Annotated in this window: 209 protein-coding genes, 1 tRNA gene, 2 rRNA genes and 6 pseudogenes (1 of these 218 cut by a window edge); 78 read left to right on the top strand and 140 right to left on the bottom strand. The window is 72.3% G+C overall.

Translation table 11 applies throughout. The features are described from left to right. Nucleotides 1-174 precede the first annotated feature (174 nt). Nucleotides 175-1,083 carry a 5'-3' exonuclease gene (locus OIE51_RS24480; RefSeq protein WP_326600783.1) on the top strand — a complete coding sequence of 303 codons (909 nt, stop codon included), beginning with the start codon at nt 175-177 and terminating at the stop codon, nt 1,081-1,083. A gap of 80 nt (nt 1,084-1,163) precedes the next feature. Here the strand turns inward: OIE51_RS24480 and OIE51_RS24475 are convergent, their stop codons facing one another. The 11 genes and pseudogenes from OIE51_RS24475 to OIE51_RS24425 all read right to left on the bottom strand — a co-directional run bounded on the left by OIE51_RS24475 (nt 1,164) and on the right by OIE51_RS24425 (nt 12,782). Beyond that, nucleotides 1,164-3,974, bottom strand: a complete 2,811-nt coding sequence (locus OIE51_RS24475; RefSeq protein ID WP_326599994.1) for a DEAD/DEAH box helicase — start codon at nt 3,972-3,974, stop codon at nt 1,164-1,166. 46 nt (nt 3,975-4,020) lie between these two features. After that, a pseudogene (locus tag OIE51_RS24470) lies at nt 4,021-4,939 on the bottom strand (diacylglycerol kinase family protein). A gap of 16 nt (nt 4,940-4,955) precedes the next feature. Continuing rightward, on the bottom strand, nt 4,956-5,885 hold the full coding sequence (gene tatC, locus OIE51_RS24465) for a twin-arginine translocase subunit TatC (protein ID WP_326599993.1): 930 nt from the start codon (nt 5,883-5,885) through the stop codon (nt 4,956-4,958). Between the two features lie 72 nt (nt 5,886-5,957). Continuing rightward, nucleotides 5,958-6,227, bottom strand: a complete 270-nt coding sequence (gene tatA, locus OIE51_RS24460; protein ID WP_326599991.1) for a Sec-independent protein translocase subunit TatA — start codon at nt 6,225-6,227, stop codon at nt 5,958-5,960. Between the two features lie 129 nt (nt 6,228-6,356). Continuing rightward, entirely contained in the window at nt 6,357-6,584 is a 228-nt protein-coding gene (locus OIE51_RS24455; RefSeq protein ID WP_326599989.1) for a hypothetical protein, read from the bottom strand. Nucleotides 6,585-6,586: 2 nt separating this feature from the next. After that, entirely contained in the window at nt 6,587-7,555 is a 969-nt protein-coding gene (locus OIE51_RS24450) for a helix-turn-helix transcriptional regulator (RefSeq protein WP_326599988.1), read from the bottom strand. 28 nt (nt 7,556-7,583) lie between these two features. Further along, nucleotides 7,584-8,537 (bottom strand): helix-turn-helix transcriptional regulator, encoded by a 954-nt coding sequence (locus OIE51_RS24445; protein WP_326599987.1) that lies wholly within the window; start codon nt 8,535-8,537, stop codon nt 7,584-7,586. 92 nt (nt 8,538-8,629) lie between these two features. Next, entirely contained in the window at nt 8,630-9,004 is a 375-nt protein-coding gene (locus OIE51_RS24440; protein ID WP_326599986.1) for an FKBP-type peptidyl-prolyl cis-trans isomerase, read from the bottom strand. Nucleotides 9,005-9,052: 48 nt separating this feature from the next. After that, nucleotides 9,053-10,042, bottom strand: a complete 990-nt coding sequence (locus tag OIE51_RS24435; RefSeq protein WP_326599985.1) for an FKBP-type peptidyl-prolyl cis-trans isomerase — start codon at nt 10,040-10,042, stop codon at nt 9,053-9,055. A 106-nt stretch (nt 10,043-10,148) separates the two neighbouring features. Then, nucleotides 10,149-11,510, bottom strand: a complete 1,362-nt coding sequence (gene pafA / locus OIE51_RS24430; protein ID WP_326599983.1) for a Pup--protein ligase — start codon at nt 11,508-11,510, stop codon at nt 10,149-10,151. A 9-nt stretch (nt 11,511-11,519) separates the two neighbouring features. Continuing rightward, the gene (locus OIE51_RS24425; RefSeq protein ID WP_326599981.1) at nt 11,520-12,782 is read right to left on the bottom strand and encodes an MFS transporter; all 1,263 of its coding nucleotides are present in this window, start codon (nt 12,780-12,782) and stop codon (nt 11,520-11,522) included. A gap of 89 nt (nt 12,783-12,871) precedes the next feature. On the opposite strand from OIE51_RS24425, the gene OIE51_RS24420 reads away from it, so the two are divergent. Then, a complete protein-coding gene (locus OIE51_RS24420; protein WP_326599979.1) occupies nt 12,872-13,897 on the top strand; it encodes a LacI family DNA-binding transcriptional regulator in 1,026 nt (341 codons plus the stop codon). Nucleotides 13,898-14,086: 189 nt separating this feature from the next. On the opposite strand, the gene prcA is transcribed toward OIE51_RS24420, so the two are convergent. The 5 genes from prcA to arc form a co-directional block, all read right to left on the bottom strand. Then, a complete protein-coding gene (gene prcA, locus OIE51_RS24415) occupies nt 14,087-14,839 on the bottom strand; it encodes a proteasome subunit alpha (protein WP_326599978.1) in 753 nt (250 codons plus the stop codon). A gap of 55 nt (nt 14,840-14,894) precedes the next feature. Beyond that, nucleotides 14,895-15,740 (bottom strand): proteasome subunit beta, encoded by an 846-nt coding sequence (prcB, locus tag OIE51_RS24410; protein ID WP_326599977.1) that lies wholly within the window; start codon nt 15,738-15,740, stop codon nt 14,895-14,897. Nucleotides 15,741-15,877: 137 nt separating this feature from the next. After that, on the bottom strand, nt 15,878-16,096 hold the full coding sequence (locus OIE51_RS24405; protein ID WP_049567989.1) for a ubiquitin-like protein Pup: 219 nt from the start codon (nt 16,094-16,096) through the stop codon (nt 15,878-15,880). Nucleotides 16,097-16,294: 198 nt separating this feature from the next. Next, nucleotides 16,295-17,806, bottom strand: coding sequence for a depupylase/deamidase Dop (dop, locus tag OIE51_RS24400; RefSeq protein ID WP_326599975.1), 1,512 nt, complete (start codon nt 17,804-17,806; stop codon nt 16,295-16,297). A 167-nt stretch (nt 17,807-17,973) separates the two neighbouring features. Further along, nucleotides 17,974-19,758 (bottom strand): proteasome ATPase, encoded by a 1,785-nt coding sequence (gene arc, locus OIE51_RS24395; protein ID WP_442812009.1) that lies wholly within the window; start codon nt 19,756-19,758, stop codon nt 17,974-17,976. A gap of 226 nt (nt 19,759-19,984) precedes the next feature. Between arc and OIE51_RS24390 the strand changes: the two genes are divergently transcribed. Continuing rightward, nucleotides 19,985-20,296 (top strand): ferredoxin, encoded by a 312-nt coding sequence (locus OIE51_RS24390; RefSeq protein WP_326599971.1) that lies wholly within the window; start codon nt 19,985-19,987, stop codon nt 20,294-20,296. A 59-nt stretch (nt 20,297-20,355) separates the two neighbouring features. Here OIE51_RS24390 and OIE51_RS24385 read toward each other — a convergent pair whose 3' ends face one another. The 3 genes from OIE51_RS24385 to OIE51_RS24375 all read right to left on the bottom strand — a co-directional run bounded on the left by OIE51_RS24385 (nt 20,356) and on the right by OIE51_RS24375 (nt 23,152). After that, nucleotides 20,356-20,949 (bottom strand): hypothetical protein, encoded by a 594-nt coding sequence (locus OIE51_RS24385; protein WP_326599969.1) that lies wholly within the window; start codon nt 20,947-20,949, stop codon nt 20,356-20,358. Between the two features lie 120 nt (nt 20,950-21,069). After that, complete coding sequence (locus tag OIE51_RS24380) at nt 21,070-21,972, bottom strand: tRNA (adenine-N1)-methyltransferase (RefSeq protein ID WP_326599967.1); 903 nt, start codon at nt 21,970-21,972, stop codon at nt 21,070-21,072. Between the two features lie 25 nt (nt 21,973-21,997). Continuing rightward, the gene (locus OIE51_RS24375; RefSeq protein ID WP_326600782.1) at nt 21,998-23,152 is read right to left on the bottom strand and encodes a site-2 protease family protein; all 1,155 of its coding nucleotides are present in this window, start codon (nt 23,150-23,152) and stop codon (nt 21,998-22,000) included. A 160-nt stretch (nt 23,153-23,312) separates the two neighbouring features. Between OIE51_RS24375 and OIE51_RS24370 the strand changes: the two genes are divergently transcribed. Together OIE51_RS24370 and OIE51_RS24365 are read left to right on the top strand one after the other, a co-directional pair. Continuing rightward, complete coding sequence (locus OIE51_RS24370) at nt 23,313-24,269, top strand: RecB family exonuclease (protein WP_326599965.1); 957 nt, start codon at nt 23,313-23,315, stop codon at nt 24,267-24,269. A 59-nt stretch (nt 24,270-24,328) separates the two neighbouring features. Further along, on the top strand, nt 24,329-24,997 hold the full coding sequence (locus tag OIE51_RS24365) for a response regulator transcription factor (RefSeq protein WP_326599962.1): 669 nt from the start codon (nt 24,329-24,331) through the stop codon (nt 24,995-24,997). Between the two features lie 23 nt (nt 24,998-25,020). Here OIE51_RS24365 and OIE51_RS24360 read toward each other — a convergent pair whose 3' ends face one another. From OIE51_RS24360 to metH, 3 genes are all read right to left on the bottom strand, one after another. Next, entirely contained in the window at nt 25,021-26,619 is a 1,599-nt protein-coding gene (locus OIE51_RS24360; RefSeq protein ID WP_326599961.1) for an ABC transporter substrate-binding protein, read from the bottom strand. Between the two features lie 46 nt (nt 26,620-26,665). Continuing rightward, nucleotides 26,666-27,409: an HAD family hydrolase gene (locus tag OIE51_RS24355; RefSeq protein ID WP_326599959.1), complete on the bottom strand. Its 744-nt coding sequence runs from the start codon at nt 27,407-27,409 to the stop codon at nt 26,666-26,668. Nucleotides 27,410-27,534: 125 nt separating this feature from the next. After that, a complete protein-coding gene (gene metH, locus OIE51_RS24350) occupies nt 27,535-31,047 on the bottom strand; it encodes a methionine synthase (protein ID WP_326599957.1) in 3,513 nt (1,170 codons plus the stop codon). A gap of 217 nt (nt 31,048-31,264) precedes the next feature. Between metH and OIE51_RS24345 the strand changes: the two genes are divergently transcribed. From OIE51_RS24345 to OIE51_RS24325, 5 genes are all read left to right on the top strand, one after another. Further along, the gene (locus OIE51_RS24345; protein ID WP_326599955.1) at nt 31,265-32,029 is read left to right on the top strand and encodes an IclR family transcriptional regulator; all 765 of its coding nucleotides are present in this window, start codon (nt 31,265-31,267) and stop codon (nt 32,027-32,029) included. A gap of 148 nt (nt 32,030-32,177) precedes the next feature. Next, nucleotides 32,178-32,990: an MIP/aquaporin family protein gene (locus OIE51_RS24340; RefSeq protein ID WP_326599953.1), complete on the top strand. Its 813-nt coding sequence runs from the start codon at nt 32,178-32,180 to the stop codon at nt 32,988-32,990. Nucleotides 32,991-33,029: 39 nt separating this feature from the next. Beyond that, complete coding sequence (gene glpK / locus OIE51_RS24335) at nt 33,030-34,574, top strand: glycerol kinase GlpK (protein ID WP_326599951.1); 1,545 nt, start codon at nt 33,030-33,032, stop codon at nt 34,572-34,574. Nucleotides 34,575-34,618: 44 nt separating this feature from the next. Beyond that, on the top strand, nt 34,619-36,226 hold the full coding sequence (locus OIE51_RS24330; RefSeq protein WP_326599949.1) for a glycerol-3-phosphate dehydrogenase/oxidase: 1,608 nt from the start codon (nt 34,619-34,621) through the stop codon (nt 36,224-36,226). 190 nt (nt 36,227-36,416) lie between these two features. Continuing rightward, on the top strand, nt 36,417-37,409 hold the full coding sequence (locus tag OIE51_RS24325) for a PAC2 family protein (RefSeq protein ID WP_326599947.1): 993 nt from the start codon (nt 36,417-36,419) through the stop codon (nt 37,407-37,409). Between the two features lie 64 nt (nt 37,410-37,473). Here OIE51_RS24325 and mshC read toward each other — a convergent pair whose 3' ends face one another. The 5 genes from mshC to OIE51_RS24300 all read right to left on the bottom strand — a co-directional run bounded on the left by mshC (nt 37,474) and on the right by OIE51_RS24300 (nt 42,025). Beyond that, nucleotides 37,474-38,703 carry a cysteine--1-D-myo-inosityl 2-amino-2-deoxy-alpha-D-glucopyranoside ligase gene (gene mshC, locus OIE51_RS24320; protein ID WP_326599945.1) on the bottom strand — a complete coding sequence of 410 codons (1,230 nt, stop codon included), beginning with the start codon at nt 38,701-38,703 and terminating at the stop codon, nt 37,474-37,476. A gap of 58 nt (nt 38,704-38,761) precedes the next feature. Further along, complete coding sequence (locus tag OIE51_RS24315; protein WP_326599943.1) at nt 38,762-39,619, bottom strand: SCO1664 family protein; 858 nt, start codon at nt 39,617-39,619, stop codon at nt 38,762-38,764. After that, a complete protein-coding gene (locus OIE51_RS24310; RefSeq protein WP_326599942.1) occupies nt 39,580-40,173 on the bottom strand; it encodes a DUF3090 domain-containing protein in 594 nt (197 codons plus the stop codon). The genes OIE51_RS24315 and OIE51_RS24310 overlap by 40 nt, the downstream gene beginning before the upstream one ends. Before the next feature lie 72 nt (nt 40,174-40,245). Beyond that, complete coding sequence (locus OIE51_RS24305; protein WP_326599940.1) at nt 40,246-40,938, bottom strand: MSMEG_4193 family putative phosphomutase; 693 nt, start codon at nt 40,936-40,938, stop codon at nt 40,246-40,248. A gap of 37 nt (nt 40,939-40,975) precedes the next feature. After that, entirely contained in the window at nt 40,976-42,025 is a 1,050-nt protein-coding gene (locus tag OIE51_RS24300; protein WP_326599938.1) for an LLM class F420-dependent oxidoreductase, read from the bottom strand. Nucleotides 42,026-42,110: 85 nt separating this feature from the next. Between OIE51_RS24300 and OIE51_RS24295 the strand changes: the two genes are divergently transcribed. Both OIE51_RS24295 and OIE51_RS24290 read left to right on the top strand, forming a co-directional pair. Beyond that, the gene (locus OIE51_RS24295; RefSeq protein ID WP_326599936.1) at nt 42,111-43,097 is read left to right on the top strand and encodes an aldo/keto reductase; all 987 of its coding nucleotides are present in this window, start codon (nt 42,111-42,113) and stop codon (nt 43,095-43,097) included. Then, nucleotides 43,082-45,103 carry a helix-hairpin-helix domain-containing protein gene (locus tag OIE51_RS24290; RefSeq protein WP_442812077.1) on the top strand — a complete coding sequence of 674 codons (2,022 nt, stop codon included), beginning with the start codon at nt 43,082-43,084 and terminating at the stop codon, nt 45,101-45,103. Before OIE51_RS24295 ends, OIE51_RS24290 begins: the two co-directional genes overlap by 16 nt. Here OIE51_RS24290 and OIE51_RS24285 read toward each other — a convergent pair whose 3' ends face one another. Next, entirely contained in the window at nt 45,104-45,766 is a 663-nt protein-coding gene (locus tag OIE51_RS24285) for a hypothetical protein (RefSeq protein WP_326599932.1), read from the bottom strand. Nucleotides 45,767-45,813: 47 nt separating this feature from the next. Between OIE51_RS24285 and OIE51_RS24280 the strand changes: the two genes are divergently transcribed. Next, the gene (locus OIE51_RS24280; protein ID WP_326599931.1) at nt 45,814-46,002 is read left to right on the top strand and encodes a DUF5703 family protein; all 189 of its coding nucleotides are present in this window, start codon (nt 45,814-45,816) and stop codon (nt 46,000-46,002) included. A gap of 67 nt (nt 46,003-46,069) precedes the next feature. Here OIE51_RS24280 and OIE51_RS24275 read toward each other — a convergent pair whose 3' ends face one another. The 3 genes from OIE51_RS24275 to OIE51_RS24265 all read right to left on the bottom strand — a co-directional run bounded on the left by OIE51_RS24275 (nt 46,070) and on the right by OIE51_RS24265 (nt 48,718). Next, nucleotides 46,070-46,891 (bottom strand): chaplin, encoded by an 822-nt coding sequence (locus OIE51_RS24275; protein WP_326599930.1) that lies wholly within the window; start codon nt 46,889-46,891, stop codon nt 46,070-46,072. Between the two features lie 142 nt (nt 46,892-47,033). After that, nucleotides 47,034-47,273, bottom strand: a complete 240-nt coding sequence (locus OIE51_RS24270; protein WP_326599929.1) for a chaplin — start codon at nt 47,271-47,273, stop codon at nt 47,034-47,036. 146 nt (nt 47,274-47,419) lie between these two features. Further along, on the bottom strand, nt 47,420-48,718 hold the full coding sequence (locus OIE51_RS24265; protein ID WP_326600781.1) for a M20/M25/M40 family metallo-hydrolase: 1,299 nt from the start codon (nt 48,716-48,718) through the stop codon (nt 47,420-47,422). Nucleotides 48,719-48,897: 179 nt separating this feature from the next. Here OIE51_RS24265 and OIE51_RS24260 point away from each other — a divergent pair. After that, a tRNA-Leu gene (locus tag OIE51_RS24260) sits at nt 48,898-48,985 on the top strand. Nucleotides 48,986-49,297: 312 nt separating this feature from the next. On the opposite strand, the gene OIE51_RS24255 is transcribed toward OIE51_RS24260, so the two are convergent. After that, nucleotides 49,298-50,080, bottom strand: a complete 783-nt coding sequence (locus tag OIE51_RS24255; protein WP_326599928.1) for a glycosyltransferase family 2 protein — start codon at nt 50,078-50,080, stop codon at nt 49,298-49,300. 60 nt (nt 50,081-50,140) lie between these two features. Between OIE51_RS24255 and OIE51_RS24250 the strand changes: the two genes are divergently transcribed. From OIE51_RS24250 to metX, 4 genes are all read left to right on the top strand, one after another. Further along, the gene (locus OIE51_RS24250; RefSeq protein ID WP_326599927.1) at nt 50,141-51,379 is read left to right on the top strand and encodes a hypothetical protein; all 1,239 of its coding nucleotides are present in this window, start codon (nt 50,141-50,143) and stop codon (nt 51,377-51,379) included. Between the two features lie 649 nt (nt 51,380-52,028). Continuing rightward, nucleotides 52,029-52,517 carry a beta-class carbonic anhydrase gene (locus tag OIE51_RS24245; protein WP_326599926.1) on the top strand — a complete coding sequence of 163 codons (489 nt, stop codon included), beginning with the start codon at nt 52,029-52,031 and terminating at the stop codon, nt 52,515-52,517. 200 nt (nt 52,518-52,717) lie between these two features. After that, nucleotides 52,718-54,037, top strand: a complete 1,320-nt coding sequence (locus OIE51_RS24240) for a bifunctional o-acetylhomoserine/o-acetylserine sulfhydrylase (RefSeq protein WP_326599925.1) — start codon at nt 52,718-52,720, stop codon at nt 54,035-54,037. Then, nucleotides 54,034-55,170 (top strand): homoserine O-acetyltransferase MetX, encoded by a 1,137-nt coding sequence (gene metX, locus OIE51_RS24235; RefSeq protein WP_326600779.1) that lies wholly within the window; start codon nt 54,034-54,036, stop codon nt 55,168-55,170. The genes OIE51_RS24240 and metX overlap by 4 nt, the downstream gene beginning before the upstream one ends. Before the next feature lie 372 nt (nt 55,171-55,542). Here metX and OIE51_RS24230 read toward each other — a convergent pair whose 3' ends face one another. After that, entirely contained in the window at nt 55,543-56,169 is a 627-nt protein-coding gene (locus OIE51_RS24230) for a DUF6879 family protein (RefSeq protein ID WP_326599924.1), read from the bottom strand. Then, nucleotides 56,162-56,431 (bottom strand): hypothetical protein, encoded by a 270-nt coding sequence (locus OIE51_RS24225; RefSeq protein WP_326600777.1) that lies wholly within the window; start codon nt 56,429-56,431, stop codon nt 56,162-56,164. Before OIE51_RS24225 ends, OIE51_RS24230 begins: the two co-directional genes overlap by 8 nt. A 418-nt stretch (nt 56,432-56,849) precedes the next feature. Here OIE51_RS24225 and OIE51_RS24220 point away from each other — a divergent pair, with 418 nt between their 5' ends. After that, the gene (locus tag OIE51_RS24220; protein ID WP_326599922.1) at nt 56,850-58,985 is read left to right on the top strand and encodes a tetratricopeptide repeat protein; all 2,136 of its coding nucleotides are present in this window, start codon (nt 56,850-56,852) and stop codon (nt 58,983-58,985) included. A gap of 84 nt (nt 58,986-59,069) precedes the next feature. Here the strand turns inward: OIE51_RS24220 and OIE51_RS24215 are convergent, their stop codons facing one another. The 3 genes from OIE51_RS24215 to OIE51_RS24205 all read right to left on the bottom strand — a co-directional run bounded on the left by OIE51_RS24215 (nt 59,070) and on the right by OIE51_RS24205 (nt 62,025). Further along, nucleotides 59,070-60,338, bottom strand: a complete 1,269-nt coding sequence (locus OIE51_RS24215) for an MFS transporter (RefSeq protein WP_326599921.1) — start codon at nt 60,336-60,338, stop codon at nt 59,070-59,072. A 10-nt stretch (nt 60,339-60,348) separates the two neighbouring features. After that, nucleotides 60,349-61,242, bottom strand: a complete 894-nt coding sequence (locus OIE51_RS24210; protein ID WP_326600776.1) for an alpha/beta hydrolase — start codon at nt 61,240-61,242, stop codon at nt 60,349-60,351. Nucleotides 61,243-61,398: 156 nt separating this feature from the next. Continuing rightward, nucleotides 61,399-62,025, bottom strand: coding sequence for a hemerythrin domain-containing protein (locus OIE51_RS24205; RefSeq protein ID WP_326599920.1), 627 nt, complete (start codon nt 62,023-62,025; stop codon nt 61,399-61,401). Between the two features lie 304 nt (nt 62,026-62,329). On the opposite strand from OIE51_RS24205, the gene sigJ (OIE51_RS24200) reads away from it, so the two are divergent. Further along, entirely contained in the window at nt 62,330-63,334 is a 1,005-nt protein-coding gene (gene sigJ, locus OIE51_RS24200) for an RNA polymerase sigma factor SigJ (protein WP_326599919.1), read from the top strand. Nucleotides 63,335-63,449: 115 nt separating this feature from the next. Here sigJ (OIE51_RS24200) and OIE51_RS24195 read toward each other — a convergent pair whose 3' ends face one another. The 11 genes from OIE51_RS24195 to OIE51_RS24145 all read right to left on the bottom strand — a co-directional run bounded on the left by OIE51_RS24195 (nt 63,450) and on the right by OIE51_RS24145 (nt 74,989). Then, nucleotides 63,450-63,743: a hypothetical protein gene (locus OIE51_RS24195; protein WP_326599918.1), complete on the bottom strand. Its 294-nt coding sequence runs from the start codon at nt 63,741-63,743 to the stop codon at nt 63,450-63,452. 21 nt (nt 63,744-63,764) lie between these two features. Beyond that, on the bottom strand, nt 63,765-65,108 hold the full coding sequence (locus OIE51_RS24190) for a cation:proton antiporter (protein WP_326599917.1): 1,344 nt from the start codon (nt 65,106-65,108) through the stop codon (nt 63,765-63,767). A gap of 470 nt (nt 65,109-65,578) precedes the next feature. Next, nucleotides 65,579-65,944, bottom strand: a complete 366-nt coding sequence (locus tag OIE51_RS24185; RefSeq protein WP_326599916.1) for an antibiotic biosynthesis monooxygenase family protein — start codon at nt 65,942-65,944, stop codon at nt 65,579-65,581. Between the two features lie 7 nt (nt 65,945-65,951). Further along, nucleotides 65,952-66,959, bottom strand: coding sequence for an NAD(P)H-binding protein (locus OIE51_RS24180; RefSeq protein WP_326599914.1), 1,008 nt, complete (start codon nt 66,957-66,959; stop codon nt 65,952-65,954). Beyond that, the gene (locus tag OIE51_RS24175; protein ID WP_326599913.1) at nt 66,934-67,482 is read right to left on the bottom strand and encodes a flavin reductase family protein; all 549 of its coding nucleotides are present in this window, start codon (nt 67,480-67,482) and stop codon (nt 66,934-66,936) included. The genes OIE51_RS24180 and OIE51_RS24175 overlap by 26 nt, the downstream gene beginning before the upstream one ends. 45 nt (nt 67,483-67,527) lie before the next feature. Next, nucleotides 67,528-68,076, bottom strand: a complete 549-nt coding sequence (locus OIE51_RS24170) for a flavin reductase family protein (protein WP_326599911.1) — start codon at nt 68,074-68,076, stop codon at nt 67,528-67,530. A 59-nt stretch (nt 68,077-68,135) separates the two neighbouring features. Then, nucleotides 68,136-69,482 carry a cation:proton antiporter domain-containing protein gene (locus tag OIE51_RS24165; protein WP_326599908.1) on the bottom strand — a complete coding sequence of 449 codons (1,347 nt, stop codon included), beginning with the start codon at nt 69,480-69,482 and terminating at the stop codon, nt 68,136-68,138. A gap of 81 nt (nt 69,483-69,563) precedes the next feature. After that, nucleotides 69,564-70,064: a cupin domain-containing protein gene (locus OIE51_RS24160; protein WP_326599906.1), complete on the bottom strand. Its 501-nt coding sequence runs from the start codon at nt 70,062-70,064 to the stop codon at nt 69,564-69,566. A gap of 392 nt (nt 70,065-70,456) precedes the next feature. Further along, nucleotides 70,457-72,100, bottom strand: a complete 1,644-nt coding sequence (locus OIE51_RS24155; protein WP_326599904.1) for a DHA2 family efflux MFS transporter permease subunit — start codon at nt 72,098-72,100, stop codon at nt 70,457-70,459. 218 nt (nt 72,101-72,318) lie between these two features. Then, nucleotides 72,319-73,134, bottom strand: a complete 816-nt coding sequence (locus OIE51_RS24150; RefSeq protein ID WP_326599902.1) for a dienelactone hydrolase family protein — start codon at nt 73,132-73,134, stop codon at nt 72,319-72,321. Nucleotides 73,135-73,363: 229 nt separating this feature from the next. Then, nucleotides 73,364-74,989 (bottom strand): NAD(P)/FAD-dependent oxidoreductase, encoded by a 1,626-nt coding sequence (locus OIE51_RS24145; protein ID WP_326599901.1) that lies wholly within the window; start codon nt 74,987-74,989, stop codon nt 73,364-73,366. Between the two features lie 184 nt (nt 74,990-75,173). Between OIE51_RS24145 and sigJ (OIE51_RS24140) the strand changes: the two genes are divergently transcribed. Next, a complete protein-coding gene (sigJ, locus tag OIE51_RS24140) occupies nt 75,174-76,133 on the top strand; it encodes an RNA polymerase sigma factor SigJ (RefSeq protein ID WP_326599900.1) in 960 nt (319 codons plus the stop codon). A 228-nt stretch (nt 76,134-76,361) separates the two neighbouring features. Here sigJ (OIE51_RS24140) and OIE51_RS24135 read toward each other — a convergent pair whose 3' ends face one another. The 12 genes from OIE51_RS24135 to fabD all read right to left on the bottom strand — a co-directional run bounded on the left by OIE51_RS24135 (nt 76,362) and on the right by fabD (nt 89,348). Further along, nucleotides 76,362-76,763, bottom strand: coding sequence for a nitroreductase family deazaflavin-dependent oxidoreductase (locus OIE51_RS24135; RefSeq protein WP_326599899.1), 402 nt, complete (start codon nt 76,761-76,763; stop codon nt 76,362-76,364). An 82-nt stretch (nt 76,764-76,845) separates the two neighbouring features. Continuing rightward, the gene (locus OIE51_RS24130; RefSeq protein ID WP_326599898.1) at nt 76,846-77,214 is read right to left on the bottom strand and encodes an antibiotic biosynthesis monooxygenase family protein; all 369 of its coding nucleotides are present in this window, start codon (nt 77,212-77,214) and stop codon (nt 76,846-76,848) included. A 2-nt stretch (nt 77,215-77,216) separates the two neighbouring features. Continuing rightward, nucleotides 77,217-77,822 (bottom strand): nitroreductase/quinone reductase family protein, encoded by a 606-nt coding sequence (locus tag OIE51_RS24125; protein WP_326599897.1) that lies wholly within the window; start codon nt 77,820-77,822, stop codon nt 77,217-77,219. 84 nt (nt 77,823-77,906) lie between these two features. Then, nucleotides 77,907-81,113: an FAD-dependent monooxygenase gene (locus OIE51_RS24120; protein ID WP_326599896.1), complete on the bottom strand. Its 3,207-nt coding sequence runs from the start codon at nt 81,111-81,113 to the stop codon at nt 77,907-77,909. A 1-nt stretch (nt 81,114) separates the two neighbouring features. Beyond that, entirely contained in the window at nt 81,115-82,059 is a 945-nt protein-coding gene (locus OIE51_RS24115) for an aromatase/cyclase (RefSeq protein ID WP_326600775.1), read from the bottom strand. A gap of 64 nt (nt 82,060-82,123) precedes the next feature. Further along, nucleotides 82,124-82,909, bottom strand: coding sequence for a 3-oxoacyl-ACP reductase FabG (gene fabG, locus OIE51_RS24110; RefSeq protein WP_326599894.1), 786 nt, complete (start codon nt 82,907-82,909; stop codon nt 82,124-82,126). Nucleotides 82,910-83,033: 124 nt separating this feature from the next. Then, the gene (locus OIE51_RS24105; RefSeq protein WP_326599893.1) at nt 83,034-83,303 is read right to left on the bottom strand and encodes an acyl carrier protein; all 270 of its coding nucleotides are present in this window, start codon (nt 83,301-83,303) and stop codon (nt 83,034-83,036) included. Nucleotides 83,304-83,372: 69 nt separating this feature from the next. Next, complete coding sequence (locus OIE51_RS24100; protein ID WP_326599892.1) at nt 83,373-84,590, bottom strand: ketosynthase chain-length factor; 1,218 nt, start codon at nt 84,588-84,590, stop codon at nt 83,373-83,375. Beyond that, nucleotides 84,587-85,843 (bottom strand): beta-ketoacyl-[acyl-carrier-protein] synthase family protein, encoded by a 1,257-nt coding sequence (locus OIE51_RS24095; protein ID WP_326599891.1) that lies wholly within the window; start codon nt 85,841-85,843, stop codon nt 84,587-84,589. Before OIE51_RS24095 ends, OIE51_RS24100 begins: the two co-directional genes overlap by 4 nt. Before the next feature lie 31 nt (nt 85,844-85,874). Next, on the bottom strand, nt 85,875-86,204 hold the full coding sequence (locus OIE51_RS24090) for a TcmI family type II polyketide cyclase (protein ID WP_326599890.1): 330 nt from the start codon (nt 86,202-86,204) through the stop codon (nt 85,875-85,877). Nucleotides 86,205-86,369: 165 nt separating this feature from the next. Next, a complete protein-coding gene (locus tag OIE51_RS24085) occupies nt 86,370-87,845 on the bottom strand; it encodes an FAD-dependent monooxygenase (RefSeq protein WP_326599889.1) in 1,476 nt (491 codons plus the stop codon). A 552-nt stretch (nt 87,846-88,397) separates the two neighbouring features. Then, nucleotides 88,398-89,348, bottom strand: a complete 951-nt coding sequence (gene fabD, locus OIE51_RS24080) for an ACP S-malonyltransferase (RefSeq protein ID WP_326599888.1) — start codon at nt 89,346-89,348, stop codon at nt 88,398-88,400. 1,063 nt (nt 89,349-90,411) lie between these two features. On the opposite strand from fabD, the gene OIE51_RS24075 reads away from it, so the two are divergent. Then, the gene (locus OIE51_RS24075; protein WP_326599887.1) at nt 90,412-91,098 is read left to right on the top strand and encodes a hypothetical protein; all 687 of its coding nucleotides are present in this window, start codon (nt 90,412-90,414) and stop codon (nt 91,096-91,098) included. A gap of 361 nt (nt 91,099-91,459) precedes the next feature. Here the strand turns inward: OIE51_RS24075 and OIE51_RS24070 are convergent, their stop codons facing one another. The 7 genes from OIE51_RS24070 to OIE51_RS24040 all read right to left on the bottom strand — a co-directional run bounded on the left by OIE51_RS24070 (nt 91,460) and on the right by OIE51_RS24040 (nt 98,171). Further along, complete coding sequence (locus OIE51_RS24070; protein WP_326599885.1) at nt 91,460-91,969, bottom strand: sigma factor; 510 nt, start codon at nt 91,967-91,969, stop codon at nt 91,460-91,462. A 94-nt stretch (nt 91,970-92,063) separates the two neighbouring features. Next, nucleotides 92,064-93,008 (bottom strand): alpha/beta hydrolase family protein, encoded by a 945-nt coding sequence (locus OIE51_RS24065; protein WP_326599884.1) that lies wholly within the window; start codon nt 93,006-93,008, stop codon nt 92,064-92,066. Between the two features lie 178 nt (nt 93,009-93,186). Beyond that, nucleotides 93,187-94,155, bottom strand: a complete 969-nt coding sequence (locus tag OIE51_RS24060; RefSeq protein WP_326599883.1) for an NADPH:quinone oxidoreductase family protein — start codon at nt 94,153-94,155, stop codon at nt 93,187-93,189. Nucleotides 94,156-94,220: 65 nt separating this feature from the next. Continuing rightward, nucleotides 94,221-94,868 carry a histidine phosphatase family protein gene (locus tag OIE51_RS24055; protein WP_326599882.1) on the bottom strand — a complete coding sequence of 216 codons (648 nt, stop codon included), beginning with the start codon at nt 94,866-94,868 and terminating at the stop codon, nt 94,221-94,223. A gap of 20 nt (nt 94,869-94,888) precedes the next feature. Next, a complete protein-coding gene (locus tag OIE51_RS24050) occupies nt 94,889-95,953 on the bottom strand; it encodes a phosphotransferase family protein (RefSeq protein ID WP_326599881.1) in 1,065 nt (354 codons plus the stop codon). Between the two features lie 241 nt (nt 95,954-96,194). Next, nucleotides 96,195-97,409 carry an acyl-CoA dehydrogenase family protein gene (locus OIE51_RS24045; protein WP_326599880.1) on the bottom strand — a complete coding sequence of 405 codons (1,215 nt, stop codon included), beginning with the start codon at nt 97,407-97,409 and terminating at the stop codon, nt 96,195-96,197. 156 nt (nt 97,410-97,565) lie between these two features. Continuing rightward, nucleotides 97,566-98,171, bottom strand: coding sequence for a TetR/AcrR family transcriptional regulator (locus OIE51_RS24040; protein WP_326599879.1), 606 nt, complete (start codon nt 98,169-98,171; stop codon nt 97,566-97,568). 105 nt (nt 98,172-98,276) lie between these two features. On the opposite strand from OIE51_RS24040, the gene OIE51_RS24035 reads away from it, so the two are divergent. Next, nucleotides 98,277-99,326, top strand: coding sequence for a zinc-binding dehydrogenase (locus tag OIE51_RS24035; protein ID WP_326599878.1), 1,050 nt, complete (start codon nt 98,277-98,279; stop codon nt 99,324-99,326). A 127-nt stretch (nt 99,327-99,453) separates the two neighbouring features. Further along, on the top strand, nt 99,454-99,834 hold the full coding sequence (locus OIE51_RS24030) for a DUF2267 domain-containing protein (protein ID WP_326599877.1): 381 nt from the start codon (nt 99,454-99,456) through the stop codon (nt 99,832-99,834). A gap of 34 nt (nt 99,835-99,868) precedes the next feature. Here the strand turns inward: OIE51_RS24030 and OIE51_RS24025 are convergent, their stop codons facing one another. The 4 genes from OIE51_RS24025 to OIE51_RS24010 all read right to left on the bottom strand — a co-directional run bounded on the left by OIE51_RS24025 (nt 99,869) and on the right by OIE51_RS24010 (nt 103,632). Beyond that, nucleotides 99,869-100,216 carry a hypothetical protein gene (locus OIE51_RS24025; RefSeq protein ID WP_326599876.1) on the bottom strand — a complete coding sequence of 116 codons (348 nt, stop codon included), beginning with the start codon at nt 100,214-100,216 and terminating at the stop codon, nt 99,869-99,871. Nucleotides 100,217-100,972: 756 nt separating this feature from the next. Beyond that, a complete protein-coding gene (gene rocD, locus OIE51_RS24020; RefSeq protein ID WP_326599875.1) occupies nt 100,973-102,220 on the bottom strand; it encodes an ornithine--oxo-acid transaminase in 1,248 nt (415 codons plus the stop codon). Next, complete coding sequence (ddaH, locus tag OIE51_RS24015; RefSeq protein ID WP_326599874.1) at nt 102,217-103,044, bottom strand: dimethylargininase; 828 nt, start codon at nt 103,042-103,044, stop codon at nt 102,217-102,219. The genes rocD and ddaH overlap by 4 nt, the downstream gene beginning before the upstream one ends. Before the next feature lie 84 nt (nt 103,045-103,128). After that, complete coding sequence (locus OIE51_RS24010; RefSeq protein ID WP_326599872.1) at nt 103,129-103,632, bottom strand: Lrp/AsnC family transcriptional regulator; 504 nt, start codon at nt 103,630-103,632, stop codon at nt 103,129-103,131. Nucleotides 103,633-104,082: 450 nt separating this feature from the next. On the opposite strand from OIE51_RS24010, the gene OIE51_RS24005 reads away from it, so the two are divergent. Together OIE51_RS24005 and cutA are read left to right on the top strand one after the other, a co-directional pair. After that, a complete protein-coding gene (locus OIE51_RS24005) occupies nt 104,083-105,513 on the top strand; it encodes a dihydrolipoyl dehydrogenase family protein (protein WP_326599871.1) in 1,431 nt (476 codons plus the stop codon). A 244-nt stretch (nt 105,514-105,757) separates the two neighbouring features. Beyond that, on the top strand, nt 105,758-106,078 hold the full coding sequence (cutA, locus tag OIE51_RS24000) for a divalent-cation tolerance protein CutA (protein ID WP_326599870.1): 321 nt from the start codon (nt 105,758-105,760) through the stop codon (nt 106,076-106,078). Nucleotides 106,079-106,295: 217 nt separating this feature from the next. Here cutA and OIE51_RS23995 read toward each other — a convergent pair whose 3' ends face one another. The 3 genes and pseudogenes from OIE51_RS23995 to OIE51_RS23980 form a co-directional block, all read right to left on the bottom strand. Continuing rightward, nucleotides 106,296-106,673 (bottom strand): hypothetical protein, encoded by a 378-nt coding sequence (locus tag OIE51_RS23995; RefSeq protein ID WP_326599869.1) that lies wholly within the window; start codon nt 106,671-106,673, stop codon nt 106,296-106,298. Nucleotides 106,674-107,127: 454 nt separating this feature from the next. Continuing rightward, nucleotides 107,128-107,229 (bottom strand): annotated as a pseudogene (locus OIE51_RS23985) (ATP-binding protein); the annotation flags it as partial. A 282-nt stretch (nt 107,230-107,511) separates the two neighbouring features. Beyond that, a complete protein-coding gene (locus tag OIE51_RS23980) occupies nt 107,512-107,811 on the bottom strand; it encodes a putative quinol monooxygenase (RefSeq protein ID WP_326599867.1) in 300 nt (99 codons plus the stop codon). A 167-nt stretch (nt 107,812-107,978) separates the two neighbouring features. Between OIE51_RS23980 and OIE51_RS23975 the strand changes: the two genes are divergently transcribed. Continuing rightward, the gene (locus tag OIE51_RS23975; RefSeq protein ID WP_326599866.1) at nt 107,979-108,854 is read left to right on the top strand and encodes a helix-turn-helix transcriptional regulator; all 876 of its coding nucleotides are present in this window, start codon (nt 107,979-107,981) and stop codon (nt 108,852-108,854) included. A 436-nt stretch (nt 108,855-109,290) separates the two neighbouring features. On the opposite strand, the gene OIE51_RS23970 is transcribed toward OIE51_RS23975, so the two are convergent. After that, a complete protein-coding gene (locus tag OIE51_RS23970) occupies nt 109,291-109,854 on the bottom strand; it encodes a hypothetical protein (RefSeq protein WP_326599865.1) in 564 nt (187 codons plus the stop codon). 95 nt (nt 109,855-109,949) lie between these two features. Beyond that, nucleotides 109,950-111,176 (bottom strand): helix-turn-helix domain-containing protein, encoded by a 1,227-nt coding sequence (locus OIE51_RS23965; protein WP_326599864.1) that lies wholly within the window; start codon nt 111,174-111,176, stop codon nt 109,950-109,952. A 144-nt stretch (nt 111,177-111,320) separates the two neighbouring features. Here OIE51_RS23965 and OIE51_RS23960 point away from each other — a divergent pair, with 144 nt between their 5' ends. The 10 genes from OIE51_RS23960 (at nt 111,321) to OIE51_RS23915 (ending at nt 124,747) form a co-directional block, all read left to right on the top strand. Further along, the gene (locus OIE51_RS23960; RefSeq protein ID WP_326599863.1) at nt 111,321-111,482 is read left to right on the top strand and encodes a hypothetical protein; all 162 of its coding nucleotides are present in this window, start codon (nt 111,321-111,323) and stop codon (nt 111,480-111,482) included. Nucleotides 111,483-111,591: 109 nt separating this feature from the next. Next, a complete protein-coding gene (locus OIE51_RS23955; RefSeq protein WP_326599862.1) occupies nt 111,592-111,972 on the top strand; it encodes an RNA-binding S4 domain-containing protein in 381 nt (126 codons plus the stop codon). Nucleotides 111,973-112,102: 130 nt separating this feature from the next. Continuing rightward, the gene (locus OIE51_RS23950; protein ID WP_326600773.1) at nt 112,103-113,089 is read left to right on the top strand and encodes a LacI family DNA-binding transcriptional regulator; all 987 of its coding nucleotides are present in this window, start codon (nt 112,103-112,105) and stop codon (nt 113,087-113,089) included. 119 nt (nt 113,090-113,208) lie between these two features. Beyond that, nucleotides 113,209-114,873: an ABC transporter substrate-binding protein gene (locus tag OIE51_RS23945; RefSeq protein ID WP_326599861.1), complete on the top strand. Its 1,665-nt coding sequence runs from the start codon at nt 113,209-113,211 to the stop codon at nt 114,871-114,873. Nucleotides 114,874-114,995: 122 nt separating this feature from the next. Then, the gene (locus tag OIE51_RS23940) at nt 114,996-115,973 is read left to right on the top strand and encodes an ABC transporter permease (protein ID WP_326599860.1); all 978 of its coding nucleotides are present in this window, start codon (nt 114,996-114,998) and stop codon (nt 115,971-115,973) included. A gap of 24 nt (nt 115,974-115,997) precedes the next feature. Further along, nucleotides 115,998-116,990: an ABC transporter permease gene (locus tag OIE51_RS23935; RefSeq protein WP_326599859.1), complete on the top strand. Its 993-nt coding sequence runs from the start codon at nt 115,998-116,000 to the stop codon at nt 116,988-116,990. Nucleotides 116,991-116,993: 3 nt separating this feature from the next. Then, a complete protein-coding gene (locus OIE51_RS23930; protein ID WP_326599858.1) occupies nt 116,994-118,007 on the top strand; it encodes an ABC transporter ATP-binding protein in 1,014 nt (337 codons plus the stop codon). After that, nucleotides 118,004-119,059 carry an ABC transporter ATP-binding protein gene (locus tag OIE51_RS23925; RefSeq protein ID WP_326599857.1) on the top strand — a complete coding sequence of 352 codons (1,056 nt, stop codon included), beginning with the start codon at nt 118,004-118,006 and terminating at the stop codon, nt 119,057-119,059. The genes OIE51_RS23930 and OIE51_RS23925 overlap by 4 nt, the downstream gene beginning before the upstream one ends. Beyond that, nucleotides 119,056-121,047 (top strand): GH32 C-terminal domain-containing protein, encoded by a 1,992-nt coding sequence (locus OIE51_RS23920; protein ID WP_326599856.1) that lies wholly within the window; start codon nt 119,056-119,058, stop codon nt 121,045-121,047. The genes OIE51_RS23925 and OIE51_RS23920 overlap by 4 nt, the downstream gene beginning before the upstream one ends. Nucleotides 121,048-121,126: 79 nt before the next feature. Beyond that, the gene (locus OIE51_RS23915) at nt 121,127-124,747 is read left to right on the top strand and encodes a glycoside hydrolase family 32 protein (RefSeq protein WP_326599855.1); all 3,621 of its coding nucleotides are present in this window, start codon (nt 121,127-121,129) and stop codon (nt 124,745-124,747) included. Nucleotides 124,748-124,763: 16 nt separating this feature from the next. Here OIE51_RS23915 and OIE51_RS23910 read toward each other — a convergent pair whose 3' ends face one another. From OIE51_RS23910 to OIE51_RS23890, 5 genes are all read right to left on the bottom strand, one after another. After that, entirely contained in the window at nt 124,764-125,051 is a 288-nt protein-coding gene (locus OIE51_RS23910) for a GNAT family N-acetyltransferase (RefSeq protein ID WP_326599854.1), read from the bottom strand. A 100-nt stretch (nt 125,052-125,151) separates the two neighbouring features. Further along, entirely contained in the window at nt 125,152-125,790 is a 639-nt protein-coding gene (locus OIE51_RS23905; protein ID WP_326599853.1) for a DUF305 domain-containing protein, read from the bottom strand. After that, nucleotides 125,787-126,461 (bottom strand): DUF3105 domain-containing protein, encoded by a 675-nt coding sequence (locus tag OIE51_RS23900; RefSeq protein ID WP_326599852.1) that lies wholly within the window; start codon nt 126,459-126,461, stop codon nt 125,787-125,789. Before OIE51_RS23900 ends, OIE51_RS23905 begins: the two co-directional genes overlap by 4 nt. A gap of 57 nt (nt 126,462-126,518) precedes the next feature. Next, entirely contained in the window at nt 126,519-126,926 is a 408-nt protein-coding gene (locus tag OIE51_RS23895; protein WP_326599851.1) for a hypothetical protein, read from the bottom strand. Next, entirely contained in the window at nt 126,923-127,444 is a 522-nt protein-coding gene (locus OIE51_RS23890; RefSeq protein WP_326599850.1) for a MarR family winged helix-turn-helix transcriptional regulator, read from the bottom strand. The genes OIE51_RS23895 and OIE51_RS23890 overlap by 4 nt, the downstream gene beginning before the upstream one ends. A gap of 76 nt (nt 127,445-127,520) precedes the next feature. On the opposite strand from OIE51_RS23890, the gene pip reads away from it, so the two are divergent. The 5 genes and pseudogenes from pip to OIE51_RS23865 all read left to right on the top strand — a co-directional run bounded on the left by pip (nt 127,521) and on the right by OIE51_RS23865 (nt 132,434). Further along, entirely contained in the window at nt 127,521-128,489 is a 969-nt protein-coding gene (gene pip, locus OIE51_RS23885) for a prolyl aminopeptidase (protein ID WP_326599849.1), read from the top strand. 71 nt (nt 128,490-128,560) lie between these two features. Further along, nucleotides 128,561-129,331, top strand: a pseudogene (locus OIE51_RS23880) (sporulation protein); the annotation flags it as partial. A 538-nt stretch (nt 129,332-129,869) separates the two neighbouring features. Continuing rightward, a complete protein-coding gene (locus OIE51_RS23875) occupies nt 129,870-130,781 on the top strand; it encodes a sulfotransferase family protein (RefSeq protein WP_326599848.1) in 912 nt (303 codons plus the stop codon). Next, nucleotides 130,748-131,209 carry a hypothetical protein gene (locus OIE51_RS23870; RefSeq protein WP_326599847.1) on the top strand — a complete coding sequence of 154 codons (462 nt, stop codon included), beginning with the start codon at nt 130,748-130,750 and terminating at the stop codon, nt 131,207-131,209. Before OIE51_RS23875 ends, OIE51_RS23870 begins: the two co-directional genes overlap by 34 nt. A 10-nt stretch (nt 131,210-131,219) precedes the next feature. Then, nucleotides 131,220-132,434 carry a glycosyltransferase family 4 protein gene (locus OIE51_RS23865; RefSeq protein WP_326599846.1) on the top strand — a complete coding sequence of 405 codons (1,215 nt, stop codon included), beginning with the start codon at nt 131,220-131,222 and terminating at the stop codon, nt 132,432-132,434. A gap of 70 nt (nt 132,435-132,504) precedes the next feature. Here the strand turns inward: OIE51_RS23865 and OIE51_RS23860 are convergent, their stop codons facing one another. Next, nucleotides 132,505-132,744 (bottom strand): DUF397 domain-containing protein, encoded by a 240-nt coding sequence (locus tag OIE51_RS23860; protein ID WP_326599845.1) that lies wholly within the window; start codon nt 132,742-132,744, stop codon nt 132,505-132,507. Continuing rightward, nucleotides 132,737-133,606, bottom strand: coding sequence for a helix-turn-helix domain-containing protein (locus tag OIE51_RS23855; RefSeq protein WP_326599843.1), 870 nt, complete (start codon nt 133,604-133,606; stop codon nt 132,737-132,739). Before OIE51_RS23855 ends, OIE51_RS23860 begins: the two co-directional genes overlap by 8 nt. Nucleotides 133,607-133,797: 191 nt before the next feature. Between OIE51_RS23855 and OIE51_RS23850 the strand changes: the two genes are divergently transcribed. Further along, entirely contained in the window at nt 133,798-134,268 is a 471-nt protein-coding gene (locus tag OIE51_RS23850) for an ATP-binding protein (protein ID WP_326599842.1), read from the top strand. Here the strand turns inward: OIE51_RS23850 and OIE51_RS23845 are convergent. Then, nucleotides 134,226-135,950, bottom strand: a complete 1,725-nt coding sequence (locus OIE51_RS23845; protein WP_326599841.1) for a SpoIIE family protein phosphatase — start codon at nt 135,948-135,950, stop codon at nt 134,226-134,228. The two genes, OIE51_RS23850 and OIE51_RS23845, sit on opposite strands and share 43 nt — an antisense overlap. 149 nt (nt 135,951-136,099) lie before the next feature. Between OIE51_RS23845 and OIE51_RS23840 the strand changes: the two genes are divergently transcribed. Beyond that, entirely contained in the window at nt 136,100-137,842 is a 1,743-nt protein-coding gene (locus OIE51_RS23840; protein ID WP_326599840.1) for a VanW family protein, read from the top strand. A gap of 229 nt (nt 137,843-138,071) precedes the next feature. Here OIE51_RS23840 and urtE read toward each other — a convergent pair whose 3' ends face one another. The 6 genes from urtE to OIE51_RS23810 form a co-directional block, all read right to left on the bottom strand. After that, the gene (urtE, locus tag OIE51_RS23835; RefSeq protein ID WP_326599839.1) at nt 138,072-138,764 is read right to left on the bottom strand and encodes an urea ABC transporter ATP-binding subunit UrtE; all 693 of its coding nucleotides are present in this window, start codon (nt 138,762-138,764) and stop codon (nt 138,072-138,074) included. Then, on the bottom strand, nt 138,764-139,564 hold the full coding sequence (urtD, locus tag OIE51_RS23830) for an urea ABC transporter ATP-binding protein UrtD (RefSeq protein ID WP_326599838.1): 801 nt from the start codon (nt 139,562-139,564) through the stop codon (nt 138,764-138,766). Before urtD ends, urtE begins: the two co-directional genes overlap by 1 nt. Then, nucleotides 139,561-140,661 carry an urea ABC transporter permease subunit UrtC gene (gene urtC / locus OIE51_RS23825; protein ID WP_326599837.1) on the bottom strand — a complete coding sequence of 367 codons (1,101 nt, stop codon included), beginning with the start codon at nt 140,659-140,661 and terminating at the stop codon, nt 139,561-139,563. Before urtC ends, urtD begins: the two co-directional genes overlap by 4 nt. Then, on the bottom strand, nt 140,658-141,554 hold the full coding sequence (gene urtB, locus OIE51_RS23820) for an urea ABC transporter permease subunit UrtB (RefSeq protein ID WP_326599836.1): 897 nt from the start codon (nt 141,552-141,554) through the stop codon (nt 140,658-140,660). The genes urtC and urtB overlap by 4 nt, the downstream gene beginning before the upstream one ends. After that, the gene (urtA, locus tag OIE51_RS23815) at nt 141,551-142,822 is read right to left on the bottom strand and encodes an urea ABC transporter substrate-binding protein (RefSeq protein WP_326599835.1); all 1,272 of its coding nucleotides are present in this window, start codon (nt 142,820-142,822) and stop codon (nt 141,551-141,553) included. The genes urtB and urtA overlap by 4 nt, the downstream gene beginning before the upstream one ends. A gap of 157 nt (nt 142,823-142,979) precedes the next feature. After that, on the bottom strand, nt 142,980-144,098 hold the full coding sequence (locus OIE51_RS23810; protein WP_326600772.1) for a substrate-binding domain-containing protein: 1,119 nt from the start codon (nt 144,096-144,098) through the stop codon (nt 142,980-142,982). 134 nt (nt 144,099-144,232) lie between these two features. On the opposite strand from OIE51_RS23810, the gene OIE51_RS23805 reads away from it, so the two are divergent. From OIE51_RS23805 to OIE51_RS23745, 13 genes and pseudogenes are all read left to right on the top strand, one after another. Next, the gene (locus OIE51_RS23805) at nt 144,233-144,712 is read left to right on the top strand and encodes a MarR family winged helix-turn-helix transcriptional regulator (protein WP_326599834.1); all 480 of its coding nucleotides are present in this window, start codon (nt 144,233-144,235) and stop codon (nt 144,710-144,712) included. Between the two features lie 352 nt (nt 144,713-145,064). Further along, the gene (locus OIE51_RS23800; RefSeq protein WP_326599832.1) at nt 145,065-145,325 is read left to right on the top strand and encodes a hypothetical protein; all 261 of its coding nucleotides are present in this window, start codon (nt 145,065-145,067) and stop codon (nt 145,323-145,325) included. Nucleotides 145,326-145,353: 28 nt separating this feature from the next. Further along, a complete protein-coding gene (locus OIE51_RS23795) occupies nt 145,354-146,625 on the top strand; it encodes a hypothetical protein (RefSeq protein ID WP_326599831.1) in 1,272 nt (423 codons plus the stop codon). Between the two features lie 133 nt (nt 146,626-146,758). Beyond that, the gene (locus OIE51_RS23790; RefSeq protein WP_326599830.1) at nt 146,759-147,082 is read left to right on the top strand and encodes a gas vesicle protein GvpO; all 324 of its coding nucleotides are present in this window, start codon (nt 146,759-146,761) and stop codon (nt 147,080-147,082) included. A 39-nt stretch (nt 147,083-147,121) separates the two neighbouring features. Next, nucleotides 147,122-147,583: a gas vesicle structural protein GvpA gene (locus tag OIE51_RS23785; protein WP_326599829.1), complete on the top strand. Its 462-nt coding sequence runs from the start codon at nt 147,122-147,124 to the stop codon at nt 147,581-147,583. Beyond that, complete coding sequence (locus OIE51_RS23780) at nt 147,580-148,317, top strand: GvpL/GvpF family gas vesicle protein (protein WP_326599828.1); 738 nt, start codon at nt 147,580-147,582, stop codon at nt 148,315-148,317. Before OIE51_RS23785 ends, OIE51_RS23780 begins: the two co-directional genes overlap by 4 nt. Nucleotides 148,318-148,342: 25 nt before the next feature. Then, nucleotides 148,343-148,585 (top strand): gas vesicle protein GvpG, encoded by a 243-nt coding sequence (locus tag OIE51_RS23775; RefSeq protein WP_326599827.1) that lies wholly within the window; start codon nt 148,343-148,345, stop codon nt 148,583-148,585. Next, nucleotides 148,582-149,058: a hypothetical protein gene (locus OIE51_RS23770; RefSeq protein ID WP_326599826.1), complete on the top strand. Its 477-nt coding sequence runs from the start codon at nt 148,582-148,584 to the stop codon at nt 149,056-149,058. The genes OIE51_RS23775 and OIE51_RS23770 overlap by 4 nt, the downstream gene beginning before the upstream one ends. A gap of 120 nt (nt 149,059-149,178) precedes the next feature. Continuing rightward, on the top strand, nt 149,179-149,835 hold the full coding sequence (locus tag OIE51_RS23765; RefSeq protein ID WP_326599825.1) for an SRPBCC family protein: 657 nt from the start codon (nt 149,179-149,181) through the stop codon (nt 149,833-149,835). Further along, a pseudogene (locus OIE51_RS23760) lies at nt 149,832-150,173 on the top strand (gas vesicle protein); the annotation flags it as partial. The gene OIE51_RS23765 and the pseudogene OIE51_RS23760, both read left to right, overlap by 4 nt. Next, nucleotides 150,173-150,955 (top strand): GvpL/GvpF family gas vesicle protein, encoded by a 783-nt coding sequence (locus tag OIE51_RS23755; RefSeq protein ID WP_326599822.1) that lies wholly within the window; start codon nt 150,173-150,175, stop codon nt 150,953-150,955. The pseudogene OIE51_RS23760 and the gene OIE51_RS23755, both read left to right, overlap by 1 nt. Before the next feature lie 8 nt (nt 150,956-150,963). Continuing rightward, complete coding sequence (locus tag OIE51_RS23750; RefSeq protein ID WP_326600771.1) at nt 150,964-151,143, top strand: gas vesicle protein; 180 nt, start codon at nt 150,964-150,966, stop codon at nt 151,141-151,143. After that, nucleotides 151,140-151,454, top strand: a complete 315-nt coding sequence (locus tag OIE51_RS23745; protein ID WP_326599821.1) for a gas vesicle protein K — start codon at nt 151,140-151,142, stop codon at nt 151,452-151,454. The genes OIE51_RS23750 and OIE51_RS23745 overlap by 4 nt, the downstream gene beginning before the upstream one ends. Before the next feature lie 37 nt (nt 151,455-151,491). Here OIE51_RS23745 and OIE51_RS23740 read toward each other — a convergent pair whose 3' ends face one another. The 3 genes from OIE51_RS23740 to OIE51_RS23730 are packed head-to-tail and all read right to left on the bottom strand — an operon-like array spanning nt 151,492 to nt 153,799. After that, the gene (locus OIE51_RS23740; RefSeq protein WP_326599820.1) at nt 151,492-152,385 is read right to left on the bottom strand and encodes a biotin-dependent carboxyltransferase family protein; all 894 of its coding nucleotides are present in this window, start codon (nt 152,383-152,385) and stop codon (nt 151,492-151,494) included. Continuing rightward, nucleotides 152,382-153,035 (bottom strand): 5-oxoprolinase subunit B family protein, encoded by a 654-nt coding sequence (locus OIE51_RS23735; RefSeq protein WP_326599819.1) that lies wholly within the window; start codon nt 153,033-153,035, stop codon nt 152,382-152,384. The genes OIE51_RS23740 and OIE51_RS23735 overlap by 4 nt, the downstream gene beginning before the upstream one ends. After that, nucleotides 153,032-153,799 (bottom strand): LamB/YcsF family protein, encoded by a 768-nt coding sequence (locus OIE51_RS23730; protein WP_326599818.1) that lies wholly within the window; start codon nt 153,797-153,799, stop codon nt 153,032-153,034. The genes OIE51_RS23735 and OIE51_RS23730 overlap by 4 nt, the downstream gene beginning before the upstream one ends. A 152-nt stretch (nt 153,800-153,951) precedes the next feature. Here OIE51_RS23730 and OIE51_RS23725 point away from each other — a divergent pair, with 152 nt between their 5' ends. The 6 genes from OIE51_RS23725 to OIE51_RS23700 all read left to right on the top strand — a co-directional run bounded on the left by OIE51_RS23725 (nt 153,952) and on the right by OIE51_RS23700 (nt 159,033). Further along, on the top strand, nt 153,952-154,350 hold the full coding sequence (locus OIE51_RS23725) for a YidH family protein (RefSeq protein WP_326599817.1): 399 nt from the start codon (nt 153,952-153,954) through the stop codon (nt 154,348-154,350). A 193-nt stretch (nt 154,351-154,543) separates the two neighbouring features. Continuing rightward, complete coding sequence (locus OIE51_RS23720; RefSeq protein ID WP_326599816.1) at nt 154,544-154,867, top strand: DUF202 domain-containing protein; 324 nt, start codon at nt 154,544-154,546, stop codon at nt 154,865-154,867. 33 nt (nt 154,868-154,900) lie between these two features. After that, nucleotides 154,901-155,362 carry a MaoC family dehydratase gene (locus OIE51_RS23715; RefSeq protein ID WP_326599815.1) on the top strand — a complete coding sequence of 154 codons (462 nt, stop codon included), beginning with the start codon at nt 154,901-154,903 and terminating at the stop codon, nt 155,360-155,362. Nucleotides 155,363-155,571: 209 nt separating this feature from the next. After that, entirely contained in the window at nt 155,572-156,888 is a 1,317-nt protein-coding gene (locus tag OIE51_RS23710) for a hypothetical protein (protein WP_326599814.1), read from the top strand. Between the two features lie 60 nt (nt 156,889-156,948). Further along, nucleotides 156,949-158,247, top strand: a complete 1,299-nt coding sequence (hmgA, locus tag OIE51_RS23705; RefSeq protein WP_326599813.1) for a homogentisate 1,2-dioxygenase — start codon at nt 156,949-156,951, stop codon at nt 158,245-158,247. A gap of 24 nt (nt 158,248-158,271) precedes the next feature. Continuing rightward, nucleotides 158,272-159,033 (top strand): GntR family transcriptional regulator, encoded by a 762-nt coding sequence (locus OIE51_RS23700; RefSeq protein WP_326599812.1) that lies wholly within the window; start codon nt 158,272-158,274, stop codon nt 159,031-159,033. A gap of 49 nt (nt 159,034-159,082) precedes the next feature. Here the strand turns inward: OIE51_RS23700 and OIE51_RS23695 are convergent, their stop codons facing one another. Further along, nucleotides 159,083-159,349 (bottom strand): hypothetical protein, encoded by a 267-nt coding sequence (locus OIE51_RS23695; RefSeq protein WP_326599811.1) that lies wholly within the window; start codon nt 159,347-159,349, stop codon nt 159,083-159,085. Between the two features lie 182 nt (nt 159,350-159,531). On the opposite strand from OIE51_RS23695, the gene OIE51_RS23690 reads away from it, so the two are divergent. Next, on the top strand, nt 159,532-160,632 hold the full coding sequence (locus tag OIE51_RS23690) for a DUF5925 domain-containing protein (protein ID WP_326599810.1): 1,101 nt from the start codon (nt 159,532-159,534) through the stop codon (nt 160,630-160,632). Nucleotides 160,633-160,640: 8 nt separating this feature from the next. Here the strand turns inward: OIE51_RS23690 and OIE51_RS23685 are convergent, their stop codons facing one another. Both OIE51_RS23685 and OIE51_RS23680 read right to left on the bottom strand, forming a co-directional pair. Continuing rightward, complete coding sequence (locus tag OIE51_RS23685; protein WP_326599809.1) at nt 160,641-161,609, bottom strand: pirin family protein; 969 nt, start codon at nt 161,607-161,609, stop codon at nt 160,641-160,643. 15 nt (nt 161,610-161,624) lie between these two features. Beyond that, nucleotides 161,625-163,028: a transcriptional regulator gene (locus tag OIE51_RS23680; RefSeq protein ID WP_326599808.1), complete on the bottom strand. Its 1,404-nt coding sequence runs from the start codon at nt 163,026-163,028 to the stop codon at nt 161,625-161,627. A gap of 200 nt (nt 163,029-163,228) precedes the next feature. Between OIE51_RS23680 and OIE51_RS23675 the strand changes: the two genes are divergently transcribed. The 3 genes from OIE51_RS23675 (at nt 163,229) to OIE51_RS23665 (ending at nt 166,917) form a co-directional block, all read left to right on the top strand. Continuing rightward, entirely contained in the window at nt 163,229-163,867 is a 639-nt protein-coding gene (locus OIE51_RS23675; protein ID WP_326599807.1) for a hypothetical protein, read from the top strand. Between the two features lie 233 nt (nt 163,868-164,100). Continuing rightward, the gene (locus OIE51_RS23670; protein WP_326599806.1) at nt 164,101-165,183 is read left to right on the top strand and encodes a LacI family DNA-binding transcriptional regulator; all 1,083 of its coding nucleotides are present in this window, start codon (nt 164,101-164,103) and stop codon (nt 165,181-165,183) included. A 54-nt stretch (nt 165,184-165,237) separates the two neighbouring features. Continuing rightward, nucleotides 165,238-166,917: a glycoside hydrolase family 13 protein gene (locus OIE51_RS23665; RefSeq protein ID WP_326599805.1), complete on the top strand. Its 1,680-nt coding sequence runs from the start codon at nt 165,238-165,240 to the stop codon at nt 166,915-166,917. Here OIE51_RS23665 and OIE51_RS23660 read toward each other — a convergent pair. Continuing rightward, nucleotides 166,914-167,327 (bottom strand): GntR family transcriptional regulator, encoded by a 414-nt coding sequence (locus OIE51_RS23660; RefSeq protein ID WP_326599804.1) that lies wholly within the window; start codon nt 167,325-167,327, stop codon nt 166,914-166,916. The genes OIE51_RS23665 and OIE51_RS23660 overlap by 4 nt on opposite strands. Nucleotides 167,328-167,416: 89 nt before the next feature. Between OIE51_RS23660 and OIE51_RS23655 the strand changes: the two genes are divergently transcribed. Continuing rightward, entirely contained in the window at nt 167,417-168,337 is a 921-nt protein-coding gene (locus OIE51_RS23655; protein ID WP_326599803.1) for a GNAT family N-acetyltransferase, read from the top strand. A gap of 187 nt (nt 168,338-168,524) precedes the next feature. On the opposite strand, the gene OIE51_RS23650 is transcribed toward OIE51_RS23655, so the two are convergent. The 5 genes from OIE51_RS23650 to OIE51_RS23630 all read right to left on the bottom strand — a co-directional run bounded on the left by OIE51_RS23650 (nt 168,525) and on the right by OIE51_RS23630 (nt 174,448). Then, nucleotides 168,525-168,656, bottom strand: coding sequence for a hypothetical protein (locus tag OIE51_RS23650; RefSeq protein WP_326599802.1), 132 nt, complete (start codon nt 168,654-168,656; stop codon nt 168,525-168,527). After that, complete coding sequence (locus tag OIE51_RS23645) at nt 168,653-168,862, bottom strand: hypothetical protein (protein ID WP_326599801.1); 210 nt, start codon at nt 168,860-168,862, stop codon at nt 168,653-168,655. Before OIE51_RS23645 ends, OIE51_RS23650 begins: the two co-directional genes overlap by 4 nt. Nucleotides 168,863-168,909: 47 nt before the next feature. Further along, nucleotides 168,910-169,833 carry a DNA polymerase Y family protein gene (locus tag OIE51_RS23640; RefSeq protein ID WP_326600770.1) on the bottom strand — a complete coding sequence of 308 codons (924 nt, stop codon included), beginning with the start codon at nt 169,831-169,833 and terminating at the stop codon, nt 168,910-168,912. Between the two features lie 392 nt (nt 169,834-170,225). Continuing rightward, the gene (locus OIE51_RS23635) at nt 170,226-173,702 is read right to left on the bottom strand and encodes a DNA polymerase III subunit alpha (protein ID WP_326600768.1); all 3,477 of its coding nucleotides are present in this window, start codon (nt 173,700-173,702) and stop codon (nt 170,226-170,228) included. 194 nt (nt 173,703-173,896) lie between these two features. Then, nucleotides 173,897-174,448, bottom strand: a complete 552-nt coding sequence (locus OIE51_RS23630; RefSeq protein ID WP_326599800.1) for an AAA family ATPase — start codon at nt 174,446-174,448, stop codon at nt 173,897-173,899. 22 nt (nt 174,449-174,470) lie between these two features. Here OIE51_RS23630 and OIE51_RS23625 point away from each other — a divergent pair, with 22 nt between their 5' ends. Next, nucleotides 174,471-175,124: an HAD family hydrolase gene (locus tag OIE51_RS23625; RefSeq protein ID WP_326599799.1), complete on the top strand. Its 654-nt coding sequence runs from the start codon at nt 174,471-174,473 to the stop codon at nt 175,122-175,124. On the opposite strand, the gene OIE51_RS23620 is transcribed toward OIE51_RS23625, so the two are convergent. Together OIE51_RS23620 and OIE51_RS23615 are read right to left on the bottom strand one after the other, a co-directional pair. Then, the gene (locus OIE51_RS23620) at nt 175,125-175,427 is read right to left on the bottom strand and encodes an HD domain-containing protein (RefSeq protein ID WP_326599798.1); all 303 of its coding nucleotides are present in this window, start codon (nt 175,425-175,427) and stop codon (nt 175,125-175,127) included. 89 nt (nt 175,428-175,516) lie between these two features. Next, on the bottom strand, nt 175,517-176,890 hold the full coding sequence (locus OIE51_RS23615) for a helix-turn-helix domain-containing protein (RefSeq protein WP_326599797.1): 1,374 nt from the start codon (nt 176,888-176,890) through the stop codon (nt 175,517-175,519). Between the two features lie 211 nt (nt 176,891-177,101). Between OIE51_RS23615 and OIE51_RS23610 the strand changes: the two genes are divergently transcribed. Both OIE51_RS23610 and OIE51_RS23605 read left to right on the top strand, forming a co-directional pair. Next, entirely contained in the window at nt 177,102-177,527 is a 426-nt protein-coding gene (locus tag OIE51_RS23610; RefSeq protein ID WP_326599796.1) for an ATP-binding protein, read from the top strand. Between the two features lie 118 nt (nt 177,528-177,645). Continuing rightward, nucleotides 177,646-177,882, top strand: a complete 237-nt coding sequence (locus OIE51_RS23605; RefSeq protein WP_326599795.1) for a hypothetical protein — start codon at nt 177,646-177,648, stop codon at nt 177,880-177,882. Here OIE51_RS23605 and OIE51_RS23600 read toward each other — a convergent pair. The 7 genes from OIE51_RS23600 to OIE51_RS23570 form a co-directional block, all read right to left on the bottom strand. After that, complete coding sequence (locus OIE51_RS23600) at nt 177,869-178,924, bottom strand: M12 family metallopeptidase (protein WP_326599794.1); 1,056 nt, start codon at nt 178,922-178,924, stop codon at nt 177,869-177,871. The two genes, OIE51_RS23605 and OIE51_RS23600, sit on opposite strands and share 14 nt — an antisense overlap. Nucleotides 178,925-179,086: 162 nt before the next feature. Further along, a complete protein-coding gene (locus OIE51_RS23595) occupies nt 179,087-179,839 on the bottom strand; it encodes an urease accessory protein UreD (RefSeq protein ID WP_326599793.1) in 753 nt (250 codons plus the stop codon). Next, a complete protein-coding gene (gene ureG, locus OIE51_RS23590; RefSeq protein ID WP_326599791.1) occupies nt 179,836-180,525 on the bottom strand; it encodes an urease accessory protein UreG in 690 nt (229 codons plus the stop codon). Before ureG ends, OIE51_RS23595 begins: the two co-directional genes overlap by 4 nt. A gap of 56 nt (nt 180,526-180,581) precedes the next feature. Beyond that, entirely contained in the window at nt 180,582-181,256 is a 675-nt protein-coding gene (locus OIE51_RS23585) for an urease accessory protein UreF (RefSeq protein WP_326599790.1), read from the bottom strand. 10 nt (nt 181,257-181,266) lie between these two features. After that, nucleotides 181,267-182,988 (bottom strand): urease subunit alpha, encoded by a 1,722-nt coding sequence (locus tag OIE51_RS23580; protein ID WP_326599789.1) that lies wholly within the window; start codon nt 182,986-182,988, stop codon nt 181,267-181,269. Beyond that, nucleotides 182,981-183,292: an urease subunit beta gene (locus OIE51_RS23575; RefSeq protein WP_326599788.1), complete on the bottom strand. Its 312-nt coding sequence runs from the start codon at nt 183,290-183,292 to the stop codon at nt 182,981-182,983. The genes OIE51_RS23580 and OIE51_RS23575 overlap by 8 nt, the downstream gene beginning before the upstream one ends. Nucleotides 183,293-183,315: 23 nt before the next feature. Continuing rightward, the gene (locus tag OIE51_RS23570) at nt 183,316-183,618 is read right to left on the bottom strand and encodes an urease subunit gamma (protein ID WP_326599787.1); all 303 of its coding nucleotides are present in this window, start codon (nt 183,616-183,618) and stop codon (nt 183,316-183,318) included. Between the two features lie 203 nt (nt 183,619-183,821). Between OIE51_RS23570 and OIE51_RS23565 the strand changes: the two genes are divergently transcribed. Next, entirely contained in the window at nt 183,822-184,844 is a 1,023-nt protein-coding gene (locus tag OIE51_RS23565) for an aspartate-semialdehyde dehydrogenase (RefSeq protein ID WP_326599786.1), read from the top strand. Between the two features lie 548 nt (nt 184,845-185,392). Here OIE51_RS23565 and OIE51_RS23560 read toward each other — a convergent pair. Both OIE51_RS23560 and OIE51_RS23555 read right to left on the bottom strand, forming a co-directional pair. Next, entirely contained in the window at nt 185,393-186,484 is a 1,092-nt protein-coding gene (locus OIE51_RS23560) for a S1 family peptidase (protein ID WP_442812007.1), read from the bottom strand. Nucleotides 186,485-186,985: 501 nt separating this feature from the next. Further along, nucleotides 186,986-187,906: a S1 family peptidase gene (locus OIE51_RS23555; RefSeq protein ID WP_326599785.1), complete on the bottom strand. Its 921-nt coding sequence runs from the start codon at nt 187,904-187,906 to the stop codon at nt 186,986-186,988. Between the two features lie 372 nt (nt 187,907-188,278). Here OIE51_RS23555 and OIE51_RS23550 point away from each other — a divergent pair, with 372 nt between their 5' ends. Next, a complete protein-coding gene (locus OIE51_RS23550) occupies nt 188,279-188,722 on the top strand; it encodes a cell division protein SepF (protein WP_326599784.1) in 444 nt (147 codons plus the stop codon). Nucleotides 188,723-188,758: 36 nt separating this feature from the next. Here OIE51_RS23550 and OIE51_RS23545 read toward each other — a convergent pair whose 3' ends face one another. The 3 genes from OIE51_RS23545 to OIE51_RS23535 form a co-directional block, all read right to left on the bottom strand. After that, complete coding sequence (locus OIE51_RS23545; protein WP_442812006.1) at nt 188,759-189,961, bottom strand: mannosyltransferase family protein; 1,203 nt, start codon at nt 189,959-189,961, stop codon at nt 188,759-188,761. 66 nt (nt 189,962-190,027) lie between these two features. Beyond that, nucleotides 190,028-191,218 (bottom strand): acyl-CoA dehydrogenase family protein, encoded by a 1,191-nt coding sequence (locus OIE51_RS23540; protein WP_326599783.1) that lies wholly within the window; start codon nt 191,216-191,218, stop codon nt 190,028-190,030. A 9-nt stretch (nt 191,219-191,227) separates the two neighbouring features. Next, a complete protein-coding gene (locus OIE51_RS23535) occupies nt 191,228-192,823 on the bottom strand; it encodes an MFS transporter (protein ID WP_326599782.1) in 1,596 nt (531 codons plus the stop codon). Between the two features lie 436 nt (nt 192,824-193,259). On the opposite strand from OIE51_RS23535, the gene OIE51_RS23530 reads away from it, so the two are divergent. Continuing rightward, a complete protein-coding gene (locus OIE51_RS23530; protein ID WP_442812005.1) occupies nt 193,260-194,156 on the top strand; it encodes a phosphatase PAP2 family protein in 897 nt (298 codons plus the stop codon). 21 nt (nt 194,157-194,177) lie between these two features. Here OIE51_RS23530 and OIE51_RS23525 read toward each other — a convergent pair whose 3' ends face one another. Further along, nucleotides 194,178-194,393 (bottom strand): hypothetical protein, encoded by a 216-nt coding sequence (locus OIE51_RS23525; RefSeq protein ID WP_326599780.1) that lies wholly within the window; start codon nt 194,391-194,393, stop codon nt 194,178-194,180. A 376-nt stretch (nt 194,394-194,769) separates the two neighbouring features. Between OIE51_RS23525 and OIE51_RS23520 the strand changes: the two genes are divergently transcribed. Together OIE51_RS23520 and OIE51_RS23515 are read left to right on the top strand one after the other, a co-directional pair. After that, the gene (locus OIE51_RS23520; RefSeq protein ID WP_326599779.1) at nt 194,770-195,594 is read left to right on the top strand and encodes a hypothetical protein; all 825 of its coding nucleotides are present in this window, start codon (nt 194,770-194,772) and stop codon (nt 195,592-195,594) included. A 173-nt stretch (nt 195,595-195,767) separates the two neighbouring features. Beyond that, nucleotides 195,768-196,055 carry a hypothetical protein gene (locus tag OIE51_RS23515; protein ID WP_326600762.1) on the top strand — a complete coding sequence of 96 codons (288 nt, stop codon included), beginning with the start codon at nt 195,768-195,770 and terminating at the stop codon, nt 196,053-196,055. A 45-nt stretch (nt 196,056-196,100) separates the two neighbouring features. Here the strand turns inward: OIE51_RS23515 and der are convergent, their stop codons facing one another. The 13 genes and pseudogenes from der to OIE51_RS23450 form a co-directional block, all read right to left on the bottom strand. Then, nucleotides 196,101-197,549 carry a ribosome biogenesis GTPase Der gene (gene der, locus OIE51_RS23510; RefSeq protein ID WP_326599778.1) on the bottom strand — a complete coding sequence of 483 codons (1,449 nt, stop codon included), beginning with the start codon at nt 197,547-197,549 and terminating at the stop codon, nt 196,101-196,103. A gap of 66 nt (nt 197,550-197,615) precedes the next feature. Beyond that, a pseudogene (locus OIE51_RS23505) lies at nt 197,616-198,345 on the bottom strand (lysophospholipid acyltransferase family protein). Continuing rightward, nucleotides 198,300-199,019 carry a (d)CMP kinase gene (gene cmk / locus OIE51_RS23500; RefSeq protein ID WP_442812004.1) on the bottom strand — a complete coding sequence of 240 codons (720 nt, stop codon included), beginning with the start codon at nt 199,017-199,019 and terminating at the stop codon, nt 198,300-198,302. Before cmk ends, OIE51_RS23505 begins: the two are co-directional and overlap by 46 nt. Nucleotides 199,020-199,107: 88 nt before the next feature. After that, entirely contained in the window at nt 199,108-200,193 is a 1,086-nt protein-coding gene (locus tag OIE51_RS23495) for a prephenate dehydrogenase (protein ID WP_326599776.1), read from the bottom strand. Nucleotides 200,194-200,248: 55 nt separating this feature from the next. Continuing rightward, the gene (locus OIE51_RS23490) at nt 200,249-201,217 is read right to left on the bottom strand and encodes a pseudouridine synthase (RefSeq protein ID WP_326599775.1); all 969 of its coding nucleotides are present in this window, start codon (nt 201,215-201,217) and stop codon (nt 200,249-200,251) included. Beyond that, nucleotides 201,217-201,843 (bottom strand): SMC-Scp complex subunit ScpB, encoded by a 627-nt coding sequence (scpB, locus tag OIE51_RS23485; protein ID WP_326599774.1) that lies wholly within the window; start codon nt 201,841-201,843, stop codon nt 201,217-201,219. The genes OIE51_RS23490 and scpB overlap by 1 nt, the downstream gene beginning before the upstream one ends. A 7-nt stretch (nt 201,844-201,850) precedes the next feature. Then, nucleotides 201,851-203,257 (bottom strand): segregation/condensation protein A, encoded by a 1,407-nt coding sequence (locus tag OIE51_RS23480; protein ID WP_326599773.1) that lies wholly within the window; start codon nt 203,255-203,257, stop codon nt 201,851-201,853. A gap of 7 nt (nt 203,258-203,264) precedes the next feature. Then, nucleotides 203,265-203,822: a hypothetical protein gene (locus OIE51_RS23475; RefSeq protein ID WP_326600761.1), complete on the bottom strand. Its 558-nt coding sequence runs from the start codon at nt 203,820-203,822 to the stop codon at nt 203,265-203,267. Further along, nucleotides 203,819-204,904, bottom strand: coding sequence for a ParA family protein (locus tag OIE51_RS23470; protein WP_326599772.1), 1,086 nt, complete (start codon nt 204,902-204,904; stop codon nt 203,819-203,821). The genes OIE51_RS23475 and OIE51_RS23470 overlap by 4 nt, the downstream gene beginning before the upstream one ends. Nucleotides 204,905-205,350: 446 nt before the next feature. Then, the gene (gene ald / locus OIE51_RS23465; RefSeq protein WP_326599771.1) at nt 205,351-206,475 is read right to left on the bottom strand and encodes an alanine dehydrogenase; all 1,125 of its coding nucleotides are present in this window, start codon (nt 206,473-206,475) and stop codon (nt 205,351-205,353) included. Nucleotides 206,476-206,547: 72 nt separating this feature from the next. Next, the gene (locus tag OIE51_RS23460; RefSeq protein ID WP_326600760.1) at nt 206,548-208,647 is read right to left on the bottom strand and encodes a tetratricopeptide repeat protein; all 2,100 of its coding nucleotides are present in this window, start codon (nt 208,645-208,647) and stop codon (nt 206,548-206,550) included. Nucleotides 208,648-208,701: 54 nt separating this feature from the next. Further along, on the bottom strand, nt 208,702-209,346 hold the full coding sequence (locus tag OIE51_RS23455; protein ID WP_326599770.1) for an NUDIX hydrolase: 645 nt from the start codon (nt 209,344-209,346) through the stop codon (nt 208,702-208,704). Nucleotides 209,347-209,351: 5 nt separating this feature from the next. Then, complete coding sequence (locus OIE51_RS23450; RefSeq protein WP_326599769.1) at nt 209,352-211,031, bottom strand: CTP synthase; 1,680 nt, start codon at nt 211,029-211,031, stop codon at nt 209,352-209,354. A 344-nt stretch (nt 211,032-211,375) separates the two neighbouring features. On the opposite strand from OIE51_RS23450, the gene OIE51_RS23445 reads away from it, so the two are divergent. After that, nucleotides 211,376-213,187 (top strand): glycoside hydrolase family 15 protein, encoded by a 1,812-nt coding sequence (locus tag OIE51_RS23445; RefSeq protein WP_326599767.1) that lies wholly within the window; start codon nt 211,376-211,378, stop codon nt 213,185-213,187. 414 nt (nt 213,188-213,601) lie between these two features. Here OIE51_RS23445 and OIE51_RS23440 read toward each other — a convergent pair whose 3' ends face one another. From OIE51_RS23440 to OIE51_RS23410, 7 genes and pseudogenes are all read right to left on the bottom strand, one after another. Continuing rightward, on the bottom strand, nt 213,602-214,723 hold the full coding sequence (locus OIE51_RS23440) for a glycosyltransferase family 4 protein (protein WP_326599765.1): 1,122 nt from the start codon (nt 214,721-214,723) through the stop codon (nt 213,602-213,604). Nucleotides 214,724-214,863: 140 nt separating this feature from the next. Next, entirely contained in the window at nt 214,864-216,681 is a 1,818-nt protein-coding gene (gene recN, locus OIE51_RS23435; RefSeq protein WP_326599763.1) for a DNA repair protein RecN, read from the bottom strand. Between the two features lie 96 nt (nt 216,682-216,777). Then, nucleotides 216,778-217,713 (bottom strand): NAD kinase, encoded by a 936-nt coding sequence (locus OIE51_RS23430; RefSeq protein WP_326599762.1) that lies wholly within the window; start codon nt 217,711-217,713, stop codon nt 216,778-216,780. Further along, nucleotides 217,710-218,534 (bottom strand): TlyA family RNA methyltransferase, encoded by an 825-nt coding sequence (locus OIE51_RS23425; protein WP_326599761.1) that lies wholly within the window; start codon nt 218,532-218,534, stop codon nt 217,710-217,712. The genes OIE51_RS23430 and OIE51_RS23425 overlap by 4 nt, the downstream gene beginning before the upstream one ends. Before the next feature lie 7 nt (nt 218,535-218,541). Then, complete coding sequence (locus tag OIE51_RS23420) at nt 218,542-218,793, bottom strand: hypothetical protein (RefSeq protein ID WP_326600826.1); 252 nt, start codon at nt 218,791-218,793, stop codon at nt 218,542-218,544. Between the two features lie 10 nt (nt 218,794-218,803). Further along, nucleotides 218,804-218,968 (bottom strand): annotated as a pseudogene (gene fecE, locus OIE51_RS23415) (Fe(3+) dicitrate ABC transporter ATP-binding protein FecE); the annotation flags it as partial. Between the two features lie 323 nt (nt 218,969-219,291). After that, nucleotides 219,292-220,359 (bottom strand): HAD hydrolase-like protein, encoded by a 1,068-nt coding sequence (locus OIE51_RS23410; protein WP_326599760.1) that lies wholly within the window; start codon nt 220,357-220,359, stop codon nt 219,292-219,294. Nucleotides 220,360-220,418: 59 nt separating this feature from the next. On the opposite strand from OIE51_RS23410, the gene OIE51_RS23405 reads away from it, so the two are divergent. Beyond that, nucleotides 220,419-221,681, top strand: coding sequence for a DUF1015 domain-containing protein (locus OIE51_RS23405; RefSeq protein ID WP_326599759.1), 1,263 nt, complete (start codon nt 220,419-220,421; stop codon nt 221,679-221,681). 9 nt (nt 221,682-221,690) lie between these two features. On the opposite strand, the gene OIE51_RS23400 is transcribed toward OIE51_RS23405, so the two are convergent. The 3 genes from OIE51_RS23400 to OIE51_RS23390 all read right to left on the bottom strand — a co-directional run. Further along, a complete protein-coding gene (locus OIE51_RS23400) occupies nt 221,691-222,503 on the bottom strand; it encodes a tetratricopeptide repeat protein (RefSeq protein WP_326599758.1) in 813 nt (270 codons plus the stop codon). Between the two features lie 1,413 nt (nt 222,504-223,916). Then, nucleotides 223,917-224,033 (bottom strand): 5S ribosomal RNA (rrf, locus tag OIE51_RS23395). Between the two features lie 94 nt (nt 224,034-224,127). Further along, nucleotides 224,128-225,917: ribosomal RNA gene (locus OIE51_RS23390) — 23S ribosomal RNA — on the bottom strand; it runs 1,315 nt beyond the window's last position.

Genomic DNA, 225,917 nt, shown 5'->3' with positions numbered 1-225,917 from the left:
GATGGTTCCTCCTGGCGTGCGGCTGTCGGTCCGGGACCAAAAGAGTCAAGCCCAGGTCAAGAAAAGGTCAAAACTTAGCTTACCAAAGGACTTTTCCGGCCCGTTTCCCCTACCGGGGGCTCGCCGTGCCCGGCACCCGTCTTACGGCATGATCCCTGTGTGACCAGACGACTGATGCTGCTCGACACCGCCTCGCTCTACTTCCGGGCCTACTTCGGCGTCCCGGAGTCGGTGCGCGCCCCCGACGGCACGCCCGTCAACGCCGTGCGCGGCCTGCTGGACTTCGTCGCCCGCCTCGTTCTCGACCACCGGCCCGACGATCTCGTCGCCTGCTTCGACGACGACTGGCGCCCGGCCTGGCGGGTGGAGCTGATCCCCTCCTACAAGGCGCACCGCGTCGCCGAGGAGGCCCCGGACGGGCCGGACACCGAGGTCGTGCCCGACACCCTCTCGCCCCAGGTCCCGGTGATCGAGGAGGTCTTCGACGCCATCGGCATCACCCGGCTCGGCGCCCCCGGCTACGAGGCCGACGACGTCATCGGCACCCTCACCGGCCGGGCCACCGGGCCGGTGGACATCGTGACCGGCGACCGGGACCTGTTCCAGCTCATCGACGACGCGCGCGGCGTGCGCGTGCTCTACCCGGTGAAGGGCATGGCCAACCTGGCCGCGTTCGACGAGGCGGCGCTGCGCGAGAAGTACGGGGTCGACGGCCCCGGCTACGCCGATCTGGCGCTGCTGCGCGGCGATCCGAGCGACGGACTGCCGGGCGTTCCCGGTATCGGTGAGAAGACGGCCGCCAGGCTGCTGGAGCGCCACGGCGACCTGGCCGGCATCCTGGCCGCGCTGGACGAGCCGGGCGGCACCGCGTTCACCCCGGCGCAGCGCAAGCGCCTGACGGAGGCCAGGCCCTATCTGGCCGTCGCCCCCCGCGTGGTGCGGGTCGCGCGGGACGTGCCGCTGCCGGAGCGCGACGCGGCGCTGCCCACCGAGCCGCGCGCCCCCGAGGCCCTGGACGCGCTCAACGCGCGCTGGGGCCTCGGCGGCTCGCTCACCCGCCTGCTGACCTCCCTGCGGCCCTGAGCACCCGGGGACGGGCACGGGAAACCGCGCATCGGCCAACCGAGCACGGGCACAGCGCCGGGGGGACGGACAGCGCCCGCCTACCCGACGGAGCTGTACGCCACCACCCCGCGCAGCATCTTGTCGACGGCCTTGCGGGCGTTGGCCGCCACGGTCCCGCCCTCGGGCGCCGCCGCCGCGACCTGGCCGAGGACGTCGATGACCTGCTTGCACCAGCGCACGAAGTCGCCCGCGGGCATGTCCGCGTCGCGCAGCACCGCGTCCAGAGCATGACCCTGGGCCCAGCGGTAGGCGGGCCAGGCGAAGCCGAGGTCTGGCTCCCGCTGGCCGACGCCCGTGGCCTGGTTGATGTGGTGCCGCTCCTCCAGCGCGTCCAGTCGGCCCCAGATCCTGACCATCTCCCCCAGCGCGTGCCGGGCCCGCCCGCCGGGCACCTCGGGCGCCGGGGCGTCGTCGGCGTTGCGGGTCTCGTAGACCAGGGCGGAGACGCAGGAGGCCAGCTCAGCCGGGTCCAGCCCCTCCCACACGCCCTCCCGCAGGCACTCGCTGGCCAGCAGGTCCAGTTCCCCGTAGAGCCGGGCCAGCCTGCGGCCCTCGGGCGTCACGTCGTCGCCGCGCAGGTACTCCAGCTCGGTCAGGAGCGCGGCGACCTGGTCGAAGGTGCGGGCGATGGTGTTGGTCCGGCCCTCGATGCGCCGTTCGAGCTGCCGCGTGTCCCGCCTCAGCCGGTGGTACCGCTCGGCCCACCGGGCGTGGTCCTCCCGCTCGTCGCAGCCGTGACACGGATGGGCGCGGATCGCCTGCCGCAGCCGCGCGATCTCGGCGTCGTCGGCCGCAGCGGCCCGCCCCTTGCGGTGCCGGCGCGGCACCACGTGCCCGGCCTTGGCGCGCAGCGCCGACGCCAGGTCGCGCCGCGACTGGGGACTGCGCGGGTTGAACGACTTCGGGATACGCATCCGCTCCAGCGCCTCCACCGGCGCCGGGAAGTCCATCGAGGCCAGCCGCTTGACCTGCCGCTGCTCGGTCAGCACCAGCGGACGCGGCCCGTCCTGGTGGTCGAAGCCCCGGTGCCCCGCGCTGCGCCCGCTGGGCATGCCGGGGTCGAGGACCAGGGCCAGCCCGGCGTACTTGCCGGTGGGCACGTGAATGATGTCGCCCGGCCGGAGCTGCTCCAGCGAGGTGTGCGCCGCGGCCCGGCGCTGCACCATGCCCTCCCGGGCCAGCTCGGTCTCGCGGTCCTTCAGGTCGCGGCGCAGCCGGGAGTACTCCTCGAAGTCCCCGAGGTGGCAGGTCATCGCCTCCCGGTACCCGGACAGCCCGGTCTCGTTGCGCTGCACCTGGCGGGAGATGCCCACCACCGAGCGGTCCGCCTGGAACTGGGCGAACGACGTCTCCAGCAGCTCACGCGAGCGGTGCCGCCCGAACTGCGCCACCAGGTTGACCGCCATGTTGTAGGACGGCTTGAACGACGACCGCAGCGGATAGGTGCGCGCCCCGGCCAGCCCGGCCAGCGCCGCCGGGTCCATGCCGCGCTGCCACAGCACGACCGCGTGGCCCTCGATGTCGATGCCGCGCCGCCCGGCGCGCCCGGTGAGCTGCGTGTACTCGCCTGGCGTGATGTCGGCGTGCTGCTCCCCGTTCCACTTGACGAGCTTCTCCAGGACGACGGAACGGGCCGGCATGTTGATGCCCAGGGCCAGCGTCTCGGTGGCGAACACCGCCTTGACCAGCCCCCGGACAAACAGCTCCTCGACGATCTCCTTGAACGTCGGCAGCATGCCGGCGTGGTGCGCGGCGATGCCCCGCTCCAGGCCCTCCAGCCATTCGAAGTACCCCAGCACGTGCAGGTCCTCGTCGGGGATGGCGGCCGTCCGCCGCTCCACGATCTCCCGCACCTGGGCGCGGGCCGGCGCGTCGTTCAGCCGTAGCCCGGCGTGCAGGCACTGCTGGACGGCCGCCTCGCAGCCCGCCCGGCTGAAGATGAAGGTGATGGCGGGCAGCAGGCCCTCCGCGTCCAGCCGGTCGATGACCTCGACGCGGCTGGGCGTGTAGACGCGGGCGCGCTGCCGCCGCTCGCGCTCCCGGTCCGCGGCGCGCTTGCGGTCCCGGCCGTCACGGAACCGGTCGCGGGCGGTCCACGGGCGGGTGTTCTCCATCCGGGCCATGCGCAGCAGGTCGGGGTTGACCTCGCGCTTGTCGCCGGACTCCTCGAACAGGTCGTACAGCCGCCGCCCGGCCAGCACGTGCTGCCACAGGGGCACCGGGCGGTGCTCGGAGACGATGACCTGGGTGTCGCCGCGGACGGTGTCCAGCCAGTCGCCGAACTCCTCGGCGTTGGAGACGGTGGCCGAGAGCGAGACCAGGGTGACGGACTCGGGGAGGTGGATGATGACCTCCTCCCACACGGCGCCGCGGAAGCGGTCGGAGAGGTAGTGCACCTCGTCCATCACCACATAGCCGAGGCCGGTCAGCGCCTGGGAACCCGCGTAGAGCATGTTCCGCAGCACCTCGGTGGTCATCACGATCACGGGCGCGTCGCCGTTGACACTGTTGTCGCCGGTGAGCAGGCCGACCCGGTCGGCACCGTACCGCTTGACCAGGTCGGTGAACTTCTGGTTCGACAGCGCCTTGATCGGGGTGGTGTAGAAACACTTCCGGCCCTGCGCGAGGGCCAGGTGGACGGCGAACTCCCCGACGATCGTCTTGCCCGAGCCGGTGGGCGCCGCGACCAGGACGCCCTTCCCGGCCTCAAGGGCCTGGCACGCCTCGATCTGGAACGGGTCCAGCCCGAAGTCGTACAGCTCGCGGAACGGGGCGAGCGCGGTGGCCTGCTCGGCGGCACGCCGCTGGGCGGCGGTGTAGCGCTCCGCAGGGGACATGTGGTCGGTCATTGTGCTTACGAGCCTACCGGCCCCGCCCAGGACGGCGGCGTGAACTTTACGCGTCGACGGGTGCCAGCGGCCGGACGGCGCCGGCCACGCACGCGGCGGTCAGCGGCAGCGGGCCCAGGGGTTCGCCGTCCGTATCCGGTGACGCGGGAGCGTCGATCTCCAGCCGGGCCGCCTCCCGCACCGACACCGCCGGGTGGGCCAGGTGGGTGCCCCGGTGGACCCGGGGGAAGACACGCGGCAGCGTGGTCCGGCTGACGTCGCCCACCACGGTGACGGTGGACAGCCCGTCGTCCACCCGGGCACCGGCGCGGATCCGCATGCCGCCGCCGTAGCAGCTGGCGCCGTTGCCCACCGCGATCAGGGTGGCCTCGATCTCCCGCCACGGGCCGCCGTCGAGCCGGAGCCGGAAGGGCATCGGCCGCAACGCGGCCAGCACGGCGAGCACGGCGAGGTCGTAGCGCCGCGGGCCGCGCGGCCACCGCGTCCGGTTGCCCCGGTCGTTCACCCGCGAGTCGAACCCGGCCGCCAGCACGCTGCCGAACCAGGCGTCGCCGACCCGCCCGGCGTCACGCGCCGGATCTGCCCCGCCTCCAGGGCGGCGGCGATCAGCGCCGCGGCGACGCGCGGGTCGCGGGTGGGCGGCCCACAGCCGCGGGCCGTGTCGTTGAGCCGCGGGCCGTGTCGTTCCCGGTGCCGGCGGCGACGATGGCCAGCGGGGTGCCGGTGCCCGCGACCGCTCCCAGGGCGAGGGAGCCGAGACCGTCGCCGCCCACCGCCACCACGGCCCCGGTGCCCCGGTCGACGGCCGACCGGACCCGGCGCGGCGCGTCGGCCGCGTCCTCGCCGACGACCGCGCGCACCAGGAACCCGGCGTCGCGCGGCACCCGGGCCGCGGACAGCGCCGCGCGGGCACCCTTGCCCCGGCCCGCTCCGGGATTGATCAGCCCGGTGACCTCAGCGCTCACGCGCGCCCCGGCCGGGTCACGTCGCGTCGTCGAAGCCGTTGACCCGCGCGGGGCCGTCGTCCGGTCCGGCCGCGCCGACCCGCTCCACGGGCTCGACCGGCTCGACGGGGACCGGGGTCAGGTCCAGGGCGGACGCCTCGTCATCGCCCAGCTCCGCGTCGGGGTCCGCCCGCTCCCGGCGCCGGTCGTTCAGGATGGAGATACCGCAGGCCAGGAAGTACAGCCCGGTGACCGGCACCTGGAGCGCGACCATCGACAGCAGGTCGGTCGGGGTGATGGCGGCGGCGAAGACGGCGATGCCGACCACCATCCAGCGCCACCAGCTCAGCATGCGCTTGCCGGAGAGGATGCCGCCGAAGTTCAGCATCACGAGCAGCAGCGGGAGCTCGAAGGAGAGGCCGAAGGCGAGGGCCATCCGGACGGTGAGGTCCAGCAGCTCCTCGACGGTGACGAGATTCTCCGCGTCCTCGGCGCTGAAGCTCAGCAGCACGGGAATGGCCCGCGGCAGCAGCCAGTACGCGAAGTAGACACCGGTCAGGAACAGCGGCACGCCGAAGCCGACGACGGCGCTGGTGTACTTCTTCTCGTGCCTGTGCAGCCCGGGCGCGATGAACGCCCAGAACTGGTAGAGCCAGATCGGGGAGGCCGCGATCAGACCGACCAGCAGGGAGACCCGGAAGTAAGTGGCGAACGGCGCGGTCAGGCCGTTCTGCGTGAGCCGGGCGCAGCGCTCGACGGCGCCCCGGGTGTCGTTGACCTCATCGCACTCCGGCAGCGGCGCGGTGAGGACGTCCATGATGTCCTGGGCGAAGAACAGCGCGACGATCGTGACGGCGAGGATCGCCGCCATCGACACCCCGAGCCGGTTGCGCAGCTCACGCAGATGCTCGGTGAGGGGCATCCGCCCCTCGGGGTCCTTCTCCTTCTTGCGCGCGGCCTTGGGCACCCCTCGTCCTCATCTCGTAGGGGGGCCGGAACGACGCCGACCACCCGGTCTCACTGCTGGCACGACAGTACGTCAGCCCTGCGTCGTGCCCTTGGGCTCGTCCACCGGACGCGCGGCGGTCGTGTCGCCCACGGCGGGCTCGATGGTCCGGGGCGCGGTGCCCGGCGCGGAGCCGTCCGCGTCTGCGGGGGTCTTGTCGGTCTTCAGCGCGGAAGCCTCGCTCTTGATGATGCGCATCGACTTGCCGAGCGAGCGGGCGGTGTCCGGCAGGCGCTTGGAGCCGAAGACGACCACGACGACAAGGGCGACGAGGAGGATGTGCCATGCGGAAAGCGAGCCCATATCGTCCGTCCAGTCTCTGATCGGGAGTGATCTGTCCACCGCGCGGACCCCCGGATGTTCCCCGGCCGGCCGCACGAGCTGCAATTTTAACGCGCGACGATGAACATGGGGCAATGGCCGAGCGTCCGCCTATTCTCCCTCGCTCTGCCCGCCGTACGAACGGCGCACGGCGCCCCCCCGGGTGGCCAGCGGCGCGGCGGACCGTTCGAGCTCGTCCACGGCCCGGCTGATCCGCTCGGAGCTGTCGCCGACCGCCCGCGTGAACCGGCGGACCTCGACGCCGACGAGCACCGCGAGGACCGCGAGGACCGCGACCCCGCAGAAGGCGAGGGCGAGCTGGAACATGGGCCAGAACATCGCTAGACGATCTCCTCGTACAGATCCAGGGCGGCGCGGGCCGCCGCCCGGGCGCTGTCGGCCAGCTCCGGCGGGGAGACGATCCGGCCGTCCCCGCCGAGCCGCAGCGCCAGGCGGCGCAGCGTGGCCGGGTCCGGGGTGCGCAGCGTCACCCGCAGCCCGCCGTCGGGCAGCTCCTCGGCCGTGTCGTGCGGATAGTACTCCGCGACCCACCGGCCGCCGGGACCCACCTCGATCACGACCTCCGGGTCCGTGGGGGCCGGCTGCACCAGCCCCTCGCTCAGGTCGCGCGGCTCGACGGGCGGCGGGTCGGCCGGGGTCTCCAGTAGCTCGATGCGGGCCACGCGGTCCAGCCGGAACGTGCGCCGAGCCTCCGTCCGGCGGCACCACGCCTCGACGTAGGTGTGGCCCAGGACGAAGAGCCGGATCGGGTCGATCTCCCGATCGGTCAGCTCGTCGCGGCCCGGCGAGTAGTAGCGGATGAGCAGCCGGCGGCGCTCGGTGATGGCACGGTCGACGACGGCGAAGACCCCACCCTCGGCCTCGAAGGTGACCGACAGGCGGGAGCTGGCCCCCGCGCTCTCCCCGGCCGCCGCCTCCAGCTTGGCCGTGGCCCGCAGCAGCGCTTCCTTGTCGCCGTCCCGCAGTCCGGGCAGGGTCGCCACCGCGCGGGCGGCGACCAGCAGGGCGGTCGCCTCGTCGGCGGCGAGCCGCAGCGGCTGGCCGGTGCCGGAGCCGACGGCGTCCGCGTTGTGCCACCAGATGTGCTCGCCGTCGGTGTCGATGTCGAGCAGATCGCCGCCGCGGAAGCTGGTGCCGCACATGGGCAGCACGTTGAGGTCGGAGATCAGCTCGTCCTCGGAGATCCCGAAGGCCCGCGCCACCTCGTCGACCCGGGCGCCGGGGCGCTCACGCAGATACGTCACGAGCGACAGCATGCGCCGCGTCCTGTCGATGGCCGTGGTCGCCATGTCCGCTCCTCTCCCCTTCCCGGCCCGCTCAGCCCTTGGCGACCGCGCGCAGCCGGTCCACCACGTCCGCCCGCAGCTCGGCGGGGTCCAGCACGAGCACGTCCGGGCCGAACTCCGCGAGCCAGGCGTCGAGTCCGTGCCCGTAGGGGATCTCCAGCTCGTCCCAGTCGGCGTCCACACCGGTGATCCGGGTCGCGCGGGCGCGCAGCGGGTATCCCGAGCCGGCGCGCAGCCTGATCCGCGCCTGGCCCGTGGCGTGTTCCCCGGCCCACCGGGCGACACTCTCCCGGAGGGCGACCTGGTCGGGGACCCGGGCACTGAAGGCGCCGGAGCGCGACCGGACGCGGCCGGCGATCCGGGAGAGCCGGAAGACGCGCGCGGCGCCGCGGTCGCGGTCGTATCCGGCCAGGTACCAGTGGCCGCGCCAGCACTCCAGGGCCCAGGGCTCGACCTGCCGGGTGTCGGCGCGGACGGCGTTGGACTTGCGGTAGGCGAAGGTGACGGGCCGCCGGTCGCGGCAGGCGATCATCAGGGGCTCGAACGCCGCCTCGCCGGCCGGCACCCGGGGCTCCAGGGCGCTGTAGCTCTCCTGCTCCTCCTCGGCCAGCGGCATGCCCGCGGCCCGCAGCTTCTGGAGGGCGCCGCTGGCGGCGCCGGCGAGCCTGGCCTGCTGCCAGACCCGGGCTGCCAGGCCGAGCGCGGCGGCCTCCTCGGCGTCGAGGGTGACGGGCGGAAGCTGGTTGCGGTCGCGGCGGGCGACATAGCCGACATCGCCGTCGACGCTCTCGACGGTCTCGATCACCATGCCGAGCTCGCGCAGATCGTCCTTGTCGCGCTCGAACATCCGGTTGAAGGCGTCCTCGGAGGCGACCTCGATGTACGCCTCGATAGAGGTCCGCAGCTCCCGCTTGCTCAGCGGGCGGCCGGTGCCCAGCAGGCACAGGGCGAGATTCATCAGCCGCTCCGCCTTGGCGATCGCCATCGGCGCGTCACCTCCCTCCACAACTCCCCGACCACGTGAGCGCGGTGGGCCCATCCCACAGGGGGATGGGCCCACCGTACCGCCTGTTCGGATCAGGCCGAGACCAGATCGCAGACGAAGATAAGGGTCTCGCCCGGCTTGATCAGACCGCCGCCGGCTCCGGCGTCACCGTAGGCCAGGTGCGGCGGGATGGTCAGCTGTCGCCGACCGCCGACCCGCATCCCCTGCACGCCCTGGTCCCAACCGGGGATGACCTGACCGGCGCCGAGCTGGAAGCGGAGCGGGGTGCCGCGGTTCCAGCTGGCGTCGAACTCCTCGCCGCTGCTGAAGGAGACGCCCACGTAGTGCACGGAGACCTGCGCCCCGGCCTGGGCGACCGGGCCCTCGCCCTCCCAGATGTCCTTGATCTCGAGGTCGGCCGGCGGCTCGCCACCGGGGAAGTCGATCTCGGGCTTGTCGATGCTCACTTGAAAACTCTCCTGTGACGATCGCTGTGAACGGGCCGCCGCGCGGCCTCAGACGGTGCCGACGATGTCGACGACGAAGACCAGGGTGGAGTCCCCCGGGATGGCGCCGCCGGCCTGCTCCTCCGGGCCGTAGCCCAGGTCGGGCGGGATGACCAGCAGCACCCGGTCGCCCACGTGCTTGCCGACCAGGCCCTGGTCCCAGCCCTGGACGACCGAACCGGTGCCGATCTGGAAGCCGGAGGCCATCCCCCGGTCCCAGGAGGAGTCGAACTTCTCGCCACCGTCCCACAGAACGCCGGTGTACTGGGCGACCAGGCCCTGACCGGCTTCGACCTCGGCGCCGTCGCCCTCGATCAGCACCTGCTCCTGGAGCTCCGCCGGCGGGTCCTCGCCCTCCGGGATGGTGATCGTGGCCGGCTCCCCGCTGGGCGCCTCCACCTCGGGCAGGCCCTCCTCGGTGGCGGCCTGCTCGCCCTGGGCCTCGCCCTGCGGGTCGACGGCGGCGGTGGCGGCGATGTCGAAGACCCAGACCACGCCGTCGTCCGCCGGGATCCCGGCCTGCTCGGCGCCCGCGCCGAGCATCTCGCTGACCCGTCCCTCGACGAGGACGCGGCTGCCCACCTTCTTGCCGACCAGCGACTCGGTCGCGGTCTGCGGCAGGGTCGACTCCACACCCGGCTGGACGACGTACTGCTGGCGGGGGGTGTCGCCCTCGGCGCCCTCGTCGGGCCAGGTGTTGACCAGCTCCAGATCGGCGTTGGCGACGCGCCCGACGACGTCGAGGCGGACGAAGTCCCCCTCGGCCACCTTGGCGCCGTCTCCCTCGGTGAGGACGTCGGTCACGGTCTCCTCACCGAATGCGGCGTCGCCCTCGACCGAGATCTCCGGCGGCCGGCCGGGCTCGCCCGACACGGCGGCCACCGGCTCGTCGGCGGACGGGGAGTCGGAATCATCGGAACCGCAGGCGGCGGCGCCCACCAGGAAGGCGGGAACGGTCAGCACCGCGACGATGCGGCGCGCTCGTTTGGTGAGGATCATCAGTCCAACTTGGCGGTAGGCACGGCCGGGGCGGGACCCCGCTGGTCCCGCCCCACCCTACGGCCTCCCCCGCACCACCTGACGGGCGGCGTCGCCCCACCACCCGTCACATGCCGGCGATCAGCTTCTCCACCCGCTCGTCCACCGACCGGAAGGGGTCCTTGCAGAGCACGGTGCGCTGCGCCTGGTCGTTCAGCTTGAGATGCACCCAGTCGACCGTGAAGTCCCGCCGCTGCTCCTGCGCCCGGCGGATGAAGTCGCCCCGGAGCCTGGCCCGGGTGGTCTGCGGGGGCACCGACTTGCCCTGGAAGATCTTCAGGTCGTTGCACACGCGCTGGGCCTGCCCCTTGCGCTCCAGCAGGTAGTACAGCCCGCGGCGACGGTGGATGTCGTGGTAGGCGAGGTCTATCTGCGCGATCCTCGGGTGCGACATCGTCAGGTTGTGCTTCGCCCGGTACCGCTCGATGAGCTGGTACTTCATGACCCAGTCGATCTCGGTGTTGATCTTGTCCAGCTCCTGGGCCCGGATGGACTCCAGGGTCCGGCCCCACAGCTCGAGGACCTGCTCGGTGACCCCGGTGCGCATGCCCCGGCGCTCGCAGAAGTCGAGCGCCTTCTCGTAGTACTCCTGCTGGATCTCCAGCGCCGACGCCTCCCGCCCGGTGGCGAGCCGCACCTTGCGCTGGCCGGTGATGTCGTGGCTGACCTCGCGGATGGCCCGGATCGGGTTCTCCAGCGTGAGGTCGCGCATGACCGTGCCGGCCTCGATCATGCGCAGCACCAGGTCGGTGGCCCCGACCTTGAGCAGCATGGTCGTCTCCGACATGTTCGAGTCGCCGACGATGACGTGCAGCCGGCGGTACCGCTCGGCGTCGGCGTGCGGCTCGTCGCGGGTGTTGATGATGGGGCGCGAGCGGGTGGTCGCGGAGCTCACGCCCTCCCAGATGTGCTCGGCGCGCTGGCTGACGCAGAAGACCGCGCCGCGCGGGGTCTGGAGGACCTTGCCCGCGCCGCAGATCATCTGTCGGGTGACGAGGAACGGGATGAGCACGTCCGCGAGCCGGGAGAATTCGCCGTGCCGGGCCACCAGATAGTTCTCGTGGCAGCCGTACGAGTTGCCCGCGGAGTCGGTGTTGTTCTTGAACAGGTAGACGTCGCCGGCGATCCCCTCTTCGTGGAGCCTGCGCTCGGCGTCGACGAGCAGGCCCTCCAGAATGCGCTCACCGGCCTTGTCGTGGGTGATGAGCTCGGTGACGTTGTCACACTCGGGCGTCGCGTATTCGGGGTGCGAGCCGACGTCCAGATACAGCCGGGCGCCGTTGCGCAGAAACACGTTGCTGCTGCGACCCCATGACACGACACGGCGGAAGAGATACCGCGCCACTTCGTCCGGGGACAGCCGTCGCTGTCCGCGGAACGTGCAGGTGACGCCGTACTCGTTCTCAAGCCCGAAGATTCGGCGATCCATGAGTGAACATTACGCCTGATGCCCGGTTCTGAAACCGGGTTCGAGTGCGGCGTTTCGATCATTTCGCGATTCCGGCCCCTCGCCGGGCACATGCCCGGGAGCAGCGAGAACACGGCGCGTGGCGATCAGCACCAGCAGGGCGAGCCCGCCGGCGACCCCGGCCACGGCGAAGCCCGCCGGGTCGCGCCCCCATTCGACAGCCGGTCCGACCGCGGCCGTGCCGGCCGCGGCCCCGACGCCGAACGTGGTCACCAGCCAGGAGAACGCCTCGGTGACGGTGCCGACCGGGGCGTGCCGGTCGATGACCACGAAGGCGCAGGCCAGCGCGGGCGCGAGGAACAGGCCGGAGACTCCGGCGAGCAGGGTCATCACGGGCACCGAGCCGGGCGTGGACAGCAGCGGCAGATAGCCGGCGGCGAGGGCGGCCACCAGGAACACCAGCCGCCGCTCCGGCTCCCCGCCCCAGTGCCGCGCGCCGTACCAGAGCCCACCGGTCAGGGCGCCGACGCCGAGCGCGGAGAGCAGGTAGCCGGCCACCGCCTCGTCGCCGTGCGTGTCCGCGTAGGCCACGGCGGCGACGGAGATGGCGCCGAGGGCCGCGCCGACGAAGAAGAAGCAGCCGAGCAGCGCGAGCAGTCCCGGGGAGCGCAGCGCGCCCAGCCAGTGGGCCGCGCGCGGGGCACCGCGCCAGCGCCGGGAGGGGCGGGAGACGACGACGGAGAGCGCGCCGAGGACGCCGAGCGCGTTGATCACCAGCAGGGCCGCCGCCTCCGAGCGGACGGCGACGAGAAGCATCACGGCCAGCGGTCCGGCCGCGAACATGACCTCCTGCGCCACCGCGTCCAGCGCGTAGGCCCGGTGCACCCGGTCGCCGCGGTCCAGGACGCTGGGCCACAGGGCCCGCAGACCGCCCTCCAGCGGCGGTGTGGCGACGCCCGCGACCAGGATGGCGGTGACGGCCACCGGGAGCGGTCCGGTGCCCACGAGGGCGAACAGGGCCATCGCGAGCGCGGAGACGACGGCGGCGGGCAGGATCACCCGGAGCTGCCCGCGGGTGTCCACGAGGCGGCCCAGGAGCGGCTGGCCGACGGCGGTGGCCAGCCCGTAGACGGCGGCGAGCGCGCCGGCCAGCGAGTAGCCGCCGTCCTCCGCCCGGGTGAACAGGACGATGGCCAGCGGCGCGGTCGCGTTGGGCAGACGGCCGACCAGCGTGCCGGTCAGCAGCCGCGCCACATGGCGTGCCCGCAGCAGCTCCAGATAGCCCCCGGCCATGGCCTCACCCCCGCTAGTGTTACGTATAACGTCGCCAGTGTACGTACGATAGCCGGGTTCCGGCGGATCCAGGCAACAGGTAGGCGAAAGTGAGCAACGCGATCCCGCCGAGACCCACCAGCCGGGATGTCGCCCAGCACGCCGGGGTGTCCCAGGCGACGGTCTCGCTGGTGCTCGGCGACCGCTGGCGGGGCCGCGTCTCACCGGCCCGTGCCGAGGCGGTGCGCGCCGCCGCGCGGGAGCTGGGCTACCGGCCGAACCTGGCCGCCCGCACCCTGCGGCTCGGCCGCAGCCGCACGGCCCTGGTGGTGGTGCCCGCGCTGACCAACGAGTTCTTCGCGCGGGTGCACGCCGGCGCCGCGCGGGTGGCCGCCGAGGACGACGTCGGGGTGGTGCTCTACCCCTCGCCCCAGGGCGTCGGCCCGGCCCGCGATCCGTTCGCCTCCGCGAGCGCCACCCTCGACGGCGTGCTCGCCTCCTCGATGGCCGCCGAGGCGCTGGCGGCGCTCAGCGGGGGCGGGCTGCCGCTGGTCATGCTGGACAGCGAGCCGCACGGGGGCGCCGCCGCCACCGTCAACCCGGACATCGCCGCGGGCATGCGGCTCGTCACCGCCCACCTGCTCGGCCTCGGTCACCGCCGCTTCGCGCACCTCGCGGCGGACGTGGACTCCTGGACGTTCCGGGTACGGGCCCGGGTCCTCGCCGAGGAGCTGGCCACGGTGCCCGGCGCGGAGATCGTGCGGACGGAACGGGCGCCGATCAGCGTGGCGGGCGGCCTGGGCGCGGCCGGGCGGCTCCTGGCGGACGCCGGTCCGCACCGGCCGACGGCGCTGGTGTGCGACGACGACATGCTGGCGGTGGGGGCCTGCAAGGCGGCGCGGCGGCGCGGGCTGCGGGTGCCGGAGGACCTCTCCGTGACGGGCTTCGACGACCTGACCGTGGCGACGGCGGTGGAGCCGGAGCTGACCACGGTCTCCCTTCCCGGGGAGGAGCTGGGCGCCGCGGGCATGCGCGCCCTGCTGGCCGTCCTGGCCGGCCACGCGCGGGGCACGACGGTGCTCCCGGTGGCCCTCTCCCGCCGCGGCTCGAGCGCACCCCCACCGGCCGCCCCCTGACCCCGGCTCGCCCCGGGGCGAGCCTCCCGGCCGGCCGGATTCCCCGGCTCGCCGGATCACGGTGCCGCCCGGACTCCCGGCACCGACAACCGCGTGCGGGCCGAGGCTCCGGGAAGAGCCGCGCTCAACGGACGGCGGGGCGCCCGGCTCGTCGCCGGGCGCCCCGCCGTCAGGCGTCGTGACGCCGTCTCACTCCTCCTCGGAGCCGCTCTCCTCCGGCTCGGCGGCGGCAGCGGAGCCGCCGTCACCCTCCAGCAGGCGCGCGAGCTGACGGCCCGGCACACGCTTGAACTTCCGCTTCTGCGGCCGGGTCCGGTCCAGGACCGCGACTTCGAGCTGATCCGCGGTCAGCTCCCGCTCGCCGCCGTTGCTGTCCCGGGTCAGGGACTCGACGGCCAGCCGCAGGGCCTCGCCGAGGTCCATGTCGTCGCGGTGCCGCTGACCCAGATAGCTGCCGATCTGGTCGGAGTTCCCGCCGACGGCCACCGAGCCGTGCTCGTCGATGATCGAGCCGTCGTGCGGCAGCCGGTAGATCTCGTCGTCGGCCGGCGATTCGCCGACCTCGGCGACCAGCAGCTCCACCTCGTAGGGCTTCTCGGCGGCGCTGGAGAAGATGTTGCCCAGCGTCTGGGCGTAGAGGTTGGCCAGCCCGCGGGCCGTCACGTCCTCGCGGTCGTAGGTGTATCCCCGCAGGTCGGCATAGCGGGTGCCGCCGATGCGCAGGCTCTCGTACTCGTTGTACTTGCCCGTCGCCGCGAAGGCGATCCGGTCGTAGATCTCGCTCACCTTGTGCAACGCGCGCGAGGGGTTCTCGGCGACGAACACGATGCCGTCGGCGTACTGCAGCACGACCAGGCTCCGGCCGCGCGCGATGCCCTTGCGGGCGTACTCGGCGCGGTCGGCCATGGCCTGCTGGGGTGAGACATAGAACGGCGTCGACACCGGCTACTCGTCCCTTCCTGTCCGTCAGAAGTCTTCAGCTCTACCGCACCGGAATCTACAGAACCGGGGCCTGCGGCCCGTTGGGCAGCTGGAGACGCCCCTCGTGCACGGTCCTGGCGATCTCGGAGACCTCCGCTTCGGTGAGCCTGCGGAACCCATCCTCGGTGATCACCGTGACGATAGGGAAGATCCGCCGGGCAAGATCGGGTCCGCCCGTGGCTGAGTCGTCGTCGGCCGCGTCGTACAGCGCCTGGACGACGGCCGTGGCCGTCTGCTGCTCGGTCAGGTCGGGGCGGTGCAGCTTCTTCAGCGCGCCGCGGGCGAAGATCGATCCGGAGCCGACGGCGGCGAAGCCCAGCTCCTCGGAACGGCCGCCGGTCACATCGTAGGAGAAGATCCGGCCCTTCTCCCGCTCCAGGTCGTATCCGGCGAACATCGGGACCACGGCCAGGCCCTGCATGGCCATGCCCAGGTTCCCCCGGATCATGGTGGAGAGCCGGTTGGCCTTGCCCTCCAGGGACAGCACGTGGCCCTCGACCTTCTCGAAGTGCTCCAGCTCCAGCTGGAACAGCTTGACCAGCTCGACGGCGAGGCCCGCGGTGCCCGCGATGCCGACCGCCGAGAACTCGTCCGCCGGGAAGACCTTCTCCACATCGCGCTGGGCGATCATGTTCCCCATCGTGGCCCGGCGGTCACCGGCCAGCACCACGCCGCCGGCGAAGGTGGCCGCCACGATCGTGGTGCCGTGCACGGTCTCGATCGCGCCCTCGATCGGCGGCAGCGCGCGGCCACCGGGAAGCCGCTCGGGCGCGTAGTCGGAGAGGAAGTCGAAGAATGACGAGGACCCCGGCCTCAGGAAGGCTGCGGGGAGGCGCCCCTGGTCGTGCGAGTTGGCTGCCACAGGATTCCTTCCAGGTAGGAAACGGTCCGCTGCCCCGGTCCGGTGATGCGGCCGGGGCAGCGGCGGCGTATGCGATGGACCCTACCCGTCACATGGCGATGATCCACACGGGTCGCGGAGCGTCCCCGCGGCCCTGGCTACTGGCCGCCCTTCTGGACGAAGCTGCGGACGAAGTCCTCCGCGTTCGACTCAAGAACCTCGTCGATCTCGTCCAGGACGGAGTCCACATCGTCCGTCAGCGCTTCCTGGCGCTCCTTGAGGTCCTCCGAGACCTCGGCGTCCTGGGTCTGCTCCTCGGTCTCTTCACTCGTGCGCGACGCCCTCTGCTGGCCGCCGCCGGTGTCCTTGGTCGCCATCTCCCTCACCCCATGCTCAGTTCGACGTGACAAGATCAGACCCTACTAGCCGGGGCTGACATCGGCCTTTCGTTGCTCCGGAGCGGCTGCGTTGCTCCCGAGCGGCTGCGTTGCCCCGGAGCGGCTTGCGTTGCTCCAAGGTGCTCCCTCGCTACAACGTCCGGGGACTACCTCCATGATTCCCGGATCGACGGAAAATCAGCCGCCGGACAGCGCCCGGACGAGATCCTCGGCCGTCGCGCAGCGGTCCAGCAGGCTCTCGACGTGCTCCCGCGTACCGCGCAGCGGGTCCATCGTGGGCACCCGCTGCAGGGAGTCCCGGCCCGGCAGGTCGAAGATCACCGAGTCCCAGGACGCGGCGGCCACGTCGTCCGCGTACTTGTCCAGGCAGCGGCCCCGGAAGTACGCCCTGGTGTCGTCCGGCGGGTCGCCCTGGGCGCGCAGGACGTCCTCCTCCGACAGCAGCCGGGTCATCCGGCCCCGGGCCGCCAGCCGGTTGTACAGGCCCTTGTCGGGGCGGACGTCGGCGTACTGGAGGTCCACGAGGTGGAGGCGCGCCGCGTCCCATCCGAGGCCGTCGCGACGGCGGTAGCCCTCCATCAGCTCGCGCTTGGCGACCCAGTCCAGCTCCCGGGAGAGGCTCATCGGGTCCCGCTCCAGGCGGGTGAGCACGTCCTCCCAGCGGCCGAGGACGTCCGCGGTCTGCGGATCGGCGTCCGCGCCCCAGCGCTCCTCGACATACTTGCGGGCCAGTTCGTAGTACTCCATCTGGAGCTGGACGGCGGTCAGCGTCCGGCCGCTGCGCAGTGTCACGAGCTCCTTGAGAGACGGGTCGTGGCTGACCCGGTGCAGGGTGCGCACCGGCTGGTCGACGGCGAGGTCGACGGCGATGAAGCCGTCCTCGATCATCGCCAGGACCAGCGCGGTGGTGCCGAGCTTGAGGTAGGTGGAGATCTCGGCGAGGTTGGCGTCGCCGATGATCACATGCAGCCTGCGATAGCGCTCGGCGTCGGCGTGCGGCTCGTCGCGGGTGTTGATGATGGGCCGCTTGAGCGTCGTCTCCAGGCCGACCTCGACCTCGAAGTAGTCCGCGCGCTGGCTCAGCTGGAAGCCGTCCTCGCTGCCGTCCTGGCCGATACCGACGCGGCCGGCGCCGCAGACGACCTGACGGGAGACGAAGAACGGTGTCAGGTGGCGCACGATCTCCGAGAAGGGGGTCTCCCGCTTCATCAGGTAGTTCTCGTGCGTGCCGTAGGAGGCGCCCTTGTTGTCGGTGTTGTTCTTGTAGAGATGGATCGGCTGGGTGCCGGGGACCTCGGCGGCGCGCCGGGCCGCCTCGGCCATGATGCGCTCGCCCGCCTTGTCCCACAGCAGGGCGTCCATCGGGTTGGTCGTCTCGGGAGCGCTGTACTCGGGGTGCGCGTGGTCGACGTAGAGCCGGGCGCCGTTGGTCAGGATGACGTTCGCCAGGCCGATGTCCTCGTCCGTGAGCTGGCTGGCGTCGGCGTTGTCCCGGGCCAGGTCGAAGCCCCGGGCGTCGCGGAGCGGGTTCTCCTCCTCGAAGTCCCAGCGGGCGCGCCTGGCGCGATGCATGGCCGCCGCGTACGCGTTCACGACCTGGGAGGAGGTGAGCATGGCGTTGGCGTTCGGGTGACCTGGAACGGAAACGCCGTACTCGGTTTCGATGCCCATCACTCGCCGTACAGTCATGAAGCCCTCCTTGGCCAGCGGCGACCTTCCACCGTGCCACCGCCGGACACGAGCCTAGGGGACACGGGCTGCGCTGCGGAGATCACTGCGGGTTTCCTCGGGACTGTCAGGGAAAACGTCCGGCTGCGGGGCCGCCTCGCGGGCCCCGCAGCCGGACGCTGTGTGCGCTACAGGTACTGACCGGTGTTCGCCACCGTGTCGATGGAGCGGCCGGTGTCACCGCCCTGCTTGCCGGTGACGAGCGTGCGGATGAAGACGATCCGCTCGCCCTTCTTGCCGGAGATGCGGGCCCAGTCGTCCGGGTTGGTCGTGTTGGGCAGGTCCTCGTTCTCCTTGAACTCGTCCACGCAGGCGGCGAGCAGGTGGGAGACGCGCAGGCCCTTCTGATTGTGGTCCAGGAAATCCTTGATGGCCATCTTCTTCGCCCGGTCCACGATGTTCTGGATCATGGCGCCGGAGTTGAAGTCCTTGAAGTAAAGGATCTCCTTGTCACCGTTGGCGTAGGTGACCTCCAGGAAGCGGTTCTCCTCGGTCTCGGCGTACATCTGCTCCACGACGGTCTGGATCATGCCGCCGACCGTCGCGCCCCGGCTGCCGTTGTGCTCCGAGAGGTCCTCCGCGTGGAGGGGGAGCGTCGGCGTCAGGTACTTGGAGAAGATGTCACGCGCGGCCTCCGCGTCCGGGCGCTCGATCTTGATCTTCACGTCGAGGCGTCCCGGGCGCAGGATCGCCGGGTCGATCATGTCCTCGCGGTTGGAGGCACCGATGACGATGACGTTCTCCAAGCCCTCCACGCCGTCGATCTCGGAGAGGAGCTGGGGAACGATGGTGTTCTCCACGTCCGAGCTGACGCCCGAGCCGCGGGTGCGGAAGAGGGAGTCCATCTCGTCGAAGAAGACGATGACCGGGGTACCCTCGCTCGCCTTCTCCCGGGCCCGCTGGAAGACCAGCCGGATGTGCCGCTCGGTCTCGCCGACGTACTTGTTGAGCAGCTCGGGGCCCTTGATGTTGAGGAAGAAACTCTTCCCCGCGGGCTTGCCGGTGACCTCCGCGACCTTCTTCGCCAGCGAGTTGGCGACGGCCTTGGCGATCAGGGTCTTGCCGCAGCCGGGCGGGCCGTAGAGCAGGACGCCCTTGGGCGGGCGCAGCTCGTGCTCGCGGAACAGGTCCGGGTGCAGATACGGGAGCTCGACGGCGTCCCGGATCATCTCGATCTGGCCGCCGAGGCCGCCGATCTGGGTGTAGTCGATGTCGGGGACCTCTTCGAGGACGAGCTCCTCGACCTCGCTCTTGGGGACGACCTCGTAGACATAACCGGATCGGGGCTCCAGCAGGAGCGCGTCACCGGCCCGGAGGGTGACGTCCATGAGCGGGTCGGCGAGCTTGACCACCCGCTCCTCGTCGGTGTGGCCGATCACCAGGGCGCGCTCGCCGTCCTCAAGGACCTCCTTGAGGGTGACGATGTCCCCGGCGCTCTCGAACTCCATCGCGGCGACCACGTTGAGCGCCTCGTTGAGCATGACCTCCTGGCCGCGCCTGAGGTCGCCGGCCTCGATGCCGGGGCTGACGTTCACCCGGAGCTTGCGGCCACCGGTGAAGATGTCGGCCGTGCCGTCCTCGTTGGCGCACAGGAAGACGCCGAAGCCGGAAGGCGGCTGGGCGAGCCGGTCGACTTCCTCCTTCAGGGCGACGATCTGATCACGCGCCTCGCGCAGCGTGCCGGCCAGTCGCTCGTTCTGCGCCGACACGCCTGCCAGATTGGTCTGCAGCTCGACGATCCGCTCCTCGAGAATCCGAGTGTGCCGCGGAGAGTCGGCCAGCTTTCGGCGCAGGACGGTGATCTCCTGCTCAAGGTCGGCAATCTGCCGGGCCGGGTCGTCGGAACCCCGACCGGGCCGGATGCCGCGGTTGCTGTCGTCATTCTGGGATACCACGGTCCTCACCTCCTCCAAGGGGAGCTGGACGCTTCCAGACCCTACCTGGACCGGTGCAGTTCGAAACCCCTAGATCACAAAGACGGTCGGGGGTGTGTCCGATCTTCACCCTTGCGCACTCCCTCACGCCAGGGGAATACCCACGCTTCTCCATCGGAAAGCTGACCGCTGTATGGTCGTAACCGGTCAACACCCGTCAGGGATGGCTCCCTTTGATTCACACCTACGAGGAACGGTAGGCCATATGACCGCGCAGAACGAAGCCGCCGAAGAGCTGGAGGTCTGGATCGACCAGGACCTCTGCACGGGGGACGGTATCTGTGCTCAGTATGCCCCGGAGGTGTTCGAGCTGGACATCGACGGGCTTGCCTACGTGAAGCCGCCGGCCCCGCCCGGCACCGAGGCCGACCTCCTGACGGCGCCGGGCGCGACCGTCCCGGTCCCCCTGCCGCTGCTGCGCGACGTGACCGCCTCGGTCAAGGAGTGCCCGGGCCAGTGCATCCACGTCCGGCGTGTCACCGACGGCGTCGAGGTCTACGGGCCGGACGCCGGCTAGTCCGCCCGGCCCGTTCCCCCATTGAGGTGTGCCCCCGTTGAGATGCCCCCGGCGGGGGCTCAGACGCTGTTGGCGGCCCGGGCCGGGTTCAGCTCCAGGCGGCCGTCGTGCCAGACCCAGCTCACGTCGCGCCGCAGATCCGGGCAGCAGCGCGGGACGTCGAACGACGAGTAGCCGAGGAGCCGCGCCCCGATGGCGCCCTCGTCCGTGACCGTGAGCTCGTCCACGGTCATCCCTTCGGCCGGGTCCACCAGGGTCTCCGCGACCCGGGGGTCGCCGTCCCCGTCCCGGGTGAGCAGGTACATGCCGTTCGGCGGAGTGCCGGAGCCGGCGTCGCAGCGGACCACCGCGATGGTCTCGGCCCGACCGTCCGCGCCCAGATCGACGGTGGCCCGCTCGGTGACCACCACGCCCGGCGCACCGCAGTCCAGCGGGAAGTCGACGGCCTCGGGATCGGGCGCGGGCAACGGCTCGGGCGCGGCCCGCGGCCCACCCCGGGGATCGGCGGCCACCGCGCCGGGCTCGGCGGTCGCGTCGGGCGGCTGGAGCAGGGCCGCCGCGCCGGTCACGGCGGCCAGGAACGCGGCGGTGATGAGCCAGTGGACGGTGCGAGTGCGGGTGTGCGGAAGGTCGTGACCTGCCGGGAGCTGCACGCGAGGGACTCCTGGGAAGGGTGGGGTGTGAGAAATGACACGGTGCGGGAACCTGCACGTCGGCAGGTGTCGGCATCGTGCCATATCTCACACGGCCGCGGAACGGCGGGGTGCGCGGCCTCAGTCCACGGGGCCGGAGCCCGAGCCGGGCCCGGTGTAGTCCGCGCCGTAGGCGCCGGGCGCCGGGCGCCGGCGGCGCAGCGGCGGCGTCACCCCGTCGGCGAGCCTGCGGGCGGTGAGGAGGAAGCCGGTGTGCCCGATCATGCGGTGGTCGGGGCGGACGGCGAGGCCCTCCACGTGCCAGGTGCGAACCATGGTCTCCCAGGCGCGCGGCTCGTTGAACGTGCCGTGCTCGCGGATGGACTCGACCGTCCGGGCGAGCTGCGTGGTGGTGGCGACGTACGCGCAGACGATCCCGCCGGGCACGAGGGCCTTGGAGACGGCGTCCAGGCACTCCCAGGGGGCGAGCATGTCCAGGATCACGCGGTCGACGTCGGGGTCCGAGAGCTGGTCCTGGAGGTCCCCGACAGTCAGCGACCAGGCCGGGTGCGGACCGCCGAAGTACCGGCTGACGTTCTCCCGCGCGATCTCCGCGAAGTCGGCCCGCCGTTCGTAGGAGTGGAGCATGCCCTGGTCGCCGATGGCGCGCAGCAGGAACGTGCTGAGCGAGCCGGAGCCGACACCGGCCTCCACGACGCGGGCGCCGGGGAAGATGTCGGCCATGGCCAGGATCTGCCCCGCGTCCTTGGGGTAGACCACGGCGGCACCGCGTGGCATGGACAGGACGTAGTCGGGGAGCAGGGGGCGCAGCGCGAGGTAGGCGACGTTTCCGGTGGTGCGGACGACGGTCCCCTCGGGGGCACCGATCAGCTCGTCGTGCGGGAAGGCTCCCTTGTGGGTGTGGAAGCTCTTCCCCGCTTCGAGCGTGAACGTGTAGTGGCGACCCTTGGGATCGGTGAGCTGGACCTGGTCCCCAACCTGGAAGGGCCCGCGACGGCGGGCTGCACCGGTCGGTTCGGACATGGACGACAGCCTAGTCCAGCCGGGGTCACCCGGTTGACCGCCCTCCCGCCGAGGGGCTGTGCCGGGCCATCGCTTCGATGAAGGCGCGCTCCACGTCGCCGGTGGACAGCACGCCGTAGATCTCGCCGGTCTCCTCGACCACCAGATACTCACTGGCCGGGGTGGCCCGCAGGTGCTCCAGGAGCCCTTCGCCGCCCAGATCGGCCGGGACCCGCATGCCGTCCGTCAGGTCCTGGGCCAGGGTGCTCACGGCGACCCAGGGGCGGCGGTGCTGCGGGATGCCCGCGATGCCGGACTCGCGGACCACGGAGACGGGGCTGCCCTCGGTGTCGACCACGACCAGGGCGCGGGCGCCGGCGTCGTTGGCGCGGCGCAGCGCCTCGGAGAGCGGGGTCTCGCCGGTGACGGGGACGGCCCGGCGGGTCAGGGATCTGGCGTTGAGCCTCGGCAGGCGCTCCCGCAGGCGGGCCATGCGCAGGCTGTTGCCCGCGCCGGTCCAGATGATGGCGGCCAGGATCGCGGCCAGCAGGGCGTCCGTGAGGGATTCCAGGCCGGCGAACGACTGGCGCTCACCGACCGAGCCCAGGTGGGTGGCGAGCGGGAAGCCGATGAGGACGACGATGGCCAGCACCCGGCCGGTCCAGGCGGCGGCGACCGTGCCGGTCATGGCGCTGCCGGACAGCCGCCACACCACGGCGCGCAGCATCCGGCCGCCGTCCAGGGGCAGGCCGGGGAGGAGGTTGAAGACGGCGACGATGAGGTTGGAGACCATCAGGCCGGCCAGCAGCACGCCGGGCACGGTGTCGGACTCGACGGCCAGCACGCCGATGTAGAAGACACCGGACAGGACGAGCGAGAGCAGCGGGCCCGCGCCGGCGAGGACGAACTCGCGGCCCGGGGTCTGGGACTCCTTCTCGATCTCCGAGACCCCGCCGAAGAACTGGAGTTGGATCCGCCGCACCGGCAGGTCGAAGCGGATCGCGGCGACGGTGTGGGCGAGCTCGTGGACGAGCACGGAGGCGTAGAAGGCGACGGCGAAGAAGAGGGAGACGAGGTAACGGCCGCCGCCGAGGCCGGGCAGCACGCGATCGAGCTGGTTGCCGAAGAACCAGGTGATGAGGGCCGCGACCAGGAACCAGCTGGGCGCGACGTAGACCGGGACGCCGAGGACGCGGCCCATCAGGATCCCGCCGCCCGTCCCCGCGGGGCGCTGTGGCCTGTCGCTTTCGGAGTCTCCCACCGGTTCCCCTCGTCGCGTCGCGCCCGCGCGTGCCGTGCGCGCGGGCTCAGTGTCGATGGTATGCGGCCGGCTGTCAGTGACGCGCCGTAGGGTTCGCTGCATGACCGGTTCCCCCGCCACGCCGCCCAACTCCCTTTCCCCGTCCCGGGCCGCCGATTTCATGCAGTGCCCCCTGCTGTACCGCTTCCGGGTGATCGACAAATTGCCCGAGGAGCCGAGCGCGGCGGCGACCAGGGGGACGGTCGTCCACGCCGTCCTTGAGCGGGTGTTCGACGCGCCGGCGGGCGAGCGCGACGCGCGGCGGGCCCGTTCGCTGGTGGGCAGGGAGTGGGAGCGGCTGCTGACGAAGCGTCCCGAGCTGGCGCGGCTGTTCGCCGAGGAGGGCGGCGGGGACGGTGCCGACGATGACGGCGCCGACGCCGGCGGGCAGCGGGGCGCGGTCGCGGTCGACCCGGCGCGGCTGGCCAAGTGGCTGACCGAGGCGGAGGAGTTGGTCGAGCGGTGGTTCTCGCTGGAGGACCCGACGCGGCTGGAGCCGGCCGAGCGCGAGCTGTTCGTGGAGACGCGACTCGATTCGGGCCTGCGGCTGCGCGGGGTGATCGACCGGGTGGACATCGCCCCGACCGGGGAGATCCGCATCGTCGACTACAAGACGGGCAAGGCCCCCCGCGCGGAGTACGCGGCGGACGCGCTGTTCCAGATGAAGTTCTACGCGCTGGTGCTGTGGCGGCTGCGGGGCGAGATCCCGCGCCGGCTCCAGCTCGTCTATCTGGGCAGCGGCGACGTGCTGACGTACGACCCGGCCGAGGCGGATCTGCGGAGCGTGGAGCGGAAGCTGCTGGCGCTGTGGGACGCGATCCGGCGGGCGACGGAGACCGGTGACTGGCGGCCGAAGCCGGGCCGGCTGTGCGACTGGTGCGATCACCGGTCCCGCTGCCCGGAGTTCGGCGGCACTCCCCCGCCCTATCCACTGCTGGTCCAGCCCCGGCTGCCGCTGGAGGAGGGGGCCGGCGGGGACGCCGGCGCCGCGCGCGGCGCCGCGAGGTCCCTTCCGTGAGCCAGAATGGGCACCGGCCGACGGGGACTTCGCCGTCCCACCGATCGAAGGGTGCCTCCATGCCCATCCGCGTTCTGCTCGTCGACGACCAGCCGCTGCTGCGCACCGGGTTCCGGATGATCCTGGAGGCCGAGCAGGACCTCGCCGTCGTCGGGGAGGCCGGGGACGGCCTGCAGGCCCTGGAGCAGGTGCGGGCCCTCCAGCCGGACGTGGTCCTGATGGACATCCGGATGCCGAGGATGGACGGGGTGGAGGCGACGCGACAGATCACCGGCCCGGAGAAGGACGGGCCGGCCAAGGTGCTCGTGCTCACCACCTTCGACCTCGACGAGTATGTGGTGGAGGCGCTGCGGGCGGGGGCCAGCGGGTTCCTGCTGAAGGACGCCCCGGCGGTGGAGCTGGTGCAGGCGATCCGGGTGGTCGCGGCGGGCGAGGCGATGCTGGCGCCGAGCGTCACGCGGCGGCTGCTGGACATGTACGCGGAGAAGCTGCCCTCGGGCGAGGATTCGGTCCCGGACGCGCTGGGCACGCTGACGGACCGCGAGGTCGAGGTGCTGAAGCTGGTGGCGCGGGGGTTGTCCAACGCGGAGATCGCGGCGGACCTGTTCGTCAGCGAGACGACCGTCAAGACCCATGTGGGTCACGTGCTGACCAAGCTGGAGCTGCGCGACCGGGTGCAGGCGGCCGTGTTCGCGTACGAGAGCGGCCTGGTGCGGCCCGGCAGCTGAGCCCGGCGGCCGGCCCGGCGGCCTCAGTCCCCGGTCGGCTTGCCGATCTCCCAGAAGCGGAAGACGGTCGAGGCGTCCAGGGTCCGCTGGAGCCCGTCGACGTTCTCCGCCGCGACGGCGTACTGCCTGCCCTGCCAGATCGGGATGACCGGCAGCTCCTCGGCGACGATGTCCTGGAGGTCGGCGAAGTCGGTGACGGTCCGGCTGCGGTCGCTCTCGTCGGCGGTGTCGGGGATCAGCTCCTCGGTGATCCGCGCGGACTCGTAGTTGTTCGCCAGCACGTTGCCCTCGCCGAAGAAGGGCGCCGTGAAGTTGTCCGGGTCGGGGTAGTCGGGCACCCAGCCGCGCACGTAGACCCCGAAGTCGCCGTTCTCGACACCCTCTTCGAACTCGTCGGCCCCGACGCTGCGGACCGTCGCGTCGAACAGGCCGCCCGTGTTGAGCTGGTCGGCGATCTGCTCGAAGGCGGCGACGGTGTCCGGGCCGAAGCGCGTCGGGGTGACCCACAGCGTCACCTCGACCGGCTCGGTGATGCCCTCGGCGCGCAGCGCCTCCTCGGCCCGGCCGGGGTCGGGCCGGTCGCCGTAGCGGTCGAAGAAGGACGTGGTGTGCCCGGTGATCCCGGCCGGGACGATCGAGTACAGCGGCTCGGCGGTCCGCCGGTACACGTCGCGCACGAGCGCGGTCCGGTCGATCAGGTGGGCGATGGCCCGGCGCACCCCGATGTCGCCCACCACCGGGTCGTCCATGTTGAACACCATGTGCTGCACCTCGGCGCCGGTGCCGTCCACCACCTTCAGGCCGCTGTCACCGGTGACCGCCGTGGTCTCCAGCTCGGCGAGGTCCGCCGCGGCGAGCCCCCGGTAGGCGACATCCACCGCGCCGCCCTCCACCGCCTCCCGCAGCGCCTCCTGGTCGCCGTGGAAGAGCCGCAGGGTGACCCCGGAGTTCTTCGTCTCGGCCGGGCCCCGGTAGTCGCCGTTGACGGCGAAGACCGCCTCGTCCCCGGCGAAGCTCTCCAGCGTGTAGGGGCCCGATCCGACCACCTCGCCGTCGGTGCGCAGCGCGTCGGCCGGGTAGACGCGATGGTCGACGATCGATCCGGCGCCGGAGGCGATCTTCTGCGGGAAGGTGGCGTCCGGCTGGGTGAGGTGGAAGGTGACGGTGTGGTCGTCCGGGGTCTCTATCCGGTCGATGGTGGACAGCAGCACCGCGGGCCCCTCGGGGTCGTTGATGCGCAGCGTCCGCTCGAAGGAGAACTTCACGTCCTGGGCGGTGAGTGCGTCGCCGTTGCTGAACGTCAGGTCGTCGCGGAGGGTGCAGGTGAAGCGGCGGCTGACCCGGTCGGTGAAGCCGCACTCCTCGGCCGCCTCCGGCCGTGGCTCGGCGCCGCCGGGCGGGAAGCTCAGCAGCGACTGGAAGACGTTGGTGAAGACCAGCCAGGAGCCGGGGTCGTAGCCCGCGGCCGGGTCCGTGGCCGGCACGTCGTCGGTCGTCCCCACGACGATCGGCGCGCCCTCGCCGGGGTCGTCACCGATCAGACCGCATCCGCCCAGCAGCAGCGCGGCGGCGACGAGCCCCGCGACGGCCGGGAGCGACGTCCCCAGGGCGCGTTTCCTCACGTGTCTTCTTCCTCGCGTTCCGCTCCGGATGGGCCGGAACGAAACCCTAGACCGGCCGTGCCGTCGTTCCCCGGTGAGATAGGTCACGGACGGCGGGGGCGGTGACCACGGAGCGCAGGAACGCCAGGTCGACCCCCTCCAGCGAGCCCACGACCACCCGGCCGGCGGCGGCCGGGATGGGGGCCACCGAGGGCACCGCGATCACCCGGCAGCCCGCCGCCTCGGCCGAGGCGACACCGGTCGCGGTGTCCTCCACGGCCACGCAGCGCTCCGGGTCGGCGCCCAGCCGGGCGGCGGCGACGAGATAGGGGTCGGGGTGCGGCTTGGTGCGGGTGAGCTCGTCGCCGGCCACGGTGAGCGTGAAGTGCTCCGGGCCGAGTGAGAGCAGCATGCGGTCGATGACGGTCCGGTGCGAGGCGGAGACGAGGGCGGTGGGCAGCCCGTGGGCGGCCAGCTCGGTCAGCAGCCGTCGCGCGCCCGGCATCAGCGGCACGCCCCCGTCGAGACGGCGCAGGAACGCGGCGTTCAGCAGGTCGCGCATCTGGTCCAGGCCGATGTCGACGCCGGTCACCTCGATCAGGTAGCCGGCGCTGCGGGTCATGGGCCCGCCGACCACGATCTCGCGGTGCTCGTCCGCCAGCTCGTGCCCGAGCGCGCGGAACACCTCGACCTCGGCGTCCCACCAGAAACCCTCGGTGTCGACCAGCGTGCCGTCCATGTCGAGCAGCACGGCCTGCGGGTCGGGGCCAAGCGGCATCGTGGTGTCGATAGCGGGCAGGGAACTCGTCATCCGCGCGCACCTCCGTAAGGAGCGAGCAGGCCGGCCGCCCCCGTGCGGGGGCGGCCGGCCTGTACCGGACCGATCAGTCTACGTCGGCTGGGGAGAAGTCGCCTCCGCCATGTCACCCGGTCGAGCTAGCGCGCGTTGAAATAGCTGGCTTCGGGATGGTGAAGAATGATCGCGTCCGTGGACTGCTCCGGGTGGAGCTGGAACTCCTCGGAGAGCGTCACGCCGATCCGCTCCGGCTCCAGGAGTGCGGCGATCTTGGCCCGGTCCTCCAGGTCGGGGCAGGCCGGGTAGCCCAGCGAGTACCGGCAGCCCTGGTACTCGGTGCGGAACATCCCGGTCAGCTCGGCCGGGTCCTGGGCGGCGATGCCCAGCTCGCTCCTGACCCGGGCGTGCCAGTACTCGGCCAGCGCCTCGGCGAGCTGGACGGACAGGCCGTGCAGCTCCAGGTAGTCGCGGTAGGCGTCGGCCTCGAACAGCTCCGCCGTCGCCTCGCTGACCCGGGGTCCGACGGTGACGGTCTGGAGGGCGACCACGTCCGTCTCGCCGCTCTCCGCCGGGCGGAAGAAGTCGGCCAGGCACAGGCGCCGGCCGCGCCGCTGACGGGGGAAGGTGAAGCGGGTGCGCTCCTTGCCCTCGTCGTCCAGGATCACCAGGTCGTCGCCCTCGGCACGGCACGGGAAGTACCCGTAGACGACGGCGGCCTGGAGCAGGTTGTCGGTGTGCAGGCGGTCCAGCCAGCCGCGCAGCCGGGGCCGGCCCTCGGTCTCGACCAGCTCGGCGTAGTCGGGGCCGTCGCCGGTCCTGGCGGCCTTCAGGCCCCACTGCCCCTTGAACAGGGCGTCCTCGTCCAGCCAGTCCGCGTAGTCCTTGAGCGGGATGCCCTTGATCACCCGTGTCCCGGTGAAGGGCATGGCCGGCACCGGCACATCGGTGGCCGTGGCGGAACGGACCGGGCCGTCGGTCTCCTCCGGCTCGGGGAGCGCGGCGGTGCGGGAGGTGACGCGGCGCTGCTTCAGCTCGGGGAGCGTCGCACCGGGGACGCCACGCTTGACGGCGATCAGGGCGTCCATCAGCCGCAGGCCCTCGAAGGCGTCGCGGGCATAGCGGACCTCGCCCCGGTAGACCTCGTACAGGTCCTGCTCGACGTAGGCGCGGGTGAGGGCGGCGCCGCCGAGGATGACGGGGAAGTCGGCCGCCATGCCGCGCCGGTTGAGCTCCTCCAGGTTCTCCTTCATGATCACCGTGGACTTCACCAGCAGTCCCGACATGCCGATCACGTCGGCGCGGTGCTCGGACGCGGCGTCGAGGATGGCGGAGACCGGCTGCTTGATGCCGAGGTTGACCACGTTGTAGCCGTTGTTGGTCAGGATGATGTCGACCAGGTTCTTGCCGATGTCGTGGACGTCGCCGCGCACGGTGGCCAGGACGATGGTGCCCTTGCCCTCGTCGTCGGTCTTCTCCATGTGGGGTTCGAGGTAGGCCACGGCGGTCTTCATGACCTCGGCGGACTGGAGCACGAACGGGAGCTGCATCTGTCCCGAGCCGAAGAGCTCGCCGACGACCTTCATGCCGGCCAGCAGGGTGTCGTTGACGATCTCCAGGGCGGGCCGCTGGGCCAGGGCCTCGTCGAGGTCGGCCTCCAGGCCGTTGCGCTCGCCGTCGATGATGCGCCGCTGGAGACGCTCGTCCAGGGGCAGCGCCAGCAGCTCCTCGGTCTTGCCGGCCTTCATGGACTTCGCGTCGACGCCCTCGAACAGCTCCAGGAACCGCTGCAGCGGGTCGTAGCCCTCGCGGCGCCGGTCGTAGACGAGGTCGCGGGCGACCTCGACCTGCTCGGGGTCGATCCGGGCGATCGGCAGGATCTTCGCGGCGTGCACGATCGCGGAGTCCAGGCCGGCCCGGACGCACTCGTCGAGGAAGACGGAGTTCAGGACCAGGCGGGCGGCGGGGTTGAGCCCGAAGGAGATGTTGGACAGGCCGAGCGTGGTCTGCACGTCGGGGTGGCGGCGCTTGAGCTCGCGGATCGCCTCGATGGTGTGGAGACCGTCCTGGCGGGACTCCTCCTGCCCCGTACAGATGGTGAAGGTCAGGCAGTCGATGATGATGTCGGAGATGTGCACGCCCCAGTTGCCGGTGAGGTCGGCGATCAGCCGCTCGGCGATGGCGACCTTGTGCTCGGGGGTGCGGGCCTGGCCCTGCTCGTCGATCGTCAGGGCCATCAGCGCGGCGCCGTGCTCGACGGCGAGCCGGGTGACCCGGGCGAAGCGGGAGTCGGGGCCGTCGCCGTCCTCGTAGTTCACCGAGTTGATGACGGCCCGGCCGCCGAGCTTCTCCAGGCCGGCCTCCAGCACGGCGGGCTCGGTGGAGTCCAGCACGATGGGCAGCGTGGAGGCGGTGGCGAACCGGCCGGCCAGCTCGGTCATGTCCGCGACGCCGTCCCGGCCGACATAGTCGACACACAGGTCGAGCATGTGGGCGCCCTCGCGGATCTGCTCACGGACCAGCTCCACGCAGTCGTCCCAGCGGCCCTGGAGCATCGCCTCGCGGAACTTCTTGGAGCCGTTGGCGTTGGTGCGCTCGCCGATGGCCAGGTAGGAGGTGTCCTGGCGGAAGGGCACGGTCTGGTAGAGCGAGGAGGCGCCGGGCTCGGGCCGTGGGTCGCGTCCGGCGGGGCGCAGGTCCCGCACCCGCTCGACGACCTGCCGCAGGTGCTCGGGAGTGGTGCCGCAGCAGCCGCCGATCAGGGACAGCCCGAACTCGCCGATGAACATCTCGTGGGCGTCGGCCAGCTCACCGGCCGACAGCGGGTAGTGGGCACCGTCCTTGCCGAGCACCGGCAGCCCCGCGTTGGGCATGCAGGACAGCGGCACCCGCGCGTGCCTCGCCAGATACCGCAGGTGTTCGCTCATCTCGGCGGGGCCGGTGGCGCAGTTCAGACCGATCATGTCGATGCCGAGGGGCTCCAGCGCGGTGAGGGCCGCGCCGATCTCGGAGCCGAGCAGCATGGTCCCGGTGGTCTCCACGGTGACCTGGACGACCAGCGGCAGGTCGGCGCCGGCCGCGGTCAGGGCCCGCCGGGCGCCGAGCACGGCGGCCTTGGTCTGGAGCAGGTCCTGGCTGGTCTCCACCAGGAGCGCGTCGGCGCCGCCGGCGATCAGGCCCTCGGCGTTCCGCTGGTAGGCGTCGCGCAGGGGCGCGTAGGAGGCGTGGCCGAGGGTGGGCAGCTTGGTGCCGGGTCCCATCGAGCCGAGGACCCAGCGCTGGCGGCCGTCGGCGGCGGTGAAGCCATCGGCGGTCTCGCGGGCGATCACGGCGCCGGCGTGGGAGAGCTCGAAGACGCGGTGGGCGATGTCGTACTCGCCCAGCGCGGCGAGGTTGGCGCCGAAGGTGTTGGTCTCCACGCAGTCGACGCCGACATCGAAGTAGGCGCGGTGGACGGTGGCGACGATGTCCGGGCGGGTGACGTTGAGCACCTCGTTGCAGCCTTCGAGCTGCTCGAAGTCCTCCAGCGTCGGGTCCTGCGCCTGGAGCATGGTGCCCATCCCGCCGTCGGCGACCACGACGCGCGAGGCGAGGGCGTCACGGAGAGCGGCGGCTCGTTGGGACTGGGGGGCGGACGGGGGGCTGGCAGAGACCATGGAGTGCTCCCGGGAGTGCGACGGCTGTCGGCTATGCGCGTTCCGCGCGAAGCGCACCAGGTCAGACTAACGGCCGGGGGCGGGCGCCGAGGAGACCGTCCGGAACGTAGACACCCGTAGACTCGTTCCCCGCCCCGTGGGGTATCGACATAACCCGCTTGCGTTCGACAATGTCGAACATGGGAAAAGCTGAGACCGGAGACCAGGAGGCTGCCACATGGCTCGGACGATCCAGTCACTCGAGCGCGCCGCGGCGCTGCTGCGGCTGCTGGCCGGTGGCGAGCGGCGGCTGGGCCTGTCCGACATCGCCTCGGCCATCGGGCTGGCCAAGGCCACCACTCACGGCCTGCTGCGCACGCTCCAGCAGGAGGGCTTCGTCGAGCAGGACGCGGCCTCGGGCAAGTACCAGCTGGGGGCGGAGCTGCTGCGGCTGGGCAACAGCTATCTCGACGTGCACGAGCTGCGCGCCCGCGCGCTGGTGTGGGCCGACGATCTGGCCAGGTCGAGCGGGGAGAGCGCCTATCTCGGGGTGCTCCACCAGCAGGGGGTGCTCATCGTGCACCACGTCTTCCGGCCGGACGACAGCCGGCAGGTGCTGGAGGTGGGCGCCATGCAGCCGCTGCACAGCACCGCGCTGGGCAAGGTGCTCGCCGCCTACGACCCGGTGGCGCACAACGAGGTCATGGACGGCGGGTTCCCCGCGATCACCGGGCTGACGGTGACCGACCCGGCCGAGTTCGAGAAGGGGCTCGAAGAGGTCAGAGCCCGGGGCTGGGCGAGCGATCTCGGCGAGACCTGGGACGGGGTCGCCTCCATCGCCGCGCCGATCCTGGACCGCCGCAGGATGCCGGTCGGCGCCGTGGGGATCACCGGCGCGGTGGAGCGCCTGCAGGCGGACGGGACATTCCACCCGCGCCTGGTGGCGGCGGTGCGCGACTGCGCGCGCTCCGTGTCGCGCGATCTGGGCGCCGGGCGCTTCTAGGGCAATCCGGGCATTATAGGCTACCTGTCGCCCACCTCTTGACGGGGGCTGCCCCGAGGAGAAAACTGCCGCTCGACGGTCGGCATTACCGAACAACGGACGAACGCTGGCCGAGCGTAGCCCCTGGACAAGGACAAAGGAGTCACCGGTGTCCAGCTCCGACATCTTCTTCGGTGAGATCCTCGGCACCACCGTGCTGATCCTCCTCGGCGGCGGCGTGGTTGCCGGCGTGGTACTCAAGAGATCCAAGGCGTTCGGCGCCGGCTGGGTGGCGATCACCTTCGGGTGGGGCCTGGCCGTGCTCTCCGGCACATACGTCTCCGTACAACTCTCGGGCGCCCATCTCAACCCCGCCGTCACCCTCGGCATCGCGATCGACTCCGGCGAATGGGGCGACGTTCCCACCTATGTCGCCGGCCAGATGCTCGGCGCCATGCTCGGCGCCATGCTCGTCTGGCTCGCCTACTACGGCCACTTCCAGGCCCATCTCACGGGCCGCGAGATCGTCGGCGGCTCCGAGACCCCCGGCCCCGCCGCGGTCGAGGAGCCCGCACTCCCCGAGGAGCGTCCGGTGGCGAGACCCGGCGAGCCCGGTCCGGTGCTCGGCATCTTCTCGACGGCCCCCGAGATCCGCAACGTCGCGCAGAACCTGACGACGGAGATCATCGGCACGGCCGTGCTGGTGCTGCTGATCCTGGGCATCGGCCTCAACGAGGGGCTGGCGCTGTCCGGCACCGGCGCGCTGATGGTCGCCCTGGTCGTCGTCGGCATCGGGCTGTCCCTCGGCGGTCCGACCGGATACGCCATCAACCCGGCCCGCGACCTCGGGCCGCGCATCGTGCACGCGCTCCTGCCGCTGCCGAACAAGGGCGGCTCCGACTGGGGCTACGCCTGGATCCCGGTCGTCGGACCACTCACCGGCGGCGCCCTCGCGGCCGGCATCCACACCTTGCTGTTCTGACTCCTCAGCCGCCCGCACCCCGATCAGGAGCCGCACCCCATGACCGACGGACACGACGCCGACCTCCGCGCCACCCCGCGCGAGTACGTCGCCGCGATCGACCAGGGCACCACCTCCAGCCGCTGCATCGTCTTCGACCGCGACGGGCGCGTCGTCTCCGTCGACCAGAAGGAGCACGAGCAGATCTTCCCCAAGCCGGGCTGGGTCGAACACAACGCCGCCGAGATCTGGACGAACGTCCAGGAAGTCGTCGCCGGCGCCCTGGAGAAGGCGGGGATCACCAAGGAGCAGGTCAAGGCGATCGGCATCACCAACCAGCGGGAGACCACCCTGCTGTGGGACCGGACGACCGGCGAGCCGGTGCACAACGCCATCGTCTGGCAGGACACCCGCACCGACGCCCTCTGCCGGGAGCTGGGCCGCAACGTCGGCCAGGACCGCTTCCGCCGCGAGACCGGCCTGCCGCTCTCCTCGTACTTCGCCGGCCCGAAGATCCGCTGGCTCCTCGACAACGTCGAGGGCCTGCGTGAGCGCGCCGAGCGCGGCGACATCCTCTTCGGCACGATGGACTCCTGGGTCATCTGGAACCTCACCGGCGGGGCCGACGGCGGCGTCCACGTCACCGACGTCACCAACGCCTCCCGGACCCTGCTGATGAGCCTGCGCGGCATGACGTGGGACGAGCGCATCTGTGCCTCGATCGGCGTCCCGCCCCAGGTGCTGCCGGAGATCCGCTCCTCCGCCGAGGTCTACGGCAAGGCCAAGGGCGGCGCGCTGGACGGCGTCCCGGTCGCCTCCGCCCTCGGCGACCAGCAGGCCGCGCTTTTCGGCCAGACCTGCTTCGACGTCGGCGAGGCCAAGTCGACCTACGGCACCGGCACCTTCCTGCTGATGAACACCGGCACCGAGGCCATCAACTCCTACGCCGGCCTGATCACCACCGTCGGCTACCGGATCGGCGACCAGGAGCCGGTCTACGCGCTGGAGGGCTCCATCGCCGTCACCGGCGCCCTGGTGCAGTGGATGCGCGATCAGATGGGCCTGATCAACAGCGCGGCCGAGATCGAGACGCTGGCGTCCTCCGTCGAGGACAACGGCGGCGCGTACGTCGTCCCCGCCTTCTCCGGGCTGTTCGCGCCCTACTGGCGCGCCGACGCCCGCGGCGTCATCGCCGGTCTCACGCGGTACGTCACCAAGGCGCACATCGCCCGCGCCGTGCTGGAGGCCACCGCCTGGCAGACCCGCGAGATCGTCGACGCCATGAAGAAGGACTCCGGCGTCGAGCTCACCGCGCTGAAGGTCGACGGCGGCATGACCTCCAACAACCTGCTGATGCAGAACATCGCGGACTTCCTCGACGCCCCGGTGGTCCGCCCGATGGTCTCCGAGACCACCTGTCTGGGCGCCGCCTACGCCGCCGGCCTGGCGGTGGGTTTCTGGTCGAGCACCGACGAACTGCGCGCCAACTGGCGCCGGGCCGCGGAGTGGACCCCGCGGATGGACCCGACCGAGCGTGACCGCGAGTACCAGTTCTGGCTCAAGGCCGTTCAGCGGACCATGGGCTGGCTCGCCGAGTCCGACTGACAGGACACAACGACAGAACTGACCGACACGGAAAGCTGACCGACATGAACACGCTGCACCCGACCGCCGCCCCCGGCGCCCCCGGCGCCCCCGGCCAGGCAGACCGGCGGGCCGAAACCAGAGGGCGGCTCGCCGCCGCCACCTACGATCTGCTGGTCATCGGCGGCGGCATCCTGGGCACCTCGGTCGCCTGGCACGCCGCCCAGTCGGGGCTGCGGGTGGCGATGGTGGACGCGGGCGACTTCGCCGGCGCCACCTCGTCCGCCTCCTCCAAGCTCGTCCACGGCGGACTGCGGTACCTCCAGACCGGCGCGGTCAGGCTGGTCGCCGAGAACCACCACGAGCGTCGCGTGCTGGCCCGGGACGTGGCCCCGCACCTCGTCAACCCGCTCACCTTCTACCTGCCCGTCTACAAGGGCGGCCCGCACGGCGCCGTGAAGCTCGGCGCCGGCGTCTTCGCCTACTCCGCGCTGTCCGCCTTCGGCGACGGCGTCGGCCGCCTCATCTCCCCGGCCAAGGCCGCCGCCGCCAACCCGGCGCTGCGCACCGACAACCTCAAGGCCGTCGCCGTCTACGGCGACCACCAGATGAACGACGCCCGGGTCGCCGTGATGACCGTCCGGGCCGCCGCCCAGTCCGGAGCCGTCGTCCTCAACCACGCCGAGGTGACCGGCCTGCGCTTCACCGGCGGGCGCGTGACCGGCGCGGACCTCAAGGACCGGATCGACGGCACCGAGTTCGGCGTGGACGCCCGCCTCGTCCTCAACGCCACCGGCCCGTGGGTCGACCACCTGCGCCGCATGGAGAACCCGGACGCCATGCCCAGCGTCCGGCTCTCCAAGGGCGCCCACCTGGTGCTGCGCCGCAGCCAGCCGTGGGGCGCCGCGATGGCCACGCCGGTCGACAAGTACCGCATCACCTTCGCCCTCCCCTGGGAGGACATGCTGCTGCTCGGCACCACCGACGAGCGCTACGAGGGCGACCCGGCCGACGTGCGCGCCACCGAGGCCGACATCGACCAGATCCTGGCGGAGGCCGCGTTCTCCGTCCGCGACGAGGCGCTGGACCGCTCCCTGATGACGTACGCCTTCGCCGGTCTGCGCGTACTGCCCGGCGGACCGGGCGGCGTCGAGTCCGCCAAGCGCGAAACGGTCGTCACCGAGGGCCGCGGCGGCATGCTGTCGGTGGCCGGCGGCAAGTGGACCACCTACCGGCACATCGGCCGCACGGTGCTGGCCGCGCTGGCCAAGCTGCCGGGCGTGTCGCTGGGCCGGGACATGGAGCCGGTCTCCGACCTGGTCCGCCACGCGCCGCTGCCCGGCGTCGCCAACCCCAACGCGGTCGCGCACCGCCTGCTCATCGACCGCGAGCCGGGCGTCGCCATCGACCCGGCGACGGCCCGTCACCTGGCCACCCACTACGGCTCGCTGGCCTTCGACATCGCCGACCTCGTCCACCAGGACCCGTCCCTCGGCGAGCGCGTCCACCCCGACGGCCCCGAGATCTGGGCGCAGGTCGTCTACGCGCGCGATCACGAGTGGGCGGAGACCGCCGACGACGTGCTGCGCCGCCGCACGACGCTGACGATCCGCGGTCTGGACGGCGAGGGCGTCCGCGCCCGCGTCGACGAGGTGCTCGGCCGGAAATCCTGACCGTCGCCCCCGTCCGCGGGGTGATCCGGGTGGACCGGCCGTGAGCGGCCGGTCACCCCTGATCACCCTGCGCATGCGTACGAGGGCTGCGGGGTGGGCACGGTGACGCCGTAGGCTGGGGGCCGCACGGAACACTTACGGCAGCCGGGCCGGGAGCACCCGCTCCGACCCGGCCGGGAGGAGGCGCTGGGTGATCGAGCTCGATGGAGTTCCCGAGCTGGTCGACCCGGTCATGGTGGCCGCGTTCGAGGGCTGGAACGATGCTGGTGACGCCGCCTCCACCGCGGTCGCTCATCTGGAGCGGGAGTGGAAGGGCGAGGTGTTCGCGGCCCTGGACGCCGAGGACTACTACGACTTCCAGGTCAACCGGCCGCACATCTGGCTGGACGGCGGCGTGCGCCGCATCACCTGGCCGACGACCCGGCTGTCGGTGGTGCGGATCGGCTCCGAGAACGGTCCCGTCAAGCGGCGCGACCTCGTGCTGGTGCGCGGCATCGAGCCGAGCATGCGCTGGCGCTCGTTCTGCAACGAGATCCTTGGCTTCGCCCACGAGTTGGGCGTGGAGATGGTGGTGGTGCTCGGCGCGCTGCTGGGCGACACCCCGCACACCCGGCCGGTGCCCGTCACCAGCGTGACGTCCGACGAGGATCTGGCGCGCACGCTGGATCTGGAGGAGTCGCGGTACGAGGGCCCCACCGGCATCGTCGGCATCCTCCAGGAGGCGTGCACGCACGCCGGAGTGCCGGCCGTCACGCTGTGGGCGGCCGTTCCGCACTACGTGGCCCAGCCTCCCAACCCCAAGGCGTCGCTGGCGCTGCTGCACTCCCTGGAGGACCTGCTCGACGTCAACATCCCGCTGGGCGACCTCCCCGAGGACGCCCGCGCCTGGCAGATCGGCGTCGACCAACTGGCCGCCGAGGACAGCGAGGTGGCGGAGTATGTGAAGTCGCTTGAGGAGGCCAGGGACACGGCCGACCTGCCGGAGGCGTCCGGCGAGGCCATCGCCAAGGAGTTCGAGCGCTATCTGCGCCGCCGCGACGGCCAGCCCCCGGCCGGCGATCCGGGGTCGTATCTGCGCGACCCGGGCAGCGGCCGGACCCGCCCCCGGCGCCGGCCGCCCGAGGGCGGCGAGGGCCAGGGACCGCCGGAGCCGGGGCCGCCGTCCGCCGAGTCCGACGACTGACCGCTCCCGGCCCGCCGCGCCCGCCCGGCTCTCCCGCGGCCCCCGCGGTCCGCGCGGTCCGCGCCTAGAGCGCGACGCCCAGCAGGGCGTCCACCGCCCGGGAGACCACCCCGGTGGCACCCGTGTCCTCGCCCCCCGCGCCGTGCTGGACGTCCGCCCAGCGGTCCACGGCGGCCAGCGCGGCCGGGGCGTCGAGATCGTCCGCCAGCGCCGCGCGGATCTCCTCGATCACCGTCTCGGCCGGCGGCCCGTCGGGCCGGGAGACCGCGGCCCGCCAGTGCGCCAGCCGCCGGACGGCGGCGTCCAGATCCGTATCCGTCCACTCCCAGTCCGAGCGGTAGTGGTGGGCCAGCAGCGCCAGCCGGATGGCGGCCGGGTCGACGCCGTCCCGGCGCAGCCGGGAGACGAACACCAGGTTCCCCTTGGACTTGGACATCTTCTCGCCCTCGTAGGCCACCATCCCGGCGTGCACGTAGGTGGCGGCGTAGGGGTGGTCGCCGGTGAGGACCTGGGCGTGCGAGGCGCCCATCTCGTGGTGCGGGAAGACGAGATCGGAGCCGCCGCCCTGCATGTCGAAGCCCATGCCGAGCCGGTCGAGGGCGATCGCGACGCACTCGATGTGCCAGCCGGGGCGCCCCGGGCCGAGCGAGGCGCCCTCCCACGAGGGCTCGCCGGGGCGGGCCGCCCGCCACAGCAGCGGGTCCACGGGGTTCTTCTTGCCGGGCCGCTCCGGGTCGCCGCCGCGCTCGGCCGACAGCGCCCGCATCGCGGCGGCGTCCAGCCGGGAGACCTCGCCGAAGTGCCGGTCGGAGTCGACCGAGAAGTAGACGTCGCCGTCGACGTCGTAGGCGGCGCCCATGGTCCGCAGCCGCTCGATGAGGGGGACGATGTCCGGTATCGCCTCCACGGCCCCGATGTAGTCGCGCGGCGGCAGGATGCGCAGGGCCGTCATGTCCTCGCGGAACAGGGCCGTCTCGCGCTCGGCCAGCGCCGTCCACTCCACGCCGGTGGCGGCGGCGCGCTCCAGCAGCGGGTCGTCCACATCGGTGACGTTCTGGACATAGTGCACCTGCCGCCCCGCGTCGAGCCAGACCCGCTGGACGAGGTCGAACGCGATGTAGGTCGCCGCGTGCCCCAGATGGGTCGCGTCGTAGGGGGTGATCCCGCAGACGTAGAGCCGGGCGACGGAACCGGGGCTGAGGGTCACCCGACCGTCCGTGGAGGTGTCGTGAACCGCGAGGTCACGGCCCTGACCGGGCAGGGCGGGGACCTTGGGTGCTGGCCAGGCATACATGCCCCGAGCCTATCCGCCCCTCCCGCGCCTGGACGACCGCACCCCGGCGCGGCCCGTCCTAGACCAGGGGCCAGGGGATGGCGGGCCACTCGCCGGTGGGCCGCGGATAGTGGCCGTCGCTCAGCAGATCCGCCGTCCGGTCACGCAGCGCCTCGCACTCGGCCGCGGTGATGAGCTCGCGCAGCCGGGCCATCAGCGGCCCGGCGTCGGCGAGTTGGTCCTGAAGCAGGCTCAGGGCCGCGCGTACGGCGGTCGGCAGCGGCTCGCCGGCCCACCCCCACAGCAGCGTCCGGAGCTTGTTCTCGATGTGGAACGTGACACCGTGGTCGATGCCGAACAGCCGGCCGTCCGCGAGCGGCAGCAGATGGCCGCCCTTGCGGTCGCCGTTGTTGATGACCGCGTCCAGGGCGGCGATCCGGCGCAGCCGTTCGTCGTCGGCGTGCACCAGCAGCGCGGTCCGGCCGCCGCCGACGTCCGCGAACCCGACGGCCTTCCAGCCGGGCTCCGGCGCGTCCGCGTCGACCAGCGCGAGGAGCCCGTCCGGGCCCCGCTCGGGGGCGTCCGGGTCACCTGGATCGTCCGGCGTCGGGCCCACCCAGAGCTGGCACATGCCCTCGCCGTGCGGCCCGTCGCGCAGCACCGTGGGCGGCACGAGGTCCCAGCCCAGCGCGCGGGACACCTCGTAGGCGGCGACCTCCCGCTGGGCGAGGGTCCCCTCGGGGAAGTCCCACAGCGGGCGCTCCCCCGCGATCGGCTTGTAGACGCACGGCAGGTGGTGCCCGTCGAGGCCGGCGGTGGCGTAGAGAACGGCGTTGGAGGCTTCCGCGATGCGCCCGTGCACGGTCAACTCGCCACGGGCCAGCACCGCCTCCGCCGTCACACCCGGCTTCTGCGGTATCCGTTCTGGCGCGGACATACGTGTCCTTCCGGGTCGAGCGGCAGGCTGCACAACGGGCAGGGCGGCCGTCCCGCGTTGACGACTTCGAGGGCGCGCTGGGCGAAGGCGCGGGCCATGGTCCCGGTGAGCCGGACGCGCAGCATGGGCGGGCCGTTCTCGTCGTCCCGCAGCAGCCGCTCCTCCGCCTCGGCGAACGCCTCCTCGGACTCGGCCTCCAGCTCGACCAGCGCCTGGGCCTCCACGATCATGCGCTCGTTCTCGCTGTCCCAGGCCAGGGCCATGGTGCCGACGCGGAACTCCTCCTCGACCGGCGTCTGGAGCGGGCCGGTGTCGGACAGCTCGGAGGAGGCGACGGCCGGGACCGTCGTATTGCCGCCGGAGCGCCGCACCACCTCATCCAGAAGCTCGTCGATGCGCTCGGCGAGCGCCTCCACCTGGGCCTTCTCCAGGGCCACGCTGGTGGTTCGGCCCGCCGCCGTTGCCTGGAGGAAGAAGGTACGGCGGCCAGGCAATCCGACGGTCCCGGCGACAAAGCGTTCGGGAGGGTCGTAGAGGAACACCTGACGGGACACGCACTGCTCCGTGGGGTCGACTTCTTGCTGCTTAAGACACTGGCACCCTACTGCGCTTCGCGATCAACGTGCCTAGGCACCGCCGCCCACCGGCGCCTCGGTGGCCTCGGCGGCGTCCCGGGCCGCCTCGTCGGTGTGCGGGACGAACTCGGCGAGGTCGCCGGTGTCACCGAAGCGCAGCAGCAGCGGCGGCTCCCCGTAGCGGATGGCCGTCACGGAGGCCGGGTGCGGCACGATGCGCTGGAACATGTCGAGGTGGAGCCCGAGGGCGTCGGCCACCACGGCCTTGATGTTGTCACCGTGCGTGCACATCAGCCAGATCGCGTCCGCGCCGTGCTCCGCCTCGATCCTGGCGTCCCAGTCGCGGGCCGCGGCCACCACGCGGGCGTGCATGGAGCGCAGCGACTCGCCGCCGGGGAAGACGACGGCGGACGGCTGGCGCCGGACGGTCGTCATCAGGGGATCCCCGGCGAGGTCCTTGAGCTTGCGGTTGGTCCACTCCCCGTAGTCGCACTCGACGATCCGCTCCTCGGCGCGCACCGGCAGCTCCGGGCGGGCCTCGCGCAGCGGCGCCAGGGTCTCGGCGCACCGCTGGAGCGGGCTGTGCACGGCGGCGGCCAGCGGGATGCCGGCCAGCCGGGCCGGAAGCGCGGCGGCCTGCGCGGCACCGTGCTCGTCGAGGCCGATGCCGGGGGTGCGACCGGCCAGCACCCCCGAGGAGTTGGCGGTGGTGCGGCCGTGACGGAGAAGCAGCAGGGTGGGCATGACGCCAGCCTAGGGGAGGCGCGGACGGACCGGCCGGTCAGGCCAGACCGGCGCGTTCCAGGGCCTCGACACCGGCCCGCAGCGAGGCGACCCGCTCCTCCAGGGTGAAACCGGCGGGGGCGAGGGAGAGAGTGGTGACGCCGGCCTCGGCGTAGACCCGCATCCGGTCCGCGAGGCGCTCCACGGGCCCGATGAGGGTGGTGGAGTCGATCAGCCGGTGCGGAACGGCCGCGGCGGCGCCCTGCTTGTCGCCGGACAGGTACCGCTCCTGGATCTCGGCGGCCTCCTTTTCGTACCCCATGCGCCGGGCGAGCCGGTTGTAGAAGTTCTGCTCACGGCTGCCCATGCCGCCGACGTAGAGCGCGGTGTACGGGCGGAAGTGGTCGGCGAGCGCCTCCACGTCGTCGCCGAGGGCCATCGGCACGGTCGGCACGACGTCGAAGCCGTCCAGCGTCTTCCCCGCCGTGGCCCGGCCGGCGCGGAGCGCGCCCAGCGTGGTCTCCTCGGCGTGCTCGGGGGCGAAGAAGATCAGCAGGGCGCCGTCCGCGATCTCGCCGGTCAGAGCCAGGTTCTTCGGGCCGATGGCGGCGATGTAGAGCGGGACGCGCTCGCGGACCGGGTGCACCGTGAGCTTGATGGGCTTGCCGGGACCGCCGGGCAGCGGCAGCGTCCAGTGCTCGCCCTCGTGGGTGAGGCGTTCGCGGGCCATCGCCTTGCGGACGATCTCGACGTACTCGCGGGTGCGGGCCAGCGGCCGGTCGAACCTGACGCCGTACCAGCCCTCGGAGACCTGCGGCCCGGAGACCCCGAGGCCGAGGCGGAAGCGCCCGCCGGAGAGGGAGTCGAGGGTGGCGGCCGTCATCGCGGTCATGGCCGGGGTGCGGGCCGGGATCTGGAAAATGCCGGAGCCGATGTCGATGCGCTCGGTCTGGGCGGCGACCCAGGCCAGGACGCTCGCGCCGTCCGAGCCGTACGCCTCGGCCGCCCAGCAGACGGCGTAGCCGAGCCGGTCGGCCTCCTGGGCGACCGCGAGATTGTCCGCGTCCATCCCGGCACCCCAGTAGCCGAGATTGATTCCAAGGCGCATCGTCGCTCCTTCAGCCCGCTTTACCGACCAGTAACCCACCGGTCCCGAGGACTGTAACCCGTCGCCGCAAGTACGCTCAACGGCCATGGATCTCAGGCACCTGGGCCGCACCGGCCTGCGCGTCTCCCGGCTCGGTCTCGGCACCCTCACCTGGACCCGCGACACCGGCGAGAACGACGCCTCGGAACTGCTGAAGACGTTCTGGGAAGCGGGCGGCACCCTGGTGGACACGGCCGACGTCTACGCGGACGGCGGTGCCGAATACCTGCTGGGCCGGCTGATCGGCGGCCTGGTGCCACGCGCGGACCTCGTCATCGCCACCAAGGCGGGCAGCGTGCCGGATCCGGACCGTCGTTTCGACTCCTCGCGCGGGCACCTGCTCGCCGCGCTCGACGCCTCCCTCGAACGGCTCGGCGTCGACCACGTGGACGTGTGGCAGGTGCACGCCTTCGACACGGCGACCCCGCTGGAGGAGACGCTCCGGGCCCTGGACATCGCGGTGAGCAGCGGCCGGGCCCGGTACGCCGGGGTGTCCAACTTCTGCGGCTGGCAGCTCGCCAAGGCCGCCACCTGGCAACTGGCCGCGCCGGACACCCGGTTCCCGCTCGCCAGCACCCAGATGGAGTACTCGCTGCTCCAGCGCGGGGTGGAGCGGGAAGTGCTGCCCGCCGCGCGGGACCTGGGCGTCGGACTGCTGCCGTCCTCACCGCTCGGGCGCGGGGTGCTCACCGGCAAGTACCGGCGGGGAGCCCGGCCGGCGGGCTCGCGCGGGGCGTCCGACCAGCTCGCGGCGTTCGTCGCGCCGTACCTGGACGAGGCGGCGGGCCGGATCGTGGACGCGGTGACGATAGCGGCGGACGGGCTCGCGGTGACCCCGCTCCAGGTGGCGCTCGCGTGGGTGCGCGACCGGCCGGGGGTGACGGCGCCGATCGTGGGCGCGCGGACGGCGCGGCAGCTCGCCGAGGCGTTGTCAGTGGAGGCCCTTAACCTTCCGGAGGAGATCCGCCGAGCGCTGGACGACGTCTCGGCGCCGCTGCACCGTTACCCCGACCAGGACTGGAGCTCCCTGTGACCGCCGAGAACGACGTGCCGCCGCAGGACGCCGCGGCCCAGCTCCGCGCCGCCGTGCGGGCCGTGGAGAGCGGCGAACGGCCCGCCGCCTCGTTCTTCACTCGGCCCGCTCCCCCACCGCCACGCCCGGCCCCGGCCCCGGCGCGGGCCGGAGGGGGTGCGGCACAGCGGACCGCCCGTGCGGTGTCCGTGCCGGACGAGGTGCCCGAGCTGCTGGCCAGGGGCGGGGCACCGGAGGCGCTCGCGCCCCGGGTGGTGGCGGCGCTCGGCGAGGGCGCGGCCGGCGAGCTGGCCGCCGATCCGTGGCGGCTGCTCGCGGTCGACGGGGTGCGTCCCGAGCAGGCGGACGGCTTCGCGCGGGCGCTGCTCGGACCGGAGTGCACCCCGGGCGACGCGCGCAGGACGCGCGCGCTGACCGGGTGGCTGCTGGAGCGCGCGGCCCTGGCCGGGCACACGGCCCTGGAGTCGGCTGCCGTGGCCAAGGGCCTGTCCCAGCACGGCGTTCCGGACCCGGACGAGGCGGTGCGGGACGCGATCGAGGCGGGCGCGGTGCTGGTCTTCCAGGACCGGGACCCGGACGCGGCTCCCGGCCTGGATCTCGACCCCGCTGCCGATCCGGATGCCGATCCGGATGCCGATCCGGAGATGGCCGGGGAGGCGGGGGGCGCGGTCCATGTGCTGCTCGGCCTGGAGCGGTTCGCGCTGGCCGAGGAGAGCCTGGCGGACGGGCTGTCCCGGCTGCGCGGCACGTTCGAGGCGCGGGAGGCCGACGACGCGGACTGGGCGGCGGTCGGCGCCGCCGCGCCGTCCCCGTCCGCCGCCGAGCTCATCCGGGCGGCGGCGGGCGGCCCGCTGGTGACGCACGCCGGCGGCGAGGCCGCGCGGGCCGAGCCGGCCGCGCTGGTCGCGGCGGCGCGGTCGCTCGGCCTGCGGGCGTTCGCCGCCACGCACGGACCGGACGGACGGCGGCGGCTGGCCGCGTTGCTGCCGGACGGTGACGCCGACGCCGCCGTCACGGTGGACGGGCTGCTCACCGGCCGGGAGGGTCCGGGCCGGGACGGCGAAGGGCTGCTCGCGCTCGACGTGCTCGCCGTCCTGGACGCCGCCCAGCTCGACACCGAGGCCGCCGCGGCGCTGGTCGAGTCGCTGCCGGACGGCGCGCGGCTGGTGCTCAGCGGCGATCCGATGCTGCTCGGCCCGGCCGGCGCGGGCCAGGCGTTCACGGACGTCCTGGCCGCCGGGGTCTGCCCGCACATCGTGTCGCGGACGCCGGACCCCGGCCCGGTCGGCGAGTTGGTCTCCGGCGTCGGCGCCGGGGAGTTGCAGCATGTGGCGGCGCCGGACAAGGAGGTGGTGATCGTGCCGGTGCGGGACGCGGGCGAGGCCGTGCACCGGGCGGTCCAGCTCGTCGCGGACTCGATTCCGCGCGCCTTCGGCCGCGCCGCGCACGAGGTACAGGTGATCACCCCGGGGCACGGCGGCGCGGCCGGCACCCGCGCGCTGAACGCGGCGCTGAAGGCGCGGCTCAATCCGGGGCCGGGCCGGTTCGGCGGGTTCGACCCGGGCGACCGGGTCGCGCACTCCCCCGCGCCGGGGCGGACCCGGCTGGCGACCGTGGCCGACGCCGACGCGGAGGGCCTGTGGCTGGAGGATCTCCAGGGCGGCGACGGCCGGTTCGCCGTGGCCAGGGAGCTGGTGGCGGACACCGTGCGGCACGGCTGGGCGGTCACCGCCCACCAGGCGGCCGGGAGCCGCTGGCCGGCGGCCGTGGTGGTGCTGCCGGGCGACGCGGTGCGGGACATCGACCGGGCCTGGCTCTACACGGCGTTCAGCCGGGGCGAGGCGCATCTGTCGGTGGTCCAGGGCGCCGGACCGGCGCTGGCCCGCGCGGTCGCCGCCCCGCCCGTGGACGCGCGCGGCACCCGCCTGCGCACGCTGCTGCGCGAGCAGGCGACGATCGCCGCGGCCGGGGCGCCGGTCGGTCGGTCGACCACCGGCGTCCGTTGATCAGTCGACGGTGTCCAGGTCGTCCTCTTCCTCGAACGCCTCGCTGACGTCGAAGCGGCAGACGACCCGCTCCAGGTCGACGGAGTCGAAGGGGGCGGCCAGCCACTCCCCCGGCTCGGCCGGCTCGTCGGCGGCCAGCACCCAGAGCGTGGAGTCGCCCTCCTCCAAGCCGAACTCCTTGTACCGAGAGGCGATTTCGTCGGGGTCGAACTCGCCGAACAGCACCCCGAGGGCGGCGTGCGTGCTGCGGGCGGCCGACTCCGGCGCGTCCGGTTCGTCCTCGTCCGTCGCCTCCGGGTCGAGCTCCGCGACCCGCTGCGCCTGCGCCAACAGCCGCCTCGGCTCGACCACCGTGTAGTCCCGGCGGATGAAGACGCTCAGCGCGTCGGGCTCCGCCGGTCCCGTATAGGGCGAACTGCCCTCCGTGTCCGGCACTTCGAAGGGCGTGACCTCGTCGTAGACGTCGTACAGCAGCTCGTCGTAAGCCTCGCCCGCGGCTGCCATCTCGTTGAACGCGGCGAAGACCGAGGCGTCCGCCTCGGGCCCCGCCGCGGGTGACGCCGCACGCCGTTCGATCGCGGCGAGGTGCCGGTCGATCGCCTCTTTCAGCGCGTCGGCGGCTGCGCGAACTTCGGCAGCCTGGGGCTGCACAGCATCAGACATGGTGCAGACGGTATCGGCATCCGGGGCTTGCCCGCACAATGGATTCGATGCCGGAATACGAGTTTCGCGATGTGTACGTGCCGCGGGGGGTCTCTCGCGCGGCAGCCACCCGTCTGCTGACGGAGCACGCCGAGTACGGACACTGGGAGCTGGCCCGGCTCCGCCTGTATCCGGACGGCAGCCGCCAGGTGCGCCTGCGGCGCCGGATCATCCGCCAGCTCCGCCCCACATGGTGACGAGTGGGCCCCGCCCGGAGGCGGGACCCACTCGTCCGGTCAGAACACTGGGCGGGATGCCCGTGTCTCAGCGCCGACGGGCCATTCGGCCGCGTTGGTAGAGCACTACGCCACCGACCAGAAGACCGGCGCCGACAGGCAGCGCGCCGCTCATGGCCAGGTCATCGCCCGTCTCGGCGAGCTGCCCGCCCTGGGGCTGGACCGCCTCGTCCGCCGGCTCGTGCTCCGGCTCCTCCGAGTCGGCCGGGGCCTCGTCGTCCGGAGCGGTCCCCTCGTCCGGCTGGCCGCCGGGACCCGGCTCGGCCGGGACCTCCGGCTCCTCCGGCTCTCCTGGCTCCTCCGGCTCTCCTGGCTCCTCCGGCTCTCCTGGCTGCTCCGGCTCGTGCGGCTGCTGGCCGCCGCCGGTGTTCACGCACTCGTTGCCGAACGCCGGGTTCAGCACGCCGACGACATCGACGGTGTTGCCGCAGGCGTTGACCGGCACGCCGACCGGGACCTCGACGTTGTTGCCCGACGCGACGCCGGGTGAACCGACCGCCGCGCCCTCGGCCTCGGCGCCGCTGGAGCCGGACGCCGCCTCGGAGCCGCCCTCGTCCTCACCCGGAGCCGGGGCCGGGGCCTCGCTGCCGCTCTGACCGCCGCCGTCGACATTCGCACAGCTGTTGCCGAAGGTCGGGTTCAGCGCGCCGACCACGTTGACGGTGTTGCCGCAGGCGTTGACCGGCACGCCGACCGGGATCTGGACGTTGTTGCCCGACGCGACGCCGGGTGAACCGACCGCCGCGCCGTCGGCATCCGCGCCGGCCGCCTGGGGCGAGCCGGTCGCGAAGGCCAGCAAGCCGCCGGCGGCGGCTACGGTGATCAGGCCCTTTTTCGTGACCTGTCGCATGGTTGTTTTCCCTGCCTCGTCATATATGGGACGCGGGGTGGGGGAATGAGGGCACCCGCGCCCGCTGTCGAGCCGAACGGCCCCGGAGTGCGAGCTCGCACCCCGGGACCGCGGTTCAAGCCCTCGTGGAGTGGGGCCAGGATCAGGCGTTGACGCAGGTGCTGCCGAAGGCGGGGTTCAGCAGGGCGACGATGTTGATCGTGTTGTTGCACAGGTCGACCGGGATGCCGATCGGGACCTGAACGTCGTTGCCGGAGATGATGCCGGGGGAACCCACCGCGGCGGCCTTCGCGTCGGCACCGGAGTCCGCCACAGCCAGGCCGGCTCCGGCCATCATCAGGCTGCCGGTAACGGCCGCGGTGGCGACGACCTTCTTGATCATTATTCCTCCTCGTTGACAAATGCGGCCCCAGCCGGGGACTGCACTGGTTGCAACGAGGCGGGCGAAAGCAGGGCACGAACCGTCACGATCTTTCACCCACTCTGAGGAATCTCACACGCTTGTGCGATTATTTGCGCGATGGCGTTCTAGCACTGATCGAGGAAACGATCGAGCACGCGCGCGCCGAACCTCAGCCCGTCCACGGGCACCCGCTCGTCCACCCCGTGGAACATCCCGGCGAAATCCAGCTCCGGTGGCAGCTTCAGCGGCGCGAACCCGAAGCAGCGGATGCCCAGGTCGTCGAACGACTTCGCGTCCGTACCCCCGGACAGCATGTACGGGACGGCGCGCGCGACCGGGTCCTCGGCCACCAGCGCGGACCGCATGGCCTCGACCAGGGACCCGTCGAACGACGTCTCCAGCGCCTTGTCGGAGTGCATATCCACGCGCTTCACCCGCGGGCCGAGGACGCGGTCGAGATCGGCGAGGAACTCGTCCTCGAAGCCGGGCAGGAACCGCCCGTCGACGTGCGCGGTCGCGGTGCCGGGGATGACGTTGACCTTGTACCCGGCGCCGAGCTGGGTGGGGGCGGCGGTGTTCTGCAGCGTCGCGCCGATGATCTTGGCGATGCCGCCGAGCTTGGCCAGCGTCTCTTCCATGTCCTCCGGGTCCAGCTCGGTGCCGAGCGCGTCGGAGAGCTCGTCGAGGAACGCCCGGACCGTCTTGGTCACCCGCACCGGGAACTTGTGCCGGCCGAGGCGGGCGACGGCCTCGCACAGCTCGGTGATGGCGTTGTCCTTGTTCGTCATCGAACCGTGGCCGGCGGTGCCCTCCACGGTCAGGCGCATCCAGTGCATGCCCTTCTGGGCGGTCTCGATCAGGTACAGCCGCAGGTTCTCGTTGACGGTGAACGAGAAGCCGCCGACCTCGCTGATCGCCTCCGTCACGCCCTCGAACAGCTCGGGGTGACGGTCCACCAGATACCGCGCGCCGTAGACACCGCCCGCCTCCTCGTCGGCGAGGAAGGCGACGACGACGTCACGCGGCGGCTTGCGCCCCGAGCGCAGCCGGTCGCGGACGACGGCGAGGGTCATCGCGTCCATGTCCTTCATGTCGACCGCGCCCCGGCCCCAGACGCATCCGTCGGCGATCTCGCCGGAGAACGGGTGGTGGGTCCAGTCGGCGGCGTCGGCGGGCACGACGTCGGTGTGCCCGTGGATGAGCAGCGCGGGCCGCGACGGGTCCTCGCCCTCGATCCGCGCCACGGTGGAGGCCCGGCCCGGGTGCGACTCGAAGATCCGCGGTTCGAGCCCGACTTCGGCGAGCCGCTCGGCGACATACTCGGCGGCGGCGCGCTCGCCGGGCCCGGAGTGATCGCCGTAGTTGCTGGTGTCGATGCGGATGAGGTCCTGGCACAGCCCGACGACCTCGTCCTCGGCGGACATCGCCCTCTGGCTGCCCCCGGCACGCTCCGGGCTCGGGCTCGACTGGCTCACGCTGCACTCCTCCTGCGGTGGGGTCCGCTCCCATCCTCCCCCGTTGGGCGGAGATCGCGTAGGCCGGGAGTTTTGCTATCGTTTCCCGCGTCGCCGCGACATCACACACCGTCCCGGCGTCACACCCCGTCCGGGTGGCGGAATGGCAGACGCGCTAGCTTGAGGTGCTAGTGCCCGTTTAAGGGCGTGGGGGTTCAAGTCCCCCCTCGGACACCACCAGTACGCTGGGCCCGTTCGGCTTCCCGGGTGATCAGGGCCTTGCCGCAGGCGGGCAGGCCGGGGGTCCGGAGCAGAGCGAGCTGGGTGCGGTGGTGGGCCTCGGCGAACGGCGGGAGCGCGGCCGGGACTTCCGGCTCGTACGGACCCGAGGCGGGCCGGTGGGCACGGGCACCGCGCCGGCCGACGGCGACCTGGCCGATAGGAGCCGTGCTTGACGCGGAAGGCGCTCCGGGGGCGACGTCCGGCGCACGGCGGCGACCGTCGACGCGGTCTCTCGCGGGAACAGGGCCTGACGCTCAGTGGGCGGTGTCACCTGCGCCGGGAGGCGATGGTGGTGGCGGGCACCATGCGGGGGCGGTGAGCAGGTGCAGCGCGCGCTGGCGGATGAGGGCGATCTGCGCCCCCCCCCCCAGCGAAATCCGATGTTCGGCCGGAGATCTGCTGGGAGTGCTTGCGGTAGCGGAGGGTCGGGGCTTCCAGCAGTACGCCGACGGCTCGCGCGGACGCGGCCATCAAGGTGCTCGTGTCTTCCATGCCGCGCATCGCGGACCACCCGCCCAGGGACAGCAGGAGGTCACGGCGCCACATCACGCCGGCCGGGTGCAGGGGCAGGCGGTAGCGGCCCGAGGCCGTCGTCCAGTGCTCCAGAAGGATGCCCCGGGGCAACGGGCCACCGCGCAAGGGAAGGGGGCGGTCGTGGAGTTGGCCGCTGGGCATCAGGTCGCGTGCGCGGCCCGCGGCGTAACCGGTCCGCGGATCGTCGCGCAGTGCCCCGGCGAGGAGCGTCAACGCCGAGGGTTCGAGCTCATCATCGGCGTCGAGGTTCTGAATCAGCGGCGCGCTGGAGCGCCCCAGGGCGAGGTTCCTCGCGACAGCCGGGCCTTCCGCGGTGCGGTGCGCGGCGATCTGGACCCGGCTGTCCACCGCCGCGCCGCAGGCGACCAGCGCGGCCCGCAACGCGCCGTCGTGCGGGCCGTCGACCTGTATCAGCCATCGCCAGTCCCGGTGGGTCTGGGCACGCAACGATGCCCACGCGGCGGCCAGGAACCTGGCATACGGCGCGTGGACAGCCGTCACGACATCCACTCGCATGGGCTCAGACTTTAGGCCGAAGATTCCTTGGGCGCACCGATTCGTGGTAAGTACGGGTGCATGGAGGGTAATTCGATAATCGCGCCGCTCAGCCGGGTCGCGACCGCGGACTCCCGCGAGCTGGACCGTGTGTGCGAGGAGGTCGCGGTATCGCTCCGCGCGGCCGGGACGGAGCCGCCGTACCAGCTCACCTCGGCCAACTTCGCCTCCGACCCCTTCTTGATCTGCGCCGACCGCTACTGGCGGTTGCGGTTCCTCGACCGGCCCACCGTGCGCACCGCCGCGGAGTGCGCCCGCTGGCTCCAGGCCCACGGCCCGGGCCGCGAGGACACCATCGGCCAGACCCACTACACCGAGATAGAGGAGAAGTGGGCTCTGGGCTACGCCTTCATCACCCGCGACAGCGAGGAGTCCCCCGCCGAGATCGCCGATGCCTGCGGCGACATCGTCGGCTCGGCGGACACCGCCTACTTCGCCGCCCTCTACCACGCCGGCAAACTGCGGGCGAACTTCCGCTTCGACGAACTGCACGGCTTCCTGGAGTCCTCCCTCCTCGCCCTGGCGGCCGGCCCCCACCGCGACGGCCCGCTGTTCACCGCGCTGCGCGCGTTCGCCGCCTGCGGCAGCCGCAGACTCACGGCCGAACACGCCGCCGACCTGCTCGACCACGCCTGGTTCTCCCCCCAGCGGACCCCGCACACCGTCGACATCTGCCTCAACGCCCTCGCCGCCGCAGCCCCGTTCCCCGCCCAGGGCGAGTTGCTGCGCGACCGGGCCCGCGAGGCGGCGACCCAGTGGCCCGAAAATCACATCTTCGTCTTCCGCCTGGCCACCGGACTCCACATGTGCCAGGAACACGACGCCGCCCTCGAAGCCGTCGACCTCGCCCTGGCACTGCTCCCGGCGATGGGCAGCCGGGGCAGCCACAAACAGCTCCAGGAGCAGTACCTCGCACGCCGCGAACTCATCCTGGAAGGACGACTGCGTGCCGCCGAAACCGCGTCCCACCGCCGTCGTTGGGAGGAGCAGAACGCGACGTACCGCAAGGTCGAGGCCCAGCTCAACGCCGCGACCAGTCACCTGATCACCATGATCACGGTCTTCCTCGCCGCCATCGCCTTCATCCTCAGCACCATCCAGCTCACCTACGGCGGTGATCTCCCTCTCGGCGACCGGATGCGACTCATCCTCGGCGAAGGCGCCGTCATGCTCGGCTTTTCCGGCCTGCTCATCCTCGGCACGCACCTCCTTCTCCGCTACCGCGAACGCCCCGAGCCGCCCAAGAGCGGACCGGACTGACCGTCGAAGCCCGCGGCCCCTTCGCAGACCCGGCTCGCCGACACAACGCCGCCGGTCCGGGCGGGACCGTCGAACGAGTGGTGCGTCCCGATCACCGAGGACGCGCCGGTGACCGGCGAGCACCTGGCCAAGAACGGTCCGGGCGAGGCGGCGGGGCCTCAGCCGGCGGTGGCGGTGGCGCAGCGGCTGCTGGAGTCCGCGCTTGAGGGGTGAGATGACCGACCACCTCGCGGCCGGAATTCCGGAGCACGCCGGGACGGTCGCACCCCGGACTCTTTTCCCTTCTTGGCCGCGCCCGGGAAATTCGGCCCGCCGCTGACGGAGGGCGGCGGGCACGCCGGATCCGCACCTCACCGACGAACGGAGTTCGCGCTCGCCGCGGCCGACCACGTGCTGTCCGGGGTGACGGACTCCGGCCGTCTGCCGCCGGCGGAGCGGGCGGGGAGCGGGCGGGGAGCGGGCGGGGAGCGGGCGGGGAGGTCATGGGCGGCGGTGTTCTGTTGCGGCCGTATTGCCGTGGGATGAGCGCGCCTTGCGGTCTCGTGGCCATCCGCCGACCCGGCTTTCCGGCCCCCCGGACCTGCCCTAACGTGGGTGGTCGGAGCCGACGCCGGGAACTCGCCGGCAAGCCGCGAGGAAGGGGAGCGCCGTGTCCGTCACCGACGAGTATCCGGCGAACAACGAAGCCTACGCGGCCCCCTTCACCGGCCCGCTGCCGCTGCCGCCCTCCCGGCAGGTGGCCGTCGTCGTCCGTACGGACACCCGGCTGAACGTCAACGGCGTCCTCGGCCCGCGGGAGGACGAGGCGCGTGCGATCCGGAACGCCGATGATGTGGTCACCAATGACGCGATCCGGTCACCAGCGATCAGCCAACGACTCCTGGGGGCACGGGAGATCATCCTTGTCCACCACACCGACCGCGGCATGACGACCTTCACGGACGACGTGGTCAAGCGCGGGATCGAGGAGGAGACCGGTCTCCGGCCCGGCTGGGCCGCCGAGTCCTTCCCGGACGCCGAGGAGGACGTGGCGCAGGCGGCGCGGCGCATCGCGGCCGGCCCGTTCGTGCCGCACACCGACTCCCTGCGCGGCTTCGTCCTCGACGTCGCCACCGGCCGTCCGAAGGAGGCCAGGTGAGCGTCAGGACGTTCGCGCGCCGCCCCGGCACGAGCTGTATCCCGGGCGCCGTGGGGCGCTGAACAGCCGCCTCGCGACCCGCCCTTGCCCGTCACCGCGCCGCCCGTGGCGCGTTCCTCACCATGCCTTCAGGCCGTGCCGAGCCGTGCCCTGCCGTATCGAGCTGCGCCGAGCCGTTCCGTTCCAAGGGGAAACCAGTCATGAGTCAGTCCGCCGAATCCGCCACTCCCGCCTGGTCGTTCGAGACCAAGCAGATCCATGCCGGGGCCGTGCCCGATCCGGCCACCGGGGCGCGGGCGGTGCCGATCTACCAGACGACCTCGTTCGTCTTCCGCGACACCGAACACGCCGCGAACCTCTTCTCGCTGGCGGAGCCGGGCAACATCTACACCCGCATCCACAACCCCACGACGGACGTCTTCGAGCAGCGGATCGCCGCGCTGGAGGGCGGCGTGGCCGCCGTGGCCGTCGCCTCGGGGCAGGCCGCCGAGACGCTGGCGATCCTGAACCTGGCGGGCGCCGGGGACCACATCGTCACCAGCACCTCTCTGTACGGCGGGACGTACAACCTCTTCCGGCACACACTCCCCCGGTTCGGCATCGAGGTCTCGTTCGTCGACGACCCGGACGACGTGGACGCCTGGCGGGCCGCGATCCGGCCGGAGACCAAGGCGCTGTTCGGCGAATCGCTGGGCAACCCGCGCGGCAACGTCCTCGACATCCGGGCGATCGCCGACGTCGCCCACCAGGCCGGCGTGCCGCTGATCGTGGACAACACGGTGCCGACTCCGTATCTGCTGCGGCCCCTTGAGCACGGCGCCGACATCGTGGTGCACTCGGCGACGAAGTTCATCGGCGGGCACGGCACGACCATCGGTGGCATCGTGGTCGACGGCGGCACGTTCGACTTCGGCGCGCACGCCGACCGTTTCCCCGGCTTCACCGAGCCCGACCCCAGCTACCACGGGCTGCGTTACTGGGAGGCCCTCGGCCCCGGCGCGTTCGCCATCAAACTGCGGGTGCAGCTGCTGCGGGACATTGGCCCGGCGCTCGCGCCGCACTCCGCCTTCCTGTTGCTCCAGGGCGTCGAGACGCTCAGCCTGCGCATCGAGCGGCACTCGTCCAACGCGCTGGCCCTGGCCGAGTGGTTGGAGCAGCGCGACGAGGTGCGCGCGGTGCACTACCCGGAGCTGCCGTCCAACCGCTGGTACGAGGCGGCCGGGCGCTATCTGCCCAACGGGGCGGGCGCGGTGCTCTCGTTCGAACTGCGGGACGGGGTCGAGGCGGGCAAGCGGTTCGTGGACGCGGTGGAGTTGTTCAGCCACCTGGCCAACATCGGGGATGTGCGCAGCCTGATCATCCACCCGGCGTCCACCACGCACAGCCAGCTCGACCCGGAGCAGCTCGGCGCCACCGGCACCGCCCCCGGCCTGGTCCGGCTGTCGGTCGGCCTGGAGAACGTCACGGATCTGAAGGCGGACCTGGCGGCCGGGTTCCGCGCGGCGAAGGGCGCGTCCTGACCGGGTCCGCGCCGCTCTCCCCCCTCCGGCCGGCGTCCGGCGCCTGGCAGGAGGGGGTCTCGCCGCCCGGCCGCCGCCGGTGGGCAACGCCGGAGAAGCCGCTGCCACTGGAGTCGGGGGGCGAACTGCCGGGCGTGCGGCTGGCCTACGAGACCTGGGGGCGGCCGGCGCCCGACGGGTCCAACGCGGTGCTGGTGCTGCACGCGCTCACCGGGGACAGCCACGCCGCGGGCCCGGCCGGCCCCGGCCACCCCACGCCGGGGTGGTGGGACCGACTGATCGGCCCGGGGCGGGCGCTGGATCCGGACCGCTGGTTCATCGTGGCGCCCAACGTGCTCGGCGGCTGCCAGGGCAGCACCGGCCCCTCGTCGTTCCGCCCGGACGGGCGAGGGCGGTGGGGCGGCGCGTTCCCCCGGCTGACGCAGCGCGATCAGGTGACCGCCGAGGCCGAGTTGGCCGACGCGCTGGGCATCGGCGCCTGGGCGCTGGTGATCGGCGGCTCGATGGGCGGCATGCGCGCTCTGGAGTGGGCGGTGTCGTTCCCCCACCGGACGCGGGCCCTGCTGCTGCTCGCCTGCCCCGCGGCGGCCGGCGCGGAGCAGATCGCGTGGGCGAACGTCCAGGTGGGCGCGATCCGCGCGGACCCGGGCTGGCGCGGCGGCCACTACCACGACGCACCCCCGGGCCACGGCCCGCACACCGGCCTGGGCCTGGCGCGGCGGCTGGCCCAGGTGACGTACCGCACCGAGGCCGAACTCCAGGCGCGCTTCGGCCGTTCGCCGCAGGGGGACGGCCGCTACCAGGTGGAGTCGTATCTCGACCACCACGCCGAGAAGCTGGTGCGCCGCTTCGACGCGGGCAGCTACGTGACCCTGACGGAAGCGATGAACACCCACGACATCGGCCGCGGCCGGGGCGGCACGGCCGCCGCGCTCCGCCGCGTGACGGCCCCCACCCTGGTGGCCGGCATCGACACCGACCGCCTGTACCCCCTGTCCCAGCAGACGGAGTTGGCCACCGGCATCCCCGGCGCCGACCACGTCCGCGTCATCGAATCCCCACACGGCCACGACGGATTCCTGATCGAGACGGACCAGGTGACGCCACTGATACGAGAGCTGACGGGCGACTGATCGCACGGTGCGGACGGGCCCGGAAGATGCTCGTGGGTGAGCGGCCGTTCGCCGTTTCCGGCACCGCGGAGTCCGCGTGAACCGCCTCTTCGACGGCACACCGACCACCGGGCAGGGGCAGCACCCAGCGCCCCGTGCCGGTCAGCGTGCCGTCGGAGGGGCGGGCACGGATCAGGCCGGGCGGGCACTGGGTTCGGCCACGTCGCCCAGAACTGCGGTGCCCGGCTCAGCCTCCGGTTACCAGTCCCGGGACAGGCGGCCCGGGGTCGGGAGCGATGATGGGTGCGACGCGGCAGCGGTCACCGACGGGCGCGCCCATGTGCCGCAATCGGTGGGTTGATTGACGCCTCGCTCGGATCCGCACGACCGGAATCACTCGACGGAGGCCCGGGCCTCGACAGACGGCGGCGGCAGCGGGGCGATCTCCCGGTCGAAGAAGTCGAAGAAGCTCTCGCCACGCTCGTAGAGCGCGCAGAACCCGGTCGAAGTCTCCTCGATCAGCCCCGGATCGGTGTACCGCTTGGCTCCAGCCGCGTTTCCGTCGTCGTCGTAGAGCACCTCGTACATCACCGAGTCTCCGAGGATCACCACCTCGGGAACGGCGGCGCCCTTCTCGATATCCGTGATCGTGCGGGCATCGATCACCCTGATCCGGTCGCCGAGCTCCACTCGGAGGCGCAGGACGAACAACTCCCACTGCACATACGGAGTCACCGGGAACTCGACGACGCGCAGGCGACGTTGCGTGATGCCGCGACGGACAGTGTCCCGGATCTGCTCGGCGTAGGTGTCGCGCCTCTCCTCGGCGAGCGAGAGCGCCTTCTCCCACTCCCCGGCCGCGAACGCTTCCCAGCTCGCGAAGCCCCGTTCCTTGAAGTGCTGGCCACGTTCGAGCTTGTGCAAGTGCCGGATACCGCTCTCGAAGACCCGGTAGAAATCCGCGTGATACGCGGGGCGGTCGAGGCGTTCGGACGCGCCTCGCGAGAATGAATCAAACATTGGGGATATCCGGCTTCGCCGCGATCATCATGTTCCTGGGGATTATCACGAGTCGTTCGTCACTGCCGATCGAGACTCCTGCGGGCAGGTTCTTGCCGAGTGATTCGGTGAGATCCCTGCCGATGATAGCGACATCCCCATTGTCCAGCTCCCAGATGTCGGGGCAGTCGGGAGTATCAGTCGTATGCCCTAATTCCTGGGGCGATTTGCCCCACCTCTTCTTGAATCCCGTTGCCGGGTCGGCTTCCCATGGCCTGGCCACAGTCATCATCCCCTCAGCACGCCTTACGGACCGTCGCAACCGTAGCATGTGACGCCCGGTCAGAGGCCCGAGCGCAGGAGCCTGTCGCAAATTGGCATATGCTGTCGTCAATTATCACCGGCCACCCAAATAGGGGTAACGATTTCCCCCCAACAGCACAAAGCCGCGTCAGCCTTGATCAATAAGGGTTTGTATTCGATCACAGCAACGGTAAGCTACTCGACCCGCCGGTAAACGGGCGAGTGATCGCCGCACTGCACAGCGAGGGAACAGTGAATGGGAGAAGCACCTCAAGCACTGAGGACACTGAGGACACGCCTGCCACTCAGGTGACCGAGGCATCCCCGCTTCGGCGGCGAGGAATCGCCGCGCACCGGTGCGCCTCCACTCGGCAGGCCGGAAAGCGATGAGCGGGGCGATGGACGGGCACGCTGAGGACGATGGCCGCGTCTACCAGGCATCGGGCGACCAGCACATCACCGAGCACCACCACTATGCGGACGGCGCCTTCACCGTGGGCGGCCCCGATTCCGTTCGCCGCCCCACGGTCGGCCGCTCGCCGGTCGTCCTGCGGGACCGAGCCGAGGTGCTGGAGCGCTTGCGGGAAGGCGTCACGTCCGGCCTCGGCGAAGTCTTTGTGCTTCATGGCATGGGGGGTTGCGGCAAGACAACCGTCGCATGCGCCGTCTTCCAGTTCGCCATCGAGGAGGGCGGCCGGATCGGTCTGTGGGTCAATGCCTCGGAGCGCGCGAGCCTGCGGGCCGGCATGCTGGCCGTCGCGGCCGACCGAGGCGCCGGCGACGGAGAACTGCTCGCCGCCCGCAATGGGTTGCGCCCCGCCGCCGATCTCGTGTGGGAGCATCTCGACCGGTCTGCGGAGCCCTGGCTGCTCGTCCTCGACAACGCGGACGATCCCGCGATCCTCCGCGACGGAAGCTGGCTGCGCACCAGTCCGCGTGGCACTGTCGTGGTCACCACCCGCCGGGCAGCGGCTCACTGGTGGCCAGGGGCGGAGTTGGAGCACATCGGCGTGCTGCCGCGCGAGGACGCGGCCCGGGTGCTGTGCGACCTGGCTCCGGGAAGCGGCACGCTGGAACAGGCGGCCGAGATCGCCGACCGGCTCGGACGGCTGCCGCTGGCGCTCACCCTCGCGGGCGGTTTCCTCTCTCACCAGATGATTGATCCTTGGACCATGGACGCCTATGGGCGCCATCTGGACGAAGACGAACGTGTCGAGCTGATCGACCAGGGAGCAGACGCATTGGCAGACGAGGATCCCCGGCACCTGGTGGGCCGCACCTGGCAGTTGACGCTGGACGCCTTCGAAACCCGGGGCTTGCCCGAGGCGGCGGCGCTGCTGCGACTGCTGGCTCGACTGGCGCCAGAACCTCTGCCCCTCTCGGTGCTGAACCGCCGGGAGATCGCGGGCGTGCTGCCGCGCGCCCGCGCCGAGACAGCGTTGAGAGCGCTGCTGGATCATTCGCTGACCGAGTTGGTCGATGCCGGGGTGCGCTGCGCGCAGAGCCACGGTGTCCTGCTGGACAGCGTCGCCGCCGCCACGCCGCCCGAGCAACTCCCCGCTCTCAACGCGACAGCCATCCGGTTGCTCGATGCCGCCGTCCCCGCCCAACCGGACGCGGGCCCCTACGACACCCGGCTCCGGTTGCTCGCGCCGCACCTGCTGGCCCTGTTGCGGCGTCTGACGGACCCGACGGCCATCCCCGGCATGCTGGCGGTCGCCGCGCGCCTGTCCACCGCACTGCACCGCACCGGCGACTATCTGTCCGCCTGGGAGAGCGCCCGAGCCGCGACGGCTCTCGCGGAACGGTCTCTCGGCGCGGATCACCGGCTGGTCCTGGCCACACGTTCGAGGGCCGGTCGTGCACTGTTCAGGCTGGGAAGATACGCAGAGGCCGAAACGCTGCTCCGCCGCGTCCGCACCGCCCAGGAGCGCCTGTTCGGGGCCGACGACCCGGACACTCTCGACAGTTGCCATGGCCTTCAGCTCGTGCTGGGCAATCTCGGCAGGCGCGAGGAAGCCCTTTCACTGGCACGGCGGACCGTGTCGGGCCGACAGACGGCGCTGGGGCGTTCTCACCCGCTGACCCTCCGCTCACGGGCCGGCCTGCTGGTGCTGCTCTCCGCATCCGAGCTTCCCGCCGAGGACGAGGGCGCGCTGCTGTCCTTGCCCGAGGAGTGCGTCCGCCAACTCGGGCCCGACCACACCGTCACGCTGGGGGCCAGACACAACCATGCCTGGGCGCTGTACGTGCTGGGGCGCTTTGACACGGCCGACGCCGAGATCCGGCTGGTCACCAAGGCGTACCAGCGTCGCTTCGGCCCGGACTACCCGATCACGCTCGCGGCACAGCAGTTGCTGGCCCGGACCCAGTCGGCGCTCGGTCACATCGACTCGGGGATCGCGCTGATGGCCGATGTCGTGACCAGACGCGAACGCGCCCTGGGCGCCGACCACCCCTTCACAACCGCGAGCCGGGACCTGTTGACTGAGCTCGGATCGGGACGATGGCGCCCGCCTCAGCCCCCCGGCTGAGGGGGCGAGCGACCGGGAGATGCGTCGACCACCGCCGGGTGCCGTTGGCGCGGCGGTCCGGTCGGGAAATGCGGAAAAGCCCCGCTACCCGGGGGTGCGGGTAGCGGGGCTGCGAGGTTCTTCGGTTGGGGTGGTCGGGGGGCGGGGGCGGGGGCGGGCTTCGATCAGGGTGGCGGCCAGGGCGGCGGTCAGGGAGACCAGGCCGCCGACGTAGAGGCCGGAGCGGGCGCCGAGGAGTTCGGAGAGCCAGCCGACGAAGATCGCGCCGAGGGGGGTGGAGCCCTGGAGGATCAGGGTGTAAAGGGCCAGCACCCGGCCCCGGTACTGGGGGTCGCTGCCGAGCTGGATGCGGTGGTTGGCGGCCTGGGCGAAGTAGATCGAGGTGAAGCCGGTGAGCGCCATCAGCACCACGGCGGCGCCGTAGGTGGGGGCCCAGCCGGTGAGGGTTTCGGTGACGCCGAACGCCAGCGCCGCGCCGATGACCGTGCGGCTGGACGGCCGGCCGCGGCGGCCGGTGGCGGCGAAGGCGGCGATCAGTGATCCGGCGGCCAGCGAGGTGGTGAGCAGGCCGAAGGAGGTGGCGTCGGCGTCGAAGACGGTCTTGGCGATCAGCGGCACGGTCAGCTGGAAGTTGAGGCCGAACAGGCCGATCACGGCGACGAGCGAGATCGGCAGCATCAGGTCGGGCCGGCTGCGCATGTAGCGCAAGCCGTCGAGCACGCCGCCGCGGGCGGACTGACGGGCGTCGCGCAGGAGTTCGGCCGGGCGCATCATCCGCAGGCCGACCACGGTGCCGAGGTAGCTGACGGCGTTGATCAACATCACCGGGCCGGTCCCCCAGGCGGTGATGAGGAGACCGGCGACGGCCGGGCCGACGACACGGGCGACGTTGAAGTAGGCCGCGCTCAGGGCCGAGGCGTTGGGCAGGAGGTCGGCGCCGACCATCTCGCTGACGAACGCCATCCGGGTGGGCACCTCGACGGCGTTGACGGTGCCGAGGGCGAGGGCGAAGAGATAGACGTGCCACAGCTCGACCGCGTCCGTGACCACCAGCAGGCCCAGGGCGAGGGCGAAGACGCCGGAGATCACGTTGGAGACGGTGAGCAGCAGCCGCTTGTCGTACCGGTCCGCGAGCTTCCCGCCGTAGAGCGTCAGCAGGAGCAGCGGGGTGAACTGGAGCGCCGTCACCAGGCCCAGTGCCGTTCCCGAGTCGTCGGTCATGCCGAGCACGAGCCAGTCCTGGGAGACGACCATCATCCAGGTGCCCGCGACGGAGACGACCTGTCCGCCCGCGAAGAGCCGGAAGTTGCGGACGGACAGGGAGCGGAAGGTGGTGGTGAGGATCTTCTTCATGGGCCCTCGGTCACACCCGGGCCGGTGCGGGGGCCGTCGACGCGCGCTGGGCGACGCACTCCTCCAGGAACGCCAGGGCCCGCAGGTGGTAGGCGCGGGCGGACCAGCCGAGGCTGATGTTGTGGCCGGTGTCCGGCTGGCGGTCGACGAGCACGCGGGGGGCGGCGAGCCGGGAGGTGAGGTCGGCGACGGTCTCCTCGTCGTGGTGCCACCACGTCTCGTGCTCGGCGAACGTGAGCCGCACGGGCACGCGGACGCGGGCGGCGACGCCGGGGAAGATCTCGTGCCAACGGGCCACTTCCTGCCGTTCCCTGGGCGGCATGGGCTTCACCATCGAGGTGCTGAAGCGGAAGGTGTTGGGCGGATACAGGCTCAGCTTCCCCCAGTTGAGGGTCCAGTGCCCGTGCCGCCGGTCGTTGGGGAGTTGCTCGGCGGTGGCGGCGTAGCGGTGGCCGCAGCCTGAGATGTCGATGCCCAGCCACCGGTCGTCGGCGTCGTCCGCGGCGGCGGTCAGGGCGAGTTTGCCGCCGTAGGAGTGGGCCAGGACGAACAGCCCGGCGCCGGTGTCGTACCGGGCCATGAAGTCCTCCAGGCCGGCGTGCAGGGCGGCGGATTGCTCGGCGAGGGTGGCGCCCTCGGGGAGCTGGGCGGCCGAGTCGCCGTAGCCGGGGCGGTCGACGGCCAGCACGGTGTAGCCGAGGCTCGCGCCGAGAGCCAGCAGGGAGGTGCTGGGGTGGGCCTGGCCGTCGAAGTAACCGGCGCTCATACCGCCGCCGTGCAGCGCGACGACCGCGGCGCGCGGGGGGCCTTCGGGCTCGATGAGCAGGCCGGAGAGGGTGACACCCGCGGCGTCGAGGGTGATGCGCCGTACTCCGGGCGAGGCGTCGAGGGTGGGCGTGGTCATCTGCACGTCACTGCTCCTTCTCGAAAGATGGTGCGTACGGCCGTCCGGCCCGCGCCGGGCCCCCGGAGGGGACAAGGTCCGGGGACGCGACGGGGACGGTGTGAGGTGAACGCGCCCCGCGGGTTCAGTGAGAGGATCCGGCGGTGCCGGCTCCGGTCAGAACTTCCAGAGCTGCTTCTTGTGGTAGCGGGATTCCCAGAAGAGCTTGTTGAGGGCGCGGGCGGGCGGGGGCATGTTGACCAGGAACTTCTGGCGGTCGGCCGCCGAGATGCTGTCGAGGATCCAGGGAATGTAGACGGCGGCGCCCTTGATCCCCTGGGCCTGGGCCATGCCCTTGGCGAAGTTCGTCCAGTCGGCGTTGGTGCACGTCTCCTGGATGAGCGGCAGCGCGCTCTCTTCCTCGTGCTTCATGTGGAAGCCGAGGACGGCGCCGAGCTCCTTGATCTTCTCGATGAGGTCGGGCGACTTGGCCGCCAGCGCCTCGTCGACCGCGGTGAGGACGGGGTCGAGCTGGCCGTGCTCGGCCTCCATCTCCCGCAGGAGTTCGTTCGGTTCGGGCTTGTCACCCACCTTGCTCTGGACCGTGGGCCACAGCCGCTCGTCCTCGACGGTGTGGTGGATGTGGAGCTGGTGCTTGAAGTTCTCCCAGCCGGCGCGGACTTCAGGCGTGTCGGTCTTGCCGGCGACGGCGGCGGCCTCCAGGCGCTCCAGGTCGCGACGGAAGGCGTCGTGCGTCGCGAACATGACGTCGAAGTTGATCTTGTCCTGCTGCGCGTCAGCCATAATGCGCGCTGTCCCTTCTGTGGACATCGGTTCATCGGTTCTGCGGCGAGAACGTACGGAGGCCGTTCCCGGCGAATTCTGACGACGAATGCGGCGGGCCCGGCCGGAGGAACCGTTCACCAGGCGACTCTCGGCACACTGACGCTCAGCTCCCTGCTGCCAAGAGGGAGCTGACGTCGTGGATGTGACATCAGCGGCCCGAGGTGAGACGCAGGCCACATTTCCCGTCATCCGCCGTCGCGATGTCACACTCGGGCGCCCACCGGCCCTCTCATCTGGGAGCGCATCACACGGGAGGCACACCATGTCCGACACCCCGTCGGGAGACCCGGCAGGCATCGGGACCGGTCCGGAGGACTCGTCCGTCGACGCCGCGACGAGCGTCTTCGTCGGCCACCGTGAACTGCTGTTCTCCATCGTCTACAACATGCTGGGCAGCGTCGCGGACACCGAGGACGTGCTCCAGGAAACCTGGCTGTCCTGGGCCCGCAAGTCCGGTCAGGCCACGGCGCCGGAGATCGACAACCCCCGCGCTTACCTGATCCGCATCGCCGTCAACCACGCGCTCGCGCGCCAGGCGACGATCAGCCGCCGTCGCGAGACCTACGTCGGTCCGTGGCTGCCCGAGCCGCTGGTGACCGACGCCTCGGACGGCGACAACGCCGCCGAGGCGGCCCTGCGCACCGAGTCGGTGTCGATGGCGCTGCTGGTCGTGCTGGAGACGCTGACTCCGCTGGAACGCGCGGTGTTCGTGCTGCACGAGGTCTTCGGTTACGCCCACACGGAGATCGCCGAGATCCTGGGCCGCACGCCGTCGGCCGTGCGCCAGCTCGCGCACCGGGCGCGGGAGCACGTGCAGGCCCGGCGGCCCCGGTACCAGGCCGACCCGGACCTCCAGCGGCGGATCACCGAACGCTTCGTCGAGGCCGCGCTGGGCGGCGACATCGCGTCCCTGATGCAGATGCTGGCGCCCGAGGTCACGTTCTGGACCGACGGCGGCGGCAAGACCCGCTCGGCCGGGCTGCGGCCGGTCAAGGGCCGCGAGAAGGTGGCCCGCCTGATGGCGGGTTACGCCTCCCGACCGCCGAAGAACTTCGACGTGCGCTACATGCACGTCAACGGCGACCAGTCGGCCGTGGTGTTCTCCGGCGACTCGCCCTACGCGGTGGTGGTGATGGATCTGACCCCCGAGGGGGACCAGGTCCGCGAGGTGTACGCCGTCACCAACCCCGACAAGCTGGCCCACGTCCGGCTCGCCGAGGAGCCGGTGACGGACGAGGACGACCGGGACCCGGCCGACGCCCGGTAGACCGGAAGCGATGCCCCGTGGGCCGGGAACGGCGACCGCTCGGGGCGGTGCGCCATGGTGCGGCGTGACCCGGCCCCGAAGGGGGGACTCCCTCGGGGCCGGGCGGTGGCGGCCGTCAGGCGGCGGTGAGCGGAAGCACCCCCGCGCGGCCGTCACGGGCCAGGAAGCGGTTCCGGACGGGTTGGGAGAACCGGTCCCGCACCTGGGTCAGGATCGCCTTGTACTCCGCCTCTTGTTCGGCGGTCCAGGCGATCTGCGGAGGTGGTGTCTTCTCCTGCCGGGGCGTGCCCCCGGCACGCTGGACGGTACCCGGTCCGGTCACGAAGATCGCGACCACCGAGAGTTGCGGCTGGTCGAGGTTGGCAGCCGCCGGCTCCCGGCGGTGAGCGGTGCGCTCGGTCGCGGACATGTGACGTCCTTCCACTGGGTGTTACGTGGTGGTGTCCTTGTCGGCGGGCGCGCCCATGAGGTCCAGCACCCTGCGCTCGCGGAGGTCCTCCTCCGCCGTGTGCTCCACCCGGGACATGGCCAGCCGCAGCAGTGGCGGGGCCATGACGGAGGTGAGCACGGCGACGAGCACGATGATGCTGTACATCTCGACGCTGAGAAGTCCGAGGCGAACGCCGATCATGGCGATGATGACTTCGATCACGCCCCGGGCGTTCATGCCTGCGCCGAGGGCGAGCGATTCCCACTTGGTCATCTTGCTGAACATGCCGCCGACGAAGGCTCCGAGGAACTTCCCGACGACCGCGACGGTGACCACCGCCAGGGCCCACAGGGCGATCTCCGGGTCGCCGAGCGCCGTGAGGTCCATGCGCAGACCGGCGGTGGCGAAGAAGATCGGGGCGAGCACCGTGACCACGGTGGTGTTGAGGGGCTCCAGGGGCCGGACGTCGACGTCCTTGGCGGAGCCGATGAGGATGCCGCACAGGAAGGCGCCGAAGACGGCCTCCAGTTCCAGCGCGTGGGTGCCGGCCGCGGACAGTATGGTCAGCACCACCGCGGTGACGATGGGCAGCCCGCGCACGCCGGAGCGGATCGCGGCCTGCATGACCATGCGGACGACGACCCGGCCGACGGTGACCATCACCAGCAGCACGATCGCGAGGTGACCCAGCGCGGTGGCCACGTCTCCGCCGCTGAGGCCGGAGGCGGTCGCCATGGCGGCCACCAGCGAGACCAGCACCCAGCCCACGGCGTCGTCGATGGTGCCGGCGACGAGGATCATCTGGCCGATGTTGCGGTGGATCAGCTTCAGGTCCATCAGCGTCCTGGCGATGACCGGGATGGCGCTGACGCACATGGCGACGCCGACGAAGCACGCGAACACAGCCTGGTCGGCGCCGTCCTCACGGAGCGAGCCGGGCAGCAGGAAGCCGAGCCAGACCCCGAGGCCCAGCGGCAGGATCAGGCCCGCCGCGCTGACCGTGGCGGCCCGGGAGCCCTGCCTGCGGACGAGTTTGAGGTCCAGGTGCATACCGGTGAAGCCGACGAGCAGGATGACACCGAGCTGCCCGAGAGCGTCGAGCAGGTGCATCTGGGCGGGGTCCTGCGGGAAGAGCCATCCTCCCAGGTCGGGGAAGATGTTGGACATCAGCGAGGGCCCGAGCAGAACGCCGGCGGACAGCTCGCCGACGATGGCGGGCATGCCGAGTCTCTCGGCCACCCGGCCGAGCAACATGGCGAGGAGGAGGAGCACGCCGACCTGGGTGAGCAGAACCAGCAGCTCATGGTGCGCGATCGGGGGGACCGCGGCGGCAGCGAACATCATGGGGATTCCTTTCGCTCATGGGTCATGAGCGTCGTCGCCTCGCTGCCGGACAGGGGCCTCGGCGGTGCCCGGCAGTCAGCCGTGCCCGCGATCGACCGGGGGTATTGCACCGTTGGGACATCCCCGCGTAACGTGTTAAGCGGATGAGTGGATCCCTGAGTGCGGGAAGCCGGAAGTTCGTGGGCCCGACACGGCGTAACGACAGGGTGTGCGTGCGGGGATGGCCGCGCGCACGGCGTCGTTGGGTGCGCGGGCATGGTGCGGTGGTCGTGCTTGCGCTCCAAGAAGCGGCAGGCGCAGTGTAATTGGCCAACTGTCTTCTGAGGCCGACTTTCTGACGAACCATCTGGAAAATTCTCTGGGGATGGTTCCTCGACGGACAGCTTGCCCACTCCCGCGAGCGACCATGCGGCCGGGTTGATCATGCCATCGGGGAAACACGGCTGCGACGTGTCCGGTTCGGCCGGCGTTCAGGCGACGCAGACGCCGGGGACCGCGATCCGCTCGTAGACGTGCGGCAGGACGCGCACGCCCTCGGGGAACCGGTGGGCGCCGCGGTGGAATTCGGGATCGTTGAAGGCACCGGCAAGCGCCTCGGTCGACTCCCAGACCGCCACGTTCAGCAGCAGGTTGCTGCCGGCGGTGCCCCGGTGGAGCTGCGCCGAGAGGAAGCCGGGCCGGGTTCTGAGGAACGCGGCGTCGGCCTGGAAGACGGCGATCATCTCGTCCATCTTTCCCTCGGGCACCACGAAGGTGTTCACCAGGACGATGGGGCCGGTCTTCTCCTGGAGCTGGGCCGGGAGCGGCGTCGACGGGTCCAGGCTTTCAAGCTGCATTCGGGAGCTACCTTCCACTGCGCGCGGCGGGGCGGTCGGAGACGGACAGGGACCCGGACCCGGACCCGGGCGCCGCCACCGGCACGGGCGCGGGCGCGGGAACGCGGGCGAAGTCGGCGACGTGTTCGGCCGCCCACCGGGCGAACGTCAACGCCGGGCGGCCGGTGACGCGTTCCACCTCGGAGGTGACGAACGCGGGTCGGCCGGCGGCCTCTTCCTGGAGGCGCACCACCGACTCCGCGATGCCCTCGGACAGTCCGCGGGTGGCCATCAGGTGCCGGACGGCCCGCTCGCGCGGCAGACGCTCGAACCGGACGGGCCGCCCGATCGCCTGCGCGACGATGCGCGCCATGCGCCTGCGGGTCAGGGACTCGGGGCCGGTCACCGTGAGCGTGGCGCCCGCGTGCCCGCCGGAGAGCAGGACACGGGCGGCCACGTCGGCGACGTCCCGCTCGTGCACGGGCGCCGACGCCGCCATGGCGTGGGCCTCGCGGACCACGCCCGCGGCGCGGATGCCCGGCCCCCAGCCCGTCAGCGTGTTGGCGGCGAACTCGGAGCAGCGCAGCACCGTCCAGTCCAGCCCGGAGGCGGTGACCGTCTCCTCCAGCAGCCGGTGCCAGAACACCAGCGGGTCGGCGTCCTGGGCGGCCTCGTCGCGGACCGCCGCGGAGGACAGCAGCACGGCGCGGCCGACCCCCCGCTCGCGGGCGAGGCCCAGCAGCCTGCCGGTGAGGTCCCCGGCCGCGGCCGGGTTGACGAAGACGGCGCTGACGCCGTCGAGGGCGCCGGCCAGGGTTTCCGGCGCGTTGGGGTCGCCGCCGACGACCTGGGCCCGCCCGGGCAGTCCCGCGGTCAGTGGGTCGCGGGTGACGGCCCGGACCGAGGCGCCGGCGGCCAGCAGGGACGCCACGAGGGCGCGCCCCACCGTGCCGGTCGCCCCGGTGACGAGAACGGTCCGGACGGCCGTCGAAGGGACAGCCGTCGAAGAATCAGCCGTCGAAGATCGGGTGGACACCGCGCGGTTCCTCCTCCAGGGCGCCGAGGAAGCCGCGGAAGAAGATCAGCGGTTCCTGCGACTGTCGGGGTACGCCGAGTTCGAGCACCTCGCCGACGAAGATGGTGTGGTCGCCGCCGTCGAAGGTGTTGACGAGCCGGCAGGACAGGAACGCCAGCGCGTCGCTGAGCACCGGCACCCCCGTCACCGACGAGTGGTGCGCCACGTCCGTGATGGCGGCGGTGTCCTTGCCGGCGAAGGCGCGCGCGACGCGCTCCTGCCGCCCGGCGAGAAAGTTGACCGCGTAGGCGCCGGTGCTCTCGACCACCGGGCGCAGCCGCGAGTCGTTGTGCAGGCAGAACAGCACCAGCGGCGGGTCGAGGGAGACGGAGGTGAACGAGTTGACCGTGGTGCCGGCCGCCTCCTCCCCCATTCCGGCGGTGATGACGGTGACACCGGTGACGAAGAGCCCGCACACATCGCGCAGGGTCCTTCCCTCGACCGGCTTCACCTGGTGCGGCGCCTGAGTGGATGCAGGAGTCACATATACCCCCTGGGTAGTGGTGTTCGGGGCCGGCGGCTGCCGGGTTCAGCCGTCGAAGATCGGGTGGACGCCGCGCGGTTCCTCCTCCAGGGCGCCGAGGAAGCCGCGGAAGAAGATCAGGGGCTCCTGGTTGTCGCGCGGGACGCCGAGTTCGACGACCTCGCCGACGAAGATGGTGTGGTCGCCGCCGTGGAAGGTGTTGACGAGCCGGCAGGACAGGAACGCCAGCGCGTCGCTGAGCACCGGCACTCCCGTCACCGACGAGTGGTGCGCCACGTCCGTGATGGCCGCGGTGGACTTGCCCGCGAAGGCGCGGGCCAGCTTCTCCTGGCGGCCGGAGAGGAAGTTGACGACGTAGGCGCCGCCGTCCTCCACGATCGACCGCAGCCGCGAGTCGTTGTGCAGGCAGAACAGCACCAGCGGCGGGTCGAGGGAGACGGAGGTGAACGAGTTGACCGTGGTGCCGGCCGCCTCCTCCCCCGTTCCGGCGGTGATGACGGTGACGCCGGTGACGAAGTGCCCGCACACGTCGCGCAGGGTTCTTCCCTCGACCGGCTTCGCCCGGTGCAGGGCCTGACTGTCTGGCGTGGTCACACACACCCCTTGGGTCCGTTGCCGTGGGTCGGTGGATCGGGCGGTGCCGCGTGGGTGGTTCACGCGGAGCCTTCGGGCAGGGGCCGCAGGCCGGTGCCGGAGGGGACGGTGTCCAGGTGTGCGTCGGGCGAGTCCCGGGGCACGGCGGCCGGGCCGCCGCCGGCCGCGGGCGCCGACGGTCCCACGCGCAGGACGCGCAGCAGCGGTCCGGCCATGGTGGTGGTCAGCAGGGCCATCACCACCATCATGGTGAACATCTCGGCGTCGATCAGGCCGAGTTCGCGGCCGATGTCGAGGATCACGATCTCCGTCAGGCCGCGGGTGTTCATCAGCGCCCCGAAGGCGCCGGCCTCGCGCCAGCTCATCCCCGACAGCCGGGCCGGGATCGCCGCGCCCGCGAACTTGCCGATCACGGCGGCGGCGATGACCAGTGCCAGCGACAACAGGCCGCCCGCGCCGAGCGCGCCGATGTCGACGGACAGGCCGGTGATGACGAAGAAGACCGGCAGCAGGAGCCCGGCCGCCTTCTCCAGCGGGAAGCCGACGTGCTCGTGCAGCTCGGGCGCCTGGCCGTGCGGCATGATCAGCCCGAACGCGAAGGCGCCGAAGATGGCGTGGATGCCGATCCAGGACGTCGCGTAGGAGGACAGGAACACTCCGGAGACGATCAGGATCAGCAGCGAGGCGGTGTCGCCGCGCCGGGCCACGCGGCGCACGACGCGGTGCAGCAACGGCCGTACGATCACGGCCATTCCGACGCCGTAGGCGACGGTCCAGGCGACGACGGAGAGGAACTGGCCGGCGCCGCTGGCGTCGGCGATGGCGACCACCAGGACCAGCACGCACCAGGCGACCACGTCGCCGATGGCCGCGCAGGCCATCGCCATGGTGCCGACCCGGGTGTGGGACAGACGGCTGTCCCTGATGATGCGGGCCAGCACCGGGAAGGCGGTGATGGAGAACGCCGTCGCCAGGTAGAGCGTGAACGACAGGCCGCTGACGCCGTCGGCGCCGTGGCCGCCGAAGAGCAGGGCGGCGGCGCCCAGGCCGAGGACGAACGGAACGGCCATCGCCAGGCCGGCCATGGTGCCGACCGCTCTCCCCCGGCCCCGCAGCCGGCTGAGGTCGAGCTCCCAGCCGGCGAGGAACATGAAGAGAGCCAGGCCGACCTGGGCGATGGCCGACAGCATCGGCAGGGCGTCGTGCGGGAAGATCCGCGCGGGCAGGTCGCCGGGCAACAGCCCCAGCACGCTGGGGCCGAGCATGATGCCGGTGGCGATCTCGGCGACCACCGGAGGCTGGTGGAGCCGTCTGCTCAGCTTGACCATGACGGCCCCCGCGAGCAGGACGATCGCGATGTCGGCCATGACGATCGCTTCCATGGGCAGGCCGTCGGCCGCTGCCATGTCACCTCCAGGAGGAAGGGGAGGAGCGCGGCCCGCGCGCCGTGGCTTCCGGCTCCCGGCCGCGCTCGACGGTCGCGTGCGCTACCGCGGGTCGCCGGTCGGCGGGCCTCCGTGCGGGCCGCCCTGGGGCGGGTGGGCGATGATGCCGTGCCGCTCGCCGAGGCCGCGCAGCTCCTCCCACGTCGGGCGGGTGTCCGTGGACAGGAGGGCGCTCAGCTCCTCGAAGAACACCTCGATGCCGCCGGGCGTCGTGGTGCAGAGCATCTTGCCGGGCCGCTCGGAGACGCAGTAGAAGGAGTGGAACACGCCGCGCGGGCCGTGCACCAGGGTGCCGGCGGGCGCCTTGTGGATCTCCTGGTCGATCTTGATCTCGAACTCGCCCTCGATGACGTAGAACGCCTCGTCCATGTGGTGGTGGACGTGGTAGAGCGAGCCCTCGCCGGGCGGCATGAACACCTCGTAGAACGAGTACGCGCCGCCGGTGTCCTCGGCGCGCAGCAGGATGCGTGTCTCCTCGCCGCCGCCGTAGTTGATGGGCTTGATGTCATCCAGGTGGATGACCTTTGCTGCCTGCTCCGTCATGGCGCCCTCCTGGTGAGCGAGCTCGTGCACCGGCCGCGGCGATGCGGGAATGTGCCCGGCTGCGCCCGGCGGCGGCGGAAAGAATGCGGCGCCGAATGCGCGCCGGGCGAAAGCGAAGTGGACCGCCGGGAAATTCCTCGGCCGACGGAATCGGGAACGCGATCGGGAAGTGGCGTAAATTCGCGGCTTTTTTCGAGCAATGTGCGCGAACGCAGCCTGCAGACAGGCATACTTCGAGCGCCGGAAAAAGCGTGACACGCGCTCACACCCCGTGTCAACCCTTGGCCATTCCGGAAAGCACTCCAGGCCGTGACCAAGAGGATTGGCCTGTGCGGCGAATCCCCTGATCACGGCCTGGAGTGAGGCCGGTCGTCGGGCCGGTGTCGGGTCGGTCAGCTCGGAACGGCCGCGCTCTCGCCGCTCTCCGGCTCCGGCTGGGCGGCGGGGGGCTTGCCGTGCCCCGCGCCGCTGGGCGTCGCGCCGCCCTTGAGGGCGAACGTGAAGAGGGCGCCGACGAACAGGATGACGGCCGAGACCCCCATCGTCGGCCCGAGGGCGTCCACGTAGCCGTTGCCGAACACCTGGCCGGACAGCTCCTGGATGGTCTGGACGACGTCCGAGGGGAGGCCGTCGGGCAGGCCGCCGGAGCTCTGTTCGGTACCGATGTTCAGCCCCTCGTCACCGGCCTCCTCGAAGCCGCCGACGAAGCCGTCACGGGCCTCCGGGGGCAGCGCCTCGGCGCTCTTCTCGGCCTCGTCGACCAGCGAGGATGCCAGCTGGGCCTGGAGCACGGCGCCGATCACGGCGCCGGCCAGCACGGAACCGACCTGCCGCAGCGCGTTGTTCACGCCGGACGCGGCGCCGGTGAGCTGCGGCGGGACGTTGCGCATGACCTCGGAGGCCATCGGGGCGAAGGTGCAGCCGACGCCGAGGCCGACGACCAGCAGCGGGCCGATGAACGCGGTCCAGCTGCTGTCGGTCTCGGCCGAGGCCACCAGCCAGGTGATGCCGGCGCCGAAGCCGCCGAGACCGACTGTCAGGACGTACTTGCCGCCGAACTTCTCGGACAGCACACCGGCCGGTCCCGCCACCACCATCGTGGCCAGCGCGAGCGGCAGCAGCACGAGGCCGGTCTTCTGGGCGCTGAAGCCGAGCACCGACTGGAAGTAGATGGTGATCGGGAGGAACAGGCCGATGACGCCGAACGAGACGGCGATGCCCATGAAGTTGACGATCGAGAAGTTCCGGTCCTTGAACAGGGAGAACGGGATCAGCGGCTCGTTGTCCTGCTGGGTGCGCTCGTAGGCCAGGAAGACCGCGAACAGGACGGTGGAGGCGCCGATGAGGGCCCAGATACCGCCGTTCCAGTCGTACTTCTCCCCCTCGGTCAGACCGAAGGCCAGGCAGAACAGGGCGGCCGAAGCCAGGGCCACGCCGGGGATGTCGAAACGGTGCTTGACCATGCGGCCGGTCACCGGCATGACCTGCATGCCCATGAAGAGCACGAACAGGCCCAGCGGGATGTTGATGTAGAAGATCCACCGCCAGTCGAGGTGGGTGGTCAGCACACCGCCCAGCGTCGGGCCGACGACGCCCGCGACACCACCGGTCGCGCCCCAGATGCCCAGGGCCGCGCCGCGCTTCTCCGGGGGGAAGACGTCGGCCACGATCGACAGCGTCTGCGGCATCAGCATGGCGGCACCGACACCCTGCACCGCGCGGAACGCGATGAGCTGGGCGGGGTCCTGGGCAAGACCGCAGGCGAGGCTGGCGATGGTGAAGACGGCCACGCCGACGAGGAAGATGTTCCTCTTTCCGCGCAGGTCGCCCAGGCGTCCGGCGGTGATGATCAGCGTTGCCAGGGCGAGAGAGTAGGCGTTGACAACCCACAGGACATTGTCAAGTGAGGCGTCCAGATCATCCGTCAGATCCGGGATCGCGACGTTCACGATCGTCAGGTCCAGCAGCGTCATGAAAAACCCGAGGCAGAGAACCGCCAGAATCGCCCACGGGTTGCCGTGCCATTTCCTCAACACAAATCCTCCTTGCCGTGGGCGGCAATGGCGCTCACGGTCTCGTCGCCACGCGCGTGGGGGTCAGCTTCCGCCGGCGCGGCATTCAGTTCCATGCCCCCAAGAGGGCGATGGCCCCGAAGCGTGTGACATCTCAGCGCCCTCTGAGACGTATGTCACACGATCGGACGACAGAATATAAACGCGATGTGTCGGGAACTCTGCCGGGACATTGCGAGCGGTCAGGCGGCGGCGTCGACGAGCCTTTCGCGCAGGAACGCGACGACGCGCTCGCGGGCGGCGAACGCCGGGTGGCCCGGCTCCTCGCGGACCTCGACGGTCAGGACCTGGTGGGCGCCCTTGGCGAAGCCGGCCGCGTTGCCCTTGCGGGAGTCCAGCTCGATGACCTCGAAGGCGTCGCCGAGGCGCTTGCTCAAAGTGGTGAACCGGTCCCGGGGGCTGATGCCGTCCTCGCTGAACCGCAGGCCCAGCACGCACAGGTTGGCGTCGGTGGTGCGAGCCGCGACGGTGGTCAGCTCCTCCTCCGACAGGCCGGGATCCGCCTTGCGGGCGCCGCCGAACGGGAACGGGACGGTCGGCTGGCTCACGACGGGGGCGAGCACGGCGTCGTCCACCGCGGCGGCCAGGGCGAACCCGCCGGTGAAGCACATGCCGATGACGCCGACGCCGGGGCCCGGCGTACGGGAGTTGAGGTCGCGGGCCAGCTCACGCACGTAATCCGCCACCGGGCGGCGGGCGTTGAGGGCGAAGGCGCGGAACTCCGAGGAGACGCACAGCTTCGCGAACGCGCCCATGAAGGAGAGCGGCGACTCCGGGCGGCCCGGCGTCCCGAACAGGGAGGGCATCGCGACGGTGAACCCCTGCTCCACCAGGTGGTCGGCCAGGCCGAGAACCTGGGGCGTGATGCCGGGGATCTCGGGCATCAGCACCACGCCCGGCCCGGTGCCCTTCTCGTAGACGTCGTGAGTGAGTGAGGCCCCGGTGAAGGGGACGACGCGCCATCCGGTGAGGTCCGAGGCGGGGGCGGAACCGGTCACGGCAGATCTCCAGGTGTCCTTGGGAGTCATCGGGGAGGCGGCTCAACTGTCGCAGCATGCTACGCGGTTGAGATCAACGCCCGGCGGTGGGGCCGGACACCTTCTCCCCGCTCCTGCCGTCCGCCCGCGGGCCGCGCCGACTCCGGACACGCCTGTGGGACCCCGCACCCGGGGGAAGGGGTACGGGGTCCCAGGGCCGCCCGGGCGCGGGCCGGGCGGCGGTCCCGCCTCAGGGGCGGAAGAGCGCGGCGATGTTCTCGGGAGCGTCGGTCCCGGCCCACTGCACGGCCTTCCCGATGAGCTCCTGCGTCGCGTTGAAGCACTTGTTGTCCGGCGCGCCCAGCCGGAACGGCGCCGGGAGGAACGCGGCCTCCTGGAGCCTGGCGAACAGGCGCTCGGACGCCTCGGCCGGGGCCAGCGAGCCGTCCTCGACGGCCAGGCAGGTCTCCCGGGCGAAGGTCAGCAGCCCGTTGATGTCCGCGCCGACCGCGGCCGGCAGGCCGGGCACGTCGCGCTTCTCCAGGTCGCGGAAGATCTGGTCGTCGCGGTTCTGCATGTACCGCCGGTACGCCTGGTCGATGGTGACCGTCGGCAGGATGCTGGTCGACTCCCACACCCGCAGGACCGCGTTCCACAGGTCGTAGTGCTTGAAGCCGACGAAGGAGCAGAAGACCAGGTCGTCGTGGACGTCGAACAGGCCCTGCTGGAGGCGGTCCACGTACGCGAAGCGCTCGGTGGACCAGTCGTCGTCGCGCGACGCCTCGATCAGGCGCCACGCCAGGGCGTTGACGACCTCAAGGGTGTTGGTCAGGCCGCGCGAGTACAGCGCGTCGATGAACCCGGCGGCGTGCGCGGTCAGGACGTACCGGTCGCCGACCGTCTTCGTCGACGAGTACTGGAGGCGGCCGGTGGCCACCCACGGGCGGACCGCCTTCGCCTGGGTGAACTGCTCGGCGATCTCCGGGAAACGCTTCAGGAAGTCCTCGAACTCCTGCTGCGGGCCGACGCCCTCCTGCTTGGGGTACATGCGCGGGTCCAGCGTCAGCCCGACGCTGCACAGCGGGTTGAGCGACCCGTCGTGGTTGTCGAACGGGATGACCCACAGCCAGCCGCCGTCGAAGACGTGGTGCAGCGTTCCGTGGTGCCACGGGCTGGGCTGGTCGTGCGACTTGGCCGCCGGGGCGTCGTCGAAGGGGGTGACGCCGATCATGTGCGTGAAGATCGTGCGGGAGTGGGCCCGCGCGCGGGTCGGGGTCTCGCGCAGGCCGAAGGCGTCGGCCACGGGCGAGCGGAAGCCACTGCCGTCCACCAGGTACTTGGCGTGGAACTCCTCGCCGTTGTCGGCGCGGAGCAGGACGCCGAGGGACGGCTCGATCAGGATGTCCTTGATCCGGGTGTTGGTGCGCGGCTCGGCGCCGTAGCGGACGGCGACGTTGAACAGGTAGCTGTCGATGTCCTGCCGGAAGAGGTGGCTCTCGGTGCGCTGCCACTCCGGGACCACCAGCTGGTTGATCTGCTCCGGGTCCTGCGGCCGGCCCTCCTGGTGGTACACGAAGCCGAAGTTCTGCTTCCGGCCGCTCATCCGGCCGACGGTCTCCTGGATGCCCTTGAAGCTGGCCAGCGGTTCGATCTCGGGCACCTGGTAGCGCTCGGCGATGATCCTGGTCATCGACGAGGTGTAGGGAATCGTCGACTCCCCCACCGCGAAGCGGGGGTGGACGCCCGCGTCGATCAGCAGGACCTTGACCCCGTTACGGGCCAGCGCCGCGCCCAGCATGCCGCCGGCCATGCCCGCGCCGAGAATCGCGACGTCGTACGGCTCGGGCGCCTGCGACTCCGTGGTGGTTGTGTTCATGCTGTCGTGTTCCTCCCAGTACGAGAAAGGTCCGCTGTACGTGATGTGTTGGGGGGATTCCGGGCGTGGGGAAGCGGTCCGCCGAGGTCACACGGGGGCCGCTATGCTCGCCGGAGCGAACGTCACCCTCCGGTCGGCGCCGTCCCTCCCGCGCGGGGAGCGCGCCAGCAGGAAAGGCAGCACGATGTCCGACACTCCGGCAGCAGACTCGACCGACTCGTCGCTGGACGCCGCGACGAGCGTGTTCGTCGGCCACCGGGAGCTGCTGTTCTCGATCGTCTACAACATGCTCGGCAGCGTCGCGGACACCGAGGACGTGCTCCAGGAGACATGGCTGTCGTGGGCCCGCGCGAGCGCGCGGCCGGCGGCGCCGGAGATCGACAATCCGCGGGCCTACCTGGTGCGGATCGCCGTGAACCAGGCGCTGGCCCGGCAGGCGGCCATCAGCCGCCGCCGCGAGGCGTACGTCGGCCCCTGGCTGCCGGAGCCGCTGGTCGCCGACACCTCCGACGCCGGGGACCGCGCGCTGCGCACCGAGTCGGTGTCGATGGCGGTGCTGGTGGTGCTGGAGACCCTGACCCCGCTGGAGCGCGCGGTGTTCGTGCTGCACGAGGTCTTCGGCTACGCCCATGCCGAGATCGCCGGCATCCTGGACCGCAGTCCGTCCGCCGTGCGGCAGCTCGCCCATCGCGCCCGCGAGCACGTCCATGCCCGCAGGCCGCGTTTCCGGGCCGACCCGGCCCTGCAACGGCAGGTCACCGAGCGCTTCGTGGCCGCCGCGCTCGGCGGCGACATCGACTCCCTGCTGCGGCTGCTGGCCCCCGACGTGACCATGTGGACCGACGGTGGCGGCAAGGTGCGGTCGGCGGCGCTGCGTCCGGTCACCGGCCGCGAGAAGGTGGCCCGCCTGATGGCCGGTTACGCCTCCCGGCCGCCCGCGGAGCTCCGGGTCCGCTACGGGCGGGCGGGCGGGGACCAGTCGGCCGTGGTGTTCTCCGGCGACACCCCGTTCGCGGTGGTCGTGATGGACCTGACCCCGGAGGGCGACCAGGTCCGCGAGATCTACGCCGTCACCAACCCCGAGAAGCTGGCCCGTGTCCAGCCCGCCGGGGCCCCGGAGCGGGACCAGGGCCCGTCTTCGTAGAGAAGAGGCCGCCCTGCCCGCGACGCCTGGCAGGCACGCTCGCCGCGTCGCCGGATCACCCACGTACTCCCCCCGACTCTGTCCGGGGGGGACCCCATGCGTACGCGGGCGATCCGGCGCCTTCGGGTCGCACGCGCCGGACGCCGCGGACGGACGCCTCCGGTGAGCACGGACCCTAGAGCCAGGACCAGGAGCGGCCCGCCGCCGGCCGCACGGCTCCCGGTGGCCTCACGGCTTCCGGGCGGCGGCCTCGGCCACGTGCAGCTCGATGAAGTCGTACGCCTTGATCTTCTTCAGCGCCGCGGCCAGCGGACGCGGGATGTCGGCCTGCACGGTGTCCACGTACACCTTGGGGTCGACCACACGCACCCGGCGCCAGCGGGTCAGCAACTCGCACTCGCCGGCGGCCACCACGTTCTTCACCCAGTCGGAGTCCGGGCCGTAGGGCAGCGAGAGGATGAAACGGTCACCGGCGCGGAAGACCTTCACCGGGGTGCGGTACGGGCGCCCCGACTTCCGGCCGCGGTGGTACACGGCGCCGAACCCCGGCATCCGTGAGATGACCTGGCCGATGACGCGGTTGGCGACGACACGGTTGAACCGGGCCAGTCGTCTTTTGACGGACACCATGACTCCCTGTGGTGGATAGCACTGTCGACAACAACAGCGGGGGGCGGTGCCGCTGGGCACCACCCCCCATGTGTCAGGTGTGTTAGGCGACGCAGACGCCCTCGACGGCGATCTTCTCGAAGACGTGCGGGTGGGCGATGACGCCGTCCGGGAGCTTGCTCGACGCCGCCCGGAACTCCGGGCTGGAGTGGGCCTTGGCGAGCGCCTCGGTGGACTCCCACACGGCGATGTTCACCAGGAGCTGGCTGCCGGCCGTCCCCCGGTGCATCTGGGTGGAGATGAAGCCGGGCTGGGACTTCATGACGCGGGCGTCCGCCCCCCACAGTTCGAGGAACTCGTCCATCGCCTCGCGGGGCACGAAGAACGTGTTCACCAGGACGATGGGGCCGGTCTTCTCCTGCAGCTGGGCCGGCATGGGAGTCGACGGGTCGAGGTGTGCGACCTGGGGCATGGTCACAGCTCCTTCGGGTGCAGGTCCTTGGGCGTCATCCGCACGACGGGGATGAGACGGCTGGACCGGGACTGGAAGTACCGCATGAAGGGGAACACCTCGCAGAAGTGCTCCCACATCGCGTCGCGCTCGTCGCCGTGCAGCTCCTCGGCGGTGATCTCGATCTGCTCGGGGCCGATGTCGATGATGGCCTCGGGGTTGGCGCGCAGGTTCACGAACCAGCCGGGGTGCTTGCCCTTGGGGCCGCCGGGCACGTCGAAGTGGCCGGGCGCGGCCATCGAGTAGAAGTGGCCCTTGTCGTAGATGTAACCGACCGGCACGGTCCGCTTGAGGCCGGACTTGCGGCCGACGGTGGTGATCAGCATCCCGTCCAGGTCGCCGAACTTGCCCATGATCTTGCCCTTGGACGCCTTGTAGAGGGCGATGTGCATGCGCAGGCCGAACTTGCTGAACGCGAGCTGTCCCTTACGCGGCGGCTTCGAGTACATGTACACGTTGAACCGGATGAACGCCTTGATGAACGGGTTGGTGTTCAGCTCCAGATCCGAGATGGCCAGCGGGGCGGACGGGGCCGTCTGGTCCGGTGCGGAGGCCATGGTGTCGGCCATAGGGCGATTCCTCTTCTGCTCCAGTGTGCGGAATTCGGGAAGGCAGTGCGGGCCGGCCGTACGGGAACGGCCGTACGGGGCGGGCTAGATCAGCCGCTTGCCCTTCGCGGTGGCGCGCGCGGCGACCTTGACCATCTGCCGGGCCATCTGCCGCATCTCGCCCTCGGGAGCCTTGGTGTTCGCCCACCACATGAACTTGGCGATGTCGGCCGCAGTCGGGTAGATGAACCGGGTGCTCTCCGGATCCTTGAAGCCGAAGACCGGGTTCATCGTGGGGTCCTTGCGCATGAAGTCGAAGATGATGTCGGCGGCGGTGTCGCCGTCGATCTCCCCGACCTCGTACTTCTCGCAAGTCTCGGCGGCCAGGTCGACCAGCTTCTTGAGGTTGTGGCTCTCGGGGAACCACAGCCCCGGGTAGGGCGGATTCTCCAGGTCGCGCAGGAACTTGTCGTCGCCGCTCAGCTCGAACTCGCCGACCGCCCGGACCAGCCGGATGACGCCCGGGGTGAGATACCCGGCCCAGACGCGGAACATCGCGTTCCACAGGCGGAAGTGGGAGAACGAGATGTAGGAGCTGTTCACCAGGTCGTCGTTGAACTGGAGCAGACCCCGCTCCAGTTGCTCGACGTACTCGAACCGCTCCTCCGACCAGTTGTCGTCCTCCAGCGAGTCGAGGATGCGCGTGCACAGCGAGTACACGACCTCGAAGGTGTTGGACAGGCCGCGGGAGAACAGCGGGTCCAGGAAGCCCGCCGCGTGCGACATCAGGCACCAGCGGTTGCCGATCGAACGCTTCGAGGAGTACTGGAGCCGGTCGGTGGAGATCCACTCACGCACCCGCTTGGCGCCCACGAACTGGCGCTTGACCGCCGGGTACATGTCGAGGAATTTGTTGAACTCCTCCTCCGGGGTCATGTCCTTGGGCTTGGGGTAGGTGCGCTCGTCGATCGTGAGACCGACGCTGACCACCGGGTTCGCCGATCCCTTGAGGTTGTTGAACGGGATGATCCAGAACCAGCCGCGGTCGATGAGGTGGTGCAGCGTGCCGTCGTGCCACTTGGCCGGCGGGCGCTGGCTCACCGGGTGGTGCGACACGTCGTCGAACGGCTTCAGGTCGATGAAGTGGGTGAACATCGACCGGGCGTGGTGCTTGAAGCGGGCCGGCTTCTCCCGCAGGTCGAACTTCTCGGCCAGCGGGGAACGGAAACCACTGGCGTCGATCAGGTACTTCGCCCGGAAGACCTCACCGTTCTGGCCGGTGACGGTGACCCCGTCGTCGTCGAAGTCCAGGTCGGCCGCGCGCCAGTTCTGGCGCGTCGTGCAGCCGTACTTGGCGGCGACGTTGAAGAAGAACTGGTCGGTGTCCTGGCGGAACAGGTGGCTGGCGTCGGTCAGCACCTTGGGGATGACGAACATCGTCGCTTCCTCGGGGTCGGGCTCCTGCCCGACCTTGTGCTTGATGAACCCGAAGCTCTGCTTGCGCCCGTGGTGCGGGCCGATGTTCTTGGCGACCGCCTTGGCGTCCAGCAGGTAGCCGATCTCCGGGACCTCGAAGCGCTTCTCGCAGATGCGCAGCCACTCGACGAGCTGCGGTGTCATCGACTCGCCGATGGCGAACCGCGGGTGCTGCCCGGCGTCGACCAGCACCACGTTCGCGCCCTGCCGGGACAGGCACGCCCCGGCCACCGAGCCCGCGAGACCGGAACCGAGGATCAGAACGTCGCACGTCTGGGCCTGCTCGGGCCCCTTGGCCTCACTCGTTGCCTTGATCTTGCTGGGCATCAGCCCGCCTCTCTCTTCGGAATCGCGTTTCCGTGCCTCGTGCGAACTGGACGTGTCAGCCGTGCGGGCAGCTTCGAACCAGCGGTCCAGTACGGCGGCGGGATCGGCCGCCCGGTCGCCGGCCCAGGCGACGTATCCGTCCGGGCGGATAAGCACCGTCTCCTGGCCCTCCAGCGGGGCGTCGGGGGCGGCGAGCGCCGCCACCACGTCCACCCGGCCGGCGGCCAGCGCGGTCAGCACCGCGCGCCGGTCCGGGTCGCCGGACAGGTCCAGCAAGACACCCCGACCGCCGCGCAGCAGCGCGATGGTGCTCGTCACCCCGGATTCCGTCACCAGGTCCAGATGCGGCATACGGGCCCCGACCAGGGGCTCGTCGCCGATGTCGTAGCGGATGTCGAGGCCGCTGATCATCGCGCCCAGGCGGTCGCGGACGGCCGTGTGGCCCATCAGCTCGCCCGTGGTGGCGCGCAGCGCGTCGACCTCGCCGCCACCGAGCAGCAGCAGCGCCTGGGCCTCGATGTTGCCCAGGACCCGTTCGCCGACGCCGTGCCGCTCCTCGTGGTAGGTGTCGAGCAGCCCGGCGGGGGCCCGGCCGGTCACCTCGGCGGCCAGCTTCCAGCCCAGGTTCACCGCGTCCTGGAGGCCCAGGTTCAGCGCCTGTCCGCCGACCGGCATCTGCCGGTGCGCGGCGTCGCCGGCCAGCAGCAGCCGGCCCTGGCGGTAACGGGCCGCCAGGCGGGTGGTGTTGCCGAAGGCGTTGACCCAGATCGGGGTGCCGCCGCTGATGTCCTCGCCGGTCACCCGGGACCACACCTCGGCGACCTCGGCGAACTCGGGCTCTCCGTCGCGCACTCCGGGCGGCCGGCCGAACTCGTGGACCATGACCCGGGTGACGCCGTCCCGGGTGGCCGCGATGGCCAGCCCGTTGGGCGTCCGCTCGAAGCGCCGGTTGCGGATGTCGACGCCGGTGACATCGGTCCGCACCAGCTCGCGGGTGGCGTCGTGGCCGGGGAAGTCGAAGCCGCCCAGGCGGCGTACGGCGCTGTCCTCCCCGTCGCAGCCGACGACCCAGGCGGCGGTCAGCCGGGCCGGGCCGCCGGGTGTGGCGGCCTCGACCTCGACCCCGTCCTCGCCGGCGACGAGGCCGGTGACCCGGTACTCGCGCCGGATGTCGGCGCCGAGTCCGCCGGCCCACTGGGCCAGCAGGGCCTCGACCCGCGCCTGCGGCACCTTCCACTGGCCCCGGTAGCGGGACGGCTGCCCGCCGAGGTCCAGCGGCAGGCCGCCGAAGTGGCTCACCGGGTCGTTGGGCGGTGTGCCCAGCGTGGTCAGCAGGCCCCGCTGGTCCAGGATCTCCATGGTGCGGGCATGGAGAGTCGAGGCGCGGGACTCGGTGGTCGGGGTCGCGAGGCGTTCCAGCACGATCACCTCGGCCCCGCCGAGCCGGAGCTCACCGGCCAGCATCAGGCCGACCGGCCCCGCGCCGACGATGATGACCTGGGTGTCCATATCAGCGCTTGCCCTCCGCGTACGCCTTGGCGTACCCGAGGGTGGCGGTGCTGTTGGTGCTCAGGGCGTTCTTGACGAACGTCTTGGCCTCGGCCAGACCGGCGTCGTCGCCCAGGATCTTCTTGATGTTCTCGGTGTTGATGATCACCGCGTGCTGGGAGGTGGCGGCGACGCCGTCGGCGTTCTCCTCCAGCTTCCAGTAGCCGGTGTGCAGGGTCATCAGCGCCGGCAGCGTGATCTGCTTGTAGACGATCCTGCTGTCCGGGAAGCACACGCGCACCGACTTGGTGGTGTGCGTGGACCCGTCCTTGGTGCGGGTGTCCATCTCCAGGATCTGCAGACCCGGGGTGTCCTCGGTGAGTTCGACGCGGGCGACGTGCGCCAGCCGCTCCTTCCAGAGCGACGCCTCGTTGAGGAAGTCGTACACGTCCTTGGCGGAGCCGTCGATCTGCACCGTGTCCTCGAAGGCCAGGTACAGGTCGTCGGCGCCGGTGGCGAGTTCGACGTTCTTCTTCAGGGCGGCCAGCTCGGACCGGCTGTTGCGGTCCACGGCCTGGTCGATCCAGGCCAGGCTGTCCGGGTCGTCGTCGATGGCCCGGTAGTCGTGCAGCAGCCGCACCCGTGACTGGGTGTCGGAGATCGACTCGATCAGCCAGGTCCCGCCCATGGCCGCGACCGGCGGCGTGGACACTTCCTGGCGGAACTCGATCCGCAGCTTCTCGGGGTCGAGCACCCGGCGCGAGGTCCAGTTCTTGGCCTCGCCGTTGGCGGTGGCCCAGATGCGGATGCGCTCGGTGTTCCCGCTGCGCTCGACGTGGTCGACGAACACGGTCGGCGGGAAGATGCGCGGCCAGTTGACCACTTCGGCGATCAGCCGGTAGACGTCGGCGGCCGGGGCGTCCACCGTGATCTCGTGCTCCACCTCGCGGTGGCCGGACTCCGTCATCATCAAGTCTCCCAATCCCTCGGAAAAACGGTGCGGGTGGCCTCGGGCCCGTGCTGCGGTGGCCTCAGAAGTTGCCGAGACCGCCGCAGACGTTGATGGCCTGGGCGGTGATGGAGGCGGCGGTGTCCGTGGCGAGGTAACCCACCAGGCCGGCCACCTCCTCGGGGGTGGAATAACGGCCGAGCGGGATCTTGGCCGTGAACTTCTGCATGATCTGGTCCTCGGTGGTGTCGAACGCGGCGGCGTAGCCCGCGCGGACCTTCGCGGCCATCGGCGTCTCGACGTAGCCCGGGCAGACCGCGTTGACCGTGATGCCGGTCGGGGCCAGCTCGTTGCCGAGGGCCTTGGTGAAGCCGACGACGCCGTGCTTGGACGCCGAGTAGGGGGCGCCCAGGACGACGCCCTGCTTGCCGGCCGTCGACGCGATGTTGATGATCCGGCCGCGGTCGCGGTGCCGCATGCCGCCGGTGTTGAGCACCTCGCGCGTCATCAGGAAGACGCTGTTGAGGTTGGTGTTGACGACGTCGAACCAGAGGTCGTCCTCGATGTCGGCGGTCACGCCGCCGCCGCTGCGGCCCGCGTTGTTGACCAGGACGTCGACCCGGCCGTACGTGTCGACGGCCGCCTGCACCAGCGCCTTGATGTCGTCCTTGGACGTGACGTCGCACGCGGCGCCGTCCACGTCAAGGCCCTCGTCGCGCAGCTCCTTCACCGTCACCTCGACGGTGTCCGCGCTGCGCGCGCAGATGAACACCGCGTGGCCCTGCGTGGCCAGAGCCCTGGTGACGGCAAGCCCGATTCCGCTGGTGGCCCCCGTGACGAGAGCGACCCGCTGCCCCTCAACGGCCATGCCTTCTCCTTACCTATACGAACTGGTTGGGTGTGTGCCGGGTTGTCGGTGTGCCGGTCCCTTCGCACGGCTCCGCCGCCGGGCGCGTGCGGGGCACGCGGCGGCGGAGCGGTGGCAGGGACGGTCAGGCCGCGTTCTCGGTGGCGAGCTGCTTGTTGACGACCGTCAGCAGCGCGCCGGGCGTCTCGACGTCGGCGACCGAGGTCTCCTCCAGCGCGATGCCGTACTCGCGCTCGATGCGGCTGCCGGTCTCCAGCAGGGCGAGCGAGTCGTAGCCCAGCTCCTCGAAGGTCAGGTCGAGGATGTCGCCGTCGAGGTCGACGCTCTCGACCTCACCGGCGGCCTCCCGCAGGATGCGCCGGAGGTCTTCGATGGTGAGTTCCTGAAAGGCCATCTCAATCCTTCGTTCTCGTAAGCCTCGTAAGCCTCGTAAGCCTCGTGAGCCTGGTGAGCGGGCCGGTGGTCAGCCGGCGACCCGGCGCACGACCATGGCCGAGTTGAAGCCGCCGTCCCCGCGGGCGAGGACGAGCGCCGAGCCGACGTCGGCGATCCTCGGCTCGCCGACGACCAGGTCGAGCTCGTACTCGGGGAGCGGCGAAACGTTGGTGGTGGGCGGGATGAGACCGTCCCGGATGGACAGCAGCGCGGCGGCCAGGTCCAGCGAGGCGGCGCCGGACAGCAGCCGGCCGGTCATCGTCTTGGGCGCGGTGACCGGCACGCCGTGCGGGCCGAACACCGCCCGGATGGCCTCGGCCTCGACGCGGTCCAACTCGGGCACCGCCGCGGCGTCGGCGAACACGACGTCGAGCTCGGCGGGTTCGAGACCGGACTCGTCCAGCGCGATCTCGATCGCCCGCCGCAGACCGGGCTCGCGCCCGCTGCCCGGCCTCGGATCGAACGTCGCGCCGTAGCCGGCGACCTCCCCGTAGACGCGGGCGCCGCGCTCGCGCGCGGAGTCGGCGTCCTCCAGGATGACGAGGGCGCCGCCCTCACCGGGCACGTGCCCCGCGGCCTCCGGGTCGAACGGCAGGTACGCCCGTCCGGGGTCCGCGCTGGTGCTCAGCCGGCCGCCCGCGAGCTGGGCGGCCCAGCCCCAGGGGCAGACCGAGCCATCCACGCCGCCCGTGACGATCAGGCGGCTGCCCTTGCGGATCTGGCGGCGGGCCTGGGCGACGGCGTCCAGGCCGCCCGCCTGATCCGACACGACGACCCCGCTGGGGCCCTTCATGCCAGTGCGGATCGAGATCTGACCGGTGTTCACGGCATAGAACCAGGCGAACGACTGGTACGCGCTGACGTACTGGCCGCCCTTGCTCCACAACGCCTGGAGCTCGTTCTGGCCGAACTCGAAGCCGCCGGAGGAGCTGGCGGTGATGACGCCCATGTCGAACGCCTCCCACTCGGACGGCTGGACACCGGCGTCGGCCAGTGCCCAGTCGGCCGCGACGAGCGCCAGCCGCGTCATGTGGTCGGTCTGCGGCATCAGCCTGCTGGGCAGGTAGTCCTCGGCGACGAAGCCGGGGACCTCACCCGCCAGCACGGACGGGTAGCCCGTCGCGTCGAACCGTTTGACCGGCTCGATGCCGCTTCTGCCGCCTCTGGTCGCCGCCCAGTACTCGTCGGTACCGAGCCCGTTGGGAGCCGTGACACCCAGCCCCGTCACCACTACCGAAGTGCTCACGCCGTCCTCCGCAGGACCATCGCGCTCTGGAAGCCGCCGAAGCCGCTGCCGACTGTCAGCACCGCGTCGGTCTGCCATTCGCGGGCCTTGAGCGGGACATAGTCCAGGTCGCACTCGGGGTCCGCGGTGTGCAGGTTCGCGGTGGGCGGTACGAGGTTGTTCTCGATGGCCAGCGCGGAGGCCGCGATCTCGATGGAGCCGATCGCGCCCAGGGAGTGTCCGACCATCGACTTGATGGAGCTCACCGGGGTCCGGTAGGCGTGGTCGCCCAGGCTCCGCTTCATGGCCGCCGTCTCGTGGCGGTCGTTCTGCTTGGTGCCCGAGCCGTGGGCGTTGATGTAGTCGATCTCGTCCGGGTTCATCCGGGCCTCGTTCATGGCGGTGTTGATGGCCTCGGCCATCTCGCGCCCGTCGGGGCGCAGACCCGTCATGTGGAAGGCGTTGCACCGGCTGGCGAAGCCCGCGATCTCGGCGTAGATGCGCGCGCCGCGCTGCTTGGCGCGCTCGTACTCCTCCAGCACGAAGACCGCCGCGCCCTCGCCGAGGACGAAGCCGTTGCGGGAGTTGTCGAACGGCCGGGAGGCGTGCTCCGGGTCGTCGTTGCGCGAGGTGGTCGCCTTGATGGCGTCGAAGCAGGCCACCGTGATCGGGGAGATCGGGGCATCTGAGGCGCCGGCGATCATCACGTCGACGCTGCCCTCGCGGATCAGCTCCGTGGCGTACCCGACCGAGTCGAGACCGGACGTGCAGCCGGTCGAGACCACGGTGGCCGGGCCCTCGGCCCCCACCGACCACGCCACCTCGCGCGCGAACGAGCTCGGCACGAAGTAGTCGTAGAGGTGCGGGACCGCGTACTCGTGGTCCACGAGGTCGAGCCTGCCGCCGTCGCTGACGACGCGGTACTCCTGGTCGAGCCCCATCGTGGCGCCGACGGCGCTGCCGACGGTCACCCCCGTGCGGTACGGATCGAGGTCGGCCGGTTCGAGGCCGCTGTCGGCCACCGCCTCGGCGGCGGAGACCACGGCGAACTGCGCCGCCCGGTCCATCCGGCGGATCTCCTGCGGGCTGAGCCCGGCGGCCTCGGGGTCGAAGTCGACCTCCGCGGCCACCCGGGAACGGAACGGTGTGGGATCGAAGAACGTGATCCCGCGGGTCGCCGTCCGGCCCTCGCTCAGCAGACTCCAGAAGTTCTTGACGCCGATACCGCCGGGCGCCACGACCCCGATGCCGGTTATCACTACTCGCCGTCGCATGCTGACGTCGCCCCCTTCGGGCTGAAAAGCGTCACGAAGACTTGGTCCAGTGGTAAAAACGCTTGGCCATGGCATCGGCGGGCGAACGCCAGGTCGCCGGGTCATAAGCCTCGATGAACGGCTTGAGGTCGTCGCTGACCTTCACGAACAGCGGGTGGGTCTTCGTCTCCTCGATCACGGCACCGCCGTGATCGTCGTCGAAGTCCTGGAGATGGAAGTACAGGCCCCGGTAGGAGAAGAGCTGGCGGCGCCTGGTGCCCATCAGATCGGGCATCTCCGTGTTGTCGAATTCCCCGAAGATTCGCGCGACATCACCACTGACGTCGGGCGCCATCCGTGCAACGATCAACGTGCTGTGCATCGGGTGTCTCCCTTTCCTGAGGTTGTCTGCTCAGACCGTGCCTTCTCGATCGATCGGCGGGAGATGGGCGGCACCCGGACGGCCGGAATTCCGTCTGGGTCACCGCCCATCCCCCGCACCCCAATCGCTCACAAAAGTCCGTGCCCGAATGGGCGTCGACACGGTCTACCGCGGCTTGCCGAACCAGCGGTTCAGCGCCGACGACAGCGCCTCGCCCTCGGCGTCCGGCTCCACCCAGGCGGCGTAGCCGTCGGGGCGGACCAGCACGGCGGTGACGCCGGCCAGCGGGCTGGCGGGTGACAGCTCGTGCGGCAGGGCGGTGACGATGTCGATCCGGTCCGACCAGGGAGCCGCGACGGCGCGCAGGTCGGGGTGGTCGGTGAAGTCCAGCAGGACGCCGCGGCCGGAGTGCAGCAGCTCGGTCGTCGTGGTCTTGCCGCCGGTGCCGACCAGGTCCTGCTTGGGGACGCGGTTGCCGAGCAGTGGGTGCGTGCCGGAGCCGGCGTCGTAGTGGACCTCGAAGCCGGTGACCATGCCGATGAGGTGGCGGGCCGCCTCGGAGTACTCCAGCAGCTCCTTGAAGACGTTGCGCAGCGGCTCGATCTCGGATCCACCGAGGTAGAGCATGCCCTGCGCGCGGGTCGTCATCAGCAGTCGCTGCCCGACCGGGTGCCGCTCGGCGTGATAGGTGTCCAGCAGTTCGGGCGGGGCCCAACCGCGCACGGTGGCGGCGAGCTTCCAGCCCAGGTTGAAGGAGTCCTGCACGCTGACGCTGAGGCCCTGGCCGCCGGCCGGGAGGTGGGTGTGGGCGGCGTCGCCGACGATCAGCACGTTGCCCTTGCGGTACTCGGTGACCTGGTGCGTCGCGTCGCCGAACGAGCTGACCCAGGACGCCGTGCCGTGGGCTATGGACTGGCCGGACAGGCGCTCCCAGCAGGCCGCGACCTCATCGTAGGTGGGCGGGCCGGTGCGCTCGCGGGGGCCGTTGCCGCGCTCGGCGGCGATGATGCGCTCGACGCCCTCGCCCAGCGGGGCGTTCATGATCATGCCGCCGGGCACCTTCTCGCCGATGTGGCGGGCGGGCAGGTCCAGCCCGGCCACGTCCGCCAGGTACATCTCGATAGTCGAGGGGGTGCCGGGGAAGTCGAAGCCGATCAGCTTGCGGACCGTGCTGCGCCCGCCGTCGCAGGCCACCACGTACCGGCCGCGCAGCGTCTGCCGGCCCTCGGGCGTCTCGGCCTCGACATCGACGCCCGCGCCGTCGTCGGTCACGCCGACGACCTCCCAGCCGCGCCGGATGTCCGCGCCGAGGTCCGTCGCCCAGGCGATCAGGACTTCCTCGGTCTTGGCCTGGGGAATACCGCGTGCGCCGAAGTGGGCGCCTTCGAGCTGGGTGTAGTCCACGAGGATGCCGCCGAAGTGCCCGATGGGGGCCATCTCCAGGTTCTCCCCGAATCCGGGGAGCAGGCCGCGCTGGTCGAACAATTCGACCGCGCGGGCCGTGAAGCCGAGACCGCGGGATTCTCCCGAGGGCTTCTCCAGCTTGTCGAGAACGATGACCTCGACGCCGCCCAGCCGCAATTCGGCAGCCAGCACGAGCCCGGAAGGCCCGGCGCCCACGACGATGACCGGAACGTCCATGCTTCTCTCCTTGACCTGGGTAAACAGTTCGTGAGCGCCCACGGGAAAATGGCATAAAAATAGCTCTGACCGCCGGAAAAGGGCGTGACAGAGCCAGTCAGGAAGGACGTGAAGGGGGGAATCGGAAGCCTCTCGGGAGAGGCGGGCGGTCATCGGCTGGATTTGGGCACAGCTCGACCGCTGGGAAAAGCGTGACACGTCTTCGCGGCTCGTGTCAACAGGCGATCGGGCAACGGAGTCCCCTGTCGGGAAATCCGTGGAAAACCCTGCTGAGATGCCGCGGAACACCATTCCGTGGAACGCGGGAATCCGCTTTGAAACATCCGGACGGCCCCGTGCCGCGTGTTTTTCGACACGGCACCGCCTTCAGCGGGCGCCGCCTTCGGCACGCACAGCCTTCGGCACGGCACGGCACGGCACGGCCGTCGGCGGGGCCCGCCCGCGCTCCGCGCGTAGACGATCGCGTGTGCGGGCCCCCATGGAGCCGCGCGCACCCCGGGAGGGGGCGCGTGACCGCGCCGGGGCCACCCGGCGCGGTTCACCCGGCGCGCGTCACTCGGCGGGAGCCAGCGCGTCGAGGGTCGCGGCGAACTGCCGCGTGTCGTACGTGGTGTGGGTGCCGGCTCCGGGAACGATCCGCCGGCACAGGCCGGCCAGCACCTTGCCCGGTCCGACTTCGATGAACCGTCCGACGCCGTCCGCCGCCATCCGGCTCACCACCCCGGTCCACCGGACGCGGCCGGCGAGTTGACGGGTGAGCACCTCCCGGGCGCCCGCGGCGCTCGTGACGGGCTCGGCGGTCACCGAGGAGATCATCTCGACGACCGGCTCCCGGAACTCCACCTCCGCGAGGGCGGCGGCGAACCGCTCCTCGATCCCGCTCATCAGCGAGCAGTGGAAGGGGGCGCCAACCTCCAGCGGCACCGCGCGGCGGGCGCCGGCGTCCTTGGCGGCCGTCATGACCGACCGGACGGCGTCGACCTGCCCGGAGACGACGGTCTGGCCGGGCTCGTTGTCGTTGGCGATCTCGACCACCTGACCGGTCACGTCGGCGGCCTGGACGCACATCTTCTCGACGTCCTCCAGGGTCAGGCCGACGATGGCGGCCATCGCGCCGGGCACGCGCTCGTTGACCCCGGCCATCAGCTGACCGCGCAGCCGGACCAGGCGGAGCGCGTCCGTCCATGCCAGGACCCCGGCCGCGACCAGCGCGGTGTACTCGCCGAGACTGTGCCCGGCGACGACATCGGGGGCCAGGCCGCGTTCGCGCAGTGAGTCGAGCACGCACAGGCTGGTGAGGAAGACGGCGGGCTGGGTGATCGAGGTGTCCTTCAGGGCCTCCGCCGGGCCCTCCCAGCAGAGCTGGGACATGGGGAGGCCGAGGATCTCCTCGGCCGGGCGGTAGTAGGTTCCGACCAGCTCCGGGCGCTCTTGGGCGAGGTCGTGACCCATGCCCACACGCTGGGACCCCTGGCCGGGGAAGACGAAGCCGATTCTGTCCATGCGCCTTAAGGATCCTTCCGGCCTTCGCGCTGTCAGGTACACCGCCGCGTCGCTGACGTCGGCCGATTCGGTTTCAGAAGTGCCGCCAACGTCGCGCGAGCGGGACAGCACTGGGAATTAATGTGACCTGGAACACATTGACGCTCGTCGCCATGCGCCGGGACCGCGCCGTCTCAGTGGCATCCGGGGCGAAAGCGCTGGACATGCCCGGTATCCGCGCCTGCGCGCCGGACACTTCCGGACATGAAGAAGGGCGGCCACCCGATTCGTAGGTCACATCTTTCGAAACCGAATCGAGGCATAAGTCTGCCGCCCAAAACATCGTGACAGCTTCACGCAGTCTATGTCAACCGCGCTCCTCCTCCACAGCATTTACGCAGTTCATAGCTACATGCCGCTGGGCAGTTAGCTCCCGTACGCATGGGCCTGGGACCCTACGCGGGATCGGAGCACAGGTCAGGGAACAGCGACTTTCGCATGAGCGAAGAACCCAGGAGCAAACACTCTTGCTCTGACCTAATGTCAGAACATGATTACGTGCGCCGCGGCGCGGCGGCCACGCAACCGCGAATGGAATCTGGAATTCCGTTATTCCCCCACGGAAACGGACAAGCAACCCACACGGGATGGAAGGGGCGCGAGCGGACACATGAACACTCTGACACCATCCTTCCCCGATCTCCCCGAGAGGCCGGTCAGGTATGGACGGGCGGCGGGGTTTGTGAGTAGCCTTCCACTTCAAAACCTGGACATCGCCATACAGGGCCAGGCCATGACTCGGGAGCGGGGGTTCCGGATCATTATGACACCGATTTAACGCGGTAGAAACAGAAAGATCATGTTCGCCCAGGCGTTGAGGTTCGGCCGATTCTGCGGTGACCAGTGACGAGAACCGCGAAAAGCAGCCGATAACGGGCATGTAACGGCCAGGTGTCCCGCACAAGAACACATGGCGTCTTTCGGCATGCCCTGACGCAGGCACAAACTTCAGGTCATCACGAGTGACCGTTTATCCCGCGATGCGACAACCACTTTCCGCCATGATTGACCATCAGGTGAGGAAATGAACACTTCGCTGTGTTTGGGAAACAACTGCGGCAGCCGTCCGCAGGTACCATCACCCCATCGGACCGCGGGCTCGGGCCCGCGGCTGTGCGCCACCTGCCGCCACGCCCTGCGAGCCGATCTGCTGGAACTGCCGCAGATCTACGAGGACTGCGAGTCGGCGCTGCTGCCCCGCCGTAATCCCGCACTTCAAAGGGTCAGCGGCAGTCGGCAGTCCACCGGCATCCTGCTCGACGAGGAAGTGATCACCACCCGCTCGGGAATCATCGGATTCCTCGCCTCCTGGTCGGCCCTGGTCGCCGACGAGCGATCGGTCGCCAAGCCGGCCCGAAGACATCCGGCCGAACTCGCGACCTTCCTCGTCCGTCACCTGAGCTGGCTGGTCGACCATCCGGCCGTAGCGGACTTCGTCGAGGAAATCGCGCGCATCACCAGCCACGCCCAGCGTTCCGCGTACACCCAGCCGGGGCTCCGTATCGAGCTCGGTCAATGCATACATCCGGGCTGTACCGCACCGATGGGCCCGACCGCTTCCGGCCGGGAAGGTAAGCGCATACGGGAGGTGCGCTGTACCGCAGGCCACACCTGGGCACCACATCAGTGGCTCCACCTGTCCCGGCAGATTCAGCAGTCGAGACACGGAAGGACCACAAACCGTTCACATCAGGCCGAGGGCGCCGCATGAGCGAGGGACCGAGAAACGGCGCGAGACTCGTTCCGACGGAGCTCGCGGCACTCGCCGCCGGTGTTTCCCAGGCCACCATTCGCAAGTGGGCCAGCCGAGGAAAGATCACACGTTACGGCAGCCCCAACAGAGCCCAATACGACCTCGACGAGCTGATGGAACTCCTCGCCGCCTCGTCCGATCCACGCCCATCCCGAGAATAAACCTCCATTGCACAGTGCAATCGCTCTGACGTAGTGCCCTGCCTGTCATCCACGAACGGGAGGGCGGGGGATTCCCCCTTTCACGCGGATGACAGGCAGGGTGAGCACGACCGCCGCCCGGCGGCTGCCGCCCCGAGCTGACTACGCTGCCCGCGCGGTCACCCGGACGGTCCGGCGGAACGGACCATGACGGCGCGTCGGCGGCGACGAGGGGCGCCGCTGCGTGGCGGGGTCGTGCCGCTTGAGAGCCCCGGTTCGTCCGGGGCGGACGGCCCGGCCGTGACCGCCCGGTAGCGCGGTCTGCGGCCGAGAATGTCGGCGATCTCGGTGTGGCGGATGCCGAACGTCTGGTGCAGGACGACCATGGCGCGCTCCAGCGGGCTGAGGCCCCCGGCGCCGTCTCCCCCGCCGCTCGCGCTCTGCCGGGCCAGCGTCCGGTTGACCGCGATCCGCACCAGGTAGGCCCAGGGATCGTCGATCTCGTCGGTCATCCGGTGGCTGGTCCGCAGCCAGGACGACGAGGTCTCGCGGAGGACGTCCTCCGCGTCGGCGGTGTTCCCCAGCAGCGCGTGGACGATGAAGAACAGCAGGTCCCGGTGGTCGGCGAACACCCGGGTCGCGGCGTCGTCCGGAACACCCGCGAGGCTCTTCGCCGAACCGTCGATCATGGTGGACCTCCTGTATGCGCGTTCCCCCTTTAGAGGGACGGCGCCCCTCGGAGTGTGACATTCAGCCTGGAAAGTGTGGCCCGCGTCTCATTTCTCAGGACCCGGGGCAGGAGCTGCGGTACTCGGAGATGATGCTGCTGGACGCCGGGGGCGGGCAGAGGAACTGCTCGTAGCGGGTGTCGTTGTCGACGTACCGCTTCAGCCAGGACAGGACATACCGGCCGATGGTGGGGTTGGCCGAGTTGGTCACGAAGTGGCTCCCGGACTCCATCTCCAGGTAGGCCCGCTCCGGCGCGTTGCGCAGGCTCTCGTAGAACGGCTCGGAGTGCGAGTTCACCGGCGCCACGAAGTCGTTCTCGCCACCCACGATCAGGGTCGGGACGCGCACCGAGAACCAGTCCTGGCTGGGGTCCCAGGGGGTGAGGGGGATGGCCGCCTGGATCTCGGGGCGCGCGGCGGCGGCCCGCAGCGAGCCGCCGCCGCCCATCGAGTGCCCGGCGACGGCGAGACGGGTCTTGTCGATGCGGTTGACGACCGCGCTGGAGGTGGTCAGGTAGTCCAGCGCGGCGAGGAGCTGCTGGCCGCGGGCGTCGGGGAAGTCCAGGAGGGCGTTGTTGTTGTCGATGGTGAAGACGACGAAGCCGTTGGAGGCGAGCTTCGGTCCGAGCCAGGAGATCGACGACTGGTTCTCCGTCCAGCCCGGCGAGATGGCGATGGCGCCGAACGTGCCCTGGCTGGTGTCGGTCGGGTAGTAAATCGTGCCGCCTCCGAAGCCGTTGCCGGCGGGCACGCTCGTCTGCTGGATGGCGAACGGGCCGGTGGCGGCCTCCACGCTCTGCGCGGTGGGGTTCGGCCCGCGCCGGTACTCCTGCTCGGCCGCGGCCTGGGTGCCGGACCCGGCGGCGGGCGTGGCCGTGGCGGTGACGTCCGCGACGCCGACGGCGCCGAGGGCGAGACCACCGGCGACTACCGAGGTCAGGGCGAGCTTCAGCCGCGTCCTCTGGACGCGGGTCGTGCGGGGTGTGGGGCGGGGTCGCATCAGGACGGCACTCCTTCTGGGCGGGGTTTTCTCACTCGCCGGGTTCGGAGTGTGTCGGGCGGACGGCATGCCCGGGAAGAGGCGCGGGCGTTATTCATGCTGGGGGCATGCGCGGCGCGGGCCGTTCTGTCAGGCATGTGACAATTACCGGTTCCGCGCCGCGCGCCCGCCCGCCCGTTCAGCGCACGCGGATGACGACCTTGCCCAGCGCCCGGCGCTCGTCCAGCTCGGCCAGCGCCTCGGCGGTGTCGGCCAGTTCGTAAGGGGCGCCGAGCAGCGGGTCGAGGTGGCCGGCCTCCAGGTGCGGCAGCAGCTCGGTCCACTGCTCACGCAGGTACTCGGGCCGGGGCAGCCAGAAGCCTCCCCAACCGACGCCCACGACCTCGATGTTGTTCAGCAGCAGCCGGTTGACCTTCACGGTGGGGATCTCGCCGCCGGTGAAGCCGATCACCAACAGGCGGCCCTCGGGCGCGAGGCTGCGCAGCGAGTCGGTGAAGCGGTCGCCGCCGACCGGGTCGACCACCAGGTCGACGCCCCGGCCGCCGGTCAGCTCGGCGACGGACTGCCGGAAGCCGTCGACCGGCACCACGTCGTGTGCCCCGGCCCGGCGGGCGACCTGGCCCTTGGCCTCGCTGGAGACCACCGCGACCACCCGGGCGCCCAGGGCACAGGCGTACTGGATGGCGGCGGTGCCGATGCCGCCGGCCGCCCCGTGCACCAGGACGGTCTCGTCCGCGCGCAGCCGGCCGCGCCGGGAGAGGGCGAAGTGCACGGTCAGGTAGTTCATCGGGAGGGCGGCGCCGGCCTCGAAGGACAGGCGCTCGGGCAGCGGGAAGACCAGCCGGGCGTCCACGGCGACCCGCTCGGCGAAGCCGCCGAACGCGGGGAAGGCCGCGACGCGGTCGCCCGGCGCGAACCCCGAGCCCTCCGGCGCGGAGCGCACCACGCCGGCCACCTCGGAGCCGGGCACGAAGGGCGGCTCCGGCTTGATCTGGTACATGCCCCGGGTCAGCAGCACGTCCGGGAAGGCGACTCCGGCGGCGTGGACGTCGATGAGCACCTGGTCGGCGCCGGGCTCCGGCTCCGCCAGATCCACGATCCGCACGGCCTTGGGCCCGTCGAGCTGGGTCACGTGTACGGCCCGCATGGTGATGTCTCTCTTTCTCGCGGTGTGCGGTCTGCGGTGTGCGCGGTGTGCGCGGTGTCGCGCGGCTAGCGGTAGGTGAGCAGCTCGCGGCCTCGGCCGGCGAAGTGCGCGTGGTCGTTGAAGGCCACCAGGCTGGTGCCGGATCTGCCCACGGCGAGGGTGGTGATCGCCGCGTTGACCGCGACCCGGTGCAGGGCCACGACTCCGGCCGGCGGCAGGCCGAGAAGCCAGCCGCACAGCGCCGCGACCACTCCGGCGGAGGTGATGACGACGGCGTCCCGGCGCCCGGCGGTCAGCGACCCGGCGAGCTCCTCCAGCGCCGCGATCGCGCCGCCGGAGAACGCGGGCCAGCCGTCCCGGTCCGGGTCCTGGATCCAGGCCAGCAGCGCCAGGTCGAGGACGTCCTGGACCCCGGCCGATCCGATGGGCTCCTCCGGCACGGCGTAACGTTCCAGCACGGTCAGGAAGTCGTACTCGTCCCAGCGGGCGTCGATCTGCGGCTCCATCAGGAAGCCGCCGCTGCCCACGACGATCCCGGCCGTGTCGAGCTGCCTGGTGAGCGTGCCGCAGACGATGAGCGGGCGGCGTGGCTCGCGCCGGGCCAGCTCCTGGCCGGCTATCGCCGCCTGACGCCGGCCGAGGTCGGACAGCTCGTCGTAGGCGGGGCCGCCGAAGGACGCCTGGCCGTGGCGGAGGAGGTGGATGACGGGCATGGGGTGTTTTCTTCAGCCTCTCAGCGGCCGGCCCGGCGGATGGTGGCGCGGCAGCGCCCGTGGAGGTGGTGCACGAAGATCCACAGGTTCTTGAAGGCCGGGTTGCGGGTTTGTTTGTGGTGGTAGCGGTAGTAGATCTGCTGGGCGATGGCGGCGAGCCGGAAGAGGCCGAAGACCTCGTAGAACGGCCAGTTGTCGGTGGCCAGCCCCATCCGGTCGCCATACCGGTCGACGATCTCGGCGCGGGTGAGCATTCCGGGGAGGTCGCTGGGCTGGCGGCGGGTGCGGCGGGCGAGCAGCCCGTCGCCGGGCTCCACCCAGTACGCCAGCGCGCCGCCGAGGTCCATCAGCGGGTCGCCGAGGGTGGCCATCTCCCAGTCCAGGACCCCCCGGACGCGCAGGTCGTCCCCGGCCAGCACGATGTTGTCGAGCCGCCAGTCGTTGTGGATGACACGGGTGGCGACGTCGTCCGGCCGGTGCTCGGCGAGCCAGGCGGTCACGCGCGTGAAGCGGGGCACGTTCCGGGTGCGGGCCTGCTCGTAGCGCCGGGTCCAGCCCTCGACCTGGCGGCGCACGTACCCCGCGCCCTTGCCGAGGTCGGCCAGGCCGGCGGCGACCGGGTCGATGCCGTGCAGTTCGGTGAGGGTGTCGACATAGGTCTCCGACAGCGCCCTGGCGCGGGCCGGGCCGAGGGACAGCCCGCGAGGCGGGTCGCGGCGCAGGATGAGGCCGGGGACCCGGTCCATGACGTAGAAGTCGCCGCCGATGACGTCGGGGTCCTGGCACAGGACGCGGACCGTCGGCACATAGCCGAACGCCGGCTTGAGCTGGCGCTGCACCCGGTACTCGCGGGCCATGTCGTGGGCCGAGGACGCCTTCCGGCCGGCCGGCGGGCGGCGCAGGATCAGATCCGTGCCGGGATAGCGGAGCAGATAGGTGAGGTTGGAGGCGCCGCCGGAGAACTGGGTGACCGCGGGGGCACCGGCCAGCCCCGCCAGCCGCTCCTTCAGCCAGGCGTCGAGGCGGGGGACATCGAAGGCGTCCTCGTCGCGGACCTTCCCGGCGGCGGACCCGCCGCCGGTCATCGTCCACTCCCGGCGACCGGGCGCTCGCTGGCCTCAACCATGGCGCGGACCCCTTTCTCGGCGGACACCGACGGTGGTGTCCCGCCGACGCGGCGGCTGTTCATCCCGGAGGCTATGCAACGGGAGTGGCCGGTGGAACCCCGTCCCGGGATTCCGGGCGCCCCGGCGGGGATGTCATGCACCGGCTCGGGGGCACGCCCCGGGGGCGGCGATGCCGGGGGCCGACCGATCGCCGGTCGGCTCACGCGCGGTCCCGGTGGGCCGCGAGCTCGATTCTGGCGACCACGCCGAGGTGCACCTCGTCGGGGCCGTCGGCCAGGCGCAGCGCTCGGGCGTTGGCGAGGGCGGCGGCCAGCGGGAAGTCGTCGGAGAGCCCGGCGCCGCCGTGGAGCTGGATCGCCATGTCGATCACCTCGTAGGCCATGACCGGCACCGCGGCCTTGACCTGGGACAGCTCGCTGATCGCGCCGAGCGGGCCGGAGGTCTCCAGCAGCCAGGCGGTGTGCAGAACCTGGAGCCGGGCCTGGTTGATGGCGATGCGGGCCTTGGCGATGCGCTCACGGTTGCCGCCGAGGTTGGCCAGGGGCTTGCCGAAGGCGGTGCGCTCGGTGGCGCGGCGGCAGGCCAGCTGAAGGGCACGCTCGGCGAGGCCGATCAGGCGCATGCAGTGGTGGATGCGGCCGGGGCCAAGGCGGCCCTGCGCGATCTCGAAGCCGCGGCCGGGGCCGGCGATGATGGCGGCGCGGGGCAGCCGGACGTCGGTGAACGAGACCTCGCCGTGGCCGTAGGGCTCGTCGTAGTGGCCGAACACGGGCAGCATCCGCTCGACCCGCACGCCCGGGGTGTTTTTGGGGACCAGGACCATGGAGTGCCGGTGGTGGCGGTGGGCCTCGGGGTCGGTGAGACCCATGAAGATGACGAACTCGCAGTCGGGGTGCCCGATGCCGGTGGACCACCACTTGCGGCCGTTGAGCACCACGTCGTCGCCGTCCAGAAGGGCGGTGGCCTGCATATTGGTGGCGTCGGAGGAGGCGACGGCGGGCTCGGTCATGCAGAACGCGGAACGGATCTCACCGGCGAGCAGCGGCTCCAGCCACCGCTCGCGCTGCTCGTCGCTGCCGTAGAGGTGGAGCACCTCGGCGTTGCCGGTGTCGGGGGCGTTGCAGTTGAAGATCTCGGGGGCGATGGTCGAGCGGCCCATCAGCTCGGCGAGCGGGGCGTACTCGGTCATGGTGAGGCCGGGGCCGTACCGCTCGTCGGGCAGGAAGAGGTTCCACAGGCCGGCGGCGCGGGCCTTGGCCTTCAGCTCGCCGATCAGCGGGGGGACCGTCCAGCGGTCGGGCTGCCGGAACAGCTCGGTGTAGTACTCACGCTCGCGCGGCAGGATCTCGGTCTCGATGAAGTCGCCGACCGACTCGATGTATTCACGCGCCCGGGCGGAGTGTGCGAAATCCATGACCGAACCCCTCGCTATTGACCATTGCTCGATAGGGAGGCTAGTGCCCTGCTGACCATTGCTCAATAGTGGCTCCGGCCGGAGTCCGGGCACGGATCGGCGCGCGGCGGGGCAGGGCGTCGCAGGTCAGGGCGTCGCAGGTCAGGGCGTCGCGGGTCAGGGCGTCGGGTCAGTGGGGGCGAGGGAGGAGAGAATCCGGCCCAGGCTGCGGACGAGGAGATCGGTGAGCTCCTCGGTGCCCAGGACGTCCACGGGCGTCTCGATGGCCATCTCCTCGACCATGGCCAGCCAGCCCCGGACGGCGAACCGCACGCGCGGCGGCGCGGCCGGCTCCCCCATCGCCGCCAGCACCCGGTCGGTCAGCTCGGCGCGGACGCCGCCGAACGCCTCCAGCACCTGGTCGTCGCCGCCCGCCCCGGCGCGGGCCAGGGCCACGTAGTTGTCATGCCGGCGGCGCACGAAGCTGACGAACCCGTCGACCATGCCGCGCAGCCGCTCGGTCGGGTCGTCGCTCTCGGGAGCGGTCGCGTGCTTGAGCAGCCGCCGCCCCGCCGCCCGCGCCACGGCGACGTAGTAGTCCCGCTTGGTCGGGAAGTAGTGGAAGAGGAGGCCGCGTGAGATGCCCGCCTCAGCGGCCACCTCGTCGATCGACAACTCGTGGATGGGCCGGGTCGCCAGCAGCCGCAGACCGATGCCGATGAGCTGTCGCCGGCGCTCGTCGGCGGTGCGGCGCACACGGGGGCGGGCCGACTCGGTGGTCATACCGTCAACCCTAACTTGTTGAGCATTGCTCGACTGCCGGACCGATGGGGCATACGATGCCGCACCGGGTACACCGACGTATCGGGACTCAGGAGGGACCCGCTCGTGGACACCATGCTCGCCGGCCGCCTGCACCTGATGACCAGGCGATTCGCCGTGGAGGAGGTGCCGGTGCCCGTCCCCGGGCCCGGGGACGTGCTGATCGAGGTCAAGGCCGCGGGGGTATGCCTGTCCGACGTCCACCTCATCGATGGCACACTGCGCCCGATGTTCAACCCGGGTGACGCCGTCACCCTCGGGCACGAGGTCGCGGGCGTCGTCCACACACCGGGCCCCGGGGTCGCCGAGGAATGGAACCCGGGCACGCGGGTGGTCCTCGTCGCGGGGCAGAGCTGCGGCGAGTGCGTCAACTGCCGCCGCCGGCGCGCCCCCTGTCCGCGCACCCTGACCCGGGGCGTGGACTACGACGGCGGCTGGGCCCAATACGCGCTGGCCCGCGAGGACACGCTGCTGCGCATCCCCGACGCCCTGCCGTTCGACCAGGCGGCGATCATCCCCGACGCCGTCTCGACGCCCTACGCCGCCGTGGTGGCGACCGGCGGGGTCCGACCCGCGCAGTCCGTCGGCGTCTGGGGCGCGGGCGGCCTCGGCGCGCACGGGGTGCGCACGGCCCGACTGGCCGGGGCCGCGCCCGTGATCGCCGTCGACCCGCTGCCCGGCGCCCGCGAACGCGCCCTCGCGTTCGGCGCCGACCTGGCCCTCGACCCGACGGCGCCGGACTTCGCCGACGAGCTGCGCCGGGCCACCCAAGGCGCGGGCCTGGATGTCGCGTTCGACTTCGCCGGCGTCCCGGCCGTGCGCGAGCAGGCCGCCCGCGCCCTGGCCACCGGGGGTGTGCTGGTCCTGGTGGGGCTCACGCCGCAGGCGCTGTCCATCGCCAACGGCACCCTGTTCAGCTACCGGGGCAACCAGGTGCGCGGCCACTACGGATCGGACCCGCAGCACGTCGAGCAGCTCGTCCGCCTCGCGTCGACCGGGCGGCTCGACCTGGGTCCCTCGGTGAGCGGCCACCTCCCGCTGGCCGACGCGGCCGAGGCGGTGTCCCGCCTGGAGCACAAGACCGGCGACCCGGTCCGCCTGATCCTGGTCCCCTGACCGGCCGGGCCGGGCCAGGCCGAGCCGACCCGGATCGGCCGTGCGGCGGGCGGAATGTGGCGCGGACCGCATTTTCCATAGAACTCCCGAACGGGGGTAGCTGGCCGACATGGGCTGGAATGAACTCGTGAACCAGGTAAGGCAGTACGGGCAGTACGAGTCCGGATCGGAGGCCGAGCGGGTCACCCGCACCGTCCTGTCCGAACTGGGCTGCCATCTGACGGGCGACGAGCGGGCCGATCTGGCCCGCTCGCTGCCCACCGAGGCAGCGGCACGGCTGGTCGGCGGTGCACCGGCCGAACGCCCGCTGACCGCCGCCGCGTTCGTCCGCGACGTGGCCGCGCGGATGGACGGCGCCACCGAGGCCACCGCCCGATGGGACGTCAGCTCGGTGCTGTGCGTGGTCGCGGAGACCGCCGACACCGAGCTGGTGAACCGGGTGATCGGCGCGCTTCCGCCGGGCTACGCCCTGCTGTTCGGCCGGGCGGAGCTGGCGCGCGCCGCCTGACGCTCCGCTCTCCGGCGGGGCGCTTCCCGGGATCTCATCGCGCGGGCTCCTGGGAGGCGCAGGGCGGATAGAACTGCACGCTGCTCACCGGGTCCGTGTCAAACCCCGTGTTCCGCTCGACGCGGCCGATCTCGGTGTCGCAGCGGGTGTCGCCGTACAGCGCGGCGGTGAACACCGTGCCGTTGAAGCCGCTCATCACCGGCTCGTCGGAATCCCCCAACTCATAGCAGCGGTAGGGCTCGACGCCGTCGAGGGCGCCCTCGTTCCCCCCTACCGTGTGGTACGTGAACGTCCCGGTGCCGGCCCGCGCCATGGCGGCCGGCCCGGCGATCGCGATGAGTGAGGCCGCGAGGGCGACCCCCATGACGTGTCGGAATAGCATCCTGCCCCTCCCGGCGAAACCGATGAAACACCCTTCCGCCGCTACTCTACGTGACATTCCACGCGCGCAGCGTCCCCTGAACGAGTGACACTCCCCCGCCTCCGGCGCAGCCTCGCGTGGGTGTGCGAACCACCGGCGGACGCGCTCACCCCGGACGACGCGATCCGGGCGATGCCGCTGCTGATGCCGCGCGTGGCCGCCCGGCTCAAGCGACGCATCGCCATCCCCGAGCCACCGCGTTCCTTCCACCTGGCGCCCCGGCACCTGTCGCTGCTGTCCTCCCTGTCGTTCGACGGTCCGATGCCGGTCGGCGACCTCGCCGCCCGGCGGGAGGTCGCCCCCACCACCGTGAGCCTGATGGTGAGCGACCTCAGCCGGCAGGGCGTGGCCGAACGGCATCCCGATCCCTCGGGCCGCAGGCGCACCCTCGTGTCCATCACGCGGGACCCGCTCACCCGGGCGGCGATCGATACCTGGCTCGCCAACGGGCGCGGACTCCTGGCGCCGCGCCTTCGAGCCGCTCTCCCCCGCCGAATGCGCCATGTCCATGCCGACGATGCGCGCCTACGCGGCCGCAGCGGCCGACGGCGGCGGGGCCGACGGCCGCTGACGCGCCCGCGCGAAGCCGGGACGGAGCGCGGCGGGGCGGGGCGGGGCGAGGCGGGCCAGCCCAAGGCCGGTCCAGGGACCGGTCGCGCCAGACCGGTCAAGGAACCCGTCGCGCCAGACCGGTCAAGGAACCCGTCGCGCCGCCGGTCAGCCGAGGACGCCCGCCAGCGCGGCCAACGCCCACTCCAGCTCTTCGTGGGTGATGGTCAGCGGCGGCGCCAGCCGGATGGTCGAGCCGTGGGTGTCCTTGACCAGCACGCCCTCCCGCATCAGCCGTTCGCTGACCTCGCGTCCCGTACCGAGGGACGGGTCCACGTCGACGCCCGCCCACAGCCCCCGGCAGCGGTAGCCGACGACGCCCTTGCCGACCAGGGCGGCGAGCCCCGCGTCCAGCAGCCGGCCCAGCTCGGCGGCCCGCCGCTGGAACTCGCCGGTGCGCAGCAGATCCACGACGGCCGAGCCGACGGCGGCGGCCAGCGGGTTCCCGCCGAACGTCGAGCCGTGCTCGCCGGGCCGCAGGACACCGAGGACGTCACGGCGCGCGACGACCGCCGACACCGGAACGATGCCGCCACCGAGCGCCTTGCCGAGCAGCAGCACGTCCGGCAGGACCGACTCGTGGTCGACGGCGAGCGTGGTGCCGGTCCGCCCGAGACCGGACTGGATCTCGTCGGCGACGAAGAGCGTGCCGGTGCGCCGGGTCAGCTCCCGCACCCCGGCCAGGTAGCCGTCGTCCGGGATGACGACGCCCGCCTCGCCCTGGATCGGCTCGATGAGCACGGCCGCCGTGGTCGCGTCGACGGCGGCTTCGAGCGCGGCGAGGTCGTTGTAGGGGACGACGCGGAAGCCGGGGGTGAACGGGCCGAAGCCGTCGCGTGCCACCGGGTCGCTGGAGAAGCCGACGATGGTGGTGGTCCGGCCGTGGAAGTTGTCGGCGGCCACCACGATGGTGGCCCGGTCGGGCGCGACGCCCTTGACCTCGTAGGCCCATTTGCGGGCCACCTTGATGCCGCTCTCGACGGCCTCCGCGCCGGTGTTCATCGGCAGCGTCATGTCCAGCCCGGTCAGCTCGGCCAGGCCCTCGGCGAAGCCGGCCAGCCGGTCGTTGTGGAAGGCCCGGGAAGTCAGCGTGAGCTGGTCGAGCTGGCGGTGCGCCGCCGCGACGAGGGCGGGGTGCCGGTGGCCGAAGTTGAGCGCCGAGTAGCCGGCCAGCATGTCGAGGTAGCGGTGTCCCTCGACGTCCTCCAGCCACACCCCCTCGGCGCGCGAGACGACGACGGGCAGCGGGTGGTAGTTGTGCGCGAGCGACGACTCCTCGGCGCGGATCAGCTCCGCCGAGGAACGGTGGGCGGCCGGGGAGGGGGAAGCGGGGGCGGCGGTGGGCACGGTGGTCATGGCCGGATCTCCTGGGTGCAGCACTTGATGCCCCCGCCGGCCTTGCGGAACTCCGAGAGGTCGACGGGAACGGGGACGTAACCACGGTGCGCGAGCCGACCGATCAGGGACCGCGCGCCCGGGTCGATGAAGACGTGGCGGCCGTCGCAGACCGCGTTGAGGCCGAATGCCAGGGCGTCGTCCTCGGTCGCGATCACCGCGTCCGGGAAGAGCCGCTCCAGGACCGCGCGGCTGCCCGGGGAGAACGCCCCGGGGTAGTAGGCGACGTTCCCGCCGCCGCGCTCGCCGTCTTCCAGGGAGAACAGCGCGGTGTCCAGGTGGTAGAAGCGCGGGTCGGTCAGGCGCAGGCCGATCGTCGGCACGCCGAAGAACTCCTGGACCTCCTGGTGCGCGGCGGGCGCGGTGCGGAAGCCGGTGCCGGCCAGGACGTACGGACCGACCGGCACGAGGTCGCCCTCGCCCTCGCACACCGCCTGCGGCTCGTGGACGTCGAAGCCCGCCGCCTTGAACCAGATCTCGTACGCCGCGCTCTCCGGCTGCCGCCGTGGCGCGTGGAACCGCGAGCCGAGGACCCGGCCGCCGAGCACGAGCGCGGCGTTCGCCGCGAAGACCATGTCGGGCAGGCCGGGGGTCGGCTCCACCGTCTCCACCGTGTGCCCGTGGTCGCGGTAGGCGGCGACGAGCGTGCGCCACTGGGTCAGCGCCCGCTCGGTGTCGACGGGGGTGCCCTCGCGCATCCAGGGGTTGATCGCGTACAGCACGTCGAAATGCCGGGGCTCGCAGGTCAGGTAGCGCCGGGGGCGCCGCGCGCGTGAGGGGGCCATGTGATCAACGGTAGGAACGCGCGGGGCGCCCGACAAGAAACCACGATTGCGTATGCGCGCAGCGGTGTTGCGTTGTTGGGCCGGTCAGCGGCTGATCGTTTCGTCCGGATGGGTGGGCGGGCTGGCGCCGGCCTCCGGGCTGCCCGCGATGAGGTGGGAGAGGACGATGAAGCTGATCGTCTTACGGATGAACGGCTCGGCGCGAATGCGTTCGAGCACCTCCTCGAAGTGCTCGATGTCGCTGGCCCGGATGTGGAGCAGGGCGTCGGCGCCGCCGGTCACGGTCATGGCGGCGGTGATCTCCGGATAGTCGCGGACGACCTCGGCCAGCCGCCGGGGCGGGGCGGCGCTGTCGCAGTACACCTCGACGTACGCCTCGGTGCGCCAACCGAGGGCGGTGGGGCTGACCATGGTGGTGAACCCGGTGATCACCCGCGCCTCCCGCATCCGGTCGACGCGCCGCTTGACGGCAGGGGCCGACAGGCCGATCTCGGCGCCGATCTCGGCGAAGCTGCTTCGGGCGTTCGCGATCAGCGCGGCGACGATCTTCCGGTCGAGATCGTCGAGCACCGTGGGATGGCTGGTCATGATCGGCGGCCCCTCGGTTGGTGATTTCTGCGGTGGCGAAGGCGGCGGGTGCCGCTGTCATTGTCGTCAACGACACCGGTACGGGGTGAGAGGCGGGCGCCCGTTCGTGCCGTCCGCCCCCCGGGTCGGGTGGGCGGCTGGAGAAGGCGAACCGGCCCCGCCGGGCGATGATGATGATCGCCTCCCGCGCTCACTCCGCTCCCGACCTCCCGTAGCCGGTCCCGGGGTTGCCCTGTCCTCTCCCCTCGGCCACCACCAATGACTCATCTGACGCGTCCCGCTCGGGTCGGGAGATGTGACCGCCCTCTGGGCTCATGACTGCGGACCGGGCACACGCCGCATACGGTGGGACCGGCCACCCGTCCCGCCACGGACGCACCACCCGTGCTGCCCCGCACCGCACGCACCAGACCACACCGCACCACACCGCACGCACTGAGGAGTTCGCAGATGAGCGACACCTACGACGTCATCGTCATCGGCGCGGGCCCGGTCGGCGAGAACGTCGCCGACCGGACCCGGGCCGCCGGCCTGACCACGGCCATCGTCGAGAGCGAGCTCGTGGGCGGCGAGTGTTCGTACTGGGCCTGCATCCCCAGCAAGGCGCTGCTGCGCCCGCCCGCCGCGCTCGCCGCCGCCCGCGCGGTGGCCGGCTCCCGCGAGGCGGTCGGCGGACGGCTCGACGCGGCGGCCGTGCTGGCCCGGCGCGACAGCTTCACCTCCAACTGGCGGGATGACAGCCAGGTTTCGTGGATCGAGTCGACCGGCGCCGATCTCTTCCGGGGCCACGGCCGCCTGGACGGGCCGCGCACCGTCACCGTCGAGGTCCCGGACGGCGGCGGCACGCGGCACCTCACCGCCCGGCACGCGGTGGCGGTGTGCACGGGCAGCGTCGCCGTCGTGCCCGACCTGCCTGGCGTCGCGCAGGCGCGGCCGTGGACCAGCAGGGAGGCCACGAGCGCCAAGAAGGTGCCGGGCCGGCTGGCCGTGGTGGGCGGCGGCGTGGTCGGCGCGGAGATGGCCGCCGCCTGGAGCGCGCTCGGCTCCGAGGTCACGCTCCTCATCCGGGGGGACCGGCCGTTGCCGAAGATGGAGCCGTTCGCGGGTGAGTTGGTGGCGGAGGGCCTGGCGTCGGCCGGTGTCGACATCCGCACCGGGGTGTCCGTCACCGAGGTGAGCCGGGCCGACTCCTCGGGCCCGGTGACCATTTCGCTCGACAACGGGGACCGGCTCGACGCGGACGAGATCCTGTTCGCCACCGGGCGGGCTCCGCGTACCGGCGATCTGGGCCTGGAGACGGTGGGGTTGGAGCCCGGCTCGTGGCTGGAGGTGGACGACGCGCTGCGGGTGCGGGGCGTCGCGGGCGACTGGCTCTACGCGGTGGGTGACGCCAACCACCGTTCGCTGATGACCCACCAGGGCAAGTACCAGGCGCGCATCGTGGGCGCGGTCATCGCCGCCCGCGCGCAGGGCGCCCCGGTGGACGGGACGCCGTGGGGCCCGCACGCGGCGACGGCCGACATCGCGGCCGTTCCGCAAGTGGTGTTCACCGAGCCGGAGGCCGCCTCGGTCGGCCTGACCGCCGAGGAGGCGGAACGGGCCGGCCGCCGCACGCGCGTGGTGGACTACGAGTTGGGCAACGTGTCCGGCGCCGCGCTGTACGCCGACGACTACAAGGGTCGCGCGCGCGTGATCGTGGACCTGGACCGGAACCACCTCATCGGCGCGACGTTCGTCGGCCCGCACACGGGCGAGCTGCTCCACGCGGCGACCATCGCGGTCACCGGCGAGGTCCCGATCGACCGCCTGTGGCACGCGGTCCCGTCGTTCCCGACGATGAGCGAGATCTGGCTGCGGCTGCTGGAGACCCTCCGGGGCTGAGAGCCGACGCGGGCAGCGGGACCGGACGGGCCGGTCCCGCTGCTCGCTCGGTCCCGTCATGTCCCAAGTCCCCAGGTCCCCAAGCCCCCTCAACCCAGCGGCTCCGCGTTGTGCGCCGCCGCCAACGTGTCGATGCGCGCGGCGAGAGGGAAGCCGGCATCCCGGCGCCGCCAACCGAGCGTGACCAAGCCCCCAACGCGGGTAGCCTCGCAGCGACTTCCGACGGGACAGAAAGGACGGACAGATGGCCGAGCACATCACCGTGCTCACGACGACGGACAGCAGAGAAGGCGCCGAGCAGCTCGCCAAATCCGCGGTGGAGGCCAGACTCGCCGCGTGCGCGCAGATCGAGGGCCCGGTGACCAGCGTCTACTGGTGGGAGGGCTCGGTGCAGACCGACCAGGAGTGGCGGGTCCTCTACAAGACGCCGGCCGCCAAGTACGACGCGCTCGAAGCGCACATCAGGAACGTCCACGCCTACGAGACACCGGAGATCATCGCCACCGCGATCACCGGGGGCAGCGCGGCGTACCTCCAATGGCTGGAACAGGAGACCTCCTCCTGAGACAGCGAGCCAGAACCGGACGGGTGACGGTGCCGCGCTCCGTCACCCCGCGTCGGGCCGACCGACGAGAGAGGCATCGGCCGCGAGCGTGGCCAACTGAGCCCGCCGCGACGGCGATCGATCGGATCCCGCACGGACCCGGTGACCGGGCCAGGCTCACGACAGGACCGCGCACTCGATGGACGGTCGGGAGGGAGCGTTTCCGTGGCCGCCGCCGTCAGTTACCGCCGCCGTTGAAGACGCCCTCGCACACCTCGCTCAGGAAGCCGTCCCAGAACTCGTCGCCCATCTCGCACGTCACCTCAGGGCCCTGGCCCGTGCCGGGCAGGGACCGGCCGGGGGACGTCTGTTCCTCCTCCTCGGCCGGGGCGACCGACTCCGGGTCCGGCGGCGCCTGTTCCGACGCGGCGGGTTCCGTCGGCTCGGGGGCCAGGGCGTCCGTCAGGCTCTCCTCGGGCGAGGGCCCCGTCAGGTCCGAGCTGGGCTCCGGCGCGGTCGGGCCGTCGGTGGACAGCACCGGGCGGGAGTCCACGCCGTCCGGTGGCACGGTGTCGCCGAGGCCGCATCCGGCCGCGGCCAGAAGCGTGAGTGTCACGAGCCCCAACATCCTTGGTGAGGTCTTCACTTAGCCCTCCTCCGGCTCCTCCTGTCGAACACTCTTTCAGACCACCGCACGGCGCGTCTGCCTCGCCCCCGCCCATTGCGCACAGGAACACCAACGAACGACACGGCGTTCACCCTCGCGTTCGCACAACGGGACGACGAGAGGCCGAAACCATGCCGCGGGCTGTGGGGGTCCACGAGTACGGCGATGTCGACGTGCCGCGGGTCGAGGAGGTCGAACGGCCCGTCCCGGGACCGGGGCAGGTCCTGGTGCGGGTGCGGGCGTCGTCCCCGCGCACGCGGGGGTGTTCCCCTCACCCAGGAGGCCCTGGCCTGTCAGTGGCCCTTCAACATCCCCGGTGGCGGCCAGATACGCCTTGTCGCAGCGGCCAGTTGACGGTCACTCGCAGACGGCCGGTTACTTCCCCGCTTGGGAGAGTTCGTGATCACCTCAGTGGCATCACTCCCTTGCCGGTGGTGGCTTCGGCAAGGCGGAACGATTCGCCCTGGGTGACCACGACATGGGCGTGATGGAGGAGCCGGTCGACGGGACGCTCACCCCGCTCACGCAGCTGCACGTAGCGGGCCACCGTCTGGTGGTCGCAGCCAGCCAGCTCGGCTGCCGCCCGATAGCTGCCGGTGAGGTCGTACGCCTCCAGGATGTCCATGATCTCCTTGCCGCTCTTCACTGTGATGCACGGCCTCCGCGGTCCCGTCGCTCGTCCTTGCCCTACTCCTGACCCCGGAGGGTGGGCCGACCCACGAGGCCGTGCTCCCGTGACGTGCGCGAGAGCACGGCCCCGCTGGGCGCGGCCTGCTGGTGCTGGGTCTCAGGCAGGGACGTCGGTCAGGCGGCGCAGGGTGAACGGCTCGGCGAGGACCTCGTCCAGGACCTGGGCGACGTGCTTGAAGTGCGGCAGCGAGAAGTGGTGGTCCAGGGCCGCGCTGCTGACCCACTCCTCGACGATGACCATGCGGTCGGCGCGGTTCGGGTCGGCGAACGGCTGGTAACCGATGCAGCCCTCCTCGGCCAGGGACGGCGCGATCATCGCGTCCAGCGCGTCGCGCAGCCGCTGCTCCTGGCCCGGCTTGGCGGTGAAGCGGGCAATGATCGTGAGGGTGTTCGACATGGGATAACTCCTGGTCCGGTGCGATGAGTGACGTTGTTCGCCGGCGAACGAGGTCCATCCTGCGCACCCAGTCCCAGAGCACCCAGAGCTCCGCGCAACCCAGGGCCGCCCTGCCTGGGTCTGTCAGGACCAGGCAGACCCGTACGGCCATCACCGACACTGGGCGCATGGATCGTGCCCAGCAGCTCAGCGAGTTCCTCAAGACCCGACGCGCCCATCTGCGCCCCGAGGACGTCGGCGTGGGCAACTTCGGCGGCCAGCGGCGCGTGCCCGGCCTGCGCCGCGAGGAACTGGCCCTGCTGGCCGGGGTGAGCGTCGACTACTACACCCGCCTGGAACAGGGCCGGGCCCGCAACGCGTCCCCAGACATCCTGGACGCCGTCGCCGCCGCGCTCCGCCTCGACGGCGACGAGCGTGCCCACCTGCACAACCTCGCCAAACCCGCCAGTACCCGCAGGCGTCCCAGCCGCCCGCAGCAGGTAGGGCCCGAGATGCGCCAGGCCCTGCAGGCCCTCGCCACCATTCCCGCCTACATCATCGGCCGACGTCTGGACATCCTGGCCTGGAACAGCCTGGCCCGGACCCTGATCGCCGACTTCCCCGCGCTGCCCGCAGCCGAGCGGAACATGGCCCGCCTGGTCTTCCTCGACGACGCCTCCAAGGACCTCTACCCCGACTGGGAGAGCAAAGCCCGCGACACGGTCTCCAACCTCCGCCTGGATGCCGGCCGCCACCCCGACGACCCTCGGTTGGCCACCCTGGTCGGTGAACTCTCCCTGGGCAGCGCCGACTTCCGCCGCCTGTGGGCCGACCACAACGTGCGCGGCAAGACCCGCGGCCGCAAGCGGTTCAACCACCCCCAGCTCGGCGAGCTCGCCCTCGACTACGTCGCCATGCGAGCCCCCGACGACCCCGACATGACCATGATGATCTACAGCGCACCACCCGGATCTGAAGCCGCCATCACCCTCCAGCTCCTGGCCAGCCTCACCACACCATCCGTTCCCGGCACCGCTGATCTTCCGGCGGGAAGCACTCTCTGAACGGAGCTGCCCCATCAACGCGCCGCGAAGGCGCGACAGGTACCTCCTGTCGCGCCCTTGGCCTGCGCCCGTCCGGGCCGAGGGCAGGACACCCCAGGGGCTGAAGAGGAGTGCCGCACCGGGCGGGCGCAGGAGATCAGGACCCGGCCAGCGGCCGGGTGCCGAGCGGCTGGACGCGCGGGGGGCCGCCTGCCGGCCCGTGCCGGCCCGGGACACTCCGCGGGGGGATACAGCGCGGGGCACAGGCCGCAAGATCGAAGGCATGTCCGGACAGCTCGTCCTTCACCGCCCCGAGGACGCGAACCTTCGTCCAGTCGGACGCCCAGCTCCGCGTCGCACAGCGCGCACGCGAGCGCGCGGAGCTGGGAATCGTTCAGGTCGGTGAGCTTCGGTATCCAGACCTCGTCAACATCCGGAGCCTGGGCCGTGGTGGCGCTCATCGCGTCGCCCCCCAACGGTGACAGAGGTGGGCGCAGGGCTCCTCCACGACGCCCGTGTCGGGCGGCGTCGCGGCCACCTCACCCTTGGTGCACCGCTCGCACTCACCCGTCAGACACTCCAGCGACGTGAACGTCGACAGGACGCGCGGGTCCGGCTTCACCCCGGCCACGGTGGCGACGGCCCGGTGGAGCTGCCGGGGGCAGGTCCAGTAGTCCTCGGGGTCTGGTTCGATGGCCCACTGGAGAGTCGCGGTGTCCAGCGGCTCGGCCGGCGGCACGTCGATGTGCTCGCCGCGGCCGAGGACGCGGACCCCGGGCAGGTCCCACCCTTCGGCCGATCCGGGCTTCACGAGCCAGGCGACGAGATCCGCCTCCGGGTCCTGCATGCAGGCCCGGGAGGCGAGACCGAGGTGCCCCAGTGCCCGGATACCGTCGATGTAGGTGGTGATGACGGCGTCCCAGGCCAGGCCGCACGGGCGCGGCTGGGCGAGATGGCCGGAGGGAATCCACGCCGGGAACGGCGGGGACACTGCTCGTGCGGTCGACCGTTTCGCGTCCATGCCGTGAAGTTACTTCGGGTGACGGCATGGCTACATCGGCGCAGCGTATCCCTTGCGCTGCTCGTTCCCGAGCGTAGGAATACGGAACGTATCCCTTACGCCACCGAGAAGAACTCAGCCAGCTTTCTCTGTCGCTGTGTCAACCGTCGCCTCTTCCGCAGCACATCGCTGAAGACGTCGGCGGCCATCCGCTGGTGGCTCAGCCAGTCCGGCGACTCCTCGTAGAGCGCCGCCAGAATGCCCTCGGCCTCGTCGTCGTGCCGCAGCAACACATGCGCCCGCGCCACATCCAAGAGATGCCGGTGCTTCGTATTCGACGTGGAGGCCCCGGCCGCCGAGATCCGCTCCGACAACCCAAGTACCCGGTCCGGCCGTTCAGCGACCATATAGTTCTCGACCGCCTGATAAGCAGCAGACAGGTTGTTGAAGCGGCCGGACTTGTACCCCGCACCGCCGGACCCGTTGCCCAGCGCCGCACCAGCCGCGCGCGCCATCTGCACGAAGTCCTTGGCCTCGGACGGCTTGTTGTTCCGGGCCGCCGCCGCGCTTGCCTTCAACAACAGCCGTCCCCACACCCCCAACTCGTCCCGGGACGCACGCGAGAGCCTCGGCTCGATGTCGTCGGCCGTAGCAGCTGCAACCTGCTCGGCCTCGTCCAGGCGCGCCTCGCGGATCAGCGTCCACCCCTCCAGGTACACAGCCGCGCCGCCTCTCAAGGCGTCGCCTGCTGCCGCCGCGTCTCGCATCGACTCTCGGAGAGCCAGATGCGCCAGGTCGTAGGCCCGGAGCTGGGTGAGGTAGCGGCCAGCCATCTGGAGGGCGTCGGCGCGTAGCTTCAGTGCTTCGATGCGCTGGCTACCGCTGTCAAAGTGATCAACGGCGACATGTGTGGACTGGATGAGGGCAGGGAGTAGCTCGGCCACGGTGAGGTAGTCGTCCCGGTGGTACGCCTCGTCCAGCGCGGTCGCGGTGTGCTTCATCTGCTGGAGATCAGGTTCGGGTTCAACCGTGGCAGCAAGACGCAGCCGTCCGGAGGGAGTCACAGGCGGCGCGACGGCCTGCCGGAGGGCCATGAGGTCGAATCGGTCGTCGTCGGCGTGCGTGCGCCGACGGGGACCGCCTGTCTCGAAAAGCGTTGAGGTCGTGACCCGCAGGGCGCGGGCGAGCGCGTGGTAGGTCTCGATCCTTGCCGAGCCGCCACGTTCGAGCTTCTTGACTGTGGGAAGGCTGAGCCCGGCGCGTTCCGCGAGTTGTTCCTGAGTAAGGCCACGGATGAGGCGCATCTCGCGCAAACGATCTCCGGGCACGGTAGAGTCGGGCATGACAAACCCCGTCCTTTGCAGCTTGCTCGTCACTCGCCAGCATAGGACGGGGATTTCTTATGCGCGTCTGACCAACGAGAAAGGGCCCCCGCCCGTCAGCCCAGGTTCTCGTGGTCGTTGCAACACCCCATTTCCAAGGGTGCGATGGACTTCAAGATCCGGGAGAACCGGAGCAAGGCTCAGGGGCGCGAAGTCCTGGTCCGTGAGCGGGAGGAATACTTCCGGCTCATGGATCAGGGCCTGACCAGCCGGGCACCGGGCACCGGGCACCGGGCACCGGGCGGCGGGGCGACTCCGGCGGCCTGACGCACCGATCACCGGACGCGCCGGCGTCCGGGCGCCGACGCGGCCCGTGATCGCGTCGGCGGCCACGGCGCGGGTGGGTGGGTGGGTGGGCACGCTCTAGAGTCGGGGCATGGCTTCTGACGAGGGCAGTGTGCGGGTCGACGCGTGGATCTGGGCCGTGCGGCTGACCAAGACACGTTCGCTCGCCGCCGCCGCCTGTCGTGCTGGGCATGTCCGGGTCAACGCGGAACGGGTGAAGCCCGCGTATCTCGTGCGGCCCGGGGACGAGGTGCGGCTGCGGTACGAGGGGCGGGAGCGGATCGTCGTCGTGAAGCAGCCGCTGCGCAAGCGCGTCGGTGCCGCCGTGGCCGTCGCGGCCTACACCGACAACAGCCCGCCGCCCCCGCCGCGCGAGGTCGCCGCCGCGCTGCCCGTCCGGGACCGTGGCGCCGGGCGGCCCACCAAGCGTGATCGGCGGGAGATCGAGCGCCTGCGCGGGCGCGTCGAGTAGCCGTGTGACATCCCTTGACACCATTCCACTAACGCGCGTAACTTACGCGAAACGCAAGCACTAACGCGCGTTACTAGACCGCGCGGGAGGTAGGTCGAGGGTGAACGCGAGCAGGCCGCGCAGGGTGACGATGAAGGATGTCGCGCTGCACGCCGGTGTCTCGCGGACCGCCGTGTCGTTCGTCCTCAACGACCGGGCGGACGCCAGCATCTCCGCCGAGGTCAGGCGGCGCATCCTCGACGCCGTCGAGGCGCTGGGGTACCGGCCCGACGCCGGGGCGCGGGCGCTCGCCGCCAAGCGCAGCGACTGGTACGGGCTGATCACCGAAATCGTGACCGCGCCGTTCGCCGTCGACGTCATCAAGGGGGCCCAGGACCGGGCCTGGGCCGACCGCAGGTTCCTCCTCATCGCCTCCGCCGAGGACGGCGCCGAGATGGCGCACGGCGCGATCGACAAGCTGCTGGAGCAGCGCGTCGAGGGGCTGCTCTACGCCACCACCTGGCACCGGGCCGTGCGGCTGCCGGCCGCCGCCCGCGAGGTGCCGACCGTGCTGGTGAACTGCTTCGACGCGGACGGCGAGTTGCCGTCCGTCGTGCCGGACGAGGTGACCGGCGGCCATCGCGCCACCGGGCGGCTGGTCCGGGCGGGTCACGAGCGGATCGGGTTCGTGACCCTGGACCCCGCGATCCCGGCCTCGGTGGGTCGGCGCGAGGGGTACGAACGGGCGCTGCGGGAGGCGGGCATCACGCCCGACCCGGATCTCGTGGTGCCCGGCTACGCCACCGCCGACGGCGGCTACGAGGCGGCGGGCGCGCTGCTCGACCTCCCCAACCGCCCCACCGCCCTGTTCTGCGGCAACGACCGCATGGCCATGGGCGCCTATGACGCCATCAAGGAACGTGGCCTGAAGATCCCCGGTGATGTCGCGGTCGTGGGCTTCGACAACCAGGAGCTCATCGCCGCCTATCTGCGGCCCGCGCTGACGACTGTGGCGCTCCCCTTCGAGGTGATGGGGGCCATGGGCGTCGACATGCTCGCCGCTCTCGCAGCGGGACAGCCGCTCGTCACCAGCCAGGTGACGGTCGACTGCCCACTGCTCGAACGCTCGTCGGTCTGACCGCGAATCAGTCCGGCGAGAAAGGCCCGTAGGGGCAACTCCCCGAAGGGCAACGCCCCTCGGGGCTCTCAACCACATCTTCGACTCGACATGTGTGAAGACAGGAGAGTGAGACCAGTATGCCATCGTCCAGACGCGCCCCATGGCGCCGTCGTGCCGCCGCCGCGGTACTGGCAGCGGGTGCGCTGCTGCTGGCCGGATGCTCCGGATCCGCCTCGGGTGGCGCGTCCGGCGATCAGGTCCTGACCATTCCGCGCGAGGACATGGGCACGTTCTCGCGGAACTTCAATCCGTTCTCGCCGAACGTGGCCCCGATGACGCAGCAGGCTGTGTACGAGTCGATGCTCGTCTACAACCCGGCCGACGGCTCGACCACTCCGTGGCTGGCCACCTCCTGGGAGGCGGCCGAGGACGGGCGCAGCGTGACCTACACCCTCCGCGAGGGGGTGAAGTGGTCGGACGGCGAGCCGTTCACCGCCGAGGACGTGACGTACACGTTCGAGCTGCACCAAGAGCTGCTGGGCGGCTACCCGTATGTGGAGTCGGTGACGGCCGAGGGGGCCGGCGCCGTGCGGTTCGAGTTCAACGAGCCGTTCTCGCCCGGCCTTTACGAGCTGGGGCAGCAGATCATCATTCCCCGGCACATCTGGGAGGGGATCGAGGACCCGGCGAACGACACCAACGGCACGCCCGTCGGCACCGGCCCGTACACCGAAGTGGTCGACTTCCAGGCGCAGTCGTTCCAGCTCGGCAAGAACCCGCACTACTGGCAGCCGGACAAGCAGCGGATCGAGGGCATCCGGCTGCTGGCGTTCGCGGGCAACGACGGCGCCAACCTGGCGACGATCAACGGCGAGGTGGACTGGGCGCAGTCGTTCATCCCGGAGATCGAGGACAGCTTCGTCGGCCGCGATCCGGAGCACCGGCACTACTGGTTCCCGTCGACCGGCTCGATGATCAACTGGCAGCTCAACACGGCCAAGGCGCCGTTCGACGACGTCGACGTCCGCCGGGCGCTGAGCATGGCCATCGACCGGGAGACGATCACCGAGGTCGGGATGAACGGCTACACCGACCCGGCCGACTGCACCGGCCTGTCCGGGAATTACGACACCTGGCGGGCCCAGGCCGTGGTGACGGACTGCGACTGGACGCGGCAGGACGTGGACGAGGCCAACCGCATTCTGGACGAGGCCGGTTACGAGCGGGACGGTGACGGTCGGCGGCGGCTGCCGGACGGTTCGCCGTTCGCCTTCGACATCGCGGTGGGCTCGGCGTCCTCCGACTGGCTGTCGGTGGCGGACATCATCTCGCAGGACCTGGAGCGGATCGGGGTCAGCGCGCGGGTGCAGGCCCGCGACTGGGGCCAGGTGACGGCTGACTACGAGGACGGCAGCTTCGACACGGGCATCGTGTGGAGCAACAACGCGCCGACGCCGTACCAGTTCTACCGGGGAACGATGTCCTCCGGCACGGTGAAGCCGGTCGGCGAGCGGACGCTTGACAATTATCACCGCTTCGCGGACGAGGAGGCGGACGCGCTCCTGGACGAGTTCGCGGCGACGTTCGACGAGGAGGAACAGCGGGCGGTGGCCACCGAGTTGCAGGCCCGCTTCGCCGAACTGGCGCCGGTCGTGCCGCTCTTCCCGGGGCCGGAGTGGGGCGAGTACCTCGACAGCCGGTTCACGGGCTGGCCGACCGAGGACGATCCGTACGCCACGCTGTCCAACCGTTCCCCCACCACCGTGCTGGTCCTGACCTCGCTCCGCCCCGTCACGGACTGAGGAACCCGGCACCGAACGCGGCGCACGGCCGCCCCACCACCCGGCGACGCCACCAGAGCCATGCCGCGGGGCGGCCGTGCCCAGCCCGCATCCCTTCTCGCGTACGAACGAAAGAGGGACCAGTGCGTTTCATCCTGCGCAATCTGGGCTTCTATCTGATCGCCTTCTGGGCCTCCATCACGTTGAACTTCATGCTGCCGCGCTTCATGCCGGGCGATCCGGTGTCGCGCATGTTCGCTCAGTCGCAGGACCAGATGCGGCCGGAGCAGGTCGAGGAGCTGCGCCGACTGTTCGGGCTCGACGACCGGCCGCTGTGGCGGCAGTACCTCTCGTACGTCCACGACGTCTGCACCGGGCAGTTGGGCGTGTCGATCTCGCGCTTCCCGACGCCGGTCTCCGAGGTCATCGGCGCGCAGATCGGCTGGACGCTGCTGCTGGGCGGCACCGCGCTGGTCCTGGCGGCGGTGCTGGGCAATCTGCTGGGCATCGTCGCCGCCTGGCGCCGGGGCGGCCTCGTGGACTCGGTGCTGCCGCCGCTGCTGATCTTCGTCGGATCCTTCCCCTACTTCTGGCTGGCGATGGGCGCGTTGTACCTGTTCGGGCTGACGCTGGGCTGGTTCCCGCTGCGGCACGCCTACGACGTGGGGTTCACGCCGGAGTGGTCGTGGGCGTTCGTCTCCAACGCCGGTTCGCACCTGGTGCTGCCCGCGCTGACCATCGTCGTGGTGTCGGTCGGCGGCTGGATGCTCGGCATGCGCAACACCATGATCGCCACGACGGCCGAGGACTACATCACGATGGCCGAGGCCAAGGGGCTGCGGCCGATGCGGATCATGTTCCGCTACGCCGCCCGCAACGCCCTGCTGCCGTCGGTGACGAACCTCGGGATGGCGCTGGGCTTCATCGTCGGCGGCGCGCTGCTGACGGAGGTCGTCTTCGCCTATCCGGGCGTCGGCTATCAGCTCCTGTCCGCCGTGCAGGGCCTGGACTACCCGCTGATGCAAGGGATCTTCCTCACCATCACGGCCTCCGTGCTGTTCGCGAACTTCGTCGTCGATCTCGTCTACGTCCGTCTCGACCCGCGCGTGCGCGTGGGCTGACGCGGAGAGTTGGGAGTGCTCCTGATGTCTGTCACGGATCCCGGCCGCACGGCGGCCGGCGCGACCCCGGCCGGGGTCATCACCGGACCCCCCGGCCGCCCGGTGCCACCTCCGATACCCCGGGCGGCCGGGGCCCGGCCGCCGCGCCGCGGGCTGCTGGCCGGGCTGCGGCGCAGTCGGAAGGCGACGGCCGGCGCGGCGCTGCTGCTGCTCTTCGTCGCGCTGGCGCTGCTGGCGCCGGTGCTGTCGCCCGGCGACCCGTCGCTGATCGGGTCGGGCGGCGCGGCCGAGCCGCCGTCGGCCGGCCACCTGCTGGGCACCACGGCCAAGGGGCAGGACGTGCTGGGGCTGACGCTGTGGGGTGCGCGCAGCTCGCTGTTCGTCGGTTTCACGGTGGGGGCCGCCGCCACGCTGCTGGGGGTGGTGGTCGGCATGTCGGGGGCGTACTTCGGCCGGTTCGTGGACGGCTTCCTGTCGTTGCTCACCAATGTGTTCCTGCTGCTGCCGGGGCTGCCTCTGCTGGTGATCCTGGCCGCGTTCCTGCCGCCGGGGACCGGCACGGTCATCGTGGTGCTGATCATCACGGGCTGGGCCGGCTCGGCGCGGGTGATCCGTTCGCAGGCGCTGTCGATCCGGGGCAAGGACTATGTCGCGGCGGCGGTGGTCACCGGGGAGCGGGCGCCGTGGATCATGTTCCGCGAGATCCTGCCGAACATGGCGTCGGTCGTGATGACGACGTTCCTCGGCTGCGTGATCTTCGGCATCGGCGCCCAGGCCGGACTGGAGTTCCTGGGGCTGGGCGATGTCAGCGTGGTGAGCTGGGGCACGAATCTTTACTGGGCCGGCAACGACGGCGCCCTGATGACGGGTGCCTGGTGGGTGTTCGTGCCGTCCGGCGTCTGCATCGCGCTCGTCGCGTTCGCGCTGGCGATGGTCAACTACGCGATCGACGAGATCACCAACCCCCGCCTGCGGACCACGGGTCGCGGCCTTTCCCGTCGCGGCAAGGAGGGCTGAGCCATGGTCCGTCCGAGTGGCGAGGCCGCCGGGTCCGCCGCGCCTCCGGTGCTGGAGGTGCGCGATCTGCGGGTGACGTATCCGGGGCGCGAGCGGTCCGTCGTCGCCGTCGACCGGGTGTCGTTCTCCATCGGGCCCGGCGAGGTGCTGGGGCTCGCGGGCGAGTCCGGCAGCGGCAAGTCCACCATCGCCAACGCCGTGCTGCGGCTGCTCCGGCCGCCGGCCGAGATGAGCGCCGGGGCGCTGCGCTTCAAGGGGCGTGACGTGCCGGCGATGTCGCCGCGCGAGCTGCGCGCGTTCCGGTGGCGGGAGGTGGCCATGGTGTTCCAGAGCGCCATGAACGCCCTGAACCCGGTGCTGACCGTCGGCGAACAGATCGCCGACGTCTTCACCACCCACGAGGGACTGAAACGACGTCAGGCGTATGAGCGGGCCGGTGAGTTGCTGGAGCTGGTGTCCCTTCCCCGCGCCCGGCTCGCGGCCTATCCGCATCAGCTCTCCGGCGGCATGCGGCAGCGGGTCGTGATCGCGATGGCGGTCGCGCTGCGGCCGTCGCTGCTGATCATGGACGAGCCGACGACCGCGCTGGACGTGGTCGTGCAGCAGGAGATCATGGCGCAGATCGCCGGGCTCCAGCGCGAGTTGGGGTTCTCGGTGCTGTTCATCACCCACGACATGTCGCTCATGGTCGAACTCTCCGACCGCATCGGCGTGATGTACGGCGGGCGGCTGGTGGAGCTGGCGGACGCCGGGGAGTTGTTCGCCCGGCCCCGCCATCCGTACACCGCCTCGCTCATCGACGCCTTCCCGCCGCTGACCGGCCCGCGCCGGGGGCTGAGCGAGCTGAGCGAGGCCGAACGGGTGGTGGACGGCGTCGTGGTCGGCTGCGGATTCCACGCGCGCTGCCCGGCGGACCGCGCCAACTGCTCGTTCGCCATTCCCGATCTCCGCGAGGCGGCCCCGGGCCACTGGGTGGCCGAGGTGCCCGTGGACCAGCAGGAAGGAGCGGCGAGATGACCGGCGAGATCACCAGCGAGCCGATCGTCAGCGTCCGCGCGCTGACCAAGGAGTTCGCGACGGGAACGGCGTTCTCCCGGCGTCGGGTGAGGGCGCTGAACGCGGTCGACCTCGACATCCCGCGCGGCCGGATCGTCGCGCTGGTGGGCGAGTCGGGCAGCGGCAAGAGCACCATCGCCCGCTGCCTGGCCCGGCTCGAACAGCCCACCTCCGGGCAGCTCCTGGTGGACGGCGAGGACGTGCTGCGCACCGAGCGGCGGCGCGCGTCGCGCCGGTACCGGGGCAAGGTGCAGATGGTGTTCCAGGACCCGTTCGGGTCGCTCAACCCGGTGCACCGCGTCGCGCACTTCCTCACCCGGGCCCTTCTCGTGCACCGCCGGGTGGCCCGCGACTCGGACGAGATCCGGGCCGCCCTGGTCGAGTTGATGAGGACGGTGGGCCTGACGCCGGAGCTGCTGGACGCCTATCCGCACGAACTGTCGGGCGGGCAACGGCAGCGCGTCGCCATCGCCCGCGCGCTGGCGGTCCAGCCGGACGTCATCCTGGCGGACGAGCCGACGTCGATGCTCGACGTGTCGGTCCGCGTCGGCGTCCTCAACCTGATGCGCGGGCTGCGCGACCGGCGTGGCATCTCCATGCTCTACATCACGCACGACCTGGCCTCGGCCCGGTATGTCGCGGACGCCACCACCGTGCTGTTCGCGGGCGAGACCGTGGAGGGCGGGGACGCCCTGGCGCTGATGGACCGCCCGGCCCACCCGTACACCCGGCTGCTGCTGTCGGCCGTGCCCGACCCGACGCGCACCGACGGCTTCGCCCCGGCCGAACGCGCCCGGATACGCGCCGCCGTGCTGACCCCGACGGACTGCCCGTACGACGGCGACCCCGACCAGCCGTGCAGCCGCGGGAAGCCCGTGCGGCACGTGGTCGGCATCGACGACGGCACGCCGCACTGGGTGCGCTGCCACCTTTACGCACCCGCCTCGCCCGCCCTGGCCACCGCCCTCAAGGAGGCCACCGCTCTCAAGGAAATCGAGACCCCGCACCGATGACGCACGATGCGACTCTGCCGCCCCCGTTGACCCCGTCGACCGAACCGGACCTGGCCGAACGCGCCGAACGCGACCCGCACCGGCCGCGCTTCCACTTCACCGCGCCCGGCGGCTGGCTCAACGACCCGAACGGGCTCGCCCATTGGGCGGGCACCTACCACCTCTTCTACCAGTACAACCCGCACGCGCCCGTCCACAGCCGCATCCACTGGGGCCACGCCACCAGCCGCGACCTGGTGACCTGGACGGACGAGCCGGTCGCGCTGGTCCCCGGCGACGCCGGTCCGGACGCCGACGGCTGCTGGTCGGGGGTCCTGGTGGACGACGGCGGCGTGCCCACCCTGGTGTACTCGGGCCGCCATGACGAGCGGGAACTGCCGTGCGTGGCGGTCGGCAGCCCGGACCTGCGGACCTGGCGCAAGGACCCGGCCAACCCGGTGATCGCCGCCCCGCCCGCCGGGGACGTCACCGGCTTCCGCGACCACTGCGTGTGGCGCGAGGACAGCGGCCTCTGGCGGCAGTTGATCGGCTCGGGCCTCAAGGGCTCCGGCGGCGCCGCCCTGTTGTACGAGTCGGACGACCTGCGGAGCTGGCGTTACGTCGGCCCGCTGCTCACCGGCTACGCGCGGGCCGGCCGGCCCGGCGACCCGGACTGGGCGGGCACGATGTGGGAGTGCGTGGACCTGTTCCGGCTCGGCGAGAAGCCGGGCGCGGACGTCCCGCCGGGCGCAGACGTACCGGCGGGCGCGGACGTGCGGGCAGGCGCGGACGTACTGCCGGGCGCAGACGTACCGGCGGGCGCGGACGTGCGGGCAGGCGCAGACGTACGGGCAGGCGCAGACGTACCGGCGGGCGCAGACGTACCGGCGGGCGCGGAAGTGCGGGCAGGCGCGGATGGGCCGACTGGCACGGATGGGCCGGCTGGCACGGATGGGCCGGCTGGCACGGATGGGTCGGCGGGCACGGACGTACTGCCGGGCGCAGACGTACCGGCGGGCGCGGAAGTGCGGGCAGGCGCGGACGTACCGCCGGGCGCAGACGTACCGGCGGACACGGACAGACCGACGGGCACGGACATACAGACGGACACGAACATACGGGCAGGCGCGGACGTACCGCCGGACGCGGATGGGCCGGCGGGCACGGATGGGTCGGCGGGCTCGGACGTGTTGGTCTTCTCGGCCTGGCACGAGGGCGTCACCCACCATCCGCTGTACTTCACCGGCCGGTACGCGGGCGACACGTTCACCCCGACCGGTCTGCACCGACTCGACTACGGGCAGCGGCACTTCTACGCCCCGCAGTCCTTCCGCGACGCCGCCGGACGGCGGATCATGATCGGCTGGCTCCAGGAGGGGCGCGCGGAGGGCGAGTCGGTGGCGGCCGGCTGGTCGGGCGCGCTGTCCCTGCCCCGGCTGGTCACCCTCGGCACGGACGGCCTGCTGTTCCAGCGGCCGGTCCCCGAGGTGGACGCGCTGCGCCGGGACCACACCGCCGTCGGCGCGTTCCGGCTCGCCGATGGCGAACACCTCACGTTCGACCGCGTCTGCGGAGACCAGCTCGACCTGGAGCTGACCCTCCGCCTCGGCCCCGGGGCCATCGCGCGGGTGACGGTCCGCGCGACCCCGGACGGCGCGGAGCGTACCGTCATCGAGATCGAGCGCGGCCACGCCCGGGACGGCGGGCGCGGCACGCTCAGGCTCCTGCGCGAGGCCAGCAGCCTCGACCCGACCGTGGACACCCAGGAGCGGCACGGCGACATCCCCCTCGGCCCCGGCGGAACCGTCGAGGTCAGGGTGCTGGTCGACCACTCCGCGCTGGAGGTGTTCGCAGCCGGCCGCGCGCTGACGTCGCGCGTCTACCCGACCCGCCCCGACGCGCTCGGCGTCGGCTTCGGCGCCACGCAGGGGATGGTGGCGGTGGAGCGACTCGACGCCTGGCGCATGGGCGACATCTGGGACGGCGCCGCGCGCCCGCTGTGGCCCTAGGGCCTCCGGGCCCCGCGGCCCCGTACCCGTGCGGCGCGGGGCCTTGACCACCCCCACCAGTCACTGCCAGGAGGCAGTCATGAACAACCGAAGGCCGCCCGCCACCGTTGCGAGAACGGCGCGGGCGCGAGCCGTGGCCCTCCTCCTCTCCCTGTCCCTCTCCCTGCCGCTCACCCTGACCGCCGCTCCCCCGGCCGCCGCCGACCCGGTCAGCCCGCTGGCCGACGCCCCCAGCCCCATCCCCGACCCGGTCGGCCGCACCGGCGCCTGGACCCGCACCGACGACGGCGGGCAGCGGGCCGTCAGCGGCCACGAGGAGAACGCGCTCGCGCTCTCCGAGCAGCGGATCGGCGCCAACGCGGTCTACTCGGCCCCGGTCACGGTCGCCGCCGACAGCCCGTACGCGGTCGGCTCACTGGTGATCCGGGCGACGTCCGACGGCGTCGGCGGCTACGCGGCGGGCATCGACCCGAACCTCGACCGGGTGCGGCTGTTCGACCTCGCGACCGGCCGCGATCTCGCGCCGCCCGCGGCGTTCCCCGCCTCCCCCGGCACCACGTACCAGCTGCGGATCGCCGCCGACGGACCCGCCCTGCGGGTCTGGGTGGACGGCACGCAGATCATCGAGGCGACCGACACCCGGTACCAGGCGGGCGTGGCCGGGCTGCACGCCTACAACGGCACGGTCGTCTTCGGCGCGCCCGGCCTGCGCGCCGTCGACACCAACCTCGACGGCTGGCACACCGAGGGCGCCTGGTCCGCGACCGCGACCGGCTGGCGCGGCCAGGCCCCGGCGGACGGCCATGTCCGGGCGGTGGCGGCGACCCGGGCCCACGACACCGCGCTCCGGGCCGATCTGACCGTGCGTGATCCCTACGCGGTCGCCGCGCTGCTGGTCCGCGCGGGCGCCGACGGGCGGTCCGGGTACGCCGTACAGGCCGATCCGAACCTGGACCGGCTGCGTCTGTACCGGATCGAGGACGACCACACGCTCGGCACGTTCAGCACCCCGATCACGCCCGGCGAGGTCTACCGGCTGCGCGTCGAGGCGGACGGCCCCCGGCTGCGCGTGTACTGGCAGACGGACTTCCTGCGCCCGGACGGCTGGGCGCCGGTGATCTCGGCCGAGGACACCGCGCACACCGCCGGCCACCTCGGCGTGCAGTCCTACAACGGCGGCGCCTCGTTCGACGCGATCACGGCCGACGATCTGGAGACGGACCTCCAGGGCTGGTCGGCGACGGCCGGGAGCTGGGAGCCCGATCTGCTCGGCACGCGCGGCCAGGCCGCCGCGTCCGCCGCCGCGCTGCGTACCGCGCCCCTCGCGGGCGCCGACGCGGTGATCCAGGCCGACGTCATCCCGGCGACCGGCACGGCGGGTGTGGTCTTCCGCGCCGGGGCGGGCGGCTCGGGCGGGTACGAGCTGCGGCTGGACCGCGCCGGGTACCGGGTGCGGCTGCTGGACCGGGCGTCCGGCACCGAGCTGGCGAGCGCCGAGCCGCCGGTCCGCGCGCTGCGCGCGGGCGTGCCGTACCGGGTGGAGCTGCGGCTGACCGGCTCGGCCCTGCGGGCGTTCGTGGACGGCGCCGAGGTGTTCGACCGGTCCGTGGGCGCGGGGGCGGGCACGTCCCTGGGCCTGGCGGTCGGCGCGGGCGGCACGGCGTACTTCGACAACGTGCTGGCCTCGGCGCCCGAGGAGCACTACACCGAGCCCTACCGGCCCTCGTACCACTACTCGCAGCGGACGGGGAACGCGAGCGACCCCAACGGGCTGGTGTACTACGAGGGCGAGTACCACCTGTTCCACCAGGACCTCGGCCGCTGGGCGCACGCGGTGAGCACCGACCTCACGCACTGGCGGTCGCTGCCGATCGCGCTGCCGGAGTCCCCGGCCGGATACGCCTGGTCGGGCTCGGCGGTGGTGGACGCGGCCGACGCCTCGGGGCTGTTCGGCGGCGGCTCCGGCCTGGTGGCGTTCCACACGAGCTACGACCCGGACGCCGCGGGCGGCAACCAGGACGTGCACGTGGCGTTCAGCCGCGACCGGGGCCGCTCCTGGGAGTGGCACGACGGCGGGCCCGTGGTCGAGAACCCCGGTGGCCCGGAGGGGAATTGGGACTTCCGCGATCCGAAGGTGGTGTGGGACGCCGAGCGCGGCCGGTGGGTCATGGTCGTCGCGGGCGGTGACCACGTCAGGTTCTTCACCTCCACCGATCTGCTGGACTGGACGTACGCCAGCTCGTTCGGCTACGGCGCCTACGTCACGGGCGGGACCTGGGAGTGCCCGGACTTCTTCCCGCTGCCGGTGGACGGCGACCCGGCGCGCGTGCGGTGGGCGCTGATGCTGTCCACCGGCCCGGCCCGGCACACGGACGGCTCGGCCGCCGAGTACTTCGTCGGCGCCTGGGACGGGGAGCGGTTCACCAGCGAGACCCCGGCGGGGACGCCGCTGCGTGCCGACTTCGGCCGGGACTTCTACGCGGCGATGTCGTTCTCCGGCCTGCCCGACGAACGCCGGGTGTGGCTGGGCTGGATGAGCAACTGGGATTACGGCTTCAGCGCCCCGACCGAGCCGTGGCACGGCAACCTGAGCGTGCCGCGCGAGCTGTCGCTGACCGAGGTGCCGGGCGTCGGCCCGCGCCTGATCCAGCGGCCGGTGCCCGAGCTGGACTCGCTGCGCGGCTCGGTGACATCCCGGGAGAACGTGACGGTCGGCCCCGGCTCGCCGGATCCGCTGGCCGGGGTGACCGGCTCGGCCGTGGAAATCACCGCCGAGGTGGCGCTGCCCGCCACGGGCGCGGCGAGCGAACTCGCCCTCGCGGTCCGGTCCGGTGACGCGCACCGCACGGTCGTCGGCTACGACGTGGCCGGGGAGCGGATGTTCGTGGACCGGTCGGACTCGGGACGGACGGACTTCACCGAGCACTTCGCGGGCCGCACCTACGCGCCGCTGGCGACGGAGACGGTCGGCGGCGAACGCCGGGTGAAACTACGGGTCTTCGTGGACGCGGGGTCCGTGGAGGCGTTCGGCGGGGACGGCCGGGCGGCGATCTCCAGCCTGGTGTTCCCCGACCCGGGCGACACCGGCATGTCGTTCACCGCGAACGGCGGTTCGGCCCGGATCATCTCTCTGACGGTGCATCAGCTCGACAGTGTCTTCCGCGTCGGGCAGTGGGCCAACGCGCCGCTGTCCGCGGAGCCGGACGGCACGTTCCGCACCGACCTCGGGGAGCTGACGGTCACCCCCAATGGCCGCTGGACACCGGGCGGTTCGGGGCTCGCGGGCGAGTTCGACCGGGACACCACCGCCGTCTCGGCACGGACGCTGAGCGATACGGATCTGCGCGCCTCGGTCCATCTCGACGGCGGCGCGGCCTCGTTGGTCCTGCGGGCCTCGGCGGACGGCTCGGACGGCTACTACGTGAACCTCGACCCGAATCTGCGAGTGGTGCGCCTGATCCGGAAGACGGACGGCACGTTCGACGACTCGGGGGTGCTGGCCGAGGTCCCTGCCCTGGTCCGGCACGACACCACGTACGCGGTGCGGGTGCTGGCCGAGGGCTCGCGCGTCCGGGTGTTCCTCGACGGCGAGCAGGTCATCGACGCGACGGACGGCACGTACCCGGCCGGCCACGTGGGCCTGAACGTCTTCGGCGGCCGGGCGGCCTACCAGGACGCCTACGCGACGGAGCCGTCATGACGTAGCGGCGCGGGGGTCACCGGTCCTGGAGGTCCTGGTACTCGGGGTGGCGCCTCAGCCACCCCGAGATGAACGGGCAGCTCACCCGCACCCGCAGGTCGCGCTCGCGGGCGTCCTCCAGGGCGGTCCTCGCGAGGGCACCGCCGATGCCCTCGCCCTCGTGGTCGGGCCGCACCTCCGTGTGCGAGTACTCCACGACGCTTCCGGTGCGGGCGTAGTCGGCGAAGCCCGTGAGCTCCTCGCCGATCCACGCCTCGAAACGGGCGGCGTCCGTATTGTCCCGGACCGATACCGTTGCGCTCATGATGTCCATCCTGGCCCGTCCCGGGCCGCCCCGCACTCCGACGGGGCGGTCCGGGCGGCCCCGGGCGGCCGGGGACAGCCGGGGACCGGCCCCGGGACGGTCAGGCGCCGCGTTCCGCCAGCATGTCGGCCATGAGCTGGATCTCCGATCCCTGGGCGCGGACCATGCCCGCCGCGAGGTTGGTGATCTCGTCGCCGCCGGCCCGCTCGACCGCCGCCTCGGCCATCTGGACGCCGCCGCGGTGGTGCTCGGTCATCAGCCGGAGATAGAGCACCTCCGCGTCCCGCCCCTCGGCGGCGCGCAGCTCGTCCAGCTCCTCGTCGGTCGCCATGCCGGGCATCGCCGCGGCCCCCGCACCGTGACCGTGCGCGCCGGCCGTGCCCTCGCCGCCGTCCGCGCCGTCCATCCACCTCATCGGCTCGGACGTGCTCTTGGGGACGCCCCAGGTCTCCAGCCAGCCCAGCATCATGCCGCGCTGATTGGCCTGGGTGTTGATGATGTCGTACGCCAGCAGCCGCACCGCCTCGTCGTCGGTGCGGTCGCGGACGAGGAACGACATCTCGACGGCCTGCTGATGGTGGACGGCCATGTCGCGGGCGAACCCGACGTCGGCGGAGCCCTCCCCGGGCGGGTCCACGTCCGCCGAGGACGACGGGGCGAGGACGGTGAGCGCGATCAGGACGGCCGCGACCGCCCCGATCGCGGCGCTGCCCGCCAGGAGCAGGCGCCGCCCGGTCATTCGGCGCGTCCGCCGCCGCAGGCCGCCCCGGGCTCGGGGGTCTGGGCGCCCTGGACGTAGGTCTCGAAGAACGTCGCGACCCGCTCGTCCGAGGCGCTGTCCAGCGCGAGCTGGTGGCCCCAGGCGGTGAGCACGATCGGGGACTCCTGGGCGGGCTTGGGACTCATCAGGGAGTACGAGGTGGCGGAGACCCGCTCGGCGAGGGCCTGGATGTCGGCGTCGGCCGCGGCCTCGTTGTAGGTGACCCACACAGCGCCGTGCTCCAGGGAGTGGACGGCGTTCTCGTCCGGTATCTCGTCCTCGTAGACGTCCGCGTCGCAGTTCATCCAGATCGAGCTGTGGTCGCCGCCGACAGGCGGGTCCATCGGGTAGTCGACGTCGGTCTCGACGTGCTTCTGGGTCAGGCCGGACCAGGTCTGCTCGCCGCGGATGTCGGAGGAGGCGGACGGGTTCGCCTGCGGGCCGTTCTCCTCGTCGTCATCGTCGGCCCCCGCCAGGAGCACGGTCGCGCCCCCGACCAGCGCGGCGACGACGACCGCGCTGGCGATGATGGCGATCAGGCGGTTGCGACGGTCGTGGGCGCGTTCCTTGCGGCGGGCCTCTTCGATCTTGGCCCGGCGGGCGGCGAGGTTCTGCTGCTTGGTCGGCTTGCTGGGCTTGGCGGCGGCCATGGGAGGTCCTTAGCGAATGAAGGGGAAACAGGGATGGCGCGGTGGAGACATTCCTGGCTAGGTTCGCTGGACCCGGAGACGGTGCAGATCGACGGAGTGGGCGCCGTCATTCGCGGCGCCGGTGATGCCCGGGGCGGCCTGCGACCGGGCGGCGGGCGGCGCCGGGTCGGGGGCGGGAACGTGGAGCGCGAGCGGGGGCGGCGGCAGCGGGTCGGCGGGGGTTCCCGGGCCGACGTGGCAGGTGCTGCCGGGCCGCTCGAAGTCGACCGGATCCATGAGGGGATGGACGCGGATCTGCGTCCGGAGCCCGATCTCGGCGCCGGGCTGCCCGGCGCCGTGGTCCACGGCCGCCGCACCGGGCGCCGCGAGGCCCAGGGCGCACAGCAGGGAGACGATGACGAGCGCACAGCCGAAGGCGGCGGCACGTCTCGCGCCGCCGGGTCTATGACCATGTATTCGTATCATCGTCGGCCATCGTACTCATCCAGCCGGGCGCGCAAAGGCCCCGGCAGACGCCGGGCCGATTCGGCGACGCGGTCGCGGAACGGCCGCCGCCGCAGCGCGGCCTCCACGGCCGTGAGCAGCTCGCTCAGCGCGAACGGCAGCTCGGCCTCCAGCTCCTCGCGGGCGCCCTCCACCGCCGCCCACTCCGCCTCCAGCACGGGCACCAGCGCCCGCGCCCGCGGCGTGAGGTGGACGACCCGCTGCCGCGCGTCGGCCCCGACCTCCAGGGTGACCAGACCACGCCGGCTCATCTGGCCGACGGTCTGGCTGGCCGCCGAGTGCGTCACGGAGATCGCGCGGGCCAAGTCCCGGATCGGGCTGGGGCCGAGGGCGACCAGCGCCCGCACCACCGGGGTGAAGCGCGGCCGGTAGTCGTCCAGACCGACCGCCGGATAGAGCGTGGCGACGTCCGCCTCCAGCTCGTCGAGGAGGTGCCGCAGGCGGGTGCCGAGGCCGGAGAGGGCGGGTGAGGCGGTCATTCCCGTAATATCTCACAGCGCTGTTGTATCAGTGCTGTTATTTCTGTATCGCAATGTCCGCGAGAGAGGAAGGCCGATGAGCGCGCTCCATCCGGAAATCGAGCCGTACGACCACGGGATGCTCGACGTGGGCGACGGGAACCACCTCTCCTGGGAGGTCTGCGGCAACCCGGACGGCAAGCCCGCCGTCGTCCTGCACGGCGGCCCCGGCTCCGGCCGCACGCCCGGCGCCCGCCGTTTCTTCGTCCCGGCCGCGTACCGGATCGTCCTGTTCGACCAGCGCAACTGCGGGCGCAGCACCCCGCACGCCGCCGACCCGGCCACCGACCTGAGCGCCAACACCACCGACCACCTCCTCGCCGACATCGAGCTGCTGCGCGAGCACCTCGGCGTGGCCCGGTGGCTGGTCTTCGGCGGCTCCTGGGGCTCGGTGCTCGGGCTGCGCTACGCCGAGCTGCACCCGGAGCGGGTCTCCGAGCTGGTCCTGTCCGGCGTCGCCACCGGACGGCGCGCGGAGAGCGACCTGCTCACCCGGGGCCTGGGCCGGTACTTCCCCCAGGCGTGGGCGCGCTTCCGGGCGGGCGTCCCCGAGGCCGAGCGTGACGGCGACCTGTCGGCCGCCTACGACCGGCTGCTCCGCGACCCGGATCCGGCCGTCCGCGAGCGGGCGGCGCGGGACTGGTGCGACTGGGAGGAGGCCATCGACGTGACGGACGATGGCGCCAACCCGCGGTACGGGTCGGCCCGGTTCCGGATGGCGTTCACGCGCATCGTCGCCCACTACTGGAGCCGGGGGCACTTCCTGGAGGAGGGCGTGGTGCTGCGGGACGCCGGTGCGCTGGCCGGGATTCCGGGCGTGATCGTCCAGGGCGGCCTGGACCCGGGTAACCTGCTCGGCACCGCGTGGCAGCTCACCCGCGCCTGGCCGGACGGCGAGCTGCGGATCGTCGACGAGGCGGGCCACAGCGCCGGCGATCCGGGGATGGCCGAAGCGCTGGTCGCCGCCACCGACCGGTTCGCCGTTACGCGGGCGGTCGGCCGGTAGCGTGGGGAACGGCTTTCGGCCACAGGTGAGTTGAGATCCATCGATATGAAGGACGCTAAGGAGACGCCGGGATGGTATTCAAGAAGTTGCTCGGAGCGCTCGGCGTGGGGGGTCCCTCGGTGGACACGGTCCTCAGCGGCGGCGCCGTGGTGCCCGGATCCGCCCTGACCGGCCAGGTGCTGGTACGCGGAGGGTCGAACGACGCGGAGATCACGCACGTGACGCTCCACTTCGTGGCCCGCGTCGAGGCCGAGGGCGGGGACTACGAGACCCAGGGCGACATCGCCTTCCACGGCCAGACGGTCGGGGGCGGCTTCAAGCTGACGGAGGGCCAGCAGTTCGCCCTGCCGTTCTCGGTGCAGGTGCCGTGGGAGACGCCGATCACCGAGATCTACGGTCAGCCGCTGGGCATCGTGCTGGGGGTCAAGACCGAGCTGGCGGTGGCCGGCGCGATGGACCAGGGCGACCTCGACCCGCTGCTGGTCCGCCCGCTGCCCGCGCAGCAGGCGATCCTGGAGGCGTTCGGACAGCTCGGCTTCGGCTTCAAGTCCGCCGACCTGGAGCTCGGCCGGATAGGCGGTTCGGGCCAGACGCTGCCGTTCTACCAGGAGATCGAGATCACCCCACCGCCGCGCTACGGGCACGTGATCAACGAGATCGAGATCAGCTTCATCGCCTCGCCGTCCGGCGTGGGAGTGGTGCTGGAGGCCGACAAGCGCGGCGGCCTCTTCACCGGCGGCGGCGACGCCCTGAACCGCTACACCGTCAGCCACCAGAGCGTGGCCGGCACCGACTGGAACGCCGAGGTGGACGGCTGGGTCCGCCGCCTCGCCGAACGCCGCCGCTGACCGTCTCCGGCGCGGCAGGCCGCCGCCGTCCGGGGTTCGGACCCGACGGGTCCGGACCCGGGGACGGCGGCCCCCCGCACGCGACGGCCCACCGGCGTGCGGGCCGCCGCGTGCGGGGACAGCCGCCGGGGCATCGGCTTCCCGCGGTCGCGGTCGCCGTGCCGCCGGAGACGGGCCACGCCGCCGTGCTCCACGTGCCCCGCTCACACGCCGCCGTGGCCCGGAGCTGAGCCACTCCCGGCGCGGGGAGCACGTCCCCGCCCCCTCGCGAACAGCCACTCCGCGTGCCTCGGCCCGACCATCGTGCGGTCCCCCGCTCGTCCGGTGACCGCTCCGGGCCGGATCATCATCACTCCGCCGGGTGAAAACCACGTGCGTCGCCGTTTTCCGCCCTCCCCCTTCCGGGTCAGCCCCTCGGGTGCGCGGGCGGCCCCCGGGCCCTCCCGGGGCGCGGGGAAAGCCCCGCGGCGGTATTTCCGCCGTATGAACGGGCGTGAATTCGGCTCCCTTTCGGTGTTTAGCCTCGTACGCCATGACAGTCCTACGGAAGATCAACGCCGCCCTCGGCGCCGCGACCGGATTCCAGGTCCGGCGGGTCCGCGCCAAGACCGCCGCCACCGCCGCTCCGCGCGCCCCCCGGCCCGTCCCCCTCGGCCGCGCACAGCCCGTCGCCATCGTCCGGCCGCCGGGCGATCCCCGGGTCGACCGCCTGCTGCGGCGGCCGGTGTTCATCATCGCGCCGGTCCGTTCCGGCTCGACGCTGCTGCGGATGACGCTCAACGCGCACTCCCGTCTGCACGCCCCGCACGAGCTGCATTTCCGCCGCCTGGAGGTGCATTTCGCCACCGGCCTCGCGGAAAAGTCGCTGGCCGCGCTCGGCCTCGACCGCGGCGACGCCGAACACCTGCTGTGGGACCGGCTGATGCACCGGGAGCTGACGAAGTCGGGGAAGTCGTTCATCGTGGAGAAGACCCCGGGCAACGCCTTCGCGCACAAGCGCCTGGCCGCCTGCTGGCCGGACGCCAGGTTCGTCTTCCTGCTGCGGCATCCGGCCTCCATCGCCCAGTCCTGGCACGAGGCCGACCCGGGCCGGCGCGGCCCGGAGGACGCGGCACTGGACGCGCTGCGGTTCATGAACGCCGTGGAGCGCGCCCGGGGCGGGCTGACCGGGCACACCGTGCGGTACGAGGAGCTGACCGACGACCCGGCGACCGCGCTCAAGGGCATCTGTTCCTTCCTGGAGATCGAGTGGGAGCCCGGGATGCTGGAGTACGGCGAGCAGGACACGGGCGTGGTGGCCAAGGGCCTGGGCGACTGGAAGGAGAAGATTCGCTCCGGCCGCGTCCAGCCCGGGCGCGCGCTGCCCGTGCCCGGCGAGGTGCCGGCCGCGCTGCACGGGATCTGCGCGGCGTGGGGCTATCCGGCCGGGCCGGCGGTGCGGTGATGGCGCACGCCGAGCTGGACCGGGTGTGGCCGCGCGACGGCCGGGTGCGGCTGATCGGCCGCCTGCACGGCCGGGACCCGGCGGCCGGTGAGACATGGGAGCTGCTGCTGGCGCCACGCGACGGCGACGGGCGGCGGCTGCGGTACCCCGCCGCGCTCGACGGCCCGGCGTTCGACGTCTCGTTCCCGGCCGACGACCTGCTTCTCCCGGACATCGCGCTCCCCGCCTACTGGGACGTCCACCTGGCTCCCGGCCCCACCGCCACCGCGCCACGGCTGCGGGTGGCGCGGCTGCTGGACGACATCAGGGGCAAGAAGCACGTCATGGTCTACCCCGGCCAGCGCGTCACGGCGGCCGGACGCACCGCGTGCGTCCGGCCGTACTACACGGTCAAGGACAACCTCTCGGTCGAGGTCACCCCGGAATGAGGGCGGCGCCATGAAGATCCGCTACCTGCTGCTGCACGCCTACGGCATGGGCGGCACGATCCGCACCGTGCTCACGCAGGCCAACACCATGGCCCGGGCCGGGCACGACGTCGAGGTGGTGAGCGTGGTGCGGCGCGCCGACGAGCCGCACTTCACGGTCGATCCGCGGGTGCGGCTGCGCGCCCTCGTGGATCTGCGGGACGGCGCGGCCACCGGGCGGACGCGCCCGCGCGGACCGGCGGGACGGCTCCGCGCGTGGCGTCGGCGGCGGCTGGCCGCCCGCCCGCCCCGGCACATCCCGAAGAGCGAGCCCGGCCACAAGGCCGTCAACCGGGCCGTCGAACGGGTCGTGATCGGCTATCTGCGCGGGCTGCGGGACGGCGTCCTGGTCACCACCCGGCCCGCGCTGAACATCCTGGCCGCCGAGTTCGCCACCGGCGGGGTGCTCCGGGTCGGCCAGGAACACATGAACCTGGGCACGCACCGCCCGGACCTGCGGGCGGCGATCGCCCGCTGGTATCCGCATCTGGAGGCCGTCGCCGTGCTCACCACGCGCGACCGCGACGACTATCTGCGGCTGGCCCCCGGCACCCACGTCGTCCGCATCCCCAACGCCGTGCACTCCCTGGAGCAGAAGCCGTCCACCTGCGTCAACAAGATCGCCATCGCGGCGGGGCGGCTGCGCCCGCAGAAGGGCTTCGACCTGCTGATCCCCGCGTTCGGGCGGGCCGTCGAGGAGTTCCCCGACTGGCAGTTGCGCATCTTCGGGACCGGCGACAAACGACGGCAGTTGCGCCGGATCATCGACGAACACCACCTCTACAACCACGTCTTCCTGATGGGCCGCACCGACGAGCTGGACGAGGAGCTGGCCAAGGCGTCGATGTATGTGCTGAGTTCGCGGTACGAGGGGCTCCCGATGGTGATGATCGAGGCGATGGCGCACGCGCTTCCCGTGGTGGGCTTCGACTGCCCGACCGGACCGGCGGACGTGATCAGGGACGGCAAGGAGGGGCTGCTCGTGCCACCGGGCGACCTGGACGGGCTGGCGGCGGCGATGCGGCGGCTGATGGGGAACGAGACGCTGCGGGCCGAGATGGGCGACGCGGCGCTGGCCACCGTGCAGGCGTACGCGCCCGAGGCCATCGGGGAGCGGTGGACGGCGCTGTTCACCGACCTGGCCCGGGGCGACGGCCACCGGGACACCGCCGGGGGCAGCCGCTAGGACCCTGGGACACGCTGTCCTCGGTCCTCCCCGGATCCGCGCGGATCCGGGGGTCTTCCGCCGGTGTGCGTCAGGCGAGCAGGAAGTCCGCCTCGCCGCGCTTGGCGCCCCGGACGAACGACTCGATCTCGGACTGCGTGTAGATCAGCGCGGGACCGTCGGGATCGGTGGACTGCCGCAGCGCCACCCGGCCGTCGGCCAGCTTCAGCGCCTCCACACAGTTGCCGCCGTTGGTACCGCTCCACGGCTTGAGCCAGCCCTCGCTGCCGAGGTTCCGGGCGGGCATCCCGTTGTATATCTCGTCACTCATCGGTGGACAGCTCCTTGCGAATCGCACCGAGGACCGCCTCGGTGTCGTGAACCGGTGCGGCCTGCGCGCCTATACGGTCCAGCACCTCCAGATAGGCCACGGTGTCGGGCCGCTCGTCGAGGTAGACCGCGCCGGTCAGGCTCTCGGCGTAGATGATGTCGGGCAGCTCCGGGATCTCGAACCGGAAGAGCTGGAACGGCCCGAACATGCCGGGATGCGGACCCGCGCTGAACGGCATGATCTGCAACGTCACGTTGGGCAACGCCGTCGCCTCGATCAGCCGGTCGATCTGCGCCCGCATGACGGCCGGCGAGCCGACCCTCCGGCGCAGCACCTGCTCCTCGATCACGGCCCACAACAGCGGTGCCCGGGGCCGGGAGAGCAGCTCCTGACGCTCCATGCGCAGCGCGACCCGCCGCGCGATCTCGTCCTCCGGCGCGTTGGGGAACCCGGTCCGCAGCAGGGCCCGCGCGTACTTCTCGGTCTGCAACAGGCCGGGCACACAGTGGGGTTCGTACGCCCGGATGAGACTGGCCTCGCCCTCCAGGCTCACGTAGAGGCTGAACCAGTCGGGCAGCACGTCGCGGAAGCGGTGCCACCAGCCGGGCCGATTGGCCTCGTTGACCAGCAGCAGGAACGAGTCGGCCTCGGCGCGCGGCACGCCGTAACACTCCAGCAACGCCTTGACGTAGAGCGGCTTGAGGCCGACCTCCGCCTTCTCCATGCGGCGTACGGTCGTGGTGTTCACGCTCAGCGCCCGCGCCGCGTCGGTGAAGGAACAACCGGCCCGTTCGCGCAAATCGCGCAGGCGCAGCCCGAGGACGATCTGTCCCACGGTCGGCCCCGACCGTGCCTCTGCCACGCCGCCTCCCTCACGACCGAGTTGGTGTCGCCAACTCCTGGCAGCAGTCTGCCACACGGGGTAGCGGCATCGACAAAGGTCATTTGGCTTTATGCAAATTGCAGAACTCCGCTTGCGCAATGCGCACATGCGTGCGCATAGTTGACGGGCGACCCGGTCCACCCACGGTTTCGGCACCCCGGAAGGCGACCATGCCCGTGTTCCCGCTTCACGGCACGACGCCGCTCACCCTCCCCGCTCAGGCTCCGGCCGCTCCGCGCGCGCTCAGACGAGGTGAGCGCTTCGCCCTCCCGGCGCTCGCCGAATCGGTGGGGACCGCGCGCGGCCATGTCGATCAGCGTCTCTGCCACTGGGGACTGCCCGAGGATGTCCGGGACACCGCGCGCCTGGTGATCTCGGAGCTGGTCACGAACGCGATCCTGCACACGGACAGTCACGTGGTCACCTGTCGGCTGGAGGCCAGCCCGCGCCTGGACCGGCTGCGCATCGAGGTGGCCGACGAGGGCCGCGGGCTCGACCGCCGGACGGCGCCGCGCCGGGCGAGCACCGACGCCGAGCACGGCCGCGGCCTGATGCTGCTGAACGCGCTGGCCGCCCGCTGGGGCGTGCTCTGCCCCGATCAGAACGCGGGCTGCACGGTGTGGGCCGAGCTGCGGCCCTGAGCTCCGTCCGCCGGCGGCCCGGTGCCGACCCGGCGGAGCAGGACCAGCGCCATATCGTCCTCGTCCGGCCCGGGCCCCCGCACCTCCGACATGAAGTCCGCCAGGCTCTCCAGATCCTCCGGCCCCCGGCACAGCGTGTCGGCCAGTAGCCGCATGCCCTCGTCGGGATCCCAGCCGGGCCGCTCGATCAGACCGTCGGTGCACATCAGCAGGGTCTCCCCCGGCCCGAGCGTGAGTTCGCGGACGGGATAGCGCTCCAGCCCCACCCCCGCGAGTCCGAGAGGCAGCGTGCCGTCCACGTCCAGCAGACGGCAGGCGCCCAGCGCCCCGCGCACCAGCGGGGGCAGGTGCCCGGCCCGCACCAGCCGCAGCATGCCGGTCGCCGGGTCGTGCTCGGCGTACAGACAGGTGGCGAACCGCTCGGTCTCCAGATCGCCGAGGAACGCCGAGGCCCGCCCCATGACCTCGTCGGCCGGGTGCCCGTCGGCCGCGTAGGCGCGCAGCACGATCCGGAGCTGGCCCATGACCGTGGTGGCGTGCGTGTCGTGGCCCTGGACGTCCCCGATGACCGCCGCCACCCGGCCGCCGGGCAGTGGGATGACGTCGTACCAGTCACCGCCGATGTCCCGGCCCAGCCGCGCCGAGCGATACCGGACGGCGATCGCGGTGCCCGGCACGTCCGGCACCTTGCGCGGGAGCATGGCCTGTTGGAGGTTCTCGGCCAGATCGTGCTCCTGCTCCAGCAGGGTGGCGCGCTGGAGGCTCTGGGAGACGCCGGTGGCGAGCGCGGCCAGCAGCTCCCGCTCGTCCCGGGGGAAGTCGGCCTTGCTCCGGTACAGCAGGCCGAGCCCGCCCAGCGGCGCGCCCTGGGCGACGAGCGGCAGATACGCGGCGGCGGCCACGTTCCGGTGCGCGATATGCCGCCACAGGGCGGGGAAGCGGGCGGCGAACTCCTCCCGCGAGGTGACGAAGCACGGGCGCCCGGTCCGCACCGCCTCGCTCATCGGGTAGGGCTCGTCGATCCGCGTGTACTCCAGCTCGGCGACGCGGTGCTCGTTCGCCGGTCCCGAGACCAGGTGGATCCGTCCGGTCTCGACCAGTCCCACCATCACCTCGATGACGCCGAGCCGGCGCAGTCCGCTCAGCCGGGACAGGGCCTCGGCCACGTCCGGCACGGTCCTGGCCTCGGCCAGGGCGTTCGACGCCGACTCGACCAGCCTCGCCCGGTGGCGGCGCTCCTCGTCCAGCACGTCGCGGTCCACGGCCTCGGCCAGCTCGTCCTCCGCGTCCCTGACGAGGCCCAGGACGCGGCGGGGGCGGCCGTGCTCGTCGCGGTGGATGCGGCACTGGGTGTGGGCCCAGCGGGTCTCACCGTCGCGGCGGCGGACGCGGAAGTAGGTGCCGCAGCGCTCGCTGCCGTCGCCGAACGCCCGGTTCATCACCGCGTCGAGCCGGGCGGCCTCGGCGTCGGGGATGTGGGCCGAGAGGCGTTCGGGCCGGGAGTCGTACTCGTCCGGGGGCAGGCCGAAGATGGCGAGGGCGATGTCGTCCAGGTGCAGCAGGCCGCTGTCGAGGTCCCAGTCGTAGAAGCCCATCCCGTTCTCGGCCAGACAGGTGCCCGCCGGGGCCGGCCAGTCCTCTGGCAGCGGTACGGCGGCCGACGCCCGCTTCCGTTCGCTCATACCGCACCCACAGCCTCTTAGTGAGATATGTCGCTCTTCTTACTGATCGTACGACTATGTCGTTCCCACGTCGCGTTTCCGCGTGGCGCTCGGGGTTGGTTAGTCTTCCAGTCGTTCTCGCGCATCCCGCGCCTTCCCAAGGGAGCCCCGTGGCCGCCTACCCGCCGCCTCCGGCCGAGCCGCCGCACATACCGCCCCACCCCGTCGTCACCCGCCGCCCGGCGGTGATCGCGGGCGGAGTCGCGCTGAGCCTCGGCGGGCTGTATCTGATCGGCTCGCTACTGGTCGGCGGGGAGATAGCCGATGGCACCACCGTCCAGGGCGTGGACATCGGCGGCCTGTCCCCGGACGAGGCGCGCGACAAGCTCACGACGGAGCTCGCCTGGACGAGGACCGAGCCGATCGAGGTGGTGATCGGCGAGGACGGCGAGGACGTCCACGAGCTGGACCCCGTCGAGGCCGGGCTGACCATCGACATCGAGGCCACCGTCGACCGGGCCGAGGAACCGGGCCTCTTCGGCACGCTCTTCGGGATGGGCGGCGGCGAGCTGGAGCCGGTGGTGCGGCAGGACGAGGAGGCCGGCCGCTCGGAGCTGACGGCGCTGGCCGGGGAGTCGGCCACCACGGTCCGCGAGGGCGCGGTGGCGTTCGAGGACGGCGAGGTCACCGTCACCGAGCCGCGCGACGGCGCCGAGCTGAACGTGGACGGCTCCCTGGACCTGCTGCGGGAGGGATTCCTCACCGACGGCGAGCCGCTGACGCTGCCGGTGCGCGCGGCCGAGCCGGTCACCGGGGAGGACGAGATCGAACAGGCCGTGTCGGAGTTCGCCGAGCCCGCCATGTCGGGACCGGTGGTGCTGACGGCGGGCGAGGAGCGGATCACCCTCACGCCCGACGTCGTCGGCGACCACCTGGCCATGACCGCCGACGACGAGGGCCGGCTCCAACCGGAGCTCGACGGCGAGGGGCTGGCCGGGGACGAGCGGCTGGCCGACGCCTTCGAGGCGGCGGGCACCGAGCCCACCGACGCCACGCTGCGTGTGGAGGGCGCCGAGGTGGTCGTCGCCGCCGACGGCGCGCCCGGCATCCGGGTGGTGACCGACGGGCTCGGCGAGACGGTGCTGCCACTGCTGACCGGGCGCGGCGAGGCCGCCCGCACGGCGGCCCTGGAGACCGAGGAGGTCGAGCCGGAGCTGACCGCCGACTCCTACCGGGACCTCGGGATCGTGGAGCAGATGTCCAGCTTCACGGTGAACTTCGACCCCGCCCCCTACCGCACCACCAACATCGGCCGGGCCGCCGAGCTGATCAACGGCTCGGTGGTGCGCCCCGGCGAGGAGTGGAGCTTCAACGAGACGGTCGGGGAGCGCACCGAGGAGAACGGCTTCGTCGAGGGCATCATCATCCTCGACGACCAGTACCAGCAGGCGCAGGGCGGCGGCGTCTCGGCCGTGGCCACCACCATGTTCAACGCGGTGTTCTTCGCGGGGGTCGACCCCGTGGAGTACGGCGCGCACTCGTTCTACATCGAGCGGTACCCGGAGGGCCGGGAGGCCACCGTCGCCTGGGGCAGCCTGGACCTGCGCTGGGTCAACGACTCGGGCAACGCCATCTACATCGCGGCCGACGCCACCGACACCTCCGTCACCATCTCCTTCTTCGGCACCAAGCGGTACGACGAGGTCCGCGCCGATACCGGCCCGCGCGAGAACATCGAGGAGCCGGACCGCCGTGAGGGCGAGGGCGAGGACTGCGTGCCGCAGCCGCCGCTGGAGGGCTTCGATGTGGAGGTCGACCGTGTCCTGATCGACAACGGCACCGAGGCCGGCCGCGAGACGTTCCGCACCCACTACGTCCCGCGCGACGAGGTGGTCTGCACGGACGGCGAGTAGCCACGACGCCGATGCACCGGCACCGGCACCGGTCCCCGGCGACCGGGACACCCCCCGCCCAGCACCCGCCCGAGGGCGCCGGACAGATCAGGGGCGGAACCACCAAGCCCCGCCCCGACGCCCGGACACCCCCACCCGGGGCGAGGCGCCCCCACAGCACCGGGCCGGAGCGCGGCGACTCAGCGCCTCGCCCCGGGCCGAGGCCCGCGCACAGCGCGCAGGCCGGTGCTCAGACGCTCAGTGCCCGGCGGACCGCGCGTTCGGCGTCCTCGTCGCCCGTGCCGGAGGACGTGACCCGGCCGGCCTCCAGCACGTAGTACCGCTCGGCCGCCTTGAGGGCGAAGCCGACGTGCTGTTCCACCAGCAGCACCGACAGGCCACCGCGGGCGCTCAGCTCCAGGATGGTCCGCTGGATCTCCGCGACCACCGACGGCTGGATGCCCTCGGTCGGCTCGTCCAGCAGCAGCAGCCGGGGACGGGTGATCAGCGCGCGGGCGATGGCGAGTTGCTGCCGCTGGCCGCCGGAGAGCAGCCCGGCGCGGCGCCCCGCGATCTCGCGCAGCGCGGGGAAGAGGTCGAGCGCCTCGCCGAGCGCGGCCCTGCCGTCCCCCCGCCCGTCGGCGACGAGCCGCAGGTTCTCCATCGCGGTGAGCTGCGGGAAGCTCTGCTGCCCCTGCGGGACATAGGCCATCCCGCGCCCGACCCGCCGGTGGGCGGGCAGCCGCGTGATGTCCTCGCCGTCGAGAAGGACCCGGCCGGAGCGGGGCTTCAGCAGCCCCACCGCGGTCCGCAGCAGGGTCGACTTGCCCGCGCCGTTGTGGCCGAGCACGGTGGCCACGCCGTCGTCGGGCACGGCCACCGAGACGCCGTGCAGCACGTCGCTGCGGTCGTACCCGGCGACCACGCCGGTGATCTCCAGCATCACGCCTCCCCTTCCGCCGGGCCGGCGACGACCGGCTCGTCCGGTGCGTGGCCCAGGTAGACCTCCTGCACGCGCGGATCCGCCCGCACCTCGGCGACGGTGCCCTCGCTGAGCACCCGGCCGGCGTGCAGCACGGTGACGCTGGTGGCGAAGGCGCGCATGAAGTCCATGTCGTGCTCGATGACGACGACGGTCCGGTCCTCCCCCACCCGGCGCAGCAACTGGCCGGTGGCCTCCCGTTCCTCGTGACTCATGCCGGCCACCGGCTCGTCCAGCAGCATGAGTTGGACGTTCTGCACGAGCAGCATGCCGATCTCCAGCCACTGTTTCTGGCCGTGCGCGAGCGTGCCCGCCGCGCGGTCGCGCTGGGCGGTGAGATGGATGGTCTCCAGGGCGCGTTCGACTTCTTCCGGGACGCCGCGGCGCTGCCGCAGCAGGGTGTGCGGGCGGCGACCGGCGCCCGCGGCGATGTCCAGGTTCTGCAGAACGCTCAGGTTCTCGAAGACGGTGGCCGTCTGGAAGGTGCGGCCGATGCCGAGCCGGGCGATGCGGTGCACCGGCCGGCCCAGCAGTTCGCGTCCGCCGAAGCGGACCGAGCCGGTGGCCGGGGCGAGCCCGGTGACGGCGTCGACCAGGGTGGTCTTGCCGGCGCCGTTGGGTCCGATGAGGAACCGCAGGTCGCCGGGGCCGACCCGGAGGCTGACCCCGTCGACGGCGGTGAAGCCGTCGAACGTCACCCGTACGTCGTTGATCTCCAGGCCCGCCAGGGGCTGTTCGGTCTTGTGGAGGATCGGTGTCATGCCGTGGCCACCGCCACTTCGGCTCCCCCGGTGCCCCGGGCGTCGTCGGCGCGCGGCCGGCGCCGCCGCGTGGCGAGTTGCCACACGGAGGCCAGGCCGCCGGGCAGGAAGGCGACCACCACCACGAACAGGCCGCCCTGGAAGTACGTCCAGCCGGCGGGGTATTCCTCGGACAGTACGGTCTGCGCCCAGGCCACCGCGATCGCGCCGAGGACGGCACCGGCCACGCTGGCCCGGCCGCCGATGGCCGCGCCGATGACGAACTGGATGGACGGCACGATCCCGACCAGCGCCGGCGAGATGATGCCGACGGCCGGCACGAACAGCGCCCCCGCCAGCCCCGCCATCCCGGCCGAGACGGTGTAGGCGCCGAGCTTGACCAGCGCCGGGTCGTAGCCGAGGAAGCGGACCCGCTCCTCGGAGTCCCGGACGGCGACCAGCAGTTCGCCGTAGCGGCTGAGGAAGAGCTGCCGGGTCAGCAGCATCAGGGCCAGCAGGGTGCCGGCGATGATGAAGTAGACCATGCGGCGGTTGATCGGGTCGGAGAGCGAGAAGCCGAAGAATCCCTGGAAGTTGGTCAGGCCGTTGGTGCCGCCGGTGGTGGCCTGCTGGCCGATCAGCAGGATCGCGAAGGCCGCGGCGAGCGCCTGGCTGAGGATCGCGAAGTACGCGCCGCGCACCCGCCGCCGGAACACGAAGTAGCCGATGGCCGCGGCCACCGCCATGGGCAGCAGCACCACGGCGGCCAGCGCGATCACGGGCGAGCGGAACGGCTCCCACCACCACGGGAGTTCGTCCGTCGAGCCGTAGAGCAGCATGAAGTCGGGCAGGTTGCCCGCGCCGGCGTCGGTGAGCTTCATGTGCATGGCCATGGCGTAGCCGCCGAGCCCGAAGAACAGGCCCTGGCCCAGCACCAGCATGCCGCCGCGTCCCCAGGCCAGCGAGATGCCGACGGCGACGATGGCGACGCACAGGTAGCGGGCGAGCTGTTCGAGGCGGAAGTCGCTCAGGGCGGCGGGCGCCACGGCGAACAGCAGCGTCGCGGCCAGCGCGTAACCGGCCGGCGCGGGCCAGCGTTTGAGGAGGAGTGCCGTCATGCCAGGCTCCTGGTGCGCAGGGTGTAGATGCCTTGGGGACGCCACTGGAGGAAGGCGACGATGGCGATGAGCACGGCCACCCGGGCGACGCTCACGGTGGTGGAGTACTCCAGCACCGACTGAAGGACGCCGAGCGCGAAGGCGGCGATGACCGCGCCCCGCAGCTGCCCGATGCCGCCGACGACGACCACGAGGAAGGCGTCGATGATGACGTTGGTGCCCATGGTCGGGCCGATCGGGCCGACCAGGGTGAGCGCGACACCGGCCAGGCCCGCGAGGCCCGAGCCGATGAGGAAGGTGAGGCGGTCCACCCGGGCGGTGGGGATACCGGACGCCTCGGCCAGGTCGCGGTGCTGGACCACGGCCCGGATCCGGCGGCCCAGCGGGGTGAGCCGGAGGGTGAGGGTGAGCGCGACGACGGCGGCGAGGGCCAGGCCGAGGATGAACAGCCTGGCGTGCGCCAGCGTCAGCGGGTCGTCGCCGCCGATCAGGGTGATGCGCCCGGTGAGCCAGTCCGGCGCCTCGGTGTGGACGTTGGGCGCGCCGAACAGGTCGCGCGCGAGCTGCTGGAGCATCAGGGAGACGCCCCAGGTGACCAGGAGGGTGTCCAGAGGCCGGGCGTACAGCCGGCGGATGAGGAGCCATTCGAGCAGCACCCCCATCGCGCCGGCCACCAGGAACGCCATCGGCAGGGCGACGAGCAGGGAGAGACCGGCGGAGTCGATCGGGCCCTGGAGCATGTAGACGGTGTAGGCGCCCGCCATGATGAACTCGCCGTGGGCCATGTTGATCACGCCCATCTGCCCGAAGGTGAGGGACAGGCCCAGGGCGATCAGCAGCAGCACGGCGCCGATGCTGATCCCCGTGAACGTCTGGCTGAGGATGACGGTCATTCGGATTCCGCTGCCGCCGCCTCGGCCAGGCCCTCGGCCCAGTCGTACTCGCGCAGGAACGGGTCCGGCCGGATCGGACCCTCGGAGCTCCACACCTCGGTGATCAGGCCGTCGCCGCCGATACGGCCGATGCGGTTGGTCTTGAAGATGTGCTGGGTCTCACCGTCCACGGTGACCTCGCCCTCGGGGGCGTCGAAGGTGATGCCGTCGGAGGCGGCGCGGACGTCCTCGACCTCGAACGAGCCGGCCTCCTCGACCATCGCGGCCCACAGGTAGACCGACACGTAGGCGGCCTCCATCGGGTCGGAGGTCGGCTTGTCGTCGCCGTAGCGCGCCTGGTACGCCTCGACGAAGCGCTCGTTGGCCTCGCCCTCGGTGGTCTGGTAGTAGTTCCAGGAGGTGAGCTGGCCCTCCAGGGTGTCCGCGCCGATGCTGCGGACCTCTTCCTCGGCGATGGACACGGACAGCACGGGCATCGACTCGGCGGTCAGGCCGGACGCCTCGTACTCGCGGAAGAAGGAGACGTTGCTGTCGCCGTTGAGCGTGTTGAACACCGCGTCGGCGCCGGACGCCTCGACCTTGTTGGCGATGGTGGAGAACTCGGTGGAGCCCAGCGGGGCGTAGTCCTCACCGACGATCTCGATGCCGTACTCGTCGGCGTACGCCTTGATGATGCGGTTGGCGGTGCGCGGGAAGACGTAGTCGCTGCCGACCAGGTAGAGCGATTCGACGTCCTCCTCCTCACGGAGGTAGTCGAGGGCCGGGATGATCTGCTGGTTGGTGGTGGCGCCGGTGTAGAAGATGTTGGGCGACTGCTCCAGGCCCTCGTACTGCACGGGGTAGAACAGCAGCGACCCGTTCTGCTCGAAGACGGGCAGCACGGCCTTGCGGCTGGCGGACGTCCAGCAGCCGAAGACGGCGGCCACCTGGTCCTGCTGGATCAGCTTCTCCGACTTCTCCGCGAAGGTGGGCCAGTCGGAGGCGCCGTCCTCGCTGATCGGCTCGATCTGCTTGCCGAGGACGCCGCCCGCGGCGTTGATCTCGTCGATGGCCAGCAACAGCGAGTCGCGCACGGTGACTTCGCTGATGGCCATGGTGCCGGACAGCGAGTTGAGCAGACCGACCTTGATGGTGTCGCCGGAGGTGTCGATCTCGGCGACGTTGCCCGCCGACTCCTCGTCGGTCTTGGCTCCGCAGGCCGACAGCGCGACAGCGGTGGCGAACGCGAGCGCGATCGCGGTGAAGCGGGATCCCCGGGCTCTGAGCATGACCATCCTCCTGATCCCCGTCTCGGACACGGGGAGATGTGAGGGGGGGTACGCCGGGCCACGCCGCCCGGCGCGGACATGCCACAGCTTCAAAGCGCGCTGTTTCCCTGGCATTTCCCGACCGTTAATAGTTCCGTTCGGAAGTATCACGGGTGCATCACACCCGGCTGCTCCAGGCGTCCAGGTCCGCGGTCACCGCGAAGTCCAGGCCGTCCGCCTCGGCGAGATAGATGCGCTGGCGCACATGACGGCCACTCAACCGCAGCAGTCCGCGCGCCCCTTCGTAGCTGGCCTCCTGGGAGGTGCCCTCGATCGCGGCGACGTCCCAGGAGCCGGCCCGGGTGACCAGCGCGGCGAGCAGCAGCACCCCCTCGTAACACGACTCGCCCAGGGCGCTGGGCGCCGGGGAGCCGAGGCCGAAGCGGGTGGCGTAGCGGCCGTGGAAGTCCAGGGTGTCGGCGGTGGCCAGGGAGCCGAAGAAGCCGGCCGTGGCGCTGAGTCCCCGGGTGGCGTCGGCCCCACTGGCGACCAGCATGTTCTCGTCCATCAGGGTGCTCAGGCGCAGACATCGCTGGTCGAGCCCGGCGGCGGCGAAGGCCCTGTTGAACCGGACCGCGTCGCTGCCGACCAGCAGCATCAGCACGGCATCCACGTCGGCGTGCTCGATGCGGCGCAGCGCGGCGGCGAACTCGTGAGTGCCCAGCGGCAGATAGCCCTCACCGCAGATCCGGCCGCCGGTCTCGCGCGCGTAGGCGTGGGCGGCGCGCGCGGTGCGGCGCGGCCAGATGTAGTCGTTGCCGACGACGTACCAGCGGCGGACGCGCCGTTCCGCGGCCAGCAGCCGCATGGCGGGCCTGAGCTGGCCGTCCGGGGTCTCGCTGGTGAGGTAGACGCCCTCGGAGTTCTCGCCGCCCTCGTACAGTGCCGTATACACATAGGGCACCCGGTGGGCCAGGCGCGGCGCGAGGGCCTGCCGCACCGAGGAGATGTGCCAGCCGGTGACGCCGTGCACGATCCCGGCCGCGACCAGTGCCTCCACCTCGTCCGCCACCTGACGCGGCGGGGCGCCGCCGTCCACCGTGACCAGCCGCAGCTCTCGGCCGAGCACCCCGCCGCCCGCGTTGACCTCGTCGGCGGCGAGCCGCGCGCACAGCTCGCAGGCCGGGCCGAAGATGCCGGCCGGGCCCTGCCGGGGCACCACCAGGGCGACCCCGAGGGTGCCGGGATCGGCGGCCAGCGGCCCGCGCCGGCCCGCGTCGTGGTGGTCCCCGCACATCACCGGCCCATCATGGCGCGTATGTGCGAGCGCCGTACGGAAAAGCCGAGGAAAGAGACAAACGGCTCCGGCCCGCCCCGTGCCACCGCGCGCCCGTACGATGGAGGTGCCGTCGGCCCGAGGAGCGCAGCGACATGTCCGAACCGCCCCCCGACCATCGAGCCCACGATCTGGTGGGGCTGCTGACCCGCGCCGAGCGGCTGTCCACGCGGCGGCTGCGCGCGGTCCTGTCGGAGACCGGGTGCTCGGTCGACGCCTGGCGGGTGATGTCGCTGCTCGCGGACGGCGAGGGGCACGGGATGACGGCGATCGCCGAGTGCGTGCTGCTGCCGCCGCCCACGCTGACCCGGCTGGTGGACCAGCTGGTGGACGACGGCGTCGTGCACCGCCGCGTCGACCCGGTGGACCGCCGCCGGATCCTGGCCTATCTGACGCCGCGCGGCGTGGAGTTCTGGCGGCACCTGGACGAACGGGTGCGCGCGAGTTGGGAGTCGCTGCCGGTCGGTGGCGGGGACGACGAGCTGCTGGGCGCGCTGTTGCGGCGGCTGATCACCGGCCTGGAGGGCGCCCCGGCCGAGCCGGCGCAGTCCCGGGCCGGCTGGGCGGCCGGGTAGGTCGGGCCGAACCCGAGGGAGGACAGCGGCCGTTGGCCGTCCCCCGCGTTGACCGGCTGCTGGCCCGCGTCCGCCGTCCACGTCCGCCGTCCGCCGTCCACGTCTTCCGGGACGTGAACGTGCGGCGTGGGGTGCCCCGAAAGCCCGCACCGCTCCGCGCCTCCCGGGCAGGGCGCGCGGTCGCGTCCCCACCCGGACGGGGCGGCCGACCGGCGGCCGGGCACCGGACCGGCGAGCCCGCGGGCGCCGGATCCGGCGGCTTCGGCCCTACGCCGGGTGGGTGTCGAGCGGCTACGATGAATCACCCGCGGCGACGCGGCGGACACGTTCTGTGTCGGATGGGGCGGGGGTTATGTCGTTCGACGGGGAGTGGACCGAGTCACCGGGCGCCGGTCCGGTCGGGGACAGCGCCGGAGCGCTGCGCGATCAGCTCGACGAGGGCGGACACCTGGCGGAGCACGGGACGCACGCGGCCGGACTCGTGCTGCGCGGGCCCGGTTTCGTCACCGGGCGCGCCCTGATCGAGGTGTCCGAGCGGTGGCGGTCCCAGACGGATCAGCTGCGCGCCGCCTGCCACCACATAGCGCGCCGGCTGCGGGAGTCCGCGCGGTAGCCGTCACGGTGTGTGTGGGGAGCGGGGGATGCTGAGCTTCGAGGACGTGCTGCACGTCTCGCTGGCCGGTCTCGGCAGGGCCGTCGAGGACTGGGCGGCGCAGGTCCGGCGGCTGGAGGAGATGCGCGGAAGGGCCCTGGACATGGCCGGGCAGGCGCGTTCGGTCGCGTGGCCGGGCGGGAGCGCGGCGGTGACCGTGCCCTATGTGGAGGAGCAGTCGGGGCAGTTCGAGGCGGCGCTGGAACAGGCCAGGACGCTGTGCGGGATCTGTCGCGACGGATACACGCGCCTGAAGCGGTGCCAGGACGAGCTGCGGACCGTGGTGGACGTCTCGGCGCCGGCCAGCGGCGTCCGGGTCGGCCGCCGGGGCGAGGTGTCGGCGGACCCCGGCGGGCCCGGCCGGCCGGCCGCGGTGGCGGACATCGCGGCACGGATCGGCGACATCCTGCGGCGGGCGGCGTGGGAGGACCGGACGATCGCCCGCGCGCTGCGCGACGCGATGGGCCCGGACCCGGCCGCGTTCAATCCGGTCCGGTACGACTCGCTCGACGCCGCGCTGCGCGCCTACCGGGACGCCCGCGCCGTCGTCGGCCTGGCGCGGCGCGACGGGCGCCCGCCGGACGAGCGGCTGGCGCGGATGGCCGCGCTGCTGGCTCGGCACGAGGGCGATCCGGTCTTCGCGGAGCGCGTCGCCACCGGCCTGGGGGCGTGGGGCGTCGTGGAGTTCTGGACGGCGGTGGGCCGCGCGCCGGGCGGGCGGGGCCGGCGACGCGGGCGGCCGTGGCGGCTGCGGGCGAGCCTGCAGACCCGGCTCGGGGAGCTGCTCGGCACGGCCACCCGCTGCGGTTCGGCCGCCATGGAGACGTGGGAGCGGGAGATGGTCGGCATGGGCGCCGCCGGCCGGCCGCGCGGCTTCCAGGTGATGAGCGCGCTGATGCGGCCGGGGCGTTACGGCGCGGGCTTCCTGCTGGACTACGGCGACGCGGTGCTCGACCACGAGCAGGGGCGCCCGGGCGACTCGCCGTCGCGTGTGTGGGACGCCGGGCCCGCTCTGGTCTTCGACTTCCTGGCGGACGGCGACCCCGGGCACGACCCGGTGCCCGGCTTCCTGGCGGCGCTCGCCCGCGACCCGGCGGCGGCGGCCGAGTTCTTCGCGCCGCCCGCGCTCAACGACCGCGTGGCGTACCTGATGACGGGACGGGGACGAGCCCGGGACAACTCGACCCGGGCCTGCCTCGACAGCGCGCTGCGGGCGGCGGCCACCGGAGCGCGCCCGCACGGCGACACGTCAGCCGGCTGAGCTCGCGCGCCGCCCGCGCGGGCGTGACCGCCATGCCGGGCGCGGCAGTTGACCGCCGCCGCCGGTGCCCTTACCGAGGCCGCGCGGGGATGCGACGTTTGGCCCCGCTCCCGCAAGGAACCCGGCAGGAGCCATGGCAGAGAACGAAGAGCACGAGAAGCAGCGAAGCGACGACGACAACAGCGGCGCGGCGGGCGGTTCCCGCCCCGCGCTGGACGTGATCCGCACGGCGGGCGCCGAGTTCGCCGAGCTGACCGGCCTGCGCGCCGAGGCGGTGACCCGGTTCGAGCGCGACGCCGACGGCTGGGTGCTGGAGACGGAGGTCACCGAACTCGCCCGTGTCCCCGACACGATGAGCCTGATGGCGACCTACGAGGTCACCACGGACCCCGACGGCGGGATCACCGGCTACCGGCGCGTCCAGCGGTACGAGCGGGGCCGGGCCGACCGGCGCTAGCCGAAACCCGGCCAAGGCCCCAGAAGGAGGCTTCCGAACATGACCACAGCGGTCGCACCCATCCAGCAGACCTCGGGCTCCCGGTCCGGCACCCTCTACGACGTCCTCGAACTCATCCTCGACCGCGGCCTGGTGATCGACGCGTTCGTCCGCGTCTCCCTGGTCGGCATCGAGATCCTCAAGATCGACGTGCGCGTCGTGGTCGCGAGCGTGGACACGTATCTGCGGTTCGCGGAGGCGTGCAACCGGCTGGACCTGGAGGCCGGACCGGCCAAGGACCCGGGCGTGCCCGAACTCGTCGGCGGGCTCACCGAGAACGGCGCGCGCGGCAAGACCAAGGGCGCCCTGTCCGGAGCCGCCGAGACGATCTCCGACGCCTTCAAGAAGGGCAGAGACGGGCTCACCCCGTCCTCCTCGGACGGTGAGGAGGAGGCGAAGGAGGCGGAGCCCAGGAAGACACGCCGCACCACGACGTCGCGGCGGGAGAGGGAATCCGAGTGACCACTTATGTCTACGGCATCGCCGGGGCCGACCTGCCCCGCCTTCCCGAGGGGCTGGTCGGCGTCGGCGATCCGCCGCGCGCGGTCCGTGTCCTGCGGGAGAACGACACGGCGGCCGTCGTCAGCGACTGCCCCGAGGGGCTGCGGCCCAAGCGGCGCGACCTGTTCGCGCATCAGCGGGTGCTGACGGCCGCCGCCGCGGCGGGCGCGGTGCTGCCACTGCGGTTCGGCAGCACGGCGCCCGACGACGACGCCGTCCGGGGCGCGCTGGCGCGGCACGCCGACCTCTACCGGGGCCAGTTGGAGACGGTAGCGGACCGGGTCGAGTACAACATCAAGGCGCTGCACCGGGAGGACGTCCTGCTGCGGGCGATCCTGGCCGAGAACCCGGAGATCAGGAAGCTCAACGAGGCCACCCGGGTCGAGGGCGGCGCGACGTACCAGGACCGGCTCCGGCTCGGGCAACTCGTCGCGGACGCCGTCCGGGACCGCGAGCTTCAGGACGCGCGGACCGTCGAGTACGCCCTCGCCACCTACGCCGAACACCACCGCCGGGGTCCCGACGGCGCGGGCCGGGTGGTGAACCTGTCGTTCCTGGTGGGCCGCGATGAGGCCGTGGGCTTCCTCGCCGCCCTGGAGGAGCTGCGGGCCGGGAGCCCGCACCTCGACATCCGGATCAGCGGGCCGCTGCCGCCGTACAGCTTCGTGCGGACCGACCCGGTGGAGGCCGCGTGAGAGCGGAAGGGCGCGTGAGACGGCCATGGGCCTGCTGAGAGAGATCCTGCTGCTGCCGCTCGCCCCGGCCCGCGGCGCGGGCTGGGTGCTGGAGCAGGTAGTCGCGGAGGCGGAGCGGCAGTACTACGACCCGTCCGTCGTGCAACGCGAACTCGCCGGGCTGGAAGAGGAGTTGATCAGCGGCCTGATCGACGAGGGGGAGTTCGACCGGCGCGAGGACGAACTGCTGGAACGCCTTGACCCGACCCACGATTGGTTGACCCGATGACGAACAACAGCACAACCGCCGTGGCCGTGGCCCTGGCCGCGACCGCCGGATACGCCCTGGGCCGGGTGGGGTTCCCGAGCGTGCCGCTGGCCCGCCTTCCCCTCGGTGCCGTGACGCGGAGCCCGCGGGAGAGCGCCGGCTCGGTGACGGACGGGGTGGGCGAGGCCACGGACCAGGTCACCGGCAAGGCCGCGGAGACCGCCGGGAAGGGCGCGGAGACCGCGAAGAAGACGGCGGCGAAGAAGCCCGCGACACGGAAGACGGCCGCGAAGAAGACGGCGGCGAAGAAGACCACCGCCCGGAAGGCCGCTGCCCGGAAGGCCGCTGCCACGAAGGCCGCCGCCACGAAGCGGAGCACGGCGGGAAAGTCCTCGCGGACGACCGCCGGCCCGGCCGGAAAGGCTGCCACGACGGCCAAACGCGCCCCGACCCGGAAGGTTAAGGCGAACGAGAGCGGTGAGGCGGATGGATGACACCCCGGTCGACGGCGACCCGGTGACCCGTCCCGTCCGGCGGGGGGCCGCCGCGCCGGTCCGGACGGGGCGTCGGCGTGATCCATCACCGACATCGCTGAGGGCAGGAGTACGGACATCATGAAGCTCGCGGAAATCACCGGAAGAAGCCGGGGCAAGGCCGCCGAGGGCACGAGCGCGGTGCGCTCGGCCGTGCGGTCGGGCGCGGCCGGCCTGAAGGAGCGTGTCAGCGCGAACGGCGGCGGTGGGTTCCTCACCTTTGTCGAGGACATCGACATCGGCGTGCCCGTGCGCGAGGCGTACGACCAGTGGACGCAGTTCCAGGAGTTCAGCGCCTTCGCGGGCGGCGTCGAGGACGTCGAGCAGGTGGACGACACGACCACCCACTGGCGGGCCAGGGTCATGGGCGTCACCCGCGCATGGCAGGCCCGGATCACCGAGCAGATCCCCAACGAGCGGATCGCCTGGACGACCGAGGGCGGCGGCACGCTCAAGGGCGTCGTCACGTTCCACCCGCTCACCGACACCCTCACCCGGGTCCTGCTGGTCATCGAGTACCACCCCCAGGGCCTGCTGGAGCGGACGGGCGCGCTGTGGCGCGCGCAGGGCCGCCGGGCCCGGCTGGATCTGAAGAACTTCCGCCGGTTCGTGACGCTGCGCGGCGAGGCCACCGGCGAGTGGCGCGGCGAGATCGAGAACGGGGAGGTCGTCGTCGGCCACGAGGACGCGGTAGCCGACGCGAAGGAGAGCGGGACCGGCGGGGGCTCGCCGTCATGACGACGGCGGCCGTGTCCGGACCGTACGGCCCGCCCGGCCTGGCGGCCGGGGGCGGCGGCAGCGCCAACTTGGCGGACATCCTCGAACGGGTCCTCGACAAGGGCGTGGTCATCGCCGGGGACATCACGATCAACCTGCTCGATATCGAGCTGCTCACCATCAAGCTCCGGCTTCTCGTGGCCTCCGTCGACAAGGCGAAGGAGATGGGCATCGACTGGTGGGAGCACGACCCGTCGCTCTCGTCCCGCGCCCGCTCGGACGGCGGGCGGGAGCTGGCCGAGGAGAACGAACGGCTGCGGGAGCGCGTCGCGGCCCTGGAGAGGCGGGAGGAGATCCCATGAGCGAGGACGGGTGCCTCTGGTACGTCTACGCCGTCACACGCGGCGGCGCCGGGGACGAGCTGCCGGCGGGCTTGCGCGGCGTGGACGACGGGCCGCCGGCGGCGGTGCCGGACGACGGGCTGGCCGCCGTGGTCAGCCGCGTCCCGGCGCGGGACTTCGCCGAGGAGCCGCTGCGGGCCCGGTTGACGGACCTGGCGTGGCTGGAGCGGACGGCGCGCGGCCATCAGCGGGTGGTGGACGGCCTGTTGGCGGGCGGCGGTGTCCTGCCGCTGCGGCTGGCCACCGTCTGCCGGGACGAGGCCGGGATACGGCGGCTGCTGACGGTGAACCACGCGCGGTTCACCGCCGCGCTCGACCGCCTCGACGGCCGCGCCGAGTGGGGCGTCAAGGTGTACGCCGACCCACCCGCGCCCGGCTCCGCGCGGGCCCCGGCGGCCAAACCGGCCTCCGGCCGCGACTACCTTCGGCAGCGCGGCAGGCAGCGGCAGGCCGAGGGCGGCACCCGGCGCGAGGCCGAGGACGCGGTCCGCTCGGTGCACGACGCGCTGGTAAGGGCGGCGGAAGGCGCTCGCCTGCACCCGCCGCAGGATGCCCGCCTCTCGGGCGAGCCGGGGCAGAACCTGCTCAACGGCGCCTACCTGGTCCGCCGCGAGGACGGCCAGGCGTTCTGCGCGCTGGCCGGCGAGCTGGCCGGCCGGCTGACCGGACTCCGGCTGAGCCTGACCGGCCCGTGGGCGCCGTACTCCTTCACGGCGGACGAGGAAGCGGTGTCGCGGTGAACGACCCGATGGCGACGCCCGCTCACGCGCCCGCCGCCCGCCGGATCGCGCTGGTCGACCTGCTGGACCGGCTGCTGGCGGGCGGCGTGGTGCTGGTCGGGAATCTGACGCTGAGCATCGCGGACGTCGATCTGGTCCGCGTGGACCTGCGGGCGCTGATCACCTCCGTGGCCGGGGAGATCGAATGACGGGCGGCACGGGCGGCACGGGCGGCACGGGCGGACGCATCGAGCTGGACCGCGACACGGTCGAACGCGACCTGATGCGGCTGGTCCTGACCGTGATCGAGCTGCTGCGCCAGCTCATGGAACGCCAGGCGCTGCGCCGGGTCGACCATGGCGATCTGACGGAGGACCAGGAGGAGCGGATCGGCCTGACCCTGATGCTGCTGGCGAAGCGCATGGAGGAGCTGTGCGCACGCTACGACCTGACCCCCGAGGACCTGAACCTTGACCTCGGCCCGCTGGGCACCCTGCTGCCGCCTCCCGGCGAGAGGTGAACGACGGCCCGCCCGCCGACCGGCGAACCAGCCGCCGTCAGGCGCCGGCCGCCGCCGTGAGCCGCGCGCCGCGCAGCGGGACGAAACGCAGTGGGGTGCCCGGCACGGCCTGGGCGGCGGCGGCGAGATCGGGCGCCGGCACCACGCCGACGACCGGGTAGCCGCCGGTGGTCGGGTGGTCGGCGAGGAAGACGACCGGGCTGCCGTCCGGCGGCACCTGCACGGCACCGAGCACCATGCCCTCGCTGGGCAGCTCCCCCTCCCGGGCGCGCGCCAGCGGCGGGCCCTCCGTGCGCAGGCCGATCCGGTTGCTCGCGGTCGACACCCGGTACCGGCCGGTGGCCAGGGTGCGCGGGGCGGCCTCGGTGAGCCAGTCGTCGCGCGGTCCGAGCCGCACCCGCAGGACCAGCTCGCGCGGCGGCGCGGGCTGCGGCGCCGCGTCGAGCGGGGGCGGCGGCCCGGTTGGTTCGCCCAGCGGCATCATCACGCCGTCGGCCAGCGGCGGCGGGCCGAGCCCGGAGAGCAGGTCGGTGGCGCGGCTGCCGAGCACCGGCGCGACGGCCACGCCGCCCGCGAGGGCGAGGTAGCCGCGCACTCCCCCGGTGGCCGGCCCGGCCACGAGCACGGCCCCGGCGGGCACCCGCACGGCCGCGCCCCACGGCACGGGCCGCCCGTCGACGGTCACCGCGCACGGTGCGCCGGTCACGGCGGCGGTCACGGCGCGGCACGGCCGCACGGCGCAGCCGGTGAGCGTGGTCTCCAGGGTGGCGGCGTCCGGCGGGTTGCCGACGAGGCGGTTGGCCAGCAGGTGCGCGGGCAGGTCCAGGGCCCCGGAGCGCGGCACCCCGAGGTGGGCGAGACCGGCGCGGCCGAGATCCTGGACGGTGGTCAGGGCGCCCGCCCGGACCACGGCGAACGCGCGGTCGTTCACGACGTCCGCTCCGACGTCCGCTCCGATGGCCGCTCCGGTGCCCGCGCGACGAACCGGACGCGGGTGCCCGGCGTCAGCAGCGCCGCCGGCTCGCGGGCCGGATCCCACAACACCGCGTCCGTGGTGCCGATGAGCTGCCAGCCGCCGGGCGAGGTGCGCGGGTAGACGCCCGTGTACGGGCCGGCCAGGGCGACCGAGCCGGCCGGCACCCGGGTCCTGGGGGTGTCGCGGCGCGGCACGGCGTACCGTTCGTCCAGCCCCGTCAGATACCCGAAGCCGGGGGCGAACCCGCAGAAGGCGACGCGGAACCCGGCCCCGGAGTGCACGCGCGCGACCTCCCTCTCCGGCACGCCCCACAGCGCGGCCACGTCGGCGAGGTCGGGGCCGTCGTAGCGCACCGGGATCTCGACCGTCTCGGTGGCCTGGGCGGCCAGCGGCGGGATCTCCCAGGTCGTCAGGCGCCGGGCCAGGCCGCCGGGGTCGGCCACCCCGTCGAGCAGCACGGTGCGCGCGGCGGGCACGATCTCCCCGACCGGCGGGAGGTCACCGGCCGCCCGGCGCCGCAGCAGCTCGGCGTGGAGGGCCTGGGCTTCCTCGCCGGTCGACAGCTCCACGAGGAGCGCGCGCTCCCCCACGGGCATCAGTCTCACGCGAACCGCTCCAGCCCGATCCCGGCCTTCTCCAGGGCCGCGCGGACCCGCCGGGCGAGGTCCTGGGCCCCGGCGGTGTCCCCATGCAGGCACAGCGAGCGTGCCGCGACGTGGACGCGCGTGCCGTTCTCCGAGGTGACCACGCCGTCCCGGGCGATGCCGACCGAGCGTTCCACCACGGTGTCGGGGTCGGTGACGACCGCGCCGTCCCGGCCGCGCGGCACCAGGGTGCCGGCGTCGGTGTAGGCCCGGTCGGCGAACGCCTCGGCCACCACCGGCAGGCCGGCCCGTGCGGCGGCCTCGTGCAGGCGGGAGCCCGGCAGGCCGAGGACCGGCAGGCGCTGTCCGGCGAGGGCCACGCCCTCGGCCACGGCGGCGGCCTGCGCCTCGTCGCGCACGGTCCGGTTGTAGAGCGCGCCGTGCGGTTTGACGTAGGCCACCCGGGAACCCGCCGCGCGGGCGAAGATCTCCAGGGCGCCGATCTGGTACGCGACCTCGGCGGCCAGCTCGTCGGGCGGGACGTCCATCGAGCGGCGGCCGAACCCGGCGAGGTCGCGGTAGGAGACCTGGGCGCCGATGCTCACGCCCCGCTCGGCCGCCAGCTCGCACACCCGCCGCATGGTGGGCGCGTCACCGGCGTGGTAGCCGCAGGCCACGTTGGCGCTGGTGACGACGGACAGCAGCGCCTCGTCGTCGGTCAGCCGCCAGCGGCCGAAGCCCTCGCCGAGATCGGCGTTGAGGTCGATCGACGCTTCGTGTGTCATCGGCGTCATGCCACCTGGTGTTCCTCGTCCCGTGCGTCGCTGATGAACATATACCCGGCGACGCGGGCGTGCTCGCGAACGGCGGGCGCGGGGGCGTGGAGGGCTCCCACCACCGCCGTCGAACGCGGGACGGCGGCGCCTACGCTCGTAGCATGATCAGACAGGTGCTGGCGACGGTGCGGCTGTGGTTCTCCCCGCGGCGCCTGCGGGCCGAGGGAGCGACGCCGGACTACCGCTTCAGTCTCGCCAACGAACGGACGTTCCTGGCCTGGTTGCGCACCGCGCTGGCGCTGCTGGCGGGCGGGATCGGGGTGGACCAGTTCCTGACGGAGCTGCGCTGGGCGCTGCGCACCACGGTCTCGGTGCTGCTGCTGGCGGGCGGCGCGCTGTGCGCGGTCCGGGCCGTGAACCACTGGGTGCGCTCCGAGCGCGCGATGCGGCGCGGCGAGGACCTGCCGGTGAGCCGCTTCCCGGCGCTGCTGGCGGTGGGCACGGTGATCACCGCCCTGCTGGTGATCGGCGCGGTGCTGCTGGGCTGGGCGGGTTCGTGAGCGACGGCCACCGGGCCACCGGCCCGCAGACGGCACACAACCCCCCACCACCGCCCGATGGCCGGAGAAGCGAACCACACACCACCACGAGCGACGGCCACCGGGCCACCGGCCCGCAGACAGCACACAACCCCCCACCACCGCCCGATGGCCGGAGAAGCGAACCAGACCGCACCACGAGCGGCGCGCGGGCGTGAGCGATCCTCGTGATCCCGGCGTCCAGCCGGAGCGCACGCGGCTCGCGTGGCGGCGTACGACCCTGTCGTTCGCCCTCGTGGTGGTGCTGGCGGCGCGGGGGCTGGTGACCTCGGACGGCGGGCGGGCGGTGGGCAGTGTGGGGGTGGCGCTGGCCGCGCTGCTGTGGGTGAGCTTTCTGGCGCTGGCCCACCGGCGCATCCAGGCGCTCACCACCGGCCGGCCGCCGGGGGCGCCCACGGGCGGCACGGTGCTGGGGGCGGCCGGAGTGGTGGTGGCCGCCGCGCTGGTCGGGATGGTGGTGCTCGCCGTTCCGGACTGACGCCGCGAGGCTACTGACCAGTATGCTGAAGGCATGGCGGAACCGAGGATTTTCACGTCGCCGGAGGAGCTGCGGGCAGCGGTCGGCGAGCGGTTGGGGACCAGCGACTGGCTGGAGATCGATCAGAAGAAGGTCGACCTCTTCGCGGAGGCGACCGGTGATCACCAGTGGATCCACGTCGACCCCGAGCGGGCGGCGGCCGGTCCGTTCGGCACGACCATCGCGCACGGCTATCTGACGCTGGCTCTGCTGCCGGTCTTCGTGCCGCAGGTGGTGCGGGTCGAGGGCGTGCGGATGGCCCTGAACTACGGGGTCAACAAGGTTCGTTTCCCCGCTCCCGTCCCGGTCGGCTCACGGGTGCGGGCGAGCGCCGCGATCGCCGAGGTCACGGACGTGGGCGAGGGGGTGCAGGTCGCGCTGGCGGTGACCGTGGAGCGCGAGGGCGGGTCGAAGCCCGTCTGCGTGGCGGAGAGCGTCACCCGCTACTACTTCTGATCCCGCACGTCGGGGCGGACGCGCGGCGGTGGCGTAGATCCAGGGGTCGTTCATGTGATCACCGTCAATCGGTCATCCTTCGCACGCCACTTGAAGGTGACCGATTGACGGAAAAACAACCCGATAGTGTGATCGCGAGACATGTACGGGGCGCTCCGTGCCTCCATGCGCCCTGTCGCCCCGGCCCGGTGGCGTGAGAACACAGGATCATGACGAACCGGCGCGGCCCGAATTATCAGCTGCGGGCCCTGCTCTCCGAAGCCGGCTGGACCCAGGAGGCCCTGGCCCGGGCGGTCAACGCGCTGGGCACGGAGATCGGCGCCGCCCTGCGGTATGACCGCACCGCTGTCGCGCACTGGCTGGCCGGGACGCAGCCCAGGCACCCCGTGCCGCAGCTCGCCGCCGAGGCGCTGTCCCGGCGGATCGGCAGATCCGTCCCACCCGAGGCGGCCGGATTCCCCTCCTCCGCGCGGGATGCTCCGCCCGTCGACCCCGTCGCGGGTTTCACCGCGCTGTGCCGCGCCGACACGGACACGGCCCGCCGACTGCCCCTGCACCAGCGCCCGTACCGGGTGGCCGACGCCGTGGTGCCGAGCGCGCCGGAGGCGCCCGCGCCCGGCCGGCCGCTGGGTGGGCGCACGGAGAGCACCACGGCCCTGCACGACGCGGTGACGTTCTTCGCGACCTCCATCGACGCGCACGGCGGGCGGCACGCGCGCAGCGCGCTGTCCGCGTACCTGGCCGACGACGTGGCCCCGCTGCTGATCGCCGCCCCGGCGGGGCGGGCGCGCGGCGAGCTGCTGGTCGTGGCGTCGCGGCTGGCGTTCCTGCTGGCCCGGATGTACGAGGACGGGCTGCTGCACGGCGTCGCCCAGCGGTATTACACCTACGCGCACCGGCTGGCCGGGGAGTCGGGCGACCGCACCTCGTGGAGCGTGGTGGTGCGGGCGATGAGCGCGCAGGCCCAGCGCCTGGGCCACCTGCCGTCGGCGCTCCAGCTCGCGGAGGCCGCCCACCGGGCCGCGCGCGGCGCGCCGTCCGCCCACCAGGCGTACGTCCAGGCCCAGCTCGCCGTCGTGCTCGGGATGACCGGCGACCGGCGGGGCGCGCTGGCCGCCACGGCGCGCGCCGAGCGGGCGGTGGAGCGCGCGACGAGCGCGGCGGCGCCGTTCGACAGCTACCCGCCGGCCGCGCTGCACTTCCAGACCTCGGCCGTGCTGGAGGCGCTGGGCGATCTGCCGGGCGCGCTGGCCGCCCTGCGGCGGGCGGCGGGCGAACGGGCTCCCTCGGACGTGCGGGGCCGCGCCCTGACGCAGGCGAGGCTCGGCCAGCTCCTGCTGCGGACCGGGCACCTGGACGAGGCGTGCGCGGCGTGGGAGGCGTTTCTCACGGCGCGGGAGCGGTTGCGTTCGGGCGACGCGGAGCGCGCGCTACGCGACATGCGCCAGGCGCTTCAGCCCTACCGGAACCGCAAGCGGGTGGCGGAGCTGCTGGCGCGGACGGCCCGGACGGCCCACGGTCGTTGACTTCACTCCGGCACATTCCTATGGTCGAACAAATGAATGGTTCGGCGGCGGGAGTGCACGATGGGCGCGGACGAGACGGACGACGCACCGGTTTACGCACCGGTCTACTCACCGGGCTTCGGCAACGAGCACAGCAGCGAGGCCCTGCCCGGGGCGCTCCCCCAGGGGCGGAACTCCCCGCAGCGCGCCCCCCTCGGCCTGTACGCCGAGCAGCTCAGCGGCACCGCGTTCACCGAGCCGCGCGCCCGCAACCGCCGATCCTGGCTGTACCGGATCAGGCCCTCGGCCGTCCACCCGCCCTTCCGCCGCGTCCCCGACGGGGCGGTGCGCTCGGCGCCGTTCACGGAGACCGAGCCCGACCCCAACCGGATGCGCTGGGGCCCGCTGCCCGCGCCCCCGCCCGGCACCGACTTCGTGGCCGGCCTGTGGACCGTGGGCGGCAACGGGGACGCGCGCCGGCGCACCGGCATGGCCATCCACCTCTACCACGCCAACTCCCCCATGACCGATCGGGTGTTCGGTGACTCCGACGGCGAGCTGCTGATCGTCCCCCGGCACGGCGCGCTGCTGCTGCGCACCGAGTTCGGCCCGCTGCGCGCCGCCCCCGGCCACGTCGCGCTGATCCCGCGCGGCGTGCGGTTCCGGGCCGAGCTGCCGGACGGCGAGGCGGCCGGGTATGTCTGCGAGAACTACGGAGCCCCCTTCACGCTGCCCGAGCTGGGCCCCATCGGCGCCAACGGCCTCGCCAACCCACGGGACTTCCTCGCCCCGACCGCCGCCTACGAGGACGCCGACCGCCCGGTCCAGGTCATCAACAAGTTCTGCGGCGGTCTCTGGGCCGCCGACTACGACCACTCCCCGCTGGATGTCGTCGCCTGGCACGGGACCCACGTGCCGTACCTCTACGACCTGCGCCGGTTCAACGTGCTGGGCTCCATCAGCTACGACCACCCGGACCCGTCGGTCTTCACCGTACTGACCGCGCCCGCCGCCGACTTCGTGGTCTTCGCGCCGCGCTGGCTGGTCGGCGAGGACACCTTCCGGCCGCCGTACTTCCACCGCAATGTGATGAGCGAGTACATGGGCCTGATCGAGGGCGCCTACGACGCGAAGGCCGAGGGCTTCGTGCCCGGCGGCGGCTCGCTGCACAACATGATGTCCGCGCACGGGCCCGACCGGGAGACCTTCGAGCGCGCGAGCACCGCCGAGCTGCGTCCCCAACGGGTCGATGACGGGCTGGCGTTCATGTTCGAGACGGGCTGGCCGGTGCTCCTGACCGCACAGGCGTCGGCCGGCGGACACCGGCAGCACGGATACGACAAGGTGTGGGAGGGTCTGATCAGGAACTTCCCTTCATAACATCGTCGACCCGGAGCCACCGCTGTGACCGTCTTCGCCCCCGACTCGCTTGAGCTGAACCGGAAACTGCCGCTGTGGTACCAGGTGTCCCAGTCGCTGCGCGCCTCGATCCTCGGCCGCTCCCCGGAAGCACCGCTGCGGCTGCCCACCGAAGAACGGCTCGCCGAGCACTACGGGGTGAGCGTGCTCACCATGCGACAGGCCCTCAAGGAGCTGGAGTTGGAGGGCCTGATCACCCGCTTCCGCCGCCGGGGCACGTTCATCGAGCCGAAGGCCCGGCCCGGCGCCCCGGTTCGGCTGCTGGGCTCGGTGGACACCATCGTGGCCCAGCAGTCGGGCGAGACGACCACGCTGCTCGACCACGGCCCGGTGGCGGTGCCGCCCGAGCTGGCCGAGCACTTCCCGGGGCTGGGCGAGGTGGTCAGCTTCCGCCGGCTGCGCCATGACCGGGCCTCCGGCGAGCCGGTCAACTGGGCGGAGAACCTGGTCCATCCCGAGATCGCCGACCGCGTCGACCCGGCGGCGCTGGAGCGCTGGCCGATGACGAAGGTGCTGCGCGACATAGCCGGGGTGACGGTGAGCCGGATCGCCAACACCGTGCAGGCGCGGCTGGCCGACCCGCCGACCGCGCAGCTTCTCCGGGTGCCGCTGCTGAGTCCGATCCTGCACATCACCGGCGTCGAGTACGACGAGCGGGGGCGGGCCGTGGACATCGCGCGCATCCACTACCGCGGCGACCGGTTCTCCTTCGCGGTGACGATGGACGCCTCCGCCGAGCCCGAGTGACCCCCACGCGCGGCGAGGCCGCCGGTCCCGTCCGGCGGCCCGCGTCACGTCAGCCGCGCCCGCCGAGCAGCGTCCGCCGCAGCCGCCGAAGGGGCGTGAACAGCCGCACCCGCGCGCCACGGGCCTTACGGGCACCGGTGGTGTCGCGCTTCGTCAGCTCGCGCATCAACAGCGTGGCCTCCTCGGCCTCGCGCTGCGGCACGGCCGGGCCGGAGAGCACGCTCAGGTGACGGTCGAGGCGCGTGCTGCTCGCGCTGCTCCCGCAGTTGATGGCAGGGACCCGTGGCGGCCTGCCCCGCACTGTTATCTGCTCCATGACTCTCCCACCCGTACAACGACACCCGGTCCGGGCAGGGTAACCCTAACTCCCCTCAAGGACGCATGGGTATCCCGGTCCCATGATTCACCTTTCCCCGCAACGAGGTTGACGCACACCACGGCCGCATGCCCATCCGAAACCCTGTGCGCGACGGGCGCGCGTGCCGGATCATTGACCGCATGCGTCCCGAGAACCCTTCCACCCCCAAGGAGGAATCCCCGATCCGGTTCACCGTGACCGAGGCCGATTCCCCGGCCGACGCCATCGACATCCTGCTGCTCACCGACTTCGCCTCGGGAGCACTGCCGTTCGCCCAGGGGCGGCGCCTCCAGCGGGTCAAGAAGCACCACACCCTGCTGCCCGAGGGCGCCGGCATCCGGCGGATGACGACCGACACCGACACCGAGACGGTGCTCGCCGCCGGTGACGGCTGGGCGCTGCGGGCCCGCCGATGGCGCTACGGCGCGCATGTGACGGTGATCGCGGAGAGCGACGCGCTCGCCCAGCAGATCCTGAAGCAGGCCGTCGACGACGCCGAGGAGGAGCCGGAGACCGAGCCGACCAGCGTCACGATGGGCTTCTGGCACTTCTCCCCCGGCGGCCGGGGCCCGGTGCGCACCACGCGCAAGATATCCGCCGACCCCTGGCCGGACGTCCGCGCCGGGTACTCGGCGCCGGTGGCCGGGGCGATGGAACGCCTGCTGGCCCTCACCCCGGAGGACGTCTCCGGCCGCCTGCTCCTCCTGCACGGCCCGCCCGGCACCGGCAAGACGTCCGCGCTGCGCACCCTGGCGCTGGCCTGGCGGGAGTGGTGCCAGGTGGACTGCGTGCTGGACCCGGAACGGCTGTTCAACGATGTCGGCTATCTGATGGACGTCGCCATCGGCAAGGAGGACGAGCAGGAGCAGTGGCGGCTGTTGCTGCTGGAGGACTGCGACGAGCTGATCAGGAGCGGCGCCAAGGACGTGGCGGGACAGGCCCTGTCCCGGCTGCTGAACCTGACGGACGGGCTGCTCGGGCAGGGCCGCCGGGTCCTCGTCGGCATCACCACCAACGAGGACCTGGAGCGGCTGCACCCGGCCGTCGTGCGGCCGGGGCGCTGCCTGGCGCGGATCGAGGTGGGGCCGCTGACCCGCGCCGAGGCCACCGCCTGGCTGGGCACCGAGGAGGGCATCGGCCGCGACGGCGCGACGCTGGCCGAGCTGTACGCGCTGAAGCGCGGCACGGGCCCCACGGGAGCGCCCGCCCCCCGGAACCCGGAGGCCGGGCTCTACCTGTAGGGGCGGCGTTACCGGGCGCGCCCGCGCGGCTTCAGCGGCAGCGCGGGCAGTTCGGGGGCGAGCAGCCGGTCGCCGTCGTAGCCGCGCACCTCGCCGAAGCGGTCCCCGGCGTTCCACGCCGCACGGGCGGCGGTGATCTCGTCCCCGGCGCGGGCCACGAAGTTCCACCACATGATGATCTTCTCGTCGAACGGCACCCCGCCCAGCAGCATGAACGCCGCGTCCGTGTCGGCGCGGACCGGGAGCTCGCGCCGGCCGCCGCCGAGGTAGAGCAGTGAGCCGACGGGAAGCGGAACGCCGTCCACCACGGCCTCGCCGGACATGGCGAGCGCGGCGTACTCGAACCCCTCCTCCACCGGCAGCCGGGCGTCGGTGCCGGCGGCGACGGTCACGTCCGCGCCGACCAGCGGGGTGTACGTGGTGCCGGGCGAGGTGGCGCCGTCGAGGGAGCCGAGGATGACGGTGGCGCGCAGGCCGTTGCCCCCGGCGATCTCGGGGAGCACCGGGTGGTGCTCGAAGGCCGGGGCGGTGTCCCGGTGTTCGCCGGGCAGCGCGACCCAGAGCTGGGTGCCGTGCAGGACGGGCGCGTTGGTGTGCGGACGCGGGGACTCCTCGGAGTGGGCGATGGCCCGGCCCGAGGTCATGAGGCCCAGCTCGCGCGGGCGGACCAGTTGGCGGCTGCCGACGCTGTCCCGGTGCAGCACCTCGCCCGCGTGCAGCCAGCTCACGGTCTGGAGGCCGATGTGCGGGTGGGGCGGGACCTGCATGCCCGGCTCGTCGGCGATGTCGTCGGGGCCGTAGTTGTCGACGAAGCACCAGGCGCCGACCATGCGGCGGCCGAGCGTGGGCAGCAGTCGGCGCACGAGCGTGCTCGCGCCCAGCGTCACGTCACGGCCCTTGATCAGGTCGCGGACGGGCCCGGTGTGGCCGGCGCCGCCACACTCGGTGGCGGCCGGCTTCACGTCAAGGTTGCTCATGTCACCGATCCTGCCTCATTCGCGCCGCCAGCTTTCCGTGTCCATGGCAAAGACGTGCGGAGCGTCGGCGCCGTCACCGCCGCCGCTGGTGCGAAACGGCTCGCCGCCGTCGTCCACGCGCACGGTACCCCGCTCGCCGCCGACGCTCCAGGCCAGCTCGATGTACCAGGCGCAGTCGCAGGTTCCGGCGTCGGCCTCGACGCGCAGGACGAGCGGGTCGTCGGCGGTGACGGCGAACGGGAGGGTGGGCGCAACCAGTTCGGTGGAGGTCACGCCGTCGTACCCCTCCTTGGGGCGGGCGACCGGCCGGTCCGCGTCGAGGTCGACGGTGAAGGCGGCGGGCGTGAGGGCGCCGCCGCAGCCGGGGGACATGTCGAAAACCGGCCAGTCGAGCGGGGCGCGGCGCTCGGTGACGCGGATGTGGACGGCCTCGACCACGACCGGCCCGGCGACGGGACGGGTGGGCCTGACGGTGGTCTCGACGATGGTGGAGCTCTCGTGCACCGCGCCGAGCCGCCGCGCCCAGGGCGCGGCGTCCTGGGCGACGGGCGGCGCCGGAACGTCCCCCGGGTCACCGTCGACCAGGTACCGGTGGCCGCACCCCTCCTCCCACACCTGCGAGTCGGCCGTCCACGTCAACGGCGCCACGTCCTCGTCGACGTCGGGCGGCTGATCGGCGGCCCCGTCGGAGGTCACGGCGTTCACCGCGAGGACCACGAGGACCAACGACGCCGCGACCGCGACCCCGCCCGACCACCACCGTCGCCGCCGCCCTCCCGGCTGCCCCGCCGCCTTCGACGCGGACCGGCGGCCGGAGCCCGCCCCAGGGAACCCGGGCTCGTCGGCCGAGCCGGGTCCCGGCCCGGCGACGCCCGGCGACTGCGCCCCCGGTCCGGTACCGGACCGGCGTCCGGGGCCCGGCTCGGGGCCCGGCTCGGGGCCGGGCGCGGGCTCATGTCCCGAGCCCGGCCCGTCCCACGGCCCGTCCCACGACCCGTCCCACGACCCGTCCCGCGTCTCCGGATCGGTCACCCGAACGCCCGGCTCGGACCGGAACGCCGGCTCGGGCCTCGGCTCCGGCTCCGGCTCCCCCGCCGTTCCAGGACCCCGAAGCCCCCCTCCCGCCCCGGAGGCAGCCGCGGCCGGTCCCCGGCCCGGCCCGGTCGCGGGGCGGGTCGCGTCGGCGCGCAGCCACAGGCGGTGCAGGGCCAGCAGCTCGTCCCGGTCCGCGCCGCACAGCCGGGCGAGGCGTTCCACGGGCGCGTAATCCGCCGGGACCACCGCACCCGAGCAGTACCGGTGCAGCGTCGAGGTGCCCATGTGCAGCCGTCCGGCGAGCACGCCGAAGCTCAGCCCGGAACGCTCCTTCAACTCCCGCAGCCGCTCGGCGAAGTCCTCCGCCGGCGCTTTCCCCGTCATCCGTCCGCCCCGTTCCCCCGGTTTCCCGTCCCTGTCCCCGTCCCTGTCCCGCGTTCCAGGGATACCGCATCGTCCCACGTCAGACTAGCCGTGAGCGTTCCCGCGTCCCGGATCGGCGCGGAACCGTTGCCTCCCCTCCGCCTCCGTCCGCAGGCTCGGCACCAGAACGCATCCGCACCGAGTCCCACTGGGGGATCACCATGAGCTTCTCCGTCTTCGGCCGCCGTTCGGCCGTGGCCGTCGCCATCACCGCCGCCTGCGCGCTGGCCGTCCCGGCCGTGGAGGCCGCGCAAGCGGCCCCGGCGCCGGAGCGGGTCCGTACGGCGGCGTTCCTCAGCCCGGCGCAGATGCCGCCGCACGAGACCGGCTGGGTCGCCGACGCCCCGGCGGCGGGTCTGCCGGAGTGGCCGGTTCCGTGCGTCGCGGAGGAGCTGCCGGCCGAGGGGGCGTGGTACCGGCTGTACCGCACCGAGTACGACACCAACGGCCTCCAGGTCATCGTCGAGACGGGCGACGAGGACGAGGCGGCGGAGCTGACCGCCGCGCTGGGCGAGGCGGCGGCGGACTGCGCGGCGGACTGGCTGCGGGTGAACCCGGGGGCGACCGCGGCGTGGGACGACTACGGCCGGGTGACCGCGCGGGGGACGGACGGCGCCCACCTCTACGGCGTGCACACCGCGCCGCCGGAGTCGGGCAAGGACGTGCGCCTGTTCGGTATCGGCCGGGACGGCACCCGGGTCGTGGTCGTCGAATGGGCGCAGCTGGGCGACCTGACGGACGCTCCGGTGGCCGACTTCCGTACGACGACGCGCGGCGCGCTGGGCAGGCTCGGCCGCTGAGACGGGCCGTCCGATCGTCCGGTTCCCGCCCTTACGGGGGTGAGCGGAAGCCGGGCGATCGTTCCATGTACACGTTTACATCATCCGTTTCAGCCCCACTGACCTGGGAGTTCACTGTCAAGATGGTCAACTGGCGTACCAATTCAGTGAGATCCCAAGATCTTTTCATGTAAACGATTGCATTACCTCCGGGATCGGCAGTACGTTCGGCGCACTGCCGTGATCGGAGGGTTATGGCCGCCAGCATCATTGACGTCGCCCGGCGCGCGGAGGTCTCGACCGCGACCGTCTCGCGTGCTCTGCGCGGGCTGCCGAACGTCTCCGAGGCGACCCGGGAACGGGTGCTGCGCGCCGCGGAGGAGCTGCAGTACTCGATCTCCCCGCACGCCTCCTCCCTCGCCTCCGGCCGGACCGGAACGGTGGGCGTCGTCCTGCCGTTCGTCAACCGGTGGTTCTACAGCCAGGTCGTCGCCGGCATCGATTCGGTGCTGCGCGCCAACGACCACGATCTCCTGCTGTACAACCTCGGCGATGAGCGTGTGCACGAGCGTTTCTTCGCGCGCATGCCCTTACGTCGCCGCGTGGACGCGCTGATCGTGCTCAACCTGCCGCTCTCGGCGGCGGAGTGCGAGGCGCTGGTGTCGATGGAAGTGCCGGTCGCCGTGCTCGGCACCCGCATACCCGGCTGCTGGCACGTCTCCATCGACAACGCGGAGGGGGCGAGCACGGCAGTCCGCCACCTCATCAACCTCGGGCACCGGCGTATCGGGATGATCACCGGTGCCCTCGGCGACCCACGGGGCTTCACGACGCCCATCGTCCGGCAGCATGCCTACCGCACCGTTCTGGCGCAGGCGGGCATCCCGTACGACCCCGACCTCGAAGCCCCGGGATACTTCGGCATCGAGGAGGGCGCGTCCGCCATGGCGCAGCTCCTCAGCCTCCCCGACCCACCGACCGCGGTGTTCGCGGAGTCGGATCAGATGGCCTTCGGCGCGCTGCGCACGCTGAACCGGATGGGACTCCGGGCACCCGGCGACGTCTCGGTGATCGGCTTCGACAATCACGAGACGGCCGAGCTGCTCGACCTGACGACCATCGCCCAACCAGTAGCCCACCAGGGGGAGTTGCTGGCTCGCCAGATTCTGGACGCACTGTCCGGGGCGAGCGAGGAGCCCACCCGGGTGGTGGTGCCCACACGCCTGGTCGTGCGGGGCACCACCGGCGCGGCCCGCGTCGCGCGATCGCCACACCGACACCCCTCACCCCGGCCGGGACCTGAACCGGACCAGCACGACCGCACTACTGCGCGGTGAGCCGCTAGATCCGCGCATTTTCCAGGGTCAACTCGCAAGAGGAATGGAAGATACGTGCCCCGCACCCGTATTTACGAGAACACGGCCGCACCCTGGTGGCGCACAGCCGTTGTCTATCAGGTCTACATCCGGAGCTTCGCCGACGGCAACGGCGATGGCATCGGCGACATCGCCGGACTGCGTGCCAGGCTTCCCTACCTCAGGGAGCTGGGAGTGGACGCGGTCTGGATCAACCCGTGGTACCCGTCCCCCATGGCGGACGGCGGCTATGACGTGGCCGACTACCGTTCCATCGATCCCTCGTTCGGCACGCTGTCGGAGGCCGAGGAGATGATCGCCGAGGCGCACGGCCTCGGGGTTCGCGTCGTCCTCGACATCGTGCCGAACCACACCTCGAACCAGCACAACTGGTTCCTGGAGGCGCTGGAGGCGCCGCCCGGCTCGCCCGAGCGTGACCGGTACGTCTTCCGGGACGGCCGGGGACCGGACGGCTCGTCGCCGCCCAACGACTGGCGCAGCCGCTTCGGCGGTCGCGCGTGGACGCGCGTCACCGAGCCGGACGGCACGCCGGGCCAGTGGTATCTGCACCTGTTCGCGGCCGAGCAGCCGGATCTCAACTGGGCGAGCCGGGAGGTCCGTGCCGAGTTCGAGTCGATCCTGCGCTTCTGGTTCGACCGGGGCGTCGACGGGTTCCGCGTCGACGTGGCCCACGGCCTGATCAAGCACCCGGACCTGCCGGACGTGGGCCTCCCGGAGGACGCGCTGTTCGATCAGGAGCGACACCGGGCGAACCATCCGCACTGGGACCAGGACGACGTGCACGAGATCTACCGGTCCTGGCGGAAGATCGCCGACACGTACGCGGGTGACCGGCTGTTCGTGGCCGAGGCGCACGTGGCCGAGGACCGGCTGCCGCTGTACGTCCGGCAGGACGAGCTGCACACGGCGTTCAACTTCTCGTTCCTCAAGGCCGCCTGGGACCATGAGGAGCTACGCGCGGTGATCGATCAGAGCGTCACCTCGCTCGCCGAGGTCGGCGCGCCCCCCACCTGGGTGCTTTCCAATCACGACGTGCCCCGGCACGTCACCCGGTACGGGCGCAAGATCACGCACACCCGCGAGCACGACGTGGACGGCGGGCCGGCCGATCTGGAGCTCGGCCTGCGCCGGGCGCGGGCGGCGGCGCTGCTGATGCTGGCGCTGCCGGGCGGCGCGTATATGTATCAGGGCGACGAGCTCGGTCTGAACGAGGTCGAGGACCTGCCGGAGGAAGCGCTGCGCGACCCCACCTGGGAGCGTTCGGCGCACACGGTGCGCGGGCGGGACGGCTGCCGGGTGCCGCTGCCGTGGTCCGGGTCGGACAGCCCGTTCGGTTTCGGTCCCCGGGGCAGCAAGCCGTGGCTGCCGCAGCCGGCCGAGTGGGAGGCGCTGACCGCGCAGACCCAGTCCGGCACCCCGGGGTCGACTTTAGAGCTGTACCGTTCGGCGCTGCGCCTCCGCCAGGAGCAGCCCGGGTTCGTGAGTGAGACGCTGCGCTGGCTGGACGCCCCGCGAGGCGTTCTCGCCTTCGAACGCTCGCCCGTGCTGCGCTGCGTGGCCAACCTGTCGGACAAGCCGTTCGCCCTGCCGAGGAATTGGGGCGTGCTGCTCACCAGCGACCGGTTGACCGGCGGCCAGCTCCCGCCGGACACGACCGCCTGGCTCTGGGGCGGCGGAGCGGCCCGCCGGGCCTAGCGCCCGGAGGTGTCCGTATCCGTGTCCGCATCCGTGTCCGTGTAGACGGCCCGGAGCGCGGCCTGGACCGCGGCCAGTGCCGCGGCGCGGTCCAGGCCGAGTCGTCGCGCGCGCCGGGCGTACTCCTGGGCCGCCGCCGCTGCCTCCCGTGCGGCGGCGTCCCCGGCCGCGGCGACGAAGGTCCCGTTGCGGCCCCTGGTCTCCACGACCCCGTCCGTCTCCAGCGCGCGGTACGCCTTGGCCACGGTGTTGGGCGCGAGCCCCAGCTCGTCGGCCAGGCCCCGGACGGTCGGCAGCCGGTGTCCGGCGGGCAGCGCGCCGGAGCGGGCCCGCTCCGCGATCTGCGCGCGGAGCTGCTCGAAGGGCGCGACGGGCGAGCGGGGGTCGATGGAGACCTGCGTGCGGTTCACCCGGCAGATTCTGCCGCAGCGCGTCCGCGTCCCGCACACCCGGGAAACGGGCGGCGGACCGGCGGGGAGCCGCGTTAGATTCCCCCACCATGACCATTTTGGTACGGGAGTTCACGGCGGCGGACGCCGAGGCCGTGGCGGAGGTGCGGCGTTCGGCCGTGCCGCACATGGTGTGCACGGGCGAGGCCGTGGCCTGGGAGGCGGCCTCCGCGCCGCCCGGTGAACGGCTGCGGTGGCTGGTCGCCGAGGAGGCCGGGCGGATCACCGGCTGCGCCGACGCCGGGCTGCGCTTCGACAGCGCCGAGCCGGGCCAGGCGTTCCTGCACACGGCGGTGCGTCCCCAAGCGCGCGGCCGGGGCGCGGGCGCCGCGCTGGTGGTGGCCGCCGAACAGTATCTGACGGGCCTGGGCGCGAGGGTGGTCCATACCTGGGTGGCGGACGACGGCCGCTCCCCCGCCTTCGCGGCGCGCCACGGGTACGAGCGGCGCCGCCGCGCGAGATTTCTGGGCCTGGATCTGGCCACCGCCGAACTGCCGCCGCTGCCCCCGGAGTCGCCGCCGGGTGTGGAGCTGCGCCCGACATCCGCGTTCGCGGCCGACCCCAGGCCGCTGTACGAGGCGGACGTCGAGTGCGTGGCCGACGAGCCGGGCGAGGTGACGCTCGCGTCGACGCCGTACGAGGACTGGTACCGGCTGGACTGGGAGCGCCCGGACTTGGACCACGAGCTATCCACGGTGGCCCTGGTGGACGGCGAGGTGGCGGCGTACAGCCTGGCGCGAACGGACGGTCGCGAACGGTACGGGTCCGCGATGACCGGCACCCGCCGCGCGTACCGCGGTCGCGGCCTCGCCAAGCTGGCCAAACTCGCCTCCCTCCACCGGGCCCGTACCAGGGGCTACCTCCTCGCCTTCACCGGAAACGACGCCGCAAACATTCCCATGCTGAAAATCAACGAATGGCTCGGCTACCGCCCGGCGGCCGACGAGTGGCGGTACGCGAAGGAGCTGTGAGCGTCAGGCGCGCCCGAGCCTCGCTCAGGCGGGCGCCGACCTCGGTCAGGGACTCGGTCAGGGACTCGGCGAGGGCCTCGGTCAGGGCCGCGAGCTGGTCCCGGTCCAGAACGTCGATCAGGGCCTCGCGAACCCGCGCGATGTGGCCGGGCGCGGCCTCGCGCAGGGCGTCGGACGCCCGCCTCCGTCAGGTGGGCGGTGACGCCCGGACGTCGGTGGCGCAGGCGTCGCGGGTGACCAGGCCGCGCTTCTCCACCTGGCCGATCCGGTAGGTCAGTCCGCTCCTGGACGTGATCAGGGACTCGGCCAGCTCGGTCATCCGCAGCCCGGCGTCGCCCGCCGCCGCGAGCTTGACCAGGATCTCGTACCGGCGTGCGAGAGTCCGGCCTCCTGCTTGAGCTGCTGTTCGACGCTCCGGAAGACCCGGTGGCTCGCCTCAAGAAACGCGGTCCAGGCCGCCATCTCGCGCTCGTCCAGCTCCCGGACGGACCGCTGGCGGTCGGCGACCCGCGCGACGGTCTCCACTCCCGCCACAACGCCCGGCCCCGGCCCGCCCCCGGGGCGGGCACCTCTCACGCCGCGTCCAGGTTTCCCGCCGGGCCGACCGCGCCGGGGCCGAAGCGGCGGCGGGCGCGGTCGGCCGCGACCTCCGCGCGGCGGCGGCGTTCGTCGCCCGGGTCGAGCGAGAGCTGCCGGGTGGCGCGCGCCGCGTCGGTCAGCTCCCCGGCGCGCAGTGCGACCGCCCTCACCCGGGCCCGCTGGAGGCCGAGCGCGTCGTGCAGGGCGTAGGCCGTGCCGGTCAACGCCGGGGTGTGCGCGGTCGGTTCGGGGAGCCTGCGGCTGCGGGTGGTGGCGGACCGGTCGGCGTAGCGGACGGTCAGGGTGAGGGCACGGGCGGTCTGCCCCGCGCCGCGCAGCCGGTAACCGAGCTCGTCGGCGAGGGTGAGCAGGGCGCGGCGGCGCATGGCCGCGTCGAGTTCGTCGTGGCCGAACCGGTGCTCGGCCGTGAGCGAGCGCGGCGGCGCGCCCGGGGTGACGGGGGTCGGGTCGACGCCGTGGGCGAGGGCACGAGCGCGGCGGGCGGCGGAGGCGCCGAGGACACGTTGCAGAGTGGCGGGCGGCGCGGCGGCGATCCGGCCGACCGTGTCCAGGCCGTAAAAGCACAGCGCGCGGACGGCATGGGCTTCGAGACCGGTCAGGGCGGCGGCGGGCCGGTCGGTGAGGAACGCGGCGACGGCCGCCGGTTCGTCGGGCACCTCGGCCACACCGGGACCGCCGCGCGCCTCGGCGGCCATCCGCGCGAGCAGGGGGTTGGCGGCGACGCCGATGACGCAGTCGGTGCCGTGCAGGGCGAGCGCCCTGACCCGGACCAGCCGGGCCAGCCGGGCGGCGTCACGCCCGAAGTACCGCAGCGCGCCCCGGACATCGGCGAGCGCGGCATCGGGCGGAAGCGGCTGGACGACGGGCGTGATCTCCTCCAGCAACCGCGCCAGCATCCCCGCCACGCCACCCCCCACGTCCCCCGCCCCGGCCCCGGGCTCGGCCGCGGGACCACGCACGCGCCGCGCCCGGCCCGGAGGATCCGCGCCGTCCGGATCCTCCCCGCCCCCGGCCCGGCACGCCGCGCTGCCCGTGCCCACCGCGACACCCTCGAAGTCCGGGACGAGGTCCGCGCCGTCCGGATCCTCCCCGCCCCCGGCGACACCCGCGAGATGCTCGGAGTTCCCACACCCGACCCGACCCTCCCGCTCCCCGCGCACCTCGCGATGGGCACGTCCCTCCCCGGGCTCCGCCCGGCCCGCCCGGCCCGCGGGCCCCGCGGCACCACCCATCTCCTCCAGGAGCCGCACATACAGCACCCGCCGTCCGTCCCCCCTGTCCCCACCGCTCATCCCGCGCTCCCCGGGCTGGCGTGCCACAGCTTGCGCGGCGCCTTGGCGGAGTCGCCCGCGGGCCTCAGGTCGGCCCAGGGGTGCAGGGTGTAGCCGGTGGACAACTCGATCCGCCGATTCACCTCTTCCTCTCCTTCGCCTCCTTCGTCTCCCTCACCGTCCGGTCGACCAGTCGACTCGTCTCCCCCCTCTTCCTCCTCCTCGGCCCCTCCGGCCCCGTCCCCGCCCTCCTCGGTCCCGGCGAGCCGTTCCGCGACCGCGTCGAGCCCGCCCGTGCGGCGCAGTTCGGCCAGCTCCGCGAGATCCCAGGCGACCTGGCCGACGACGCTCAGCGTGCGCGGTCCGCGCCGCTGGACCGTGCCGCGCACCAGCAGCAGCCAGGAGTGGAAGACGGTGTGGGCGCAGGCGGCGTGGCTGTCCTCGAAGAACGCCAGGTCGACCAGGCCCGAGGTGTCGTCCAGGGTGGCGAAGATGACGCGCCTGCCGGACCGGATCGGCGGGGTCTGGGTGGCGACCTTGGCGCCGGCGACCAGCACGGTCTCGCCGTGCCGGGCCTCGCGCAGACGACGGGCGGAGAGGGCGCCCAACTCGGCGAGGAACGCCCGGTGGCCCGCCATGAGGTGGCCGGTGGTCTCCATGCCCAGCACCTTCAGCTCCGCGTCGAGCCGTTCCCCCTCGGCCAGGTCGGGCAGCCCGGCGGGGGCGGTCTCCTCGCCGTCCGCGAGCGGGAGCTGGGGTCCGGCCGGGCCGGGTCCCGGGGCGGCGCGCCGCTGCCGGTGCAGCTCCGCGATGTGCAGGAGCAGGTCGCGGCGGTTGCCGCCGAAGGCGTCCAGGGCGCCGACCTTGGCGAGCCGTTCCGCGACGGGGCGGGAGGGGGCGGCGCGGGTCATCAGGTCGGTGAGGGAGGCGTACGGGCGCCCGGCGGCGATCCGTTCCGCCTCGGCCTCGGTGATGCCGTGGACCTCCCCGAGGGCGAGTCGTATCCCCCACCTCCCCGATTCAGACTCCAGTTCGATTCGATAGGCGGCGTCGGACCGGTTCACGTCCAAGGGCAACACCGGCACCCCGCGCCGCCGCGCGTCCGCGAGCAGCAGCCGTTTGGGGTACATGCCGGGGTCGTGCGTGAGCAGCCCGGCGAAGAAGGCGGCCGGGCGGTGCGCCTTGAGCCAGGCGGACTGGTACGTCGGCACGGCGAAGGCGACGGCGTGCGCCTTGCAGAACCCGAAGCTGCCGAACGACTCCACGATCTCCCAGGTGCGGGCGACGACTTCCGGCGCGTAGCGGCTGGACGCCTCCTCGGTGAACCAGGCGCGCACCCGCCCCAGCCGTTCCCGGTCCGACAGGGCCCGTCTGGCCTCGTCGGCCAGCGCGCGGTCGCAGCCGGTCAGCTTGGCGATGATCCGGATGACTTGCTCGTGGAAGATCACCACGCCGTGGGTCTCGCGCAGCACCGGCTCCAGGTCCGGGTGCGGATAGCGCGCGGTCCGCCTGCCGTGCCTGGCCTCGATGAACGGCCGCACCATGTCCGCGCCGACCGGCCCCGGCCGGAAGAGCGATATGTCGACCACCAGGTCGTGGAACGTGGCCGGCTGGAGCCGGCCGACCAGGTCCCGCTGGCCCGGTGACTCGATCTGGAAGCAGCCGAGCGTCTCGGTCGAGCGGATCAGCGCGTAGGTCCGCTCGTCCCGGGGCCCGCCGGACGACGGGGTGAACGCGGCGTCCAGGTCGATCCGTTCCCCGGTGGCCCGCTCCACCTCGCCCACCGCGTGCGCCATGGCGGACTGCATCCGCACCCCGAGCACGTCGAGCTTGAGCAGCCCGAGGTCCTCCACGTCCTCCTTGTCGAACTGCGACATGGCGAAGCCCTCGCCGCTGCTCGGCACCACGGGGGTGCGGGCGCGCAGGGAGGCGTCGGAGAGCAGGACGCCGCACGGGTGCATGGCGACCGCGCGCGGCAGCCCGTCCAGGGCCTCGACCAGCTCCCACATCCGGGGGCCGCCGTGCGCGTCCGGGTCGAGGCCGCGCAGTTCCGGCAGCTCCCTCAGCGCGGCGCGCGCGTCGGCGGCCCTGATGTGCGGGAACGCCTTGGCCAGCCGCCCGGTCTCGGCCGGGTCGAGGCCCAGCGCGAGGCCGACGTCGCGGATCGCGTGCCGCACCCGGTAGGTCTCGGGCATGGCGAGGGTGGCGACCCGTTCCTCGCCGAAGCGCTCGAAGATCGCCCGGTACACGTCGAGCCGGCGGGCGGACTCCACGTCCACGTCGATGTCGGGCAGGACGCCGCGGCGCGGGGAGAGGAAGCGTTCCATCAGCAGGCCGTGCTCGACGGGGTCGGCGTGGGCGACGCCGAGCAGATGGTTGACCAGCGAGCCCGCCCCCGAGCCGCGGGCCGAGACCCGGACGCCCAGGGCGCGGATGTCGTCGACGACCCGGGCGACGGTCAGGAAGTAGGAGGCGAAGCCGAGCCGTTCGATGACCCACAGCTCCTCCTCCAGACGCCGCCAGCGCGCCGCGTCCCGCTCGTAGCGGCGGACCACCATGCCCGCCGCGCAGCGGGAGCGCAGGGCGCGCCGCGCCGTCCGGCCCGCCGTGTCGGCCAGGTGCGGCTCGGGGAAGTGGACGCCGCCGATGCCCAGATCGCGCGCCGGATCGACCTGGCAGGCCGCCGCCGTCTCCTCGGTGCCGACGAGCAGCCGGTGCGCGGCGGACCGCCCGTGCCCGGCGGCCTCGGCGATCCGGGCCGCCGCCCCGGCCATCGCGGCCGGGTCCTTCAGCCAGCGTTCGCCGTTGTCCAGCGGGCCGCGCGGATCGATGGGAACGAGCCGCCGGGCCGCGTCCAGCACGTCCGCGACCGGGCCCTGGCCGGGGTCGGCGTAGCGCACCGCGTTGGTGAGCACGGGCTCGACGCCCTGTTCGAGGGCCAGGCCCAGGGTGCGGGCGGCGGTCCGCAGCGGACCGCTCGCGTCGACCTCCAGCCGCAGCGCGTCGCCGCAGAGGTCCCGCCAGGGGGCGAGCAGCCGGGCCGCCAGATCCGGCCGGCCCGCCGCCAGCGCCCGGCCGGGCTCGGTGCCGGGGCCGAGCAGCACGACGAGCCCGTCGAGCCCGTCCCGGGCCGGCTCGGCCCACGGCAGCACGGGCCGCCCTCCCCCGTCCGCGTGGGCGGCGGTGACCAGCCGGCACAGCCGCGCCCAGCCCGCCGCGCCGTCCCTGGCCAGGAAGACGGCCCGGGACGCGGACTCGTCGACGAAGGCACCGCCCCGGACCGGAGTCCTCCCGCGCCGCCTTCCGCTTCCCGCACCCCGTGGCCCGACGGCCAGTTCGACCCCGTATACCGAACGCACCCCGGTCCGCGCGCACGCCTTGGCGAACCGGACGGCCCCGGCGAGGGTGTCCCGGTCGGTCAGCGCCACGGCGCTCATGCCCCGCTCACCGGCCCGCTCGGCCAGCCGCTCGGGGTGGGAGGCGCCGTACCGCATGGAGAACCCGGACGCGACGTGCAGATGCGCGAAGTCCACCCTTCCGCACCTCCTGTCACGTCCGGCCCCCCTGTCTCCCCGATGTCCGGTCCCACCATAAACCAGCCATCGAACATATGTCCGAACATGACGAACTGGCAGGTCACCCCGGCTCTGTCTGACGCCCCCCGCCCCGACTGACCGAAAACAGCCGGCTACGCCAGCCGCAGATGCCCCGCCTCCAGGGCCTCCCGCATCGCCTCCGCCGACTCCTCCGCGGTGAGGCCGGTGGTGTCCAGGGCGTGCGGCTCGTAGGGGCCGAGATCGGTGAACTGCGCGTACATCGCCCGGATCGGGCCGGGGTCGGTCAGAGGGTGATCGGTGCGGGTGGTGCCGCGCTCCAGCGTCGTGCGCTCGTCCGGGCGCAGCACCGCGTAGTGCGCCGCCACCCCGGCCGCCCGTGCCGCCTCCCGGTACACGTCGACGAACCACGGCCCGACGACTCCGTCCACGACCACCTCGTAGCCCCCGGCCGCGTAACCGACCGCCGCCCCGGCGATGACTCCGACGACGGTCGCGTTCTGCCGCCGCGCCTCCGGCAGGAACGGCGGCACGGCCCCGCGCCGGATGAAGCCCCAGAAGTCGTCGGTGTGCAGACGTACGACGGCGTCCCCGAGCTTCCCCCCGTCCGCAAGCAGCCGCGCCACCGTCGACTTGCCGACCCCCGGCGGCCCGGACAGCACGATGATCCCTCCCTTTGTCGTCATCTCGACAGGTTAGGCTGCCGGAGTGACTGCTCTCCCCATTGACCTGGTCATCTTCGACTGTGACGGCGTGCTGGTCGACAGCGAGCATCTCGCGCTGCGCATCTGCGTCGAGCTGGGCGCCGAGCTGGGCTGGCCGCTCACCGAGGGCGAGATCGTGGACCGCTTCCTCGGCCGCTCCGAACGCGCGGTGCTGGCCCAGATCGCCGAGCGCCTGGGCGAGGAGACGGCGGCCCGCTGGGGCGGGTGGTACCAGGAACGCCTGGCGGCGGCGATCGACTCCGAGCTGGCCGAGGTCGATGGCATCAGCGAGGCGCTGGACGCGATCACGGTCCCGCACTGCATCGCCTCCAGCGGCAGTCACACGAAGATGCGCCGCACGCTCTCCCGCACCGGCCTGTACGACCGGTTCGCGGGCCGGATCTTCAGCGCGAGCGAGGTGGAACACGGCAAGCCCGCCCCCGACCTGTTCCTGCACGCGGCCGACCGCATGGGCGTCGCCCCGGAGCGCTGCGCGGTGATCGAGGACAGCCAGTACGGCATACAGGCGGCCCGCGCCGCGGGCATGCGCTCCTTCGGCTACGCGGGCGGCCTCACCCCGGTGGAATGGCTGACGGGCCCCGGCACGGTGATCTTCGACGACATGCGCAAGCTCCCCGACCTGCTGGCCTCGGCCTGATCACCCCTGACCGGGCTGGCGCAGGTAGGTGCGCTGCCACTCCGCCGAGGACATGTCCTGGGCCGCGTCGGCCAGCGCGATCGCGGAGGGCGTCTTCAGCTTCGCCCGCGTACTGTCCACCCATTCCCGGGCGTTGCGGTATCCCTGCTCCAGATACTCCAGTCCTTGCAGCATGCACTCCAGCCTGTCCGCGTCATGAGCGACCAGCACCTCCAGCGAGTCCCCGCTCTCGTACTCCCCCACGATCGCCCGGATCCCGGCGGCCACGGCCGGATGCGCGTCCGCGACCTGGTCGGCGGTCACGTCCTCGTTGCTGGCGGCGGTCAGGTAACGGCGCCCGATCCGGGGATGTCACCGAGTCCCGGACATGCGTGTGCCGTCCATGGCACGGCTCACGTCACCACCGCCAGCGCGTCCCGAAGACGCTCTGCCTCCGGCACCGCCCGCACACGGTCGTAGACCGACATCGCCCGCGCGCGCGGAAGTCCGCTGCGGTAGGAGGCGGGCAGTTCGCCGTATGCCTGGGCCGCGACGTCAGCGGCCTCAGGAAGTTCCCCGTCGTGAGCGAGGCACGTCGCCCGGTCGATGGAGATCAGCGCCCGCGTCATCACACTGGGGCGCCGCGACAGCTCAAGGGCGCGCTGCTGCTGGTCGTACGCCCGACTCGTTTCCCCCAACAGCGTCAACGCCTGGGACAGATGCACATGATGCTTCTGTCTCGGATAGCCGAACCACGTGTCGATGCTCTGATCCGACGGCAGTATCTCCATGACCCGCTCGGCCTCCGCGACCGCCGACAGCGCTTCTTCCCTGTTGCCATTCGCGGCGAACGCACGCGCCGCGACCGCGCACGCAAGCGCCTTCGCGGCGGTGGGCTTCTCCCCTGCAAGGCTCCGGGCACGCCCGGCCACACGCTGAGCGACCGCCGGGGCACCGAAATTCAGCGGAACCATGGCCTCTCGTCCCAGCACCCAGGCATGCAGAACGGAGTCCCCGCTCTCCTCGGCCGCCCGCCCTGCTGTATGAAACCAACGCGCGCTCTCACGATGGTCGCCCAGATCATGAAGGACGATGGCGGCCATGCCGACCATCTGACCGGTCACATGAGACAACCGCGTTCGGGAAGCGACACTTTGCGTCGTGTCCAGCAAGGGTTTCATTTCGAGGAAATCACCAAGCAAATCAGCCAGGACGTCGCCGGGAGCCCGCCCACTGTAGCCATATCCGTACCGTTCCACGGTCGATTCCCAATAGGACAAGTCCGGTGTGGAACGGTCAGTGAAAGCTGAATCAAGATCACGACGAGCCGCAGTCAGCGCAGCGGCGGTCGGCGCCGTGACTCCCGTAGCCAGTGCACCACACAGCAGCAAGCGGCGTTTCATGGGGTCCTCGGAATCCTCTTCGACATCTTTTCTCTCCTTGAGCGAGGAGGGCGAGGAGGCCGCTTTCTCCCACGGGCGCGCAGCCAGGCCGAGCCGCTCGCCGGGAATGCGCAACCCGTCGGCGATTCGCTCGATCACCTCAAGCGAGGTGACCCTCCTCTTCCCTTTGGCGATCTGACTGATTCGCTCTGCACTGATATCGACAGCCTCAGCAAGCTTGTTGTAACTCATCCCAATGCTGTGGGCGATGGCGAACACCGTGGTGAAGTCTCGCCGCTTCAAAGCGTCGCACACACGTGCGTCAGCAAGCAAAGCACGTGGCAACTCCCCTGGAGAGGGTGGGTACTCCACCCTGCCTCCTTCCGCCGAGTTCTTGGAGATCATGCCCGAACCTCAGCACCCTTCCACCCCCACGGCGAGGGCCCCACGCAGGGGGCGGCACCTGGGGGTTACGACCTGCTTGACCAGACGTCAGGCTGAGCCCCAGTTAACTCAACGTGGTGGTCCCGACACAAGACGAGCCGGGACGCGCGAAGGTTCATCCCAGCATCCGAGCCGTCAAGCCCATGCCGTGCCGCCAGAGAGGCAGACTGACGTGAATCACCTCAACGTAGCCGTCGCATCTTCCGCCTTCACGCGGTTCCTGATGGCGCACGAGCGGGACATCCACCGGTGGCGGCAGGCCATTGCCGGGGTGCTCAGGGAGTGGGGGGTGCCCCCTCCGGCTGCCGAACTCGCCTGTTTCGGCATCTCGGAACTGCTGACCAACGTCGCCAGGCATGCCAGCGACTCGCGTTGCCGTCTGGAGGTCTCGCGCCTCGGCACGACCGCGACTGTCTCCGTCTTCGACCGCTCGCCCGTGCTCCCGGTCGTCACCGAGCCGGAGTGGAGTACCGAATCCGGGCGTGGGCTGTGGCTGCTGCAACAGATGGCCGGTCCCGCCGACTTCGGGATCCGGCGTGCCGAACCGCCCTGGGGAAAGGCTGTCTGGTTCCGGTGCGGCACGCAGGACGCGCGGTGACGAACACGTGTCGGCACCCCGAGCTGACGCGGACGGCCGAGGGCAAGAAGTGCGTCTCCTGCGGCCTGTTGATCTACCTTCCCCCCAAGCCACAGCCCCGCAAGAAAGTGACGAACCGATGCCCCTCCGCCTGATCCACCGTCCGGCCGACAACCGCGTGTACCTGCTGCTCCTGCCCGGCCTGGCCGTCGCCGTGTCAATCGCCGTGCTCCCCCGCCGACCCGCCCGGCGGGCCCTGGCAGACTGGCTCGGGCGGGTGGACGAGCGCTGGTACTGGCTCTACCAGGGGGCGCTGTGCCGCCTCGGAGAAGACCCCGACCAGGCCGACCGCATGTACTCCCCTACCAGTACATGATCGAAGCCGTGCCGGCGCCCCACGCGGAGTACATCCGCAGGCGGAGGACATACCGCCGGCCCGCGAAGAGCTTGACCTCCAGGCGGCCGTTGCGGTCCTCGCCGCTGTCGTCCTCGCCCGTGAGATAACGGAGTTGGCCGTCGACCTCCTCGAAGAGGACCATCACGACATCGGCGTCCCCGAAAGTCCCCATCTGGTACTTCCGCGTCTGCGGCGGATTGATCTCGAAGTCCGACTGCTCCCCCGAGGACAGGTCGAGGACAGCCGACTGGAACGGATCGATCTTCGCCATCCCGGGCGCCAGCGGCGGATACCACTGCCGGACGAACTCCTTGTCCAGGGCCGAGAGCTTGAGCGGGGAGGGAATGCCGTTCAGGCCGTACTTCTCCGGGCGCAGGATCAGACCGGGCGGGAATCCGTACTCCATGATCGATTCCGGGTCCCACCGGGAACCGCGGACCTCGGTGGTGGCGAGCTTCCGCAGCACATTATGGAAAACGGTCTCCCGTGGCCAGAAGTTCGGGGGCCCGCCGAGCTCGGCATAGACCTTCTCCTCGTCCCACTCGATCCCGGAGAAGGGATTCTGGTGTTCGTGGCCGGCGCCGAACGCGTGCGCCAGTTCGTGGAGGACGGTCGCTCTGCCGTGCGGCGAGGTCGGATCCCATCCGAAATTCATCGTCGGCTGCGCGATGCCGATGAGCAGGCAGTCCCGGCCGATGTACGACCACGATCCGTCGCCCTGCCGGAACGTGATGCGGATCTCCGCGTCGGCGGGGCGGCTGACCTCCTGGAACTCCAGCCCGATCCCCAGGTCCTTCCACTGCTGGAAACCACGGTGCACCTCGTCCAGCCAGGTCTTGCTGACGCCGTTCCCGGACTCGAGAAAGCAGTACCGCAGCACGGTGCCGTTCACCCACTTCGAGCGACCCACCACGATGGCGCTGGCCCGCTCGGGACTGAGATCCGGTCGCAGGACGGGCACGGTCTGGCCGGGCTGGGCACAGTACCGGGGGATCTCTTCCTCATAAGGCTGATCGGACATCGCGACGCTCCCATTCGGATTCTCGTGGGCGCCGTCCACCCCCGCGGAATCCGGAAGAGGCGTGATCGGCTCCGGCGGCACCGCGTTCCCTCTCACATCGTGCTGCCGCCTCCGCCGTTCCGCATCTCAGGCCGCGTCTCAGGCCGCGTCTCAGGCCGCGTCTCAGGCGGCGACGCTCAGGCGCGCCGCGCCCTCGTCCAGCAGCCGTCGCACGGCGAGCGCGTCCGGGGCCACGGCGGTGACCAGGGCGGCGGGGCCGGCCAGCGGGGTCAGGACGGCCGTGTCACCCAGCAGCGCCGACTCCGCCGGCTTCTCCGCCAGCTCCGGGGAGACCACCAGCAGCTGCCCCACCGCCCGGTGGCCGCCGAGCACCGCGCCGCCGTCCCAGCCGGGGGCGCCGGGGCCGTAGGACAGCTCCTGGTCGAGCAGGGGCCGACCGGCGAGGCGCACCACGAGCCGGGTGGTCAGCCGGCCCGGTTCCTCCCCCGCCCGGCCGAGCACCTGCTGTTCGCGCAGCACCAGCCGCGCCGTCGCGGCCAGCTCGACCCGGGTCGTCATCCGCAGCGCGCTGCCGGCCGCCGAGATCAGCGGCTCGGGCAGCCAACGCAGCTCGGCGTCGTCGCCGACCGTCAGCACCGTGTCGTACGCGGCCGGGGTGCCGGGCACGCGGCCCGGCAGGGCGACCGTCGCGGCGGCCGAGGTGACGCGCAGCGCGGCGCCCGGCTCCACCTCGGCGGTCAGCCGCAGCCGGTCGCCGCCCAGCGGGCCGCTCATCGCGCCGACCACCGTGACCTGTGCGTAGGGCCCGTCCGCGCGGGTGCGGCGCAGCGCCAGCGGTCCGTCGCCGCGCAGCAGGGGCAGGCTCCCGTCGCGCGCCGCCGTGATCCGCGCGTCCGCCATCACCCCTGCGGTCATGCGCCGCTCCAGGCGGTCAGCTGGACCAGCACCCAGTCCGCGACCGGCCGGATGCCGTCATCGGCCCGCAGGGAGACGAACGCGACAGGCAGCTCGCCGCGCTGCGCCTTGGCGTCGCGCGCCATGCCGGCCAGGTCGGAGCCGACGTACGGGGCGAGGTCGGTCTTGTTGATCACGAGCAGGTCGGCCGTGGTGACGCCGGGGCCGCCCTTGCGCGGGATGTCGTCGCCCGCCGCCACGTCGATGACGAAGACCTGCGCGTCGACCAGTCCGGTGGAGAACGTGGCTGTGAGGTTGTCGCCGCCGGACTCGACCAGGATCAGGTCGAGCGGCCCGGTCCGTTCCTCCAGCTCCTCGACGGCCTCCAGATTGGCGGAGATGTCGTCCCTGATCGCGGTGTGCGGGCAGGCGCCGGTCTCCACGGCCGCGATGCGGTCGGCGGGCAGCACGGCTTCGCGCAGCAGGAAGTCGGCGTCCTCGCGGGTGTAGATGTCGTTGGTGACCACGGCGATGGACAGCTTCTCGCGCAGGTCACGGCAGAGCGCGGCGACGGTCGCGGTCTTGCCGGAGCCGACGGGTCCGCCCAGGCCGATGCGCAGGGCCCGGCGGGTGCCGTCGGGGCGGTGCGGGGTGGCGGCGCGGTAGCTGTACCGCTCGGGGTAGGTCTCGGGGTGGTCGAGATGCATGAGAGGGCTCCCGGTTCAGGAAGATCAGGAGGTCAGGAGGTCAGGAGGTCAGGAGGTCAGGAGGCGAACAGGCGCATCGGCCACGTCGCGTGCTGTTCCGCGGCGATGTCGAGCAGCGGCGCCGAGGCGGCCGGGAGCGCGTCGGTGCCCTCCTCGGTCACGGCGCGGGCGGCGGCGACGGCCCGCTCCGCGACCCGGTCCACGTCCCCGGCGAGCCGGGCGAGGATCGCGGTGGCGTCGAACGGGTCGAGACTCAGCAGCCGCACCGCCGCCGTGGCCGGACCGCTGACGCTGTCGTACCCGGCCGCCCGCGCCGCGTCGGGCGGGCCCAGCCCGGCGGCGCGGGCGGTGAGGCCGAGCACGACGGGCTGGTGCAGGCCGCGCGGCCGGCTCGCCGCGAGCGCGTCCAGCTCGGCGGACGGCCAGGTGGCCCGGGCGGCGCGCAGCATCTGCCGCCCGAGCTTGCGGGCCGTGGCCCGCAGCGCGGGCGACGGGGTGCGGGCGTCGGCGGCCTCGTCCAGGGCCCTCGGATCACAGCCGGCGCAGGCCGCGGCGGCGAGGGCGGCGGCGACCAGGCCCGCCGTGTGCAGGCGGCCCCGGCAGAACGCCGCCAGCGAGGCGGGCCCCGTGATCCGCCCGGCACGGACGGCCGCCTCGGCGCCACCGGAGTGCGCGTGCGCCCCGGCGGGGAACCGGCCGTCCGCGAGGAGCAGCAGTGCGGCGGAGCTCATCGGGTGCCCATCAGAAGAGGAAGTACCGCTGAGCCATGGGGAGTTCGGTGGCCGGCTCGGGGGTCACGACCTCGCCGTCGATGGTGACGGTGAAACTGTCAGGGTCCACGGTCACCTCCGGGCGGGCGTCGTTGAGCCGCATGTCGGCCTTGCCGGTGCTCCGCGTGTCGCGGATCGCGGCGAACCGCTTGCCGAGGCCGAGCCGGTCGGCCAGCCCGTCCTCCAGGGCGAGTCCGGTGACGAAGTTGACGGAGTTCGCGGCCGGGGCCCGCCCCAGCGCGCCGAACATCGGACGGGGCAGCACCGGCTGCGGCGTGGGGATCGAGGCGTTGGAGTCGCCCATCTGGGCGTACGCGATCTGGCCGCCCTTGATGACCAGCAGCGGCTTGACGCCGAAGAACGCCGGCTCCCACAGCACCAGGTCGGCCAGCTTGCCGGGCTCGACCGAGCCGATCTCCTGGTCCAGGCCCTGCGCTACCGCCGGGTTGATCGTGTACTTGGCGACATAACGACGGGCCCGCAGGTTGTCCGCCGCGCCGTCGCCGGGCAGCGCCCCGCGCCGCCGCTTCATCACGTGCGCGGTCTGCCAGGTCCGCATGATCACTTCGCCGACCCGCCCCATGGCCTGGGAGTCGGAGGAGATGATCGAGATGGCGCCCAGATCGTGCAGCACGTCCTCGGCGGCGATGGTCGAGGGCCTGATCCGGGACTCGGCGAAGGCCAGGTCCTCGGAGATCGCCGGGTTCAGGTGGTGGCAGACCATCAGCATGTCGAGGTGCTCCTCGACCGTGTTGACGGTGTGCGGCCGGGTCGGGTTGGTGGAGCTGGGCAGCACGTTCGGCTCGGAGACGACCGTGATGATGTCGGGCGCGTGCCCGCCGCCCGCGCCCTCGGTGTGGTAGGCGTGGATGGACCGGCCGGCGATCGCGGCCAGGGTGTCCGCGACGAAACCCGCCTCGTTCAACGTGTCGGTGTGGATGGCGAGCTGGGTGCCGGTCTCGTCGCACACCGTCAGGCAGGCGTCGATGGCGGCCGGGGTGGCTCCCCAGTCCTCGTGGATCTTGAAGCCGACGGCGCCGCCCCGGAGCTGGCTGTACATGGCCTCGCGGGAGACGGTGTTCCCCTTGCCGAGCAGCCCTATGTTCAGCGGGTGGCCGTCCAGCGCCGCCAGCATCCGGGCCAGGTGCCAGGGCCCGGGGGTGATGGTGGTGGCCTTGGTGCCCTCGGCCGGGCCGGTGCCGCCGCCGATGAGCGTGGTGATCCCGGAGGCCAGGGCCTCGTCCAGGATGCCCGGGGAGATGAAGTGGACGTGGGCGTCGATGGCGCCGGCGGTGAGGATGCGGCCGTTGCCGGAGATGATCTCGGTCTCGGGGCCGATCACCAGGCCGGGGTGGACCCCGTCCATGGTGTCCGGGTTCCCGGCCTTGCCCAGGGCGGTGATCCGGCCGTCCCTGATGCCGATGTCGGCCTTGACGATGCCGGTGTGATCCAGGACGACGACGCCGGTGATCACGGTGTCCGGGGTGCCCTCGGCGCGCGTGGCGCGGGACTGCCCCATCGACTCGCGGATCACCTTCCCGCCGCCGAACACCGCCTCCTCCCCGGCCCGCCCGGGGCCGCCGGACAGGTCGTCCTCGATCTCGATCAGCAGATCGGTGTCGGCCAGCCGCACCCGGTCCCCGGTGGTGGGCCCGAAGAGATCCGCGTATCTCGCCCGGCTCAGCTCAGCCATCGAGGGCACCGCCCGTCTCGCCGCGCAGCCCCGCGACGACACGGGCGCCGGCCAGCGGGACCAGCTCCACCTCGGCGGGGATGCCGGGCTCGAAGCGCACGGCGGTGCCCGCCGCGATCGCCAGCCGCTTGCCCCGGGCGGCGGCACGGTCGAAGTCGAGGCCGGGGTTGGCCTCGGCGAAGTGGTAGTGGGAGCCCACCTGGATGGGGCGGTCGGCGACATTGCGCACAGTGAGCCGGGTGACCGGGGCGCCCTCGTTGAGCACTACCGGCGTGTCGGCGAACAGGATCTCTCCGGGGATCACGCTGTGGCCTCTCTTCGGGCTTCTCAGGCGATGGGCTCGTGAACGGTGACCAGCTTGGTCCCGTCCGGGAAGGTGGCCTCGACCTGGACGTCGTGGATCATCTCGGGCACGCCCTCCATCACGTCCGCGCGGGCCAGGACGCGGCGGCCCGACTCCATCAGCTCGGCGACGGTGCGCCCGTCGCGGGCGCCCTCCAGGATGTGGGACGTGATCAGCGCGACGGCCTCGGGATGGTTGAGCCGCAGGCCCCGGGCGCGGCGCTTGTCGGCCACGTCGGCGGCCACATGGATCAGGAGTCGTTCCTGCTCGTGCGGGGTCAGTTGCACGCTCTCCCACCTCGTCGTCGTGTGTGTTCCGCTTCCGCGAACCGCCGGGCAGTGGGAGGTTAGTCCGACCTCGTTACAGCGGCGTTACTTCCGTTCGGAAGCATTTCGCGGTGTGACCGTCGTCAAAGAATTGGCCGACGCCGCCCCCGGCAGTGCAGGGTAGGTGCAGCGACGGGACGTGAGAACGGTAAGTGAGGAGCCCCATGAAGATCGGGATCGTCGGAGCCACCGGCCAGGTCGGTGGCGTGATGCGGCAGGTGCTGGCCGAGCGGAAGTTTCCGGTCGACCGGCTGCGGCTGTTCGCCTCGGCACGGTCGGCGGGCAGCACGCTGCCGTGGCACGACGGCGTGATCACGGTCGAGGACGCGGCGACGGCCGACTACTCGGACCTGGACATCGTGCTGTTCTCGGCGGGCAAGACCACCTCGCTGGCGCTCGCCGAGAAGGTGGCCGCGGCCGGCGCCGTGGTGATCGACAACTCCTCGGGGTGGCGCATGGACCCCGACGTGCCGCTGATCGTCTCCGAGGTCAACCCGCACGCCGCGACGCGCCGCCCGAAGGGCATCATCGCCAACCCGAACTGCACGACCATGGCCGCCATGCCCGTGCTCCGCCCCCTGCACGACGAGGCGGGGCTGACCGCCCTGGTGGTCGCCACCTACCAGGCGGTCTCCGGCAGCGGCCTGGCCGGCGTCGCCGAGCTGGACCGGCAGGCGCGCGGCGCGGTCGCCCAGGACGCGGCCCGCCTGGCGTTCGACGGCACGGCGGTGGACCTCCCGGCTCCGGAGGTGTACGCGCGGCCGATCGCGTTCAACGTGCTGCCGCTGGCCGGCTCGATCGTGGACGACGGCCTGGAGGAGACCGACGAGGAGCAGAAGCTCCGCGACGAGAGCCGCAAGATCCTGGAGATCCCCGGCCTGAAGGTCTCCGGCACCTGCGTGCGCGTCCCGGTCTTCAGCGGCCACTCGCTCCAGATCAACGCCCGCTTCGAGCGCGCGATCACCCCGGACCGGGCCCGCGCGCTGCTGGCCGGCGCGGAAGGCGTGGAGCTGTCCGACATCCCGACCCCTCTCCAGGCCGCCGGCCGCGACGCGAGCTACGTGGGCCGGATCCGCCGCGACGAGACGGTGGACAACGGCCTGGCCCTGTTCGTCTCGAACGACAACCTCCGCAAGGGCGCGGCCCTGAACGCGGTCCAGATCGCCGAGCTGGTCGCCGCCGAATAGCCCCACCGGGGCGGCAGCCGGCCCCGGCTGCCGCCCACCCACCCCGGGGCCACGAGCCGGACACCGCGGAGACGCCACCGCCTCGCACGACCAGACGCACACATCGCACGACCGGACACCCACCCGGTCCTCGTGCGCGCGCGGGAACCACCCTCAGCGATGGCCCGCGCCACCGCCAGTGCGCGCGCGGGAACCACGCGGCCCCGGCGGCGTCACGCACGAACTGATCGCCGGTCCTCGTGCGCGCGCGGGAACCACAGCGCTCGGCCGGCCGGCGGGCGGCCCGGAGCTCCGGTCCTCGTGCGCGCGCGGGAACCACCCTCAGCGATGGCCCGCGCCACCGCCACACGCACCGGCAGGTCCGCCGGCACGGACCCGAAGCCCAGCGGGACCCGACGTGACGGAGCCGCCACCACGCTCGCCGGCACGTCCACGGGCACGGGCACGGGAGACAACCCCCGCGCGGCTCGTGGACAGCGGTCGTGGTGACGGCCGGGATCGGGCCGCGGGCTTCCGCCCGGCGGCCGGAGCCCGGGCGCCCGGCGGCGCTACGGCAACGTCGCGCCGACCGCCGCCAGGGCGTCGGTCACCGGGAAGAAGAACGTCGTGCCGCCCGAGGTGCAGTCGCCGCTGCCGCCCGAGGTGAGGCCGATGGCCGAGGAGCCCGCGAAAAGCGCTCCGCCGCTGTCGCCCGGCTCGGCGCACACCGTGGTCTCGATCGCGCCCTCCACGGTGCCCTGCGGGTACCGCACGGACACGTCCAGCGCCGTGACCGTTCCGTCGTGCACGCCGGTGGTGCTGCCGCTGCGCCGCACCTCCTGGCCGACCGTGGCCTCGGCGGCGCCGGTGATCTCCTGGGTCGTCCCGTCGTAGAGGTCGACCGCGCTGGGGGCGTCGATCTGGCCGGTGTACTCGACCAGCGCGTAGTCCGAGCCGGGGAACTCCCCGGCCGTCATGGTGCCGATGGCCGCGCCGCCCGAGGAGTCGGACCAGGTGCTGCCCTCCTCACCGCAGTGACCGGCCGTCAGAAAGGCGGGGCGGCCCTCGACCGTGACGTTGAAGCCGAGGGAGCAGCGGGCCCCGGCCGAGTAGATGGCGTCGCCGCCGGCGAGGTAGGGCTCGAACGTCCCGGCCGCGCGCTGGAGCGTGGCCAGGCCGCCCAGCGCCTCGACGCCGTCCCTGATTCCGGTCAGCGCGGCAGCGGTGACCGTGTCGTCCACGGTCACCTTGACCGCGTTGCTCACCGGGTCGATGGCCCAGGCGGTGCCGGGCACGGCGAACTCCTCGACCCGGGCACGCACCTCCTCCAGCTCGGCGAGGCTGTGCTCGACGACCCGGGCGGCGGCGCCCGCGTCCTGGACAGTGGGGATCGCGGCCTCGTTCACGACGTTGACCACGAGCGTGGCCGACTCGGCCTCGTAGTAGGCACCCGCCGCGTCGGCGCCGAGCCGAGCGGTCAGGGTGGTCGCCAGCGTGCCCGCCTCGGTCGAGGACAGCGTGATGAGGTCCGGTGCCGCGGTCGCCGGGGTGGTGGGGGGTGACGCACCTGCCTGTGCGATGGCGAACGTTCCGGCGAGCAGCGCGGCCAGTCCTGTGGCCGTCGCCGCCCGGCGGCGGGATGACGTGCTTCGGCGTGTCACGCTCTTTTCCTCCTGTGGGGGATGGAGCCGTGCGGCTCCGGAGAGAGCACAGACTTGGCCAGCCTGAGAGGGGGTCAAGTCCATGCCAAGCGGTGTTCGCGAGTATTCCGAGCCCGCCCGGCAGCACACAAGAACGAAATCCTGCCCCAGGTATATGAACACACCGCAACGGGTTATGCGCGTAAACCATCCAGAACAGTCCGGGTTTTCCTGCCATGAGCCCACAGACCCGGAGCAGGGTGCGCCTGCGAACCCGAAACGAACGCCCGCACCCCCCGGAGACCCTCTCCCGGCGCCAAGGACTAGACCTGTCTGAAAAACGCCTCTGGGCGTTCCGTTCTCCGCCCGTAGACCGCCATCCCCCCGTCCGCGATCTGTGATATGCGCCACTCCGGGGCCGGACCGAGCCCGCCGACCGGGGCCGGACACGGCACTGCCCCCGCCCGGCGATGCGGACGGGGGCAGCGGCGATACATTGCCCGTGCGGGGGCGGTCAGGGGATCAGTAGACCCTGGCTCCGTAGGCGTTCAGGGCCTCGACGACCGGCTGGAAGTACGTCGTGCCACCGGTGGAGCAGTTGCCACTGCCGCCGGAGGTGAGGCCGAGGGCGGTGCTGCCCGAGAAGAACGGGCCGCCGCTGTCGCCGGGTTCGGCGCAGACGTTGGTCCTGGTCAGACCGTAGACGATGTCACCGCCGCCGTAGTTCACGGTGTAGTTGAGCCCGGTGACGGAGCCGCTGCGCAGCCCGGTGGTGCTGCCGCTGCGCTGGACGGCCTGGCCGTTGACCGGGTTGGCCGAGCCGGTGATGTCACGGGTCGTGCCGTTGTACAGGTTGACCGTGCCAGGCTTGGCGATCGTCGTGTTGTCGTACCGGACGATGCCGTAGTCGTTCGTCGGGAAGCTGGAGCCCGTCGTCGGACCGAGGTACGTCGTCTTCGAGGAGTTGCTGTACCAGTTCGGGAAACCCTCGGTGCAGTGCCCGGCGGTCACGAAGTAGTACGCGCTGCCGACGAGGACGTTGAAGCCCAGGGAGCACCGCCAGCCCGCGCTCGCGTAGATGGCGTCGCCGCCCGCGATGTAGCGCTGGAGCTGGCCCTCGGTGCGCTCGACGCTGATGGCACCCGAGACGGTGCCGGCGCTGCGCCGGATCTGGGCGATCTCCGCGGTGGAGACGGTCTCGTCGACCGTGACCACGACGCGGTTGGTCGCCTTGTCGACCGTCCACGCGGTGCCGGCGACATCGGCGGCGAGAACCGCGCTGCTGGCGGACGAGAGCTGCGCGGAGCTGAACGTGACGGGGGCCGCCGAAGCGGCGCTGGGCACGAAGAACGCCGCGGCGGCCATGAGCAGGCCCGACGTGGCGGCGGTCAGCCGCAGCCGTCGCGACATGCGTCTGTGGGGGTTGGTGCGCTTCAAACTCACTTTTTCTTCCTCCAGTAAGGAAACCGGGGTCCGTTGGGTATGCGGACCCGTGAGGCGTGGCCAGGAGCCCTTGTAAGGCATGCTCCTGACAAGCGCTGCCCCGAATATTCCCGGCGTTCACCGCGTTGTCGAGAACACCTTTCGGCCAGCGCGAACACGCCCCGTATCACTCGACTGGCAGGGGGTGCACAACTTACTCTCCGTCAGCGGCTCGCTACCGCAACGTCCCTGATGAGGTGCCATGTCCTATGCACCAGGATCGTTACGAAACTCGATATCCGCGGCTATCCACTTGGCGCATCATCCGCATCATGCACGACGATAGAGGGCGCGGACGGGTAGACGGACCGCGTGAGCTGAGAGGAGGCGTCCATGGGATCGGTGCGCAAGGCTAGTGCCTGGCTGGGCCTCGTCGACGACCGCGAGATGCGTTACTACGACGACGAGTACGCCGAGGGCCCGGAGCCCGGCGACAACGTCGTGCCGTGGACCACCGACCCGCACCTGCGGGTCGCGGCCGAGGTGGCGGAGGACCAGGGCAGCCGCATCGCGACGGTCACCCCGGGCGGTTTCCGGGACGCCCGCCGGATCGGTGAGCTCTTCCGCGACGGCATCCCCGTCGTCATCAACCTCACGGTGCTGGACGCCGCCGACGCCAAGCGCGTCGTCGACTTCGCGGCCGGCCTGACCTTCGGCCTGCGCGGCACCATCGAGCGTGTGGCCAACCGCGTGTTCCTGCTGACCCCGGCCGACTACCAGGTGGTCAGCGGTGACTCCCGCCACATCTCGGAAGGCGGCTTCTTCAACCAGAGCTGATCCGGCTCCGCCCGTGCGGGCGGAGCCGGACCGCTGTCAGGGCGGGCCCGAGCCGGTCAGCCACACGGCCCCGTACAACGCGGCACCGAGCGCGGCGCCGCCGACCGTGAACGCCGCGACGACCGGTCGCGTCCTGGCGAGCGCGACGGCGGCCGGCAGCAGGAGCGGGAACGCGGGCAGCAGCAGCCGCGGCTTGGACCCGAAGTACCCGGCGCCGCACAGCGCGAGCGCCACCATCGCGCCGCCGTAGACGAGCAGCGGCAGCGGCAGGCGCATCCGCACGCACAGCACGCACAGCCAGCCGAGCAGGGCCAGCCCGGCGCACAGCGCCACCCCCGCGAGCGGCGCGGACCCGGTGAGCCGGTCCCGGACGAACGCGGCGAACGCCCGTCCGCCGTCGAACCCGTTCCCCCACTGCTCCTGCGTCTCCAAATAGCCCAGCGAGTCCCCGGTCCGCACCGCCACCCAGCCCACATAGCCGAGCCAGCCCAGCGGCGCCAGCACCACCGCCGCCACCAGGCGCGCGCCCGCGCGCTCCCGGCCCGACACCACCGCCGCCACGACGGTGACCGCGACGGCCGCGGCCACCGCGAGCCCGGCCGGGCGGGTCAGCCCCGCGCAGGCGGACAGCGCCCCCGCCGTCACCCACCGCCCGGTCAGCAGTGCCCAGACGGCCCAGACGGCGAACGCCGTGAACAGCGACTCGGTGTAGGCCATCGACTGCACGATCCCGACCGGCACCACCGCCCAGAGGGCGGCCAGCAGCACGCCCGCGCGCCGCCCGTGGAGCAGGTCCCCCACGGCGAACAGGCCCCACGCGGCGGCCAGCGAGGCGACCGCGCTGATCACCAGCCCCGCCTCGGCCGCCGACAGCGGCGAGAGGGCGGCCACGAGCCGTTCCAGGCCGGGCAGCAGCGGGAAGAACGCCAGGTCGGAATGGACGCCGCCGTCCTCCAGGCGGACGGTCCTGCCGTAGCCGTGCTCCGCGATGCTGGCGTACCAGACGGAGTCCCAGCGCGCGGAGAGCAGGTGCGCCGCCGTCTTCTCCCCGGCGGAGTCCCAGAGTTCGAGGACGACGACGCCCAGCAGCCGGACGGCGGCGAAGACCAGCAGGGCGGGCGCCGCCTGCCGCGGTGGCGGCACGACGGCGGCCGGGACGCCGGCCCGCCCCCGGGACACGGCCTTCGAGCCCGGGACGTCGGTGCCGGTGCCGGTGCCGGTGCCGGCGAGATGAGTCACGGGCACGATTATGTGGGAAGTCCGCGCGCCCGCCGCCCGCGGTCCGGCGCCCGGACCACGCGGTGGCTAGCCCCGGAAGGCGTCCAGGCCGGTGAGCGCCTTGCCCAGCACGAGCTGGTGCATCTCGCTGGTGCCCTCGTAGGTCAGGACCGATTCGAGATTGGCCATGTGCCGCATCACGGGGTACTCGAACGAGATGCCGTTCGCGCCCAGGATCGTGCGGGCGGTGCGGCAGATCTCCAGTGCCTCGCGGACGTTGTTCAGCTTGCCGAAGCTGACCTGCTCCGGCCGCAGCCGCCCGGCGTCGAGGCGGCGGCCGAGATGCAGGGCGAGCAGCACGCCCTTGTGCAGCTCGACGGCCATGTCCGCGAGCTTGCCCTGGGTGAGCTGGAAGGCGCCCAGCGGCTTGCCGAACTGCTCGCGCGTGCGGGCGTAGGCGAGCGCGGTGTCCAGGCAGGTGCGGGCGGCGCCCATGGCGCCCCACACGATGCCGTAGCGGGCGTGGCTCAGACAGCTCAGCGGCGCGCCGAGGCCCCGCGCCTCCGGAAGCGCGGCGTCGGCGGGCAGCCGCACGTCGTCCAGGACCAGCTCGCTGGTGACCGAGGCGCGCAGCGATCCCTTGTGACGGATCGGGGGGGCGCTGAAGCCCGGGGTGTCGGTGGGCACGACGAAGCCGCGCACGCCTTCGTCGGTGCGGGCCCAGACGACGGCGACGCCGGCCACCGAACCGTTGGTGATCCACATCTTGCGCCCGTTGAGCACCCAGTCGGCGCCGTCCCGCTTGGCGAACGTCCGCATCCCGGCCGGGTCGGAGCCGTGGTCGGGCTCGGTCAGGCCGAAGCAGCCGATCGTCTCGCCCGCCGCCATGGACGGCAGCCACCGTTCCTTCTGCCCGGGCGAGCCGTAGCGGTGGATCGCGTACATGGCGAGGGAGCCCTGCACGGAGACCAGGGAGCGGATACCGGAGTCGGCCGCCTCCAGCTCCAGGCAGACCAGTCCGTACTGGACGGCGGAGGCGCCGGCGCAGCCGTAGTCGGTCAGCGTCATGCCGAGGGCGCCCAGCGAGCCCAGCTCTCTGGCCAGTTCGCGGATGCCGGGCACCTCGCCCTCCTCGTACCACTCGGCGACGTACGGGAGAACCCGCTCGTGCGCCCAGTGCCGGACGGTCAGGCGGACCGCCCGGTCGTCGTCACTGAGCAGGTCATCGATGCCGAGCGGGTCGGCCGCGTCGAAGGGGGGCTTGGTGTCTGTCGCCATGGCGGGAGGTTACGGGCGAGTAATACCGCTCGGCAAGAGCGTGCCATCCACGGCGTCCCGCTGCTCATCCGGCTCACAACCGCCCGCGCAGAGGTCGCGCGGCAGGCGCAGCGCGGCCAGGGCGCCGCACAGCAGGAGCAGGGCGCTGGCCACCAGAGTCATGTGCATCCCCTGCACGAAGGCGTCCCGGGCGACCTCCCGCAGGGCCTCGCCGGACTCGCCGCCGAGCCGGGCGGCCACCGTGAGCGCCTCCCCGAGCGAGTGCCCCGCGGCCTCGGTGTCCGCCGCGCTCACCCCGTCCACGCGGCGCACGGCCGGCCCGTACATGGCGTTCATCACGCTGCCCAGCAGGGCGATACCGATGCCCGCGCCGAACTGGTACGCGGTCTCGCCGATCGCCGCCGCGCCACCGGCCTCGGCGGGCGGGGCGTCGCTGAGCATCGACTCGTAGGAGCCGAAGAGCGTGGTCTCCAGGCCGAAACCGAGCAGGACGAAGCCCAGGGTCATGACGGCCGGACGGTCGTGCTCGCCGAGCACGGCCAGGGTCAGCACGGCGACCGCGGTGAGCCCGAAGCCGAAGGCGACCATCCGGCGCGGGCCGAGCCGGTGCAGCATGCGGGAGCCCAGCAGGCCGGCGCCGATCGCGGCCAGGCTCAGCGGCAGCAGCCGCAGCCCGGTCTGCAACGGGGAGAGGCCGAGGACGAGTTGGAGGTACTGAGCGGCCACCAGCGCGAGGCCGACGAGGGCCAGCACGGTGAGCACGATGCAGCCCACAGCGGTGCCGAAGGCGGGCCGGGAGAACGCCGACAGGTCGATCAGCGGCTCACTGCGGCGGCGCTGCCTGCGGACGAACGCCACCAGCAGCCCGCAGCCGAGCCCGGCCGCCAGCACGGTCCCGGCGGTGAACAGATCACCGCCGCCGGCCCGTTTCACGGCGAGGATGACGGAGAAGAGGCCGGTGGCCGCCAGCAGGGCGCCCGCCACGTCCCAGGGACCCGACCGGTCGCCGGTCGACTCGGGCAGCAGCAGCGCTCCGACGGGCAGGCACACCGCCATCAGCGGGATGTTGATCAGGAAGACCGAGCCCCACCAGAAGTGCTCCAGCAGCACGCCCCCGACCAGCGGGCCTATCGCGGCGCCGACGGCCGCGACCGCGCTCCAGATGCCGATGGCCAGCGCCCTCTCGCGGCGGTCGGGGAAGACCTGGCGCAGGATCGACAGCGTGGCGGGCATGATCATCGCGCCGCCGACGCCGAGCAGGGCACGGGCGCAGACGAGGGTGCCGGGGCTGGTGGCGTAGGCGGCGAGCGCCGAGGCCGCGCCGAAGCAGGCGTAGCCGATGAGCAGCACACGGCGGCGCCCGATGCGGTCGCCGAGGGTGCCGAAGAGGATCAGCAGCGAGGCGCAGACCAGCGGATAGACGTCGACGATCCACAGCAGCTCGATGCCGCTGGGCCGCAGCTCCTCGGTGACGGCGGGGACCGCCACGTGGAGGACGGTGGCGTCCACGGCGACCAGCAGCAGGCTGGCGCAGAGCACGACGAGGACCAGCCAGCGGTTGCGGTCGTCGTCGGCGGGGGCTCCGGGCGGGGTGACCCCGGACATCAACGCACCTCCTGGTCTCGCGCCGGCCGCCCGGCGCCAGGGGGATTCCCGGACGGCGCACGCGCGCCGGGCATGGCGAAGGGGGCAGATGGTCAGACAGACTACGGCAGCCCCGCTTCCGGTTCCGCACACGTCCCCCCGGACCGTCCGGAGCACCCGTGCGCCGGGCGCCGTTCACCTCCGGATATCGCGTGCGAAATCGTCCGGGAAGGCGGCGGCGGAATGAGGGCGGCGGCGAATCGCACCACCGGGAATTTCGTAAAGCCGGGAAAGGGAACGGCGGAAAATATCCGTCATACATCACATCGCCATTACGAAGGTGGGCCGGAGCGGGAAGCCCGCTATCACCGCCTGTAATCTTGCGGCTGTGCGTACCGACCGATTCCTGGCCCGCCTCGAACAGGAGCCTCAGCCGCCGAACGTGCCGGCCCCTGTTATGAGCCGCACCCGCATGGCCCTGCTCTGGGCCACCCTGGGCTTCTATGCGGCCATCGTGGCAGCGGTGTGGAGCACGTCGTGGCTGGTCAGCCTCGACTGGCAGGTCATGCTCTTCCGGCCCTATAAGCAGTGGCCGGGGCTGCACGCGTTTCTCGACTATTTCGTGGTGCTGGGCCAGCGCGGCCCCACCGCCGTGCTGATCGCGGCCTGGCTGGTGTGGCGCTGCTGGCGGCAGCGCACGCTCCGCCCCCTGCTGGTGATGGCCTCCGCCCTGCTCCTGCTGAACGTCTCGGTCGGCGCCGCCAAGCTCGGGATGGGACGTGAGGGACCGCATTACGCGAACGTCATCGGCTCGAACGAGATGTTCCTGACCGGCGATATATTTCCTTCCGGCCACACCGCCAATGCCGTCGTGACCTGGGGAATCCTGGCCTATCTGGCCACCACCCCCGGCGCGCGGCGCACCCTGTCGGTCATCGCCTCGGTCTTCGCGCTCGGCGTCGGCACCACCACCGTCTACCTCGGCACCCACTGGGTGAGCGACGTGCTGCTCGGCTGGGCCGCCGGGCTGCTGGTGCTGCTGGCCCTGCCGTGGTGCGAGCCGCTCATCGCCCGGGTGGAGGGCCGACTGTTCACGCTCAGGGACCGGCTGCGCGGCGACGCCGGGCCGTACGGCACGCTGCCGGCGGCCGACGTGGCCCCGCGGCCGGTGCCCGCGGCGGTCCGGCGGGGCGGCAAGGAGTCGAGGCCCCGCACGGAGGAGCCCGCCGTGGCCGGCGCGCGGCCGGGCGCCGTCCCGCGCGGCATGGCGGGCGTCCGGATGCGCCAGCCGCAGCCGGGCCGGCCGCACCCGGCGCGTCCCGAGCATCCGGTCCAGTCCGTCAACAGCCGCTGACGGCGGCCCGCCCGAGGCCGCTCAGCCCTGCCAGCAGCGGACGACCTCGCCGTCGCTCACCGCGAGATTCAGCCGCCCCGGCATGAACTCCATGGTGATGATCGCGTCCGGGGCCAGGCGGCGGACCTTCCGCCAGCCGCGGTCGTGCGCCCGCCGCTCGGCGGCGTCCGCGTTGAGGCCGACGTAGTCGTCCGGGGAGTCGTCGGGCGTGCGCGGCTGCTGGGGAAGGGGTGCCATGCCGCCACCGTACGACCCCCGGCCCGCCAGCCGGAAGTCCCGCCCGGATCAGGGGACTGTCACGCTTGTGTCACAGCGGGCGGCCTCTTCCCCCGTTCGGCGTAACGTGTCCATTCTGTAATCACGACGTGTGCGGCGTTTCTCCGGCGCCCTCCCCCGGGGAATTCTCCGGGAATTCCCGAAGGCCGCGCGGCGGCCTTTCCCGGTGCGCGGATTTCACCGTTCATGTGAACACGGTGAACACTCATGCCCATGTCATCACCGGACCCCTCGGGACGATTCCGTGCCGCCGGGGCGTGACCCGGGGGCGCTCCGGCCGTTGTGCACGGAGCCCCCGCCGCGGCGGCGGGGGTGAGATCCGAACCGAGGAGCGACCGTGTCCCCCTTGCTCGACGTCAGCGACGACGTACGCGCCGAGATCGGCGACGAAGAAGCCGATCGTCTGCTCGCCGGCCAGAACGCCCCGGGCAGCTACGACTGCACGTCCTGCCGCACACCGGGCCACACCGAGCAGGAACGCACCAGCACCGTTCTCTTCGTGGGCGGCGAGACGGCCGTGCTCGCCTTCGCCCACGCCTCCTGCATCCCCTCCCAGGTGGTCTCTGTCTCCGAGGACCAACTGCGGGGCGCCGTGCGGTCCATCACCGGCGAGAGCGTCCCGCCCGGCGCGCGGGACACCTCGGCCTCCCCCACCGCCCCGGCGCCGCTCTCCGTCGAGCCGGCGCCCGGCCAGGCGGTGCTGGGCGTGACCTGCGGCCAGATCCTGATCGACGACGAGCTGTACCCGGCCATCGTGGTGGAGCCCACCGGCGCGATCGTCCGGCCCGGCAGCACCGGTCCCGGCGACGACTTCCTGCCGCTGCTCATCGAGGCGGGCTTCCTGCCGGTCACCGACGTCGCCAGGGCGCCCGCGATCCTGCCCGGCTGGTCGGTGCTGCTGGCCGTGGGACGGCTGCACGCGGTGCTCCAGGGCGACCCGTCCGGCGGCCGGCCCAGCGCCTGGTGGCAGGCGCACCAGCCGCTGCCGGTCACCGACGGCTGGCGGGCCACGGCCAACCAGCGCAACACCGTCTTCGTCTACGCCGCCCCGGCCGGCTCCATCGGCCAGCAGCCGCGCGAGGACCTGCTGCGGGAGGCGCTGGAGAAGGCCGCCGCGGGCGGTCTCCTGGTCGCCGCCGCCATGCCGCTGGCCGGCACCTGACCGCGCGGGCCGGGCTGGGTCGATCAGGTGCACCGCCTTGTGGCCCCGCATCCGGCCCGGCGTCCGGTCGTTGAACGGGCGTGCATCCATATGAGTCGTCCAGACCGCCGGAGCAGCCCGGCCACTCCGGCCACCGCCGCCGCCACGCCGCCCCGTCCTCGGGCATCCCCGGGATGCGCCCGTCGTACGACCGGTCCACCGTCTCGGCGACACCGATCTACGACTCGCTGTGCAACGAGTACCGCAGGCTGTTCCGGACGCTGCCCGGGGACCGCTCCGGCGAGGAGGAGCTGCGCTTCCGGGGATTCACCCTGAGCTACGGCTTCGGCCCGGGCGGCCCGCGGGAATACGAGCGGCGCCGGAACGACGAGGCGTCCGCCGCCGCCTATGCCGCCGTCGCCCCGCCGTCGGACGCCCCGCCAGGCTCCGACGGCCGTCAGGCGGCCGTCAGGGGCCGTTGAGATGGCTCCCGGCGGCCCGGTGGGCCTGGCCGGACGGCCCGCGGGTCACTTCTTCCGGCCGCGCTTCTCCCGCACCCGCACGGACAGCTGGATCGGGGTGCCCGCGAAGCCGAACTCCTCACGCAGCCGCCGCTCGATGAAGCGGCGGTAGCCGGCCTCCAGGAAGCCGGAGGCGAACAGCACGAAGCGCGGCGGGCGCGTTCCCGCCTGGGTGCCGAACAGGATCCGGGGCTGCTTGCCGCCCCGCACCGGGTGCGGGTGGGCGGCGACCAGCTCGCCGAGGAAGCCGTTCAGCTTCCCGGTGGACACCCGGCTCTCCCAGCTCTCCAACGCCGTCTCGATGGCCGGCACCAGCTTTTCCATGTGCCGACCGGTGCGCGCCGAGATGTTGACCCGGGGCGCCCACTGCACCTGGACGAGCTCCTGCTCGATCTCCCGCTCCAGGTAGAAGCGGCGCTCCTCGTCCATCGTGTCCCACTTGTTGTAGGCGATGACCAGAGCGCGGCCCGCGTCCACCGCCATGGTGATGATGCGGATGTCCTGCACGGTGATGGGCTCGCTGACGTCGATCAGCACCACTGCGGCCTCGGCCTTCTCCAAAGCCGCGGCGGTGCGCAGCGAGGCGTAGTAGTCGGCACCGTCCTGGAGGTGGACGCGGCGCCTGATGCCGGCCGTGTCGACGAATCGCCAGGTCTTCCCGCCGAGGTCGATCAGCTCGTCCACCGGGTCCCGGGTGGTGCCCGCCACCGGGTCCACGACGACCCGCTCCTCGCCGGCGACCTTGTTCAGCAGGGACGACTTGCCGACGTTCGGACGGCCGATGAGGGCGATGCGGCGCGGGCCGCCGGTCCCGGTGGCGAACGTGTCGGCGGGCGCCTCCGGCATCACCTCCAGCACCGCGTCGAGCATGTCGCCGGTGCCCCGGCCGTGCAGCGCGGAGACCGGGTGCGGCTCGCCGAGGCCCAGCGACCACAGGTAGGCGGCTTCGGCCTCCATGGAGAAGCCGTCGACCTTGTTGGCGCACAGCACGACCGGCTTCCCGGACCGGCGCAGCAGCTTGACCACGGCCTCGTCGGTGTCGGTGGCCCCGACCGTGGCGTCCACGACCAGGACGACGGCGTCGGCGGCCTCGATGGCGAACTCGGCCTGGGCGGCGACGGACGCCTGGATGCCCAGCACGTCCTGCTCCCAGCCGCCGGTGTCGACGATCTTGAAGCGGCGGCCGGCCCACTCGGTCTCGTAGGTGACGCGGTCCCTGGTGACGCCGGGGCGGTCCTCGACCACGGCCTCGCGGCGGCCGAGAATCCGGTTCACCAGAGTGGACTTGCCGACATTCGGCCGGCCGACGACGGCGAGCACCGGCAGCGGGCCGATGTCGGCGGCGGCCAGCTCGCCGTCGATCTCCTCGGCGTCGAAGCCCTGTTGGGTGGCGAGCTCCATGAACTCGGCGTATTCGGTGTCACCGAGCGCGCCCGGGTGGTTCTGGTCGTTCATGGAGTCCTGTACCTCGGTCCGTTGGAAAGTGGGTGGGAGGGACGGATGCTGCCCGTCCAGTGTCGCTCAGCGGCCGGTGCGCCGCCTGGCGTCCTTCAGTTGGGCGGTCAGCCGCGCCTGGATGCGCGGTCGCCTCGTCCAGCGCCGCCCTGGTCAGCCGTCCGTCGCCCGTCCCGGGGGTGAACGGGTCGCCGAAGACCCCGTCGATCCGGCCGCGGATCGGTGGCAGCGCCGTTATCAGCCGCCCCCGGCGGTCGCCGCCGCCCAGCACCGCGACCGGCACGACGGGGGTCCCCGAGCGCGGCGCGAGGTACGCGAGGCCGGACCGGATGGCGGCGAAGTCGCCCTCGGTGCGGGTGCCCTCGGTGCGGGTGCCCTCGGTGCGGGTGCCCTCGGTGCGGGTGCCCTCGGGGAAGATGCCGGGCACTCCCCCGGCGCCGAACACACCGAGCGCGGCGGCGATCGGGGTCCGGTCGGGGCGGCCCCGGCCCCCGTCGATCTGCCCGAGGCCGCGCGGGAACGGGCCGGCCGACCCGACGAACGCCTCGCGCTTGCCCAGGAAACGCACCGGGCGCGGGGCGGTGCCCATCAGGACCGGGCCGTCCAGGTAGTGCGCGTGGTTGCCCGCGAGGTTCACCGGCCCGGCCGCCGGAACCCGCCAGGCGCCGGGCGCCCGGGGCCGCCAGGCGGCGTGGACGACGCCGAACGCCGGCCGGCGGGCGGCGGCGGCGCCACGGACGCCCCGCGGGGTCACCGTCCTCGCCGCTTCCGCTCTTCGATGAGGGTGACGACGCACTCGATGACCTGGGGCAGGGAGAGCTCGGTGGTGTCCACCTCGATGGCGTCGTCCGCCTTGGCCAGCGGCGAGGTCTTCCGGCCGGAGTCGGCGGCGTCCCGCTTGATGAGCGCGGCCCTGGTCGCGGCGACATCGGCGGACTCCCTGCCCTTCAGCTCGGCGCTGCGGCGGGCGGCCCTGGCCTCGGGCGAGGCGGTCAGGAAGACCTTGATGTCGGCGTCCGGCAGCACCGTGGTGCCGATGTCGCGGCCCTCGACCACGATGCCCACGGGGGCCTCGGCGGCGATGGAACGCTGGAGCTCGGTGATCCTGGTGCGCACCTCGGGGACCGCGCTGACCGCGCTCACCGCCGCGGTGACCTCCCGGCCCCGGATCGGCCCGGAGACGTCCGTGCCGTCGACCGTGATGGTGGGCGCCTTGGGGTCGGTGCCGCTGACGATCGTGGGCTTGGCCGCGGCGGCGGCCACGGCGGCGGGGTCGTCGACGTCGATGCCGTTGGCCAGCATCCACCACGTCATCGCGCGGTACTGGGCGCCGGTGTCGAGGTAGCCGAGCTCCATGCGCGAGGCCACGGCCTTCGAGGTGCTGGACTTGCCCGTGCCGGAGGGGCCATCGATGGCGACGATGACGGGAATGGCGGGAAGATCAGCCACGGCGGTGCGCACCTTTCTCATGCTCCGCTGACGTGCTCGTGAAGCGCGGAGGGAGACCTCTGGAGAAGGGAGGGCCAACCGCCCCCCGGGGGGAAGCCTACCGGCCCGGCTACTGCCGGATGGACCAGCCCCGTTCCCGCAGGGACGCGATCAGGACCGGGACCGCGTTGGGCTCCACCATGAGCTGGACGAGGCCGGCCTGCTGCCCGGTGGCGTGCTCGATGCGGACGTCCTCGATGTTGACGCCGGCCCGGCCCGCGTCGGCGAAGATGCGGGCCAGCTCCCCCGGCTGGTCGGTGATCAGCACCGCCACCGTCTCGTACGCGGCGGGCGCGGTGCCGTGCTTGCCGGGGACGCGCTCCCGGCCCGCGTTGCCGCGCCGCAGCACGGCCTCGATCCCGGCGGCGCCGCCGCCACGCTTGGCGTCGTCGGCGGATTCCATGGCGCGCAGCGAGCGGACGGTCTCGTCGAGGTCGGCGGCGACCTCGGAGAGGATGTCGGCGACCGGGCCGGGATTGGCGGAGAGGATCTCGATCCACATCCCCGGGTCGGAGGCGGCGATGCGGGTCACATCGAGGATGCCCTGCCCGCACAGCCGTACGGCGACCTCGTCGGCGGTCTCCAGCCGCGCGGCCACCAGGCTGGACAGGAGCTGGGGGGTGTGGGAGACGAGGGCGACGGCCCGGTCGTGCGCGTCGGCGTCCATCACCACCGGCACGGCCCGGCACAGCGCGACCAGCTCCAGCGCCAGGTTCAGCACCTCGGTCTCGGTCTCGGGCACCGGGGTCAGCACCCAGGGCTTGCCCTCGAAGAGGTCGGCGGTGGCGGCCAGCGGCCCGGACCGTTCGCGGCCCGACATGGGGTGCGTGCCCAGGTACGTGCGCAGGTCCCCGTCAAGCCCGGTGAGCTCCCGGCACGGGCCGCCCTTGACGCTGCCGACGTCCACGTAGGCGCGGGCCGCGCCGCGCCGCTGGAGGGCGGCCACGGTGGCCGCGATATGGGCGGGGGGCACGGCGACGACGGCCAGCTCGACCGGTCCCCCGGGCGGCTCCTCGGTGCCCGCGCCGAGGGCGGAGGCGGTGCGGGGCTGATCGGGGTCGCTGTCCTCCAGGTGCACCCGCACGCCCCGGGCGGAGAGCGCGAGCGCGATGGAGGTCCCGATCAGGCCGGTGCCGATGACGAGGGCGGTACGCATGGCCCCAGCGTAATGCGGGCCGGAAGCGCGTCCGCCCCGGTCAGGCCCGCCCCCGTCAGAGGCCGACCTCCTTCATCAGCCGCCCGACCTCGGTGTTGGTCATCCGGCGCAGCCAGCCCGACTTCTGGTCGCCCAGCGCGATCGGACCGAACTTGGTGCGCACCAGCCTGTCGACCGGGAAGCCGGCCTCGGAGAGCATGCGGCGCACGATGTGCTTGCGGCCCTCGTGCAGCGTGACCTCGACCAGGTAGTTCTTCCCGGTGTTCTCCACGATGCGGAAGTGGTCGGCGCGGGCGAAGCCGTCCTCCAGCGGGATCCCGTCCTTCAGCCGCTTGCCGAGGTCGCGCGGGATGGGGCCCTGGATGGCGGCGAGGTAGGTCTTGGTCACGCCGTACCGGGGGTGGGTGAGGCGGTGAGCCAGCTCACCGTGGTTGGTGAGGAGGATCAGGCCCTCGGTCTCGGTGTCGAGCCGACCGACGTGGAAGAGCCGGGTCTCACGGTTCTGCACGTAGTCGCCCAGGCACTGGCGGCCCTCGGGGTCCTCCATCGAGGAGACGACGCCGGCCGGCTTGTTGAGGGCGAAGAACAGGTGCGACTGGGCGGCGATGGTCAGCCCGTCGACCTTGATCTCGTCCTTCTGCGGGTCCACGCGACGGCCCTGCGAGGTGACGATCTTGCCGTTGACCTCGACCCGGGCCTGCTCGATCAGCTCCTCGCAGGCGCGGCGGGAGCCGAGCCCGGCGCGGGCGAGGACCTTCTGGAGCCGCTCGCCCTCCTGGTCGCCGAAGGTCTTCGGGAGCTTGACGGCGGGCTTGTCGTGACGGGCGCGGTTGCGCTCCTCGATCTGGGCGTCGTACTCGCGGGAGCGGGCCGGCGCCGGTCGCTGCTTGCGGACCGGGGCGCCGCCGCTCTGGCCGTGACGGCGCTCCTCGGGGCGCGGACGGCCGGCGGGCTGCCGCCGATCGTCGCGGCCGTTGCCCGCGCCCCGGTAGTTCCCGTTGCTGTTCCTGCCGCTGCTTCGCATCAATGATCCGTAGGAGAGTCGCCGCTGTCGGTCGCGTCGAGGTCGTCGACGTCGAACGACGGCACCCCCTCCTGGCTCTCGCCCTCGACCTGTTCCGCCTCCGGGAGGAAGGGCGCGAGCTCGGGCAGTTCGTCCAGGCCGCGCAGGCCCATCCGTTCCAGGAAGTAGTGCGTCGTCACATACAGGATCGCACCTGTTTCGGGTTCGGCGCCCGCCTCGGCCACCAGACCGCGCTGGAGGAGGGTCCGCATCACGCCGTCACAGTTCACGCCCCGGACGGCGGAGACCCGGGAACGGCTGACCGGCTGGCGGTACGCGACGACCGCCAGGGTCTCCAGGGCGGCCTGCGTGAGGCGGGCCTGCTGGCCGTCCAGCACGAAGCTCTCGACGGCCTCGGCGTACTCGGGCCTGGTGTAGTAACGCCAGCCGCCGGCGATCAGCCGCAGCTCGAAGCCGCGGCCGTCGCGGGCGTACTCGTCGGCCAGTTCGCGCAGCGCGTCCGCGACCGCGCGGCGGGGATGGCCGAGGACCTTGGCCAGGTGCTCCTCGGTGGCCGGCTCGTCGACGACCATGAGGACGGCCTCCAGGGCGGGCTTGAGCTCGGGTGCCCGCGTCTCGGTGCTCATGCTGGGCTCATGCCTCCTCGGGTTCGGGCGTGATGTCCTGGTCGAACTCGTCGGTGACCAGCGCGCGGCCCGGCTCGGCGCCGCTCCAGCGGATGATCAGCGGGCCCAGCGCCTCGTCCTGGTCGAGCGTGACCGCGCGCTCGCGGTACAGCTCCAGGAGCGCCAGGAACCGGGCGACGACGGTGAGGGTGTCGGGGGCGTCGCCGGTCAGCTCGGCGAACGTGGCCTCCTTCAGCTCCCGCAGCCGCCCGATGACGATCTCGGCCTGCTCGCGGACGCTGACCAGCGGGGCGTGGATGTGGTCGATATAGACCTGCGGCTTCGGCTTGGGCTGCATGGCCTTCACGGCGAGCCGGGCGAAGCCCTCGGCGCCGATGCTGATGACGACGTCGGGCAACAGTGCGGCGTGGTGCGGCTCCAGGCCGACGGTGCGCGGGTGGCGAAGGGCCTCGGCGGCGAGGCGTTCGTTGAAGATGTCGGCCACGCGCTTGTACGCCCGGTACTGGAGGAGCCGGGCGAAGAGCAGGTCGCGGGCTTCGAGGAGGGCGAGATCGGCCTCGTCCTCCACCTCGGCGGTGGGCAGCAGCCGGGCGGCCTTGAGATCGAGGAGGGTGGCGGCGACGACGAGGAACTCGGTGGTCTGGTCGAGATCCCAGTCCGGGCCCATGGCGCGCAGGTGCGCCATGAACTCGTCGGTGACCCGGGACAGCGCGACCTCGGTGACGTCGAGCTTGTGCCGGGAGATGAGTTGAAGGAGCAGATCGAAGGGCCCCTCGAAGTTGGCCAGGACGACCTTGAACCGCCCGTCGTCCGGCTCCTCGGCCGCCTCCGGACCCGGGAGTGGCGTCGCCTCACCGCCCGGGGACTCCCCCGCGTCCGGCCGCCCGGACTCCCGCGGCCGGGTCGGCGGTTGGGGAACGGCGAGTGGCGCATCGGCGCGCGGAGCCGCCCCATGCGGCGATTCCCGCCGCGGCGGAGCAGGCGCCCCAGGGACGGTCGCGGGGCCAGGAAACGCCGCGTCACCGCCGGAGGGCTCCGCCGCGTCCGTCGGGTCCGGGGCCGGAGGCGGCGCATCTCCGCCCGGGGCCGCCGCGTCCGTCGGCTCGGGCTCGCGCGGCCGGGTCGGCGGTTCGGAGGCCGGAGGCGGCGCGTCACCGCCGGAGGGCTCCGCCGCGTCCGTCGGGTCCGGGGCCGGAGGCGGCGCATCTCCGCCCGGGGCCGCCGCGTCCGTCGGCTCGGGCTCGCGCGGCCGGGTCGGCGGTTCGGAGGCCGGAGGCGGCGCGTCACCGCCGGAGGGCTCCGCCGCGTCCGTCGGGTCCGGTCTCAGCCGGGTCCCGTCGGGTTCGCCGCTGACCGCCGCCGGGGCGCCGGGGCCCGCTCCCAGGGGGCGGCGGCGGGGTGCGGTCGTGCTCATCGAGGGGTCAGCGACCGCGCAGGCGGCGGACGAGGATGCTCGCGTCGCCCCGGGACTCCAGGTCCGCCAGGACGACCGCGACGGCCTCCCGGACGATCCGGCCCCGGTCCACGGCCAGTCCGTGCTCGCCCCGCAGGACCAGCCGGGCGTGTTCGAGGTCCATCAGCTCCTCGGCGGAGACGTAGACCGTGATCTTCTCGTCGTGCCGCTCCCGCCCGCTCGGGCGGCGAGCCGCCCGGTTCTTGCGCGGGGTGGCCGGGGCCGAGGCGGGCGCGGCGTTCTTGCCGCCGGCCGGGGGCGCCGGCTCGCGCCTCGGCTGCGCGGGCACGGGAGCCTCGCGGGTCATCCGCTCGGTCGCGTGCTGGAGTCTGGCGCGCCGCGTCTCCTCCGGGGAGCGGGAGCGCGGAGCGCTCTCGGACTCCTCCCCGGAGGGGGGCGTCTGCTCGCCCGCCGGGGCGGGCACCCGCGCGGCGGAGTCCTCCGGCGCGGGCTCGGAAGGCGTCGAGGGCTGCACGGCGGCCCCCCCGGTACTACGGAACAGTTCGTCGGCCGCCGGGAGACTCACTCGGCGTGGCACCGGGCGAGCACCTCCCTGGCGAGCTGGCGATAGGCGGCTGCCCCGACGGAGTTGGAGGCGTAGGTGGTGATCGGCTCGCCCGCGACCGTGGTCTCGGGGAACCGGACGGTCCGGCCGATGACCGTGTGGTAGACGTTGTCGTCGAACGCCTCGACGACCCGGGCGAGCACCTCACGGCTGTGCACCGTGCGGGAGTCGTACATCGTCGCGAGGATGCCGTCCAGGCGCAGGTCGGGGTTGAGTCTCTCCTGCACCTTCTCGATCGTCTCGGTCAGCAGCGCGACCCCGCGCAGGGCGAAGAACTCGCACTCCAGCGGGACGATCACCTTGTGCGCCGCGGTGAGCGCGTTCACGGTGAGCAGGCCGAGGGACGGCTGGCAGTCGATGATGATGAAGTCGTAATCGCTGAGCAGCGGTTGGAGGGCGCGCTGGAGCGTGGACTCGCGGGCCACCTCGCTGACCAGCTGCACTTCGGCCGCGGACAGGTCGATGTTGCTCGGCAGCAGGTCCATGCCGGCGATCGCCGTCTTCAGCAGCACCTCGTCCGGGGCCATGCCCCGCTCCATGAGCAGGTTGTAGATGGTGAGGTCCAGCTCCATGGGGTTGACGCCCAGACCGACGGACAGCGCGCCCTGCGGGTCGAAGTCGACCAGCAGCACCCGGCGGCCGTACTCGGCGAGCGCCGCGCCCAGGTTGATGGTCGAAGTCGTCTTGCCGACTCCGCCCTTCTGGTTGCACATGGCGATGATCTGCGCCGGGCCGCGCTCGGTGAGCGGGCCGGGGATCGGGAAGTACGGCAGCGGGCGGCCGGTGGGACCGATGCGCTCGCGGCGCTGCCGGGCCGCGTCGGGCGCGATGGTGGCCGCGTATTCGGGGTCGGGCTCGTACTCCGCGTCCGGGTCGTAGAACTGCCCGTCGGGGAGGTCCTCGTAGTCGGGAAGACGGTCGGCTTCGCCGGTCATCCGGTTTCCTGCCATGGTGTTGGCCTCGCGGCCGTCCGTGCTCTGATGCGCTGTCATGCTCGACTGGCTCTGGTGGGTTGCGTAGGTGTGGACAGCGACGGAGCCCATGCCCGTCGGCTCCGCGACGCCCTGACGCGCCTGCGGGGCCCCTGGTTGTCCTCCCCCGGGAGTAATTGTCGACTCATTCACAAGTCGTCTTACCTCCTTGGGGACCAGGTAACTTCTTGACAGGGTCAGCTTGCACCATGCCGACGTTTGGCGACTCTATGGCGTGTCGGTGGTTCACAGCAACACAATCCGCCGGACCGGCACGGATGTGTCGGCCGTCGAACATTCACTTGTCAAGGCCGCAAGGCTCGCCAGTGGGGCGATTCGCCGGTGCGCGAATCGGTTAAAAGTCTCTGTTCACGACGAGTTGGCCGCGCGCGGCGAGGGGCCGTGTGCCGTCCGCAGGGGCGGCACACGGCACCGCCACGGGCCCGGCGTCATGTGACATTCCCGATGTTGACGCCGGGAGTTGACCGATGGCGATACCGCGGCGGCATCGCGCGGCCTCAGCCGAGCACCGCGCTCAGATCGGCGTGCGGCAGGCCGTGCGCCTCCGCGACCGGACCGTACACGACCTGCCCGTCATGGACGTTGAGCCCGCGGGCGAGTGCCAGGTCGCGCCGAAGCGCGTTCCGCCAGCCGTGGTTGGCGAGCTCCACAATATAGGGCAGCGTGGCGTTGGTCAGCGCCTGGGTCGAGGTACTGGGTACCGCGCCGGGCATGTTGGCGACGCAGTAGAAGACCGACTCGTGGACCCGGAACGTCGGTTCGGCGTGGGTCGTGGGGCGGGAGTCGGCGAAGCAACCACCCTGGTCGATCGCGATGTCGACAAGGACACTCCCCGGCCTCATGCGGGAGACCAGCTCGTTGCCGACCAGCTTGGGCGCCCTCGCGCCCGGCACCAGCACCGCGCCGATGACCAAGTCGGCGCCGAGCACGGCTCGTTCGAGCTCGTACGTGGTGGAGCTGATGGTCTGCACCCGGGTGCCGAACACCTTCTCGGCCTCGCGCAGCTTGCTGATGTCCTTGTCCAGCAGCGTCACATGGAAGCCCATGCCGACCGCGATCTGCGTGGCGTTCCACCCGGAGACGCCCGCACCGATCACCACCGCCCGGGCGGCCGGGGTGCCGGGCACGCCGCCGGGCAGCACGCCGCGCCCGCCCGCCGAGCGCATCAGGTGATACGCGCCGACCTGTGGCGCGATCCGTCCGGCCACCTCGGACATCGGGGCCAGCAACGGCAGTCCGCGCCCGGGCGTCTCGACGGTCTCGTAGGCGATGGCGGTGGTGCCGGAACGCAGCAGGGCGTCCGTGCAGGCGGCCGAGGCGGCCAGGTGCAGGTAGGTGAAGAGGATCTGGTCCTTGCGCAGCCGGTGGAACTCCTCGGCGACCGGCTCCTTGACCTTCAGCAGCAGGTCGGCGCTCGCCCACACCTCGTCGGCGCTCGCCAGAACGGCGGCACCCGCCGCCGCGTACTCCTCGTCCGGGACGGCGGAGCCGAGTCCGGCGCCGCGCTCCACGCACACCTCGTGTCCGCCGGTGACGAGCTCATGCACACCGGCCGGCGTGATGGCTACACGGAACTCGTTGTTCTTGACCTCGCGGGGGATGCCGACCTTCACGTCGATCACGGTCCTTGCGTCACGGAACGGTACGACCGCCATTCTAATAAAGGGATGACCGATGTCTAGCCTTGCTTTCAGTTATTCCTCAACCGAAGCCGTCTGTGTTTCGTAAGCCTGTCCCTCTGTAGTCGCAGAGGATTCCCGCTCGGTCCCGGCCAGGGCGAGCAGGCGTTCCGCCGCCTGACGGTGCACGGCGGCCACCGCCGTGCGGCCCAGCCGGTCCGCGCACTCCGCCAGCCGGAGCCGGAACGCGGCCTGAAGCCGCCGGTCCCCCGTCCCCTCGGCCAGCCGCAGCGCCTCCGCGCCGGTCCGCAGCGCCTCCTCGGCCCGGCCCGCGTGCTCGTGCACCCGCGCGGTCTCGGCCAGCGCCCTGGCGTACGAGGAGACGTCCCCAAGCCTGCGGTGCGCCGCGCCGGCCGCCCGCCAGGCCCGCAGCGCCTCGGGCCACTGCCCGGCGTGCGTCAGCGCGGCGCCGATGCGCCCCTGGAGCCGCGCCTGGGCCGCCAGGTCATCCCGGGACTGGGCCAGGGCCACGGCCCGGCCGTACCAGTCGGCCGCGCGCTGCCAGTCGCCCAGCTCTCCGTAGGTGCCGGCGATGGACTCCAGGGCCCGGCCCACGGCGGGCTGCTCCCCGTCCCGCTCGCTCCTGGCCGCCTCCAGCGCGGCCCGGTAACGGTCGAGCGCGTCCGTCAGCCGGCCGGTGCCCGCGTCGAGGTCCGCGAGGTTCAGCAGCGCGGCGGCCCGCTCCCGGGGCAGGTCCTGACGCTCCGCCACGTCGAGAACCAGCTCGTGCAGCGCGTACAGCTCGGGCGCCGCGCCCTCGGCCCCGTGGTGGGCGATCAGGGCCCTGCTGAGGGCCGACACCAGACGCCTGGCGAGGGTGTCCAGCCGCCCGTCGGCCACCGCGAGCCGGGACGCGGCCAGCAGTGCCGGCTGCCGGGAGGCGAGCCAGCGCGTGGCGTCGGCGCGATCGCCGAACCGCAGCGGGACGGGCAGCCCGGCCAGCCACTCGCGGGCCGGGGAGCCCTCCGGCTCGGTGACGGCCTGACAGGCGCGCAGCAGGCGCACGGTCCGCTCCAGCATGCGGGCCCTGGCGAGCAGCGCCTCCGAGGGCTTCTCCAGGGCGTTCAGCAGGGCGCGCAGCAGCGGGTCGAGGCAGCCGGGCACCAGGTAGCGCCTCTCGCCGTCGGAGCCACCGGAGCCACCGGAGCCGTCGGGGCGCAGCAGGCCGTACGCCGCGAGGTCCGCGAGCGTGTCGCGGGCCGCGCCCAGCGGGCAGCCGGCCAACGCGGCGGCGGTGTGCGCGTCGACCAGCCCGGCGGGGGCCAGCGGCAGCAGTCGCAGCAGGCGGGCTGCCGGGGCGGGCAGCACCCCGTGCACGAGCAGGAGCGCCCGCCGCAACGGCTCGTCCGCGGTGTCGGGCGCGGCGAGGTCCGCGTAGTCCTCCGCCGCCGCGGCCCGCATCCGGCGCACCGCGTCGGCGACGGCGGCCTCGGGGTGCGCGGCCAGCCAGCCGGCGGCCAGGGTGAGCGCGGCGGGCAGACAGCCGCACGCTTCGGCCAGGCTCTCGGTGGCGCCGGGGTCGACGGTGACCCGGACGTCGCCCGCGCCGCGTTCCACCAGCAGCGCGGCGGCCGTGCGGTCCAGTCCGCCGAGGGTGCACGGGCGGACGTCGGGGACGCCGGTGAGCGGGCCGCGCGCCACGGCGAGCACCAGGCAGTGGCGGGTGTCGGGGATGAGCTCGACGAGTTGCTCAGCGGTGCCCACGTCGTCCAGCAGCAGCACGGCCCGGCGTTCCTGGAGGGTCTCGCGCAGGACGTCGGTCAGCTCGTCGTCGCCGGCACCCGGCGGGCCGTCGGCGCCCAGCCCGGCCAGCAGCGCGCGGACGGTGCGCCCGGTGGGGACCGGGGTGCCGTCCGGGTCGGTGAGCCGGGCGCGCAGCACGCCGTCCGGGTAGTCGCCGCCGGCCACCAGCTCGGCGGCGAACTCCTCGGCCAGCGTGGTTCTTCCGGTGCCGGGCCGACCGGCCACGAGCAGCACGCGCCCCCGGGCCGCCGGACGGCCGGCGAGGGTGTCCAGCCCGGCGCGCTCGACATCGGCGCGGAGGATCGAGAGCTCGCGGTGGCGGCCGAGAAACCCGGGTCGCCTGGACCCACCGGTGACCGTCTGTTCCGTCACGTCCGTCACGCGCCGAGCGTAAGCCACGGCCCGGCACCGCCGGGCCAGGACACGTCAGGGCGTGAACGGGCGGGCGGGCCAGGGGGCGTCGGCCGGGCGCAGGGCGTCGAAGCCGCCGCCGGCGCGGGCGGCCCGCACCGCCAGCGACCCGCTCACCACATACGGGTTGCTCAGCCGTCCGGCGAGCACGCCGGCGACCAGCTCCTCGACGGGCACCCGCGCCAGCCGCATGTCGGCCTCCTCATGGGTCACCTCGAAGCGCTCGCCCTCGGCCTCGGACAGCCCACGGGCCAGGAAGATCCGCGCGGCCTCGTCGGTGCCGCCGGGCGAGGTGAACAGGTCGATCAGGACCCGCCAGTCCTCGGCCTTGACGTGCGCCTCCTCGTACAGCTCGCGCTGGGCCGCGCGCAGCGGGTTCTCGCCGGGAACGTCGAGGAGCCCGGCGGGGATCTCCCAGAGCTTGTGCCGGACAGGATGCCGGTACTGCTCGATGACGACGACGTGGTCCCGCTCGTCGAGAGCGATGACGCCCACCGAGCCCGGGTGGACCTGGTAGTCGCGGCGGGCGGTGGAGCCGTCCGGCATCACCACGTCGTCACTGCGGACGCTGGTCTTGCCACCGGTCCACGGCGTGCTGGTCGCGGTGACGGTCCAGCTCGCCGGGGTGTCGGCCAGGAGGTCGCGCTGCTGATCACTCATGCGCTTCAGTGTGCCCCGTCCGTTCCGGACGTCCCGGCCGCCTCCGCCCGGCGGACGACGGCGGCGCGGACCAACCCGGCGAACAGCGGGTGCGGCCGGGTGGGACGGGAACGCAACTCGGGATGGGCCTGGGTGGCGACCAGGTACGGGTGCGTCTCGCGCGGGTACTCGACGTACTCGACCAGCTTGTTGTCCGGGGAGGTGCCGGAGAAGACCAGACCGGCCTTCTTCTCCAGCTCGGCCCGGTAGGCGTTGTTGACCTCGTACCGGTGGCGGTGGCGCTCCTCGACATACGGCTCGCCGCCGTACACCTCGCGCACGATCGAGCCCTCGGCGAGCTTCGCCGGGTAGAGCCCGAGCCGCATCGTGCCGCCCATGTCGCCCTCACCCGCCACGATGTCGAGCTGCTCCTCCATGGTGGAGATCACCGGGTGCGGGGCGGCCTGGTCGAACTCGGTGGAGTTGGCCCCGTCGATGCCGGCGAGGGCGCGCGCCGCCTCGATCACGATGCACTGCAGGCCCAGACAGAGCCCGAGCAGCGGCACCCGGCGCTCCCTCGCGAAGGTGATCGCCGCGATCTTGCCCTCCACGCCCCGGTCGCCGAAACCGCCGGGGACGCAGATGGCGTCCACGCCCGCGAGCTGCTCGGCGGCGCCGCCGGGCGGGCGGCAGTCGTCGGAAGTGACCCACTTGATGCGGACCCGGGCGTTGTTCGCGAAGCCGCCCGCCCGCAGCGCCTCGGTCACCGACAGGTAGGCGTCCGGCAGATCGATGTACTTGCCGACGAGCGCGACGGTGACCTCGTGCTCCGGGTGGTGGACGCGCTGGAGCAGATCGTTCCACTGCGTCCAGTTGACGTCCCGGAACGGCAGGTCGAGGCGGCGCACCACATAGGCGTCCAGGCCCTCGCCGTGCAGCACCTTGGGGATGTCGTAGATCGACTTGGCGTCGATGGCGGCCACCACGGCGGCCTCCTCGACGTCGCACATCAGCGAGATCTTCCGCTTGATCGCGGTGGGGACCTCGCGGTCGGCGCGCAGCACGATGGCGTCGGGCTGGATGCCGATGCTGCGCAGCGCGGCGACGGAGTGCTGGGTCGGCTTCGTCTTCAGCTCGCCGGAGGGGCCGATGTACGGCAGCAGGGAGATGTGGACGACGAAGACGTTGTCCCGGCCGACCTCGTGCCGCACCTGGCGCACCGCCTCCAGGAACGGCAGCGACTCGATGTCGCCGACCGTGCCGCCGACTTCGGTGATCACCACGTCGACGTCGTCGGTGGCCATGCGGCGGATGCGGTGTTTGATCTCGTTCGTGATGTGCGGGATGACCTGCACCGTGTCGCCCAGATATTCACCGCGGCGCTCCTTGGCGATCACGGTGGAGTAGATCTGGCCGGTGGTGACGTTGGCGCTGCCGTCCAGGTCGACATCGAGGAAGCGCTCGTAGTGGCCGATGTCCAGGTCGGTCTCGGCGCCGTCGTTGGTGACGAACACCTCGCCGTGCTGGAACGGGTTCATCGTGCCGGGGTCGACGTTCAGATAGGGGTCGAGCTTCTGCATGGTGACGCGCAGCCCGCGCGCCTTGAGAAGTGCCCCGAGGCTGGAGGCGGTGAGCCCCTTCCCGAGCGAGGAGGCGACCCCGCCGGTGACGAAGATGTGCTTGGTCGTCGTGGTGCTGGGCGGCATGGCCAAGTGCTCCCGTGGTCGCGAGGTCGGATGCGCGGCGCCCCCGGCAAGGGCCACGAGGGGCTCTCCGGCGGGGATTCGTCGCTGGGGTTCGGGGGATTCGCTGCCCTCCGGTCCACGGGCTACCAGGGTATCAGTGAGAGGAACCGGAGGTGTCGCCGAAGGGGGTTCCGTGAAGGAGTCTCGACATTTCGCACCGAAGGTGAACAACCTCACCCCGGTTGTCGGACCGATCTACGTCAGACGTAAAGCAGATCAGGGAAGCTCGTCGTATTCTGCTCGGACGCTCGAATGGGCGACGGAAAACCGCACGTCCTACGGGGCGGAGCACCTTTCGACTGGAGATGGAAGTGGCCGGGCGCATCGAGGATTACGCACTCGTCGGGGACATGCAGACCGCCGCACTCATCTGCCGGGACGGATCAGCCGACTGGCTGTGCCTGCCCCGGTTCGACTCCCATGCGGTGTTCGCCGCGCTGTTGGGGACCGAGGAGCACGGCTTCTGGCGACTCGGTCCCGCACATGGCAAGGACGTACCGCCACCGCCGGCGAGCCGCAGGCGGTACCGGGGGGATTCGCTGGTTCTGGAATCGGAGTGGGACACCCCGCGCGGCACGGTCCGCGTGACGGACTTCATGCCCCCTCGCGGCGGGGACGCGCCGCAGCTCATCCGTATCGTCGAGGGCGTCAGCGGCCGCGTGCCGATGCGCTCGGCGCTGCGCATGAGGTTCTCCTACGGCTGGGTCGTGCCGTGGGTCCACAAGGTCGACGACCGCACCGTGGCCGTCTCCGGACCGGACTCGGTGTGGCTGGACACCAGCGTGGACACCTACGGGAAGGACCTCACCACCTACTCGGACTTCACGGTCGCGCCGGGTGACCGGATCGCGTTCGCGATCAGCTGGCAGCCTTCCCACAAACAGTCGCCGCCGGTGCCCGAGCCGGAGGAGTCGCTCAGAGCGACCGAGGACTTCTGGCGGGACTGGGTGGCCAAGTGCACCTACCACGGCCCGTACCGGGAGGCCGTGGTGCGCTCGCTGATCACGCTGAAGGCACTGACCTACGAGCCCACCGGCGGCATCGTCGCGGCGCCGACCACGTCGCTGCCCGAGGAGATCGGCGGCTCCCGGAACTGGGACTACCGCTTCACCTGGCTGCGGGACGCGGCCATAACGCTGTCCTCGCTGCTGCGCACGGGCTACCACGACGAGGCCAAGGCGTGGCGCGAGTGGCTGCTGCGCGCGGTGGCGGGCGACCCGCAGAACCTCCAGATCATGTACGGCATCGCGGGCGAGCGGGAGTTGGCCGAGGCCGAGCTGAGCTGGCTGCCCGGCTACGAGAACTCGCAGCCGGTCCGGGTCGGTAACGGAGCGGCCGGTCAGCTCCAGCTGGACGTCTACGGCGAGGTGACCGAGGCCCTGCACCTGGCGCACATGACGGGCCTGGCCAGGAACGACCACGCCAACCTGCTCCAGCTCAAGCTCATCCAGTACCTGGAAGAGCACTGGGACGAGCCGGACGAGGGCATCTGGGAGGTGCGCGGGCCGCGCCGGCACTTCGTGCACTCGAAGGTGATGGCGTGGGTCGCCGTGGACCGCACGGTGAAGCTGATCGAGTCCGGCGAGGTGGACGGTCCGCTGGACCGCTGGCGGGATCTGCGCGACGAGATCCACCGGACGGTCTGCCTGCACGGCTACGACAAGGAGCGCAACACCTTCACCCAGTCCTACGGCTCCAAGGAGCTGGACGCCTCGCTGCTGCTGATCCCGCAGATGGGCTTCCTGCCGCCGGACGACAAGCGGGTGATCGGCACCATTGAGGCGATCCAGCGCGAGTTGTCGACGCTGGACGGCTTCATCCTGCGCTACCCGACCGCCGGGTCGCAGGCGGGTGTGGACGGTCTGGAGGGCGACGAGGGCGCGTTCCTGGCCTGCTCGTTCTGGCTGGCCGACGACCTCGCGATGATCGGCCGGGTGGAGGAGGCCCGCAAGCTGTTCGAGAAGCTGCTCGCGCTCCGCAACGACCTGGGCCTGCTCGCCGAGGAGTGGGACCCTCGCCGCATGCGCCAGGTCGGCAACTTCCCCCAGGCGTTCAGCCATGTCCCACTGATCGATACGGCCCTGCGCCTGACGGCCTCGGGCGCGTACGGCGGCTGACCCCCCTCGGAAACGACGGCGCGGGACGGGAACCACTCCGCCCCGCGCCTTTGCCACTGACGAGGCACTCGGTGCCGGACACGGCACCCGGCGCTTGAGCGGACCACTCGCGCCACCACCCCGCACGGGCCTTCGCGTCCCGTGCACCTGCCGGGTCGGCACGGATCGCCGGGGCACTCCGCCGCGAGGGACTGCCGGACCGCTGCCGCCGCGTGGCGCCCGCACCACCCTGGTGACCTGCGAGTTCCCGGATGCCCCGGGGCCTTGACGCGCCGGGCGCACGCCCGCGTACGAAGCCGCGCCCACCGTACGCCCCCCACCCCGACACGCATCCCCGACACCGAAGCGGGAAGGCGACGACGTCCGCGCCGGACCCGAGCCGACCAGGGCACGCGGTGCCGGAAAGCCCGGGGCTCAGCCGGTCGCGGCCAACTCGTCGTAGACGCTGAGGACCTGGGCGACCGTCGTATCCTCTGTCGGCCAGCTTCCGGCGCGGGCGCGGCCCGCCTCGGCCAGGGCCGCGCGGCGGGGGGCGTCGGTCAGCAGGCTCTCGACCGCCGCGGCCAGGGCGGCGGAGTCTCCGTAGGGCACCAGGACCGCCGCGTCGCCGACCAGCTCCGGAACGCCGCCGACCGCCGTGGCCACCAGCGGGACACCCCGGCGCATGGCCTGCTCGGCCAGCGGGGCGCGAGCCGCCCAGCGGGCGATCAGCAGGGCCACATCGGCGTCGGCCAGCAGCGCGGACCGGTCGCCGCCCGCGCCCAGCAGCCGCACGGGCAGCTCCTCCCGGTCGATGCGCCGCTGGAGGCTGGAACGCTCGGGGCCGTCCCCGGCGACGGCGACGAGTGGCTGCGGCGACAGCCGCCGCCACGCGCGGGCCGCCGCCAGCAGCGGGTCGAGGTCGTGAGTCCGGTCGAGGATGGCCTCGGCGACGAGCAACGGCCGGTCCACGGCGCCCAGCTCGGCCCGGATCTTGTGCCGCTCGACGGCGGGGCCGACGGCCGCGCGCCGCGCGGGCAGCGCCACCGGCGCGAGCCGGGCGTCGCGGGCGCCCCTGCTGCGTGCCCGGTCCACCAGGTCCGAGGTGGTGCCGAGCACCACGGACGCGGCGCGGGCCACCCAGTGCTCGGACAGCAGCCGGAGCTGCGCCCGTACGCCGGGCAGCGCGGAGCGGGAGTGCCAGGTCACGACGAGGGGAACGGCGCGGCGGCGCAGCGCCAGCGCGGCCAGCATCCCGGCGCGCATGCCGTGGGCGTGCACCAGGTCGGCGTCGGCGCACAGCTCCCGCAGCAGGCCGACCGCGGTCGGTGTGGCGCGCACCGGCAGCGGGACCGGGACGAACCGCGCGCCGGCGGCCGTGAAGCGGTACCGCCGCTCGGCGGAGGCCGGGGCGCCGACGGTGACGCGCAGCCCGCGCGCCACCAGGCCGGCCGAGAGGGAGCGGACGTGGGTGCCCGTGCCCACACTGCCGCCGCCGAGAAGCTGCACGACGTGCAGGGGCGCGCGGCCGTGCGGCGGTGCGGTCGAGCTGCTCACGCCTACCTCTCCGTCTCAGGAGGCCCCAGCCTACGTCGCCCTCGGCGACGCCCTGTTCGCTGGGAGTGGAACGCCGTCAAGAATGCCAGCCCGGCCCGCATCGCGATAGCACGCGACACCCGCATGGGTGAGGAGGCTCCTTACCGTCCGGGCTGGTGTCCGGGCCGGGCCGGGTCCGTCCGACGTCCGGCGCCCAGCTTGGCGGCGGTCGCCAGCAGCTCTTCGGCGTGGGCACGGGCCAGCCGGGAGTCCTCCTGGCCGGCCAGCATGCGGGACAGCTCCCGCACCCTGCCCTCGCCATGCACGGACCGCACCCCGCTGCGGGTGACCGATCCGTCGCTGGTCTTCTCCACGACCAGGTGCCGGTCGGCGAACGCGGCGACCTGCGGCAGATGCGTGACCACGACGACCTGGGCGGCGTCCGCCAGCTTGGCCAGCCTCCGGCCCACCTCGACCGCGGCCTTGCCGCCGACGCCCGCGTCGACCTCGTCGAAGAGGTAGGTCGGGACGGGCGCGGCGTCCGCGAAGACGACCTCCACGGCCAGCATCACCCGCGACAGCTCACCGCCCGAGGCGCCCTTGGCGATGGGCCGGGCCGGAGAGCCGGGGTGCGGGGCGAGCAGCAGCTCCACCTCGTCGGCGCCGTGCGGTCCATAGGCGACGGCGCGGCCGTCCAGCTCGACGGCGTCCTCGCCGGCCGCCGCCTCGGTCTGCCGGACGTCGACCTGGATGCGGGCGTGCGGCATGGCGAGCTGGGTCAGCTCCTCGGTGACGGCGTCCGCGAACCGTTTGGCGGCCTCGTGGCGCGCGTCGGTGAGGGCACGGGCCAGCTCGGTGAGCCGGTCGTGGAGGGTGTCGCGTTCGGTGGTCAGCCCGCCGACCCGCTCGTCGTCGCCGTCCAGCTCCGCGAGGCGCTCGGCGCTTCGCTCGGCCCAGTCGAGCACGGCGGAGCAGCCGTCGACCGCGCCGCCCGGCGCGGCGTACTTGCGGATCAGGTGGCCCAGGACGGCGCGGCGCTCCTCGACGGCGGCCAGGCGCAGTGGGTCGGATTCCAGGCCGTCGGCGTATCCGGCCAGCTCGCCGGCGACGTCGGAGAGCAGGATGCCGACCTCGTCGAGCCGGTCGGCGAGCCCGGCCAGGGCCGCGTCGTGCTCCCGGACGGCCGTCAGGGCGCGGTGGGCGCCGGCCACCAGGGTGGCGGCGTCCAGGCTCTCGGGGTCGGCCGGGTCGCCCGCGAGCGCGCCGCGCGCGAGGGCGGCGGCGGAGGCCAGGGCCTCGGCGTGGCCCAGCCGCCGCGCCTCGGCGGCCAGCTCGGCGTCCTCGCCCGGGCGCGGCCGGGCGGCGGCGATCTCGTCGAGACCGAACCGCAGGAGGTCGGCCTCCTGGGCGCGTTCCCGGGCGCGAGTGGTCAGCTCGTCCAGCCGGGCGGCGACGGCGCGCAGCCGCTGGTAGGTCTCCTGGTACGCGGCGAGCGGCCGGGCGACGGCCTCGCCCGCGTAACGGTCCAGGGCCTGCCGCTGCCGGGCCGGGCGCAGCAGCCCCTGCTGGTCCGTCTGCCCGTGGACGGCGATCAGGTCCTCGCCCAGCTCCCCGAGCAGCCCCGCGGGCACGGACCGCCCGCCCACGTGCGCCCGGGAGCGGCCCTCGGCGGAGATGGTGCGGCTGATGAGCAACGCGCCGTCGTCCAGCTCGGCCCCCGCCTCCTCGGCTCGACGGGCCGCCGCGGAGTCGGGCGGCACGGTGATCCGGCCCTCCACGACAGCGGACGAGGCGCCACCGCGCACGAACGCGGCGTCGGCGCGACCGCCGAGCAGCAGCCCCAGGCTGGTGACGACCATGGTCTTGCCCGCACCGGTCTCACCCGTCACCGCGGTGAAACCGGAGGACAGCTCGACGACGGCATCGTCGATCACGCCCAGGTCCTTGATCCGCATTTCCTCCAACACGGATACGACCATACGAGGTTAACGGGGCACCTGGCGACGAAGGCGTCCGTACATTTGTGCGGAGCCGGTGCGAAGGGGGTGCGGCGGCTTCCCGGGCAGGCGTGATCGTCAGCGCGGCGCGCCGCGCCAGCCGGCCACCGGCAGGGCGAACTTGGCGACCAGCCGGTCCGTGAACGGCGCGTGGTGCAGCCGCGCCAGCCGGACCGGCACGGCCCCACGACGCACCTCGACCCGGGCGCCGGGCGGCAGGTCAACGGTGCGCCGCCCGTCGCACCACAGCACGCCGGGCAGGGTGTGCTGCCTGAGTTCGACGGCGAGCACCGAGTCGGGAGCGGTGACCAGCGGCTTGGCGAACAGGGCGTGCGCGCTGATCGGCACCATCAGCAGCGCCTCGACCTCCGGCCAGACGACCGGGCCGCCCGCCGAGAAGGCGTACGCCGTGGAGCCGGTCGGAGTGGCGCAGACCACACCGTCGCCGCCGAATCCGGAGACGGGACGGCCGTCGACCTCGATGACGACCTCCATCAGGCGTTCCCTGGCGGCCTTCTCGACGGACGCCTCGTTCAGCGCCCAGTCGGTGTGCCGGACGCCCCCGTTGTCCCGGACCAGGACGTCGAGGGTCATGCGTTCCTCGACCTCGTAGGCGCGGGCGACGACGCGGTGCACGACCTTGTCGAGATCGTCGCGCTCGGCCTCGGCGAGGAAGCCGACGGTGCCGAGGTTGACCCCGAGCAGCGGCACGCCGGAGGCGCGGGAGAACTCGGCGCCGCGCAGCAGGGTGCCGTCGCCCCCGAGCACGACGAGCAGCTCGCAGCCGTCCACGACGCCGCGGTCGGGATCGTTCTTGTCGACGCGCTCGACCTCGGGCGGCAACGACAGGTCGTCGGCCTCGTCACTCAGGACGCGGACGCCGATGCCCCGGCTGAGGAGGCCCTGCACCACCCGTTCGGCGCTGCGCACGGCTGCCGGGCGGCCGGTGTGCGTGAGCAGGAAAACGGTCCGTGGCTCCCGGCCCGGCTGCTGCGGCGTGCTGGTGGTGGTCACTGCGGCCCCTCCGTCACTGCGCGGTCGACATCGGCCGGGTCGAGTGCGGGTGCCCCGGCGCACAGCCACAGAAAGTATTCAACATTGCCCGAGGGGCCTGGCAATGGGCTGGCGGTGACCCCCGCGACTCCGAGGCCGTGCCCGGCCGCCCGGGCGGCGACGGCGCGCACGGCCTCGGCGCGCAGCTCGGGGCTGCGGACGACGCCGCCACTGCCGAGGCGTTCGCGGCCGACCTCGAACTGCGGCTTCACCATCAGCACGAGGTCGGCGTCGGGCACGGCGCAGCGCACGAGGGCGGGGACGACCAGGCCGAGCGGGATGAACGACAGGTCGCCGACGACCAGGTCCACCGGCTCGCCGCCGATCGCGTCGAGCGTCAACTCGCGTACGTTCGTACGGTCCTTGACGGTGACCCTGGTGTCGGCCCGGAGGGACCATGCGAGCTGCCCGTAGCCGACGTCGACGGCGATGACCGAGGTGGCGCCCGCGCGCAGCAGCACGTCGGTGAACCCGCCGGTGGACGCCCCGGCGTCCAGCGCGCGGCGCCCGGCGACGCGCAGGCCGCGCGGGGTGAAGGCGGCCAGGGCGCCGGCCAGCTTGTGGCCGCCGCGCGAGACGTACTCGGGGTCGGCGTCGTCGGCGCGGACGACGAGGGCCGCGCTGGTCGCCACCTGGGTGGCGGGTTTGGCGGCGGTCGCCCCGTCGACGGTCACCCGGCGGGCGTCGATGAGCGCCCTGGCGTGCTCGCGGGAACGGGCCAGCTTGCGGCGCACGAGCTCCGCGTCGAGGCGGGCCAGGCGGCGCTGGGTCGCGGCTGCCACGGCTGCCTCAGCTCCTGTCCAACTCGGAGAGCGCGTCGCGCAGGCCGCGGTGCACGTCCTCGTACACCTCCGGGTGCCCGGCGACATCGAGGTGGTCGGCGTCGGCCAGGCGCCGCAGCCATGTGTCGACCGGCGGGTGTCCGGTGGGCTGGACGGCGACACCGAGCGGGCGCTGCCCGTCGTCGCGGGCGGTGCTGCCGGGCGCGTTCTCCGGTCCGGGCACGGGTGGTTGCGCTGGTGCGTCGTGGGGCTCGTGCATGCCCCCGACGCTACCGGGTGGCCACCCCGGCCGGTCGCCGCGCCGCCGGAACGACGAGCGGGGTGCCGGCCTCGGAGTCCTCGATGACCCGGCAGGGCAGACGGAACACCTCCTCGACCAGCCCGGCGGTGACGATGTCCCCGGGCGCCCCTTCCTCGACGACGCGGCCGTCGCGCCCGCCGAACCCCCTTGCGCGTGCTTCGACCGCCGCGTCCTCCGCACCCACCGCCTCAGCCCGGATTCGTCCGCGTCACCCTGGGCGGAGACCTCGCCCGACCACCGACCCGGCAGGAACGCCGGCTGAACACCGGCACCGCCTGGCGGCGGCACCTCCGACCCGCCCCGGCGCCCGGGAAGCCGACGGTCCATCCAGGCGTCCCCCAGGGGCACCGCACGGAACACACCCGCGCCGGACGCCGAAGCCGTCCGCCCGTCCGCCCCGCACCCGCCCGTCCTCGCCAGCACCCACGCGCCAGGCCCGGCGGAGCGGGCCGCCGTTCACAGGTCCAGCGCCGCCAGTGCCCGGTCGGCCGACACCCGGGCACCGCCGTCCGTGCCCGCCACCGTCCAGGCGGCGGCGCACAGCGCGCGCAGTCCGTCCACCGCCTCGCCCCGCCCGTCGAGCGCCAGCGCGCCGCCGTCCCCGGCCACCGCCCGCCAGCCGCCGCAACGGAAGCCGTCGCCGTCCGCCACCACGGCCGGCTGCGGCGCCAGCAGCCCCCGCAGGTCCGCCGCCACGAACGTCGGCCGGTGGTCGGGCCGGGCCACGAGAAGCCGCGCCGCGTCCGTCACCCCGGTCAGCACCAGCAGCGAGTCGACACCCCCGGCGTACGCACCCTCGATGTCCGTGTCCAGCCGGTCCCCCACGACCAGCGGTCGCGCCGCCCCCGTCCGCAGAATCGTCTCGCGGTGCATCGGCGGCAGCGGTTTGCCCGCGACCCACGGATTCCTCGTATGCCCGGTCGCTATCCGCACGACCTCGACCGCCGCGCCGTTCCCCGGCGCGATCCCGCGCCCGCTGGGAATGGTGAGGTCCGTGTTCGAGGCGAACCACGGCACGCCCCGGTTCACCGCGATCGCCGCCTCCGCCAGCACGCCCCATGGCAGCTCGGCCCCGCCGTACCCCTGCACCACCGCCGCCGGGTCGTCGTCCGCCGAGTCCACCGGGCTCAGCCCGCGCTCGCGCAGCGCCACCCGCAGCCCCTCACCCCCGGCGCACAACACCCGCGCGCCCGCCGGCACCTGCTCGGCGATCAGCCGCGCCACGGCCTGCGCCGAGGTGACGACCTCCGACGGCCGCGCCGGAACGCCGAGCCGCGTCAGGTGCTCCGCGACGGTCTCCGGCGTGCGGGCCGCGTTGTTCGTCACGTACGCCAGCCGCATGCCGCTGTCCCGGGCGGTGCGCAACGACTCGACGGCGTACGCGATGGCCTCGCCCCCCGCGTACACGACCCCGTCCAGGTCGAGGAGCGCCGTGTCGTAGACCTCGTTCAGCGCCCGCTCGGAGCCCTCGGGGGCCGTCCGGGGAGAGCCCGTCGACCGTGTCGGCCCTGTCGATTCAGCCATGTCATCGTCCATGTCGCTGTCGATGATCCCTCATCGTCCGCAGCACTTACGATGCGGGGATGCGTCACGATGGCCTTGACCTCGCCCCGTTCCGCGCCCTGCGTTACGTCCCGGACAGGGTGGGAAGCCTCGCGGCCGTGACGTCGCCGCCGTACGACATGGTGGTCCGCCCGGACGGCGTCGACAGGCTGGAAACGGCCGACCCGCACAACATCGTCCGGCTGATCCTGCCCCACGACGGCGACCCGGCCGCCCGCCACCGGCGGGCGGGCGACACCCTGCGACGCTGGCGGGCGGACGGCGTGCTGGCGCTGGATCCGTGGCCCGCCGCCCTGTACGTGTACGAGCAGCGCGCCGCCGGAACGCTCCAGCGCGGCCTGATCGGAGCCCTGCGGCTGACACGGCCGGAGGACGGCGTGGTCCTCCCCCACGAGGACGTGATAGCAGAGGTCGTCGCCGACCGGGCCGCCCTGATGCGGGCCACGGCCGCGAACCTCGAGCCGCTCCTGCTCTCCTACCGCGACGGCGCCGGAGCCGCCGCCGTCGTCGAACGGGCCGTTTCGCGCACGCCGCTCAGCGCCACCACCACGGCGGACGGCACCGAACACCGGCTCTGGCCGGTGACCGACCCGGCCGAACTCGACGCCGCCATCGAGGACCTGGCCCGCCACCGGGCCCTGATCGCGGACGGCCACCACCGCTGGGCGACCTATCTGCGCCTGGCGGACGAGCACGGCGGCCGACCGCCGTGGGACCGCGGCCTGGTCCTCCTGGTCGACACGGCTCGCTACCCGCTGCGCGTCCAGCCCATCCACCGGCTGCTGTCCGGGCTGCCGCCCGCCGAGGCGCTGGCGCGCCTCAACGGCGCCTTCCGCACCCGCCGCCTGGGCGACTCACTGGCGGACGCCCTCCACACCCTGGCCGGCACCGAGGGCAACGCCTTCCTGCTCACCGACGGGGATACGTTCCACCTGCTCGACCGCCCCGACGCGGCGCTCCTGGCCGCGACGATCCCCCAGCACCGGCCCGCGAAATGGCGGGAATTGGACGCGACCGTGCTGCACGCCGCCCTCCTCGGCCCGGTGTGGGGCGTGGTCGACGGCCCGGCCGCCGTGCGGTATCTGCACGACGCGACGGCCGTCGTCGCCCAGGCTCATCGCCTGGGCGGGACGGCCGTCCTCATGCGTCCCGTACCCGAGAGCACCGTGCGCGCCCTCGCGGAGGAGGGCGTCACGATGCCGCACAAGTCGACGTCGTTCGGCCCGAAGCCGGCGACGGGGCTGCTGCTGCGCAGCCTCGACACCGGCTTCGGGCCGAACTGATGCGAACCGCTAGTCGACGTCTTTGACGTCGTCCTCCAGGTCGCCCTCGTCGTCCGCCTCGGCATCAACCTCGGCATCGGTCTCGATGTCGGCCTTGATGTCGGCGTCGTCGGCGTCGTCGTCCGATGCCTCCGGGTCCAGCGCGTCGACGAACTCGATGCCGTCCAGCTGCGCCAGGCGGTCCGACGCATCCGTGGTGCCGCCGCCATCGGCGTCCAGCGCCTTGGCGAACCACTCGCGCGCCTCGTCCTCACGGCCGAGGGCGAGCAGCGCGTCGGCGTAGGCGTAGCGCAACCGCGCGGTCCACGGGTGGATGGCGGTCGAGGCCAGCTCGGGGCTCTGCAAGGTGACGAGGACGGCCTCGGTCTGCCCGAGGTCACGCCGGGCGCCGGCCGCGACCAGCCGCATCTCGACCTGTCCCGCCTTGTCGAGCTGCTGCACCTCGGGCTCCCCGGCCATGGCCAGGGCCCGCTCGGGGCGCCCGATGCCACGCTCGCAGTCGGCCATGAGGGGCCAGAGGTGGACCGAGCCGGTCATCCGCCGGGCCGCCCGGAATTCGGTGAGCGCCTCGGAGTACTTCTCCACCCCGTACGCCGCGAACCCGGCCGCTTCCCGCACGGCACCCACCCGGGACGCGAGCCGCAGCGCCGTGCGCGCGTAGCCGTACGCCCGCTCCGGCTCCTCGTCCAGCAGCCTGGCGACCATGACGAGGTTCTTGGCGACGTCGATCGCGAGCGTCTTGGGCAGGCTCATGAGCTCCTGCCGCACGGAACGGTCGACCTCGTCGCCCGTCACATCGTCGGGGATGGGCAGCCGCCTCACCGGCTCCCGGTCCCGGTCGCTCCGAAACCGGTCCTGGTCCGTCCGGCGCTGAAGCCCATCTCGGCGGAACCCGCCCCGGTCGTCACGCCGACCGCCGAAGTCCCGCCCGCCCGACCGGTCATCACGCCGGTACTCACGGGGCCGATCCTCGCGCGGCCGGTCGTCACGCCGGTAGGACTCACGCGGCCGATCCCCCTGCGGCCGGTCGTCACGCCGGAACGACTCACGCGGCCGATCATCACGGGGCCGGAAGTCACGCCGGTCGTCACGGAAACGGTCGCCCTGCGGCCGGTCCGTACGCGGGCGGACATCACGCCGATCCCGGTCTCCCTGGGGACGGTCGGTCCGCGGGCGGACATCACGCCGGTCGTCACGAGTGTCACGAGTGTCACGACGGTCGCGGTCCCCCTGCGGACGGTCATCCCGCCGGAAGGGCGGCCGGGCACGGTCGTCGCGGAAGCGGTCGCCCTGCGGGCGGTCCGTACGGGGACGGAAGTCACGCCGGTCGTCACGAGTGTCACGACGGTCGCGGTCACCCTGCGGCCGGTCATCCCGCCGGAAGGGCGGCCGGGCACGGTCGTCGCGGAAGCGGTCGCCCTGCGGGCGGTCCGTACGGGGACGGACATCACGGCGGTCATCCCGGAAACGGTCGCGGTCACCCTGCGGCCGGTCATCACGCCGGAAGGACGGCCGGGCACGGTCGTCGCGGAAGCGGTCGCCCTGCGGGCGGTCCGTACGGGGGCGGAAGTCACGCCGGTCGTCACGAGTCTCACGACGGTCGCGGTCACCCTGCGGCCGGTCATCCCGCCGGAACGAGTCACGCGGCCGATCATCACGGGGCCGGTCATCCCTGCGCCAGCGCTCACCCTGCGGACGGTCGCCCTGAGGGCGGTCATAGCGGGGACGGTACTCACGCGGCCGGTCATCGCGCGGGCGATCGTCACGCGGACGAAAGTCCCGTCGCTCACCCTGGGGACGGTCCGACTGCGGGCGGTCGTCGCGCCGGTAGCCGGCACCGCGCGGCCGGTCGTCCTGGCCGACATCGCGCCGACCGTCATGCGCCCGGTCGCCCCAGGGCCGGTCATCCCGGGGCCGGAACTCACGGCGGTCCCGGTCATCACGCGGCCGGTCGTCCCGCCGGTACTCACGGGGCTGGTCGCCACGCTCCGGGCGACGGAAGCCCGGGCGGTCTCCGCTTCGTTCTCCGCTTCGTTCACGTCCCGTGAAACGCCCTGCTCCCCCCGCACGCCGGTCATCGCGACGCGGACCGCGCGCCGGTCCTGTGGGCCGTTCCTCGTCCGAATTCGACATCGGCGTGTTTCCTGCCTTCCAGAAATACAAATGCACCAAAAACAAAAAGGGACCTCTGATCCCCAGCATGAACGCTGGGGAACCAGAGGTCCCACAAAGATTGTCCGGCGGTGTCCTACTCTCCCACACGGTCCCCCATGCAGTACCATCGGCGCTGGAGGGCTTAGCTTCCGGGTTCGGAATGTAACCGGGCGTTTCCCCTCCGCCATGACCACCGGAACACTCGAAAGTGCTCCAAGCGAACAAGCGCACTCTTCACTTGTTTTACTTGAAGAAGTATTGGTCAAAGAATTCACAGTGGACGCGAGCATCTGCGGACAAGCCCTCGGCCTATTAGTACCGGTCAACTCCACCCCTCACAGGGCTTCCATCTCCGGCCTATCAACCCGTTGGTCTCACGGGGGCCTTACCCCATCAAGTGGGTGGGAGTCCTCATCTCGAAGCAGGCTTCCCGCTTAGATGCTTTCAGCGGTTATCCCTCCCGAACGTAGCCAACCAGCCATGCCCTTGGCAGAACAACTGGCACACCAGAGGTTCGTCCGTCCCGGTCCTCTCGTACTAGGGACAGCCCTTCTCAAGACTCCAACGCGCACAGCGGATAGGGACCGAACTGTCTCACGACGTTCTAAACCCAGCTCGCGTACCGCTTTAATGGGCGAACAGCCCAACCCTTGGGACCAACTCCAGCCCCAGGATGCGACGAGCCGACATCGAGGTGCCAAACCATCCCGTCGATACGGACTCTTGGGGAAGATCAGCCTGTTATCCCCGGGGTACCTTTTATCCGATGAGCGACGGCGCTCCCACAAGCCACCGCCGGATCACTAGTCCCTGCTTTCGCACCTGCTCGACCCGCCAGTCTCACAGTCAAGCTCCCTTGTGCACTTACACTCACCACCTGATAACCAACCAGGCTGAGGGAACCTTTGGGCGCCTCCGTTACTCTTTAGGAGGCAACCGCCCCAGTTAAACTACCCACCAGACACTGTCCCCGATCCGGATCACGGACCCAGGTTAGACATCCAGCACGATCAGAGTGGTATTTCAACAATGACTCCGCACCGGCTGGCGCCGGCACTTCACAGTCTCCCACCTATCCTACACAAACCGAACCGAACACCAATATCAAGCTATAGTAAAGGTCCCGGGGTCTTTCCGTCCTGCTGCGCGAAACGAGCATCTTTACTCGTAATGCAATTTCACCGGGCCTATGGTTGAGACAGCCGAGAAGTCGTTACGCCATTCGTGCAGGTCGGAACTTACCCGACAAGGAATTTCGCTACCTTAGGATGGTTATAGTTACCACCGCCGTTTACTGGCGCTTAAGTTCCCAGCTTCGCCCCGAAGAGCTAACCGGTCCCCTTAACGTTCCAGCACCGGGCAGGCGTCAGTCCGTATACATCGCCTTACAGCTTCGCACGGACCTGTGTTTTTAGTAAACAGTCGCTTCTCGCTGGTCTCTGCGGCCACCCCCAGCTCAGATGGTAAACACCCTCACCAGGAACGGCCCCCTTCTCCCGAAGTTACGGGGGCAATTTGCCGAGTTCCTTAACCATAGTTCACCCGAACGCCTCGGTATACTCTACCTGACCACCTGAGTCGGTTTAGGGTACGGGCCACCATGAAACATCGCTAGAGGCTTTTCTCGACAGCATAGGATCATCCACTTCACCACAATCGGCTCGGCATCAGGCCTCACCCACATGTCGCACGGATTTACCTGCACGACGGGCCACACCCTTACCCCGGGACAACCACCGCCCGGGATGGACTACCTTCCTGCGTCACCCCATCACTCACCTACTACCCCATCGGGCCACCGGCTCCACCACTCCCCCATCACCCGAAGGATCAAAGGGCGGCTTCACGGGCTTAGCATCAAGAGATTCAGCGCTGGCGCTTCACGGCGGGTACCGGAATATCAACCGGTTATCCATCGACTACGCCTGTCGGCCTCGCCTTAGGCCCCGACTTACCCTGGGCAGATCAGCTTGACCCAGGAACCCTTAGTCAATCGGCGCACACGTTTCCCACGTGTGAATCGCTACTCATGCCTGCATTCTCACTCGTGAACCGTCCACAACTCGTTTCCACGGCTGCTTC

Origin of the sequence: Streptomyces sp. NBC_01803 (assembly GCF_035917415.1) — a bacterium.
GTDB lineage: Bacteria > Actinomycetota > Actinomycetes > Streptomycetales > Streptomycetaceae > Streptomyces.
The sequence above is the reverse complement of the archived record's forward strand: the minus strand, read 5'-3'. Positions and strand labels throughout refer to the sequence as shown.

Coding starts and splice junctions, on each gene's coding strand:
- sigJ (WP_326599919.1), top strand. CDS start 62,330: ATGTCCGACACCCCGTCGGGAGACCCGGCAGGCATCGGGACCGGTCCG.
- OIE51_RS24295 (WP_326599936.1), top strand. CDS start 42,111: ATGGATCTCAGGCACCTGGGCCGCACCGGCCTGCGCGTCTCCCGGCTC.
- der (WP_326599778.1), bottom strand. CDS start 197,549: ATGAACGACCAGAACCACCCGGGCGCGCTCGGTGACACCGAATACGCC.
- OIE51_RS24405 (WP_049567989.1), bottom strand. CDS start 16,096: ATGGCGACCAAGGACACCGGCGGCGGCCAGCAGAGGGCGTCGCGCACG.
- hmgA (WP_326599813.1), top strand. CDS start 156,949: ATGGGCGCGGACGAGACGGACGACGCACCGGTTTACGCACCGGTCTAC.
- OIE51_RS23795 (WP_326599831.1), top strand. CDS start 145,354: ATGCTGAGCTTCGAGGACGTGCTGCACGTCTCGCTGGCCGGTCTCGGC.
- OIE51_RS23980 (WP_326599867.1), bottom strand. CDS start 107,811: ATGTCGAACACCCTCACGATCATTGCCCGCTTCACCGCCAAGCCGGGC.
- OIE51_RS24190 (WP_326599917.1), bottom strand. CDS start 65,108: ATGATGTTCGCTGCCGCCGCGGTCCCCCCGATCGCGCACCATGAGCTG.
- OIE51_RS23710 (WP_326599814.1), top strand. CDS start 155,572: ATGACGAACCGGCGCGGCCCGAATTATCAGCTGCGGGCCCTGCTCTCC.
- OIE51_RS23490 (WP_326599775.1), bottom strand. CDS start 201,217: ATGCGAAGCAGCGGCAGGAACAGCAACGGGAACTACCGGGGCGCGGGC.
- OIE51_RS23540 (WP_326599783.1), bottom strand. CDS start 191,218: ATGGCGACAGACACCAAGCCCCCCTTCGACGCGGCCGACCCGCTCGGC.
- OIE51_RS23850 (WP_326599842.1), top strand. CDS start 133,798: ATGCCCGTGTTCCCGCTTCACGGCACGACGCCGCTCACCCTCCCCGCT.
- OIE51_RS23975 (WP_326599866.1), top strand. CDS start 107,979: ATGGATCGTGCCCAGCAGCTCAGCGAGTTCCTCAAGACCCGACGCGCC.
- OIE51_RS23810 (WP_326600772.1), bottom strand. CDS start 144,098: ATGTGCGGGGACCACCACGACGCGGGCCGGCGCGGGCCGCTGGCCGCC.
- OIE51_RS23750 (WP_326600771.1), top strand. CDS start 150,964: ATGGCGACGCCCGCTCACGCGCCCGCCGCCCGCCGGATCGCGCTGGTC.
- OIE51_RS24105 (WP_326599893.1), bottom strand. CDS start 83,303: ATGGCCTTTCAGGAACTCACCATCGAAGACCTCCGGCGCATCCTGCGG.
- OIE51_RS24250 (WP_326599927.1), top strand. CDS start 50,141: ATGGAGGGTAATTCGATAATCGCGCCGCTCAGCCGGGTCGCGACCGCG.
- OIE51_RS23675 (WP_326599807.1), top strand. CDS start 163,229: ATGAGCTTCTCCGTCTTCGGCCGCCGTTCGGCCGTGGCCGTCGCCATC.
- OIE51_RS23715 (WP_326599815.1), top strand. CDS start 154,901: ATGGCGGAACCGAGGATTTTCACGTCGCCGGAGGAGCTGCGGGCAGCG.
- OIE51_RS24265 (WP_326600781.1), bottom strand. CDS start 48,718: ATGTCCGCCGAGGACGAGGTCGTCGGGCTGTGCCAGGACCTCATCCGC.
- OIE51_RS24270 (WP_326599929.1), bottom strand. CDS start 47,273: ATGATCAAGAAGGTCGTCGCCACCGCGGCCGTTACCGGCAGCCTGATG.
- urtA (WP_326599835.1), bottom strand. CDS start 142,822: ATGCTCAGAGCCCGGGGATCCCGCTTCACCGCGATCGCGCTCGCGTTC.
- OIE51_RS24345 (WP_326599955.1), top strand. CDS start 31,265: ATGGCTCGGACGATCCAGTCACTCGAGCGCGCCGCGGCGCTGCTGCGG.
- OIE51_RS24455 (WP_326599989.1), bottom strand. CDS start 6,584: ATGTTCTGGCCCATGTTCCAGCTCGCCCTCGCCTTCTGCGGGGTCGCG.
- OIE51_RS23550 (WP_326599784.1), top strand. CDS start 188,279: ATGGGATCGGTGCGCAAGGCTAGTGCCTGGCTGGGCCTCGTCGACGAC.
- OIE51_RS24215 (WP_326599921.1), bottom strand. CDS start 60,338: ATGAAGAAGATCCTCACCACCACCTTCCGCTCCCTGTCCGTCCGCAAC.
- OIE51_RS24055 (WP_326599882.1), bottom strand. CDS start 94,868: ATGCCCGTCATCCACCTCCTCCGCCACGGCCAGGCGTCCTTCGGCGGC.
- OIE51_RS23785 (WP_326599829.1), top strand. CDS start 147,122: ATGACCACAGCGGTCGCACCCATCCAGCAGACCTCGGGCTCCCGGTCC.
- OIE51_RS23895 (WP_326599851.1), bottom strand. CDS start 126,926: ATGATACGAATACATGGTCATAGACCCGGCGGCGCGAGACGTGCCGCC.
- OIE51_RS24210 (WP_326600776.1), bottom strand. CDS start 61,242: ATGACCACGCCCACCCTCGACGCCTCGCCCGGAGTACGGCGCATCACC.
- scpB (WP_326599774.1), bottom strand. CDS start 201,843: ATGAGCACCGAGACGCGGGCACCCGAGCTCAAGCCCGCCCTGGAGGCC.
- OIE51_RS23565 (WP_326599786.1), top strand. CDS start 183,822: ATGAAGATCGGGATCGTCGGAGCCACCGGCCAGGTCGGTGGCGTGATG.
- OIE51_RS24475 (WP_326599994.1), bottom strand. CDS start 3,974: ATGACCGACCACATGTCCCCTGCGGAGCGCTACACCGCCGCCCAGCGG.
- OIE51_RS23970 (WP_326599865.1), bottom strand. CDS start 109,854: ATGGACGCGAAACGGTCGACCGCACGAGCAGTGTCCCCGCCGTTCCCG.
- OIE51_RS24120 (WP_326599896.1), bottom strand. CDS start 81,113: ATGGACACCCAGGTCATCATCGTCGGCGCGGGGCCGGTCGGCCTGATG.
- OIE51_RS24005 (WP_326599871.1), top strand. CDS start 104,083: ATGAGCGACACCTACGACGTCATCGTCATCGGCGCGGGCCCGGTCGGC.
- OIE51_RS24435 (WP_326599985.1), bottom strand. CDS start 10,042: ATGATCCTCACCAAACGAGCGCGCCGCATCGTCGCGGTGCTGACCGTT.
- OIE51_RS23960 (WP_326599863.1), top strand. CDS start 111,321: ATGGACTTCAAGATCCGGGAGAACCGGAGCAAGGCTCAGGGGCGCGAA.
- OIE51_RS23420 (WP_326600826.1), bottom strand. CDS start 218,793: ATGCACGAGCCCCACGACGCACCAGCGCAACCACCCGTGCCCGGACCG.
- fabG (WP_326599894.1), bottom strand. CDS start 82,909: ATGGCCGTTGAGGGGCAGCGGGTCGCTCTCGTCACGGGGGCCACCAGC.
- glpK (WP_326599951.1), top strand. CDS start 33,030: ATGACCGACGGACACGACGCCGACCTCCGCGCCACCCCGCGCGAGTAC.
- OIE51_RS24300 (WP_326599938.1), bottom strand. CDS start 42,025: ATGCGCCTTGGAATCAATCTCGGCTACTGGGGTGCCGGGATGGACGCG.
- OIE51_RS24115 (WP_326600775.1), bottom strand. CDS start 82,059: ATGACGGAGTCCGGCCACCGCGAGGTGGAGCACGAGATCACGGTGGAC.
- OIE51_RS24060 (WP_326599883.1), bottom strand. CDS start 94,155: ATGCGGGCCGTACACGTGACCCAGCTCGACGGGCCCAAGGCCGTGCGG.
- OIE51_RS23525 (WP_326599780.1), bottom strand. CDS start 194,393: ATGGCACCCCTTCCCCAGCAGCCGCGCACGCCCGACGACTCCCCGGAC.
- OIE51_RS23860 (WP_326599845.1), bottom strand. CDS start 132,744: ATGAGTGACGAGATATACAACGGGATGCCCGCCCGGAACCTCGGCAGC.
- cmk (WP_442812004.1), bottom strand. CDS start 199,019: ATGAGAAAGGTGCGCACCGCCGTGGCTGATCTTCCCGCCATTCCCGTC.
- OIE51_RS23925 (WP_326599857.1), top strand. CDS start 118,004: ATGACCGGCGAGATCACCAGCGAGCCGATCGTCAGCGTCCGCGCGCTG.
- OIE51_RS23685 (WP_326599809.1), bottom strand. CDS start 161,609: ATGAGCAACCTTGACGTGAAGCCGGCCGCCACCGAGTGTGGCGGCGCC.
- dop (WP_326599975.1), bottom strand. CDS start 17,806: ATGACTGTACGGCGAGTGATGGGCATCGAAACCGAGTACGGCGTTTCC.
- OIE51_RS24255 (WP_326599928.1), bottom strand. CDS start 50,080: ATGCGAGTGGATGTCGTGACGGCTGTCCACGCGCCGTATGCCAGGTTC.
- OIE51_RS24065 (WP_326599884.1), bottom strand. CDS start 93,008: ATGCGACCCCGCCCCACACCCCGCACGACCCGCGTCCAGAGGACGCGG.
- OIE51_RS23695 (WP_326599811.1), bottom strand. CDS start 159,349: ATGGAGCAGATAACAGTGCGGGGCAGGCCGCCACGGGTCCCTGCCATC.
- OIE51_RS23945 (WP_326599861.1), top strand. CDS start 113,209: ATGCCATCGTCCAGACGCGCCCCATGGCGCCGTCGTGCCGCCGCCGCG.
- cutA (WP_326599870.1), top strand. CDS start 105,758: ATGGCCGAGCACATCACCGTGCTCACGACGACGGACAGCAGAGAAGGC.
- OIE51_RS23600 (WP_326599794.1), bottom strand. CDS start 178,924: ATGTCCGATCAGCCTTATGAGGAAGAGATCCCCCGGTACTGTGCCCAG.
- OIE51_RS23530 (WP_442812005.1), top strand. CDS start 193,260: ATGAGCCGCACCCGCATGGCCCTGCTCTGGGCCACCCTGGGCTTCTAT.
- OIE51_RS23410 (WP_326599760.1), bottom strand. CDS start 220,359: ATGGCTGAATCGACAGGGCCGACACGGTCGACGGGCTCTCCCCGGACG.
- OIE51_RS23875 (WP_326599848.1), top strand. CDS start 129,870: ATGACAGTCCTACGGAAGATCAACGCCGCCCTCGGCGCCGCGACCGGA.
- OIE51_RS23725 (WP_326599817.1), top strand. CDS start 153,952: ATGATCAGACAGGTGCTGGCGACGGTGCGGCTGTGGTTCTCCCCGCGG.
- OIE51_RS23480 (WP_326599773.1), bottom strand. CDS start 203,257: ATGAGCACGACCGCACCCCGCCGCCGCCCCCTGGGAGCGGGCCCCGGC.
- OIE51_RS23755 (WP_326599822.1), top strand. CDS start 150,173: ATGAGCGAGGACGGGTGCCTCTGGTACGTCTACGCCGTCACACGCGGC.
- OIE51_RS23405 (WP_326599759.1), top strand. CDS start 220,419: ATGCGTCACGATGGCCTTGACCTCGCCCCGTTCCGCGCCCTGCGTTAC.
- tatA (WP_326599991.1), bottom strand. CDS start 6,227: ATGGGCTCGCTTTCCGCATGGCACATCCTCCTCGTCGCCCTTGTCGTC.
- OIE51_RS24160 (WP_326599906.1), bottom strand. CDS start 70,064: ATGACGGAGCAGGCAGCAAAGGTCATCCACCTGGATGACATCAAGCCC.
- OIE51_RS23605 (WP_326599795.1), top strand. CDS start 177,646: ATGCCCCTCCGCCTGATCCACCGTCCGGCCGACAACCGCGTGTACCTG.
- pip (WP_326599849.1), top strand. CDS start 127,521: ATGAGCGCGCTCCATCCGGAAATCGAGCCGTACGACCACGGGATGCTC.
- OIE51_RS23890 (WP_326599850.1), bottom strand. CDS start 127,444: ATGACCGCCTCACCCGCCCTCTCCGGCCTCGGCACCCGCCTGCGGCAC.
- OIE51_RS23775 (WP_326599827.1), top strand. CDS start 148,343: ATGGGCCTGCTGAGAGAGATCCTGCTGCTGCCGCTCGCCCCGGCCCGC.
- OIE51_RS23910 (WP_326599854.1), bottom strand. CDS start 125,051: ATGAGCGCAACGGTATCGGTCCGGGACAATACGGACGCCGCCCGTTTC.
- urtE (WP_326599839.1), bottom strand. CDS start 138,764: ATGCTGGAGATCACCGGCGTGGTCGCCGGGTACGACCGCAGCGACGTG.
- OIE51_RS23800 (WP_326599832.1), top strand. CDS start 145,065: ATGTCGTTCGACGGGGAGTGGACCGAGTCACCGGGCGCCGGTCCGGTC.
- OIE51_RS23635 (WP_326600768.1), bottom strand. CDS start 173,702: ATGCGGTACGGCGCCTCCCACCCCGAGCGGCTGGCCGAGCGGGCCGGT.
- OIE51_RS24240 (WP_326599925.1), top strand. CDS start 52,718: ATGAGTCAGTCCGCCGAATCCGCCACTCCCGCCTGGTCGTTCGAGACC.
- OIE51_RS24070 (WP_326599885.1), bottom strand. CDS start 91,969: ATGATCGACGGTTCGGCGAAGAGCCTCGCGGGTGTTCCGGACGACGCC.
- OIE51_RS24145 (WP_326599901.1), bottom strand. CDS start 74,989: ATGAACACAACCACCACGGAGTCGCAGGCGCCCGAGCCGTACGACGTC.
- OIE51_RS23920 (WP_326599856.1), top strand. CDS start 119,056: ATGACGCACGATGCGACTCTGCCGCCCCCGTTGACCCCGTCGACCGAA.
- OIE51_RS24445 (WP_326599987.1), bottom strand. CDS start 8,537: ATGGCGATCGCCAAGGCGGAGCGGCTGATGAATCTCGCCCTGTGCCTG.
- OIE51_RS24095 (WP_326599891.1), bottom strand. CDS start 85,843: ATGCGACGGCGAGTAGTGATAACCGGCATCGGGGTCGTGGCGCCCGGC.
- OIE51_RS23790 (WP_326599830.1), top strand. CDS start 146,759: ATGGCAGAGAACGAAGAGCACGAGAAGCAGCGAAGCGACGACGACAAC.
- pafA (WP_326599983.1), bottom strand. CDS start 11,510: ATGGATCGCCGAATCTTCGGGCTTGAGAACGAGTACGGCGTCACCTGC.
- OIE51_RS24195 (WP_326599918.1), bottom strand. CDS start 63,743: ATGTCCGCGACCGAGCGCACCGCTCACCGCCGGGAGCCGGCGGCTGCC.
- OIE51_RS23935 (WP_326599859.1), top strand. CDS start 115,998: ATGTCTGTCACGGATCCCGGCCGCACGGCGGCCGGCGCGACCCCGGCC.
- OIE51_RS24205 (WP_326599920.1), bottom strand. CDS start 62,025: ATGGCTGACGCGCAGCAGGACAAGATCAACTTCGACGTCATGTTCGCG.
- OIE51_RS23950 (WP_326600773.1), top strand. CDS start 112,103: ATGAAGGATGTCGCGCTGCACGCCGGTGTCTCGCGGACCGCCGTGTCG.
- OIE51_RS23455 (WP_326599770.1), bottom strand. CDS start 209,346: ATGAGTGATCAGCAGCGCGACCTCCTGGCCGACACCCCGGCGAGCTGG.
- OIE51_RS23690 (WP_326599810.1), top strand. CDS start 159,532: ATGCGTCCCGAGAACCCTTCCACCCCCAAGGAGGAATCCCCGATCCGG.
- urtB (WP_326599836.1), bottom strand. CDS start 141,554: ATGACCGTCATCCTCAGCCAGACGTTCACGGGGATCAGCATCGGCGCC.
- OIE51_RS24450 (WP_326599988.1), bottom strand. CDS start 7,555: ATGGCGACCACGGCCATCGACAGGACGCGGCGCATGCTGTCGCTCGTG.
- OIE51_RS24085 (WP_326599889.1), bottom strand. CDS start 87,845: ATGGACGTTCCGGTCATCGTCGTGGGCGCCGGGCCTTCCGGGCTCGTG.
- OIE51_RS23670 (WP_326599806.1), top strand. CDS start 164,101: ATGGCCGCCAGCATCATTGACGTCGCCCGGCGCGCGGAGGTCTCGACC.
- OIE51_RS24305 (WP_326599940.1), bottom strand. CDS start 40,938: ATGCCCACCCTGCTGCTTCTCCGTCACGGCCGCACCACCGCCAACTCC.
- OIE51_RS24090 (WP_326599890.1), bottom strand. CDS start 86,204: ATGCACAGCACGTTGATCGTTGCACGGATGGCGCCCGACGTCAGTGGT.
- OIE51_RS24315 (WP_326599943.1), bottom strand. CDS start 39,619: ATGTCCGCGCCAGAACGGATACCGCAGAAGCCGGGTGTGACGGCGGAG.
- OIE51_RS23535 (WP_326599782.1), bottom strand. CDS start 192,823: ATGTCCGGGGTCACCCCGCCCGGAGCCCCCGCCGACGACGACCGCAAC.
- OIE51_RS24425 (WP_326599981.1), bottom strand. CDS start 12,782: ATGGCCGGGGGCTATCTGGAGCTGCTGCGGGCACGCCATGTGGCGCGG.
- OIE51_RS23905 (WP_326599853.1), bottom strand. CDS start 125,790: ATGACCGGGCGGCGCCTGCTCCTGGCGGGCAGCGCCGCGATCGGGGCG.
- OIE51_RS23865 (WP_326599846.1), top strand. CDS start 131,220: ATGAAGATCCGCTACCTGCTGCTGCACGCCTACGGCATGGGCGGCACG.
- OIE51_RS24285 (WP_326599932.1), bottom strand. CDS start 45,766: ATGTCTGATGCTGTGCAGCCCCAGGCTGCCGAAGTTCGCGCAGCCGCC.
- OIE51_RS23470 (WP_326599772.1), bottom strand. CDS start 204,904: ATGGGCTCCGTCGCTGTCCACACCTACGCAACCCACCAGAGCCAGTCG.
- OIE51_RS24330 (WP_326599949.1), top strand. CDS start 34,619: ATGAACACGCTGCACCCGACCGCCGCCCCCGGCGCCCCCGGCGCCCCC.
- OIE51_RS24365 (WP_326599962.1), top strand. CDS start 24,329: ATGCCCATCCGCGTTCTGCTCGTCGACGACCAGCCGCTGCTGCGCACC.
- urtC (WP_326599837.1), bottom strand. CDS start 140,661: ATGACGGCACTCCTCCTCAAACGCTGGCCCGCGCCGGCCGGTTACGCG.
- OIE51_RS23770 (WP_326599826.1), top strand. CDS start 148,582: ATGACGAACAACAGCACAACCGCCGTGGCCGTGGCCCTGGCCGCGACC.
- OIE51_RS23585 (WP_326599790.1), bottom strand. CDS start 181,256: ATGAGCTCCGCCGCACTGCTGCTCCTCGCGGACGGCCGGTTCCCCGCC.
- OIE51_RS24375 (WP_326600782.1), bottom strand. CDS start 23,152: ATGGGCCGCGTCCTCGGCGTCCCGGTCTACGTCGCGCCCAGCTGGTTC.
- OIE51_RS24185 (WP_326599916.1), bottom strand. CDS start 65,944: ATGCAGCTTGAAAGCCTGGACCCGTCGACGCCGCTCCCGGCCCAGCTC.
- OIE51_RS24220 (WP_326599922.1), top strand. CDS start 56,850: ATGGACGGGCACGCTGAGGACGATGGCCGCGTCTACCAGGCATCGGGC.
- OIE51_RS23930 (WP_326599858.1), top strand. CDS start 116,994: ATGGTCCGTCCGAGTGGCGAGGCCGCCGGGTCCGCCGCGCCTCCGGTG.
- OIE51_RS23805 (WP_326599834.1), top strand. CDS start 144,233: ATGTCCGAACCGCCCCCCGACCATCGAGCCCACGATCTGGTGGGGCTG.
- mshC (WP_326599945.1), bottom strand. CDS start 38,703: ATGTATGCCTGGCCAGCACCCAAGGTCCCCGCCCTGCCCGGTCAGGGC.
- OIE51_RS24480 (WP_326600783.1), top strand. CDS start 175: ATGCTGCTCGACACCGCCTCGCTCTACTTCCGGGCCTACTTCGGCGTC.
- rocD (WP_326599875.1), bottom strand. CDS start 102,220: ATGACCACCGTGCCCACCGCCGCCCCCGCTTCCCCCTCCCCGGCCGCC.
- OIE51_RS24010 (WP_326599872.1), bottom strand. CDS start 103,632: ATGACCAGCCATCCCACGGTGCTCGACGATCTCGACCGGAAGATCGTC.
- OIE51_RS24355 (WP_326599959.1), bottom strand. CDS start 27,409: ATGACGAGTTCCCTGCCCGCTATCGACACCACGATGCCGCTTGGCCCC.
- sigJ (WP_326599900.1), top strand. CDS start 75,174: ATGTCCGACACTCCGGCAGCAGACTCGACCGACTCGTCGCTGGACGCC.
- OIE51_RS23730 (WP_326599818.1), bottom strand. CDS start 153,799: ATGACACACGAAGCGTCGATCGACCTCAACGCCGATCTCGGCGAGGGC.
- OIE51_RS23515 (WP_326600762.1), top strand. CDS start 195,768: ATGCGCCCGTCGTACGACCGGTCCACCGTCTCGGCGACACCGATCTAC.
- OIE51_RS23900 (WP_326599852.1), bottom strand. CDS start 126,461: ATGGCCGCCGCCAAGCCCAGCAAGCCGACCAAGCAGCAGAACCTCGCC.
- urtD (WP_326599838.1), bottom strand. CDS start 139,564: ATGACACCGATCCTCCACAAGACCGAACAGCCCCTGGCGGGCCTGGAG.
- OIE51_RS23450 (WP_326599769.1), bottom strand. CDS start 211,031: ATGCCGCCCAGCACCACGACGACCAAGCACATCTTCGTCACCGGCGGG.
- OIE51_RS23915 (WP_326599855.1), top strand. CDS start 121,127: ATGAACAACCGAAGGCCGCCCGCCACCGTTGCGAGAACGGCGCGGGCG.
- OIE51_RS24280 (WP_326599931.1), top strand. CDS start 45,814: ATGCCGGAATACGAGTTTCGCGATGTGTACGTGCCGCGGGGGGTCTCT.
- ddaH (WP_326599874.1), bottom strand. CDS start 103,044: ATGGCCCCCTCACGCGCGCGGCGCCCCCGGCGCTACCTGACCTGCGAG.
- OIE51_RS23445 (WP_326599767.1), top strand. CDS start 211,376: ATGGAAGTGGCCGGGCGCATCGAGGATTACGCACTCGTCGGGGACATG.
- OIE51_RS23680 (WP_326599808.1), bottom strand. CDS start 163,028: ATGACGGGGAAAGCGCCGGCGGAGGACTTCGCCGAGCGGCTGCGGGAG.
- OIE51_RS23630 (WP_326599800.1), bottom strand. CDS start 174,448: ATGACGACAAAGGGAGGGATCATCGTGCTGTCCGGGCCGCCGGGGGTC.
- OIE51_RS23640 (WP_326600770.1), bottom strand. CDS start 169,833: ATGCTGGCGCGGTTGCTGGAGGAGATCACGCCCGTCGTCCAGCCGCTT.
- ureG (WP_326599791.1), bottom strand. CDS start 180,525: ATGCATCTCGACCACCCCGAGACCTACCCCGAGCGGTACAGCTACCGC.
- OIE51_RS24045 (WP_326599880.1), bottom strand. CDS start 97,409: ATGGATTTCGCACACTCCGCCCGGGCGCGTGAATACATCGAGTCGGTC.
- OIE51_RS23955 (WP_326599862.1), top strand. CDS start 111,592: ATGGCTTCTGACGAGGGCAGTGTGCGGGTCGACGCGTGGATCTGGGCC.
- OIE51_RS24130 (WP_326599898.1), bottom strand. CDS start 77,214: ATGCCCCAGGTCGCACACCTCGACCCGTCGACTCCCATGCCGGCCCAG.
- OIE51_RS24275 (WP_326599930.1), bottom strand. CDS start 46,891: ATGCGACAGGTCACGAAAAAGGGCCTGATCACCGTAGCCGCCGCCGGC.
- OIE51_RS23765 (WP_326599825.1), top strand. CDS start 149,179: ATGAAGCTCGCGGAAATCACCGGAAGAAGCCGGGGCAAGGCCGCCGAG.
- OIE51_RS24025 (WP_326599876.1), bottom strand. CDS start 100,216: ATGCTATTCCGACACGTCATGGGGGTCGCCCTCGCGGCCTCACTCATC.
- OIE51_RS23745 (WP_326599821.1), top strand. CDS start 151,140: ATGACGGGCGGCACGGGCGGCACGGGCGGCACGGGCGGACGCATCGAG.
- OIE51_RS24380 (WP_326599967.1), bottom strand. CDS start 21,972: ATGTCCGAACCGACCGGTGCAGCCCGCCGTCGCGGGCCCTTCCAGGTT.
- OIE51_RS23845 (WP_326599841.1), bottom strand. CDS start 135,950: ATGAGCGAACGGAAGCGGGCGTCGGCCGCCGTACCGCTGCCAGAGGAC.
- OIE51_RS24390 (WP_326599971.1), top strand. CDS start 19,985: ATGACCGCGCAGAACGAAGCCGCCGAAGAGCTGGAGGTCTGGATCGAC.
- OIE51_RS23650 (WP_326599802.1), bottom strand. CDS start 168,656: ATGACCGAGCTGGCCGAGTCCCTGATCACGTCCAGGAGCGGACTGACC.
- metH (WP_326599957.1), bottom strand. CDS start 31,047: ATGGTCTCTGCCAGCCCCCCGTCCGCCCCCCAGTCCCAACGAGCCGCC.
- fabD (WP_326599888.1), bottom strand. CDS start 89,348: ATGGACAGAATCGGCTTCGTCTTCCCCGGCCAGGGGTCCCAGCGTGTG.
- recN (WP_326599763.1), bottom strand. CDS start 216,681: ATGGTCGTATCCGTGTTGGAGGAAATGCGGATCAAGGACCTGGGCGTG.
- OIE51_RS23655 (WP_326599803.1), top strand. CDS start 167,417: ATGACCATTTTGGTACGGGAGTTCACGGCGGCGGACGCCGAGGCCGTG.
- OIE51_RS24050 (WP_326599881.1), bottom strand. CDS start 95,953: ATGACCGGCGGCGGGTCCGCCGCCGGGAAGGTCCGCGACGAGGACGCC.
- OIE51_RS23615 (WP_326599797.1), bottom strand. CDS start 176,890: ATGATCTCCAAGAACTCGGCGGAAGGAGGCAGGGTGGAGTACCCACCC.
- OIE51_RS24370 (WP_326599965.1), top strand. CDS start 23,313: ATGACCGGTTCCCCCGCCACGCCGCCCAACTCCCTTTCCCCGTCCCGG.
- OIE51_RS24125 (WP_326599897.1), bottom strand. CDS start 77,822: ATGGCCGACACCATGGCCTCCGCACCGGACCAGACGGCCCCGTCCGCC.
- OIE51_RS23595 (WP_326599793.1), bottom strand. CDS start 179,839: ATGACCGCAGGGGTGATGGCGGACGCGCGGATCACGGCGGCGCGCGAC.
- OIE51_RS24075 (WP_326599887.1), top strand. CDS start 90,412: ATGAACACTTCGCTGTGTTTGGGAAACAACTGCGGCAGCCGTCCGCAG.
- OIE51_RS24230 (WP_326599924.1), bottom strand. CDS start 56,169: ATGTTTGATTCATTCTCGCGAGGCGCGTCCGAACGCCTCGACCGCCCC.
- OIE51_RS24135 (WP_326599899.1), bottom strand. CDS start 76,763: ATGGTGTCCGTCAAAAGACGACTGGCCCGGTTCAACCGTGTCGTCGCC.
- OIE51_RS23495 (WP_326599776.1), bottom strand. CDS start 200,193: ATGCGTACCGCCCTCGTCATCGGCACCGGCCTGATCGGGACCTCCATC.
- OIE51_RS23965 (WP_326599864.1), bottom strand. CDS start 111,176: ATGCCCGACTCTACCGTGCCCGGAGATCGTTTGCGCGAGATGCGCCTC.
- OIE51_RS23580 (WP_326599789.1), bottom strand. CDS start 182,988: ATGGCTGAGCTGAGCCGGGCGAGATACGCGGATCTCTTCGGGCCCACC.
- OIE51_RS24165 (WP_326599908.1), bottom strand. CDS start 69,482: ATGGCAGCGGCCGACGGCCTGCCCATGGAAGCGATCGTCATGGCCGAC.
- OIE51_RS24040 (WP_326599879.1), bottom strand. CDS start 98,171: ATGACCACCGAGTCGGCCCGCCCCCGTGTGCGCCGCACCGCCGACGAG.